Raw genomic sequence first — 229,279 nt, 5'->3', positions numbered from 1 at the left:
CCGCACCTCACGATGCTGGTACGCCGGAACGTCACCGTTGATCCACTCTTCCGCGCGCTCCTGCGCCTGCGCGAACGTCACCATGCCGGACCTCACTCCCCCGAGCCGGCCGAGGACACCGGCACGGCACGCGCGAAACCACCGTCGACCATCAGGTTCGCCACCGTCTCCAACTCCGGCGGGGACCCCGCCAGCCGCGACAGGAACACGTCGAAGTCCTCACCGCACGGCAGCAGCAGACGCTCCACCCGCTCCGCCGGCGGCCACCCCGGATCCACGTCACGCGCGTCGTCGTACGCGCAGAACCACACCGAACCCAGCCGGTCCCCCTTGACCTTCACCGCCAGCAGACCGCCCTGCACGAAACCGACGCCCAGATAGTCCTTGGTGAGATGGTCGCGCAGGCACTTGTTCACGTACACGAGGTCGTTCACCGCCGCCTCGTCCCGGACCGTGAAGAACGGCTGGTCCACCAGCAGCCCGAGACCCGCGTCCAGGGCCGTACCCACCGGCGCACAACCCCCCGCCGCCTTCAGGAACGAACGGTACGCACCCGGCAGCCGGTAGCCGAGATCCTCCTCGACCCCCTGCACCTGCGACTCCGACACCGCCACACCCGACTTCGGCAGCCCGAAGTGCGCCGGCCGCGTCTCCTGCAACGGCCGCGTCCCCCGCTTGTCGTGGTCCACCCGCGCCGTCGCCACCCCACCGTGGTGCCGCAGCAACGCCTTCACCTCGACCGGGACCAGCTCCAGCCGCCGCGACCCCGCCACGTGGTGCCACGTCCAGCCGTGCGGAGTCGCCACCACCGGCACCGTGTCCCACAGCTCATGACCGGAAGCCGCCAGCACCGCGTTCGCGGACACGAAGTCCGTCAGCCGCAACTCGTCGACGCCGAAACCCTCCGGCGGATCGGCGATCTCCGCCGCCGCACGCGCGTAGGGCGAGAAGTCGGGGTAACCACGCTCGTCGATCCGTACCCCTCTCGGGTGACGTGCCGCCCGAACCGGATCCGGGAAATGCACGACCTGCCCGGCATAGGCCGCGTTCGGCGGCGCGGCCTGTCCCCCAGCCTGGCGGCTGGCCGGTGCCCCCAGCCCGAGCCGACCTGTCGTCATGACCGTTGCCCCCTGCGGCACTCTGTACGGACCGGCATCACACCCCTGCGGTGCGGCACGGCCCGTATCCGGCTGTCTCTCCCACATCCCGGACGCGTCGACCGCGCCCGTCGCGGTTGCCGACAGCCTATGCGGTACACGAACCCCGGTCACCGGCCCTCCGGTTCCGTGACCAGCCGTCACCCTGCCGTGACAGCCTGCCCGGACCCGGGCGTGTCGCACCGCCCCAGCTACCGCACCCGCCACAGGATTTGGCAGTCTGTGACTTTCGGGGGGATGCCCGGGAGGGGAAGACGATCATGAACACCACACAGACGGGACCACACAACGCCATGTCCGGCGCCACCCACGGCGCCACCAACGGCGACCCCCGCATCGGCTGGAGCAGCAACGAAATACCTCCCGCCCCCACCCTCCAGCACCGCCGCGACGGAATCCTGCCCACCGTCGCCGCGGCCCTCTCCGTCCGCGGCGCCACCCTCACCGGCACCGCCGCGCGCGGTGACCAGCCGCCCCCGCTGCACCCGCTGGTCCAGGAGTTCCTCGACACCCTCCCCAGCGGACAACGCGACCGCTTCACCGGCCGCTGCGCCGAGGCCATCCTCATCTCCCGGCACCTCGGCACCGCCGACAGCGCCCGCAGCAAACGCGCCGCCCGCAAACCCATGACCAACGGCGAAGCCCGCAAATCCCTCAAGCAGGCCAAACTCACCGCCCGCCGCATACGCGAGGACGGCGACCCCCTGCACGGCAGCTTCGCCGCCCCCTGCCGGGCCTGCGCCGCCCTCACCGCCCACTTCGGCGTCCGCGTCGTCGACCCCACCACCGACGACGCCTGACCCACACCCCCACACGCCACAGACCCGCACCCGCACCCGCACGGCAACCAGGACGATCGAAGGGCAGATGCACGCCGACCGCACCACCTCCACACGCTTCTCCGTGCCCGTCGACGCAGCCCTGCGCGCCGCCGGCTGGCAACCCGGACGCTGGGACATAAAACAAGCCGAAGTTTGGGCCGACACCCTGCGCGACCACACCTCACCCGCCGGACACCGGCACGCCGTCTTCCCCGCCGCCGTGGAGGCCTGGGCCGAATTCGGCGGCCTCCACATCAACCCCACCGGCACCGGCCGCCAGATCGCCCCCGCCACCCTCCACCTCGACCCCCTGCACGGCCTCCACCTCGCCCGCACCCTCGGCGACCTCGGCCGCGCCCTCGACACCGAGATCTGCCCCCTCGGCGCCGAGACCGACACCCACTCCCTCCTCGCCATCGACGCCGAAGGCCGCGTCTACACCCTCGACCACACCGGCGACTGGTACGTCGGCCCCGACATCGACCACGCCCTGACCACCCTCATCGCAGGCGTCGAACCCCAACGCCTCACCACCCAGCCCTAGCGGCTCTCCGGCGGTCAGGCCGAGGGAATCACCGCCGACACCCGGAAACCCCCCGCATCCGTCGGCCCCGACACGAACACCCCACCCAGCCCCAGCACCCGCTCCCGCATCCCCACCAGACCGTTCCCACCCGACGGCAGCCCCGCGGCCGCCGCGGACGCCGGCTCCGGCGGCGGCTCGTTCTCCACCTGCATCGCGATCTCCGCCACCCGGTGCGCCAACCGCACATGCGTCTTCGCACCCGCCGCATGCTTGTGCACGTTCGTCAGCGCCTCCTGCACCACCCGGAACGCCGTCTGCTCGACCACCGCCGCATACGACCGCACATCCCCCTCCACCGACAGATCCACCACCATCCCCGCCGCCGCCGACTGCCCCACCAGCACCTCAAGCTCCGACAGCCACGGCCCCTCCTCCTCCGCCGCCACCCGCGAAGCCGCCGCCGCAGCCGCCACCCCCACCGCAGCCAACGGCACCGCAACCGACGCCGCAGCCGTAGCCGTAGCCGCAGCCGCAGCCGTACGCCGCTGAGCCGCCTCCCCCGAACGCAACACCCCCAGCATCTCCCGCAACTCCGTCAACGCCTGACGCCCCATGTCCCCCACCAGCGCCGCGTTCTTCACCGCCTTCTCCGGATCCTTCCGCGCCACCGCCTGCAACGCCGCCGCATGCACCACCATCAACGACACCCGGTGCGCCACCACGTCGTGCATCTCCCGCGCGATCCGCGTCCGCTCCTCACCCCGCGCCCACTCCGCACGCTCTTCCGCCCGCTCCGCCAGCAACTGAAGCTCCCGCTCCAGACTGTCCGCCCGCTCCCGCAGACTCTCCATCAACCGCCGCCGCGCCCCCACGTACAACCCCCACAGCACCGGCGGAGCCGTCAACCCCAGCGACGTCGCCAGCGACGCGAACGGAACGAACCAGTCCCCCAGCGTCAGATCCCCCCGCGCCATGCTCTGCCGCACCCGCACGAACGTCACGATCAACGTCCCCAGGAACGTCATCCCCGCCAGCGCCACGATGATCCGCCGAGGCAGCTCCGCCGCCGCCAGCGTGTACAGGCCGACGATGCCCATCAGGAAACCCATCTGGGCCGGTGTGATCGCGATCGCGACCAGCACCACCGCGATCGGCCACTTCCGGCGCAGCACCAGCACGGAACCGGCCAGCAAACCGAACACGATCCCCGCCGACACCGGGATCCCCGCGTCCCGCGCGAACGGAATCCCCTCCGCGGCGCACTCCAGCGCCGACACCAGCGCGAGCCCCACATCCAGCACCGCGCTACGCCACCGCACCCACCACCACGGCCCGGTCAAGGCCGTCGCGTGGTCTGCCCCCGTCGTGGTCATGCCTCCAGCCTACGGGCGCGAGGGTGGGCTTTTCCGGTGAGTTTCGTCTACTCGCCTCCACCACACTCCGTAACCGAACAACATCAAAACCCCCTGGAATCCCTCGAACTACTGAACCGCCCATGTTCGACCCCGGAACCGACCATTCCGCCCGGACGGTATGCCCATGGCACATCCACACAGCAAATACCGGGACTTCGAGGGGCTGCGGGAGCAGGCGGTGGCGCTCCGACGAGCCGGACTCAGCCGCCGCCAGATCCGCGACCGTCTCCACGTCGACAACAACGACATCCTCAACCGCCTCCTGGAGGGCGAGCCACCCCCTGACTGGACGAGGCGCCCGAACGCCAAGGACGACCTGCGAGAGAGGGCGAGGGAGCTACGGCTCCAGGGCTGGACGTACGACCAGATCCAGGTGGAGCTGGGGTGCTCGAAGAGTTCGATCTCGCTGTGGGTACGGGATCTGCCGAAACCGGAGCGTCGCGACCCTACGGAACAGGCGAAGCTGGCCGCTCGCAAACGCTGGGAGCATGAGCTCGCGGTGCGGGACGAGGAGCGGCAACGGACAAAGGCGGATGCCGCCGACGAGATCGGCGCGATGACCCCGCGGGAGCTTTTCATGGCAGGAGTGGCCCTGTACTGGGCCGAAGGAGCCAAGGACAAGCCTTACGACCGCCGAGAGAACGTGATCTTCGTCAACAGCGACCCAGGGGTCATCGAACTCTATTTGGCTTGGCTGGACCTGCTCCGGGTAGAGCGTGAACGCCTTCGATTCTGCGTGATGATCCACGAGACGGCGGACGTCACCGGCGCCGAACAGTTCTGGGCCGACCTTGTTGGAGCCGACCGTTCCGCCTTCTACAGGACCACCCTCAAGAAACACAATCCCAAGACAGTGCGCAAGAACGTCGGAGAGAACTACCGCGGCTGCCTGGTGGTCCGCGTATCACAGGGCGCCGAGCTCTACCGCTGCATCGAGGGCTGGTGGAGGGGCATGGTGGATGCAGCCAGCGGGATCACGACACCTCTGCACTCAGGTAAGGTCTGACGCAGCCATCCGCCATGGGGTAACTGGTAGCCCGCGGGCCTTTGAAGCCCTGTAGTGCTGGTTCGAATCCAGCTGGCGGAGCTGCTCGGTTCGGGCCCTGACAGCTCCGTCAGGGCCCGCTCTCATGTCGCCCCTGAAACGCCCCGGTATCCTGCGGATGTCACCCCCGTCCAAGAAGCCGAAGGGCAACCCCGTGAGCGCCATTCGCCCGGCAGCCGTCGTCGTTCTCGCAGCGGGTGAGGGCACCCGTATGAAGTCGGCCACACCCAAGGTCCTGCACGACCTCTGTGGCCGTTCCCTGGTGGGTCATGTGCTCGCCGCGTCCCGTGAGTTGGACCCCGAGCACCTGGTCGTCGTCGTCGGGCACGCGCGTGAGCAGGTCGCCGCGCATCTCGGCGAGGTCGACGCCGGCGTCCGTACCGCCGTGCAGGAGCAGCAGAACGGCACCGGGCACGCCGTGCGGATGGCGTTGGAGGAGCTGGGCGGGCCGGTCGACGGGACCGTGGTCGTGGTGTGCGGGGACACTCCGCTGCTGACCGGGGAGACGCTGAAGCGGCTCGCCGAGGCGCATCACGGTGACGGCAACGCGGTGACGGTGCTGACGGCGGAGGTGCCGGACGCGACCGGTTACGGCCGGATCGTGCGGGACGTGGCCTCGGGGGCCGTGACGGCGATCGTGGAGCACAAGGACGCGTCGGAGGAGCAGCGGGCGATCCGAGAGATCAATTCCGGGGTGTTCGCGTTCGACGGGCAGTTGCTGGCGGACGCGCTGGGGAAGGTGCGGACGGACAACAGTCAGGGCGAGGAGTACCTGACGGACGTGCTGGGGATCCTGCGGGAGGCGGGGTACCGGGTGGGGGCGTCGGTGGCGGGGGACCATCGGGAGATCGCCGGGATCAACAACCGGGTGCAGCTGGCGGAGGCGCGGCGGATCCTGAACGACCGGCTGTTGGAGCGGGCGATGCTGGACGGCGTGACGGTCGTGGATCCGGCGACGACGTGGGTGGATGTGACGGTGACGTTCGCGCAGGATGCGGTGGTGCATCCGGGGACGCAGCTGCTCGGGTCGACCCATGTGGGGGAGGGTGCGGAGGTCGGGCCGAACAGCCGGTTGAAGGACACGCGGGTCGACGCGGGGGCGCGGGTGAGCAACACGGTGTCCGATTCCGCCCATATCGGTGCGGACGCGAGCGTGGGACCGTATGCCTATCTGCGGCCGGGGACCCGGTTGGGGGCGAAGGGCAAGATCGGTACGTACGTGGAGACGAAGAACGCGTCGATCGGGGAGGGGACGAAGGTTCCGCATCTGTCGTACGTGGGGGATGCGACGATCGGCGAGTACTCGAACATCGGTGCGGCGAGTGTGTTCGTGAACTACGACGGCGAGAGCAAGCATCACACCACCGTCGGGTCGCACTGCAAGACGGGTTCGGACAACATGTTTGTGGCGCCTGTCACGGTCGGGGACGGTGCGTACACCGCTGCCGGGTCCGTGATCACGAAGGATGTGCCGCCCGGTTCGCTGGCCGTGGCCCGCGGTCAGCAGCGGAATATCGAGGGTTGGGTGGCCCGGAAGCGTCCGGGGAGTGCGGCGGCGAAAGCCGCCGAGGCGGCTTCTCGGCGGGGCGTGAGCGAGGACTGACCGGAAACAGGTGCGCCGAAGACGTCGTACCGTGATAAGTGCACACCCGCACCTAACCAGCTGTTTCGCCCTTCCGCGCCAGACACTCGGGGCGCTGAAGATCCAGCTGTACGGCTGAGACACCTCTGAGGAGACAGTGCTGTGACCGGGATCAAGACGACCGGCGAGAAGAAGATGATGTTCTTCTCCGGCCGCGCCCACCCCGAGCTTGCCGAGGAGGTCGCCCACCAGCTGGGTATCGGGGTCGTCCCGACGAAGGCCTTCGACTTCGCGAACGGCGAGATCTACGTCCGCTACCAGGAGTCGGCGCGTGGTGCCGACTGTTTCGTGATCCAGAGCCACACGGCTCCGATCAACCAGTGGATCATGGAGCAGTTGATCATGATCGACGCGCTGAAGCGGGCGTCGGCGCGGTCCATCACGGTGATTGTGCCGTTCTACGGTTACGCGCGGCAGGACAAGAAGCACCGGGGTCGTGAACCGATCTCGGCGCGGCTGATCGCGGATCTGATGAAGACGGCGGGTGCGGACCGGATCCTGACGGTGGATCTGCACACGGACCAGATCCAGGGCTTCTTCGACGGTCCGGTGGACCACCTGTTCGCGCTTCCGCTGCTCGCGGACTACGTGGGCTCGAAGGTGGACAAGGACAAGCTGACGATCGTGTCTCCGGACGCGGGTCGGGTGCGGGTGGCGGACCGCTGGTGCGACCGTCTCGGTGCGCCTCTGGCCATCGTGCACAAGCGGCGTGACAAGGACGTGGCGAACCAGGTGACCGTCCACGAGGTCGTGGGTGAGGTCAAGGGCCGGGTGTGTGTCCTGGTCGACGACATGATCGACACGGGTGGCACGATCTGTGCGGCGGCGGACGCGCTGTTCGCGCACGGTGCGGAGGACGTCATTGTGACGGCGACGCACGGTGTGCTGTCGGGTCCGGCGGCGGATCGGCTGAAGAACTCGCGGGTGAGTGAGTTCGTGCTGACGAACACGCTGCCGACGCCGGGTGAGCTGAGCCGGGATCTGGACAAGATCACGGTGCTGTCGATCGCGCCGACGATTGCGAGTGCGGTGCGCGAGGTGTTCGAGGACGGTTCGGTGACGAGCCTGTTCGACGAGCAGTGAGTGGCGAGCAGTGAGCTGTAAAAACGCTTCTGCATGATCGTTTGCGTTCGGCGGACACTGATCGATTTCTCCGTGGCCTCCTTCGCCGAGTAGACTTCCCCAGTTGCTCGGCGAGGGAGGCCACGCCTCCGTTATCGACGCGCTCTTCGTAGCAGGCCGTTCGTGGCCGGGTGACCACGTCCGTTCCTACCTCTACGAGGAGTGATGACCATGTCCGAGGTGAAGATCACCGCCGAGACGCGCACCGAGTTCGGCAAGGGTGCCGCGCGCCGTATCCGTCGTGACAGCAAGGTTCCCGGTGTCCTGTACGGCCACGGTTCGGACCCGCTCCACCTGACCCTGCCGGGCCACGACCTGCTGCTCGCGCTACGTACGCCGAACGTCCTGATCTCCCTGGACATCGACGGCAAGACGAACGAGCTGGCGATCCCGAAGTCGGTGCAGCGCGACCCGATCAAGGGCTTCCTGGAGCACGTCGACCTGCAGCTGGTCAAGCGCGGCGAGAAGGTCACGGTCGAGATCCCGGTGCACACCGAGGGCGAGCTGGCCCCCGGCGGCTACCTGCTGGAGCACGTGCTCAACGCGCTGCCGGTCGAGGCCGAGGCCACGCACATCCCCGAGTCCGTGTCCGTCTCCGTCGAGGGCCTGGAGGCCGGCGCCTCCGTCCTGGCCAAGGACATCACGCTGCCGTCCGGTGTGACGCTGGCCGTCGAGGAGGACGCGGTCGTCCTCCAGGTGCTGTCCGCGCAGGCGGAGGAGGCGCCCGAGGGCGAGGGTGCGGCCGAGGAAGCGGCTGAGGCCTGAGCCGTCGGTTCAGTGCCGTCCGCTGTGTAGGCGCCCGGCACCGGTGAGCCGCGAGCAGTAAGCGGTCGAGCAACGGTCAGCCGCCGTTCCCCCGGGAGCGGCGGCTGGCGCGTATCAAGGAGAGATGGACGTGACCACCCCCGCAGGCGCCCCCTGGCTGATCGTCGGGCTCGGTAATCCCGGGCCGGAGTACGCGATGAACCGGCACAACGTCGGGTTCATGGTCGCGGACCTGCTCGCCGACCGGATCGGTGGGAAGTTCAAGCGGGCCGGGAAGGCTCAGGCGCAGGTCGTGGAGGGGCGGCTCGGGTCGCCGGGGCCGGGCAGCCGGCGGGTGGTGCTGGCCAAGCCGATGTCGTTCATGAATCTCTCCGGTGGCCCGGTGAACGCGCTGCGCGACTTCTACAAGGTGCCGGTGGCCAACATCGTCGCGGTCCATGACGAGCTGGACATCGACTACGGCGTGCTCCGTCTCAAGCTGGGCGGTGGCGACAACGGGCACAACGGGCTGAAGTCGATGACGAAGGCGATGGGCCCGGACTATCACCGGGTGCGGTTCGGGATCGGGCGGCCTCCGGGTCGTATGCAGGTCGCGGACTTCGTGCTGAAGGACTTCTCCTCGGCCGAGCGCAAGGAGCTGGACTACTTCGTGGACCGGGCCGCCGACGCGGTGGAGGCGCTGGTCGCCGAGGGCCTTGAGCGGGCGCAAAGCTCGTACAACTCCTGACTTGTCCCCCGCCCGTCCACCGCTTGTCCCCTGCGGAAGTTGACCGGCCGTGGGGACATGGCCAATGATCCCGGCCATGCCTGCTGCCTCCGCCGCCTCCTCCCGTACGGGCCCGGTCGACGCGTTGCGTGTCCTGTCGATGGGCGCGGTCGCCGTGCTGATCCTGGTCGCCGGGGTGTGGGGGTCGTGGGGCACCGCGCAGGACGTGATGCTGACGAAGGGCAAGGAGCGGGGCACGGTGACGGTGTCGGCGTGCGGTGCCGAGACCTGCACGGGGCCGTTCGCGCCCGCCTCGGCCGGCGCGTCGAAGCGGGCGAGTGTCGTGCTGGACAAGTCGGTCGGGGTGCGCAAGGGGCAGACGTACGACGTGATCGTGAAGCCGGGTACCGGGAATGTGGTCCGGTCGGGGTCGGCCGGTGTGCTGTACGCCTGGGTGCCGCTGGGCGGTGCGTTGCTGCTGGCGTCGGTGGTGGTGGCCGGGGGTCTGCGGCTGCGGCGGGTGGCGTGGGTGCTGGGGGGTTGTGGGTTCGCGCTGCTCACGGCGGCGTTCGCGGCGTTGCAGTGAGCCGTGCGGAGAACGGCCGGTGCCCCCGGGGTGTACGACCCCGGGGGCACCGTCATGCCTGGCCGCCGGTCGTCAGCCGGTGTTGCGCAGGCCCGCTGCCACGCCGTTGACGGTGAGCAGCAGGGCGCGGGCGAGGAGCGGGTCGGCCGGTTCGCCTGCCGCTGCCGCGTCGCGCTGGCGCTTGAGCAGGGTGACCTGGAGGTAGGAGATCGGGTCCAGGTAGGCGTCGCGGATGGTGAAGGTCTGCTTGAGGACCGGGGTGGCGTCGAGGAGTTCGGCCTCGCCGGTGATCTTCAGGACCTCGGCGACGGTCAGGGCGTGCTCTTCGCGGATCATGTCGAAGACGTGCTTGAGCTCGTCGGGGACGAGGGTGTCGACGTAGTGCTGGGCGATCCGCAGGTCGGTCTTGGCGAGGGTCATCTCGACGTTGGAGATGAAGTTGCGGAAGAAGTGCCACTGTTCGTGCATTTCTTCGAGGACGGTGTCCAGGCCGGCCTCACGCAGGGCCTTGAGGCCGGATCCGACGCCGAACCAGCCGGGGACGATCTGCCGGGACTGGGTCCAGCCGAACACCCACGGGATGGCGCGCAGGCCGTCGAGCGAGACGCCGGAGCCGGGGCGGCGGGAGGGCCGGGAGCCGAGGTGCAGGTCGGCGAGCTGGTCCACCGGTGTCGACGCGAGGAAGTACGTCGGCAGGTCGGGGTCCTCCACCAGGCGGCGGTAGGCGGCGTGGGCGGCGTCGGAGACGACGTCCATGGCGGCGTCCCAGCGGGCCAGGGCTTCGACGGACTGGCGGGGGGCGGTGTGCAGGGCGGAGGCCTGGAGGGTGGCCGCGACGGTCAGTTCCAGGTTCTCCCTGGCGAGGGAGGGGATCAGGTACTTGTCGGAGATGACCTCGCCCTGTTCGGTCACCTTGATCTCGCCCTCCAGGGTGCCCCAGGGCTGGGCGAGGATGGCGTCGTGGGAGGGGCCGCCGCCGCGGCCGACGGTGCCGCCGCGGCCGTGGAAGAGGCGCAGCCGGACGCCGTAGCGGTGGGCCACGTCGCGCAGCCGGCGCTGGGCGCGGTGGATCTCCCACTGGCTGGTGGTGATGCCGCCGAACTTGGAGGAGTCGGAGTAGCCGAGCATGACCTCCTGGACGTCTCCGCGCAGTGCCACCAGGCGGCGGTAGGACGGGTCGGAGAGCATGTCCTCCAGGATGGTGTCGGCGGCCTTGAGCTCGTCGGTGGTCTCCAGGAGCGGCACGATGCCGATCTTGGCCCAGCCGGCGTGCAGGTCCATCAGTCCGGCCTCGCGGGCGAGGACGGCGGCGGCGAAGACGTCGTCGGCGCCCTGGCACATGGAGATGATGTAGGACTCGACGACCTCGGGGCCGAAGATCTCCAGGGCCCTCTTCACGGTCTCGAAGACGCCGAGGGTCTTGGCACCGGCCTCGTCGACGGGCGCCGGGGTGGGGGCGAGCGGCCGGCGCGAGCGGAGTTCCTTGGCGAGGAGCCTGGCGCGGTACTCGCGGGGCATGTCGGCGTAGCGCCAGGACTCCTCGCCGAGGCGGTCGAAGAGCTGGCCGAGGGCGTGGTGGTGGGCGTCGGCGTGTTCGCGGACGTCCATGGTGGCGAGCTGGAGGCCGAAGGCGGCGAGGGTGCGGATGGTCCGGGCCAGGCGGCCGTCGGCGAACAGGCCGCCGCGGTGCTCGCGCAGGGAGGTCTGGATGAGGCGCAGGTCGTCGAGGAGCTCGGCGGTGCCGAGGTAGTCGCGGCCGGGCTCGTGCGGGGTGCCGGTGGCCAGGCGCTGCTTGGTGTTGACGAGCTTCTGCCGGATGCAGGTGGCCTTGAGGCGGTAGGGCTCCTCGGCGTTGAGGCGCTTGTAGCGGGGGCTGATCCCGGGGAGCAGCTCCAGGTCGGCCCGGAGGGACTCCAGCAGTTCCTCGGTGGCGCCCGTGTAGCGGATGGAGTTGGAGAGGAAGCCGCGGAGTTCGTCGATCATCTCCAGGGCGTCGTTGATGCCGTGCTCGTGCTGGAGGATGAGGACGTCCCAGGTGACCTGGGGGGTGACGTTGGGGTTGCCGTCGCGGTCACCGCCGATCCAGGTGCCGAAGGTGAGGGGGCGGGTGTCGTCGGGGAGCCTGACGCCGACCCGCTCCAGCTCCGCCGTCAGGTCCTCCAGGACGTCGCCGACCGCGTCGGCGTGCAGTTCGTCCAGGTAGTAGATGGCGTTGCGGGCCTCGTCGGCGGGTTCCGGGCGGACGACGCGCAGCTCGTCGGTCTGCCAGACGAGGTCGATGTTCTCGGCGAGGCGGACGTCGGTGCGGCGGCGGTCGGACTCGATGACCGGGGTGTCCAGGAGCGCGGCGATGCGCCGGAGCTTGTTGAGGACCGAACGGCGGGCGGCCTCGGTGGGGTGGGCCGTGAACACCGGGCGGACGTTGAGGTTCTGCACGGTCTCGCGCAGGTGCTCGGGGTCGGCGTCCTTGAGCCGGTCGGCGGTGCGGGCGAGGAGGCCGCCCTCGGCGGCGCGGCGGGCGCGCAGCTCGCGGCCGCGGTGCACCTGCTCGGTGACGTTGGCGAGGTGGAAGTAGGTGGAGAAGGCGCGTACCAGCTTGGCGGCGGTCTCCAGTTCGATGCCGCGCAGCAGTTCGGCGGCTGCCTCGCCGTCCTCGCGGGTGAGGCGGCGGACCTTCTCGACGAGCTCCAGCAGCTCGGGGCCCTCCTGGCGGACGAGGGTCTCGCCCAGGAGGTCGCCCAGCCGGCGGATGTCGGCGCGCAGCTCACTGCCGGTCGTGGTGGTCTGGTCGTCGGCACTGCTCACAGGTGCGGCTCCTTGCAGTGTTGAAGCTCGTCTGGAGGGAACCCGTCCGTCGGCCGGGCGGCAGGCGGCGCCTGTCCGCATAGCGGCCGGACATCAGGGAAGGAAACAGAGCGGACCGCGCTGTCCGACCGATTCCAAGGATAGGTGTCCATGAGGACGCGCAGGTGCTGGGGCTCTTGCCGTGAGACGCCCCGCTGCCATACTTACGTCGCCGTAGGTTACGGAACCGTAGGGAAGCTGTTTTGCCGTCCCGTTCGGTCGCCGCGGATCGGCGCATCTCTCAACCCTCGACCCCACAGGGGACGCGCATGACCTCGTCAAGTTCCGATGTGATCGAAGACCCCCGGAAGTCGGCCGACACCGCGATCCCGTCCGCCACCCTCGGGGTGAGCGGAAGGGTTCGCTGGAGCAGGTCACTCTGCTCCTGTTCATCGTCGTGCCGTTCCTCGCGCTCCTGGCGGCGGTGCCACTGGCGTGGGGATGGGGGGGCGTGAGCTGGCTCGACCTGGGCCTGATGGTGTTCTTCTACTATCTCGGCTGCCATGGTGTGACCATCGGTTACCACCGTTACTTCACCCATGGTTCCTTCAAGGCGAAACGGCCGCTCAGGATCGCGCTGGCGGTCGCCGGGTCGATGGCGGTGGAGGGTCCGCTGGTGCGCTGGGTGGCCGATCACCGCAAGCACCACAAGTTCTCCGACGCCGAGGGCGACCCGCACTCGCCGTGGCGGTACGGCGAGACCGTGCCGGCGCTGATCAAGGGCCTGTGGTGGGCGCATATCGCCTGGATGTTCGACGAGGAGCGGACTCCGCAGGACAAGTACGCGCCGGATCTGGTCAAGGACCCGGCCATCCGGGCGATCTCCCGGCAGTTCATCTACTGGACCGTGCTCTCCCTGGCGCTGCCGCCGCTGATCGGCGGGCTGGTGACGATGTCCTGGTGGGGCGCGTTCACCGCGTTCTTCTGGGGTTCACTCGTCCGGGTGGCGCTGCTCCACCACGTGACGTGGTCGATCAACTCGATCTGTCACGCGGTGGGCAAGCGGCCGTTCAAGTCGCGGGACCGGTCGGGCAACGTGTGGTGGCTGGCGGTCCTGTCCTGCGGCGAGTCCTGGCACAACCTGCACCACGCCGACCCGACGTCCGCGCGGCACGGGGTGGAGCGCGGGCAGATCGACTCGTCGGCGCGGATCATCCGCTGGTGCGAGCAGCTGGGCTGGGCGTACGACGTGCGCTGGCCGTCACGCTCGCGTATCGATTCGCGCCGTAACACCGGGGAAGGCGGCTCATCGCAGGGGGCTCAGGCCGCGAAGGCGGCATGATTGACGCCGTGGCGACCGACTCCAGCACCCCCAGTACCGACAAGCAGCGGCGGGCGCGTCGTACCCGTATGACCGGGGCGGAGCGCCGCCAGCAGCTGCTGGAGATCGGTCGCACCCTCTTCGCGGCGAGGGGGTTCGAGGGCACGTCGGTGGAGGAGATCGCGGCGAAGGCCGGGGTGTCCAAGCCGGTGGTGTACGAGCACTTCGGCGGCAAGGAGGGCCTGTACGCGGTGGTGGTCGACCGGGAGATGCGGCGCCTGCTGGACATGGTGACCGGCTCGCTCACGGCCGGTCACCCGCGGGAGCTGTGCGAGCAGGCCGCGTTCGCGCTGCTCGACTACATCGAGGAGTACACGGACGGATTCCGGATCCTGGTCCGGGACTCCCCCATCCCGCAGTCGACGGGTTCCTTCGCCTCGCTGATCTCGGACATCGCGACCCAGGTGGAGGACATCCTGGGCCGCGAGTTCAAGAGCCGCGGCTTCGACCCCAAGCTGGCCCCGCTGTACGCGCAGGCGCTGGTGGGGATGGTCGCGCTGACCGGCCAGTGGTGGCTGGACGTGCGCCGCCCCAAGAAGGCGGAGGTCGCCGCCCACCTGGTGAACCTGGCCTGGCACGGCCTGGACGGCCTGGAGCAGAAGCCGCGGCTGATAGGGCACCGCAAGGCCTGAGCCCTGCGGTGCCGCGCGCCGTCGCGTATCAGTGCTTGAAGATGTCCTTCATCTTCTCCTTGGCCTGGCGGGCGTCGCCCTTCGACTGCTCCAGGCGCCCTTCGGCCTCCAGGGGCACGTCACGGGTCGCGCGCCCGCCGACCTCCTTGGCCTTGCCCTTGATCTGTTCCTTCTTGCCCTTGGCCTTCTGGTGTCCTGACACCGTCGATCCCTCCTGAAGCCAGATAGGTACGTGGGGTCATTGCTTCGGGTAACCAGGAGCGGGCCCGGGCAAACGGGGGCTCAGGAAACCGGTTCCAGGAACTCCAGGCGGTTGCCGACGGGGTCCTGCGAGTAGAAGCGACGGTGTCCGGGGAGGTCGTCGTCCCAGGTGACGGGGGCGCCGCCGGCTTCGAGCCGTTCGGCGTACGCCTCGATGTCCGTGACGCGCAGTCCCGGGTGGGCCTGGAGGGCGGGCCGGAAGGCCGCCTCGACGCCCAGGTGCAGGTGGACGGTCCCGGCCCGGAACCAGCAGCCGCCGCGCGCCGCGAGCACGGGCGGCTTGGGGATCTCCGTCATGCCGAGGAGGTCGCGGTAGTAGGCCCGCAGCAGGTCCTCCGAGCCGGGCGGTACGGCGAGCTGGACGTGGTCGAGGGCGGTGAGCATCAGGCGTTCTCCCTGCGGGCGACGGCGAACAGGCGGCGGAAGGGCAGGACGGTGCCGTAGGGGGCGCTCGGGTAGGCCTGCCGCAGCAGGTCGCGGTAGTCGGCGACGAAGGCGTCCCGGGCCTCGGGGTCGTCACCCAGGACGGTGAGGACGGGGCGCAGCCCGGTGCCCTTGACCCAGTCCAGGACGGGGTCCTCGCCGGTCAGGACGTGCAGGTAGGTGGTCTCCCAGACGTCGGTGGCGCAGCCGAGGCGGGCGAGCCGGTCGAGGTAGGCGGCGGGCGGGTGGACGGAGTCCTCGTGGCGCAGCACGTCGGCGAGCCGGGCCTTCCAGCGGGGCGTGGCGGCGAGCTCGCGCATCAGGGCGTGCAGGGGCGCGTCGATGTTGTTCGGCACCTGGAAGGCGAAGGTGCCGCCGGGGGCGAGCGCGCCGAGCCAGTCGGCGAAGCGGTCCAGGTGGCCGGGGACCCACTGGAGCGCCGCGTTGGACACGATCAGGTCGTAGGGCCTGTCGGGCGTCCAAGTGCGCAGGTCGGCGTGGGCGAAGTCGAGGCGGCCGCCGCCGGGGGTGGGGCCCGCGTGGTCGACCTCGGCCTTGTCGAGCATCGGGGCCGAGTTGTCGTAGCCGGTGATGCGCGCGGTGGGCCAGCGGTCGGCGAGGACGGCGGTGACGTTGCCGGGGCCACAGCCGAGGTCGGCGATGGCCGGGGGGTCGCCGGGGAGGGCGGGGACGTGGGCGAGGAGGTCGGCGAAGGCGCGGGCGCGGGGGCCGGAGTGACGGAGGTACTGGGCCGGGTCCCAGGCAGGAGTCGTCATGTCCCTCACCTTCCCCGGGCAAGTATCTCGATGTCAAGAGACTCGACATCAAGAGACTTCACGTCGACACAACCACTACACTGATCGCCATGGAGGACGAGGTCGATCGGCTGGTCGCTGCGTGGCGCCGGGAGCGCCCGGACCTCGACGTGGAACCGCTCGAGGTGCTCAGCCGGGTGAGCCGACTGGCGCGGCACCTGGACCGGGCACGTCGGCTGGCCTTCGCCGAGCACAGCCTGGAGCCCTGGGAGTTCGACGTGCTCACCGCGCTCAGGCGCGCCGGCACGCCGTACCAGCTCTCCCCGGGCCAGCTGCTGACCCAGACCCTGGTCACCTCAGGGACGATGACCAACCGCATCGACCGGCTGGCCAAGAAGGGCCTGGTCGAGCGGCTGCCGGATCCGAGCGACCGGCGAGGTGTGCTGGTCCGGCTGACCACCGAGGGCCAGGACCGCGCGGACCAGGCCCTGGCGGGCCTGCTCGACCAGGAGCGCGCGATCCTCGGCGAGCTCTCCCCCGCGCAGCGGTCGGAACTCGCGGGTCTGCTGCGGCAGTTGACGGCGCCGTTCGACAACATCCCCGGCTAGGCGCTCCACGGGAAGCGCCGCTTCCCGGTGTCTTTCGGCTGCGGCGCCGTCGTGGCTGATCGCGCAGTTCCCCGCGCCCCTGACGGGGCACTGCCGGACCACGGCCGACTGCACCAGGAAGCGCCGCACTTCTTCGGAGCCTCTCGGCTGCAGCGCCGTCGTGGCTGATCGCGCAGTTCCCCGCGCCCCTGACGGGGCACTGCCGGACCGCGGCCGACTGCGCCAGGAAGCGCCGCTTCCCGGTGTCTTTCGGCTGCGGCGCCGTCATGGCTGATCGCCCAGTTCCCCGCGCCCCTGACGGGGCACTGCCGGACCGCGGCCGACTGCACCAGGAAGCGCCGCTTCCCGGTGTCTTTCGGCTGCGGCGCCGTCGTGGGTGGTCGCGCAGTTCCCCGCGCCCCTTACGGGGCGCTGCTCGACGGGCGTTTGTCAGGCGCTGGTGCTCTCCTCCGGGATGATTCGGGCGGTGGGTGCCAGGTCCACCGGTCCCACCCCCGCCCGCCGGGCCAGCGCCACCGCGGCCAGGGTGGAGTGGACGCCCAGTTTGCCGAGGACGTTCTGCATGTGGGTGCGCACGGTGTGCGGGGACAGGAAGAGGCGCTCGGCGACCGCCTTGCGCCCCAGGCCCGCCACCATGCACCGGAGCACTTCCCGCTCCCTCGGCGTGAGGGACTCCACCAGCCGCTCGCTCTCGGTGCGGTGCTTGCGGGCCGCCGTCAACTCCCGCAGGACGCCCGTGAGCAGGGCGGGCGGCAGATGCGTCTCGTCGCGCAGCACGCCCCGGATGACGTTGAGCAGCCGGGAGAGCGAGCAGTCCTTGGCGACCCAGCCGCAGGCGCCGGCCTGCAGGGCGAGGGCCGCGCGCCGCGGGTCGTCCTTCTCGGCGAGGACGACGACCCGGACGGCCGGATGGGCCGAACGGACCCCGGCGACCAGCGATATGCCGTCGACCAGCCCCTCCGCGTTGGCCTCCTGCACCGGCACGGCCGCCCGGCCGCCCGGCAGTTGACCGCCCAGGTCGGCGTCGACGAGAAGCACGTCGTAACGACGGCCCTCGGCGGCCGCGCGCTCCAGGCAGCGCAGCGCTGCCGGACCGCTGCCGGCCGCGGACACGTCGACGTCCGGCTCGGCGGCCAGTGCCGCGGCCAGTGACTCGGCGAAGATGCGGTGGTCGTCGACGACCAGGACTCGGATGCGAACCACGAAACCCCCTTCCCCAGTGCTCTTCACGAGCCGGGGATACCCAAGGTCCGGAGAACGACGAACCGTGCGGACACGACACCCGCGGGAGGGCCACACCGCACGGCCGCCGCCGTGCCTGAACTGCTACCCCCACCACGGGCGTCGTATCCGACTTGTCTCGCCCCCTGATCAGCGCCGGCCCCCACCGGCACTGCTCATCAGAGTACGACCGGGCGCCGTGAGCGGAAGGCAATTTGCAGAACTGCCCGGCCGACGCGTTTATGGTGTGCCGCATGTTTCGTATTGAGGCGGAAGTCGACAAGGAACGGCGCGATCTGCTCCGCGCGCGACTGCTGGCCACCAACACGGCGGCCTCTCCGGTCCTGGCCGCGCTGCGCGGCACCCCCGCCGAACGCGAAGTGCCGCTGCACCTCTGGGCGATGGACGACGGTTCGGGCGGGATGGCCGGCGGCCTGGTCGGCCACAGCTGGGCGTCCTGGCTGCACGTCACCTACCTGTGGGTGGACGCCCGGCACCGCGGCACCGGCCTCGGCGGCAGCCTGCTCGCGGAGGCCGAGCGCATCGCCCGCACCGACCGCGCCTGCACCGCGGCCCGCCTGGAGACCTGGGACTTCCAGGCCCCGGAGTTCTACCAGAAGCAGGGGTACGACGTGGTGTGCGTGATCCCCGACTACCCGCCGGGGATCACGGAGTACACGCTGGTGAAGCGGCTGGGCTGAGCCTCACCCCGCCCGGCGGGCGCCCGCCGACGGCACCGCCTCGAAGACCCGCGGGGCCTTGAGCCCGGCCGCCGCGAAGGCCTCCTCGACCGCCTTCGCGATCGTGTCGACGTCGGCCGTCTCCGCGAGCACGATCGCCGAGCCGCCGAAGCCGCCGCCGGTCATCCGGGCGCCCAGCGCGCCGGCCGCGTTCGCCGCCTCCACGACCAGGTCCAGCTCGGGGCAGGAGACCTGGAAGTCGTCGCGGAGCGAGGCGTGGCCCTCGGTGAGGACCGGGCCGATGGCACGGGTGTCGCCCGCTTCGAGGAGGGCGACGACGCGCTCGACGCGGTGGTCCTCGGTGACGACGTGCCGGACCAGGCGCCGTACCTCCTCCTCGTCGCCGAGGCGGTCGAGCGCGGAGTCCAGCTCGTCGTAGGGGATGTCCCGCAGGGCGTCCACCCCGAGCAGGGCCGCGCCCTTCTCGCAGCCCGCGCGGCGCTTGCCGTACTCGCCGCCGCTGTGGGCGTGCTTGACCTGGGTGTCGACGACGAGCAGGCGCATGCCCTCGGCCGCGAGGTCGAAGGGGATCTGCTTCTGCGACAGGTCGCGGGTGTCCAGGAACAGGGCGTGGCCCTGCTCGCAGCAGGCGGACGCCGTCTGGTCCATGATGCCGGTCGGCGCCCCGACGTAGACGTTCTCCGCGCGCTGGCACAGGCGGGCCAGCTGCCAGCGCTGCAGGCCCAGTGCGAACAGGTCGTCGAGGGCGAGGGCGATCACCACCTCCAGGGCCGCGGAGGAGGACAGGCCCGCACCGGTCGGGACGGTGGAGGCGAGGTGGACGTCGGCGCCGGTGACCGGGTGGCCGGCCTCGCGCAGCGCCCAGACCACGCCCGCCGGGTACGCCGTCCACTCCTGGTCGGTGCCGGGCTCCAGGGCGTCGAGGGAGAACTCGACGACCCCGCCCCCGACGTCCGCGGAGTGCAGCCGCAGCACGCCGTCGGTGCGGCGGGCCACGGCGGCCGTCGCCACGTGCGGCAGTGCGAACGGCATCACGAAGCCGTCGTTGTAGTCGGTGTGCTCGCCGATCAGGTTGACCCGGCCCGGTGCCGCCCAGACGCCGTCGGGAGCCGTGCCGTACAGCTCCTCGAAGGCGTCGGCGACCTGCTGTGCTGCCCCCACTTACCGCTCCCTTGCTGTGCCGATGCGCTGCGCGAACTCCCAGGCGTCCGCGACGATCCCCGCGAGGTCCGCGCGGGTCGGGTTCCAGCCCAGCTTCTCGCGGGCGGTGGCCGCCGAGGCGACCAGGACGGCCGGGTCGCCACCCCGGCGCGGGGCCACGACCTCGGGGATCGGGTGGCCGGTGACCTGGCGGACGGTCTCGATGACCTGGCGGACCGAGAAGCCCTCGCCGTTGCCGAGGTTGCAGATCAGGTGCTCGCCGGGCTTGGCGGCCGTCAGGGCCAGCAGGTGGGCGTCGGCCAGGTCGGCGACGTGGATGTAGTCGCGGACGCAGGTGCCGTCGGGCGTCGGGTAGTCGTCGCCGAAGACGGAGATGGCCTCGCGCCTGCCCTGGGCGACCTGGAGGACCAGCGGGATCAGGTGCGACTCGGGGTCGTGCCGCTCGCCCTGCGCGCCGTACGCGCCGGCCACGTTGAAGTAGCGCAGGGAGACCGCGCCCAGGCCGTGCGCGGCGGCCTCGCCGGTGATCATGTGGTCGACGGCGAGCTTGGTGGCGCCGTACGGGTTGGTCGGCCGCGTGGGGGCGGTCTCGACGATCGGGACCTGCTCCGGCTCGCCGTAGGTGGCCGCCGTGGAGGAGAAGACGAGCTTGCGGACGCCGGCCTCGCGCATCGCGGCGAGCAGCGCCATGGTGCCGCCGACGTTGTTGTCCCAGTACTTCTCCGGCTTCACGACGGACTCGCCGACCTGGGAGAACGCGGCGAAGTGCAGCACCGCGTCGTAGGAGGGGTCCAGCCACTTCGCGGCGTCGCGGATGTCGCCCTCGACGAAGGCGGCGCCCGCCGGGACGCCCTCGCGGAAGCCCGTGGACAGGTTGTCGAGGACGGTGACCTCGTGGCCCGCCTCCAGCAGGTGCTGGGCGACCACGCTGCCGACGTATCCCGCCCCGCCCGTCACCAGGTACTTCATCAACTCGCTACCTCTCGCAGTCGCTCGGCCGCGCGCTCCGGCGGCACGTCGTTGATGAACACACTCATGCCTGATTCGGAACCCGCGAGAAACTTCAGCTTGCCGGACGTTCGGCGGATGGTGAAAAGCTCCAGGTGCAGCGCGAAGTCGTCGCGCGTGACACCGTCGAACTCCTCCAGCGTCCCGAACGGCGCCTGGTGCCAGGCGGCGATGTAGGGCGTGGGGGGCTCACCCTCACCGAAGATACGGTCGAAGCGCCTCAAGAGTTCCAGATAAACCTGGGGGAACTCCGAGCGGGCCGCCTCGTCGAGGCCGAGCAGGTCGGGGACGCGGCGCCGCGGGTACAGGTGGACCTCGTAGGGCCAGTGTGCCGCGTACGGCACGAAGGCGACCCAGTGTTCACCCTCAAGGACGACCCGTTCGTCGGCGAGTTCACGCTCCAGCACGGTGTCGAAGAGGTTCTCCCCGCCGGTGGCCTCCTTGTGCTGCGCGAGAGAACGCAGCATCAGGGCGGTGCGCGGGGTGGTGAAGGGGTAGGCGTAGATCTGGCCGTGCGGGTGACCGAGCGTCACGCCGATCTCCTCGCCGCGGTTCTCGAAGCAGAACACCTGCTCGACGGAGGGGAGATGCGACAGTTCCGAGGTCCGGTCGGTCCACGCGTCGAGGACGAGCCGCGCCTGCTCCTCGGTGAGGGAGGCGAAGGACGCGTCGTGGTCCGAGGTGAAGCAGACCACCTCGCAGCGCCCGGAGTCGCCGGCCAGCGAGGGGAAACGGTTCTCGAAGACCACGACGTCGTACGACGAGTCGGGGATCTCGCTCAGCCGGTCGCCCTGGGTCGGGCACAGCGGGCACTGGTCGGCCGGCGGGTGGTAGGTGCGGCCCTGCCGGTGCGAGGCGATCGCGACCTGGTCGCCGAGCAGCGGGTCCCGGCGGATTTCCGAGGTGGTGTGCGTCCGCTCCAGCGGGCGGCGGTCCACCGCGTCCCGCACCGTGTCGTCGCGCAGGTCGTAGTAGATGAGTTCGCGACCGTCGGCCAGCCGGGTCGAGGTCTTCTTCACTGCGGACTCCCATTGATCGAGCCAGCCAACCATCCAACAGAACCGAACACACCAAAACACAACTCACCACGTGAGTCAACATCGCAATCAATCAAGGTGAGACAACGAAAGTGTTGAATTACTGGGTGCAGAACCCCACAGATGCCCCCGTATCCCCCACATACCTCGCGGCGGGGCTGCGGCTCCCGACCAACGGGCTGGACTACACGATCCTCGCGATCTACTTCGCCGTCGTCCTGGGCATCGGCTTCGCGGCCCGCCGCTCGGTGAGGACCAGCCTCGACTTCTTCCTCTCCGGACGGTCGCTGCCCGCCTGGATCACCGGACTCGCGTTCATCTCGGCCAACCTGGCCGCCACCGAGATCCTCGGCATGGCCGCCAACAGCGCGCAGTACGGCGCGTACACCGTGCACTGGTACTGGATCGGCGCCATCCCGGCCATGGTCTTCCTCGGCCTGGTGATGATGCCCTTCTACTACGGCAGCAAGGTCCGCTCGGTCCCCGAGATGCTGCTGCTCCGCTTCGACAGAGCCGCACACCTGCTCAGTTCGATCCTGTTCGCCTTCGCCGCCATTCTGATCGCCGGTGTGAACCTGTACGCCCTGGCGATCGTCGTGGAGGCACTGCTCGGCTGGCCGCAGTGGGTGGCGATCGTGGTGGCCGGCGCGTTCGTGCTGGCCTACATCACCCTCGGCGGTCTCTCCTCGGCCATCTACAACGAGGTGCTGCAGTTCTTCGTGATCCTGGCGGCCCTGATCCCGCTGTCCGTGCTGGGCCTGAAGAAGGTGGGCGGCTGGGACGGCCTGGTCGACAAGCTCACCGCCACCCACGGCCACAACTTCACGACCGCCTGGGGCGGCACCGGCATCGGCTCCGTCAACCCGCTCGGCGCGAACTGGCTGACCATCGTCCTCGGGCTCGGCTTCGTGCTCTCCTTCGGCTACTGGACGACGAACTTCGCCGAGGTGCAGCGCGCCCTGTCGGCGAAGAACCTGTCCGCCGCCCAGCGCACCCCGCTGATCGCGGCCTACCCGAAGATCTTCATCGTCTTCCTGGTGATGATCCCGGGCCTGGTCGCCGCCGCCCTCGTGCCGGACATCGGCACCTCCGGGTCGGACCTCCAGTACAACGACGCGATCCCCTACCTGATGTCGCAGCTGCTGCCCAACGGCGTGCTCGGCATCGCGGTGACCGGGCTGCTGGCCGCCTTCATGGCCGGTATGGCGGCCAACGTGTCGTCCTTCAACACCGTGTTCACGACGGACATCTGGGCGAAGTACGTGGTGAAGGGCCGGGAGGACGGCTACTACGTGCGCTTCGGACGCCTCATCACGGCGATCGGCGTCTGCGCGTCGATCGGTACCGCGTTCCTCGCGTCCTCCTTCTCGAACATCATGAGCTACCTCCAGACGCTGTTCTCCTTCTTCAACGTGCCGATGTTCGTCGTCTTCATCGTCGGCATGTTCTGGAAGCGGGCCTCGGCGAAGTCCGGCTTCTGGGGGCTGCTCGCGGGCACCGTGACCGCGATGGTCAACTACTTCGTCCTCTACAAGAAGGGCGTCATCCACATCCCCACCGACCAGGGCGCCAACTTCGTCTCCGCGATCGCCGGATTCGTGGCCGGCGCGGTGGTGATGGTGATCGTGTCCCTGTTCACCGCGCCCAAGCCGGAGGCCGAACTCGCGGGCCTCGTCTACGGCACACGCTCTCCCGGCATGGCGGAGGCGCCCGCACCCGGCGACGAGGCCTGGTACCGGCGGCCGGCGCTGCTGGGCTGGGGCGCGGTGATCCTGGCCGCCGCCTGCTACATCCCGTTCTCGTTCTAGTCCCGGTAGCGGGAGGATGGAGAGACCATGACCGACGACTCCGGGCACTCCGGGTTCCACTACTCCGAGCAGGACGTCCAGCGCGAGGTCTCCGAGCTGCAGGGCCGGTCCGCGACCGCCGCGCGGATCTTCGATCTGCGGCGGATCATCGGCGGGCTGTTCGTGCTGTACGGGATCATCGTCACGATCACCGGCATCACGGACTCGCAGGCCGAGATCGACAAGGCACAGGGAATCAACATCAACCTGTGGACCGGGATCGGGATGCTGTTGCTGGGGGTGTTCTTCCTGGTGTGGCTCTGGCTCAGGCCCACCCCGCCGGCGCCTCCGGCAAAAGACGCCGATGACTGATCCGGTCTAGAAGTCCGGCCTTGCCGAACTGTCGAGCGGGCCTGCCCTGTCCAGCAGGCCCGTTCGTGCCGCCAGAGCCGCCGCCTCCAGGCGCGACCCCACCCCCAGCTTCATCAGCACCCGCTGTACGTGGGTGCGGGCCGTGCTCGGGGCGATGCCCATGCCGGCGGCGATGAGGCGGGTGTCCTCGCCGTCGGCGACGCGGACCAGGACCTCGACCTCCCTCGGGGTGAGCATCTGCAGGAGTCGCTGGCCCTCGTCGTCGGGCTGGGCGGCCGGGTTGAGGAGTTCGCCGAAGGCACCCTGCAACAGGGCGGGGGCCACGGCGGCCTCCCCGGCCCGCGCCTTCATGATGGCCCGCTCGACACCCTCTATCCGCTCGTCGTGCCGTACGTACCCGGAGGCGCCCGCGGCGAAGGCCGCCGCGATGCCCCGCGGGGACGGCACCGGGCCCAGGACCAGGACGGCGACCTGCGGCCGTTCCCGCTTGATCCTCACCACCGGGTCGAAGATCCCCGGCTCGGCCGGTGTCGCCGTCCCGAGCAGGCACACCTCGGGTGCCCGTGTGATCACCAGTTCGGCCGCGCCCGCCGCCGGTGCCGCCGCCGCGAGCACCCGGTGGCCGCGCAGTTTCAGCGCCGAGGCCAGCGCCTCCGCGAGCAACCGGTGGTCGTCGACCACCATGAGCCGCACTCCCATAGAGCAACCCCCCAGTCCCCCCAATGGATGCCCCACTATGGATGCCCACTGGTCCGCATGGACAGAGGGCCCCCCGGCACCCCGTCCTTCATGCCCCCGGAAGCTACACGCTTGTTCGACGTTGCGCTGCCCCTACTGATGAGAAGTGCCCCGGATCGGAGGAATCTCTGGGTTTTCTCGTATTCGAGGGTGAAGAGCGCGTATCAGCCACCCGCGCCGAAAGCCGTGACCAGGTACTCCTTCGCCGACGACGAGGACGTCGGGGCGTGGGCGTACCCGGCGGACAGGTAGAGGTGCCCCTGGGAGTAGCGGACTTCGGCGTAGTCGGGCGACATGGTGGTCTCCACGGTCTTGACCGCCGTGGTCACCGGGTTCTCCAGCAGCTTGGTCTCCTTGAACGAGCCGCCGTCGATGCTGACGACCTGAGCGCCCTTGTCGTACGGGGCGTTCTTGTACGCGATCACGTCGGGGCCGTCCATGCGCAGGGGCGTGATGGTGTAGTTGTCCCCGGCGTCGGCACGCTGGCCGGTCTGCTTGCCGGTGCCCAGGTCGAAGGCGACGATCTCGTTGGTCTTGGTGTAGTCCCCGTCGCCGTCGTGCCGCTCGGTCGCCAGGTAGAGCCGGTCGTTGCCCACCACCACTCCCGTGCACTTCTCCAGTTCGTAGATCCCGTCGCAGCGGGCCGCGTAGGAACTGCCCGGCGTGGAGATGCGGGTGCGCAGGGCGCCGGTCCTGTTGTCGATGGAGAAGACGTCCGAGAAGCCGCTGCCGTCGCCGGCGCTGTTGTTGACGTCGGCGGCCACCACCAGCGGGTCGGTCGACACGACGCTGGCGTAGTCGATGCCCGAGGCCATCCGGTACTCGGAGAGCACCTTGCCGGAGACCGGGTCGAGGGTCTGGATGCGCAACTGGCCGGCGTCGCCGCTGCCGCACCTGCGGACCGCGACCAGCTTGGCGCCGCCACCGTAGCCGGCGTCGTCGCAGCTGTCGGCCGCCTTCGGCTGCCAGCGGACCTTGCCGGAGGCGAGGTCGAAGGCGGCGCCGCCGCTGGAGCCGCCGACCGCGACCGTCTGCTGAGCGACCGTCACGTTGTCGAAGTTGACCGGTACGTCACCGGACTTGACCGTCTGGGTCCAGAGCTTCCTGCCGGTGTTCAGGTCGATCGCGGCCACCTGGGTGCAGCCGGCCGTGGAGCCCTTCGCGGGCATCTTCGGCTGGAAGACGACCGCGGTCCGGCCGTCGGCGCTGACGTGCCCGGTGGCGCGGCAGACCGGGCCGGACAGCGGGATCGTCCACAGCTTGGCGCCCGTATCGGGGTCGTAGCCGGTGATCCGGGCGATGCCGGTCTTCGCGTACACCTTGCCGGTGAGCCAGGAACCGGCCGTGACGGTGGTGTCCCGCGCCGTGGGCAGCGGGACCTGGAAGAGGACCTTGGAGGTGGGGTCCGCGGGCACCTTCTCGGTCCCCCTGCCGGTCTCCCCGCCGTCCGCGCCCTGGCCGCCGGTGCCGCCGGTGGAGTTCGCCGTGTCGTCCTTCTTGCGGTGGCCGCCGGAGGACTTGGCGTACCAGATGCCGCCGCCGACGATCAGCGCGATGGCGACGACCGCGGCGACGACGATGAACAGCGCGGCGTTGTTGCGGCGGGGGCCGCCCGGCGGGGCGGGCCGGCCGGGTTGGCCGCCCGGGTAGCCGTAGCCGGGCTGGGGCGGCTGCTGCGGGTAGCCGTAACCGGGCTGCTGGGCGTACGGGTTCGGGGCCGGGGGCTGGTTCGGGTAGCCGTAGCCGGGCTGCTGGGGCGGCGGCTGGTTCGGGTAGCCGTAACCGGGCTGCTGGGTGTACGGGTTCGGGGGCTGGTTGGGCGGGGGCGGGGGCGGCTGGGTCATGGCGGGAGTACCTCGGGAGACGGCGCGTGAGACGGCTGGGGACGGCGTGGCTTGCGGGACGGCGCGGGGACGGGCTCCGTTCAGTTGCCGAAGGCCATCATCAGCTTCTCCTTCGCGTCGTCGCTGCCGGTCAGCCGTGTGGAGGAGAGGTAGAAGCGGCCGCCGGCCCAGTCGACCGCTCCGTCGTAGAAGCCGCCCTCGATGTCGGCTGTGTGCCGCGGGTTCTGCAGCAGCCTGGCCGTCCGGTGGCTCGCGCCGGTGGTCGGGATCGACACGACCTGGCCGCCCGCGTCGTACGACGGCCGTACGTAGGCGACGAGTCTGCCGCCCTCGACCTTGACCGGGTACATCGACTCGTCCGTCGGCGACTTCACCCGCCACTTCGCCGTGCCGTCGGTCAGGCTGATCGCGACGATCTCGTTGGCGCTGCCGCTCACGTCGGTCGGCAGGTAGAGGGTGTTCGCGTCGACGGCCACGCCCTGGCAGCCCTGCAGGTCGCGGGCCAGGAGCGCCCAGCCGCACTCGGGCGCGAACTTCTCGTCGACCTTGACCTCGGAACGGAACGCGCCCTTGCCGTCCAGGACCGAGATGTTCCAGGCCTTCTTCTCCTCGTTGGTCATGTAGACCACGAGCGGGTCGACGGAGTAGGTGCGCTCGACCTGCCAGCCCTTCTTGACCGGCTGGGTCCATTCGACCTTGCCGGTGGCCGGGTCGAGCTGCGAGATCTCGTCGTGCTCGGCGCCGGCGCCGGCGGCGCAGGACGCCACCTGGACCAGCCGGTCCGGGCCGCCCGCGAACCCCGTCGGGAAGCAGGACGCGCCGTACTCCTTCTTGTCGTACAGCTTGTGTCCGCCGGCGAGGTCGTACGCCGTGCCGGACTGGGAACGGCCCACCATCAGCGTCTTTCCGCTGATCGTCAGCTCGATGCTGAGCGCGCTGTCGAACAGTCCGCCGTCGGCGACGGTCGCGGTCCAGCCCTTCCGGCCCGTGTCGAGGTCGATCTCCTGCAGCTGGTTGCACTTGGCGCGGTCGCTGGTGCCGTTCATGTAGGCCACGACGACCTTGTCGTCCGCGGACTTCTGCGAGGTGACCGCGCAGATCTTCTGCGGGAAGGTGATCGGGGCCCAGGCCGGGTCGCCGTTGCCGACCTTGTAGGCGAAGACCTGCTTGTACGCCGCCTTCACCGCCGTCTTCGCGGTGATCCACATGCCGGGTGCGTCGGCGCCGGAGGCCGGCGCGTCGGGTGCCGACTTGTACCAGAGCACCTTGGCCTCGCCCGACCTGCGGCCCGCGTTGAGGTTCTCCGGGTCCGCGCGGCCGTCGCCGCTGCCGTCACCGGGGTCGGCCGGGGTGCCGGCGGACGCGGGGTCGTCGGACTGCCGGGCGACCGGCTTCCCGCCGCCGTCCCCGCCGCTGGTCACGGCGTACACCGTGCCGCCGACGACCAGCAGTCCGGCCACCGCCGCCGCGACGATCAGCGCGGGCTTCCCCTTGAACGGCCCGCGGCCGCCTCCGCCGCCGGGCGGCGGGGGCATCCCCGGTCCGCCGGGGTACTGCGGCTGCTGCTGGGGATAGCCGTACCCGGGCTGCGGCCCGTACGGGCCCGGTGTGCCGTAGGGGCCGGCCGGCTGGGCATAGGTGCCGGGGGCGGGCTGCTGAGGGTAGCCGTACCCCGGCTGGGGCTGGTGGGGCGGCTGGGGAGGGAGCGGGGGCATGCCCTGAGGCGCGCCGAAACCGCCCTGGGCGGGCGGCTGTTGGGGAGGGCCGAAGCCGCCGCCCGGTGGCGGCGGGTCCTGTGGCGCTCCGAAAGCGCCCTGCGGCGGCTGGCCGGGCGGCTGTGACATCAGCGTTCTTCCCCCTCGTTCACTGATTTCGAGCCACTGCCCGAGGCCGGTGACGGACCCGCGGTCGCGCTCAGGCAGTTCTCAGACTGACCTTTGTACCACCCGGCACCGACAGCCCACGGGCCCGCATCTGCCGCTGTTCCCAAGGGAGAACCGGCCCGTGATGGCGCCGTTACGCGCCTTCACGCCCCCTTCACCGTCCCGGCGCAAGGGGGTTGCGCGGGGAGGGGAAGAGGGCTCATTCACGCCGGTGGGTACGCCTGTTACGCGTCCTCCGCCAACTCCAGCCAGCGCATCTCCAGTTCCTCGCGCTCTCCGGCCAGGTCGCGCAACTGGGCGTCGAGTTCGGCGACCTTCGCGAAGTCCGTCGCGTTCGCGGCGATCTGGTCGTGCAGCTTGGTCTCCCTCTCGGAGACGCGGTCCAACTGCCGTTCGATCTTCTGGAGTTCCTTCTTGGCCACCCGCTGGTCGGCGGCGCTCCGCTCGGTCGAGGCGGGCTTGGCGGCGGCGGCAGCGGCGCCGGCGGTGGCGGCGACCGTCTCCTCCATGCGCTGCCTGCGCTCCAGGTACTCGTCGATGCCCCGCGGCAGCATCCGCAGCGCGGCGTCGCCGAGGAGGGCGAAGACGCGGTCGGTGGTCCGCTCGACGAAGAACCGGTCGTGGGAGATCACGATCATCGAGCCGGGCCAGCCGTCGAGGACGTCCTCCAGCTGGGTGAGGGTCTCGATGTCCAGGTCGTTGGTGGGCTCGTCGAGGAAGAGGACGTTCGGCTCGTCCATGAGCAGGCGCAGCAGCTGGAGCCTGCGGCGCTCACCGCCGGACAGGTCGCCGACCGGCGTCCACTGCTTCTCCTTGCTGAAGCCGAACGTCTCGCACAGCTGCCCGGCGGTCATCTCACGCCCCTTGCCGAGGTCGACGCGCTCGCGCACCTGCTGGACCGCCTCCAGGACCCGCGTGTTCGGGTTCAGTTCGGCGACCTCCTGGGAGAGGTAGGCCAGCTTCACGGTCTTGCCGACGGCGATCCGGCCGCCCGCCGGCTGCGTCTCGCCCTCCGTCCGGGCGGCCTCGGCCATGGCGCGCAGCAGCGAGGTCTTGCCGGCGCCGTTGACGCCGACCAGGCCGATGCGGTCGCCGGGGCCGAGCTGCCAGGTGACGTGCTTGAGCAGCACCTTGGGACCGGCCTGGACGGTCACGTCCTCCAGGTCGAACACCGTCTTGCCGAGCCGGGAGGAGGCGAACTTCATCAGCTCGGAGGTGTCCCGCGGCGGCGGCACGTCGGCGATCAGCTCGTTGGCGGCCTCGACCCGGAAACGAGGCTTGGAGGTCCGGGCGGGGGCTCCCCGGCGCAGCCACGCCAGCTCCTTGCGGACGAGGTTCTGCCGCTTGGTCTCCTCGGTGGCCGCGATCCGCTCGCGCTCCGCACGGGCGAAGACGTAGTCCGAGTAGCCGCCCTCGTACTCGTAGACGTCGCCGCGCTGCACGTCCCACATGCGGGTGCAGACCTGGTCGAGGAACCAGCGGTCGTGGGTGACGCAGACCAGCGCCGAGCGGCGCGTGCTCAGGTGCCGGGCGAGCCAGGCGATGCCCTCGACGTCGAGATGGTTCGTCGGCTCGTCGAGCACGAGGAGGTCCTGCTCCTCGATGAGCAGCTTGGCGAGCGCGATACGCCGCCGCTCACCGCCGGACAGCGGCCCGATGACGGTGTCCAGGCCCTTGGGGAAGCCCGGCAGGTCGAGCCCGCCGAAGAGACCGGTCAGGACGTCCCGGACCTTGGCGTTGCCTGCCCACTCGTGGTCGGCCATGTCGCCGATGACCTCGTGCCGGACGGTCGCGGCCGGGTCCAGGGAGTCGTGCTGGGTGAGGACGCCGAGCCGCAGCCCGCCGGAGTGCGTGACCCGGCCGGTGTCGGCCTCCTCCAGCTTGGCGAGCATCCGGATCAGGGTGGTCTTGCCGTCGCCGTTGCGGCCCACCACGCCGATGCGGTCCCCCTCCGACACGCCGAGCGAGACGCCGTCCAGCAGGGCACGGGTGCCGTAGACCTTGCTGACGTTCTCGACATTGACCAGGTTGACGGCCATTTCACTCCTGCGCACGGGGGATGGATCGCCCATCCAGGGTAGTCGGAGGTCAGCCGTGATCCTTCGGCCGCTGTGGGAGCGGCCGAGGCAGCGGAGCCTGCGCGCGCCGCGGGAAGTGCCGCCACACGCCGGCCGCCGGCTGCTGCGCCGTCGTGGCTGGTCGCGCAGTTCGTCCCCAGCCTTCGGCCGGGGGGGACCCCCAGTGACCCTTCGGGGCGCTTGCTTACACCCCAGGGATCACCGTGGCGCCCGGTGCGGGGGCCGTCGCCGTGCGGACCGTGTGGCAGGTGCCGGAGGTGCGCAGGGCGTCGGCGATCTTGGTGGCCGACTCCGGGTGGCGGGCGAGGAAGGCCGTCGTGGGCCCGGAGCCCGAGACGAGGGCGGCGAGCGCTCCGGCCCCGCGCCCCGCGTCGAGGGTGTCCGCGAGCTCCGGGAAGAGGGAGAGCGCGGCGGGCTGGAGGTCGTTGGAGACGGCGGCGGCCAGCGCGTCCGCGTCCCCCTTCGCCAGCGCCTGGAGCAGGTCCGGCGAGGCCACCGGCTCCGGGATGTCCCGCCCCTGCGCCAGGCGGTCGAACTCGCGGAAGACGGCCGGCGTCGACAGGCCCCGCTCCGCCATCGCGAACACCCAGTGGAAGGTGCCGCCGGTCTCCAGCACGGTCAGCCGCTCGCCCCGTCCGATACCGAGGGCGGCGCCGCCGACCAGGCTGAACGGCACGTCGCTGCCGAGTTCGGCGCAGATGGCGAGGAGTTCGGTACGGGAGGCGCCCGCCTGCCAGAGCTCGTCGCACGCGAGCAGCGCGCCCGCCCCGTCCGCGCTCCCCCCGGCCATGCCGCCGGCGACCGGGATGTCCTTGGCGATGTGGATGTGCACGGCGGGTTCGATGCCCCGGCGCTCGGCGAGTGCGAGCGCCGCGCGCGCCGCGAGGTTCGTGCGGTCGAGGGGGACCTCGGCGGCGTCCGGGCCCTCGCAGGTGACGGTCAGCTCGTCGGCGGGCGTGACCGTGACCTCGTCGTAGAGGCCGACGGCGAGGAAGACGTTGGCCAGGTCGTGGAAGCCGTCGGGGCGCGCGGCGCCCACCGCGAGCTGGACGTTGACCTTGGCGGGGACGCGTACCGTGACGCTCACTGGCTGGACTCCTTGTGCTCTGCGATCCGCACGAACTCCTCGACCGTCAGCGCCTCGCCGCGGGCCTGCGGCGAGACCCCGGCCGCGACCAGTGCCGCCTCGGCGGCCGCCGGGGACCCGGCCCAGCCGGCGAGCGCCGCCCGCAGGGTCTTGCGGCGCTGCGCGAACGCCGCGTCGACGACCGCGAAGACCTCCCGCTTCGAGGCCGTCGTCTTCAGCGGCTCCGCGCGCCGGACGAGCGAGACGAGCCCGCTGTCGACGTTGGGCGCGGGCCAGAAGACGTTGCGCCCGATGGCGCCGGCGCGCTTGACCTCGGCGTACCAGTTGGCCTTGACGGACGGCACGCCGTACACCTTGTTGCCGGGTCCGGCGGCGAGCCGGTCGGCGACCTCGGACTGCACCATGACCAGCGTCCGCTCGATGCTCGGGAACGTGTCGAGCACGTGGAGCAGGACGGGGACGGCGACGTTGTAGGGGAGGTTCGCGACGAGGGCGGTCGGCGGCGGTCCCGGCAGCTCGGTGACGTGCATCGCGTCGGAGTGGACCAGCGCGAACCGGTCCGCCCGCGCCGGCATGCGCGCCGCGACCGTCGCGGGCAGGGCGCCGGCCAGCACGTCGTCGATCTCGACGGCGGTGACCCGGTCGGCGACCTCCAGGAGCGCGAGCGTGAGGGACCCGAGCCCCGGGCCGACCTCCACGACGACGTCGTCCGGGCGGACCCCGGCGGTGCGGACGATACGGCGGACCGTGTTGGCGTCGATCACGAAGTTCTGGCCGCGCTGCTTGGTGGGGCGGACACCGAGCGCTGCCGCCAGCTCACGGATGTCGGCGGGGCCGAGGAGGGCGTCGGGGGTGGGGCTGCTCACGGGACAAGGGTACGGGCCGCCGCGATCGCCTCCGGCCGGTCGCCCGTGCGGCGGCTTCCGGCGGTCACTTGTGCAGCCGCGCCCCGCAGTGCGGCCAGGGCGTGGAGCCGCGGCTCACGTAGAGCTTCTTCGCGCGGAACGTCTGTTCCTCCGCCGAGGCGTCCTGCGGGCGGCCGTTGCCGCCGAGGCTGTGCCAGGTGTGGGTGTCGAACTGGTACAGACCGCCGTACGTCCCGGACGGGTCCACGGCGTGCGCGCGGCCGCCGGACTCGCAGACGGCGAGACCGTGCCAGTTCAGGCCGTCGGCGCCGGCCACGGAGTCGGGGTGCGGCTTGGTCCCCACCTTGACCAGCTGGGTGCGCGCCTCCCGGACCACCTCGGACGTCTCGCGGTGCGGCTTCTGCCGGACACCGTTGACGGAGCGCAGGTAATAGGTCACACGGCGCAGCCCCGGCCGCCCGGCCCGCTCCACCACCTCGGTGCCCTTGAACAGCGTCGGGTCCGCCGTCCGCCGCACCTGGAACGGGATGGTCTCCTCGCGGACCTCCTTGCTGCCGGTGACGCGCAGCACGGTCACGGTCTGCCCGTCGCGCGGGAAGCCGGCCTGGGAGACGGAGGTGGTGTCCTGGCCATGCAGGGTGATCCCGGCCTCCTCGACGGCCTCGCCGACGGTCGCGGCGTTGGTGCGGATGGTCCGGGTCCGGCCGTCCGCCAGGATCGTGACCGTGCGTTCGGTGCGGACGTCGAGCGCGAGCCCGGCGCGGCCGATGTTCTGGGAGCGCGAGGCGGACAGGTACGCGCCCTCGGCCCGCACCCCGAGCTGCCTGAGCGCCCCGTCCACCGTGCGCGCCGTCGTCCACACCTCGCGCCGCTCGCCGTCCAGCGTGAGCCGTACTGGGCGGCCGTAGCGCACCGCGACCTCGTCGCCGCTGGCCAGGGCGGTACCGGGGGCGGGGGCGACCACGTCGTGCGCGCCGACCGGTACGCCCTCCTCGGCCAGCAGCCCGGTCACGTCGTCGGCGAACGTGTGCAGGGTGCGCGGCTTGCCGTCCACGGTCAGCTCGATCGCCTTGTCCTTGGCGAGGAACGCGGTGGTGCCGCCCGCGAGGAACGCGACGACGAGCGCCTGCGGCAGCAGCCGGCGCACGGCGGACTCGGGGCGCCTGGAGTAGCGCGCCTTGCGCCGGCGTGCGGCGCGTCGCCCCGCGCCGACGCGCTCACCCGCCTCCCGCGCCTCACCCGCCGCCTGCGCCTCCGCCACCGCCCCGCGCTCGTCCTGCCGCGGCAGCATCTGTTCCCCGGCGTACGCCTGCGCGGCCTGCGCGGCCTGCGCGGCCTGCGCGGCCTGTGCGGCCTGTGCGGCCTGTACAGCTTGTGCGGCTTGCGCGGCGGCCTCGTACGCCGGCTGGTACGTGTCGCCGCCGTACGCCGTGCCGTACGCCGGCGCCCCGCCGTCGTGCACGCCGTGCATCTCGCGCGTCTCGTGCATCTCCTGCGCGCCGTGCGCTCCGGGCGCGCCGTAGGGGTCGTACGCCCCAGACGTCTCGTATTGCGATGTGCTCACGCCGACACGCTCCAGAGGGCCAGAGGGGTCCGGATCGGGCCCCCAGAACCTAGCGGAGCGTCCGTCACTCTCCAAAGCGGCACGACTACTCACGGTCGCGTGCGAACCACAGGTGCGCCCCGGCGAACGTTATACGGCAGTTACGATCTATATACGCTCAGTAGTCGAAAGCGCGGGCCGTGTTCGCGCACAGGGCCGTCGCCAGCGCGTCCTCGTCGATGCCGCGGACGGCGGCCATCGCGCGCACCGTGACCGGAATGAGATACGGGGCGTTGGGCCGTCCGCGGTACGGGGCGGGGGTCAGGAAGGGCGCGTCGGTCTCCACCAGGAGCAGTTCCAGGGGGGCCACCGCCACCGCGTCCCGCAGGTTCTGGGCGTTCTTGAAGGTGACGTTGCCGGCGAAGGACATGAAGTAGCCCTCGCGGGCGCACTCCTCGGCCATCACGGCGTCCCCGGAGTAGCAGTGGAACACGGTCCGCTCGGGGGCGCCCTCCTCCTTGAGGACGCGCAGGACGTCGGCGTGGGCGTCGCGGTCGTGGATGACGAGGGCCTTGCCGTGCCGCTTGGCGATCTCGATGTGGGCGCGGAAGGAGCGCTCCTGGGCGGCCTTGCCCTCGGGCCCGGTCCTGAAGTAGTCGAGGCCGGTCTCGCCGACGCCCTTCACCTGGGGCAGCCCGGCCAGCCGGTCGATCTCGGCGAGCGCCTCGTCCAGCGCCGCGTCCCCGCCCCCGGCGCGCGCCCCCTGCCGGGACCAGCCGTCGGGATCCCCGTGCACGATGCGCGGGGCCTCGTTGGGGTGCAGGGCGACGGTCGCGTGGACATTCGCGTGCGCGGCGGCGGTGTCGGCCGCCCACCGGGAGCCCTTGATGTCGCAGCCGACCTGGACGACGGTCGTGACGCCCACCGACGCGGCCTTCGCGAGGCCCTCCTCGACCGTGCCGGACTGCATGTCGAGGTGCGTGTGGGAGTCGGCGACGGGCACCCGGAGAGGTTCCGGGAGCGGCGGCGCCGCGTTCTTGTCGGCCGTACGGGAGGCCGTACCGGAGGCGTTCGAAGGCATGCCCCGATCCTACGAAAGGGGCATGCCCGCCGGTCCCGCGCCCGGGTCAGCTCGCCTTGCGCTGGAAGGGATGCAGGAGATCCGACAGGTGCCAGTGGTGCGGCTGCCCGACCTCCGCGGAGGTCTCCGCCGCCTCGGCCGGCCCGCTCTCCGCACCGGTCTGCCCCGCGGGACGGACCTGCCCCGTCGGCTGGTGCGAGCGCTGCGCGGCGTTCCGCACCGACGAGACCTGCCCCGCGCGCATGATCCGCAGGACCTGGCCGTCGCAGTTCTGGCACGAGGGCCTGCTCAGCGGCGACGGGACGACCCGGCCGTCGGCCACGTACCTGACGAACTCGTGGTTGTCGGCGTCGGTGTGGTGCTGTATCTCGTACGACTGCTCCCAGCCGTGCCCGCATCGCATGCAGGCGAAGGAATACGACTCGTGGACGACGGCTGTGGCCGCACCGTGGAGGCCGGTCTGCCCTGCGATCTCACTCATGCCAGCTCCTCTTGTCCGCTTGGACAAGCACGCACCCCCACCACGGGGATTCCCCCCGGAATCCCCTGGGGGTGAGGGACGGGTGCGTCCCTCACGACCAGTGGACGCCTTCACCTCCGCGAATGCGACAGGCCTGCCGAGTGTTGGAGGCGATTTGGCGCCGGCTTGCCAAACGGGCCTCACCGCGGAGGGCTGGGCTTTGCGTTTCCCGCCTCCGCTTTACCGTCCCGTGGGGCGCGCGCTCAGAGGAGAAGCACCCCGCTCAGAGGACACATCACCGCAGGTCAGGGGCGCACGCTCAGCAGAGAAGCGACCCGCTCGGAGACCACGGCGCGCCCCCTTCGAAACCCCGGCCCGAGCTGCCCCGAAGGGGCGTGGGGAACTGCGCGACCAGCCGTCCACGACCCGCGGACCGCTGCGCGGGAGCAACCAGGACGGCGCTCCCGGAAAACCCCGGCTCTCACTCGGCGGAGCGCTTCGCCGCCACCACGGCGTCGAACACCACCCGCTTGGGAACCCCCGCCGCCACCGCCACCGCCGCGATCGCCTCCTTGCGCCGCTCCCCGGCCTCCTCCCGCACCCGCACCCGGCGCACCAGCTCCTCCGCGTCGAGTTCCTCCGGCCCCCGCTCGGGCGCGCCCTCGACGACGACGGTGATCTCGCCGCGCACCCCCTCGGCGGCCCACACCGCCAACTCGGCCAGCGGCCCGCGCCGCACCTCCTCGTACGTCTTGGTCAGCTCGCGGCAGACGGCGGCCCGCCGCTCGGCGCCGAAGACCTCGGCCATGGCGGCGAGGGTGTCGTCGAGGCGGTGCGGGGCCTCGAAGTAGACGAGGGTGCGGCGCTCCTCGGCGACCTCCTGGAGCCGCGAGCGGCGCTCGCCCGCCTTGCGCGGCAGGAACCCCTCGAAGCAGAACCGGTCGACGGGCAGTCCGGACAGCGCGAGCGCGGTGAGCACGGCGGACGGCCCCGGTACGGCCGTGACCCGGATCTCCTTCTCCACGGCGGCCGCGACCAGCCGGTAGCCGGGGTCCGAGACGGACGGCATCCCCGCGTCGGTCACGAGCAGCACGCGCGCGCCGCCGACGAGTTCCTCGACCAGCTCCGGTGTGCGGGCGGCCTCGTTGCCCTCGAAGTACGACACCACGCGCCCCTTGGGCGTCACCCCCAGCGCCTGGGTGAGCCACCGCAGCCGCCGCGTGTCCTCGGCCGCGATCACGTCGGCGCCGGTCAGCTCCGCGGCGAGCCGGGGCGGGGCGTCCGCGACGTCGCCGATGGGGGTGCCTGCGAGGACAAGGGTTCCAGTCACACCTCCATCCTCGCAGCCGCCACCGACAGCGCCGTCCCCGGCGGGCCCCGGCGGCCGTGAACGCAAAGGAACCCACCGCGAAGCCCCATTGCACGGGACTCACACAGAACGGTTCCCTACGATGGCGCGGTGACCAGTACCGCGTCCTCCTCGGACACCCGGCAGGGCCAGGCAGTGCTCGACGAGCGGCCGACGTGGCAGCAGCGGCTGCACCGGTTCGGCTACCCGGCGCACACGGCGCGCACCCCCGGTGACAGAGGCGCCACCGGCTCCGGCGCGCACGCCGGTGTCGTCGACCGCCTGGTGCCGCCGTACGCGGAGCCCAACCCCCGGCTGTGGCTCGCCCTGGGAGTGCCCCCGGTGCTCGCCAAGCGGATCACCCGCTGGTCGGGCTGGGTCGGTCCGCTGCTGGTGACGCTGATGGCGGGCCTGCTGCGGTTCTGGAACCTGGGCAGCCCGAAGGCGGTGATATTCGACGAGACGTACTACGCCAAGGACGCGTGGGCGCTCGTCCACCGCGGTTTCGAGGTCAACTGGGACAAGAACGCCAACGACCTGATCCTGCAGAAGGCCGGTCACGTCGGCATCCCGGTGGACGCGGCCTACGTCGTGCACCCGCCGGTCGGCAAGTACGTCATCGGGCTCGGGGAGCTGGTCTTCGGCTTCAACCCGTTCGGCTGGCGGTTCATGACGGCGCTGCTCGGCACGCTGAGCGTGCTGCTGCTGTGCCGGATCGGGCGCCGGATGTTCCGGTCCACCTTCCTGGGCTGCCTGGCGGGCGCGCTGATGGCGGTGGACGGTCTGCACTTCGTGATGAGCCGCACCTCGCTGCTCGACGGGGTGCTGATGTTCTTCGTGCTGGCCGCGTTCGGCTGCCTGCTCATCGACCGGGACAGGGCGCGGGCGAAGCTCGCGGCCGCGCTGCCGGTGGACGCGGACGGGCGGGTCCGGCCGAACGCGTACGTCGCGAACACCACCTGGCTGGGGTGGCGCCCCTGGCGCTGGGCGGCGGCCCTGCTGATGGGGTTGGCCATCGGCACCAAGTGGAACGGGCTGTACTTCCTGGTGGCGTTCATCGTGCTGACCGCCCTGTGGGACCGCGGCGCCCGCAAGGTGGCAGGTGCCAAGGGGTGGAACGCCCCGTTGCTGGTCGAGTCGGTCGTCTCCTGGGTGATGATGGGCACGGTCGCCGTGGCCGTCTACCTGACCTCCTGGATCGGCTGGATCCTCTCCCCCACCGACGGCAGCGGCGGCTACTTCCGCAACTGGGCGGCCACCGCGGGCAAGGGCGGGAACTGGACGTTCCTGCCGGACTGGCTGCGCAGTCTGTGGCACTACGAGCACGAGGTCTACCTCTTCCACATCGGCCTGTCCTCGCCGCACACGTACATGTCGAACCCGTGGTCCTGGCTGGTGCTGGGCCGCCCGGTGTCGTACTACTACGAGTCGCCGTCCCCCGGGGTGGACGGCTGCCCGTCGGACGCCGGCCAGAAGTGCGCCCGCGAGGTGCTCGCGATCGGCACGCCGCTGCTGTGGTGGGCGGCCTGCTTCGCGATCGTCTACGTCCTGTGGCGGTGGGCGTTCCGCCGCGACTGGCGGGCCGGCGCCATCGCGTGCGGCATCGCGGCCGGTTACCTGCCCTGGTTCATGTACCAGGAACGCACGATCTTCCTCTTCTACGCCGTCGTCTTCGTGCCGTTCCTGTGTCTCGCGGTGGCGATGATGATCGGCGCGATCATCGGTCCGCCGGGCTCCAGTGACACCCGCCGGCTGGTCGGCGCGTCGAGTGCGGGCGTCCTGGTGCTGCTGATCGTCTGGAACTTCATCTACTTCTGGCCCCTGTACACGGGCACGGCGATCCCGATCGACTCCTGGCGTTCACGTATGTGGCTCGATACCTGGGTGTGAGCCACATCCCTGATCTCCGTTCGGCCAACAGTTCGGCCAACAATCGGTCAACGTCTGTCACACCGGCCCCACAACGACCTACAGTGCGGGTCACAACCAGCTTTTGAACGCGTTCACAAAACGCGCAAAAGCTCACGGGGAGGGACTTTCGCATCATGCGCAAGGGGGTCAAGGGCGCCCTGATCGGCGGCGTCTGCGCAGCCGTGCTGGGCGGGGGCGGGTACGGCGCCTACAACGTTCTGTCGACGTTGCGCGGTGACAGCACGCCGACCGTGCGGACGGGGCCGCCGACCAAGGACGAGATCAAGGACGCCACGCAGAAGTTCTTCGCGGCCTGGGAGAAGGGCCAGGCGGCGACCGCCGCGTCGCTCACGAACGACGCCGCCGACGCCGAACCCGTGCTCACCTCCTTCAGCGACGTGGCGCACATCAAGGACGTGCACATCACGCCCGGCAAGGCGACCGGCGCCACCGTGCCGTACAGCGTGAAGGCGACCGTGTCCTACGGCGGGCAGTCCAAGCCGCTCGCCTACAGAAGCCGTCTGACCGTCGTGCGCGGCGAGACCACGCACCGCGCGCTGGTCGACTGGGCCCCGTCGGTGGTCCACCCGGAGCTGAAGCGCGGCGACACCCTGTCCACCGGCGAGGCGGCCAGCCCGCCCATCGAGGCCGTGGACCGCAACGGCGTGGTCCTCACGAAGGACAAGTACCCGTCCCTGGGTCCGATCCTGGACGAGCTGCGCAGCCGCTACGGCGACAAGGCCGGCGGCACCCCGGGCGTGGAGCTGGTCATCCAGCACGCGTCGCAGGAGTCCGCCGACACCACCCTGCTGACCCTCGAGGAGGGCAGGGCGGGCAAGCTGCGCACGACGCTCGACGCGCGCGTGCAGGCCGCCGCCGAGACCGCGGTGACGAAGTACGCCGAGTCGTCGGTGGTGGCCGTCAAGCCCAGCACCGGCGAGGTGCTGGCGGTCGCCAACCACCGCGAGGACGGCTTCAACGCGGCCTTCCTCGGGGAGCTGGCGCCCGGCTCCACCATGAAGATCATCAGCGCGGCCACCCTCATCGACACGGGGCTGACGACGGCGAGCGGCCCGGCGCCCTGCCCGCCGACCGCGACCTGGCAGAGCCAGACCTTCAGCAACCTCAAGGGACTCCAGCCGGACGAGAAGGCCACCCTCTCGGACAGCTTCGCGCGCTCCTGCAACACGGCGTTCGTGAAGTACGCGGACTCGGTCCAGGTCGACTCGCTCACCAAGGAGGCCGAGGACCGGTTCGGGCTCGGCAAGAACAACTGGAAGGTGGGCATCCCGAGCTTCGACGGCCGGGTCCCCGCCTCCGGCGGCCCGGACACCGCGGCCAACCTGATCGGCCAGGGCCAGGTGCAGATGTCACCGCTGAACATGGCGTCGGTCGCGGCGACCGCGATGACGGGAACCTTCCGGCAGCCGGTGCTCGTCTCGCGGAAGCTGGACGGCCGTGAACTGGCCACCGCGAAGGGCCTCTCCCCCGCCACGGTCGGTCAGCTGCGCGCCATGATGAACCGCACCGCGACCAGCGGCACCGCGGCCGGGGTGATGCGCGGGCTGAGCGGCAGCATCGGCGCCAAGACGGGTTCGGCGGAGGTCGACGGCCAGTCCAAGTCGAACAGCTGGTTCGCCGGCTACCGCGACGACGTCGCGGCCGCGGCCATGACCCAGGACGGCGGCCACGGCATAGACGCTGCCGGTCCTATTGTCGCAAGCGTGCTACGGATCGGTGGCTGACGTCACTCCCACAGGCCGGGACTCTAGGCTGGTGCCGTCGTTGGGGAGCGTGAGGGCTACGGGGCGGCGGGGACCCTGGGGAATGCGCGGAGGAACTGACCAGTGGGCAAGAGAAGGCGCGTCGCCGAGCGACGGAAGCACAGACCCGCCGTCATCGGCGGGGTGATCGCCGTCGTCGTCGGCGGCGTGGGCTTCGGCCTCTACGCGCTCTACGACGGCGGGTCCGCCGACGCGTCGACGGCGAGGACGGCCGACCACAAGGCCGTCAAGACCGGCCCGCTCTCGGCCACCGAGGTGCAGACGACGGCGCGCACCTTCCTGTCGTCCTGGCAGCAGGGCAAGGTCACGCAGGCCGCCGCCGTCACCGACGACAGCAAGGCGTGCGTCAAACTCCTCACCGGCTACGCCAAGGACGCCCACGTCACGGGCGTCACCCTCACCGAGGGCACCCGTACCGGCGCCAAGGTCCCGTTCTCCGTGAAGGCGACGGTGTCGTACAAGGGCGTCAGCAAGCCGCTGTCGTACGACTCCGCGTTCACCGTGATCCGGCGGACCAGTGACGGCAAACCGGTGGTGAACTGGCACGCCGCGGTCGTCCACCCGGACCTCGCGGACGGCGACACCCTGGTCACCGGCGAGTCCGGCACCCCGCCGATCAAGGCGCTGGACCGGGACGGCGGGGAGATCACCACCGCCAAGTACCCGTCACTGGGCTCGGTGCTCGACGGGCTGCGGGAGAAGTTCGGCAAGAAGGCCGGCGGCAAGGCGGGCGTCGAACTGCGCGTGGTGCGCGGCGCGGCGTCCGAGAAGGCGAAGCTGTCCGACAAGACGCTCCTGGAGTTCAGCAAGGGCACACCGGGCACCGTGAGGACCACGCTCAGCCCGACCCTCCAGGCGGCCGCCGAGAGGCAGGTCACCACGCAGAAGAACGCCTCGGTCGTGATGATGCGCCCGTCGACCGGCGAGGTCCTGGCCGTCGCCAACTCCAGCCACGGATTCGACGTCGCCTTGCAGGGCTCCCTGGCGCCCGGCTCCACGATGAAGATCGTCACGTCGACCATGCTGTTCGAGAAGGGGCTGATCACCCCCGACGCCTCGCACCCCTGCCCGAAGACGTACAAGCTCGCCGGGTGGACGTTCCACAACGACGACGACTCCGAGATCAAGCAGGGCACGTTCAAGCTGAGCTTCGGCGCCTCCTGCAACAACGCCTTCATCGATTTCGCGCCCAAGCTCTCCAACGGCGACCTGACGACGGAGGCGCAGCAGGTCTACGGCCTCGGCATGAACAACTGGGCGATCGGCGTCCCGACCTTCGACGGCTCCGTGCCGGTGCAGAGCGGCGCGCAGATGGGCGCCTCGCTGATCGGGCAGGGCGGGGTGCGCATGAACCCGCTGAACATGGCTTCGGTCTCGGCCACGGTGGACACCGGCTCCTTCCACCAGCCGTACCTGGTCGACCCGAGCGTCGACCAACGGACGCTCGCCAAGGCCTCGCGCACCATGTCCTCGAAGACGCAGGCGCAGCTGAAGGAGGTCATGCAGTACACGGCGGGCTACGGCACGGCGGCCAAGGCGATGTCGGGCCTGAGTTCGAGCTGCGGCGCCAAGACGGGCTCGGCGGAGGTGGACGGCCAGAAGAAGCCGAACGGCTGGTTCACCGCCTACTGCGGCGACTTCGCCGCCGCGGGCGTGGTCCAGGCGGGCGGCCACGGCGGCGACACGGCGGGGCCGATCGTCGCGGCACTGCTGAAGCTGGGCGCGTCCCTCTGAGCGCCCCGACGGCACCGGCTGATCGCCCCGACGGCATCGGTCAGCCGGCCACCGGGGTCGCCATGTAGGTGCGCCTGAGGAAGCGCAGCAGCGCCTTCGACTCGAACTGCACCACCGACGTGCCGTGGTCGGAGTGGAACTCCACCACGGCCTGGACCCGCCCCAGCGGCCAGACCCGTACGTCGCCGCTCTCCGCCGGGGCCCTGAGGCCCTGTTCCAGCAGCGAGCGCGAGAACGTCCACTCGTCCGTGCCGGGCAGACCGATGTGTACCGTCCTCGGATCGGCGTCGGGGTCGTAGCGCAGGACGACGGGCACCGCGCCCGGATCGTCTCGCGCGTCTTCGTCCGTGACGATGTGGGCTCGCGCATACTGTTCGACTACAGACATCGGACTGCCCTTTACGCTCCGTGACCTGTGCGAAAGCTGTGCATCCGCTTCGTTATCCAATGTCGCACATTTTCCGTGATGCGCTTGCGGAGGTCGCCGCCCGCCGCCGTCGACTCCGCATGTGACGACCTTCTCTCTCTTGCAAAAGCTTCGCAATAGGACCCTAAAATCGGACCGTGCACGTACCTGACGGATTCATCGACGCCCCCACCTCCGCGGCCACCGCCGTGACCGCGGCCGGCGCCCTGGCGGTCAGCCTGCGCGGGGCCCGCCGTGAACTCGACGAGCGCACCGCGCCGCTGGCCGGCCTGGTGGCGGCGTTCATCTTCGCCGTACAGATGCTCAACTTCCCCGTGGCGGCCGGAACGAGCGGCCATCTGCTGGGCGGGGCGCTCGCCGCGATACTCGTCGGCCCATGCACGGGTGTCCTGTGCGTGTCCGTGGTCCTCCTCATGCAGGGCATCCTGTTCGCGGACGGCGGGCTGACCGCGCTCGGCGTCAACATCACCGACATGGCGGTCGTGACCACCGTGGTCGCGTACGCCGTCTTCCGCGGCCTGGTGAAGGCCCTCCCCCGCGGCCGGCGCTCGGTGACCGGCGCCGCCTTCGTCGCCGCCCTGCTCTCCGTACCCGCCGCGGCCGGCGCCTTCACCCTGCTCTACGCGGTCGGCGGCACCACCGACGTCGCCATCGGCAAGGTGGCCGGCGCGATGATCGGCGTGCACGTCCTCATCGGCGTCGGCGAGGCCGCGATCACCGCACTCACGGTGGGCGCGGTGATCGCCGTACGTCCCGACCTGGTGTACGGAGCGCGCGGCCTGCGGCAGGGGCTGAAGTTGCGCGTGCACGGCGAGCTGGTGGACGCGCCGGAGCCGACCGCGCCCGCGGCGGCGCGCACCTCCCGCCGCGGGCTGTGGATCAGCGGCCTGGCGGCCTCCCTGGTGCTCGGCGGGTTCGTCAGCTACTACGCCTCCGCCAGCCCCGACGGCCTGGAGAAGGTCGCCCACGACCACGGCATCGACTCCAAGACCAGGGAGCACGCCTCGGCCGGCTCCCCGCTCGCCGACTACGGCGTCGAGGACGTCTCCGACGCCCGGCTCTCCGGCGGCCTCGCGGGCGTGATCGGGGTCGGTACGACCGTGGTCGCGGGCAGCGCGGTGTTCTGGGCGGTGCGCAGGCGCCGTACCGGCACGCCTTCGGAGGTGCGCTGAGGTGGGTGCAGGGCACGCGCACCGGCTCTACCGGCACGCGCACTCACGCGTGCACGTGCTGCCGCCGCACACCAAGCTCGCCGCCGCCGTCGCCTTCGTGGTCGTCGTGGTCTCGACCCCGCGCACGGCGATGTGGGCGTTCGCGCTGTACGCCGTGCTGCTCGCGGTCGTCGCGCGGCACGCGCGCGTGCCCGCCGGTTTCCTGCTGAGGCGGCTGCTGATCGAGGTGCCGTTCGTGGCCTTCGCGGTGCTGATGCCGTTCGTCGCGGAGGGCGGACGGACCGACGTGCTGGGCCTCTCGCTCAGCGTGAACGGCCTCTGGGGCGCCTGGAACGTTCTGGTCAAAGGCACGCTGGGCGTCGCGGCCTCCGTCCTCCTCGCGGCCACCACGGAGCTGCGCGATCTGCTCCTCGGCCTGGAGCGGCTGAAGCTGCCGCCCCTGCTGGTCCAGATCGCCTCCTTCATGATCCGCTACGGCGACGTCATCACCGACGAGATGCGCCGGATGCGGATCGCCCGCCGCTCGCGCGGCTTCGAGGCGCGGGGCGTGCGCCACTGGGGCGTGCTCGCGAAGTCCGCGGGCGCGCTGTTCATCCGCTCCTACGAACGCGGGGAACGCGTCCACCTCGCCATGGTGAGCCGGGGGTACGCCGGTTCGATGCCGGTCGTCGACGAGGTGACCGCCTCCCGGGCCGAGTGGTCGTACGCCCTCGCGCTGCCGCTGTCCGCTCTCGTCGTCTGCCTGTTGGGATGGGCCCTGTGACCCCTGCTCCGGCTTCCCTGGAGGTCTCCGGCCTCGCCTACGCCTACCCCGACGGGCACCAGGCCCTGTTCGGCGTGGACTTCTCGATCGCGCGCGGTGAACGGGTCGCGCTGCTCGGACCGAACGGCGCCGGGAAGACCACCCTGGTGCTGCACCTCAACGGCATCCTGGACGGCGGCGCCGGCACGGTGACGGTGGCCGGACTGCCCGTCGGCAAGCGGCACATGGCGGAGATCAGACGGCGGGTCGGCATCGTCTTCCAGGACCCGGACGACCAGCTGTTCATGCCGACGGTCCGCGAGGACGTGGCGTTCGGACCGGCGGCGGCCGGACTGAAGGGCGCGGCGCTGGAGGCACGCGTGCGTGCCGCCCTGGAACAGGTCGGCATGGCCGGCTTCGCCGAACGCCCGCCGCACCACCTGTCCTTCGGGCAGCGCCGCCGGGTGGCGGTGGCGACCGTCCTCGCCATGGAGCCGGAGATCCTCGTCCTGGACGAGCCCTCCTCCAACCTCGACCCGGCCTCCCGGCGCGAACTCGCCGACGTCCTGCGCGCCCTGGACGTGACGGTCCTGATGGTCACCCACGACCTGCCGTACGCCCTGGAGCTGTGCCCGCGCTCCCTGGTGCTCAGCAACGGCACGATCGCCGCCGACGGGCCCACCGCCGACCTCCTCGCCGACGAGGCCCTGATGCGCGCCCACCGTCTCGAACTTCCCTTCGGGTTCGTCCCGCGTCCGTGACAATGGGCGCGTGACGCATCAAGAGGACGCCGGGACCCCCGCGGGGCCGCCGCGGCTGGACGACCAGCTGTGCTTCGCGCTGTACGCGGCACAGCGCGCCGTGACCGCCGCCTACCGGCCGCTCCTCGACGAACTCGGGCTCACCTACCCGCAGTACCTCGTGCTGCTCGTCCTGTGGGAGCGGGGCGAGACCACGGTGAAGGAGCTGGCGGAGGCGCTCCGGCTCGACTACGGCACGGTGTCGCCGCTGCTGAAGCGGCTGGAGGGGGCGGGCCTGGTACGCAGGGAGCGCTCGGAGCAGGACGAGCGCTCGGTGCTCGTCGGATGCACCGGGCGCGCGGAGGAACTGCGGGAGCGCGCGGCGCGCATCCCGGGCGCCCTGCTCACGACGACGGGGCTCGACGGGTCCGACGTGGCCCGGCTGCGCGAGGAGCTGCGGGACCTGGCGGAACGGGCGGGCCGGGCGGCCTCGCGGCCGTCGTAGCCGGGTGCCTTTCGGCCGTCGTGACCCGATGGCCGTGCGGCCGCGACAGCCGAGAGCCGTTACCCACGGTTTTCACCCCCTGGTGGCCACAGGGGTTCCTACCGGTCGGTACCTTGTGCACGATGTGCTTGCACACTCCTGTGTTGCCCACCACTGTTTCCGCCCTGGGGGAGGTCCCGCCGTGATCGAAGGCGCCACCGTCGACTCTCGTCCGACGAAGATCATGTATGTCGCAGAGGCCACCGCGCACGGCGGCCGGAACGGGTATGTCAGCAGCCAGGACGGTCAGATCGACCTCAAGGTCGCAATGCCGCCGGAGCTGGGCGGGGACGGCAACGGCACCAACCCGGAGCAGCTGTTCGCGGCGGGCTACAGCGCCTGCTTCCACAACGCGCTGATCCTCGTCGGCAACCGCGCGGGCTACGACCTGACCGGCTCCACGGTCGCCGCGAAGGTCGGCATCGGCCCCAACAAGCTGCGCGGCTACGGCCTCGCCGTCGCCCTCAGCGTCTCGCTCCCGGTGCTGGACGCGGACATCGCGGCGAAGCTGGTGGACGCCGCCCACGAGGTGTGCCCGTACTCGAACGCCACGCGCGGGAACATCGAGGTGACCATCGTGCTCGGCTGACCCCGGGCACGTGCCGCACACCACGTTCGTACCGAGGAATCCGGGGCCGCACGGCCCTGTTTCCCTCACTGTCACCGGCAAGAGGGCAGGCGGAGGGATCCGGACGTGGACGTGCACGGCACTGTGGCGGAGGGCTTCGAGCCGGTCAGGGACGCGTTCGCGGCCAATTTCGAGCAGCTCGGGGACCGGGGCGCCGCGGTCGCCGTGTACCGGGACGGGCGCCGCGTCGTCGACCTGTGGGGCGGCAGCAGGGATGTCGACGGTGACACCCCGTGGGAGCACGGCACGGCCCAGATCGTGCGCTCGGCGACCAAGGGCGTCGCCGCCGCCGTCCTGCTGCTCCTGCACCAGCGCGGCGAACTGGACCTGGACGCGCCGGTGGGCGACCACTGGCCGGAGTACAAGGCGGCCGGCAAGGAGCGGACGCTGGTGCGGCAGCTGCTCGCGCACTCCGCGGGCGTACCGGTGCTGGACCGGCCGCTCACGCCCGCGGAGGCCGCCGACCCCGACCTCGGCGCGGCCGCCGTGGCGGCGCAGGCGCCGGTGTGGGAGCCGGGCACCGACCACGGCTACCACGCGCAGACGTACAGCTGGCTGACCGGCGAACTGGTGCGGCGGGTGACCGGGCGGACCGTCGGCGAGTGGATCGCGGACGAGATCGCCGGACCGCTCGGCGCCGGGCTGTGGCTCGGGCTGCCGGAGGCGGAGCAGGCGCGCGTGGGGCGCGTCGGGCCGGTGCCGGCACCCGAGAGCGCGGGCGCGCTGCGGACCCGGCCCAAGCGGGCCGTCTCCGAGGCGTACGCCGACCCCGGCTCGCTGACCCGCCGGGCGTTCGGCGCGATCGACCCGCTCCCGGACGAGAACGACCCCGCGTACCGCGCGGCCGCCCTGCCCGCCTCCAACGGCATCGCCACCGCCGACGGCCTGGCCCGCTTCTACGCCTCCCTGATCGGCGACGTCGACGGCGGCCGACGGCTGTTCACGCCGGAGACCGTGGAGCTGGCCCGCGGCGAGCAGTCGGCCGGCCCCGACCGGGTGCTGGTCGTCGCCACCCGCTTCGGGCTCGGCTACATGCTGCACGGCAGCGCGTCCCCGCTGCTCTCCCCCGGCTCCTTCGGCCACCCGGGCCGCGGTGGCGCGCTCGCCTTCGCGGACCCCGGGTCGGGTATCGCCTTCGGCTACGTCACCAACGGCTTCCGCAAGAGCGTGACGGCGGACCCGCGGGCGCAGGCGCTGGTACGCGCGGTGCGCACGGCGCTGTCGTAACCACCGCGCGCACCGCGTGCCCGCGCGCACCACTCACACGTTGATCGGGTGCGAATGCCGCCCCGACAGGGCGTCGATCTCGCCGTGCGCCTTGGACAACAGCTGCATGGCGAGTTCGTTCAGGGCGCGGGCGCCCGCGATCTCCTCGCCGACTCTCGGCTGGTTGTTGTCGGACTCGTGCCGGCTCGCGTGGCCGTGCGCCCGTACCTCGGTGCCGTCGGGCAGGCGTACCAGGGCCACCGCGCGTGTGTGCGTGTCGTCCTCCAGGAACTCCATCTCGACATGCCATCCCACAGCGGTTTTCATCATGTTCATCACGGGACCACCTCCGGAATCGCTGCTTCCAGGGTGCTCCTCAGGGACCGGGTCCGTCACGTCGGCCCGGCCCCCGGTGCCCGCGCCCGTCGCGGGCGCCCGCCCCGCTACTTGTCCTCGAAGCTGGCGAAGTACGCGGCCGCCATGTCCTCGTCGGCGTGCCCCTGGGCGGCGGCGCGGGCGAAGCGTTCGGCGGTCGCCTGGGCGACGTCCAGGCGCACGCCGTGGCTCGCGCCGGCGGCCACGATCAGCCGGGCGTCCTTCCCGGCGGTGGCCACCGCGAACGACGGCGGGGTGAGCTGGCCGTCGAGGATCAGGTTGGCCTTGGCCCGCAGGTAGCCCATGTCGAGAGGGCCGCCCGCGATCAGGCCGAAGAAGCTCTGCGGGTCCACACCGAGCGCCTGGGCCAGCGCGACCACCTCGCCGGTGGCCGCCGTGGCCGCGAGGACCCAGCTGTTGGCGACCAGCTTGAGCCGGGTCGCGGCGGCCGTGGACCCGTCGTCGCCGGTCCACACCGTGCGGGCGCCGATCGCGTCGAAGACGGGCGTGACGGTCGGCCGGCCCTGCTGCGGCCCGGCGGCCAGGACGGTGAGCTGTCCGGCCTCGGCGGGCTGGCGGGTGCCGAGGACCGGGGCGTCGTAGAAGACCAGGCCGTGCTCGGCGGCGAACGCGGCCAGGGCGGGGATCTGGTCGAGGCCCGCGGTGGTCGACTGCGCCCAGACGGCCCCGGGGTGCAGCGATCCGGCGGCCTCGCGCAGGGTCTCCAGGGCGGTCGCGCCGTCGTACAGCATGGTCAGGACGACGTCGGCGCCGTCGACGGCCTCGGCCGGTGTGTCCGTGACCTGGGCGCCGTCGGCGGCGAGCGGTTCGGCCTTGGCGCGGGTGCGGTTCCACGCGCGGACGGTGTGTCCGGCCTTCAGGAGGTTGCGGGCCATCGCGGCGCCCATGATGCCGGTGCCCAGCACGCCCACGGTCAGCTTGTCGGTCATGACGTCTCCCTGTCCTCGTACGTTCCGCAGCCAGCTTGACGTACCGGGGGCCGCCCGGCGCGCGGCGCCCGGGTATCCCGGCGGCGCGCCGCAGAACGCACGGGGACCCCGGCCGCGAGGGCCGGGGTCCCCGTGCGCGGGCGGTCTTGGCTCAGCCGTCGTTCTCCGCGGACGGGAGGTAGGCACCGGGCACGTCGTTCGGCGCGTAGATCTTCTTGTCGCCGGGGTAGGGCTTGGTCCAGTTGTGGGTCTGGTACCAGGTGTAACGGTTCATCTGGGTGGGGTTGGCGTAGTCCGGCACCGCGTTCTTGCCGGTCAGCCGCTGGTGCGAGGCCCATGTCTGCCACTGTGCCGCGACCGTCTTCTCGGCCGCCGGGACGGAGACCGACGTCGGCGCGGCCGCCGCCTGGGGGTTCTGGGCCGCCGGGGTGTCCGAGCCGCAGGCCGGCTGCGGGTTCACGCCGAGGGTCAGCGAGGTTCGGTTCGGGACCGCCGTGAAGGGCGTGTCGTCCGGCTTGCCGGTGAACGCCCCGTACATCGGGGTGGCCGCGCTGTCGAGCTGGTTCATCGGGTGCACCCCGAGGATCTGCTCGACGGTGCGGACCATGGTGATCTGCGAGTAGTAGTGGTCGTCGACCTTGCCGTGCTGGGCGTAGGGGCTGATGACCTGGACCGGGGCGCGGTGGCCGTCGACGTGGTCGAGGCCGGCCTGGGAGTCGTCCTCGACGACGAAGATCGCCGAGTCCTTCCAGTACTTGCTGTGGGTGATCTCGTCGACCATGCGGCCGACCGCGAGGTCGTTGTCGGCGACCTCGGCGGCGGCGTTCGCGGGGCCGCCGGTGTGGTCGTCGGAGAACCAGAACATGTTCAGGTTCGCCGGGCCGTTCTTCTCGAAGTCCTGCTTCCAGATCTGCTCTTTGTAGATGTCCGGGACGTCGAGGTCGAACAGCGGGAAGCCCTGCACGGACACGTCGTTGAGCGAGGGGATCGCCGAGCCCGTCTTGATCGGGTAGGCGGTCTGGGCCCCGGTCGCGGCCATGTTCTTGCTGTCGCAGTACAGGTTCTGCCAGGTCGCCCCGGCCGGCTTGCTCTCGTACGACTGGAACTCGCCGAAGTCCTTCACGGACTTCCCGGCCGCCTGCGCTCCGGTCCAGATGAACCCGGTCTTCTGGTGGCCGAGGACGTCGTCCTCGGTGTCGTAGCTGCGGGTGTACTCGCCGGCCGACGACTCGGTGTACTCCGGGTTGTCGGACTGCATCAGCCAGTTGTGGCCCTCGGCGGAGTTGGTGCCGATGTCGTAGAAGTTGTCGTACAGGCCGAACTGCTGGGCCAGCGCGTGCTGGTTCGGCGTGACGTTCTCGCCGAACTGCGTGAGCGCGGGGTTTCCGTTGCCCTGCGGCAGGTCACCGAGGACCTGGTCGTAGGTGCGGTTCTCCTTGACGAGCAGGAAGACGTGCTTGATCGTCGACGGGTCGCCGATCCGCTTCGGGACCGGGACGGCCTTCTTGTGGCTGTTGGCCTTGGCGGTCTTGACCGAGTTGGACGTCCAGCCGTTCTGCTTGAACACCTTGTTCGTCTCGGACCTGACGACCTGGTCGCTCGGCATCGTGAACTGGGTGAGGCTCGACGTGGTGTCGTGCGTGCTGTGGCCGGCGGCGTCGGGGCGCAGCGCGTCGACGCCGCGGGTGTTGGCGACGACGATCTTCTTGCCGAGGGCGGTGATCCCCGACGGGAAGTAGTCGGTGGGGAGCAGGCCGACGTAGCGGGCCGGCTGCTGTGCGGAGGTGTAGCGGTAGACGGCGACGGCGTTGGCACGGCCGAGCGTCACCAGGAGGCGGCCGTCGTCGGTGAGGGTGACCGCGTTCGGCTCGTAGCCGACGGACGCCTCGGGCCACGGCTGGGTGGAGATCGTCTGGACGACCTTGTCCTTGCTGCTGTCGATGACCGAGACGCTGTTGTCGGCGGTGTTGGTGACGAACACCGCGCCCTTGCTCGCGTACACGGCGGTCGGGTGCAGGCCGACGTCGACGGTGGAGACGGCGGCGGACGGGTCCGCGGTGTCGATGACGCTGACCGTGCCGGTGGTGCTGGCGCCGGTCTTCGGGTTCGCCACGACACTGGTGCCGTACGAGTTGATGGTGGTGTCGCCGGCCTTGGCCGGGCGCCCGCCCTCGTTGCTGACGTAGAGCTTGCCGCCGACGAGCGCGAGGCCGCGCGGGGCGTTGCCGACCGCCCAGGTCTGCTTGATCGTGCCGGTCGCCGCGTCTATGGCGACCACCTTGTTCTGTCCGTTGACCGCGGAGTACACGGTGGAGCCGTCGGCGGAGAACACGGCCGCGCCCACCAGCGCCTGCTTGGAGCCGTCGGCCGCGATGGTGACGGCCGTCGGGTTGGCGAGGGTGCCGTCGGCGTCGACGGTGAACTTGGTGTAGCCGTTCGCCTGCCCCAGCCACAGCTGCTTGCCGTCGGGCGAGTAGGTCGGCCCTTCCTGGCCGACCGCGCCGCTGCTGATGCGCAGGTTGTCGGCCGCGTTGGTGCCGATCTTCTGCGTGACCTGACCCGTCGCCAGGTCCACGACGACCAGGGAGGCGTCGCCGTCCGCGATCGAGGCGGCGAGGTGGCTGCCGTCCGGGCTGACGACCGACGACATGATCTTGCCGTCGTTGATGACACTGCGGGTGCCGTAGGGGTTGATGTACTGGTCGGCGGAGACGACCTGGCCGTTGGCGGTGGTCTGGCCGACCTGCTGGGTGCCGAACTGGTAGGTCGAGGCGACCGCGGTGCCCGTGACGCCGAGGGCGACGGCGATGCCCGCCGTCACCAGCAGGGTGTGGCGGCCGACGTGTCTGCCGAAGAGGTGGATCTGCTTCTTCTCGTTGATCCGGCGCTGGCGGGTTACCTGCACGGAACTGTTTCCCTTCAGTGGGTGTCGAGCAGGTCGACGTTGCCGTCGAACTGCCACAGCGGATTCGGGGCGTCGCCGGTCGAGGTCCTTACGAGGAAGTAGCCGTTGACTTCCTTGGGACCGTCGCCGTCGGCCACGAACCGCCCGTCAGAGGTGATGTCGAGCTGGTAGACCGCCGTCCCCGTGACCGCGGTGACGCCGGGGAGGTGCCAGCTGACGACGCAACGCCAGTCGTTGCCCGCGCCCTCCTGGGCGGACCGGCCGTCGCTCTTGGTGCATGCCGCCGTGGCCTTCAGCTGGGCCTCCGTGACGGCGGGCCGGTGCAGTTGCTCTGTCTGCAGCCGGTAGAGGTGGCCGAAGACCGTGGCGAGGGACTTCTGCACCTTGTCCTGCCGGATCCCGGAGCCCGTCGACGGGGTGGCCACGGCGAGCGCGCCGACGGTGACGGCGGTCAGCGCGGCCAGCGGCAGCACGCCGAGGGTGAACGCGCGGCGCCCTGAGCCGTCGTAGGCCGGGGTGGTGAAGTCCCGCCGGACGAACAGCACATACGCGAGGACCGTCGCGAGCACCGCCCACGCCAGGCTCACCGCGACGGCGATGAGCAGCGGGGCGAGCTGCCCGGGGCTGGTGAACAGGCCGTTCCAGGAGGTGAAGGCGTAGCCGGGGAGGGCGAGGCGCACCGCGACGGGCAGCGGCAGCATCTGGGCGACGGACATCGCGAGCGCGACGACCGGCGGCAGCAGCAGCCCCATCGGGGAGCGGCCGAGGGCGACGGAGCCGAGCAGTCCGATCGCGGCGAGGGAGAGGGCCGGGGCGAGGGCCGCGAGCCAGGCGAGCAGGACCCGTCCGGCCGCGTCGGCGGGCGACAGGAGGTGGCCGTCGAGGCCGACCAGCGGCTGGTCGCCGACCGACGCCAGGCCGCCGAGCGTGCTGGAGACGGCCAGTCCGGCCACCAGCAGCAGGATGAGGGTGAGGCCGGCCAGCGACTTCGCGACGAAGATCCGCGCGGGTGAACGGACCGCCACCAGCAGGTGCCGCCAGGTGCCGAGGCGGTCCTCGGCGGCGAACACGTCACCGGCGACCAGCGACGTCAGCAGCGGGAGTGCCCAGGTGCCGGCGAAACCGAGCATCACCAGCGGCCCGGCCCACCCGGTGGCGTGCATCCAGCGCCCGAAGAGCGTGTCGGCGGGCAGCGTGCTCTGCCGTCCGACCCCCGCGACGAACAACCCCGGCGCGATCCAGCAGGCGAGCACCAGCAGCCGGATCCGCCACTGCGAGACCAGCTTCACCAGTTCGAAGCGGTAGCCGCGGGAGACCGGGACGCGACGGGTGACCGGAGCGGGTCCGGTGACGGGAGCGTTCTCCGTAACGGTCATCGGCCGGTCTCCTGGTGTTCGGTGAGGGCGAGGAACGCGGCTTCCAGGGGGGAGACGACGGGGGCGAGTTCGCGCACGGCGACACCCGACCGCACGACCTCCGTGACGAGTTCGTCGAGGGCGGGCACCAGGGCGCGTACGACCAGCACGTCGGGGTCGCTGCGCAGGCCGAGGCCGGTGTCGTCGACGATCCGGATGCCGGGCGCGTCCGCGGCGAGCCGGCGCGCGGCCTCGGCGTCGGAGGTGCGCAGCCGGTAGTCGAGTTCACGGTTCTCGGCGGCGAGCTTGGTCAGCGGGCCGGAGAAGACGACGCGGCCGGTGGCGAGGATGGTGACCTCGGAACACAGCGCCTCCAGGTCGTCCATCCGGTGGCTGGAGAGCACCACGGCGGTGCCGTCGGCGGCGAGCCGGGTGAGGACGCGGTGCACGTGCCTCTTGCCGGCCGGGTCGAGGCCGTTGGAGGGCTCGTCGAGGACGAGCAGCCGGGGCCGGGTGAGCAGGGCGGCGGCGAGCCCGAGCCGCTGGCGCATGCCGAGGGAGAAGCCGCGGGTCCTGTCGTCGGCGACGTCGGTGAGCCCGACCTCGGCGAGCACGTCGTCGATCCCGGCCGGCCGCGCGTCCTGGCCGCGGAGTCCGGCCAGCGCGGTGAGGTTCTGCCGGGCGGTGAGCGAGGGGTAGAGACCGGGCGCGTCCACGAAGCCGGCGACGCCGTCGGGAGCGGCGAGCGCCCGCTCGACGGCCGTGCCCAGGATCTCCAGCCGGCCGCCGTCGGCCACGGCCAGCCCCAGCAGCAGGCCGAGCAGCGTCGTCTTGCCGGCGCCGTTCGGCCCGACCAGGCCGTGGATCTGACCTTGCGTCACGTCGAGGTCCACGGCGTCCAGCGCGACGACGTCACCGAAGCGCCTGGTGATCCCGCGGGCCCGGACCGCGTGCGGTGTGTCCATGAGTCCCGTGCGTCCCTTCTTCCGCAATCCGCCAGGGACTTTATGGAGAACACACAGCCCGGGCACGGGTGGTCGGTTGAACGTTCGAGGAACGGTTCGTCAAGGCAACGGCAAGTCCTGTGCGCGGACCGGCCGTCCGGGCCCCGGCGCCGCAACGCCTCCGCGCCACAAGGGCGATCGGGCCGGGCGCCGTCGAACGTGGCCTAACCTGCGGGCAGGGCCCGCAACGGCCGCGCGCAGCCACGCCGACACCGAGGAAGAACCCGTGAAGAGAGCCGTCCCGAACCGCGCCCCGGTCCTGTACGCGATATCCGCGACGTGTGCCGCCATAGGCGTCCTGCTCTGGGTGCGCGGCCGGACCGACCCGCCGCCCATGAGGTACGCGGACTACCTGGAGGCCGACTCCTTCACCCCGTCGGTCTGGCGGGTGTGGTCACCGGCGATGCCCCAGGAACGCCTCGGCTGGTACCTCGTCGCGGCCGGGCTGGTGCTGGCCGTGGCGACACGCTTGCTGTCCGGCCGCCGGGACTGATCGGACCGCGGTGACCGCCGGGGTCACGCGGTGGGCTCGCGTACGTCCACGACGGTGGCGCCGGCGTGCTTCACCAGGGCGGCGGGGGCGATGGGGAAGACGGCGTGGGGGTTGCCTGCCGCGGCCCACACCACGTCGTGGTGGAGCAGCGCCCGGTCGGCGAGCACGCGTGTGCGGGTCCGGTGGCCGAAGGGCGGTACGCCGCCGATGGCGTACCCGGTCGTCTCCCGTACGACGTCCGCCTTGGCCCGGGTCACCCGCGCGGCGCCGAGTTCCTTGCGGACCAGTTCCACGTCGACGCGGGAGGCGCCGTCCATCAGCACCAGCACCGGCACCCCGTCGGCCGCGAAGATCAGCGACTTGCAGATCTCGCTCAGCTCGCAGCCGACCGCGGCGGCGGCCTCGGCCGCGGTGCGGGTCGCGTCCGGGAACCGCCGGACCCGCGAGGTCAGTTCCCCGAGGCCCAGTTCGGCCAGCGCGGCGGCGAAACGAGGATGGGCACCGGAGTCCTGGGCATCGGCGTCAGTGGCGGCTGTCGTCGTCATGGGGGCACGCTAACGGGGCGGGGGAAGGTGCGGCGAGTGGTTAAGCGCGGGGTGCACGAGGAAGCCGGTGAGGGCGCCCCGTCCCCACGGACCCTCACCGGCGGTCTGTCACGAGCCGTACGTCAGACGCGTACGAGCTCCCGGTCCTCGTCCTCCTTGCCGGTCGCGGCGGCCTCGCCGGACAGGGCACGCAGGCCCTCGCCCTCGACGTCGACGTTGGGCAGCGCCCGGTCCAGCCACTTCGGCAGCCACCAGGCGCGCTTGCCGAGCAGGGCGAGGACGGCCGGGACGATCGCCATGCGGACGACGAACGCGTCGAAGAAGACCGCGATGGCGAGGCCGAAGCCGATCATCTTGATCATGGACTCGCTGGAGGTGATGAAGCCGCTGAAGACGGAGATCATGATGATCGCCGCGGCGGCCACGACCCGCGCGCTGTGCCGGAACCCGTTCACCACGGCCTGGCCGGGCGTCTCGCCGTGGACGTACGCCTCCCGCATCCGGGTCACGAGGAACACCTCGTAGTCCATGGCGAGGCCGAAGACCACGCCCACCATGAAGATCGGCATCATCGACATGATCGGGCCGGTCTGCTCGACGCCGAGCAGGCCGCCGAGCCAGCCCCACTGGAAGACCGCGACGACGGCGCCGAGCGCGGCGAGCACGCTGAGCAGGAAGCCGAGGGCCGCCTTCAGCGGGACCAGGATGGAGCGGAAGACCGCGATCAGGAGGAGGAAGGCGAGGCCGACCACCAGCGCCAGGTACGGGACCAGGGCGTCGTTGAGCTTCTGCGAGAAGTCGATGTTCATCGCGGTGGTGCCGGTGACCAGGACCCGCGCGCCGGTGTCGGCCTTGACGTCGGCACCCTGGTCGCGGATGGCGTGCACCAGGTCCTCGGTCTGCACCGAGGACGGCTTGGAGTCCGGGATCACCGTGATCGTCGCGGTGTCGCCGGCCGGGTTGAACGCCGCCGGGGTCACCGTCACGACGTCCTTGAGGCCCTTGATGTCGGCGGCCACCTTGGTGGCCGCCTTCTTGGGGGCGTCACTGCCCCTGGCGTCGACCACGATCATCAGGGGCCCGTTGAAGCCGGGGCCGAAGCCCTCCGACAGCAGGTCGTAGGCCCGGCGCTGGGTCGTGGACGTGGGCTGCGAGCCGTCGTCGGGCAGGCCCAGTTCGAGCTGGGTGGCCGGGAGGGCGATCGCGCCGAGGCCGGCCACGCCGAGGAGCAGCACGGCCGCCGGGCGGCGGACCACGAAGCTCGCCCAGCGGGCGCCCAGGCCGGGCTTGTCCTTCGGGGTGGCATGGGCGTGCGTCCGGCGCTTCTCGCCCGTGGCCCTGACCTTCCGGCCGGCGTAGCCGAGCATCGCCGGGATCATGGTGAGTGCGATGAGGACGGCGACCACGACCGTGCCCGCCGCCGCGAGGCCCATCTTCGTCAGCATCGGCACGCCGACGACCGAGAGACCCGCGAGCGCGATCACGACCGTGAGGCCCGCGAAGACCACCGCCGAGCCCGCCGTGCCGGCCGCGCGGCCGACCGCCTCCTCGCGGTCGCGGCCCTCGGCCAGCTCGCCGCGGTAGCGGGAGACGATGAACAGCGCGTAGTCGATGCCGACCGCGAGACCGATCATCATCGCCAGGGTGGACGTGGTGTCACCGAGGTCGAGTGTCTTGGCGAGGGCGGTGATGGTGGAGACGCCGATGCCCACGCCGATGATCGCCGTCAGCAGCGGCAGTCCGGCCGCGACCAGGGAGCCCAGGGTGATGACGAGGACGACGGCGGCGATGGCGAGACCGATGACCTCACCGGCGCCGCCCGCGTCGGCCCCGGACTGGAGCGCGTCACCGCCGACCTCGACGGTCAGCCCGGCCTTCTCGGCGTGGTGGCCGGCCGCCTCCAGCGCGTCGCGGGAGGAGTCCTTGAGCTCCGTGCCGGAGACGTCGTAGCGCACCGAGGCGTAGGCGACCGTGCCGTCCTTGCTGACGGCGTGCTGCTTGTAGGGGTCGGTGACGGAGGTGACCTCGGAGCCGGCGGCCAGTTCCTTCTCGGTCTTCCTGACGGTCGCCTTGTTGAGCTGGTCCGTCATCTTCTCGCCGGCCGGTGCCTTGAAGACGACGCGCGCGGTGGCGCCGTCGGAGCTGGAGCCGGGGAAGCGCTGGTCCAGCAGGTCGAAGGCCTTCTGGGCCTCGGTGCCGGGGATCGAGAAGGAGCTGGAGCCGGCCGCGGGGGCGGAGGCGGCGGCGACGCCGGCGAGGATCAGCAGCGCCACCCATATGAGGGCGACATAGTGCCGTCGCCGAAAGGCGAACCGGCCGAGCTTGTAGAGGAACGTGGCCACGGGGGCGTACTCCCGGTCAGGTCGTGGGGTTTTCAGGGCAGGGGTGATCAACCCGGTGGGTGGCAGGGGTGATCGGCCCGACGACGTGAGCGGAGACGTCAGGTGGGCTGGCTGCGGGGATGGGTCAGCAGGTGGGTGCGCCGAGGGCGGGCAGCACCACGGCGTCGATGTACGAGAGCAGGAAGGTCTGGGTGGGCGGCTGCTCGTCGATCAGCGAGCGGGCGGCGAATCCGCCGATCATCATGTGCATCACGAACTCGATCGCCGGGTTGTCCGCACGGATCTCGCCCCGGTCGATCGCCCGCTGCAGCACGGTCCGGAAACCGGCCATCTCGGGCTCGATCAGGTGCTCCTTGAACGCCCGCAGGAGATCCGGGTTGCCGTGGATCGCCATGGCGAGGCCCCGCATCAGCGCGGAGCTCTGCTCCATCTCGCAGTCGTCCGAGCGCAGCGTCATGGCGTGCAGGTCGCCGCGGAGCGAGCCGGTGTCGGTCTCGTCGAGCGCGGCACCCGGCTTCTGGTACCGGACCGCCTTGGCCACCAGTTCGGCCTTCCCGCCCCACTGGCGGTAGAGGGTGGCCTTGCTGGACTTGGTGCGGGTGGCGACGGCGTCCATGGTGAGGGCGTCGTAGCCGACCTCGCGGAGCAGGTCGAGCACGGCCTCGTACAGCTCGGCCTCGCGCTCGGGCGTGATGCGACTGCGACGCGCCGTTGCGACCTCAGTCATGCCACTCACCCTTCGTTGCTCCTCTGTCGCCTTGGTGCCTACACCACGAACATACCCTGCGATCTACAGAAACGAAACCGTTTCGTACGTGTGCTGTCTCACGCGGACGGGAAATCCGGGAGCTGCCACGAGTTGCTGGCCCTCCGCCCCCGGAAAAGCATGGGAAGGTGAGCTATCTGCGCATGCCGCATCTCAGTGGTGACCTGCTGTGCTTCGTGGCCGAGGACGACCTCTGGCTGACCTCGCTCGACGCCCCGGGCCGCGCGTGGCGGCTCACCGTCGACCGCACCAAGACCGGCCATCCGCGCTTCTCCCCCGATGGCCGCCGGATCGCGTACACGAGCTGGCGGAGCCTGGTGCCCGAGATCCATCTGGTCGACGTCGGCGGCGGCCCCGGCCGGCAGCTGACGTACTGGGGCAGCGCCGACACCCGGGTGTGCGGCTGGACGCCGGAGGGGGACATCCTGGCGGTCGCCTCGCACGGCCAGCCCTTCTCCTACTTCACCTGGGCCTACAAGGTCTCCCCCGACGGCGACCCGGGCCGCAAACTGCCCTGGGGGCCGGTCGCCGACATCCAGGTCACCGACATCGCCGGCGACCGAAGGACGCTGCTGCTCACCGGCACCCCGCCGCACGAGCCGGCCGCCTGGAAGCGCTACCGGGGCGGCGCCATGGGCCGGCTGTGGCTGCACGGGCAGCGGCTGCTCGAGGGCATCGGCGGCCACCTGGACTCCCCGATGTTCGTCGGCGGCCGGATCGCCTTCCTCTCCGACCACGAGGGCGTCGGCAACCTCTACTCCTGCGCCTACGACGGCTCCGACCTGCGCCGGCACACCGACCACGACGCCTTCTACGCCCGGCACGCCGCCAGCGACGGCACCAGGGTCGTGTACCAGTGCGCGGGCGACCTCTGGCTCGTCGACGACCTCGGCCCGGACGCCGCACCGCGCCGCCTCGACGTCCGCCTCTCCGGGGCCCGGGCCGGGCGCCGCCCGTACCAGGTGCCGGCCGCCCAGCACGTCGACGGCGTCTCCGTCGACGAGACCGGACGGGCCAGCGCCGTCGTGGTACGCGGCAGCCTGTACTGGCTCACCCACCGCGACGGACCGGCCCGCACCATCGCCGACACCCCGGGGGTTCGGGTGCGGCTCCCCGAGATGCTCGGCTCGACCGGGCAGATCGCCTACGTCACCGACGCCGGCGGCGAGGACGCCGTCGAGATCGCCCAGCTGCCCCGGGCGACCGGCGCCCGCCCATCGCGCCGCCTTGCCTGCGGAAAGCTGGGCCGGGTGCTCGAACTGGTCTCGGACCCCCTCGGCGAACGGCTGGCGGTGGCGGCACACGACGGCCGGCTGCTGCTCATCGACGCGACCGAGGAGGTGGGTGACGTCGCCGAAGCCGACGGAGCCGACGCCGTCGACGGTGTTGAGAGCATTGACGGAGGTGACGGTGATGACGGCATTGACGCTTCCGGTCCCGTCGACATCGACCCTGTCGACGGTGCGGACTCCGACGACGTGGTCACCGAGCTGATCCAGTCGATCAACGGGCCGGTCCGTGATCTGGCCTTCTCACCGGACGGGTCATGGCTGACCTGGTCGCATCCGGGTATCGGCCGTTCGCTGCGGCAGATCAAGATGGCCCGCATCAGCGACCGGCTCGTCATCGACGTCACCAACGGCCGCTTCGAGGACGAGAACCCGGTCTTCACCCGTGACGGCCGCTACCTCGCGTTCCTGTCCTGGCGCGGCTTCGACCCGGTGTACGACGTGCACACCGGCGACCTGTCGTTCCCGCTCGGCTGCCGCCCCTACCTGGTCCCGCTCTCCTCGGCGACCCCCTCCCCGTTCGCGCTCAACCCGGACGGGCGGCCGGCCGCCGGCGGCCTGGACCCCGTCGAGGACGAGGGCCCCGGCGAGGGCGGCGCGGTGACGGTCGAGGTGGAGGGGCTGGAGAGCCGGGTGACCCCGTTCCCGGTCACCGCCTCCAAGTACTCGGCGCTGTACCCGGTCGCGGGCGGCGGCCTGGTCTGGCTGCGCTGGCCGATCTCGGGCGCGCTGGGCGAGACCTTCGTCAACCCGGCCGACACCAGCGGGCGGCCGACCCTGGAGTACTTCAACATCACCAAGGCGAAGAAGTCCGAACTCGTGGACCACCTCGACTGGTTCACGGTCAGCGGCGACGGCAGCCGGCTGGTCGTGGTCGACGAGGGCGAGCTGCGGGCCGTGCCGTCGACCGAGTCCGGCGACGGCGACACGACCGTCTGGATCGACCTGCGCCGCATCCTGCACGAGGTCGACCCGCCCGCCGAGTGGCGCCAGTCGTACGCCGAGGCCGGCCGCCTCATCCGGGACTACTTCTGGGACCCCGGGATGTGCGGCATCGACTGGGACGGCGTGCTCGACCAGTACCGGCCCCTGGTCGAACGGGTCGCGTCCCCCGACGACTTCGCCGACCTCCTCCGCGAGGTCCTCGGCGAGCTGGGCACCTCGCACGCCTATGTCACCCCGGCCCGCCGCAACGAGGGCCCGCCGCACTACCAGCGCTTCCAGGGCCTGCTCGGCGCCAACCTCGTACGCCGGGACGGCGGCTGGACGGTCAAGCGGATCCTGCCCGGAGACTCCTCCGACTCCAAGGCGCGCTCCCCGCTCGCCGGCACCGGCATCCGGGAGGGCGCGGTCCTCACCCACATCGACGGCAGACCGGTGGACCCGGTGGCCGGACCGTTCCCGCTGCTCGCGGGGGCGGGGGCCACGACGGTGGAGCTGACGTTCGCCCCGGGCGAGGGCGAGTCGGGGCCGTCGCGCCGGGTCGCCGTCATCCCGTTGATCGACGAACGGCCGCTGCGCTACCAGGACTGGGTGGCCAAACGCCGTGAGGTGGTACGGGAGATGAGCGGCGGCAAGTGCGGCTACCTGCACATCCCGGACATGGGCGGCTCGGGCTGGGCCCAGTTCAACCGCGACCTGCGGATGGAGGTCTCCCGGCCGGCGCTCATCGTCGACGTGCGCGGCAACGCGGGCGGCCACATCAGCGAACTCGTCGTGGATCAGCTCACCCGGACCATCCTCGGCTGGGACCTGACGAGGAACGCCCAGCCGGTGTCGTACGCCTCCAACGCCCCGCGCGGTCCGATCGTCGCGCTGGCCGACGAGGCCACCTCCTCCGACGGCGACATGATCACGGCGGCGATCAAGCTGCTGAAGCTCGGCCCGGTCGTCGGCCAGCGCACCTGGGGCGGAGTCGTCGGCATGACCGGCCGCCACCGCCTGGGCGACGGCACGGTGATCACGGTGCCGATGAACGCGGCCTGGTTCGAGGACTACGGCTGGTCCGTCGAGAACCACGGCGTCGCCCCCGACCTGGAGGTCCTGCGCACCCCGATGGACTGGGCGGAGGGCCGCCACGTCGAGATGGACGACGCGATCCAACTGGCCCTGGACCTCCTCACCGACCACCCGGCAGCGGTCCCACCCGACTACAGCGACGTCCCCGACCGCTCCCGTCCCAAGCTTCCGCCACGGTCTTCCTGAGACTCTTCTCGGGACGCCGGACAGCGTTTCCGCCGAAGGGGCGCGGGGAACTGCGCGACAAGCCCCCACCGCCCCGCACCCGTCCCCCGCACCGCCACCGCCCCGCACGCGTCCCCCGAACCACCACCGCCCCGGACAAAGCGCAGGGCGCCCTCCGCGAAGAAGGGCGCCCCACGCCTGTCGGCCGAGCCAAGCGCTACGACTAGGCGTCGTAGTCCTGGTCGAACCGGTCCTGCATCTCCTGCTCGGTGTCGTCCATGTGCTGACGACCGCGCTCAGTCATCTGCCGGCCGCGCTCCTGCGCCTGCTGGCCGCGCTGCTGAGTGTGCTGGGCGGCCTGCTGGCCACGCTGCTGCGTCTGCTGGCCAGACTGGGGGGCCTGCTGGCCACGCTGCGGGGCCTGCTGCCGGCCTTCCTGCATCTTCTGCTTGGTCTGTCCCTGCATCTTGCCGGCCTTGTCCTTCATACCCATGTGGGTTCACTCCCGTGGAGGGTGAGGGGATCGGCCCTCAGTCGGTCTCGAGTGGGGCCTCGACCAGATTCACACGGGCCGACTACGCGCGCATTTCGATCAGTTACGGTGCGTAGCGCGCGCGTCCTCGTCGGCCGCCCCACCTGCACCGACGAGCCCCGTACGCATGCCCTGCAGCCGGGGCGCGAACCGCTTCATCTCGCGTTGCCCGACCGTGCCGATCAGCGCCGGCAGGTACCCGCGCACGCCCTGCATGCCCCGCAGCCACCACTGCCCGTACACGTGCGCCGAGCGCCGCTCGATGCCCGCCACGATCCGGTCCACGGCCGGGCCCAGCGGGTACGTCTTGTTCGCCGGCCACGGCAGCCGCTGCCGCAACTCCCGCATCACCTCGTCCTGGTCGGCGCCGCGCACCATGTCGGTGTCCGTCCAGGACAGGTACCCGACCCCGACCCGCACGCCCTGGTGGCCGACCTCGGCACGCAGGCTGTGCGCGTACGCCTCCACGCCCGCCTTGGACGCGCAGTACGCCGTCATCATCGGCGCCGGCGTGATCGCGGCCAGCGACGCGATCTGCAGCAGATAGCCGCGGCTCTCGGTGAGCACCGGCAGGAACGCGCGCGCCGTCACCGCCGAGCCGATCAGGTTGACCTCGATCACCCGCCGCCAGGCCACCGGGTCGGAGTCGGCGAACGGACCGCCGTTCGCCACCCCGGCGTTGGCCACCACGATGTCGACCTTCCCGAACCGCTCCTTGACCTCCCGCGCGACCCGGCTCATCGCCTCGTGGTCGGTGACGTCGGCGTACCAGTACGCGCTGTCGCCGTGCAGCCGGCCGGAGACCTCCTTGAGGGCCTCCTCCTCCAGCCCGACCAGCGCGACACTCGCCCCGCGCGCGGAGAGCTTGCGGGCGAGCAACTCCCCGACCCCGCGCGCCGCTCCGGTGACGACGGCGACCTGTCCTTCGAGACCGACCCTGCTCATGAGCTCTCCTTGATCCGCTCGGGCCCGTCGGCGCCGGCTTCCTCAGGGGCGCCGGTCACGTACGCGGTGACCAGTTCCCGGATCTTTCCGTTGACCAGCTCCGGTGCCTCGACCGGCGTCATGTGGCCCACGCCCGGCAGTTCGGTGAGACCGAGCGGGTGCGGCAGCGCGGCGATCAGCGCGCGGGCGTGCACCGGGGGCGTGAGCCGGTCGGCCGTGCCGGTGACGACCGCGGTGGGCGCCGTCAACTCCCGTACGCCGTGGTCGAGGTCGAGCCGCGCGAGGACGTGCGCCCACGCGTGGCGCACGGCGCGCGGGCAGGCGTGCACGATCCGCGCGCACGCCTCGACCATGTGCGGGGCGGAATCCGGGCCCATGGTCGCGTACTTGAGGATGCGCAGCGCCAGGGGCGTGACGGGTCCCAGCGGGGCCCGCGAGGCCAGGACATGCGCCGTCAGCCAGGTGCGCGGGCCGCCGGCCCGCAACGGCAGGACGAGCGCCTCCGCGACCAGCCGCGAACTGCCGGTGCTGCACAGCAGGACGGCGGCGGCGTGCTCGCGGAAGCGGGGGCGCGCGGCGGCCGCCATGACGGTCATGCCGCCCATGGAGTGGCCGACGATCACGGCACGCTCCTCGCGGGCGAGGGTCCCCGCGAGCACCGCTTCGAGGTCGTCCGCCAGCGCCTGGGTGGTGCACGCGGGGCTCGCGGGACTGCGTCCGTGCCCTCGCTGGTCGTACGCGATCACCCGGTGGTCGACGGCCAGTTCCCGGATCTGCGCCGCCCAGAAGGCGGTCGAGCAGGTCCAGCCGTGGGCGAGGACGACGGGGGGCGCGTCCTCGGGGCCGTGCACCTCGACGTGCAGGCGAGCGCCGTCGGCGGAGACGACGGTGAGTTCGCCGGCGGGGGCGGGCGGCGCGTACGGCCCGGAGGTCACGTGGGTGAGCCGGCTCATGCGCCCACCTCCGCGCCGGCCATGTCGCTGCCGCCGGCGCTGCCGCCCGGCAGGGGCGCGCGGATCACGTCGTACTCCGCGAGGTCCACCCGCTGGGTCGCGCGCCGGAACTCCGTGGTCGTACCGGGCCAGATGGTGGTGTTGCGGCCGCTCGCGTCGAGGTACCAGCTGGTGCAGCCGCCGGTGTTCCATACGGTCCGCTTCATGCGCTCCTGCACCGTGTGGTTCCAGGCGGCCACGGCGGCGGGGCGCGCGTCCAGGGCGGCCCGTCCGCCGAGGACGCGGAGCTGGCGCAGGTAGTCGGCCATGTAGTTCAGCTGGGACTCGATCATGAGGATCATGGAGGAGTTCCCGAGGCCGGTGTTGGGCCCGATGATCGTCATCCAGTTGGGGAAGCCGGCGGCCGAGGCACCGCGCAGCGCCTCCATGCCGCCCTTCCAGGTCTCCGCGAGGGTCCGTCCGTCGGCGCCGACGACCCGCTCGGCGATGGGCATGTCGGTGACGTGGAAGCCGGTACCGAAGATGATCGCGTCGACCTCGGCGGAGGTGCCGTCGGCGGCGACGACCTTCGACCCGCGCACCTCGCTGAGCCCGCTCGCCACCACGTCCACGTTCGGCTGCGCCAGCGCCGGATAGTAGGTGCTGGAGAGCAGGATCCGCTTGCAGCCGATGCGGTAGTCGGGGGTGAGCTTGGCGCGCAGCGCCGGGTCCTTGATCGCGCGGGCCATGTTGCGCTTGGCGAGGCTCTCCACCAGCCCGAGTTCGTCGGGGTGCTTGGTGAACGCCTGGACCTGGAGTTCCCGGATGCCCCACAGGAGGCCGCGCCGGGCCCGGGTGGTGAAGGGCAGCGCGCGGTGCAGCCGGCGCTCGGCGGCGCTTATGGCACGGTCGGCGCGGGGCATCACCCACGGCGGGGTGCGCTGGAAGAGAGTGAGCCGGTCGACCTCGGGCTGGACGGCGGGCACGATCTGGATCGCGGAGGCGCCGGTGCCGACCATGGCGACCCGCTTGCCGCGCAGGTCGTAGTCGTGGTCCCAGCGGGCCGAGTGGAAGACCTTGCCGGGGAACGAGTCCAGGCCCGGGATCGCGGGGATCTTCGGGTCGGACAGCGGCCCGGTGGCGGAGACGACCACGTCGGCGGAGAAGGTGCCGGCGGCGGTCTCGATGTCCCAGCGCAGCGCCTCCGCGTCCCAGGTCATCCGCTTGACCTCGGCGTCGAAGCGGAGGTGGGGCCGGAGCCCGAACACGTCCGTGACGTGCTCCAGGTAGGCGCGGATGTGCTCCTGCCCGGAGAAGGTGCGCGGCCAGTCGGGGTTGGGTGCGAAGGAGAAGGAGTACAGGTGGGAGGGCACGTCGCAGGCGCACCCCGGATAGCTGTTGTCCCGCCAGGTACCGCCGACGCTGCCGGCCCGTTCCAGGACGACGAAGTCGGTGATCCCCTCCCTGCGCAACCGCACGGCCGCGCCCAGCCCGCCGAAGCCGGACCCGATCACCGCCACCCGTACATGCTCGTGCTGGGCCATCCCGGAGCCTCCACACCTCGCCTGTGATTACGCCAGTGAACACTGGCACGGTTGGACTGTAGAACAGCTCCGTACCGATGGGTAGGCCCCGGACGGACGAAAGTTACCGGCGGTACAACATAGGCTGCGCACGTGACGGACGACGGCGGACGAACGACCTCCACGGCCTCCGCCCCGGGCGGCGGGCGCGAGTACCGCATGGAGGAACTGGCCACCCTGGCCGGCATCACCGTGCGCACCCTGCGCTTCTACCGCGAGCGCAAGCTGATCCGGCCACCCCGCCGCGAGGGCCGCATCGCCTGGTACGACGACCACCACCTGGCCCGGCTGCGCACGATCTCGGCGCTCCTGGAACGCGGGCACACCCTGAACGGCATCGCGGAGCTCGCCGAAGCCCTCGACCAGGGCCGCAACGTCGCCGACCTGGTCGGCGTCGACACCCCCACCGAGGAGGAGCCGGTCCGCCTCACCCCCGAGGAACTCGCCGCCCGCTTCGAGGGCGAGGTCACCCCGGAGAACCTCGCCGCCGCCATGGACCTCGGCTACCTCGGCACCGACGGCGACGACATCGTCCACATCAGCCGCCGCCTGCTGGACGCCTCCGAGGCCCTGGTCCGCGAGGGTTTCCCGCTCGCCGAGGTCCTGGCCGCCGGCCGCAGCGTCCGCGAACACGCCGACGCCCTCGCCGAACTCTTCGCCGACCTCGTCCTGCGCCACGGCCCCGAGGAGGACATGGAACGCCTGCGCCCCCTGGCCCGCAGCGTGGTGGAGGCAGAGGTGTCCCTGGCCCTGGACCGCAGGCTCCGCAAGCGGGCCTGAAGGCTGCCCTCGGTCGTCCCTAGTCCCACCAGAACGACCAGGAAGCCCGTCCCACGAGGTCCGCCGCGTACTCGGGGAACGGCGTGGGCGGGTCGTCGACGATGTTGTCCGCGGTCGACAGCACGTGCTCCAGAGCAAGCAGGTTCGCGTGCTCCGTCTCGACGGGAGGTCTCGCGACCGAGACGTTCAGCTCGCTGCCGAACACCGCCACGGCCTCGGCACCGAAGCGGTCCTCCCAGCTGCGCAGGAGTGCGCAGAGCAGGGGCAGCGGCGCCTCCGCGGACCAGCCGGTCACCGCCAGGGCGTCGCTGCCGCGACGGGCGGGAACGAGGACGAGGCGGCAGTCGCGCAGCCCGTAGGGGGCCGTCTCCACGAGCTCGGACACCAGGCCCGACGCGGCCTCCTCGGGGGTCGGCCAGGCGGACGTGACCGGCATGTGCGGTGCCAGGCCCGGCCAGTGCGCGAAGGGCGGTCCGGGGTCGTGCGGCCACGGCTCGATCCCTTCCTCTTCCTCCTCCGGTACCGGGGCCGGCGTGGGGTTCGTCCAGAACGGCAGCCTCTTGCGTCGGTACTCGGCGAAGTCCGCGGCCAGCACCTCGTCGAGGCGGACGGCGTCGACCTCTTCCGGGCCGAGCGGCTTCCCCATCTCGTCGAGCCGGCACAGGAGCGGAGACAGGCCGTGTTCCCTCCGCCCGTCCAGCAGGCGGGGCCACAGGTGTCGGACGTCGCCCGGAAAGCCGTCGGAGACCCACACCGACGTGGGGCCGAGGGACACGAACCGGCCGGGAGGCAGACCGTCGGGCAGCGCGAATGTCATGGCCGCACCGTAGAGCGCGGCACTGACAACACGGCCTGCCGCGCCCGGGCCGAGCCGCCGCCGGTCCGCGTCACATCTCGAAGGTCACCGTGACCGGAGCGTGATCCGACCACCGCTCCTCATGGGCGGCCGCGCGCTCCACGACCGCCTTCACGGCGCGGGCGGCCAGCCCCGGGGTCGCCACGGCGAGATCGATGCGCCATCCCGAATCGTTGTCGAAGGCCCGCCCCCGGTACGACCACCAGGTGTACGGCCCCTCGACGTCCGGGTGCAGGGCGCGTACCACGTCGACGTATCCGCCGTCGGCCGGATCGAGGACCTTGCCGAGCCAGTCCCGTTCCTCCGGGAGGAAGCCGGCGTTCTTGGTGTTGCCGCGCCAGTTCTTCAGATCGGCCTGCCGGTGGGCGATGTTCCAGTCGCCGCAGACGACGACCTCGCGGCCGTCGGCGGCGGCCCGCTCGCGCAGATCCTTCAGATGGGCCAGGAACTCGCCCATGAACCGGTACTTCTCGTCCTGCCGCTCGGTGCCGACCTCGCCGGAGGGGAGATAGAGGGAGGCGACGGTGACGCCGGGCAGGTCGGCCTCGACGTAGCGCCCGCTCGCGTCGAACTCGTCCGAGCCGAAGCCGACGCGCACCCGGTCCGGCTCACGCCGGGTGTAGAGGGACACACCCGCGCGCCCCTTCGCGGCCGCGGGGGCGTGCAGCACGTGCCAGCCGCCGGGCGCGCGCACCTCCTCCGGGAGCTGCTGCGGCTCGGCGCGCACCTCCTGGAGGCAGAGCACGTCCGCGGAGGTCTCCGCGAGCCACTCCACGAACCCCTTCTTCGCGGCGGCCCGCAGCCCGTTCACATTCACCGAGGTCACAGTCAGCACCAGGGCACGATACCGGCACACTGGACGGAGTCCCGCTGTCCACCGCGTTCACCGCCTGCACGAATATACGATGCCTGACATGAATATACGTCCGGTCGCCTTCGACCACCCCGACGCCGTCAAGCTGAACGACGAGGTCCAGGCCGAGTACCAGCTGCGCTACGGCGACGGCGGCGACGCCACCGTCCTCGACACGGCCGACTTCGCACCGCCGAACGGCATCTACCTGATCGCCTACGACGAGTCCGACCGCCCGGTGGCCACCGGCGGCTGGCGCAGCCAGGACGCGAACGGCGAGGGCAACCTGGACGGCGACGCCGAGCTCAAGCGCATGTTCGTCATCGAGTCGATGCGCGGCCGCGGCCTCGCCCGCCGCATGCTCACCGCCCTGGAGGCCGACGCCCGCGCGGCAGGCCGCCTCCGCATGGTCCTGGAGACCGGCACCAAGCAGCCGGAGGCCATCGCCCTGTACACCTCCAGCGGCTACGAACCGTGCGTCAAGTTCGGCTACTACCGCCACCACGACGCCAGCCGGTGCTTCGCGAAGGCCCTGCAGCCGGATCCGCCGGCCGGCCGGTAGGACACGTCCCGCACGCAACGGCTCAAGAGCTCCGGTGACCCACCTTGTTGGCGATGCGCCAGGTGCGGCCATACGCGCCACGGTGGTGCACCGTGAGGTCCGCGACAAGCGCAGATCTCGCAGTGCACCGCTGCGGAGGTCGCATATCGCCGGGAGAACGGGCGCCATGGACCAGGCGGGGTGGCGGACCGTCGTGACCGCGTGCCGGCTCGGGTCACCGTCTGCGGCGGCCGCGCTCCCTCACACGCAGTCCGCCGTCTCCCGGGCAGATCCCCACGCGATACGGAAGCTGGGCAGTCGCCTTGAGAAGGACGAGGACCGAACGACGAAGACCCCGCACGATCTTCACGATCGTGCGGGGTCTCACCGTGCAGTGGACCTGAGGGGATTTGAACCCCTGGCCCCCTCGATGCGAACGAGGTGCGCTACCGGACTGCGCCACAGGCCCTTGCAACGAGTGAAACTCTAGCACCCCCGTCGGGGTGCTTGGAAATCCGTTCCCTGACTGGTCAGGCGCGGGGTGCCGAGGCGCCCCGCGCCCTCGCCGTCAGGTCATTCGTTGGCCGCGCGGGGGCGGTCGCCGTCGTCGTACTGGTCGAAGAGGGGCGTGCGGCCGCGCTCGCGCGCCCGGCGGGCGGAGGCGGCGCGGCGGGCGTCGGTCCGGCCGTCGGCCGGTGCCGTGCTGTCGTCGTCGGCGGACTCCGCCTCCTCCGCCTCGGGCGCCGCCGGCCTGGTCTCCTGCTCCGGCGCGACGGTGCTGGAGCGCGCCGAGCTCCACGCGTCCGGCGCCCCCAGGTCCACGTCGGAGGTGGCGCGCGGCGCGACCGGTGCGGTCACGTAGGTCGGCAGGGGCACCGGCACCGGCTCCCAGCTGTCGCCGCGCCCGGGCCGCCGCTGCCGCTCGCGCTGCTGGTCGACCCACTCGGCGTGGTCGGTCTGCTCGACGAGGGCGCGCCGGTCGGCGGCGAGCGCGGACAGGCCGGGGTCGGTCCCGGTCGCTGGTCCCTCCTCCGGTTCGTCCGCGCCGACGCCGGCCGGGTCGAGGGGCGCACGCCGGCGCGGCTGGCGCTCCCGCAACCGCTGTGCGGCGGCCTCGGCCTGACGCCGGTCCATCTGATAGGCGAAGCGTCGGCGCTCCTGCGTCCGCAGATAGGCGATGTAGGCGCTGAGCATGACGGCGGGCACGCCCGGCGCCCACAGGAACGCCAGTCCGCCGACGGCGGCGACGATCGCGCCCAGCGTGAAGGCGACGAAGAGCATGACGGTGGTGCGCCGACGGCGGGCGAGCGCCTTCGAGCGCCGGGCGCGTTCCGCGGCCGCCTGTGCGGAGGGCGCGCGCCGGGGGGTCGGGATCTGCTTGCGGGCGGGCACGGAGCCCGACTTGGGCACAGGCGTGGGGGCGGATGCCGGGGCCGGTACGGATGCGGTGGCCGCCCGGCGGGGGGGCGCGGACGTGGCCGCCGGCGTGACCGTCCGGTCGCGCGCCGGTTCCTGGCGTCCGGGCGCCTCCGGCCCCCTCTCGGGCTGGACGTCCGCCCGGACCTGACGGCGGGTCGGAGGCAGGGCGAAGGACCGGACGTCCACCGAGTCGGTGGCGGCGTCCGGTTCGCCGGCGTCCTGCTCCCCCTCCGAGGCGGAGCGCGCCCGCAGGTCCCTGGCGTACCGACGCTCCATCCCCGCCCGTCCGGACAGCAGCCGGATGGCGGTGCTGAAGCGTTCCGTCGGACGGGCCTCGTTCAGCTCGTCCTGCCTACGGAGCCACATCGGCACCAAGTAGGCGGCCCAGGCCCCGACAATGACTGCGTAGATGAGGCCGCTGCTGCTCACGCCTCACACGGTAGAGGGGTTTGCGTGGGGCCATCTGCCAATTGCGCCGGTGTGTCGCACGATCCGGCTGATATTTCGAGCTTTTTTTGTGACCGATGCGATCAGTAGGCCGTCGCAGCCGCGAATTCAACGCCCCGAGACGGTCAAGAACCGATCAATTTCGAACACCCATTCAATTTGTTCGGCTAGCCGGGATTCCCTGGAGTGTTCTGCGGATTGCGGGGCATGTGCGGAGAGGGGCCCGTGCCCGTCGGGCCCGGTGCCTTTGCGGACGCGCCCTGGGAGCGTGCCCGCTGCCAGCGGCCGAGCAACCCCTCGGGCACCTCTTCCGCGGTGAGGGCGAAGACGAGATGGTCGCGCCAGGCGCCGTCGATGTGGAGATAACGCGGCCGCAGCCCCTCCTCACGGAATCCGAGTTTCTCCACGACCCGGCGGCTGGGCCGGTTCTCGGGGCGAATGCAGACCTCGATCCGGTGCAGGCCAACGGTCCGGAAACAGTGGTCCACCACGAGCGCGACGGCGGTCGGCATCACCCCGCGGCCGGCCACCGACTGGTCCACCCAGTAGCCGACATGTCCCGAGCACATCGATCCCCAGGTGATCCCGGCGACGGTCAACTGCCCGACCAGGCGCCCCTGGTACTCGATGACGAACGGCAGCATGCGGCCGGCGTTCGCCTCGGACCGCAGGTGCCGGACCATCTGCCGGTAGGTCGGCCGGTGCGCGATCGGCCCGCTCGGCGTGGGCGGCGGGATGGTGGCCTCCCAGGGACGCAGCCAGTCCCGGTTGCGCCGGTTGACCTCGCGCCAGGCCCGCTGGTCACGCACCCTTATGGGCCGGAGGACGACGTCGCCGTCCGCCAGCACGACGGGCCAGGACAGGCTGTTCAGCTCGCACCCCCGCTGCTCGGCCCGGGGTGGTCGCCGCCGCGGATCTGGTCGACGGCATGCGCCAGCAGCGGTTCCAGGACGGCGAGGCCGTCCCGCACCCCGCCGGTGGACCCCGGAAGGTTGACGATCAGTGTCCGGCCCGCCACCCCGGCCAGGCCCCGGGAGAGCGCGGCGGTGGGCACCTTCTCCCGTCCGAACGCCCGGACGGCCTCGGAGATGCCCGGCACCTCGTAGTCGAGCACCGCGCGGGTCGCCTCCGGCGTGCGGTCGGTGGGCGAGATCCCGGTGCCGCCGGTGGTGACGACGACGTCGTACCCCGCCTCGACACCCGCGCGCAGCGCCGCCGCCACGGGGTCCCCGTCGGGCACGACCCGCGGCCCGTCCACTCTGAACCCGAGGCCCGCCAGGCCCGCCGCGACCAGCGGTCCGCCCCGGTCCTCGTAGACACCGGCGGCGGCGCGGTTGGAGGCGGTCACGACCAGCGCGCGATACGGCGCGCGCGGCGCACCGTCGGCGGACGGCCCGGCGTTCACGCCCGGCTCCAGTCGCCCGACTTCCCGCCTGTCTTCTCCTCCACGCGTACGTCCGTGATGACCGCTCCCTTGTCGACCGCCTTGACCATGTCGATCACCGTGAGCGCCGCGACGGAGACCGCCGTGAGCGCCTCCATCTCGACACCCGTGCGGTCCGTCGTCCGCACCGTGGCCAGGATCTCCACCGCGTCGTCCGCGACCGCCAGATCCAGTTTCACACCGGAGAGGGCCAAGGGGTGGCACAGCGGGATCAGGTCCGGGGTGCGCTTGGCCCCCATGATCCCGGCGATGCGCGCGGTGGCGAGGGCGTCGCCCTTCGGAACGCCCTCTCCGCGCAGCAACTCGACCACGCGGGGCGAGACGAGGACCCGTCCGCTGGCGCGGGCGGTGCGTGCGGTCACGTCCTTGCCGGACACGTCGACCATGCGGGCGGCGCCCGCGTCGTCGAGGTGCGTCAGTCGGTCTGGCGCGGAGGGTCCGGGGGTGTCCCCCCGGAAGGGCTCAGTCATGCTGTGTGGCGCTCCCGGTCCTGGCCCGTCGCGGTGCGGCGCTCGGGTCTGCTGTGCGCGACACGGTACCGCCAAGACGGCGCGCACCAGCGGGCAGGACCGCCCGGGGGACGGCTGCGGGTACCCGGGTCAGCCGAGCAGGACGACCTCGACGTCGGTGCCGGGCTCGACGGACTCCGCGTCCTCGGGTACGACGATCAGCGCGTCGGCGTGGGCCAGGGCCGCGACCAGGTGCGAGCCGGCGCCGCCCACGACGGTCACCTCGCCGTCGGCGTACGCGCCGCGCAGGAACTGCCTGCGTCCCTTGGGCGAGCTGAGCGCCTTGCCGGACCTGAGGGTCGCCGTGGTGCGCGGCCGGTGGACGTCGCCGAGGCCCATCAGGGTGCGGATGGCGGGGCGCACGAACAGCTCGAAGGAGACGTACGACGACACGGGGTTGCCCGGCAGCGCCAGCAGGGGCGTGTGGTCGGGGCCGATGGTGCCGAAGCCCTGGGGCTTGCCGGGCTGCATGGCGAGCTTGCGGAAGTCGATGCCGCTGCCCGGCTCGTCCTCGTCGCCGACGTGCGCCAGGGCCTCCTTGACGACGTCGTACGCGCCCACGCTGACCCCGCCGGTGGTGACCATCAGGTCGGCACGGACGAGCTGGTCCTCGATGGTGGCGCGCAGGGTCTCGGCGTCGTCGACGACGGCGCCCACCCGGTAGGCGATGGCACCCGCGTCCCGGGCGGCGGCGGTGAGGGCGAAGCTGTTGGAGTCGTAGATCTGGCCGCTGCCGAGCGCCTCGTCGGGCTGGACGAGTTCGCTGCCGGTGGACACGACGACCACGCGCGGGCGCGGGCGCACGCGTGCCGTGCCGCGGCCGATCGCGGCGAGCAGCGCGATCTGCGGCGGACCGAGGACGGTGCCGGCCGCCAGGGCGAGGTCGCCGGCCTTCACGTCGCTGCCCCGCGCGCGTACGTGCGCGCGTGCCTCGGCCGGCCGGTGCACGCGCACGTGCCCCTCGGCGCCCTCGGGCGCGAGGCTGCGCGCCCGCATCCCGGCGACCGGTCCCTCACCGAGTCCGCCGTCGGTCCACTCGACGGGGACGACGGCCTCGGCGCCGGGCGGCAGCGGGGCGCCGGTCATGATGCGGACCGCCTGCCCGGGGCCCACCGGGGTCAGCTCGGCCGCGCCCGCCGCGACGTCCCCGACGATCTCCAGGACGGCCGGGAACTCCTCGCTCGCGCCCGCCACGTCCGCGACCCGCACCGCGTACCCGTCCATGGAGCTGTTGTCGAACGGCGGCAGCGAGAGCGGCACCGTGACGTCGTCGACCAGGACGCAGCCCTGGGCGTCGAGGAGTTGCAGCTCGATGGGTTCCAGCGGGTGGATGGCGGTGAGGATGTCCTCCAGGTGCTCGTCCACCGACCACAGGCGGTCCGGGCCGGCGGGGCGGGTCGCGGTGCTGGTCAACTCTGCTGCATCTCCTCGGCTACGTAACTGCGAAGCCAGGTCCGGAAGTCCGGGCCCAGGTCTTCACGTTCGCACGCGAGCCGGACAATGGCACGCAGATAGTCGCCGCGATCGCCGGTGTCATACCGGCGGCCCTTGAAGACGACGCCGTGCACGGGGCCGCCGACCTTCTCGTCCTGGGCGAGCTGCTGGAGGGCGTCGGTGAGCTGGATCTCGTTGCCGCGGCCCGGCTCGGTGCGCCGCAGTATGTCGAAGACGTGCGGGTCGAGGACGTAGCGGCCGATCACGGCGTAGCTGGACGGGGCGTCCGCCGCGTCCGGCTTCTCGACCAGCCCTGTCACCTTCACGACGTCGCTGTCGGCGGTGGCCTCCACGGCCGCGGAGCCGTAGAGGTGGATCTGCTCCGGGTCGACCTCCATGAGCGCGATCACACTGCCGCCGTGCTGCTCCTGGACCTCGATCATGCGCTGGAGCAGGGGGTCGCGGGGGTCGATCAGGTCGTCGCCGAGCAGGACGGCGAAGGGCTCGTGGCCCACGTGCGGGGCGGCGCAGAGCACGGCGTGGCCGAGGCCCCTGGGGTCGCCCTGGCGGACGTAGTGCATGGTGGCCAGGTCGCTGGACTCCTGCACCTTGGCGAGCCGGCCGGCGTCGCCCTTCTTCTGGAGCGCCGATTCCAGCTCGTAGTTGCGGTCGAAGTGGTCTTCCAGGGGACGCTTGTTGCGTCCGGTGATCATGAGGACGTCGTCGAGCCCCGCCGACACGGCCTCCTCGACCACGTACTGGATCGCGGGCTTGTCGACGACCGGCAGCATCTCCTTGGGAGTGGCCTTGGTGGCCGGCAGGAACCGGGTGCCGAGGCCCGCCGCGGGAATGACAGCCTTGGTGATCCTGGGGTGCGACTGAGTCATGTCCGCAACCTTATCCGGTGCCTTTGTGGAGAATCTGAGGCTCCGGGTATTTGGCACTCATATGAGCGGATTGAAGAAGGGTGCGGGAACGACCTGTGGAGCACGGTGGGCCTGGGCCCGAGAGTGACAAGCGAATGTTGCGCCGGGAATTCCTCGGAGTGAGGAACAGATTGACGGCGGATGTCGTCAGGGAGGCGGCCGCCGCGCTGGCCGGGCACGCGCTGGAACTGCCCGAGTTGGCGCGTGCGCGCACGGTGGCGGCATACGTCTCGGTCGGGAACGAGCCCGGCACGGTCACGCTGCTGGACGCGCTGGTCACGCGGGGGGTGCGCGTGCTGCTCCCCGCGCTGCTGCCGGACCACGACCTGGACTGGGGCGCGTACGCCGGGGAGGGCTCCCTCGCCCGCGTCCAACACGACGGGAAGATGGCTCTGTTCGAGCCCGCCGGTGAACGCCTCGGGCCGGACGCCGTGCTCGGCGCGGACGCCGTGCTGCTGCCGGGGCTCGCGGTGGACGCGCGCGGGATGCGCCTGGGGCGCGGCGGAGGGTCGTACGACCGCGTGCTGGCGCGTCTGGAGCGGGCGGGCGCGCGCCCGGCACTCGTCGTGCTGCTGTACGACACGGAGGTCGTCGGGCGGGTGCCCGCCGAGGCGCACGACCTGCCGGTGCAGGCGGTGGTGACGCCGTCGGGGGTGCGCCGGTTCGCGGGCCCCTGAACCGCTCTGCCGCCTCGCGCACGAAGCCGCTCTGCCGCCTCGCGCACGAAGCCGCTCTGCCGCCTCGCGCACGAAGCCGCTCTGCCGCCTCGCGCCGAAGCCGCTCTCACGCGGAACGGCCCGCCACGCGTGCGTGGCGGGCCGCTTCGGCGGCGGTGGCCCTCGGGCTCAGGGCTTGAGGACGAGGGTGTCGCTGGTGCTCTTGTCGACCGCCTGGTCCGAGAACGACCAGGAGAGCAGTTCGCCGTCGGCCCAGGTGCCGGTCTGGTCGGTGTAGTGGGCGCTGAAGGCGTGCCCCGAGGCTCCGGTGAGGTTGATCCACTTGGATTTGTCGAAGTCGTCGAGGTTGACGACCATCCGCATGGAGGGGACCCACACGACGCCGTAGCCGCCGGCGGCGTTCCAGCCGGTCGCGTCCACCGTGGCCTCGCCGCCGCTGAGCTTCCAGGGGCCGCGGTTGAGGATGTACTGGACTATGGCCGGACCGTCGGTGCCCAGGGTCTGGTTCTTCAGGAACAGGCGGTGCAGCCGACCCCAGCTCCAGGTGTCGATGTCCTTGCCGAGCTTGGCGGTCAGCTCCCAGCGGGCGTCGATCATGGCGCGCCTGAAGAGCTCGTCCATGTTGTCGGCCTTGGGTCGGTCACCCGCGCCGGCCGGCGTCTTCCACCAGTCGCTGTCCGGCTTGTTCATGAGGTTGCGGACCACCTCGAACCAGCGGTCGCCGCCGTCCGGCTGGGCCTGGTCGGCGTCGCGCTCGCCGCACTCGCGCACCTTGGTGTCGTCGTCCACCGGACCGGTGCTGTCGATCTTGTCGACCCACAGGCACTGACCCTTGACCCGCAGCTCCTTGGGCAGCTTGTTGCCGAAGGCGAGCTTGAGGATGTTGCGCCAGACCGAGTTGAAGTAGGCCGCGGCCGCCGAGTCGGCGTCCTGGGTGTAGTCCCAGCCCTCCAGGAGCTTCTGCGCCTCCCGGACGTCCTTGTCGTCGAGGTTGATCTTCAGCAGCTTGGGCACCAGCAGCTTGGCGATCTCGCTGCTGTTGTCCGTCTGCATCTGGCGCATGTCGTCGGTGGAGATCTTGCCGCCGTCCTTGATCTTCGACTCGATCAGGTCGGTGATGCGCTGGCTGCGGGTGCCGTAGCCCCAGTCCGTGGTGAGCGTGTAGGGGTACTTGTCCTTGTCGATCACGGCCTGGTTGGCGGTGACGATGTAGCCGCGCTTCGGGTTGTACTCGTAGGGCAGCTCGTCCTGCCTGATGAAGCCGGTCCACTTGTACTTGGAGTCCCAGCCAGGCGCCGGGATGGAGCCGTCGTCCGCCGACGAGCGCGTGGGAATCCTGCCGGGCAGCGTGTAGCCGATGTTGTTCTTGGTGTCGGCGTAGATCAAGTTCTGCGAGGGCACGTCGAACTGGGCGGCCGCGTCCCGGAAGGAGGTCCAGTCGGACGCCTTGTCGAGGGCGAAGACGGCGTCCATGGTGGTGCCCGGGTCCAGGGCGGTCCACCTCAGGGCGATGCCGTAGCCGTCGCCGCGGTCGGGTGCGGCGGTGTCGACGCTCGCCTTCTTGCCGACCTGGACGAGTTCGTCGTCGCGGTCGGACAGCAGCGGCATGCCGTCGGCGGTCTGGCGTACGACGATCTGCTTGGACGCGCCGCCGGCGACCTTGATGGTCTCCGTGCGAGTGGTGAAGGGCTTGGTCTTGTCGTCGTACAGGTAGCCGTCGCCGGAGAGCTTCTCCAGGTACAGGTCGGTGACGTCGACCCCGGAGTTGGTCATGCCCCAGGCGATGTCCGCGTTGTGGCCGATGATCACGCCGGGCATGCCCGCGAAGGTGTAGCCGGTGACGTCGTACTGGCACTTGCTGGAGACCGAGGTGCAGTGCAGGCCCATCTGGTACCAGACAGACGGAAGCGACGCAGAAAGGTGCGGGTCGTTGGCGAGCAGCGGCTTCCCGGTGATGGTGTACTGGCCTCGGACGACCCAGGAATTGGAGCCGATGCCCTGGCCGTTCACGCCGACGGCCGTGGGGACGTCGTCCAGGACGTTGTAGAGGCTCTCCAGTTGGCTCGTGAGGGCCGAACCGGTGGACGAGGAGGTCGTGGTACCGCTGGTGCCCGTCGAGGTCCCGGAGCCGCTCGTGGAGTCGCTCTGCTCGAACGTCTGGGTGACCTTGTCGTACTGGCCCTCCTGGACGATCGGCTGGTTGCGGCTGTACGGGTAGTCCGGGTAGAGGTCCCTGATCTGCTGCGGGCCGAGGCGGCTGGTCATCAGGGCGCGGTCGATCTCGTCGTCCATGTTGCCGCGCAGGTCCCAGGCCATCGCCTTCAGCCAGGAGACCGAGTCGACGGGGGTCCACTGCTCGGGCTTGTAGTCGTTGACGAAGCCGAGGGCCGCGTACTCCAGGGAGATGTCCTTGCCGTCCTTGCCCCGGAGGTAGGCGTTGACCCCCTTGGAGTAGGCCTGGAGGTACTTCTTCGTGGAGGCCGACAGCTTGGTGTCGTACTCCTCCTTCGCGACCCGGTCCCAGCCCATGGTGCGCAGGAACTCGTCGTTCTTCACCTGGCTCTTGCCGAACATCTCCGACAGGCGCCCGGAGGTCATGTGGCGGCGCACGTCCATCTCGTAGAACCGGTCCTGCGCCTGGACGTAGCCCTGCGCCATGAACAGGTCCTCGTCGGTCGAGGCGTAGATCTGCGGGATGCCGTAGCCGTCCCGCTTCACGGTCACGGGCCCGGAGAGGCCTTGGAGGGTGGTCGAACCCTTGGTCTGCGGGAAGGACGCGCGAACCGTGCTGACCGACCAGTACGCCCCGTAGAAAACGCCCCCGACGACGGCGAGGACGAGCACCAGCACGATCAGTCGGGCTCTGCGCCCCTTCTTCCTGCCGGACTTGCCAGGCTTGTCACCCGTTGTGGCGGTGGTGTTGGGGGGCATCGCTGTCCTTGCTGTCCTAACGCGAGCGGCAGGCGGTCCTGGAGTGCTGGAGCAACCATAGGCGCAGGGCCCTACGCCACTTGACCCGGAGTAGGGAACCGGCGGGCACGGGCGTTCGATCTTGCCAAGGGAAGCGTCAAGAAAGCGTCAAGAGTTAGGTAAGGTAACGAAGTACTTGGGTGCGGAGTGCCGCACTCTCGGTCCTGTGTACGTGCGCTTCCGCGTCGCCCGCGTGTGAGCCAAGGAAGGGAACCGCCGCTGACTGTCCACCACCTCAACCAGCTTCTGCTCGTCTGCTCCCTGGTCCTGCTCGTCGCCGTCGCGGCCGTCCGGATCTCCTCGCGCAGCGGGCTCCCCAGCCTGCTCGTGTACCTGGGGATCGGCGTCCTCATGGGCCAGGACGGCATCGGGAACATCCACTTCAGCAATGCCGAGCTGACCCAGGTCATCGGGTACGCGGCCCTGGTCGTGATCCTGGCCGAGGGCGGTCTCGGCACGAAGTGGAAGGAGGTCGAACCCGTCCTGGCGTCGGCCTCCGTGCTGGCCCTCGTCGGGGTCGGCGTGAGCGTCGGCGTCACCGCGGCGGGCGCGCACTACCTGGTGGGACTGGAGTGGCGGCAGGCGCTCATCATCGGGGCGGTGGTGTCCTCGACGGACGCGGCGGCGGTGTTCTCGGTGCTCCGGCGCATTCCGCTGCCCGCGCGCGTGACGGGCACCCTGGAGGCGGAGTCCGGCTTCAACGACGCCCCGGTGGTCATCCTGGTCGTCGCCTTCTCCACCGCGGGACCGGTCGAGCACTGGTACGTGCTGCTGGGCGAGATAGCCATGGAACTGGCCATCGGCGCGGCCCTGGGCCTCGCGGCCGGCTGGCTCGGCGCCTGGGGGCTGAGGCACGTCGCGCTGCCCGCCTCCGGCCTCTACCCGATCGCCGTGATGGCCATCGCGGTCACGGCCTATGCCGCCGGCGCGCTGGCGCACGGCAGCGGCTTCCTCGCGGTCTACCTGGCCTCCATGGTGCTCGGCAACGCCAAGTTGCCGCACTGGCCGGCCACCCGCGGTTTCGCCGAGGGACTCGGCTGGATCGCCCAGATCGGCATGTTCGTGCTGCTCGGCCTGCTGGTCACCCCGCACGAGCTCGGCGACGACTTCCTGCCCGCGCTGATCATCGGACTGGTGCTCACCATGGTGGCGCGGCCACTGAGCGTGGTCGTCAGTCTCGCGCCCTTCCGGGTGCCCTGGGGGGAACAGACCCTCATGTCCTGGGCCGGGCTGCGCGGCGCCGTGCCCATCATCCTGGCGACGATCCCCATGGTGAACGGCGTCGACACCAGTCACCGGATCTTCAACATCGTCTTCGTGCTGGTCGTCGTCTACACGCTCGTCCAGGGGCCGACCCTGCCCTGGCTGGCCCGCAAGCTGCGGCTCGGCGGGGACCCCGAGGCCGCCGACCTCGGCATCGAGTCCGCGCCCCTGGAGCGGCTGCGCGGGCATCTGCTGTCCGTGTCGATCCCGGAGGGCTCCCGGATGCACGGCGTGGAGATCAACGAGCTGCGGCTGCCCGCCGGGGCCGCCGTCACCCTGGTCGTCCGTGACGGAAAATCGTTTGTTCCGCTGCCCGCGACGGTGCTGCTGGGCGGGGACGAACTCCTCGTGGTCGCCACCGACCCGGTGCGGGACGCCGCGGAACGGCGGCTGCGGGCGGTCGGCCACGGGGGCAAGCTGGCGGGCTGGCTGGGCACGAACGGGGCGGCGGACGTGCGTTAAGGGCATGTTTCGGGTACTTCACACCTCGGGTAATCCCAGGTGAATGGGGGTCACGGTGCTCATTTTCACAGGTGTGCCGCGCCCTTCCCCCTGTACGATGAAAGCACCCTGATCGAACCAACTCTGCCTGACGCAGAGCTGGCGCGACCGTATGGCGGCCGGAACGCTCTTCGCAGTGGATGCCGGTATCTACCGCAGTTCCGCGCAAGAGGACAGCTCTCGGCGCCGCCCCCTTAACCGGAGGGGCCGCGCTACCAGGCGGCAGAAAGGCACGGGCCGTGGCATCCACGGTCACCACCGAGCCGTCGGAGAACCCGGCGGCGCCGTCCCGCCCGGGATACGGACAGCTGCTGCGCACCCGCGGCGCCTGGACGTTCCTGCTCCCCGGTTTCGCGGCGCGCCAGCCGTTCGCGATGCTCACCATCTCCATCGTGCTGCTCGTGCAGCACACCACCGGCTCGTACGGAGCCGCGGGCGCCGCCGCGGCCGTCACCGGCGTCTCCATGGCGCTGTTCGCGCCCTACAGCGGCCGCCTGGCCGACCGCTACGGGCAGCGCGCGGTACTCGTCCCCGGCGTCCTCGCGCACACGCTGTCGGGCCTCGCCCTGACCGCGCTCGCGCTGGCGCACGCGCCCCTGTGGGCACTGTTCGCGGCGGCCGTGCCGACCGGCGCCTCGGTGCCGCAGATCGGCCCCATGGTGCGCGCCCGCTGGGGCGCCAGGCTCCAGGACTCCCCCCTGATGTCCACCGCGGCCGCCTTCGAGTCCGTCACCGACGAGCTCACCTTCGTCTTCGGCCCGCTGCTCGCCACCGCCCTGTGCACCACCGTGGCCCCGGCCGCCGGCCTGGTCACGGAGGCCGCGCTCACCCTGGCCGGCGGTCTGCTGTTCGCCGCCCGCAAGAGCACCCAGCCCCAGGTGACCGGTGGCGGCCACGCGCGCGTGCGGCACGCCTCGGCGCTGCGCGTCCCGGGCGTGCGGGTGCTGGTCGTCGCCTTCCTGGGCATCGGCTCCGTCTTCGGCGGCATGCAGGTCTCCCTCGCCGCGTTCACCGAGTCGATCGGCGAACCCGGCCTGAACGGCGTCCTGTACGGCACCTTCGCCGCGGGGAACATGCTCTCCGGCATCGTCTGCGGCGCACTCGCCTGGAAGGCCGCCCCGCACCGGCGTCTGGTCGTCGGCTACACGGCGCTCGCGCTGACCGCGTCGGCGCTGTGGACGTCCCACTCGGTGCTCGTCCTGGCCGGTCTCGGCCTGCTCGTCGGCATGTGCATCGCGCCCGCCCTGATCACCGGCTACACGCTGGTCGAGGGCCTGGTCCCGGCCGGCGCCCGCACGGAGGCGTTCACCTGGCTGACCGGCGCGGTGGCGCTCGGCCAGGCGGCCGCGGTCACGGTCGCGGGACAACTGGAGGACCGCCTGTGGGGCGGCGCCGGGTTCCTGGTGCCGATGGCGGGCACCCTGCTCGCCCTGGCGACCCTCCTGGCGCTGCGTTCGCGGCTCGTCACCCAGCCGCGGAACCGTACCGTCGCACGTGGCGTCGGTCACCGCGTACCGCTGACGGTGGACTGATCCCCGGGAATGCGTCAGTATGGATCGTCGTTAGCACTCACTGAGTGAGAGTGCCAGGAGGAAGACAGTGCCGACCTACCAGTACCAGTGCACCGAGTGCGGCGAGGGCCTCGAGGCGGTGCAGAAGTTCACCGATGACGCCCTGACCGAGTGCCCCAACTGCGGTGGCCGCCTGAAGAAGGTGTTCTCCGCCGTCGGCATTGTCTTCAAGGGCTCGGGCTTCTACCGCAACGACAGCCGCGGCTCCTCGTCGAGCAGCAGCCCCGCGTCGAAGTCGTCCGGCTCCGCGTCCTCGGGCACGTCGTCCGAGTCGAAGTCGTCGGACTCGAAGGCTTCCGACTCGAAGTCCTCGACGTCGGCGTCCTCGTCCGGCTCGGCCAGCAGCTCCGCCGCCTGAGACCTCAGCCCTCCGGACCCCGCCGTCGAGCGACAGCGGGGTCCGAGGCGTTCCCGGACCCAGGCCTCTGCCCGCCGGGGCGGCCGGTGAGGGCGGGCGGCTAGTGTGCTGCGCATGGTGAACGCAGAGATCGGTGTAATCGGCGGTTCCGGCTTCTACTCGTTCCTCGACGACGTGACCGAGATCCAGGTCGACACGCCCTACGGGCCGCCCAGCGACTCCCTCTTCCTCGGCGAGATCGCCGGCCGCCGGGTCGCCTTCCTGCCCCGCCACGGGCGCGGCCACCATCTGCCGCCGCACCGCATCAACTACCGGGCCAACCTCTGGGCGCTGCGCTCCGTCGGCGTGCGCCAGGTGCTCGGCCCGTGCGCGGTGGGCGGTCTGCGCCCGGAGTACGGCCCGGGGACACTGCTCGTGCCCGACCAACTGGTGGACCGCACGAAAGTCCGGGCCCAGTCGTACTTCGACGGACTTCCGCTGCCCGACGGCGCCGTGCCGAACGTGGTGCACGTCTCGCTGGCCGACCCCTACTGCCCCACCGGCCGGGCGGCGGCCCTGAAGGCGGCGCGCGGCCGGGACTGGGAGCCGGTGGACGGGGGCACGCTGGTGGTGGTCGAGGGGCCGCGCTTCTCGACCCGCGCCGAGTCGCTCTGGCACCAGGCGCAGGGCTGGTCCGTGGTGGGCATGACCGGTCATCCCGAGGCGGCGCTCGCCCGTGAACTGGAGCTCTGCTACACGTCGTTGACGCTGGTCACGGACCTGGACGCGGGCGCCGAGACCGGTGAGGGCGTCTCGCACGACGAGGTGCTGCGGGTGTTCGCGGCCAACGTGGACCGGCTGCGGGGCGTGCTGTTCGACGCGGTGGCGGCCCTGCCGGAGAACACGGCACGGGACTGCCTGTGCACGAACGCACTCGGCGGCATGGACCCGGGGTTCGAGCTGCCGTAACGCAGGGACGGTCCGTGCGAGGCGGACGTCGGCGGACACGGGCGGAGGCCGACGGACACAGGCGGGCGCCGACGGACACAGGCGGAGGCCGACGGACACAGGCGGGCGCCGACGGACACAGGCGGGCGCCGACGGACACAGGCGGAGGCCGACGGACACAGGCGGGCGCCGACGGACACGGGCGGGCGCCGACGGACACGGGCGGAGGCCGACGGACACAGGCGACGGATAGGGGCGGAGGCCGGCGGACAGGGGCGGGCACCGACGGATAGGGGCGGAACTCCTCGTTCGGGTGGCCGAGTTGTCCACAACCGGCCGGTGGTCCACCGGCTCCGGCGGGTTTCGGCGCGAGGCCGCATCGTGGTTCCGCAAGCCGGTTTCTCGTCGCAGGTGGTGATCCTCGTGTCCGTTCCCCCGTCCCTGTCCCCCGCCTTCCCCCCTCCCCTTCGCGTCCCGCGCCCGCTGGGCACGGACGCCCCCGCCACCTGCGAGGTCCCGCACTTCGAACCGGTGCGGGTGCGCGGCGGGCGGTTCCTGCTGGGCCGGCTGCTGCGCCACCGCGGCCGGGCCCTAGCGGCCGGGCTCGCGGTCACGGCGGCGGCCCTCGTCGCGGCCGGCCCGCGCACCGCTCTCGGCCCCCTGCGGGCCGAGCCGTCCCGTGGCCACCCGGTCGTCACCCCGCCCACCCCGCCGGTACGACGGCACGCCCCGCCCGTGGACATGGTGACGGCACCGGTGCGGATCGCCGACGCGGCCACCGTCCGGCTGCTGCGCCCCGGCGACCGGGTGGACGTCATCGCCGCCGGGGATCCCGCGGCCGGTGGCGCGGCCCGGGTGATCGCGCGCGGGGTGCGCGTGACGAGACTGCCGGAGCCGGTCGACGCGGCCGCGGAGAGCGGGGCACTGGTCGTGCTCGCGGTCCCGCGGGCCAGTGCGGCCCAACTGGTCGGCGCGAGCGCCACGGCACGGCTGGCGGTGACCCTGTGTTGAACAGCCTGGGGCGATTTCCGGGACACTCTGTGCCAAGTCGCTCGTTCGAGCTGCGGGATTGGGCCCAATGGCCGCACGGTGCCGTAGGTTGCGGAGCGCTTTGTTCCACAGCCTGTGCATGTGAGGAGAGTCCCCGAAGTGAGCACGAAGAGGGAACCGAGTGTCTGGCAGGGCTTCAAGGCCTTCCTGATGCGCGGGAACGTCGTCGATCTGGCAGTAGCGGTGGTCATCGGCGCCGCCTTCACGAACATCGTCAACTCGGTGGTGAAGGGGATCATCAACCCGCTGGTCGGCGCGATCGGCACGAAGAACCTCGACAGCTACAGCTCGTGTCTGAAGGACCCGTGCAAGCTGAACGCGGACGGCACGGTGAAGAGCGGCATTCCGATCATGTGGGGCGAGGTCCTGGGCGCCACGCTCTCCTTCGTGATCACCGCGGCGGTCGTGTACTTCCTGATGGTCCTGCCGATGGCGAAGTACCTGTCCCGGATAGAGGCCCGCCGCAGGGCGCGGGAGGGCACGCACGAGGTGGTCGAGGTGACCGAGCTGGAGGTGCTGAAGGAGATCCGCGACGCCCTGGTCGCGCAGCGCGGAAACGGTCACAGCCAGCGATAGCGGCGCTGCCGCGGACGCTGTGAGCGGTCGGGCGGAGGGCTCAGAGGTGGTGGGGCGGCTTCTCGTCGAGGAAGCGCCTGAGGTCGGCCGCGGAGTCGCCCTCCGGGCGGTCGCCCCAGCCGCGGTCGGTGTCGTCCGAGGACTGGCGGTCCAGCGGGTCGTCGAAGATCAGGGTGGTGTGCGGGTCGCGGGGCGCGGGCTCGGGGGCGGTGGTCATGTCCCAAGACTACGGCGCGCCCGGCCCGGGCCCGCCCGGCCCGCCCGGCCCGCCCGGCCCGCCCGGCCCGCCCGGCCCGCCTGGGCCGCCTGGGCCGCCGGTTGGCCCCGGCGGCGGCCCTGCCGCCCGCCGGGTCGGGCGCCCGCCTGCGGCCCGGTTCGCGAGCCGGCTCCCTTTTCTGCTGTGCTGGACGCATGACGTCGAGTTCTCCCCCGGCCTCCGCCGCACAGCACGTACCCCAGCCCCAGCGGCCACTGCGCAGGCTGACCGCGCGTGGGCGCGAGGAGTCGCACCGGGTCTCCTCGCCACTCGAGCTCTTCTTCGACCTGTGCTTCGTGGTGGCCATCGCGCAGGCGGGCGCGGGACTGGTGCACGCGGTCGCCACGGGCCACGCGGGCGAGGGCGTCCTGAACTACGCGATGGTGTTCTTCGCCATCTGGTGGGCCTGGATGAACTTCACCTGGTTCGCTTCGGCGTACGACAACGACGACGCCCTCTACCGGGTCGTCACCCTGGTCCAGATCGCGGGCGTGCTGGTGCTGGCGGCCGGTGTCTCGCGGGCCTTCGCGGAGCACGACTTCGCACTGGTCCTGATCGGTTACGTGATCATGCGGCTGGCGCTGGCCTCGCAGTGGCTGCGAGCCGCACGGGAGGCCCAGGGAGCGGAGCGGACCATGGCGCTCCGGTACGCGGGCGGGGTGCTGCTGTGCCAGGTCGGCTGGGTCGCTCTCGTGGTGCTGCCGGCGCACGCGCGCCCGTGGGTGTTCCTGGTGATGGGGATCGCCGAGCTGTGCGTGCCCTTGTACGCCGAGAAGAGTCACAGCACCTCCTGGCACCCGCACCACATCGCCGAGCGGTTCGGGCTGTTCACGATCATCGTGCTCGGCGAGACGATCGCGGCGGCGACGGTCGCCGTGAAGTCGGCGGTGAGCGAGCACGACGCGCTGACCGCGCTGCTGCCGATCGCGGCGGGCGGTCTGCTGATCGTCTTCTCGGCGTGGTGGATCTACTTCGTGGTTCCCATCCACGGCCACCTCCGGTCCAACCGCGAGTCCTTCCTGTGGGGTTACGGCCACTACCTGATCTTCGCGTCGGCCGCCTCGATCGGCGCGGGCATCGAGGTGGCCGTCGAGGAAGCGGTCGGCAAGGCGCACCTCTCGACGACGGCCGCGTCGGCGGCGGTGACCGTGCCGACGGCGCTGTACCTGCTGACCGTGTGGGCGCTGCACTCGCGGTACTTCAAGGTGGGGCTCACCCAGCAGCTGGTGCTGCCGGTGACGGCGCTGCTGGTGGTGTGCTGCACGTTCCTCGGCGACTGGGCGGTGCCGGTGGCCGGCGTCGTGTCGGCGCTCGCGGTGGCGACCGGGACGATGCTGACGGCGCGCACGGCCGGCCGCGAGCGCCCGGAGCGGGCACCCGCGGCAGCCTCCTGACCGGACCGGACCGGACCGGACGCACCGCGCCGGGCTGGGCTGGGCTGGGCTGGGCTGGGCTGGGCTGGGCCAGACTGGCCGCCATGACAGTTGACGCATTGACGGACGTGGCCGGGCTGCGGGTGGGGCACGCCACCCGCACCGGCGCGGGCTGGCTCACCGGTACCACGGTCGTCCTCGCCCCCGAGGGCGGCGCGGTGGCCGCCGTGGACGTGCGGGGCGGCGGCCCGGGCACCAAGGAGACGGACGCGCTCGACCCGCGCAACCTGGTGCAGCGGGTGGAGGCGGTCGTGCTCACGGGCGGCAGCGCCTACGGGCTCGACGCGGCGTCCGGGGTGATGGCCTGGCTGGAGGAGCGGGGGCGCGGGGTGCGGGTGGGGCCGGATCCGGCGCATGTCGTGCCCGTGGTGCCCGCGGCCTGCGTCTTCGATCTGGGGCGGGGCGGGGACTTCCGGGCCCGGCCGGACGCGGCGACGGGGCGTGCGGCGGTGGAGGCGGCCGCGGCGACCGAGCCGGGCGCCCCGGTGCCCCAGGGGTGCGTGGGCGCCGGTACGGGCGCCGTGGCCGGGGCGGTGAAGGGCGGGGTGGGCAGCGCGAGCACCGTCCTGGGCTCCGGGATCACGGTGGCGGCGCTGGTGGTGGCCAACGCGGCAGGCGCCGTACTGGATCCGGAAACCGGGGTGCTGTACGGGGAGTTGCTTCAGGGGCGCGTGGCGTATCCCGAGGAACGGGTGCACGAGGCCGCGCGCCGGCGGCTCGCCGACGCCGCCGCCCGGAACGGGCTGCCGCCGCTCAACACGACGCTGGCGGTGGTCGCGACCGATGCCGAGCTGTCCAAGGCGCAGGCGCAGAAGCTGGCCGGGACGGCGCACGACGGGATCGCGCGCGCCGTGCGGCCGGTGCACCTGCTGCACGACGGGGACACGGTGTTCGCGCTGGCGACGGGCGCGCGACCGCTCGACGCCGACGCGGGCCCGCTCGCGCTCAACGAGCTCCTCGCGGCCGGTGCGGACCTGGTGAGCCGCGCGATCGTGAAGGCCGTACGGGCCGCCGGGCCGGTCGACGGGCCGGGCGGGGCGTGGCCGTCCTACAGCGAGTTGTACGGGGAGCCGTAGGGGGAGCCGCGAGGGGAGCCGTAGGGGGTGCGGGGCCCGGAACCTCGCGGGCAGCTGTCGATTGTCCTGGTTCTGTCACGTGATGGCGTTCGCGGGCGCCGGAGGGAACCCCTAGGGGGGCCTTCGGCCTCTTTCTCCACGCACTGGAGCGGATCACGCACATCACAAGAACTCACACGAACCTGGAGCAGCCCGTGACAACGCCGGACATCGCAGCGCGGCGCGCACTGGGGGCCTGTGCCGCCCTGTTGGTCGGCGCCCTCACCCTCACCGCCTGCGGCGGCAACGCCAACGCCGACGCCAAGACCGACGGCGCCAAGGGCGGACAGGACACCGCCGCGAAGACCTCGGCCGCGAAGATCGTGATCTCGGCCAAGGACGGTTCGACCGGCGCGTCCATCAACACGACCGGCGTGCAGGTCAGCGACGGGAAGCTGACCGACGTCAGGATGAAGGTGGCGGGGTCGGGGCAGGCCGTGGACGGCACCCTCTCCGCGGACGGCGGCAGCTGGAAGCCGAAGGAACAGCTGGAGCGCGGCACGAAGTACGAGATATCGGCGACCGCCAAGGACTCCAAGGGGCTCACGGCGGCGGCCAACTCCATCTTCACCACGGTCAACTCGGCGAACAGCTACATCGGCACGTACACGCCGGACGACGGGACGACGGTCGGCGTGGGGATGCCGGTGTCGTTCACCTTCGACAAGGTCATCACCGACAAGAAGGCCGTGCAGTCGCACATCACGGTGACGTCCAGCAGCGGCCAGCAGGTGGTGGGGCACTGGTTCGGGGCGCAGCGCCTGGACTTTCGGCCGCAGGACTACTGGAAGGCCGGTTCCGAGGTCACGATGAAGATCGACCTGGACGGCGTCGAGGGCGCGAACGGCGTCTACGGGGTGCAGAAGAAGACGGTGTCGTTCACCGTCGGCCGTTCTCAGGTCTCCACGGTGGACGCGAACACGCAGACCATGACGGTGCTGCGGGACGGCAAGCTCCTCAGGTCGGTGCCGGTGTCCACGGGCAGCCCCGAGCACACGACGTACAACGGGCAGATGGTGATCTCCGAGAAGTTCACCCAGACCCGGATGAACAGCCAGACGGTCGGCCTGGGCGGGGAGTACGACATCCCGGACGTGCCGCACGCGATGCGGCTGACGACGTCGGGGACGTTCATCCACGGCAACTACTGGTACAGCAAGAGCAACCCGCCGTTCGGGCACGAGGGCACCAGCCACGGCTGCGTGGGCATGGCGGACGTCCAGGGCGCACAGGGCGACACGACGGCCAAGTGGTTCTACGACAACTCGCTGATCGGGGACGTCGTGATCGTGAAGAACTCCCCCGACAAGACCGTGCAGCCGGACAACGGGCTCAACGGGTGGAACCTGTCGTGGAGCGAGTGGACCGCGGGAAGTGCCGTCTGACCGGCACCTTTTGACTGATCGTCGGGCCGCGCGGGAACTTTTCGCGCGGCCCGCGTGTTTTCCCGGCGTACGTTTTCTCGGTTCCCGGACATGATGTCCGACCGAGGGGCTACGGTATGCACCCACAAGGTGACATGCAGCAACGCCGGGAGAAACCTTGAGCGTTCCGTACGAGACGGCAGCGTACGAACCAGCCGAGTCGCCCGAGTCTCCGGAGGAGCACCTCGCGCGGCTCCTCGGCCGTGCCCTGAACTCCTTCGAACTGCCGGACGAGGCCATCAGGCCGCTGGACTGCGCGCTGGCCCAGGACAGTTCGCTGCACTCCGCGCACCACAGCGCGGGGCTGCACCGGGAGACGTACCGGCACACCTGGCTGCTGGCCGACGGCTCCGCGGTCACGCTGTGGGAGCTGGTGCACAACACGGTGCCGGGCAGTGACCCGCAGCACGAGGTGTACGTCGACGAGGAGGAGCTGCGGGCCGCGACGGCCCGGCTGCCGCTGCCGCCGGACGCCCCGGACTTCGAGCTGCCGGTGCTGGTGACGCTGGCGCCGGTCCCGGCGCCGAGGCACGTGTACGCGCCGGACGACTCGGCGGACCACGCGCGCCGGCTGCTGCGCCGCGCGGAGAACCCCGACCGGCCGGACGGGGAGACGGCGCAGGCGCTGTCGACGGCGTTCGCGCACCAGATCACCCAGGCGTTCGGACGGCCGGGGCGGGCGGGCCGGCAGGGTCTGGCCTTCTCGCTCTACGAGCACGCGTTCCTGCTGCGGGACGGCCGGGAGCTGTCGCTTTGGGAGGTCGAGCACACGGCGACGCCGGACGGCCGGCACATGTGCGAGGTGTACCCGTCGGAGGTCGCGGCGAGGGACGCGATGGAGCGACGGGCGGCGCGGCAGAGGTAGCCCGCTCTCCCGTGCCGGGAGGCTCAGCGGCCGCTCAGGCGTCGCACCAGGCCCGCGAAGGCGTCCTGCTCCGCGGGGGTCAGTTCGACGGCTTCGCGGGGCGGGGCGGGCTCGGACGGCTGCGGGAAGGCGGGCAGGGCGCGGGCGGCGTGCCAGGCGAGGGCCTCGCGGCGGTTGCGGCGCAACAGGCGCGTCACGACGGCCGCCCAGGCGACGGTCGCCAGGGTGAGCGCGGCCATGCCGATCAGCTGGAGGGACGATACGTGCGCGGGCATACGCCCCAGTACACACCACGGTCCGGGACTTTGGTCCCGGACCGTGACGTATCTCGCAGGTGCCGTGAACAACTCACAGCGAATCAAAGGGACAAGACGGCGGGACGGTGCGGGGATCAGGCCGCGACCGGCTGCCGGTCCTCCTTCGCGGCGGCGGCCGTCCCGGCGGCACCCGCCATGGCCTGCCGGGCCGGCTTGCGCAGGCCCTTCAGGAGGACGACGAGGGCCGTGGTGACGCAGACACCGGCGGCGATGGCGACCAGGTAGAGGAACGGGTTGCCGATCAGCGGGACCACGAAGATGCCGCCGTGCGGGGCGCGCAGGGTGGCGCCGAAGACCATCGACAGGGCGCCGGTGATGGCGCCGCCCACCATCGAGGACGGGATGACGCGCAGCGGGTCGGCGGCCGCGAACGGGATCGCGCCCTCCGAGATGAAGGAGGCGCCCAGTACCCAGGCGGCCTTGCCGTTCTCGCGCTCGGTCTCGGTGAAGAGCTTGCCGCGCACGGTCGTGGCCAGGGCCATCGCGAGCGGCGGGACCATGCCGGCCGCCATGACCGCGGCCATGATCTTCATCGCGGAGTCACTGGGGTTGGAGACCGCGATACCGGCGGTGGCGAAGGTGTACGCGACCTTGTTGACCGGGCCGCCGAGGTCGAAGCACATCATCAGGCCGAGCAGGGCGCCGAGCAGGACGGCGTTGGAGCCGGAGAGGCCGTTCAGCCAGTCGGTCATGCCCTTCTGGGCGGAGGCGATGGGCTTGCCGACCACGACGAACATCAGGAACCCGACGATCGCCGTGGAGATCAGCGGGATCACCACCACCGGCATGATGCCGCGCAGCACCTTCGGGATGTCGATCTTCTGGATCGCCATCACCACGCCGCCGGCCAGCAGACCGGCGACCAGGCCGCCGAGGAAGCCGGCGTTGATCGTGGAGGCGATCATGCCTCCCACGAAACCGGGGACCAGGCCCGGGCGGTCGGCCATGCCGTAGGCGATGTAGCCCGCGAGGACCGGCACCAGGAAGCCGAAGGCGACGGCGCCGATCTGGAACATCAGGGCGGCCCAGCTGTCGGTCTGCGTCCACACGAAGTGGTTGAGCACCGACGGCGCGGACTTGATCTCGTAGCCGCCGATCGCGAAGCCGAGGGCGATCAGCAGACCGCCGGCCGCGACGAACGGCACCATGTAGCTCACGCCGGACATCAGCCACTTGCGCAGCTTGGTGCCGTAGCCCTCGCCGGCCTCGCCCGCGCGTTCCACCGGGGTGGCCGGTGCGGAGCCGGAGGTCACCTCGCCGCGGGCCGCCTTGGCGCGGACCTCGCCGATCAGCTCGGCGGGTCGGTTGATGCCCGCCTTCACGCCGACGTCGACGGTGGGCTTGCCGGCGAAGCGGTCCTTGTCGCGGACCGGCACGTCGTGGGCGAAGATCACGCCGTCCGCCGCCGCGACGACCTCGGGGTCGAGCCGGGTGAAGCCGGCCGAGCCCTGCGTCTCGACGACGAGTTCGACGCCCGCCTCGCGGCCCGCGTTCTCCAGGGACTCGGCCGCCATGTAGGTGTGGGCGATGCCGGTGGGGCAGGAGGTGACCGCGACGATGCGGAACGGGCGCTCGGCCTCCGGGCCGGCGTCCTCGGTGGCCGCTGCGGTGCCGGCGGAGGCCGCCGCCGGCGCCGCAGCGGTGTTCTGGGAGGCGCTCGCGGCGGTTGCCGTCCCGGCGGCCGGCGCGGGCGTCTCGTCGCCGCGGATCAGGGCCGCCGCCGTCCCGGCGTCGTCCGCCGACCGCAGGGCGTCCGTGAACTCGCTGTTCATCAGCTGGCGGGCCAGCGCGGAGAGGATCGTGAGGTGGGCGTCGTCGGCGCCGGCGGGGGCCGCGATCAGGAAGATCAGGTCGGCCGGGCCGTCGGGGGCGCCGAAGTCGATGCCGGCGGCGCTGCGCCCGAAGGCGAGCGTCGGCTCGGTGACGTGGGCGCTGCGGCAGTGCGGGATGCCGATGCCGCCGTCGAGACCGGTCGGCATCTGGGCCTCGCGGGCGGCCACGTCGGCGAGGAAGCCCTCCAGGTCGGTCACCCGGCCCAGGGCCACCATGCGCTCGGCGAGGGCGCGCGCCGCCGCTTCCTTCGTGTCGGCGGACAGGTCGAGATCGACCAGGTCCGCGGTGATCATGTCGCTCATCGCGGGCTCCTATGCACGCGTATCGCCCGGAGTGTGGGGTGGGCGGGGGTGGGGACGGGGATGCCGTGGGGGGCGAGGTGGGAGGCGGGGCCGGGGAAGCCCCGCCTCCCGGGCACGGCGGGGCGGCTCAGGATGCCCCGCCGGCCCGTCGGCGCGGCGAGTAACGAGACGCCCTGCCGCTCCTGGGCCGGTGGTCGGCGGGCGGCGCTGGGGAGGAGCGCGGCCGCGCGGGTCGTCGTGTCCACGGTCGGGACGTTCATGACACCGGCTCCGTCAGTTCGCGGTCGACGGGGACGCGGTCGGTGAGGGTCACCGCCGTGGGGTCCAGGTCGGCCGGGGTGGGCATCACGCTGCCGGGCAGCTGGACGGCGGCGGCGCCGTGCGCGACGGCGGAGGCGAGCGCCTTCGGGCCGCTGCCGCCGGCGATGAGGAAACCGGCGAGGGAGGAGTCGCCGGCGCCGACGTTGCTGCGGACGGTGTCCACGCGGGCGCTCGCGAACCAGGCGCCCTCGTCCTCGACGAGCAGCTGGCCGTCGGCGCCCAGGCTGGCGAGGACGGCGCGGGCACCCATGCCGCGCAGCTCCTCGGCCGCCTTCAGCGCGTCGCCCACCGTGGCCAGGGGGCGCCCGACGGCCTCCGCGAGCTCCTCGGCGTTCGGCTTCACCACGTCGGGCCGCGCGCGCAGCGCTTCGAGCAGCGCGCGCCCCGAGGTGTCCAGCGCGATGCGTGCGCCCCCGGCGTGTGCCCGGGCGACGACGTCGGCGTACCAGGAGGGCGCGAGGCCGCGCGGCAGGCTGCCGCAGCAGGCGATCCAGTCGGCGTCGCGGGACTGCTCGCGCACGGTCTCCAGGAGCAGTTCCTGTTCCTGGGCGGTGAGTTCCGGACCCGGCGCGTTGATCTTGGTGAGCACCCCGTCGGACTCGGCGAGGGCGATATTAGAGCGGGTGGCCCCGGCGACCGGGACCGGCGCGACCTCGATGCCCTGGGCGTCGAGCAGGTCGGCGACGAGCGCGCCCGGCGCACCGCCCAGCGGCAGGACGGCGACCGTGCGGCGGCCGGCGGCGGCGACCGCACGCGAGACGTTGACGCCCTTCCCGCCCGGGTCCATGCGCTCGCCGGAGGCGCGGATGACCTCGCCGCGCTCCAGGGCGGGAACCTCGTAGGTCCGGTCGAGGGAGGGGTTGGGGGTGACGGTGAGGATCATGCCGGTGCCGATCGTGGTGCTCGTGGTGCTCATGCTCGTACTACTTCCGTGCCGCCGCGCTCGATGGCGGCGGCGTCCTCGGGGCTCAGCGCGCTGTCGGTGATCAGCAGGTCCACATCGCCCATGTCGCCGAAGCGGGCGAAGTGCTCCTGACCGTGCTTGGCGGAGTCGGCGAGCAGGACCACCCGGCGGGCCGCGGCGACGGCCGCCCGCTTGACCGCGGCCTCGGCGAGGTCGGGGGTGGTCAGGCCCTGGTCGGCGGAGAAGCCGTTGGCGGCGACGAAGAGGACGTCGGCCCGGATCTCGCCGTACGCGCGCAGCGCCCAGGCGTCCACGGCGGCGCGCGTACGGTGCCGTACGCGCCCCCCGACGAGGTGGAGCTGGATGCCCGGGTGGTCGGCGAGGCGGGCCGCGATCGGGAGGCTGTGGGTGACGACGGTGAGGGACGCCTCCAGCGGGATGGCCGCGGCCAGCCGGGCGACCGTGGAACCGGCGTCGAGGATCAGGGTGCCCTCGGTCGGCAGTTCGGAGAGGGCGGCCTTGGCGATGCGGTCCTTCTCGTCGGCCGAGGTGGACTCGCGTTCGGCGAGGTCCGGCTCGAAGTCGAGCCGCCCGGCCGGGATGGCGCCGCCGTGCACCCGGCGGACGAGGCCGGCCCGGTCGAGAGCCTTCAGGTCGCGGCGGATCGTCTCCTGCGTGACCTGGAACTCCTCGGCGAGCGACACGACGTCCACCCGGCCGCCGTCACGGGCGAGCCGGAGGATCTCCTGCTGCCGCTCCGGTGCGTACATGCCCTGCGCCTCCACTCAAACATACGTCCGGTCATGCCCGACCGCGTCCGACTCATGCCCGAACTTGTGGTTTCGCAGGGAGGCTACGCCGCGGTTTCCGGAAAGTAAACAGGTTCGGACCACAAACGGACACGATCGGGCTTTTGGCCTGCTCGGGGCGGCTCGCAGGCGCCCGTGCGATCCGTGGGTCCATGCGTCCGCCGCGGAAGGGCCGAGTTCGTGCCGCAGGAGGCGACTAGGCCAGTTCCTGTCCTACTGATACGGCATCCTCGTCCGCATGACGACGGACACCCCGGCCCGCCTGCTCCAGCTCCTGTCTCTTCTCCAGACGCCCCGCGAATGGCCCGGCGGTGAGCTCGCCGAGCGGCTCGGGGTCTCGCGGCGTACCGTGCGGCGCGACATCGACCGGCTGCGGGAACTCGGATATCCCGTGGAGGCCAGCAAGGGGGCGGACGGCGGGTACCGGCTGGTCGCCGGGAAGGCGATGCCGCCGCTGCTGCTCGACGACGAGGAGACCGTCGCCATCGCGGTCGGGCTGCGGGCCGGGGCGGGGCATGCCGTGGCGGGGGTGGACGAGGCGTCGGTGCGGGCGCTGGCGAAGCTGGAGCAGGTGCTGCCGGCCCGGCTGCGGCACCGGGTGACCACGCTCCAGGCCGCGACCACGCCGCTGACCAGCGGGGACGGGGCGAGTATCGCGCCCGAGACGCTGACCGTGATGGCGTCGGCGGTCGCGGGGCGGGAGCGGTTGCGGTTCGCCTACCGGGCGGCGGACGGGAGCGGGACGCGGCGCCAGGCGGAGCCGTACCGGCTGGTGTCGACGGGGCGGCGCTGGTACCTCGTGGCGTACGACCTCGACCGCGGCGACTGGCGGACCTTCCGGGTCGACCGGGTGAGCGAGCCGTTCGCCACCGGCGCGCGGTTCGCTCCGCGGGAGATGCCGACGGGGAGTGCGGCGGAATTCCTGCGGCGGTCCATCCAGCGGCGGCAGGAGACGTACGGGTTCGCCGTCGCGTTCGCCGGGTCGGTGGCGGAGGTGGGGTCGCGGCTGCCGGGGTGGCTGGGGACACCGGTGGAGGAGGAAGGGGGCGGGGGCTGGTGTGTGGTGCGGGGGGACACCGGGGATCCCGTGGAGTGGCTGGCGGTGCGGCTGGCGATGGTGGGCTGCGAGTTCGTGGTCCGGGAGCCTGCCGAACTGGTGGCCTGCGTCGCGGAGTTGGGGGGCCGGTTGAGTCGGGCGGCCGGGGGCGCGTGAGGAGGTGCGGGTGAGGGCCGGGGCGGAGTGACCGCCCACGGCTGCGCCGCGCGGCCGCGGCCGGATCGGGGGCCGGGGCGGCGCGACTGCCCGCGCTGTGTCTTTCAGGGGCGCGGGGAACTGCGCGATCAGCTCCAGCGCGGCCGCGGTCGAGTCGCCACCGCTACGCGGCCAACCCCTCCCACGCGAACCCCCGCAGCGCCGCCAGGTTCTCCAGGGCCAGGGCTGCCGGTCCCTCCGGCCCCGTGGGGGCGGCCGTGCCCGCGGCCCAGGATTCGACGGCCACCCTGACCGCCGCACCGGCCACCGCCGCGGCGAAGCGGAGGCGGGCGGGCGGGGCGGCGGCCTCGCCGGAGGCGCCCGTGCGCTCCGCGAGGATCGATGTCAGGAGCTGGTCGCAGGACTGGCACACGTCGGCCCACACCTTGCGAAGGGCCGGGCTCGCGTCGGCCAGGTGGATCAGGGTGCGGACCCATTCCCAGGAGGCCGCGGAGACCCCGGCGCCGGGGGTCAGGGTGTGCCGGACGGCGTGTTCGAGGGCCTCGGGGACGGAGAGGGAGGCGGGGGCCGACCGTACCGCCTCCGCCCAGCGGCGGGCGCCCGCCGCGTAGAGCGGGGCGACCGACTCCTCTTTCGTGGCGAAGTAGCGGTAGAACGTGCGGGGCGCGATGCCGGCGGCCTGTGCGATGTCCTCCGCGCGCGTGGCCCGCAGGCCCCGCCGTACGAAGAGGCCCGCCGCCGCCCGGGCGATCTCCATGCGGGTCTCCGCCTTGCGCCGTTCCGTGAGGGAGAGGTGGGCGGGGTCCTGCATGGGGGTGCTGCCGGTGGTGCTGGGGGTGCTCACCTCGGCAGGCTATGCCTCTGTGGCAGAATCTGCCATCCGGTGGTTCACCCCGTGGTTCAGGTACGGGGTGAGCCACCGTTTCAGCATGCCCGGCGGCGTGGGGGCCGGGCAGACGCGGCCCGCCGCACGCTGCGCGCAGAGGTGGAGCCGGGCTCCGGCACCCGGGGGGGATGGGCGCCGGAGCCCGGCTCTGGGAAGGTCCCGGCGCCGGGGGGATGGTGCGTCGGGACGTGGCTTGTGGGAGGGCGGGCGGGCGTCAGGGGGTCGTGGCCCGTGGGAGGCTGCCGCCCCGTCAGGACCCGTCGGCCCCGCGGGAGGTGGTCCGCCCTGGCCCCGACTCCTCGGCCCTGGATGGTTGTTCCCTACACGCGGAGCCGTGAAGCGGCGGTACCGCGCCATGTTTGCGCCGTCTTTCGCCACCCCGCGCACGCACCCGGCGTGAGCGGGGTGTCGCGCGCACCGGTCACGCGAGCCCCGCTCGTGGTGAACCGCCGACCCGGACGGCTCCTTTACGCCGCCGGCTCGAACCCGGTGGAGCGGGCCAGCTTCTTCAGCTCGAGCAGCGCGTGCTTCTCGATCTGGCGGATGCGCTCACGGGTCAGGCCGTGCTCCTTGCCGACCTCGGTCAGCGTGCGCTCGCGGCCGTCCTCGATGCCGTACCGCATCTTGATGATCGAGGCCGTGCGCTGGTCCAGGCGGCCGATCAGGTCGTCCAGTTCCTCGCTGCGCAGGAGGGTCAGGACGGACTGCTCGGGGCTGACCGCCGACGTGTCCTCCAGGAGGTCGCCGAACTGGGTCTCGCCCGCGTCGTCCACCGCCATGTTCAGCGACACCGGGTCACGGGCCCAGTCGAGGACGTCGATGACGCGCTCCGGGGTGGAGCCGAGCTCGGTGGCGATCTCGGCGGGCTCCGGGTCGCGGCCGTGCTCCCGGTTGAACTCGCGCTGGACGCGGCGGATCCGGCCGAGCTCCTCCACCAGGTGGACGGGGAGCCGGATGGTCCGGGACTGGTCGGCGATGGAGCGGGTGATCGCCTGGCGGATCCACCAGGTGGCGTACGTCGAGAACTTGAAGCCCTTGCGGTAGTCGAACTTCTCGACCGCGCGCACCAGCCCCGCGTTGCCCTCCTGGATCAGGTCGAGCAGGGGCAGGCCGCTGCGCGGGTAGCGCCGGGCGACGGCCACGACCAGGCGGAGGTTGGAGCGGATGAAGACGTCCTTCGCCCGCTCGCCGGCGGCGACGAGCGCCTCCAGTTCCTCGCGGGTGGCGTCGGACGCGGACTCCTCCTCGCCGTCGAGGACCTGCTGCGCGAACACACCCGCCTCAATGGTCTGGGACAGCTCGACTTCCTTGGCGGCGTCGAGGAGCGGTGTGCGCGCGATCTCGTCGAGGTACATGCCGACCAGATCGCGGTCGGCGATCTCGCCGCCATGGCCGCGAACGCCATGGGCGCGAACACTGCTTGCCGAGTCGGCCGTCTCGCCGGAGGCGGACTGACGACGGGCGACGGCACGGGTTGCCATGCGTGCTCCCTTGCGATGGTGGGCGGGCGGGGTGGTCCTGTCGGTCCTTCTCGGTCCTTCAGCGAATGCCCGGTGCTCGGACTGCAGCTCCCCGGAACTCCACTTCTGGAACTCCTCGGACTGTCGTCGAGTGCCCGGCATCTGAGGGAAACAACGACTGGAATCCGGACAGAATTCCCAGGGCGCCCCCCGAATTTTCTGATCATGCAGTACCCTGTGCGGCCACGTGAGGAGGCGCGGTGTCGTCGGAACGTACAGAGGTGCAGGTCAGACCAGGAGCCGAGGGGGACCTCGTAGCCCTCACGGAGATCTACAATCACTACGTTCGTGAGACGTCCATCACATTCGACACGGTGGCCTTCACGCCGGAAGAGCGTCGTCCGTGGCTGCTCTCCCACCCGGAAGACGGCCCGTACCGCCTGATGGTTGCCACGTCGGCGGACTCACAGGAGATTCTCGGGTACGCCACGTCCAGCCCCTACCGAGCGAAACCGGCCTACGCGACGTCCGTGGAGACCACCGTGTACGTCGCCCCGGACGGCGGCCGGCGTGGCATCGGCACGCTGCTCTACACGGCCCTCTTCGAGGCCCTCGCGGGCGAGGACCTGCACCGCGCCTACGCGGGCATCGCGCAGCCGAACGAGGCGTCCACCCGGCTGCACGAGCGCTTCGGCTTCCGGCACGTCGGCACGTACCGCGAGGTGGGCCGCAAGTTCGGCCGCTACTGGGACGTGGCCTGGTACGAGCGCCCGCTGTAGCCGTCCCGCCGGCCCCAGGGGCGCCTTCCCGTCATCCGAACTGCACGGACCGCTTCGCCATTCCCATCCAGAACCCGTCGATCACCGACTTCTGCGCGTCCAGCTCGCCGCCCGCCTCCGCCGCGCCCATGGTGACGAAGAGCGGGGCGAAGTGCTCGGTGCGCGGGTGGGCGTAGCGGCCCGCCGGGGCCTTGTCGAGGAAGTCGAGCAGGGCGTCCCAGTCGCGGTTCTCCAGGGCCCGGTGCCCCCAGTCGTCAAAGTCGGAGGACCAGGTCGGCACGCCGCTGCCGAGGTGACGCAGGGCGGCCAGGTTGTGGGTGAAGAAGCCGGAGCCGACGATCAGCACGCCCTCGTCGCGCAGCGGGGCGAGCCGGCGGCCGATCTCCATCAGGCGGACCGGGTCGAGGGTGGGCATGGAGATCTGCAGGACCGGGATGTCCGCGGCCGGGAACATCTCCACCAGGGGCACGTAGGCACCGTGGTCGAGACCGCGGTCCGGGATGTCCTGGACGGGGGTACCGGGGGCGCGCAGCAGCTTGCGCACGGACTCGGCCAGTTCGGGGGCGCCGGGGGCCGCGTACCGCACCTGGTAGTAGTGCTCCGGGAAGCCCCAGAAGTCGTAGACGAGTGGGACGGTCCGCACGGCACCGAGGGCGAGGGGGGCCTCCTCCCAGTGGGCGGAGACCATCAGGATCGCCTTGGGGCGGGGGAGGCCGGCACTCCAGGCGGCGAGCTCGCCGGGCCAGACGGGGTCGTCGGCGAGCGGCGGCGCGCCGTGGCTCAGGTAGAGGGCGGGCATGCGCTCCGGTGCGGCGGCGGCGGACATGGCGGCGGCTCCCTCCGGGTGCCGGGCTGCCTTCCCGGCACCCATCCTTCGACTCTCCGGCTACGAATGTTTTAAATCTCAAGCTTTACGCGCTCACTCTACGCCCCGCTTGTTTAAGTTTCAAGGAGAGGCCTCGTACAGTGGGACGCATGACTACGGCATCCGGATCCGCCACCACGCAGAGCCGCTGGCTCAGCGACCACGAACAGCACGTCTGGCGCTCGTACCTGCACGCCACGACCCTGCTGGAGGACCATCTGGACCGTCAGCTCCAGCGTGACGCGGGGATGCCGCACATCTACTACGGCCTGCTCGTCGCGCTCGCCGAGGCACCCGGAAGCCGGCTGCGGATGACTGAGCTGGCGATGAACGCCAAGATCACCCGGTCCCGGCTCTCGCACGCCGTCGCCCGCCTGGAGAAGAACGGCTGGGTACGGCGGGAGGACTGCCCCTCCGACAAGCGGGGCCAGTTCGCCGTCCTGACCGACGAGGGCACCGAGGTGCTGCGGCGCACCGCGCCGGGCCACGTGGCCGCCGTACGGCAGGCGCTGTTCGAGCGGCTGACGCCGGAACAGCAGCAGGCCCTCGGCGCGATCATGCAGATCGTCGCCGAGGGCCTGCAGCCCGACGAAGCGGGCGCCGACCTGCCCTGGCTCCGCTGAGGAGCTCAGGGACAGGCCCGCGTGCGGGTACCCCTACGGTCCGTCGGTGGGTGACTCAGCGGGTCAGTGGGCGATCACCGGGACCGCCACCTCGTCCTCGGCGCCGTCCCCGGAGGCCACCGGCGTGGCTTCCGGCTTGCCGGCGTTGACGAGGCTGACCACGATCACCGAGGCCAGCACCAGCATGCCGACGGCGACCCAGATCGCGTGGGCGTAGCCGTGCACCGCGCCCTCCATCTGGACCAGCTGCTGCTGGGACTTGGAGGTGGCGGTCACGATGTGGTCCTTGATGTACGACGTCGTCGCGGACGCGGCGATCGTGTTCAGCAGGGCCGTGCCGATGGCGCCGCCGACCTGCTGCGAGGTGTTGACCATCGCGGAGGCGACACCGGCGTCCCGGGGCTCGACGCCCAGCGTGGCCAGGGACATGGCCGGCATGAACGCCGTACCCATGCCGAGACCGAGCAGCACCATCGCGGGCAGGATCGTCGAGGCGTACGACGAGCCGATCTCGATCTGGGTCATGACCAGCATGCCGGCCGCGGCGACCAGGAAGCCGGGGCCCATCAGCGCCCGGGCCGGGACCCGGGTCATCAGACGGGTGCCGATCTGCGTGGAGCCGACCATCATGCCCGCGATCATCGGCAGGAAGGCGAAGCCGGTCTTGATCGGCGAGAAGCCCTTGATGACCTGCAGGTAGTAGGTCAGGAAGAGGAAGGTGCCGAACATCGCGATGATCGCGACACCGAGGGAGAGGTAGATACCGCCGCGGTTGCGGTCGAGGACGACGCGCAGCGGCAGCAGCGGGGCCTTGACCCGCATCTCGGTGACGACGAACGCGATCAGCAGCACCGCGGAGGCGACGAACAGGCCGACGGTGGTGGCGTCGCCCCAGCCGTCGGACTCGGCGCGGGTGAAGCCGTACACCAGCGAGACCAGGCCCAGGGTGGACAGGAGCACGCCGGGGATGTCGAGCGGGTTGCGGTTGCGGCCGCCCTCCGGCTCACGGATGACGAAGTACGCGCCGAGCGCGGCGACCACGGCGAACGGGATGTTGACGAAGAACGTCCAGCGCCAGTCCAGGTACTCGGTGAGCACACCGCCGAGGATGAAGCCGACGGCGCCGCCGCCACCGGCGATCGCACCGTAGATGCCGAACGCCTTGGCGCGCTCCTTGGCGTCCGTGAACATCACGGCGAGCAGGGAGAGCGCGGCCGGGGCGAGCATGGCGCCGAAGACGCCCTGCAGGGCACGGGCGCCGAACATCATCGCGCCGCTGGTCGCGGCGCCGCCGAGCGCGGAGGCGGCGGCGAAGCCGGTCAGGCCTATGACGAAGGCCCGCTTGCGGCCCCACAGGTCGGCGATGCGGCCGCCGAACAGGAGGAGACCGCCGAAGGCGAGGGCGTAGGCCGTGACGACCCACTGCCGGTTGCCGTCGGAGATGCCCAGGTCGGCCTGGGCGGAGGGCAGCGCGATGTTCACGATGGTCGCGTCGAGGACGACCATCAGCTGGGCGAGCGCGATGAAGACGAGCGCTTTCCAGCGGTTGGCATCACCGGACGGTGCCGGTGCGCCGGGAGCCTTTGCGGCTGTTTCAGACATGGGGGTACCCACTTCGTGACTTCATTACTTCGTGACGGAAAGTCGAGGGAAAGGGTGGAACGTCGACGGAAAAAGGGATCGGTGAAGCGCAGACGGTGTGATGGTCGGTGCGGAGCAGGGGCCGCGTGAGGTGAGACCGCTGTCCGGTCGGTAACTGATCGGCCCCCGTGGAACTGTGCTGTCGCTCTCGGTCGTTCAGGCCTGGCGCAGGTCCTCCACGGTCACGGCCGTGCCCGGCAGGGGGGAGCGGGCCGGTGCCCGCAACCCGTCCAGGAACAGCTGCAGATGACGGTGGACGAAGCGGTCGCCGACCAGGCAGTCGGTACCGAACGGGGGCCGGCTGAGCTGAGCCACGGCGATCATCACATCGCCGACTCCCACGTCCGGACGGAGCTGTCCGGCCGCCTTGGCGCGGTCCATGAGCTGCCCGATGAGCTGCTCGCACCGCCGCCGCGCCGCTTCCAGGTCGGGGTGGTTCTTGTCGAAGGTGCTGGAGACCATCGGGCACAGCGCGCTGACCCGCTCGTCGGCGGAGATGTGCACGAAGCGCTCCAGCGCCCCGAAGGCGTCCCCGGTCTCCGCGAGCGCCAGCTCGGCCGCCTCCGACGTCCGGTCCATCACGGAGCAGACGACCTCACGGACGAGCGCGTCGCGGTCGGGGAAGTTGCGGTACACCGTGGCGTTGCCGACGCCGGCCCGGCGGGCGATGTCGTCGAGCGGCACGTCGGGGCCGTACTCGGTGAACATCTCGCGGGCGGCGGTGACGATCCGCTCCCGGTTGCGCAGGGCGTCGGCGCGGGGCCGGGGTGCCTTGCGCACGGCGGGGAGGGCGGTCGCGGTCTGCACGGCGTACTCCTGGTCTGATGACTTCCGCGATCCGGGGAGGCGTTCCCCGTTTCGCGCGGACACAGTTCCAAACGGGGAAACGGTCCCCGGTTATTTCCACACCCTTCCCCCATTTCATGTGACCTGAGTCACACTCTCCCGCTGCGGAGGATCCCACGATCGGCCCCTCCAGCGCGCGCCCGCCGCCCGGCCGACACAGGGTGATCCAGAGGGTGCAGCCGGAGACCGGCGGCTGCCGTGGCGCGAAAGGTCCGTGCATGCAGCCGCAGCCCAGCCGCCGTCGTATACCCGCCCGCCGCCGGATACCCGGGGGCCTCGCAGGCCTCCTGAGTCTCACGGACCTCATGCACCGCCGTACCTCGCCGCGCCGTCGCAGGCCGTCGTCCCGTCGCTCCGCCCCCGCCCGCGGCCGCGGGACCCATCCGGGCCGCCGCATACGCCCCCGCCGTGCGGTCTGCCTCGCCGCCGTGGCCGCGCTGATCCTCGCGGTCGGCACCTCGGCGGGCACCGGGCACCTCATGACGGCCCCCGCCCCGGCCGGCCCCGGCCCGATCGCGCTGGCCCGGAACTCCGTCTACGGCCCCTGCATGATCAGCGGCGGCCACGAGATCCAGATGACCGAGGGCGTCCCCACCCCCGCCGGCTACTCCCGCTCCACCGGCACCGTGCACGCCCTCACCCTGATGGTCGACTTCCCCGACGCGCCCGGCCAGGGCAGCGCGCTCGACCGCTACCACGAGTTCTTCCCGCAGACCCAGGAGTGGTTCCGCACCGCCTCCTACGGCAAGCTCGACTACCGGCCCGCCGCCCCGATCGACCACTGGCTGCGGATGCCGAAGGCGTTCGGCGACTACGGCATAGAGCGCGGCGCGCCCTTCGACCCCGGCTACCGGCAGCTGGTCCAGGACATCGTGGCCGCCGCGGACCCGGACGTGGACTTCCGGTCGTACGACCTCCTGAACGTCCTGGTCACCCCGAACGCCGGCCCGTCGGCCCTGGACACCGTGCTGTCCGTGACGTTCGCCGGCAACGGCGACGCCCCGGTCGCCGACGGCACGCCGGTCGCCAACGCCTCGTTCGTCTACTCCCGCCAGGACGACGGCTCCGGTTCCTACGCCCGCACCGGCTACCGGGTCCTCCCCCACGAGAACGGCCACGTCTTCGGGCTGCCCGACCTCTACACCCAGGAGGGCGGGGGCGCGGTCGGGCACTGGGACATCATGAGCGAGGACTGGGGCTCCGACAACGACCTCCTCGCCTGGCACAAGTGGAAGCTGGGCTGGCTCGACCCCGACCAGGTCAGCTGCTCGGCGGCCCAGGGCGGCACCGAGTACACGCTGACCCCCCTCTCCCGCCCCGGCGGCCGGAAACTGGTCTTCGTCCCCGTCGACGCCCGCACCGGCTACGCCCTGGAGGTGCGCACGAAGGGCGGCAACGACGAGGAGGTCTGCCGCCCCGGTGTCCTCATCTACAAGGTCGACGCGAACGTCGACACGGGCCGCGGACCGATCAAGGTGTACGACGCCCACCGCGACAGCGGCGGCTGCACCCGCAGCCCCAACGTCCAGGCGGAACTCTCCGACGCCCCGTTCGGGCCGGGCGAGAGCTTCAAGGACCCCGCGCACAAGATCGAGGTGCAGGTGACGGGGGTGGACGGGGAGGGCAACTACCAGGTGCGGGTGGAGCGGGGGTAGACCGCCCGGGGTGGGTGGCCGGACCCGGCGCCGGTCGGGTGGGCCACGGTTTACGGTAGGCGTGCGCCGATCGCCGTGCGAAGGGCGCCGATCGCCGTGCGAAGGGCCGAGATCGCGCGAACCGTCGTACCGCAGCCGGAGAGTAGATGACCGTCCCCTTGCCCTCCGTCCCCGAGGCGCACGAGCCGCCTGCCGAGGCGGTGGCGCCGTTGATCCGGGGCGTGGCGGTGCTGGCGGCGCTGACCGAGGCCGGCGGGACGCTGAGCGCGAGCGCGCTGGAACGGCGCACCGGCCTCGCCCGCTCCACGGTGGACCGCATCACCGCGACCCTCGCCCGCATGGGGTACGTCCGCCAGGACGGCCGGGACGCGGTGCTCACCCCCCGCGTGATGGAACTGGGCAACGCCTACCTGGCAGCCCTGCGCCTGCCCGCGCTGCTGGACGGGCACGCCGACGCGGTCGCCGACGAACTCGACGAGTCGGTGTCCCTCGCGGTCCCCGACCGGGACGGCATCCGGTTCATCCACCAGGCGACCCGGCGCCGGGCGATGTCCGTCAGCTTCCGCATCGGCGACCTGCTGCCGGCCGAACGGACCGCCCCCGGGCCGCTGTTCGCGGCCGAGTGGACGGAGCGGGAATGGGCGGCCTGGCGGGCGCGGCGCGCCGCGGACCCGGCGGACGCGGGCTTCCCCGCCGTACCGCCCCGGAACCCGGCCGCCGACGACGACTTCGAGGCGCGGACCGAGGAGGCCCGGCACACCGGCTGGGCCCTGGACGACCAGCTGATCGAACCGGGCCTGGTCGCGGTGTCCGTCCCGGTGCGCGATCCGGGCACGGGACGGGTCGCGTGCGTGGCGAGCGTGGTCAGCCACACCAGCCGCCACACGGCGGCGGACCTGCGCGAGACCCTGCTCCCCCGGCTTCGTACGGCGGTGACGGCGATGGAGGCGGAGCTGCGCGCGGCCGGGGCCCGGCCCGCGGAACCGGGGCCGCCGCCCGCCGGTCTCGCCGTCTGGACCACCGCCTCGAAGCACGAACTCGGCCGCGACTTCGTGGAGTCGCTGGCCCGGGGCCTGACGGTCCTCACCGCGTTCGGCGAGGGCCGTTCGGCGCTGACCCTGACCGACGTGGCGAAGGCGACGGGCCTGGCCCGGGCGACGGCCCGGCGCGCCCTGATCACGTACGAGCACCTGGGCCTGGTGGCCGCGGACGGCCGCGCGTTCGCCCTCACCCCCCGGGTGCTGTCCCTGGGCTACCCCCCGCTGTCCCGCACCACCCTCTCCCGCCTCGCCGCCCCCCGGCTGCGCGCCCTGGCGGACCTGCTCGACGAGCCGACGGCGCTGGCGGTCCCGGTCCCGGGCGACCCCGGCACCGGGCCTGCGGAGATCCAGTACGTCGCGGTGGCGGCCGCGAGCCGGGTCCTGACGGTGGACATCACCGTGGGCACCCGCCTGCCGGCCGGCCGTACCGCGCTCGGCCGGGCCCTGCTGGGCCTCGCCGGGGCGGACGGGTACGCCCTGGCGGACGAGGAGCTGGAGTCGGGCCTGCGGTCGATCGCGGTGCCGGTACGGGACCGGGCGGGCCGCCCGGTCGCCGCCGTGAACGTGGCCACCCACGCGGCCCGCCGCACCCTGGCGGAATGCGTGACCGAGGTGCTGCCCGCCCTGCACGACACCGCGGCCCGGATCCAGGACGACCTCCACATCGCGTCCCGTTTCACACAGGTTCCGCTGTCCTGACCTCGGGGGCAGGGGCCGGTGGGCCGAGGGGCTGACGGGCTGACGGCCTGTGACGGTGCCGGGCGTCCCTCCCGGCACCGTCCGGGACCATGCGCCGTTCAGGCACGGTCCGACCGGGGGACGGGACGGGCGCGGCTCAGGCGACGCCCGCCCGCTCCTTCTCCGGCTGTCCGGCGTTCTGCTCGGGCCCGGACCCGCCCCGGCGTCCGGGCAGCACCGCGAGGACGATCATCGTCCCGGCGGCCATGATGATCCCGCCGATCAGGCTGGTCTGCGCGACGCCATGGGCGAAGGCCTCGTGGACGGCATCGAGCATGGCCTGGGCCTGCCGCGGTCCGCCGGCGGCCGGGTTCTTGGCGACCTGCTCGGCCACCGCGATCCCGCCGCCGACCGAGTCCTTGGCGGTGTCCAGCGCGGCGGCCGGCAGGTGGCCGCCGACCAGGCCGGTCAGCCGGTCGCGGTAGGCGGTGCCGAGCAGCGAGCCGAGGATCGCGATGCCGAGCGAGCCGCCGAGTTCGAGAGCGGTGTCGTTGGCGCCGCCGCCCACTCCCAGCTCCGACTCGGGGAAGGAGCCCATGATGGTGTCGGTCGCCGGGGAGACGCTGAGGCCGATCGCGAATCCGAGCATCATCATCGTCGGCAGGAAGTCGGTGTAGACCGAGCCCTTGTCGGTCCCCGTGAGCAGGAAGACGGCCACCGTGCCGATCGCCATGCCGGCCACTACCATCGGCTTCATGCCCAGCTTCGGCGTCAGCCGCCCGGTGATCGCGGCGCCCGCGAACACGGCCCCGGCCAGCGGCAGCAGCCGTACGCCGGTCTCCAGCGCGCTGTAGCCGAGGACGAACTGCAGGAACTGGGTGGCGTAGTAGATCGCGCCGAAGGTGCCGAAGAAGAAGAACAGCACCGCGAGCATCGACCCGGAGAACGGGCGGTGGGCGAACTTGCGGACGTTCAGCATGGGGTGCGGGTGCCGCAACTCCCAGGCGACGAAGGCGAGCAGGCCGACGCCCGCGACGACGGCCGCGGCGACCGGGCCCCTGCCCCAGCCGAAGTGCGGCCCCTCGATGGTCGCGTAGACCAGACTGCCCACCGACACGATCGACAGGAGCCCGCCGACGTAGTCGATCCGGCCGGCCCCCTCCGCCCTGGACGGCGGCACGAGCGCGAGGGCGCCGAGGACCGCGACGACGGCGATCGGGACGTTGATCAGGAACGTCGCCCCCCAGGCGTGGTCCTCCAGCAGCCACCCGGCGACCAGCGGCCCGACCGCGATGGCCAGCCCCGACGTCGCGGTCCACGCGGTGATCGCCCTGGCCCGCTCACGCCGCGGGAAGATCGCCACGAGCAGCGACAGCGTGGCCGGCATGACGACGGCGGCGCCGACGCCCATGATCGCCCGGGCGGTGATGACCAGGTCGGTGTGGTGGACCTGACTGCCCATGACCGCACCGCCGGCGAAGACCAGCAGGCCGAGGACCAGGGCGCCCCGGCGGCTGTACTTGTCCCCGATCGAGCCGAGCACGAGCATCAGCGCGGCGTAGGGGACGGTGTAACCGTCGATGACCCACTGCAGGTCGCTGCTGCTCAGCCCCAGGTCCGTGGTCATGTCCGGCGCGGCCACGATCAGCGACGTGTTCGCCATCACGACGATCAGCAGGCTCAGGCACAGCACGATCAGGGCCCACCAGCGCCGTGGATACGGCTCGCTCATCTTCTCGACGAGAGTGTTGGCAGGAAACGGCACGGGAGTCTCCCAGGGGACGTGAAGGTACGCGGGCTCACTTAATTGCCCATCGATGTGCACGATAGTTTATTACCCATCCGTGTGCAACTATCGGGTTCCCGCCCTTCCTGCCTCGAGGCACCCGACGTGACCATCCGCACGCACCCCCGAACCCCCGCCGGACGCTCCGCGGAACCCACCACCGGACCCTCCGCGGACCCCTCCGCCGGACCCTCCGCGGAACCCACCACCGGACCCTCCGCGGACCCCTCCGCCGGACCCTCCGCGGACCCCTCCGCCGGACCCTCCGCGGAACCCACCACCGGACCCTCCGCGGACCCGTCCGCCGGACCCTCCGCGGAACCCACCACCGGACCCTCCGCGGACCCGTCCGCCGGACCCTCCGCGGAACCCACCACCGGACCCTCCGCGGACCCGTCCGCCGGACCCTCCGCGGACCCGTCCGCCGGACCCTCCGCCAGATCCACAACCGGATCTGCCACCCGTACGCGCACCCGCGCCCGCATCCTGGAAGCGGCCCGGCGCGAACTCGGCCGCGACCCCGACTGCACGCTCGCCGACATCGCAAAGGCCGCCGGGGTGGCCCGACGGACCGTCTACGTCCACTTCACCGGCCGGCCGGCGCTCGTCGAGGGGCTGGCCGCGGACGCCGCCGAGGCGGTCCGGCTCGCGAGCGAGGCGACCCGCGCCCCGTCCCCCGACGCGGCGACCGCCCTGGCCCGCTTCGTCCTCACGCTGTGGCCGGCGGCCGACCGTTACCGCGTCCTCGTGCACCTGGGCCGCCAGGACCTGGGCGCCCACCGCGTCGACGAGGTCCTGGCCCCGGCCCGCACCGCGGTCGCCGGCATCCTCGCCCGGGGCCAGCGGCAGGGCGCCTTCCACACCACCGTCCCGCCCGGCCCGTTCAGCCGGGCCCTGGAGGCCTACCTGCTGTCCCTCCTGGCGACCGCCGACGCGCACGCCTGGACCGACGACGGCCCCACCGCCACCACCGCCCCCACCGCCGCCACCACTGCCCTGATCGCCGCCGGCGTCGACCCCGACCTGGCCACCACGACGGTCCGCCGCCTGCACACCGCCCACTGAAGGAACCCCGATGCACCAGCCACACCCGCACGAGCCCCACACGACCCATACCGCATTCGAGCCCCACACGACCCACACCGCGTACGAGCCCCACACGACCCACGCCGCGTACGAGGAGCCGCCCGCCACACCCCGCGGGAACCGGCGCCCGGCCGTCATCGCCGTCGCCCTCCTGCTCCTCCTCGTCCTGGTCCCCGTCGCCGTCGACCGCTTTCTGGCCATGCAGGTGGAGTCGCGGGCGGCGAAGGCGTTCCAGCAGGGCATGCACACCCCGCTGCCGCCCGAGGTCCACGTGCACGGCTTCCCGGTTCTGACCCAGATCGCCGCCGACCGCCTGCGGGACGTGGACATCACCGCCCACGACATCCCCGCGGGCGACACGACCAGCCTCCTGCCGGTCAGCGAACTCTCGCTGCACCTGGCGGGATTGACGAAGTCCGACGACAACCGGGAGGCAAGGGCCCGCTCGGCCCAGGCGACCGCCGGCCTCACCTACACGGACATCTCCAACGCCCTCGGCCTGCCGATCTCCCGGGGCAGCCGCCCCGACCGACTCAAGGCGACCGTCGCCCTCCCCCTCGGCAACACCATCACCGCGACGGCCACCGTCTCGGCGGCCCCCGGCAACCGCATCGCCTTCCAGGACTTCCAGGTCACGGCCGGCCCACTGTCTGCAGCCGCGGAAGCCGTCCTCGACAAGGCCTTCGCCCGCCCCCTCCGACTCCAGAACATCCCCGACGGCCTGCACCTGCGCTCGATCACCACCACGGAGACCGGCCTGTCCGCCTACTTCTCGGGCACATCGATCACTTTCCACGCCGCCGACCCCGCGCAGCACACGACACCAGGAAACGCCTCACCCCGCCTCCCCACCTGACCCGAACCCCCCGCCCCGCCCCACCGCCGTTCACTGATCCGCTACGCTGTCAGGGACCGCCTTCGAAGGCGGCCACACCCCGCCTTCGTAGCTCAGGGGATAGAGCACCGCTCTCCTAAAGCGGGTGTCGCAGGTTCGAATCCTGCCGGGGGCACAGCAAAACACCAGGTCAGGAGCCCTTCCGTCCAGCGGACGGGAGGGCTCCTGCGCTTGCAGCACACATATGGCACACATGCGGCTGCGGGCAGAGCGTGGGGAGCTGTGCGAGATGCCCGCAAACGACGAGTTGGCCCGACGCCGGTCCGAGAAGCTGGTCGAGCGGCTTGAGTCGCTGATGCAGAGCGCTCTGAAGCCGGAGTACGAGGGCTATTACGGGCAGCTGATCCTCGGCACAGACGACCTCGCGGCGATGGGCGAGCTCAAGGACGTCCGGCATGCCGCCAGGGAGGCGGGACGGCGTCTCGGCTGGAAGACGACCACGCGCCTCGTCGGTGGAAGGCTCTTCGTCCTCGACGAGCGGGAGGTGCCCGAGGAGATCGAGCAGCTGGCCGGGGATGCGGCCGCTGCTGCGATCGACCGGACCCGGGAGGAAAGCCGCCGACCGCGGCTGACCTGATCCGAAGGAGACACAAGGGGCAGCCCCACCGCCTCGGCGCGGTGGGGCTGCCCCTTCGGTTACGGCTCCCCGGCACGGATCAGGCACACATCACACGGCGTCTTCCTCCAGGGAAGCCACCGCCTCGGCGGCCTCGCGGGCCTTCCGCTCCGCTTTCTCCAGCTTGGCCTTCGCCTTGGCCAGCTGCTTGGCCCGGCGCTTGTGCATCTTCTCCGAGACCTCGTCCAGGCGGTCCGGGAAGAGGTGCCCGTACGTGTCCAGGGTCAGCGTCGCGGACTTGTGGCCCAGCATCGTCTGTACGACGTTGACATCTGCGCCGCTGGCGATGGCGAGCGAGGCCGCCGTATGGCGCAGCTTGTGCGGGGTGACCTTGAGGTGCCCCAGCCCGGCCTTCACGACCGCCGGCGCGAAGAACCGCTGCCGGAAGTTACGCGCTCGCAGGGGGCCACTTTGAGGCGCGGTGAAGAGCAACTCCTCGTCTCCCCGCCCCTGGATGTGGGGCTTCAACTCCGCGGCCAGAAACCGCGGGATCGGTACGGACCGTCGCTCGTGGTTCTTGGGGGTGTCGAGGTAGAGCTTGCCGTTATCCTCAGCGTACGCCTCGACGATGTGGGCCCGGCAGGCGTCCAGGTCGACGCGACCCACCTTCAGCGCGGACGCCTCGCCCCAGCGCAGGCCGGTATAGGCCAGCAGCAAGATGAACACCCGGTAGGCGCCTGACGCGTTGGCCAAGGCGTCGACCTGCATGTCGTCGAGGTACACATGGTCTGCCGGCATCGCCTTCGGCAGGGGCACGCCGACAGCCGGGTTGACCGCCAGACGACGAGCCTTGACCGCATAGCCGAGAACGCGACTGAGAACGACGTACGCCTTGCGGACCGACCGTGGGCTGAGCTTCCTGCCGCCGGTCGCCTCGCCGGACAGCATGTCCGCGAGCCACTCGGCGATGTCCTCGAAGTGGATGCGGTCCAATGGGGTGGTGCCCCACTTGGGGATCACGTGGACGTCGAGAACACCGCGGTAGCGAGCCCTGGTTGAGCGCTTGAGATGAAGCTGCGCCGCCAGCCAGGACTCCGCCACCTCTGCGAACTTCACGCGAGCGGCGGCCGGGTCACGGTAGGAGCCGTCGTTGAGACGGGACTCCATCCTCGTCCGCTCGGCCTCGGCGTCGACCTTGCGGGTGAAGGTCTTCATCTTCGGCTTGCCGTCGGGGTCGTACCAGCGCACACGGTAGCGCCCGGGTGGCGTACGCCCTGCTCGCTTGGCTTCCGCCATGGCTCGTACGTACGCCGCGTGCCCTATGCGGTCCTCAATCCAGACCCTCGCCAACTAGCGCCCCCTCCGGTCATCACTGGACACCGAGGGAAGCGGCAGGAGCAGGGTCGCGGGAGAAACGCCGAGCGCGGTGGCGATGGCGACGAGGTCGTCGATGTCGCAGCGGCGGCGGGCGCGTTCGGTTCGGCTGAGGGCGGTGTTGGCCATCGGGCGGCCCAGTGCGGTACAGCGGGCGGCGAGTTGGTGCTGGGGCAGGCCGCGCACGAGGCGTAGGTGCTCGATGGCGCGGGCGGTGTGAAGGCCAGCGGGGCCTATTTCGACAGGTCGGTTGGGCATGACAGATAGCTGTAACTTGCGTCCGACCGTCATGGCAAGAGTTAGTTCTTAAACTCTCCAAAAGTCGCCCCGGGTCGAAGTGGTGTTCGTCTCGTCGAATTCCGGTACATCACGAGCCGTTTCAGCGGGGAGGCTGTGCTACCTTCCCTTCGCATCAAAATTGTGGGCGATTTGAGCGACTATCGGGTGCGATGTTCGGTGGACTGGTCGCGTCACTCCTGACTGCCGAACGCTACCCCTGAGCTGCTGAGGTGCCGGATTCCGGCACCTCAGTCGGTCGCTTCTCCGTAGAAAATTTCGGCTCCCGCGAGAGCGATTTCGGCAACCGGGGATCCGCCCTTACTGTTTTGGTCTTCCCGGCGCACCGAGAGAAGTAGTCAGGAGGTTCAGAATCCACTCTGGATGCTTCCACGTGTGGTGTGGCTGTGTTGTCCACACCTGCCATCCAAAACCCTGATTCCAATATGGAGACCTCATTGCGGAACCACTCCCCGCGCCTTGCCGGCGCCGAGCGTGACCAGCTCGCCACTCCCGCCGACGTGGCCGCGTACCTCGGGGTACCGGTCAAGACCCTCTACCAGTGGAAGTACCGGGGCATCGGCCCCAGCGTCCACAAGGTCGGCCGTCACCTGCGCTACCGCTGGCGGGAGGTGGACGCGTGGCTGGATGCCCAGACGTCGTACGACCTCACGGCCTGACCCCGCATCTGGCGCGGACAACGAAGCGGCCCCCGGCGCACCAACGCCGAGGGCCGAAGACTTCCCAACTGATCGCCCACACCTGAACGAACGAGCTGGTGAGGGGCGGGACCTTGCCCGTCCTGCCTCTCACCAGAGAGGAACGCCTATGGAGGACTCTACGTCCCCCAGCTCCACGAACACCTCCCCGACCGGCTGGCCCACTCCCGCGGTCCCCGGCGAGGGCGTCCCCTGGCGCCGCAGGGCTCAGGCGGACACACGGTCCCCGGCGTCGGGGACCGTCGAGCACTCGGCGAATGTGGAAGCAGACGGGGACCGTCCCCAGCCGCCTGCTGATGCCGCTGTTGGGGACCGTCCCGGCGACGTCCCCGCTGCTCGGTCCCCGCACGCCCCGGTGCCCGTATCGGCATCCGGCGCAAATCCACAGGTCAGCGACGTCAAAATGGGGACCGGTCCCCAAGAGGCTGCAGTTGCACCAGGGGATCGCTACGGGGACCGTGATCACGGTCCCCGCCAGTCGCTGGGGACTGACAACCCCGTGGCGGGAACCGCCCAGCAGGAGGGGACCGATCCCGTCGACGTACGGGGACCGGATCACGGGACCGGCTCCCGGCCTCCTCGGGGACCGGCAGACCCTGGAGAACGGGGTTCCGATGAGGGTGCGGAACTGCTGGATGAGTTGCGGTCGGCGATCGGCAAGTACGTCGTACTGCCCAGTGACGAGGCGCTGACAGCGGTCACCCTGTGGGTGGCGGCCACGCACATCCAGACCGCGTTGCAGCACGCGCCGCGTCTGGCGGTCGTCGGCCCGACGAAGGGCTGCGGCAAGTCCCGGGTGCTGGACGTGCTCCACGAGACCGTCCACCAGCCGATCATGACGGTGAACATGTCCACGGCGGTGCTCTTCCGCATCATCGGCAAGAACCCGCGCACGATCCTCGTGGACGAGGCCGACACCATCTTCAGCAAGGCCGGAGACAACGAGGAACTGCGCGGCCTGCTGAACGCCGGACACCAGCGCAACCGGCCCGCCTGGCGCATCTCCGGTCCGGAGCACAAGCCGACCCCGTATCCGACCTTCGCCATGGCCGCACTGGCCTCGATCGGCGACCTGCCCGACACGATCACCGACCGAGCAGTCGTGCTCCGCATGCAAAAGCGCAAGCCGGGCGAGAAGGTGACCCCGTTCCGCTCGCGCTACGCCACACCGGAACTGAACGCACTGCGGGACAAGCTGGCCGCCTGGCTGGGCCCGCTGCGCGGCACGGCCGGCCGCATAGCGCCGACCATGCAAGGACCACACCGACCCGCACCTGGTCGCCTCCTGGGACGGCTTCGCCCCCGACCCCGGTCGCACCAACGACTTCGACGCCACCAGGAGGCTCCTCGTCGCCGACCTCGACCTGCACGTCAAACAGGCCCGGAGGCTCGGCCGCGCCCCCGAGAAGTACGTGTGGCACTGCTCCATCCGCGCCGCCCCCGAAGACCGCATCCTCAGCGACGAGGAGTGGGCCGATATCGCCCGCCGCGTCGTCGCCGCCACCGGCATCGCGCCCGACGACGACCCGGACGGCTGCCGCTGGGTCGCAGTCCGCCACGCACCGGACCACATCCACATCGCCGCCACCAAGGTCCGGGCGGATCTGCGCACCGCGCGGCACTGGAATGACTACCTCACCGCCGACCGTGAACTCGCCGCCATCGAGAAGGAATACGGCCTGCACGAGGTCGTACGCGGGGACCGCACCGCCGCCAAGCGACCCACCCGTGCCGAGCAGGAGAAGGCCCTCCGCGCCGGCCAGGAGAAGCCCGCCCGCGAACGGCTGCGCGCCACCGTGCGCACCGCCGTGGCCGCCGCCTCCAGCATGGAGGAGTTCGTTCACCTGCTCAGCCACCTCAACGGCGTGCTCGTGGAAGTCGTGTATTTCCCCTCCGGCGACGTCCGCGGCTACAAGGTCGCGGCCGAAGACACCACCACTGCTGGCAAGGAACCCGTCTGGTTCTCCGGGTCCGAACTCGCCCCGGACCTGTCCTTCCCCAAGATCCGACAGCGCCTGGAGGCCATCGACCGGCAGCCCGCCGACCAGCCGGGCTGGCGCAGGCCCAACCCCTGGCACCAGGCCACCGCCGCCACCGAACGCATCCCCCACCGCCTCGACCAGGACGACGATCAAGCCTCCCAGGCCCACCTCGCCGCCTTCGGCGAAGCCCTCGACGCCCTCCCCCTCCTCACGCCCCAACCCATGAGAACCGAACTACGGGAAGCAGCAACGGCGTTCGAGCGCGCCACGCGCTCCCGCATCGGGGCTGAACACCACCACACTCGCGCTCTGCGCGGCGCCGTGCGGGCGATGGTCCGCGAGCCCGCCCCCAAGGACGGCGCCATCCTGGCGATGTTCCTGGACGCCGCGATCCTCGTCGTGATCGCCGCCGCCCGTTGGCACGAGCTGCGCCACCACGACCAGCAATTCGCCGCCGCCCAAGAAACCCTGCACCACCTCCAGGCCGCCTACGACCAAGCCTCGGCCGAGCCCCTGGCCGCCCTCGCAAGTCGTCGGCCGCCTCGGCAGGTCGTGGATCGGCACATCCGACAACTACGCCAGGTAGTACCCGAGCACGTGGATCAGATCACCGCAGACCCCGCCTTCGACGCCCTCACCACCGCCCTCGCCGAGGCGGAGGCCGCTGGCCACAACGCGTCCACCGTCCTCACCAAGGCGCTCACCCAGCGCACCCTGGACGACGCCCACAGCCCCGCACGAGCACTGACCTGGCGCATCCACCGTCTCGCCGACAGACACGTACCAGGCCCACGCACGCAGGCAGTAACCCGTGCGCATCACATCGCAGTGCCTTCCACGGCTCCGCGACCGGAGCAGTCTCGGGCTCGGCGGCGCTGATCACCTCTGTGCTGGGCCCCCACCGTCCGAAGTGGGTGACTGGGGTTTGCGGTGCTTGCCGGTGCCGGAGCCGAGCGGCTTCGGCACCGGCCCGGTCAGCGTCGGCTCATTGACCTCGGGATGCAGGAGGGCCTTGGCCTCCGCCAGGTTGGCGACGAAGCCGTACGGCTCCCACGTGTGCCCGTTCCAGCGCTCGATGGCTCGGGGTGCATCCGGGTTCAGATGGGATGCCTTGGGGCCATCGCCGGAGACGACAGGTACGGCGCGGAGTCGGCCGATCTTCGAGTCACGGCGTTCCGCCCAGTCCTTCAGCGGCTCGTCGTCCATCCTGCGTTCCTCGCGTCGGCGGTGGTGGCTGTGTCAGGAGGGTAGCCGCCACTGCGGACCGCTCGGGTTTCCGAGCCAGACGACCTGTCCGTCGCGGGAGACGGTCACTCCGAACGCGGCGGTGCTCGGCGCGCCGTGCTCCTCCCAGGTGGCGATGGCCGACTCGATCACGTCCCAGAGACGTCGGGGGCCGCCCTGCCGGACCTCCCAGCCGCTGTCTGCAGCGGTGAGTACGGCGAAGGAATCGGTGACGCTGTCCAGTACGAACGTGCTGAGCGGGCTGCCGTCGACCGCCATGGAGAAGAATCGGGCGTCCGGTGCGGCGAGTTGTGCCATGAACGCCGGTCCGGAGTCGGTAAATGTCTCCGGTCCGTACGCGGCCTTCCGCTTCGTTCCGTCGGCGGGTCCCGGGACCATGCCGAGGCTCTCCGGCGCATCCTGCTGGCGGGCGATCATGAAGCTCGGGTCGTCCTCGCTGAACCAGCCGCTCGCGCTGTCGCCGGCGGCGATGAGTTTGACCAGGCCGAGGGAGCGCATCCAGCCTCGCAGGGTGGTGAGGATGACGCCGCCTGGCCGTACCTGTTCCAGCCAGGAGGGTGGGATGTTGCGGAAGCCGCAGGTGGCGATCAGCCGGTCGTAAGGCGCTCCGTCCGGGTGGCCGACGCGGCCGTCCCCCACCAGCAGGTAAGGGCTGTAGCCGGCAGCGGCGAGAGCCTCACGGGCGCGTCGGGCCACGCCCTCGTCCGTCTCGATCGAGGTCACTCTGCCGCTGTCGAGCCGGTGGCACAGCAGGGCCGTCGAGTAACCAGTCCCCGTGCCGATCTCCAGCACGTTCATGCCGTCGTGCACGTCCAGGTCTTCGAGCATCCGGACGACGAGGCTGGGCAGGGTCGATGACGAGGTCGGGGCCGCGTTGCTGATCGGCTTCGGGTCGGTCCAGTCGATGTCGTGGCGGTCGAACTGGGTCATCCATGTCTCGTCGGTGTAGACGAGCCGGAGCCACTCGTCCTGGTCGACAGTCTCCGGCGTCACGGGTTCCCAAGTGGTGACGCCAGGCGCATCGCTCTGCCGGTAGAAGCGCGGGACGAACACGTGGCGAGGCACCGCTTCAACGGCGGCTCGCCACTGTGGCGACCGCAGCCGGCCGTCCTCCTCCAGCTGGCGGGCGAGCCGAAGCCGTAGATCGGCAGCGGCCGTCTCGATATCGGGCTCACTGGCCATGGACACCTCCTTCCAGGAGGTCGGCGAGTGCGGCGGTCATTGGCAGACCGGTGGGCGGCTCCATCCATGCCCACTGCCCGGAAGGATTGCACTCGATGAAGATCCATTCACCCGAGTCGGTCAGGGCGAAGTCGAACGCCCCGAAGACGAGCCCGAAGTGCTTCAGGTAGGCGTGCATCGACTGCTCCACCGCGGGCGGGGCCGCAAGCGGCGTGTACGTGTGAGTGCTGTAGTCAGTCCGCCAGTCGAGGAGACCGGAGTCGATCTGCACGGCGAAGATCTGCTCGCCGATCACCGTGACCCGGATGTCGGCGACCTTGTCCACGCGCTTCTGGAAGAGGTGCATGGTGCCAGTCACGGAGTTATCGATCTCGTCGGCACTCACTTCGGTCACCGGGACTGTCTGGGCCTGGCCGTCGACCAGGTAGAGCGGCACCGAGATCGGCTTGAAGATGGCCGGGCCGTACTCCTTGATGAAAGCCCGTACGTCGTCCGGGACGTTGGTGATGACCGTGGGCGGCACCTTGAAGCCTGCCGCCGCTGCTGCCGCGAGGCCGGCGGGCTTGTACTCGGCGTCGCCGATGCGGTTGGGGTGGTTGACGTAGAGGCAGCCGGGCAGGGAGGTCAGGATGCCGCCGAGCCCGTAGCGAGCTTGGGCCACGGCAAACCGCGCATCCTGCTGGTCGAGGTGAGGGAAGGCGAATCCGGAGGGGCGCCGGTAGTACATGGAGCGCACGGCGCCCAATTCGGCATGTCGGCTCGGGGTCTGCACGCTTCCTCGCCAGCCGTCAGTGTCGCCGCCGATGGCGGCCGAGCACGACAGGGTGGCTGGGAAGTCACCGGAGTCGAACCGCACGACCGGGACACCCCGGTCGTGCAGCTCGGCAATCACGAAGTCCGCGGTCGGGTCGTCAAGGTTGGTGACGACCAGGACCGGACGCTCGTCGTTCGTCACCACAGTCACTGGTCGGTGTCGTTGCCCGTGTCGCTGTCCGGGGAGTCGCTGTTGCGGTCCCCCTGGCCGGTGGTGCCGGTCTTGGGGTTCGTACCGGAAGATGTGCCGTGGCCGGGGGACATGGTGGGCGCCCCGGAGGCGTCGAAGTACCGGGCGGTCTGCGTCGCCGGGTCCAACTTCACCGTCGCGTAACCGGAGTCCTCGACGGGCGGGTACGGGGCGATCCGGCGCAGGCCCCATGGGACGGCGGTCAGGTGTCCCTGCGGCAGCGGGCTGCCCGTGGGAAAGCGATCCATGTGGTTGAACACAATCTTCCTTTCGGTGGTGGAAGTAGCTGTGTGATGACTGTCTTGCTTGCCCGCTGGCCACCTGCGGCTTTCATGTGCCCAGCGGGAGCGGTGAGTGCCGGTCGGCGTCATACGGGATCAGGCGCGAGAACTTGCCGTCGAAGGCCCTCAAGCACACGCGTGAGCAGGGCTACTTCCGGCTCCCTGGCCTCGACGGCGGCTCGGCCCTCGGCGTACCAGCGGCCGAGATGCCGCTGCCATGCGTTGTCCGCTTGAACGACCTCGGCGCGTCTCTCCGAGCGCCAGGTCAGACTCCATATGCAGCTGGAGGAGATCGGCCGGTGTGATGCGCAGCGGCTCGGCGAACATCGACGAATCGCCATCGTCTGCCAGCTGGAGGGGCCCGAGTGTGACTTCCACGCAGGCGTCCGGGGCCGGATCGTCCACCAGCTCGTCTGCCCGCATCAGCCGTAACGAAATGCGGGGCCTCAACATGCGACCGGTGCTTCCGTGCCCGGCACTTCCAGCTCGGCCCACACGACCTTGCCCCAGCGCTTACGGTCGTAACCCCATCTCCAGCTGAGGGCTTCGACCAGGAGCAGGCCGCGCCCTCCCTCCGAGTTGTCATCGAGGTAGCCCGGCTCGGGAGTGTCCCGGCAGCTGTCGGCGACACCGATGCGCACCACGCGCTCGGCCGGCCGCGTGACCCGGACCCGGACGACACGGCACCGCGTATGACGGACCACGTTGTTGACCAGCTCGGCGACGACCTGGGCACCGTCCCCAGCCAACTCACCTATGCCCCAGGTATTCAGAGCAGCGGAGACGAGCAGACGGGCCCGGCGAGCGGATTTCGGCTCACACGGCATCGTCTCGGTGTACCCGGGCGCGCCGGTCGCAGTAGGTCGAGCTGCGGTCATGGTCACGAGAACATCCCTCCGAGGGTGGGACGCCCGCCCCGACGACGGGGTGACGACGGAACGGGCTCTTCTCCATGCCGCCGAGAGGAAGGGGGAATCGGAACCTCCCGACGGGCGATGACCAGTCAACGACCCGGAAGGGGACGGGAACAGGAAAGGTCGCTCCCTCGCCGGTCGCCTCGAACCGGAAGACTTTACGGTCCCGTGACCTGAGGGCTGGTTCACTCGATGCCACGGGTCTACCGTCGGTCACATGGCAGCGAACGCCATCCTCAAGAGCCGGATGGACGAACTCGGTCTCACGCAGGAGGAATTAGCAGGCCGGATGAACACCGCACTCGCGGACATCACCGGCCGACCCGGCGACGTCTCCGCCCGAACGGTACGCAACCTGCTGAACGGAACCTCGCGCCGGCCCATCGGACGCACATGCGCCGCTCTGGAGCGGGTGTTCGGCTGTCCGGTCGAGGACTTAGGGTTCAGCGCACCACGCACTATGCACCACCCGCAGGAGGAGGATCCCGTGCGGCGTCGCACCTTCATCGCCTCGGCCACCGGGACCGCAGCCGCAGCCGTCCCCTTGGTGGCCCAACGCCGCGCCGTCGGCATGTCGGACGTGGCACGCGCCGCCGCCGGAATGAACGCACTCGTCGAAGCCGACGACCGCCAAGGCGGTCATTCCGAACTGGAAAGGGCAGCCGCCGCGGGCCGCGACGGCGTCCTGGAGCTGCAACAGCGCAACGCCAGTGAACGTGTCCGCCGCGCCCTGTATGCACTGGCTGCCGAGTACACCACCATCGCGGCCTGGTCCTGCATCGACGCCCGCAACCTCGACCAGGCCCAGAATTACCTGAACGAATCCGCGACCTACGCTGGCCTCTCCCAAGACGGCCCCACCGAGATGCGGGTATGGGTCAACCTCTCCATGCTCGCCTATCAGCGGCACAACTGGCCCGAAGCACTCGCGGCTGCACAAGCGGCCCAAGCCTCCTACGCTGCTCGCCGGGACCCCTTCTTCGACTCACTGGGACGGGTCCGCGCCGCCCTCGCCTACGCGGCCCTCGGGGACGGACGGGCCGGCCTGCGGTCCCTGGGATCTGCCCAGGACACCTACGCCAAGACGGCGGAGCGCGAACGCCCGCGCTGGACGGCCTTTTACGGCCAGGCCGAACTCGACCACCTCGCCGCCATCGTGCAATTCAACAGCGGACGCCCCGCCCACGCCGAGGCCATGGCCTACCGCGCCCTGGCCAGGATCCCGGCAGCTTTCCGGCGCAACAAGGCCCTCGCCACCGCGCAGCTCGCCCTCGCTCAGCTCCACCAAGGCGACGCCGAGCAGGCCACGGTCACCGCCTCCGACGTCTTCACGATCATGGACGGCGATCCCCTGCCGGGCCGCATGCGCACGCTCATCGGCGACTTCCACCGGGGACTGTTCGTCCGGGCTCCCTCCACCGCCTACGCACGAGACTGGGCAGACCGCATGCGCACCGAATGGAGTCGAGCGTGACCGACCTGCGTCACTTCCAGCACGGAAACATCCCCGAGGGCTTCCGTCAGATGCTCATCGACGTACACGCCGACGCCTACGCCGACCAGATGGACGACCCCTTCCACCAGCGCTTCGCCTGGTTCGCCGACCATTGGTCCGGCATGGACGGCTTCTCCTGTGTCGTCGCCTACGACGGAGAAGAACCGACCGGCTTCGCCTACGGCGCTCCGCTCGCGCCCGGCCGCGAATGGTGGCGCTCCACCGGATACCGGCCGAACAACGGCTACTCCTCCACATACGCCGTGTCTGAGGTCATGGTGCGCCCCCACTGGCGCAAGCAGGGAATCTCTGAACGACTCCACGAAGCGCTCCTGAAGGAGCGAACGGAGGACCTCGCTGTACTCCTGGTCGACGTGACCCACCCCAAGGTGCAGGCGCTCTACGAGTCATGGGGGTACGCCAAGGCCGGCGAGCAGCAACCGTTCGCAGACTCACCGGTGTACGCCGTCATGGTCAAGCAGCTCCGAGCTTGACGCAGAAACTCGGGGAGACGCGTTGGGTGGCCCCAACTATTGGCGGAAGCCCAAGCACACCGCCGCCTGGAGGATGGCCGCATGACCACGGCGCCCGCCATCGAACTCCGCACCTTCACCACCCTCGGCACCGTCCGCGGCGACCTCCTCGACGTGTACGCCGACGTACGCGCCCCGCTCCTCCACCTGCCGAACTACGCCGTCACCGCGTTCGGCGAACGCCTGGACCGCCACGGCAGCGAGCCAGGGTTCACGGCGGTCCTCGCGTACGCGGACGGACATCCGGTCGGCTACGCCTACGGCAACACCATCGAGCACGGCGACCGCTACTGGCAGCGCACCAGCCCGATGCCGGCGGACAAGTACACCGAGCATCCGGCCGTGGCCTTGAAGGAGATCGGGGTCCGGCCGACCTGGCGGAAGACGGGTACGGCCCGCCGCATCCACGACGCCCTCCTCGCTACGCGCAACGAGCCGTACGTGACGCTCATGGTCAACTCGGCCGCCGGGGACGGAAAGGTCCACGCGCTCTACAGGTCGTGGGGATACGAGGACATCGGCCAGAGCCAGCCATCACCGGCCTCGCCGGTCCTCGCCGTGATGATCCGCGCAAGCCGCTGACCGGCACCCGGAACCGCCGCCCCTCTTCTAACAGCTGAGCGTGTAGCTCCCCGCTCGGACCGTCGAGCAGGGTCGTAGTTCGTAGGCACCGAGCTCCGGTGCCCCCGTGACGGGTGAGCCACCACGCTCGAAATCGCCCACAGACCCATCGCTGATGCTGGTTGGGCCGGGGCACTGGGCGCCTTAGGATCCGAGGACATCGGTACGGATCTACGGGGGTAAGCGTGGAACCCACAGCCATCGGCACCCGACTCGCCTCGGCCGCTATTGGGCCTCTCGTCAAGAAGCTCTTCGTCACCGAAGGTCCGGGGGCTGGCCTTGTTGACAAGCCGATCCGCATCTCCAGCTACGTATCCTTCAAGGGCGAGAAGCATGCCCTTACCAAATCCGACCTCCGCGATCTCGCCGACAAGCTAGTGAAACAAGCCCTGCGCTCCGGCGAACGTCCCGTCCCTAGTGACGAACAGCAGGCCGTCATCGATGCCCTGGCCACCACCCTCCACGCCCTCGGCGACCTGACCCTCACCGACCTCGAAGCCGTACGCCTTGGCCACTCAGCATTGGCCCGTGAACTGCGTCGCGCGAGCGACAGTCCCGAGCGTCATCTCACGGCCGACGCCACACACTTCTACGAGAACCTGCTTGAAACCGCATGCCTCCACATCCTTCACTTCTTCACGCAGCGCTCCACCTTCATCGCCCGCACCCTGGTCGAGCAGTCCCACGCTGTCAACGAACTTATCGCCAAAGTAGACGAGTTGATCCGCCGCAACCCCCGGCCCGGTGGCGAGGACGCCGCATTCGAGCAGGCGTATCTGACCTATGTGTCCAAGAAGCACGGCAGGCTCACGATCTACGGGATTGACCTCAACAATTCCCCGAGACGATGGCCGTTGAACGTGGCGTATCTGAGTCTGGAGGCGTCACCGATGTCGGGGCTCTGGCGGAGGGCAACGGCATGGGCCCGCGCCAGCGTTCGGGGCCACGATCCTGCGACCCTCGCTCTGCCCCACAGTCGCACCTTCATCGCCTCATTACTGACGCAGTCCGCAACAGACGATCTCTCTATGTCTGTCGCCGAAGAGTCTCAAGGAGACCTGGACAGCCTCCTGGCGATCATCGAACGGACCAGGCCCAGCCAGGACCACACGACGCATGCCGACAGGCTGTGGCTTACCTACAGCTCCATCCGCGACCCGTTCGCTACCCAGCCCGCGGACCAAGCCCTGGCAGCCAACCACCGCGTCCTCCTCCGCGGCGAAGCCGGCTCAGGCAAGACGACACTCGTTCAGTGGCTGGCTGTTGCGACTGCTGGCCAGGACCTCCCCGATCGCATGGATTACCTCTACGACCGCATCCCTTTCGTACTACCGCTCCGCGCGCTCACCCGCCACGGCGAGCGCCTCCCAGCACCCAAGGACTTTCTCTCTGCCACCGGCTGCCCGCTTGCCGGCACTCAGCCCGACGGCTGGGAGAACCGGGTCCTCGTCGCTGGGCGCGGCCTAATCCTCATCGACGGCATCGACGAAATCCCCGATCGAGAACGCGAGCGGACCCGGAGATGGCTGCTGGAACTGATCGAAACGTACGACGGGGACAACCGGTGGCTGATTACCTCCCGCCCATCGGCCGTAGGCCAGGACTGGCTCGCCGACGACGGTTTCATCGAGCTGTCGCTGTCTCCCATGGGCCCCAAAGCCGTCGCCACTTTCATCACCCAGTGGCACGATGCCGCACGGACCGATGCCGACGACGCTGCCGACCTCGATAGGTATGAGGGGCAGCTCCTCGATGCCGTCAGAACCGAGCCCGCCCTCGGCCGCCTGGCCACGAATCCTCTGATGTGTGGGCTCATCTGCGCCCTCCATCGCGACCGCCGAGGCTATCTCCCCCACGGCCGCAAGGACCTCTACGAAGCCGCGTTGTCCATGCTGCTCAGTCGACGCGACCGGGAACGGGACATGGCGGGCCCCGAACTTCGCGAGGAGCCGCAGCTTGATCTCCTCCAGCGACTCGCCTACTGGCTGATCAAGAATGGCCGTACCGAGATGGACCGTTCCCACGCAGAGGCCATCATCAATCGGGCTCTGCCCTCAGTCCCCGAAGTAGCTGCCCTGGGCAATGCGCCGACCGTCTTCGAACACTTCCTCCAGCGGAGCGGTCTCCTTCGCGAACCTGCTCCCGACACGGTGGACTTCATCCACCGCACGTTCCAGGATTTCCTCGGTGCTCGGGCAGCCGTTGAGGAGGCCGACTTCGGACTCCTCGTCGAGCACGCGTCGGACGATCAGTGGGAGGATGTCATCCGCATGGCGGTTGCTCTCGCGCGTCCCCGGGAACGCGTCACGATCTTCCGGGAACTCGTAGACTTGGGCGACCGTACATCCGACAAACGCGTCCAGGCCCGCATCTATCTGATCGCTACGGCTTGTCTGGAATATGCGACGTCCCTCGAACCTTCCGTACGCGAGGAAGTCGAACAGCGTACCCTCACCCTGATTCCCCCGGGTAACGAGGAAGAGGCTCACGCGTTGGCGGAAGTCGGGCCCTTGATCCTCCGCCTCCTACCTAGCCCCGAGGAACTCGATGACGGGGTGACTGCCTATCACGTGGCCATCGCAGCTTCCAATGTAAAGTCCGATGCTGCCATCACGTTTCTGTCCCAGTTCGTCGATCATCCCTTTCTCCCAGTCCGTGCCCAACTTCTTTGGGCCTGGCCTCGCTTCGACAGCGCCCGATACGCGGAGGAGATTATCGCCCGCCTAGATTCGAGCGCCCTCACGTACACCATCCAGCTCGACGACCAACTGCATCAGCTAAGGCGTCTAGGGCTGGAGCCGGAAATTCTGGATATCAGAAATGGCGTGTCCCTGGGGGCGCTGACCTCGTACGCCTCTCACCACGCGTTCACGCAACTCACGCTATCGAACACTGAGACACCCAATTTGGAATTCTTGGCTCAGCAATTGACACTGACGTCGCTCATCATCAATGATTGCCCGAACCTGGAGGATATTTCCGCAATCAGCGAACTTCCCATTCAGCACCTGGACATCACCGCCGTCGGTTCGGGCATCGACCTGCGACCGGTTTCACAGTTGCAGGACCTGGGATCGCTGGTGATCAGCGGCCCGCCCAGCCTGGGCTGGTCCACGGAATATCTACCGACCCACGCTCCGCTGCGCAGCCTGCGCGTGTCGGACGGCGCAAGGCCACTGCGAGGACTCCAAGGACTCAGTAGTCTTTCCCAACTCGTGGAACTCGGACTCAACCATGCATCCAGCCCGGCCTCAGCCGATGACTGGCGAGAGATTTGCGGCCTAATATCGCTAACCGATCTCATCGCATGTGCCGCATCATTCGAAACCCTTCCCCCAAACACAGTTCTGGCGAATGTAACCAGCCTGTCTCTCAGTGGCGGCGATGGGGAACGAGTCATCCAAGCGGCCGTCCATCGACTGGCCGAAGCCTTTCCTCGGCTAATCTCATGCGAGTTCACGGGAGACATGACGGCAGAAGGCGATATCGACATTACACCGTTGGCTCAACTGCCCGACCTACGAGATCTCCACATCGCAACGGAAATCAATCGAATTCGGGGTGCTGACGCATTGCCCTCATGCTTGAACCTCCACTTTCTGTAAACCCCGCACGCGAACGCTAAGCAGGAGGCCGAGGAGCCTCAGCCCGACCGCGCCAGCCGTCTTTGGTCGGCACGGCCTGCCTGCACCGGCCTGTACCAGAGCTGTGGATCACCCGTGCAGCGCTGGGAGAAGGGGGCACTGCCACAGGCCGGTGGGTGTACGCAGCCTTGAGACCCTCTCGACGGTCAGTGATATTGCACTTACCGTGTGTTGAGTTGGATACCGGGAGTGTGCTGACCTCTGGGGGCGGGATGCAGCGCAGGGACGGGTTTCGGCGGATCATCAGCGAGTTCGGTGCAGCGTGCAAGCAGGCATTGCTGCACGGGCAGAAGGAAGCCGCGATCCGTCGCGCCGTGGAGACGCTTCTCGTTGACGCGGCGAACGTGTTAGGGCTACAGGCCGTCCTGCATGCCGAGGTAGCGATCGCCGCGCACCGAATCCGCCCCGACCTGGCTGTGCGGATCGGGAAGTTATCTCGCAACATCGTCGGCTACGTCGAGCTGAAGAGCCCGGACAAAAGCGTGATCCATCCTGGCGGGCTGAACCAACGTGATCGACGGCAGTGGGAGGGCATGGCGAAGCTCCCCAACTTGATCTATACCAACGGCCAGACCTGGATCATGTATCGCTCAGGGCGGCAAAACGGCGACACCATCCATCTCGAAGGCGATCTGCGTACTGCCGGCGCCCGCCTGCGGCTGCCGATAGCCAGCGAAGCCGCCTTCGAATCAATGCTGACAGCGTTCTTCAGTTGGCAGCCGCATCCACTGACATCGATGCGGGAAGTTGTCGCTCAAGTAGCCCCGCTGTGCACACTCCTGCGCGATGCTGTCCACGACCGGCTCGACGCCGAGGCCAGGCTCCCGCACCACCGGCGTCCCTTCACTGACCTGGCCTCCACTCTCGAAGTCGATCTCTTTCCCACCACTGATGACCGGGACAAACGCGCGGCCTTCGCCGACCGCTATGCCCAATCCGTCACCTTCGCGCTCCTACTCGCCAGCTCGGATGCCGCCGATGGCCGTGACAGCTCACTGGCCAAGATGAGCCTGCATGAGGTCGGCCGCCGGCTGGGAGCGGAGCATTCCGTCATGGGGCGCGCTCTGCAGATCCTCACCGACCAGGTCGAGGGAGAATTTCGCGACAGCCTCGACATGCTGGTTCGCGTCATCGACGCCATCGACTGGCGGAGCGCCCTGGCCAGCGAACCCGGCTTCCACATCCACCTTTACGAACACTTCCTGCAGGAGTACGACCCCGACCTCCGCAAGGACTCCGGCACCTACTACACCCCAGCGCCGCTGATGGAGGAGATGATCCGCCTTGTCGACGAAGTGCTGATCACCACGCTGGGTTGCCCAGGCGGTTTCGCCGATCCTGGCGTGTCCATCATCGACCCGGCCATGGGCACCGGCACCTTCCTCACCGGCATCATCGACCTCGTCGCCCGCAAGCAGTCCGAGGGCGGCAATGATGGCTTCCGCGCCGAATCCGTCCAAGAACTCGCAGGCCGACTGATCGGCTTCGAAAAGCAGATGGGCGCTTTCGCCGTTGCACAGATGCGCGTCGGGCAGATGCTGCGTTCTCTCAACGCCCGGGTTCGGCTGCGCGACATGCGCCTACATCTAGCCGACACCCTTGCCGACCCCTGGCGGCCGAGTGAACTCTTCACCCGCTACGGCGCCCTGTGGGGCCCCTTGCGCGACGACGCTGAAGCCGCAAGCTTCATCCAGCGCGAAAGCCGCATCACTGTCGTCATCGGCAATCCTCCCCATCGCGAACAGGCGGAAGGCCAGGGTGGATGGATCGAGAATGGCTCACCAGACCGAGGCGCCCCACCGCTGGACGCCTTCCGGCTACACGGTGCGGCAGGGGTGTACGAGAACAAACTGAAAAGCCTCTGCACCTACTTCTGGCGCTGGGCCACGCACAAGGTGTTCGACCAGTACGACGACCACCGTCACGGCGTTGTCTGCTTCGTTAGTACCGGCGGGTTCATCCGCAGCGCCGGCTTTCAGGGCATGCGCTCGTACCTGCGCCGCACTTGCACCGAGGGCTGGATCATCGACCTCACTCCTGAAACGAAGAGACCGCCGCTCAACAGCCGTTTCTTCCCGGGCGTCCAGCAGGAATTAGCCATCGCCATTTTTGTCCGCAAGCAAGGCGAGCGGCGAGACCAACTGGCCCCCGTCCACTACACGGCCGTCCACGGCACTCGCCGGGACAAAGAAGAGCAACTACACGACCTGCACATCAACGGCCCCGGCTGGCGCACTTCCCGGCCTGCCAAGCACGCCCCCTTCACACCCGCCTCCCAGAGCGGCTGGGACACCTTCCCCGCTCTCACCGACCTCATGCCCTGGCGTAAACCAGGCATAAAACCCAACCGGAACTGGGTCTTCAGTCCATCCAAAACCACCTTGCGCCGACGATGGGACCGCCTCGTCCAGGAACGTGACCTCTCAACGCAAAAGGCACTGTTCAAAGAGACCCGCGACCGCACCTTGGACAAGGAAGCCGTCCAGATACCCGGTCATCCCCACCCGCCGACGCTTCTCCGCGACGAGCACAGCCCCTGTCCTGTTCCGATACGCGTCGCCCGCAGAGCCTGGGACCGCCAATGGCTCATACCCGACGGGCGCGTCATCGACTTTTCCCGCCCGGAGCTGTGGCAAGCCGCCATAGACGGCCAGGTCTTCATCGTGGAACAGCACTCACAACGCCTGCAGACCGGCCCAGCCCTGCTCTTTACCGCGCTCATCCCGGACATGCACTACTTCAACGGCAACGGTGGTCGCGTGTTGCCGTTCCTGCATGCTGACCGCTCCCCCAACATCGCCCCCGGGCTGTTACATCACCTCGCCAACTCCTACGGTCTCCAAGAGGTCATCCCGGAAGACCTGCTGGCCTACGTCGGCGCCGTCACGGCCCATCCCACCTTCACCGAGCGCTATGCAGACGACCTCAACTCACTCGGCGTACGCATCCCCTTGACCGCCGCTAGTGACCTCTGGCATGAGGCCGTCAGCCTGGGACACCACATTCTGTGGGCGTCCACCTTCGGCACACGAAGCATCAGTCCAGGTGATGGACGCCCTGCAGGCACATCGAACTGGTGGAGAGAGCTGCATCCCGAGATCACATACGCCCGACAAGTCGCGCCTGACGGACTCCCCTCCACGATCACTTACGACTCCGAAAACGAGCACCTGATCATCGAGGGGGGCGTCTTCACTGGCGTCACGCCGCGCATGCGCAACTACACCACCGGCGGGCGTAACGTACTCGACAGCTGGCTCGCATACCGCAGCACCCGCAGTGCCGGCAAGGTGACCAGCGAACTCGACCGCGAGCGCCCAGAGCACTGGGAGCACGAGTGGAGTCGGGAACTCGTGGAGATCCTCGCCGTCCTCAGTCACCTGACTGGCCTGGAGCCGCGGCAGGCAGAGTTACTCGACCGCGTAGTGACCGCCCCTCTGATCGATGTGGCTGAACTGAATCGGCGCCGCATCCTCCCAGTACCCGAGCGCGCCAAGAGCGCTCGCACCGATCCGGACCACGCGTTTCTGCCCGGCCTGGAAACAGTCGATGGTCAACCTCCTGGACCTGTCGAGCCTCTAACGCCCCCGAACGACTCCCCGGGTGACGCGGCACCCGGCCGGCACTCACCTGTGCGACCCGGCCCTCATGCCCGACGGCACCGTGGTCGGGCATGATCTGCGCGGAGAGCAACTGCTTCGTGGCTCGCGATACCCCCTCCTTCATTCTCTTGCCAACGACCTCCCTGGTCGCTGACCGCCCGAAGGAGCAAGGGGCAAGCCAGAACGGATTCAGCACACATGAGGCCGGGAAACCCCGCGAACACGTGAGAACTACGGAGGGGAGTTTTCCCAGGCCAGACGCACCACAGTCAACGTTTCCGCAGGCCACAGCCCCGCCCAGGGAAAACTCCTAAAGCGGGTGTCGCAGGTTCGAATCCTGCCGGGGGCACCAGGCAAAAGGCCCCGGACCGATCATGGTCCGGGGCCTTTGACATCTGCTTTTGACATCAACGAGCACGGTCACTGACGACGGGGGCGCTTCCTGAGCAGCCGGTCCGTGTGACTCATGGCCTCGCGCTGGGTGTCCTGCACCTCGTGCGTGAACACGTCCATGGTGATGCTGATCTGCGAGTGCCCGAGGATCTCCATCACCACGCGGGGCGCGACTCCGGCCGCTGTGAGCAGGTTCGCCATGCTGTGCCGAGCGTCGTGCAGCCGGATCACGCGAAGGCCGGCGGAGATGGCACAGCTGCCTGGCGCTGTTGACCGGCAAGAAGAAGCCGAGCTGAAGGCTCGACGGCGGGCACATCTACCCGCAGACTCATCACGGCGGCTGACCTGCGCTGGGAAGATACTCCGAAAGCCACAGAGAACCCCAACCGAACGCCCTGGTAGAACGGAGTCCGTGCCAATGCACAACAAGGTCCGCCATGTTCGCCAAACGGGCGGCCAGGTTGCAGACTCCGGCAACAGAGTCCCCCTGGCACTCTTCGCGCTCTCATCCCCATGCAGCGCCTGCCACGAGTTCCTCTTTCGACTCCAAAGATCCGGCGGCCTCGTGTGCGAGCGGTGCCGAAGGTTCGAGCAACTCCACACCGCAACAGCTCGACTTGAACGGAAGATCGACGAGGCATCCGGCCGCCGACCCGCTCTCGCCCTGGTTGATGCCCCGCTCGCAGATGCCGAACGCAAGGTCAAGCACATCAAGGCACGCAACCTCCCCGCGACTGCAACCCGGGAACGGATCTTGGCGGGGCGCTTGGATAGAGAACTCGCCGATGAAGCACTGCGACGCTATACAGCGCTGCATGAACGGGCGAGGCTGAAGGCGCCCTGACCCACAACATTTTTGTGGAGCCCTCTCTGAGGCACCAACACGAGGGCCCCAGACCAGTCATGGCCCGGGGCCTTTGCGTATCTCGTTCTGCCATCAACGCAAGCGGTCAGCGGCCACCAGGCCGCCGTTTCCTGAGCAGTCGGTCCGTGTGGCTCATGGCCTCACGCTGTGTGTCCTGCACGACGTGTGTGTACACGTCCATCGTGATGCTGATCTGCGAGTGCCCCAGGATCTCCATCTCGACGCGGGGCGCGACCCCGGCCGCCGTGAGAAGCGTGGCTGTCCCGTGCCGGGCGTCGTGCAGCCGGATCACACGGAGGCCGGGCCGGCCTGAGAACCACTACTTTTCCATGGTCAACACATCCTGTCGCCAGGTAGCCTGCCGGTTCATCTGCCTGAACAGGAAGCGCACTGGTGGGAACCGTGAACGTCCGTCTTCTGATACACCTTTTGGTCTCGATCGCTATCGCCCTCGGCCTGCTTTTCACCGGCCAGGCGTTGGGCGGGATCCCACTCGGTCTGCTGGGCTTGGTGGTCTTCTTCTTTGTTCTTGATCCGTTGATCCGGTCGCTGCTTCCGGCTTCCTTCTTCCCGGCTCCGCGGGGGGCGCAGGCGACCTCTGCCCTGTACCGCGGCTGGGCCGCAAAGCTGACCGCACGCCTTGGGCGGGGAGCCTCCCGCACTGTCGAGGCCGACGCCGCGAGGTTTCGGCGAGGAGTGCGTCTCAGCATGCTCTCGTACGGCCTGCGCGACGGCAGTCAGACCCCAGGCCACCTGCTTCTTCATCAGTCCTCGAACGGCGAGGTCCAGCTGGCCTGGCGCAACCGCGGAAAGGGCGCTACTGACCAGCCGATCAGCCTTCAGGGCCCGGTGGTCGCACGCCAGGAGCGCCCGCAGCAGAATGCCGCCCAGGCCCGAATGGGGTACACCGCAGCTGTGGATCTCGGCACCGACTCCTACTGGCTGCGCCCCCACGACGCTGCCCTGCTCCAGTTCCTCCTCGGGAACGGCGCGTCAGTTACCGCCGACGGACCAGCGTCCCGACCTGCAAAGTCCCGGCATCTCTAGATCCCTGACAAGACCCAGGGCAAGAAGAAGTAGGCCTGCACGATCCGCCCCCCCTACCTGCGGGTTCGTCGCTGGTAGGGGGCTTTTCGGTGGGCGTGGGCCGTGTCTTGGGGCGTGCATGCCGTTCTCACGGGACTTGGCGTACGACTCGACCGGCTTCCTCTCTGGGATCACCCCAGCCTTGGCGAGTGCCCGCTTCCATATCTCACGTCGAGGAGGTACGCGATACGTGGCCGCCGCGTGCCACGGACCGGAGCCGGTCACCAAACATCACCGCACCGCCCGACCTCATGAGGGGCGGCCGGGGCGGACGGTGAGGTAGGTCCACTGGCTCCACGCGCTGCCGGTCTGTGCGCCCTTGGCCGGCGGCGTGTAGTGGCCGCGGATGCGGTAGTGGTCGTTGCTCGCGAAGAGCTTCAGAGCCCGGCTGTAGCCGTACCAGCCGTCGGAGTACAAGCCGATGCAACTCTGCGAGGTGGCCTGGTGCCACGCCCCCGAGTAGTAGTGCTCGACGTACACCGACATACAGCCGCCGGACTGATGGGGAGTGACCTGCAGGTTGAAGCCCAGGTTGACTTCGGACTTGTAGAAGACCTGGTAGGTGGTGGATCCGATGCGAGTGGTCGAGAGCGGCCACTGCATCTCCGTCCGGACCGTCGGCGTGAGTGTGGCACTGGTGGTCACCGTGCGCGGCGCGTAGCGGTAGTCCCCCGCGAAGGCCGCGCTGAAGACGGTGTTTCGGGTGATCTTGTAGTACGCGACGAGATTCCCCTGAGCGTCGACCTTGCCACTCTTGAGCTGTGTCCGCGACGTGCCCGCGGGCTGGTCGTACAGCGTCACGGAGCGGGAGTTGTACGTGGTCCCCAGATGCGCGGTGACCTTGACGGTCGCGCCAGAGTGGTACGACTTCGCGTCAGTGGTCACACTCAGGGTCGGAGTGGCTCGGGACACCTGCACCTTCGCCGACGCCGTGACCGGGAGGTAGGAGGTCCCACCGTCGTAGGTGAAGGCGTACGTGATCGCGCCGCCGACCTGCGGGGTGTCATGGAAGGCGAAGCTGCCGTCGGCGGCGACAGGCACGGTGCCCACCGAGTAGCCGGAGGGGTGCGCCAGGTCGGTCTTGACGACGTGGACCGCGCCGGTCGTCACATGCCCATGCGGCCAGGTGAGGTGACCGGTGACGGTCAGCGGTGCGGCACGATCGGCGGAGGAGGGAGCGGACAGCGTCATGGTGGGCGCGTACTTGGCGACCGGGATGTCGAAGGTCCGGCCGGCTGGGGCGTAGTGGCCGCTTCCGGAGTAGTCGACGCGGAAGCTCAGTTGACCGGTGAGGGGTGCCGTGCCGTCGACGCGGTAGGAGCCGAAGAAGCTGACCGGGATCCTTGCCGGGGTGGCTGTCGGGTCCGGGACGAGCACGCCGTCCGGATCGGCGTCGTCGTAGCGCGTGATGCGTACGGTGCCGGGAATTATGGATTCTCCGGCGCCGAGGCTGAGGGTCGAATCGGGCGCCACCACGAACGAGTAGGCCTCGCCGGGGGCGAGCGGAGTGGTCCAGCTTCCGTAGAGCGTGACCGGCGCGATTTCCGGGTTACGAGAGATGTGGAGCGTCGGTGTTCCCCCGGAGGCGTCTACGGCCACGCCGTAGACCCGGCTCTCGTCCGGTGCCCAGGCGAGGTCGTGTGCGGCAGAGTTCATCCCCCAGGCGAGGTCGTGCTCGGTGTAGTCGCCGTCCCCGGTTTCCGGAAACGTCTCGAAATCGCGATAGCCACTGGCCATGGTCCCGTCTGGGGCTACAGCGACAGCCTTGCCGTACAGCGGCATGGCGAACCGCCCGTCAACCGCCAGATCCGAGGTGCGGTACCGATTGACGGTCGGGTCCTGAACTGACGGGACCGCCAGATGCAGCCCGTCAGCCGTGACCGCGAAGTCGCTCAGGTCGGGGACGGGCAGCGCCTTCGCGGCCTGCCGGGTCAGCGCACTGCCCTCCGCCCGGTACGTGACGAAGGCGGAGGTGTCGCCCGTCTGCGCGGCGGCCACGAGTACGCCGGAGGGGGTCGGGGTCGTCGCCAGCAGGGGCGCTGCTGCCCAATTGCCCGAATCCTGCCGCACAGTGACCGTACCGGCTCCGTCGACGGACCCGATGCCGCCGGCGCCTGCCGTGCCGTAGCCGAACCAGAGGGTGCCCCCGGCGACGGCCAGCGAGTCCGGATGGGTGCCCGCGCCCGTGCCGTAACGAGCCGACTCGGTCAGCTTCTCCGTGCTGATCGCCGCGATCGCGTCCTGGTCCGGGAGAGCCGCGTACAGTGCGGATCCGTCGTCGGAGAGGGCGAGACCGGTGGCACCCGGCTCACCGCTGATCATCGTCGGGTTCCCGCCGTCGAGGTCGGTGACCAGAATGCCGTCGGTGCCGGCGCCGCCGCTGATGAACAGGTGTCCGTGCGGCCCGTCCACGACCATGTGCGAGAAGTGCGCGATCGGCAGCGGTACGTCCGACGCCGCGTACGAGTCGACCGCGCCGGGACCGATGACAGTCGTCAGTCCCACGAGCAGCGCCGCGGCGGTTGGCGGCGAGAATCGCGCCAGCTTCATGAAAAGCCCCCCACATGACTTTCACGATCAGGGCGCGCAACCTAGCACGGGGAAGGCCGGGCCCCGACAGCGGGTGGGGTGGAGGTCAGGAGCCGGTTCGCGGCACAAGTGCCGTCGCCTCCCAAGCTGATGGTGCCCTCGGCTGAGAGACCGTCCACTGTGCCTACCTCGCGTGCTCTACCAGCAATGCCGGCCTGTCAGTGCGGTGTGAGAGCGTCCGGGCATGAGCTACGACTTGGCTGTGTGGGAGGGCGCGCGCCCGGCGAACGACAGGGCGGCCGGGCGAACTTTCACGGCCCTCTATGACCGCTACGTCGACACGGAGGATGAACATCCCCCGACCGACCGCATTGCGGCTTACGTCGCCGCGCTCCTGGAGCGGTGGTGCGATTTGACGGAGGACGTCGAGGACACCTCCCCCTGGTCGACGGGGCCGCTGATCGGAGAGGCAAGCGGCCCGTCATCCGCTCGCTAACCCCCATCGCGGCACCTGGGTTCAGTGTCCGAGATGCCGCGTCAGGAGATCGGCGAAGCCCGGCAGGCCGGCCTTCGCGAGTCGGGCAATGGCATCGGCAGTCGTGACAGGCGGGTTGTGCTTCTCAGCGGCAAGCCTGACCACCGTGCGCCACCTCATCCGGCAGATCGCCATACAGCCCGCACAAGTACGAATCCGGGTCGATCACTCGTACTCCGCGCTCAGCCAAGTCACCCGCAGGGAAGTCGGCAAGATTCCAGGTGGCCAGCGCGGAGGCGCCGGAAGCTACCGCTGCCGCCGCATGGTGCCGGCCGTCGGGGTCATCGCCCGGCATCTCCTCCACGAGATGCTCGTAGGAGGCCGCCGTGATCTCACAGTCGGCGAAGAAACCTCGAACCGCACGGCCGACCGCGGCAGCCGACTCCGCTGAACGCCTGCCCTCCCGAACGATGACCCGCTCCCATTCCGCGAGGAGTCGCTCGGACCACACGATCTCGTGGACGGAGTCCTCCGTGAGGGCCGGCATCACGTCCATCACCGAGAACGGAAACAAGACGTTGGTGTCCACGAAGACCCGCGGTGCCACGCTCCCCCCTCTGCTTCGCCGCAGGCCGTGAGACCAGAATCAACCCGCCGATTCGGTGTCGTCCAACACGTCGGCGATCTGCCGCCGCCCCTCCCTGCGGCGCTCACGCCGCTGCTGAAACGCCAGCACATCGGCAAGACGCACCACACGGTGACTGCTTCCGGGCAGGTTCGTTGACGAAATGTCGCCCGCGTCAAGCAAGCGGGTGACAAACGGTCGGGACAGGCCCAGAAGTTCAGCGGTCTCAGCAGGCGACAGCTGAACCTCGGAGGCCAGTACCGTGACCGCATGCCCGCGGGACAGCTCGTCGGCGGAGGCGAGGAGAATACGGACCAGTTCCCGCGGCAGCGCCAGCTCACTGCCATCAGAGGCGCGTACCAAAACCTGAACCTGCTCCGGCATCATTCGGGCAGCCGCGGCGAGCGCGCGCTGATGCGAGGGATCCGGTTCGACCCTCTCGGCACGGCCAAGAACGCTCGTACGAGCCATAGCCACCCTCCAATCGCCAACCCCGGACAGAAGCCCATCTGCAATAACTGTAACCGAGGGCGCTTGCGCGGACACCACAAGGACCCCGGCTCAGAGCGCACCCCCTTCGCACTTCAGGAAGCGGGCTTCATGCGTGCGCGATGCATGAGCGGACTGTCCGGCACGAGGTGTCATGAGTGGGACCGCAGGTCAGGCATAGTGCCCCGGCAGGATTCGAACCTCCGACACCCGCTTCAGGAGTGGGATCGAATCCTTGCCGGGGAGCGCTCGGCGGTGCTGAGAGGTGCTATTTCGCCTGGTCAGTGCCCATGTACCGATGCACCAAGAAGGCCCCTCGGAAGTGATCTCCGAGGGGCCTTCTGGCCTTGCATGGGAACGAATGGGAACGCGCCGTCGGCCGGATTCCTGTGTGGGGACCCTGGGCAAACTCCCCCGGTTCGGAGCCTCCTCGCGCACGGCCGCCGCTGGACACCCTCGTCCATATCCGCGCCCTCGAGCCCGACTAGGACCCCGAGATCGTCCTTTGCGACGTCCTCTCCCATGCGGACCTGGCGGTCCTGGACTTCGTCAACGACGTAGGGGACAACTTCCGCCCGTATTTCGAGGAGGTGCCCCCCTCTCCCCAACGCCCCCAAGCCATCGCCAGACCCATTGGCAAGAGGGCCCGCCCTGCCGCGCCCACGCCGCCCGGTGCCGCGCCGAACTCGGCCAGGTCACCGACACGCTCGCCGCGCTCCAGGAATTGTCCAGGACCGGGCCGTCGAAGCCCGGCAGGTCCTCGAACCGCTCCACCAGGGCATGTGCATGGCATATGGCCTCGACGAGATAACCATCGAGATCGCCAAGGCACTCGCAGTGATCCGCCACAGCCTCGACGGATCGACGTCCTGACCTCGAGATCGACCTCAGCCATATGCGGGTGGAGAAGACCGGAGAGTACGACGTCTCGCTCACCTCCGAGGGGCCGACGACGATGCCGGGCTTCGGCGATGGCTCGGGCGGCGCCAAGGGAGCAGAGAAGTCGCTGTTCTCGCAGCTGATCGACAAGTTCAACAAACGCTTCACCGAGTTCAACGAGCAGGACGTCATCCGACCCTTCGAGGAGGCAAAGGCCGACCCGAAGGTGCGGGCGGCGGCCGTCGTCAACGACGAGGACAACTTCGACCTCGTCTTCGACAACGTCTTCGCGGACAAGATGGCCGACCGCATCGGCACCATCGCGGGCATGGGTCGCCAGTACTTCGGCCCCGACAAGGGCTTCAAGTCCAGCCTGGACCGCCGTGCCCGCAAGGCCGCCTGGCGGATGACCCGCCGCGGGGAGGGCCTAGACGCAATGCCGTTGCGTTAGCTCGTGGGCGTACGCTGTTGTGCAGTGTTCCCGGGGGTGGTTCGGGTGTCTGCGGATGTCGGCGAGTTATCAGGCTTGGGTTTGCTGACCTGGGTGTACCCGTCCGGTCTGGTGGATCGTGCAGTGGCCGCGTGCGGTCGTGCGGAACAGCGCAGGCGCCTGCTGCCGGCCCGGCTGATGGTGTATTTCGTGCTCGGGCTGGCCCTGTTCTCGCCGGCGCCGTATCTGGACGTGATGAGGCATCTGGTCGAGGGCCTGCGTGGCCAGGGCCTGCTGGGTGACTGGCGCATTCCGGCGAAATCGTCACTGTTCCGGGCCCGTCAGCGGCTGGGTCCCGAGCCGCTGCGGGTCCTGTTCACCACGACCGCGAAACCGATGGGCACCGAGGGAACTCCGGGGGCGTTCTGGCGGGGGCTGCGGCTACTGGCAGTGGACGGGACCTGCTGGGACGTTGCCGACAGCGCGGCCAACGAGGCTGCCTTCGGCCGCCCCGGAAACAGCCGCGGCCACGACAAGAGTTCCTTTCCCCAAGTACGGATGGCCTGCTTGATCGAGGTGGGCACGCACCTCGTGCTGGACGCCGAGCTGGCCGGCTGCCGCACTGGGGAAGTCACCCTCGTAAGCCGCCTGCCCCGCTCCTGCGGGCCGGGACAACTCGTGCTGGCCGACAGGGAGTTCCTCGGTGTGCCGTTGTGGCGGGCCTTCACCGCTACCGGCGCCGACCTGTTATGGAGGGTGCCGGCCAACCGGGTCCTGCCCGTTGACCGGATCCTGCGGGACGGATCCTGGCTCTCCCGCATCCACGCTCACACCGATCCCGCGCACACCGACCCGGTCACGGTGCGGGTGCTGGCCTACCAGCTGAACGGCACCGGCCACGCGGGCGAGGACTACCGGCTGGTGACCAGCCTGCTCGATGCCCGCCGCCATCCCGCCCGCCAGCTGGCCGCGCTGTATCAGGAGCGCTGGGAGGCGGAAGCCGTTTTCGCCGAGCTCAAGACGCATCAACGCGGAGCCCGCGTGGTGATCAGCAGCAAAACACCAGAAGGTGTCCTGCAGCAGATCTGGGCACATCTGCTGGTCCACCACGCGCTACGCGAGCTGATGGTGAGAACCGCCGCCACCCGGAGTCTGGATCCCGACCAGGTCTCCTTCACTGAGACCTTGCGCTCTGCCCGGCGCAGCGTGACCGTCACGCCGGGCAGTTTTTCCCCCTGACCTGCTGGTGAGAGCGCTCGTCCTGCTCCAGCATGACCTGCTGGAACGACTCCTGCCGCACAGACGCCTGCGCAGCCAGCCTCGCGTCGTCAAACGCAAGATGTCCAACTACCGCCTCAAACGGGCCGAACACCACACCTGGCCCCAGCCCACCCGCACCGGAACCCGAGCAGTGCGCATCAAACGACCCAAACCCGCCGACCCATAAAGCAACGGCATTGGGCCTAGACGACGTCGCGTACGCCCCGGCTCGACGTGCCCGCCGGGGCGCCCTTCGGCCTCGACTCGTCTTCGGCCTGACGGCGGTGGATGATCTGGTGGGTTGCCCTGGTGATCGTCGGTTCACCGGCGGGCAGCGTCGGTAGCCCGATGCTCGAGGCTCATAGCGTTCTTGTCTGATGTACGCCATAGGTAGTTGTGGAAAAAGGGGGAGACGATGGCTGAAGCCCGCAAGGCACTCGTTCCGGTGTGGACGCTGGCGACCGGCGACGTCCGGGTGCCTGCATTGGCCGGGGACGGGTCGATGACGGCCGAGCGCCTGGCAGAACTCCGCGGCGTGCTGGCCGCCCTGGCCGACGCGCCGATCGCCACGCTGGAGGTGCATCCGCTGCCGGACAAGCTCGACCGCAGCCGAGGTATCCCGCTCGATGCCGCGAGTCCGTTGGCGCAGCACCTGTCGCAGTTCATCACGCGATCGACGCGCAGTTCCCTTACAGCGGCCAGGGCGACCGCCACCGGCGAAAACCTGTACCGCATGGTGGTTCCGGCGAAGGTCGCCGCTCAGTTCGGTCAGGGCGTGGTTCGTTCGATGCCATCGAAGGTGGCGGCCGGTAGCATCCACAGCGCGCTCATGAACTCGACGGGCATCGCCGCCAATGCGACGTTCGTGCCGGTCGGCAAAGTAGCCGCAGCAGGCGCGGTCGGAGGAGCCGGTGCGACAGCCGGCGCCGCGGCCGCCGGTACCGCGGCACTCACCGTGGCCGCGCCGCTCGTGCTCATGGCCGTGGCGGTGGGGGTGAGCGCGCATGCCGACCGTAAGCGCCAGCAGGCCATCGAACACATCACGGAACTGCTGGAGCAACTGCACGAACAGAAACTCGAAGAGGAGCACAGCGAACTCGACGGCTGCCGGGATGCCATCGACAAGGCCACGGCCATTCTGCTCGACCAGGGCAAGCTCGGTGTCTCGCTGGGACTGGACTCGGCAGTGCACGCCATCAATACGGCCCTGGGCCGTGCCGACCGCCGCCTCGCTCAGTGGCAGAGCGCACTCGACAAGCTGCCCGACGGCAAGCCCGTCGAGGTCGGCAAGCTGACCAAGTCGTTTCCCGGCGTCGACAATCAAGGCGGCACCTTCCGCACCCACCTCGAACTCGCCGCCTTGGCCGTTGCGCTGAAGCGACGGGTCGTCGTGCTGCAGGCCGTCGAGCATGCGCAGGACAACCCTGACAACATGTTCGAGAACTTCACCCGCGAGCTCAAACGTGACCAGCAGCGCCTCGACGAACTGGAGTCGGGCATCGCCGGTGTCCTGGTGCGTCTTTCGGCGTTGGAGCTGGCAGGCCCGCAAGGTTGGATGCCCGTCTTCACGACTGATGAAGTCAATCGTCTGATGCGCGCGGCACACCGGATTCGCACGCTGGGCGACGGCATCGTGGTCAACAGCCGTACGGCAGACGTGGCCATCGAGATCGCCCGCGACAAGGACGGCTCGGTGGTCGTGTTCCCCGCACTGCCCATGTAGGCGCGGGCGTGCTCGCACTCACGTGGTGAGTGATGTGCGCTCGCCCGACACTCTCAAGACTCTCGATACCACCAGGACCAGCCCGGCGGTGGCACGATCGACGAGGACCAAGTCATCGGCCGGGCTTTCGTCGTCGCATGGCTGGTCAACCGCTGGGCCCCGCTGCCGGTGTCGCGGTAAGTCCCGGACGGCATCGACCGCATTCGGGCAGGGGAGCGCGAACAGATCAAGCCCCGCGATCGTAAGTCGGCGGCGGAGCCGAAGCCCACTCCGCCGCCGCTGCCGGACACCAGGAACTTCCGGCCGGGTGAGCACTCGGCGGAAGAGGTCGCCGCATTCGCGGCAGAGCTGTTGGAGGCCGGATTCTCCCTGTCGGTAAGGGCGAAGCGGTGGCGGAGTCGGCGGCTCGGCGGGCGGCGCCGCCCTGAGCCGGGTCCAACCCCGCCGAACGCACTACGCCGTGGCGCGTGCCTCGCGCCAGCGGGCGGCGTTCACCTTGTCGAGACGGTAGAACGCCTCAGCCGGGTAGGTGGAGTGGGGATCGGTAGCCCACTCGAACTTCATCGGCCAGTTACCCCGCCCATAGTGCGCGTGCAGGTGCCGGGTGAAGGCAGCCAGGGCGCCCTTGATTTGACCGCGGTCGAGGTTGATGCGCTCGACGAGGGCGGTGGTGCTGTACGCACGCTCCGGCTCGGCGGCGAGGAGGTCCAGCATGGCAGCGACGCGCTGGATCGACGGTAGATCCGTGGCAATGAGCGACCTGAAGTTATCAACGGTCCACTCCTCCACCGGCCAGTTTTCGTCGGGCTCGGCACCCTGGGTCCCACCGGGCAGCGGACTGCTCATCTCCTCCTCCCTCAGGTCCAGTTCGGCAAGCAACGCATAGACGCGAGTTACGTACTGAGCAGGGACCGGTACGGAGATGAACTGCTGGTCACGAGACATGAATCCCCCAAGTGCGGTCAATGAAAGACCCTTTGACGTCTACCAGACTGACAGACAGGCAAGTGGACTGTCTACTTTCAGAGAAGAGCGAGCAGACAGCGAAGACGATCGCCCGCAAGAACACGGTCCACCCCGCGAAATCGACCAGTACCTAACCGACGCCAACCTGGCCCTCGCCCAGAGCAACGTCGAACTCGCAGACGTCATCAAGGTCCTCGCCGCGGCAGCCGGAGAAACAGCGGCACCATCAAGGACGCCGTAGTCAACCTGTCCGCCAAGCTCGCCGACCTCACCAAACGCTGAGCAGCCAGCGCGCCCACGCCAACTCGCACAGCGTGGGGGCGCAACCCGGCGCCCGAGCGTGAACGAGGACCGAGCCCGCTCCACGGTCGACGTCGAACCTCGGTGGACAATCAACCGAGACTCAGGCTCGATTGGTCGACGTCGACGGTCTCCCGTGATCGCGGACCCGGTCTACGGCGTCAGCACCGGCTTCGGTGCTCTCGCGACCCGGCACATCAGCCCGGAGCTGCGGGCCCAGCTGCAGCGCAACATCGTCCGTTCGCACGCGGCCGGGATGGGGCCGCGGGTGGAGCGCGAGGTCACGCGGTGGTCGCCCCCGTTCCCAGCCGAGCCTGTCCCGGTAGAACGCAGGGAAGGTTGAGCAGTCTCATCAAAGATTGACCGGTTCACGCCTCGGTCGACGTCACGGCCCATGCGTCGATCTCGACGCGGAAGGCGGGATGGACCAGTCCGACCACCTGTACCAGCGAGCAGGCAGGGGGACGCGCCGGATCCTGGTGCTCGTCCCGTACTCGACGGAAGGCCGCCAGATCCTCGAGATCGGTCAGGTAGACGGTCAGCTTGACTACATGCTCAAGGTCGGAACCGGCCGACTGCAGGGCGATGGCCAGGTTCGCGTACACCTGGCGCACCTGCGCCTCGGCGTCCCCCTCACCCACCAACTGGCCTTCGCTGTCAACCGGGACCTGGCCAGACACCGCGACGACTCTTCCGGCACACGACACCGCGTGGCTGTAGCCGTTCGCCGGTGGGCTTCCCTCAGGCCGCACAAAGTGCTGCATCACAACTCCACTTCGCTGCGCAAAGACCTTCACGATCAAGGATTGCTCCGCTGCGGTCAACCTTCGATGAGGTCGCTCAGCCTTCGGCAAGACAGGGCACAGAGCCCGCAGCAAGATCGCGAAACAGGACTGGAGCCTTAAAGCGGTCGTCCACTGTGAAGTTGGGCATCAACGATCCGCCGCACATCGGAGAACCGCTTGTCCTGCCGAGTCCCGCCTGCCAGACCACTCAGGGCGTACGCCGAGTACGTGAACCCGTCCGTCGTGTGGAACCGCGCACCCCAGTTGCCGAGGCTCACCGCGCTGACACGCGACCACGGCAGACGTTGAGTGCCCCAGGGATTCACCGTGACGATCGCGTCCGTCGTGAGTTCCAGGCGTACGCGCAGCAGCCCCCACCAGGCGAAGAGGCCGAACCCCAGGGCGACGGCAGTGGCGATCCCCGCGGAGCCCACGGACTGTGTGCCCGGGTGGGAGAGCACGCCCAGCCAGGCGGACAGCGCCCCGCACGCTGGGCCGAAAGCCAGCAGGTAGCCCATGAGTCGGCCGCACCAGCCGACCCGCCACACACCGATGACACCGTCTCGCACATCGTCCACGGTTCGGATGATCCTCGCCCGCACCACACAACGGAACCGTGCGAGCCGCGACGTCGAAACCCCGAACGACCGGGGGTACTTCGGGACGGGGTGCTCGTGCCGGAGGCGTGCCAAGTTGCGGGAGGAACCACGGGGAACACCGGGGAACCAGTCGACCGCCCACCAGGCTCCGACGGCTCCGACGCTGCTCGGCCGCAGGCCGGCCCCGGAGCAAGCCCTGAATGCCCTAGCTTCCCAAGCTGAGAGTCCGGCCACGCGCGCGACCGCCGAACGTAGTGGGAGCGCGTCCAACGCGCTCTTCCCTCACGAGAGCCCGGCAAGGTCTCAGGACCCAGCCCGAGTTAGGCTCACGGCCCTGGCATGGATCTGCCATCCACCTTGGGGGGGTCGTAGGAGTGTTCGTCCTTGGTTCCGTACCACGCAGAGTGACGAGCGTGGTGTTCATGGCCGTACTGCTCGCAGGGGGATCAGTTGCCTGCGGAGGGGGCGTCAAGAGCGAGTCAGCGGTTGCAGGCCACCCCCGAGTGACTCCTGCGGCGGCCGTGGCGAGGGCGGAGAAGAACGCCAAGGACATCACGTCGCTCCGCTATCGGATCAGCGGGACCGTGCCGGGGAAAGGGCGTCTGGAGGCCGAGGCCTCCATGAACACGCAACCGCCGGCCATGAGTATGAAGATGACCGCTGCGGCCGCCCAGGGCGGGAACGGCCAGGGTAGGCGCGGCCAGTTGGACATCCGGTTCGTCGGCAAGGTGATGTACGTCGGCGGGAGTGCGGTGCGGCCCGAGACGCTGCACGGAAAGAGCTGGCTCAGCGCGGCGCCGGCCATATGGGGGCGCGGCGGAGCGGACAACCAGTCCTACGGCGTACTGCCCAGTCAGTTGCAGGCAAACCCGACTGAGCAGTCCACGCTTCTGACCGGGTCCAAGGACCTGCGTCTGATCGGGACCGAGACGGTCGACGGCGCCACGACCACGCACTACAGGGGGACGGTCAACAGCAAGGGCCTCATCGGAGGGCGCCTCGATCAGTTCATGCAGTTGGAAGTCTCCGACCCGCTCACCATGGACCTGTGGACAGACGGCAGCGGCCGCACCAAACAGTTCCGGATGCGGGCCGAGCACAACGACATGCCTGCCGGCACCGGAGACGGGCGGCTCGACCTGACCATCACCTTCCTCGACATAAATAGGCCCATGGTCATCAAAGCCCCACCGACCAAGGACACGGTTGCGTCTCTGGAAGTGGTGTACCGGTTCCCACCTGATCCGGGTGTTTGTCCCGGCGTCGGAGTGAGGGTCCGGATATGAGAACGGCCACCGGCTGATCTTCGAGATGTCTAGGCTCGAAGGAGATCAGCACGATGACCGCACCAGACAGTCTGCCCCTGCACGCTCTCGCCGAGGACAACCTCGCCGCGGCGAGTCCCGATCTGCTGCGCGCGATGGTCAAGACGTTCGCCGACGCGCTCATGTCCGCGGAGGCCGATGCCCTCTGCAATGCCGAATACGGGCAGGTCAGCGAGGAACGCGTCAATCACCGCAACGGTTATCGCCCGCGCGAGTGGGACACCCGCGCAGGGACCGTCGAACTCGCCGTCCCCAAGCTGCGGCAGGGCAGTTACTTCCCGCACTGGCTCCTGGAACGCCGCCGGCGGGCCGAGCAGGCCCTCGTCTCGGTGGTCGCCACCGCCTACCTGCTCGGTGTGTCCACCCGCCGCGTCGAGAAGCTCGCCGAGTCCCTCGGCGTCACCCAGCTGTCGAAGTCCCAGGTCAGCGCGATGGCCAAGCATCTGGACGATCAGGTCACCGCGTTCCGCAACCGGCCGCTCGATGCCGGGCCCTACACGTTCGTCTGGGTGGACGCGCTGACCCAGAAGGTCCGCGAGGGCGGCCGCATCATCAACGTCCACGCTCTGATCGCAGTCGGCGTCAACGCCGACGGACACCGCGAGATCCTCGGCATCGACGTCGCCACGGCCGAGGACGGTGCGGGCTGGCTCGCCTTCCTGCGCTCCCTGACCGCCCGCGGCCTGTCCGGTGTCCAGCTGGTCGTCTCCGACGCGCACACCGGCCTGGTGAACGCGATCGGCGCGGTCCTGCCCGGCGCATCCTGGCAGCGGTGCCGCACGCATTACGCCCGAAATTTGCTGAGCCAGGTCCCGAAGTCCGCTCAGCCGTGGGTGGCCACCCTGCTGCGGACCGTCTTCGAACAACCCGACACCGACGCTGTCCAGGCCCAGATGCGGCACGTTCTGGATGCCCTGGAAGCCAAGTTCCCCAAGGCAGCAGCCCACTTGGACGCCGCTCAGCACGACCTGCTGGCCTTCACCGCCTTCCCACGCGAGATCTGGCGGCAGATCTGGTCGAACAACCCACAGGAACGGCTGAACAAGGAGATCCGACGTCGCACCGACGTCGTCGGCATCTTCCCCGACCGCACCGCGCTGATCCGCCTGGTCGGCGCCGTGCTGGCCGAGCAGAACGACGAATGGACCGAGGCCCGCCGCTACATGGGACTCGACCTGCTGGCCAAGGCCCGGCTCCACCCGATCGAGTCAGAAACCGACGAGACCGTCCTCCCGACCGAACTCACCGCATAGCCTCAAAACGAGATCACCGAGTGGCCGGCGATACACCACTCCAGCGGACGTGACCAAGGACACCACCCCGCTCGCGGACAGCGCCCAGGAAAGATGAGCGACACCTGGGCAGAGGAGAATGTCTGAGACGGCGGCCCCGTCTCACTTTTCCGTCTCATTCAGCAGCGCAGCGTTCACGACCGTTCCGGCGAGACCCACAACCCTCCTTGCGCCGGTGACCGATCGGCGGAGTGGGCGCCTCCATTCCCGACTGCGAGAACGTAGTGGCGCGTGTTGTGGCTGAGGGTGGATGGTTCGTAACGCCTCGCTTCTGAAGCCATTGCAGATCTCGCCAAAAGCATCAGGTCCGGGCTGCCGGCTCGGTTTTCTCAAGGCCAACAACACGCGGACCTGCCCTGATGGAGATGACGTGCTTGGCCGGGAGCGTCGCACGCAGCGTTGGTGCGGTGGCATGCGGGCGTGGGGAGTCCGCTCCCGGGGTGCAGTCGTTGGGTGACGGTCCTACGTTGGGTAGGCCGAGGTCGCAAAGCCACCGAATTGATCACCGGCATTTCCACGGCCTAGTCGCCTGGATCAGCAGAGGAGATCGTCATGGCAAGCAGCAACCGCGCCGTCGTCTTCCATAACCCGAAAGACATGCGCGTCGAAGCTCTCGACTTTCCGAAGCTTCAGATGCCGAACGGGAAAAGCGCCCCGCATGGCACCATTCTCCGAATCGTCGCCACCAACATCTGCGGTAGCGACCTGCACATCTACCGCGGATCCTTCCCGGTGCCCGAGGGCATGGTGATGGGACACGAGATGACCGGGGAGGTCATCGAGGTCGGCCCCGACGTCGAGTTCCTCCGTGAGGGCGACCTTGTCTCCGTCCCGTTCAACGTCGCCTGCGGCCGATGCCGCAACTGCAGGGCGCGCCGGACCGACGTCTGCGAGACAACGAACCCCAAGGTGTCCTGCGGAGCCTACGGCTTCAACCTGGGCGACTGGGTCGGCGGCCAGGCCGAGTATCTGTTCGTCCCGTACGCCGACTTCCAGCTCCTGCGCTTCCCGGACAAGGACCAGGCCATGGCGAAGATCCGTGACCTGGCGCTGCTCTCGGACATCCTGCCCACCGCGTTCCACGGACTCATGGAGGCCGGTGCCAAGCCGGGCTCGACCGTGTACATCGCCGGCGCCGGCCCGGTCGGCCGCTGCGGCGCGGCAGCGGCGCGCCTCCTCGGGGCATCCTGCATCATCGTCGGCGACCACAGCACGGACCGTCTGGAGCTGGTGAAGAAGAACGGCTGCGAGACGATCGACCTGAGGCAGGACGCGGCGCTCACCGACCAGATCGAGGCCATCCTGGGCGAACCCAGGGTCGACTGCGCGGTCGACTACGTCGGCACCGAGGCACACGGCGTCGGCCGCGAGGGCGGGGACATGGACCCGGCCTACGCCATCAATCAGGTGGTCGACGCCACCCGGGCGGGCGGAGCAACCGGAGTCATCGGCGTCTACGGCCCCGACCCGCTCGCGAAGTCGAAGGCCGAGCAAGAGGGAACGTACCCGATCGACTTCGGCAAGGCATGGATCAAGTCGCCGCGGATCTCCGCCGGGCAGGCACCGATCATGCACTATAACCGCGAGCTGATGATGGCGATCCTGTGGGACCGCATGCCCTACTTGAGCTCCATGCTCAACACGAAGGTGATCAGCCTCGACGAGGCCCCCGAGGCCTACGCGACCTTCGACACGGGAGTGCCCGAGAAGTTCATCATCAACCCCCACGGCCTCATTCCTGCCTGAGGGCCTCCCTCGCCGGCCCGCAGTCCCCGTTCGCGGAGGCTGCGGGCCGCGCGTGGCTGCTCAGCGACAACCAACGCCGAGGCATGCCACACACGTGCCAGGTCGAGCGGGGCACGAGGGGGATGGCGGTGCCTCGCAACCGAACCAAACGAGATCGGCCCCCGACCAAACGTGCTGGTCGGGGAACGATTCCCACGAGCGTGGCGGCGCCAGAAGGAACCTCCGGCCGGTGTGTTCACCGAGCCTGGAGATCACGGGCTGGGACGTCTGGCCATAAGACCGTGACGATCCGGACGGGCGAGACGGCGCTCCGCGAGAAGGAGTCCTTCGGCGACGACTATGCGCTGGAGACGCTCGGACTTCTCGGTATGCGGCTGCTCCATGACCATGACCAGGTGCGGTTCTGCACCGAGGCCGTGGGGTCAGAGGACGCCCACTGATTCTCGAAGCCACGGTTCCGCTGATGCCCCCAGCGGCCTACCGCTGAGGGCGTCAGCGTGCCGTAACCCGAGACGGGCGCGGAAGCCGCGAAGTCGTGCCCCGTACACACGACTTCGGAGGGACCGCATCGCTCGTGGACGTGCACGACGTGGGTGAGGGGTCGGGGAGTGCGAGCATCGGGGGTGGAGGCGGCCTCGCCGGGTCGACCAGCCGCGCCCGGTCTTCAGGGAAGTTTGTGGGCGAGAACGTCGAGTCGCTCGATGGAAGGCGGCTGGGAGAACAGATCGCCGGCTCGTTCCATCAGGGCCTTGCCGAGCCGGCCGTTGAGGTGGGTCTGACGTGCGGAGTCGGTGGGGAAGGCGTCGAAGATCGCGAAGCCGGTCTCGCTCAGGCGCACGGCGAACCAGGCGACGGTGTCGGGCTCCTCCTGCACGAGGTCGAGACCCTTGCGGAGAAAGCCGGCGACCTCTTCCTCCTTGCCGGGCTTGGCCTCGACGTACACGTACAGCCCGACCTTGACGTCTGCCATGAGGGGATTCCTTTCGATGCCCGGCCGCCCGTGAGCGCCCGGGCACTGCCGTGACCGGTTGGCACAGAACGGGCCAATTATGGATGGATCACTGTGCTTTTGCGTACATTCGCCTCGCGCTGGCAGGTCGCATCAGCTCGGCATCGCAGGGCCCCGCACACACACCGTCACCGGAACTTCCCGGCTGCCCGACTGCTCGGCTGCCCGCGGTGCGTCACCGGTGCAGGGACTCGGCGACGGCCGGGTCCTCGAGCACGGTGACGCACCAGGCGAAGTGCTCGTCACCGCCGCCCGGCGCGAAGGCGTCGCTCGTGGCCATCGCATAGGCGGCCTGGTACAGCAGGAGGTCGTCGACCGCGTAGCCGAACTCGTCGGCGAACCGCGTGGTGAGCTGCCGGGTGATCTCCAGGGCGCGCTCGGCGCCCGCCGGGAAGATGGCCGCGGCCACGGCGGCGTCGAAGCGGGGGTCCCCGGCCGTGGACAGGAAGCCGTAGTCCACGAGGGCGAGCGGCCGCAGGTCGTCGTCCACCAGCACGGTCTCCGGGAAGACGTCACCGTGGACGACCGCCTCGTCGGTACGGGGCAGCGAGCGCAGCTTCCGAAGCAGCCGGGCGCGCGTGTCGTCGAAGTCGCGGACGTGCGTGGAGAGCCGGTCCGCGCACCGGCCGACCCGCCGGTCCACCAGGTCCGCCAGGGCGGACCCGAAAGTGGTGTGGCCTTCCCACAGCGGGCGCTCCTCGTCCAGCACAGGGAGGTGCTTGACCTCGTCGACGTCATGGGCGTCCGCGAGGGCGCGCAGCACACCGACCAGGCAGTCGACCGCTTCGGGCAGCACCTCGTCCGGGTCGTCGGTGCGGATCCTGCCCGCCAGGGGCTCGCCGGTCAGCTCCCGCTCCACGGTCATCGGGACACCGTCGATGTCCTCGACGGCGAGGATCTCCGGGGAGCCGAGCGGCAGGTGCGCCGCGGCGTCGGCGTAGAAACGCTGCATCCGGCGCAGTTCGGATCCCCGTCGGCGCTCCCACACCTTGGCCACCGTTCCGTCCCCGAGTCGGTAGACGGTTCCCTCCACCGCTGCCTCGACGGGCCCGGCGTCGGGATATCCGGCGTCGACGAAATGTCGTACGCGCCGGGCCGTGGTGTCCCGTATCGCATCGGACATCTCGTGCCTCCTTACGCCCCCCGGCGTGAACGACCGGCCGGTCGGCGGGGCCGACGCCGGGTCCATCTCCCACGGTAGGCCCCTCGCCCGCGCGACACCCGGTGACGGAGCGCTGCCGGGCGCCGTGCGGTCCGCCAGGCGTACACGGCGGAACTGTGCCGGCAGATCCTGCGCATCCGGAGCCGACAGTGGCTGTTCCTTCGTACGCCGACGGCCGCGTCCGGCCACTGGGCGGGGACCCGCCGACGGGCACCACGCACTGCGGCGTCCGTCGGCCGCAGCCCCCTACCGCGCAACCGATCCGCCCCGCCCATCGGCCGACCGACGGCTCACGGTTTTCGTGACGCACCAAACCGTTGGGCACGCACCGCCGGGCGATCAGGACGGCCCGCCGGCGGACTGCCCGGACAGCGACGTTCGGGTTGACCGCACCGAGTTCGCCCTTGAGATCACGGTCGTCGGCGACGGCGGCGCGTGGTGCACCCACTCACCGCCCGCGCGTCGGAGCCGGCCGGTGCAGCTGCCCGTGGCCCGGAGGCCGGGGCTGCCGGTGCGGCGCTGTGCGCCGGGGGGATCGCTCCGGACTCCGTGATGCGTCTGCGGCTGCGCCGTGCAGGTGCGGGGAAGCGACGGCGCGGACAGGCAGCGGGGTCCGGGGGTCCGGCCGCGTGCGGGCCGGGGCGGTGCGTCAGGTCACGACGAGCCGGTCCACCAGCAGTTCCACCCTCCGCTCGGCGTCCCCGCGGGGCAGCCGGCCGGCCCGGGTCAGGGTGGCCAGCCCGTGCAGGGCCGCCCAGAACACCTCGGTGAACAGCCCCGGGTGAACGCCGTCCCCGGCGACCTCGCCCAAGCTCTCCATCAGTGCGGCGAAGGCGTCCTTCAGCGGTTCGGGGGTGTCCTCCTGCGCGTACGGGAGGCCGCCGTCGAGCTGGAACAGGGCGTCGTAGACCGCCGGATTGCGCTCGGCGAAGTCGAGGTAGGCGCGAGCGAGGGCGGCGACCCGCTCGCGCGGGCTGTTCGCGGCGGACGCCGCGGCGCGCACCGCCGCGGCCATCTCGGCGGCACCCTCCAGGGCGACGGCACCGATGATCTCGCGCTTGCCGCGGAAGTGGCTGTAGAGGACGGGCTGGCTGTATTCGATGCGCTCGGCGAGCCGGCGTGTGGTGACCGCATCCCAGCCCTGCTGCTCCGCGAGTTCGCGGGCCGTGGCCACGATGAGGCGCTCGCGCACCGCCCGCTCGCGCTGCTTGCGTTCCTGGACCGACATGACTCGGATCCTAGCACCGCTAGACAACCAAGCAGCAGCAGTACTAGCGTTGCCTCATCAGCTAGCAGCGCTAGATTCTGGAAGGGGCAACATGCTCGGCACGCTCGAAGTGGTCACCACTGTGGCCGTCGGACTGATGGTGGGGGTGGAGTTCTCCGTCGCCTTCGTCATGAACCCGATCTTCAACGCCCTTCCGGAGGACAGTCACCAGCTGGCCCGCTCCCACGGGGGCCGGATGCTCGGCACCGTGATGCCGTTCTGGTACATCGGCTCGCTCGTCCTTGTCGGCATCTGGGCCGTCGCCGGATGGCGCCACCACGGCACCGGCCTTGTCGTCACCGCCGCCGCCCTGCTGATCGCCAGCGTGATCATGTCGATCCTGCTGCTCGTCCCGATCAACAACCGGGGCAAGACATGGACCCCCGAGAACCGGCCCGCCGACTGGAAGCAGCAGATGAAGCGCTGGGACCGCTTTCACTACGTCCGCGTCGCCGTCATCATCGCCGCCTTCGCCCTGCTGGTCGCCGCCCTCACCTGAGCCCGCACCGCGGCGGCAGCGCGCTGGGGGGGCGACGGCGCCCGGGCCTGTGTGTCCTGCGTCGCAGCGGCGCAACGCCTCCCGATGGCCAAGGCGCGTGTGGAGTACGGACGGTGTGCTTCACCGGTCCGCGGTTTGGACTGTGTCTCGGATGGTGCGTGTGAACGCCCCGACATGACGCGGGTGACGTTCATGGACGCGAGCGGCCCGAGCAAGGGGCTGCGTTTGCGTCAGCGAGTCGTCACGGGCGACGGCGATCTGGAGCTGTGTGGTGCGCGGCCGGCAGCCGCAGGTACGGCGCGTACGGGAACTGGCCGGAACCGACGCGCAGTTCCGGGTGACGGTGCTCCACGCCCCGCCGGGGACGTGATCTGCTGCGAACCAGCGGACCGGCAGCTCAGTGGGGTCGCGGAACTTCGTGCTCGGCCGACGCGGCCTCGTACCGCCGCTTCGAGATGCGGGTTACGGCTGCCGCTGGCTACGCTCGCTGAAGGCCTCTGCAGTGTTCACGCCTCCACAGGAGGAGGGTTGCGATGAGGTTCACCCGCATGCACATGCGTACGCGCACCGCAAACGCAGCAGCGGCGGCCCTGGTCGCCGTTCCGCTGGCGCTGGTGGGCGCGGTGTCGCAGGGTCACGCGCAGGACGCGTCGCCCAGTCCGACGGGCACATTCGGTTCCGGCTGTGCGGCGCTCGCCCAGAAGGTCGGCACGGCCAAGGACAAGGTCGTGGAGGCCGCGGCCGCGTATCCGCAACTCAGCCATCTGGTCTCCGCCGCGGTCAGGGCGCATCTGAACGGCACCCTCGACGGGAAGCCCGGCATCACCGTCTTCGCCCCCGACGACGAGGCCTTCCAGGCGGCGACCGTGGCGCAGTTCGCCTCGCTCCTCGCCGACCAGGGGCAGTTGAAGAAGCTGCTGACCTACCACGTCGTGGACCGGCAGATCACCCCGGACGAACTCTCGCACGGCTCCTTCAAGACCGTGGAGGGCAGCAAGCTGACCACGTCGGGCTCCGGCACCGACTTCAAGGTCAACGGCGTGGCGAACATCGTCTGCGGCAACATCAAGGCCGCGAACGCCACCATCTACGTCATCGACGAAGTACTCCAGCCGCCGTCCTGAGGCGGTTTCAACTGTGCTCCCGCAGAACGCGGTTCAGCGGCGCGGCCGGTCGAGGCGGAACGGGGTCAGGGCCTCGGGACGGCGGCCGGTGCGGACGTAGCGGATGAGGGCGTGGCCGGCGACCGGGCCCAGGGCGCCGCCGGGCATGCCGTGGCCGGTGACGACGTAGGCCTTGTCGTGGCCCGGGACGCGGTCGATGACGGGGAGCCCGTCGGGGAGGAAGGGCCGTCCTCCGACGCAGGGTCACGGATCCGGCCGACCGGGTCGTCCGGGTCGTCGCACCAGCGGCCCCGGTAGTGCCGGCCGGCGAGGGCGACGGCGACGACACGGCGCCTGTCGAGGCGGGTGTCGTCGCCGCCGAGTTCCATCGACGCCGCCGATGCGTGTGGGGTGCCGACCGGTGAGGCGACGGCCCGGTGTTCGCCGGAGTGGAGCGGGTGCGGGGGGTGTCGGGTCCAGGTCGACCGAAGAGCTGTTGCCCTTGCCCGCCCGGAGGGGCGGCGGAGGGCCGAGGAGCGGGTGCCGGCCGCGACGGCGACGGCCGCGCAGGGGACGTCGCCCCGGGTGGGTGGTGCGCGGGGCCGTGACCCGGCCCCCGGCGGTGCGGAAGCCGGTGGCCTGCGCGTTCTCGTGGATCTTCACCCCCGTCGCGGTGAGCCTCTCGCCGAGCGCGCGGACGCACGCCTGATCACCGGCCGCCCGCTGCGCGCCCACCGGACCACCCTGGCGCTCCACCTCGCCTGTCCGACGGACCAGTTGGGCGAGGGCGCCGCAGAGGGCGTTGAGCGAGACCGGGAGGCCGGCGGCACCGGCCGGGACATCACGCCTCTCCCGAGTAGCAAAGGGAGAGCAAAGCCCTAGCAAAGGGGCGCCTCGGCGCGTCTGCCGTGCTGATCAGCATCGAATGTGACGTCGGCCAAATGCTTTGCATTTCGCTCGCGGAATGCCTAGCCTCCAAGTGTACGAAACGGTTTCGATCAGTTAGTGGGCCGACGGCCCCGAGTCCCAGGAGCGAGGTGTCGTCGGATGGGGGCTCCACAGGCAGTCGGGGAAACCAGGGCGACGCCCCGGGGCCCGCAGAGACGTCGACCTCGCCCGGATCGTCTCCCCCGCGCTGCGCAGCAACCCCGCCCTGGCCGAGGCGATGCACGACGCGAGGCCGACGCCGACTGCCTCACCCACTTCCTGGACACCGTGATTCTTCCGGTGCTCACCAGTACCTGATCCACTCGCATCCGGAGAGCCCCCTCATGTCATCCACTTCCGTCGACTCCGTCGACGCGCACGCCGGCGTCGCGCCGGCCCCGTCCTCGTCGGCCCGCGGCGCCAGACACCAGGCACCGCACCGGTGGATGGTGCTGGCCGTGATCGGCCTCGCCCAGCTGATGGTGGTGCTCGACTCGACGATCGTGAACATCGCCCTGCCGTCCGCCCAGCGCGACCTGGGCTTCTCCAACGACGGCCGGCAGTGGGTGGTCACCGCCTACTCGCTGGCGTTCGGTTCGCTGCTGCTGCTCGGCGGCCGGCTCGCGGACTTCTTCGGCCGCAAGACCACCCTGCTGATCGGCCTGATCGGGTTCGCCGGTGCCTCCGCGATGGCCGGCGCCTCGCAGAACCTGACGATGCTGATCGTCGGCCGGGCGGTCCAGGGCGTGTTCGGCGCGCTGCTCGCGCCCGCCGCGCTGTCCCTGCTGACCACGACCTTCACCGACGCCAAGGAGCGTGCCAAGGCCTTCGGTGTCTACGGTGCGATCGCCGGCAGCGGCGGTGCCATCGGCCTGCTGCTGGGCGGCCTGCTGACCGAGCACCTGAACTGGCGGTACACCCTCTACGTCAACCTGCCGATCGCGGTCGTCGCGGTGATCGGCACGATGGTGTTCGTCCGCAGGCCCGCGAAGGCCGCGCGTCCCCGGCTGGACACGCTGGGCACGGTCCTCGCCGCGGGCGGCGTGTTCTCGCTGGTGTACGGCTTCGCCAACGCCGAGACCCACCCGTGGAGCAACTGGATGGTCTGGGCCTTCCTGGCCGCCGGTGGCGTACTGCTCGCGCTCTTCACGTTCTGGGAGACCCGGGCCGGCCATCCGCTGCTGCCGCTGCGGGTGCTGGCCGACCGCAACCGCGCGGCCGCCTACCTCTCGGTGTTCGTCACCGGCGCCGGCATGTTCGGGGTCTTCCTGTTCCTGACCTACTACCTGCAGGAGACGCTGCACTACTCGCCGGTCAAGACCGGTCTGGCCTTCCTCCCGATGATCGGGGCGCTGATGGTGTTCGCGCAGCTGGCCACCATCGTCGTGGTGCCCCGGGTGGGCGCCAAGCCGATCGTCCCGGTCGGCGCGCTGCTCGCGGCCGCCGGCATGGTCTGGCTCACCAGGCTCGACCTGCACTCGGCCTACACCTCGGACGTGCTGGCGCCGCTGCTGATCATGGGTGCCGGTATCGGCATGGTGATGCCGCCGGCGATGAGCCTGGCCACCCTCGGGGTCGCGCCGCAGGACCAGGGCGTCGCCTCGGCGACCACCAACACCATGCAGCAGGTCGGCGGCTCCATCGGCACCGCGCTGTTCTCCACCCTGGCGGCGACCTCGGCCACCGACTACGTCAAGGACCACCACCCGGTGACCCCGCTGGTGAAGGCCAACGCCGCGCTGCACAGCTACGCCACCGCCTACTGGTGGGCGGCCGGGTTCTTCGTCGTGGCGGCCGTCCTCGCGGCGGTGCTCTACCGCAAGGGCAGCCCGACGGCCCAGGCCCGGTCCGTGGACACCGCCCCCCGCGCCGCCTTCGAGGAGACCGGCCCGGCCGAGGCCGTGCCCCTGGTCCAGCCCCGGACCGAGACCACCGCGGTGCTCCCGGATCCGGCCGGCCTGACGGTCAGCGGCCGGGTCCTGGCCGCCGGCGACGGTGTGCCGGCACCGGGCGCCGTGGTCACGCTGATCGACCCGACGGGGCGGCAGCTCGGCCACGCCGTCGCCGACCCCGCGGGCCGCTACGCGGTGGCCGTCCCGGCCGCGGGCTCGTACGTCCTGGTCGGCTCGGCCGCCGGACGCCAGCCGCAGGTGGCCACGCTCACGGTGGGGGGCTCACCGGTCGAGTACAACCTGGTGCTGGCCGGCACCACCGGTCTGACCGGCAGCGTCCGCTCGGACGGCCTCCCGGTGAGCGGAGCCCTGGTGGTCGCGACCGACCTGTTCGGCGAGGTGGCGGACTCCACGGTCACCGGCGCCGACGGCGGCTACCGTCTCGGCCGGCTGGTCGCCGGGGAGTACGTCCTGACCGTGAGCGCCGAGGGCCACCGGCCCACCGCCGTCGCGGTGACCGTCGGGGACGCCGGGGCCGCCCAGGACATCCTGCTCGCTCCGGCCGCCGCGGTCCGCGGCATCGTCCGGGGCAGGAACGGCTCGCCCCTGACCGACGCCCGGGTGGCTCTGCTGGACTCCGCCGGCAACGTGGTCGCCTCCCGCACCACCGGCGAGGACGGCGAGTACGCCTTCGCGGACCTGCCCGGCACCGAGTACACGGTGGTCGCCTCCGGCTACCCGCCGGTGGCCGCCCCGGTCCGGCTGAACGGAACCGGGCAGGACGGCTTCGACCTCTACCTCGCCCACGAGGAGACCGGGCAGCAGAGCACCCCGCTATCCGGACCGCTGGGCTGACCCCCACCGGCGGAACCACCCCGGCGGAGCCGGGCGGCACGGGTACGGCACCCGCGGCGCCCGGCTCTTCCGCGTTGCCGGGTGGTGCCGCACGTAGGCCGGTGGCCGGATCCCGCGCCTGCCGCGCGGCGGGCGGGGAACGGGGGTGTCACCGGGGTGGCGGGGGTGGCCCGAAGGGGTCGGGAGCGGGCCGGAAGCGGATCGGAAGCAGCTCGGTTCTGGCCACGGAAGCGGCGGCGCTGGTCACCTCGTAGGTGTCAACCGCCTTGTCGCGCCCCGCTGCTCACCGCCCGCCCGGGGCGGCGGCCGGGGCGGGGCGCGGTGCACTGCCGTCACCGCTGGAGATCCCCATGACCGATGCAGAGCCGACGCCGCCCGCCGGGCGTCCCGACCCGCTGTCCGCCCATCGCGCGCCGCCCTCCTACCAGGCCCCGGGGCTGATACCGCCCGGCGGCCCCGCCCGCACCTGGGGGCTCGCGGTCATCGCCACGCCCCTGCTGCTCGCCCTGCTCCTGGCCCTGATCGGCGGCCTGGCCGGGGGGTCGTCCGGGTCCTCGTCCGGAACGTCCGGCACCGGCTACGACTCCGGCCTCTTCGGCTCGGGCACCTCGGGCTCGGACACGTCAGGCTCGGACGGCGGTGGTACGGCGGGGACGGACGACCAGCCGGCCTACACCGACCCGGCGACGGCGTCCGCATGGCCGTACGGCGACACCGCCACCCCCGGGACGAACACGACCGACGGCTACTACGGCGACCCGACGGACACCGCCACCGCCACCCCGGGCGCGAGCCCGACCGCGCCCGGCGACGTCGTCACCGCCTACTTCGCGGCGATCAGCTCCCACGACTACGAAACCGCCTGGGCCCTCGGCGGCAAGAACCTCGACTCGAGCTACGACAGCTTCGTCTCGGGCTACTCCACCACCGAGCAGGACACCGTCACCGTCGAGTCCGTGGCGGGCGACCAGGTGCAGGTGACCATCGAGGCGCTGCAGACGGACGGCACGACGAAGTCGTACGACGCCACCTACACCGTCCAGGACGGCGCGATCACCAGCGGCACGGCCACCCAGACCGGCTGACACCCACCGGGGCGTGCCCGCAGCGGTGCGCCCGCACGAGCGGAGCGCTGAACCACCATGGCCACACAGATACTCGACCCCCGTCCGCCCGGCCCGGCACCACAGGAGCCGCCGCGGCACCGCGCCTACGCGCGCACCAGGGCCACCCGGCTGCTGTCCGCGGGTACCTACCTCGATCCCGGCTACCGGCGCGCCGTCATCCGGGAACTGCTCCACAGGCGTTTCCGGGTCGTCGCGCCCTCCTACGGCTACGACGCCGTCTCGGTCCTCGCCCACGCCCTGGCCGCGCGCCGGCTGCGCCGCATCCAGTGGGCGATCGCGGCCGGCGTGGACTTCGCGGTGTTCCTGCTGCTCGCCAACGGGGTGCTCAACGCGTTCCTCGGCGTGGTCCTGCTGTGCTGGGTGCCGTGGGCGGCGGCCTACCTGCGCCGGATCGTCACCCTGCACGTCCTGATGACCCGGCTGCGGGAGAACGGCCCGGACGGCGGCTTCGACGGTGCCGCCCCGGTGCACGCCAGGCTGACCGACGCCCTCGCCCGCAAGATCGACCACGAGCAGGCCGGCCGCAGCGGACTGGTCTTCTACGGCGGCTACCGGCCCTTCGTCGGCGCGGGTCTGCCGCTGCGCGACTGGTCCAACGCGCAGTTGCTGCTCGGGGCGCCGAAGACCCGGATCATGGCGCGCAAGACCGCGGACGGTGCACCGCCCGACCTCGACACCGTCGAACGCAGGCAGGTCGTGCCGTTCGACGTGCACGAGATCACCAGCCAGGTCGCCGCCCGGCTCGCCGCCGACCTGCGCGACGAGACCCGCCCCGAGGAGCGGATCGACGGACTGACCGTCGAACAGCGCCGCTTCACCACCGCGATCCGCACCAACGACCGCTCCAAGGGCGCCGGCTGGTCCAAGCTGCCCAGCGGGGTGGAGGACCTGCCCGACATCCACTGGCGGGAGGACTACGACGCGGCCCGCGAGTACCTGTGCGTGCGCGTCGGATCCTGGAACGAGGAGCTGGTGACCTCGGTCTTCGTCGGGTTCGACCTCAAGGGCAACACGCTGCACACCGAGTTCTACACCTACGTCCTCGGGCCGCTCGTGGAGGACTTCCACCTGGTGGACCAGCTGCCCGCCGCCGTCGACGGGCGGCTTGCGGTGCGGGTCGCGTGGGACATGTTCACGGCCCTGATGCGCTGGTGGGTGACGCTGTGGATGTGGCCGCTGCTGCTGGTCCCGGAGCGGTTCCTGCCGGCGTGGCTGGCCCACTGGACCCGGCCCTGGCGGGTCAGGAGGGCCAGGCGGGCCACGGCCGCGCTGCTGCTGTCGGACCGGGTGGAGGACAGCAGCGAGTTCCGGCTGGGCCGGTACGTCAACCGCTGGCTCAACTGCGGTGCCCTGGCGAGCGTCCGGGAGCTGGCCACCAGCGACTCGTACCACCACTTCTTCCAGCAGTCCGACGCGGTGAAGTACATGCAGATCGTCGAGCGCCGGCTGCTGGAGAACATCCGCGCCTTCCTCGACGAGCACGACGTGGACCTCGCCGAGCACGACCGGGCGCAGACCAACATCCTGCTGGGCGACAACAGCCAGAACTTCTTCGGCGGGCAGCAGAGCAACTTCGGCTACAACTACCAGCCGCCGAGCGGCGGTTCGTCAGGAAAAGCGGGGTCATGACCATGAGCCAGGGAAACACCGGCGGCGACAACAGCCAGAACTTCTTCGGCGGCCGGCAGAGCGGCTTCGGGTACAACGTGTACAACACCCCGCAGGAGGAGGGGCCGTCGGCCGAGCAGGAGGCGGCGCGCGCGGCGCAGGCCCGCGCCGACCACGGCCGCAGCCGCAGCGTCTTCGTCGTGCACGGCCGCGACGAGGAGGTGCGTACGGCCATGTTCGGGCTGCTGCGCCGGCTGGACCTGCGCCCGCTGGAGTGGGAGCGGCTGGTGCGGAGCACCGGGGGCACCGCACCGTTCCTGGGCGAGGTCATCGAGAAGGCGCTGTCGCAGGCGCAGGCGGCGCTCGTGCTGCTCACCCCGGACGACGTCGCCAAGCTCCACCCGCACCTGCTGGGCGACAACGAGCCGTCCTACGAGACCCAGTTGACCGGCCAGCCCCGCCAGAACGTGCTGATCGAGCTCGGCATGGCGCTGATGGCCTACCCGGAGCGGACGATCATCGTGGAGGTCGGCCAGGTCCGGCCCGCCGCGGATCTCGGGGGCCGCAACGTGATCCGCTTCGACGGCTCCGAGACCGCCGTCTCGAAGATCGTCGAACGGCTCAAGGGCGCCGAGTGCGACCTCGACGACACCCGGCCGGACTGGCGTGACACCTCGTACTTCGAGAACCTGGCGGCCTATCGCCGGCTGGCCTGACGGGCGCGTGGCGGGGGCGGGGGGCCGTGGGCCTTCCCGCCCCATTTCCCGTGCGCTACCGCTCCGGACCCGACGCCAGGGCGGCCAGGAACGCGGCCAGCTCGCGCATGTCGATGCCCTCCAGCTCCTCGGGCCGTACGACGACGCGCAGTTCGCGGCAGATCGGGGCCTCCCGGGAGCGGGCCACGAAGGACATCAGGATCAGCCGGAGCAGGCTGTCCCGGTCGAGGTGGCCGAGACGGGCCAGCCCGGATCCGGTCAACGGCATCGCCACCCGCTCCAGTTGGGCGTGCGCGCGCAGCGCGTCCCACAGCCCGGCCAGGCCCCGCCACAGGTCCTCGACGCCGGAGGCGGCCACGTAGTCGTTGCCGATCCGGCTGTAGGCCACGCCGAACACCAGCCGCGGCCGGGCGCCCAGCACCGCCACCGTGCCGACCGGGTAGCGGTCGAGCTTGCCGAGCGGCTTGTCCGCCCGCTCCTCCCGCGCCACGGGCCGGGCGGAGGCGAGCGCCCCGCTCAGCTCCGCGTCCAGGCGCTCCTCGTCGCCGCCGTAACGGCGGTCGAGCAACTGGGCCTGCACACTGTCGCCGTTGATGACGCGGCCGCCGGCCGACAGGGTGTCGAAGGTGTCGCAGAAGCCGACCACCAGGTGGGCCGGCTGGTCGAACAGGTCGCCCGCCTCGACGACGACCGTCATGTCGGGCCGCCGGAACACCTGCCGTACCCGGACCGCGGGACGGGACCTCAGCAGCCCCCAGCCCAGGCAGGCCCCCACCGACAGCCCGACGACCGCGCCGGACGCGCCGTGCGGCACGAAGGGGCCGACGACCTGGGACACGGCGGACAGCCCGCCGAACGCCACCATCGTGTCGCGGAGGAACACCTGCCGGGCGCGCCTTGTACCACGCCGGAAGGGGTTCCTGGCCTGTATCGGGTGCATCGGGGCCAGTCCGGCGGAATCACCCGAACTCACGGAATCCCCAAGGCATCATGATAACCTTTCAGTCACTATGGCTGACGCAGAGTGACGCTGAACCGCCGGGGGGCGACGCGGATGGCCGGTGCGAGAGCACGTATCCGGGTGAAGGTACTGGGCCCGGTCCAGCTTGAGGTCGACGGGGTTCCGGTACGGCTGACACCGTTGACCGTACGGCTGCTGGTCCGCCTGGTGGCGGCCGGCGGCGAGGCGGTGCCGGTACGGCAACTGCGGCGCGACGTGTGGGGACTCGCGGACGAGCCGCGCCACCTGGACCAGCGCAACCGCAACGAGGTGCAGAAACGGGTCCTGGAGCTGCGGCGGGCGCTGGCCCCCGGCGCCCTGGGCCAGGACAGCGCGGGCACGGCGGTCCTGCGCACTGAGCAACAGGTCACCGTGCAGGGCCCGGAGACCGCCTACCGCCTGGTGCTGCGGCCCGAGGAACTGGACAGCGCGCGGTTCACCGCGATCGTGAACGACGCCCTGCTCGCGCCCCCCGCCACCGCCGCGCACCGGCTGTCCGAGGCACTGTCCCTGGTGCGCGGCCGGCCGCTGGCCGAGGTGAACGGCGAGGGGTTCGCGGTGCCCTTCGTCCGCCGCCTGACCGCCCTCCTGGACGCGGGCCGCCGGGAACTGGTCCGTGTGCAGACCGACCTGGGCCGGCCCGAACTCGCCCTGCCGGTGGCCGAGCTGATCACCCACGAGCACCCCGACGACGTCGAGGCCGCGCGCACCCTGGAGGCCCTGCGCGCGGAGCTGCGCGCCCGGCACGGGGCCGAACTGCTGCGGCACCGGGTGCCGTTGGAGGGCCAGCGCGCCGACGTGGTGCTGGTGCGCGGCGACCTGTTCGACCAGACGGACTGCAACCTGGTGATCGGGTTCTCCGACACCTTCGACACGGAGACCGCCGAGGACCTCGTGATCAGCCGGGAGAGCCTGCAGAGCCAGCTCGTCGACCGGCTGTTCGCCGGGAAGCGGCGCCTGCTGGACGACCGGCTGCGGGCGGGGCTGCGCTCGGTGAAGTCGGTGGGCACCGAGACCGTACGGGCCAAGCCGCTGGGCCGCCGGGTCCGTTATCCGGTGGGCACGACCGTGGTGGTACCGGTCGAGGGCCGCCGGGTGTTCGCCACCGCCTACTCGCGGCTCGGCAACGACCTGGTGGCCAGGTCCAACCACGCCGACCTGCGGCTGAGCCTGGAGAACCTGTGGGCATCGGTCGCGGTCAACGGCCTGTTCAAGCCGGTCGCCGTCCCGCTGATCGGCTCCGGCCTGGCCCGGGTCACGGACCTGGACCGGGGCCAGCTGGCCGCCCTGATCGTGGACTCGTTCATCGAGGCCTGCCGCCGCCACCCGGCTCTCACCCCCGAACTCCGGATCGTCATCCTGCCCCAGGAGCTGGCCCGCACCGATCTGGCCCCGGTGGAGCGGCGCTTCGAGGATCTGGTGCTCGGCCTGCGCGCGGCCGACTGACGCCGAAGGTGAGACCGGGCGCCGGCCCGGACGTGTCCCCCGGGCCGGCGGGCTGCTCCGCATCTGTCTGTTCCCCCTTCGCGGCGCCGTCCGCCGTCCGCGCCTCGCACCGGTGCGCCCGGCCTCACCGCCGTCCACGACACCACCGCGGCCGCTTCCGCCGGCACCCTCCAACCGCTTCCGATCCGGTTCCGGGCAGGAGGGTCCCCTCCGACCGTTGGGTCCCGCACCGATCGGGTCTATCGTCGGAATCATGGGGCCAGGAGGAGGAGGACGGCCGGTGATGCCGCAGGACGAGGCCGTGATCGGCTGCACGGGGAAGGTGCTCATCGGCACGCGCGGTGCCACCGGTCCGGGTGAGGTCCTGGTACGGGTGAGGGGTGGCTCGGAGACCTTCCTCGCCTGGTCCGAGGAGCCCCTGCCGGCCGGTGCGACGGTGCTCGTGATCGAATCACGGGGATGCCGCGAGGTCGGTGTCATCGAGTGGGTGGATCCATTGGACGCGCTCGGCGACAGCGCCGAGGCCGGCTGAGAAGAGACAGGAATGTTCGGATACCGCGTACCCGCTCCCGACGAGGCGATGTTGATCTCGGGGGGCAGGCGGGGACTGGGGGGCGCGCCGTTCCGAGTGGTGACGGGGCACGGCAAGTTCGTGCTGCCCGTCCTACGGAAGGTCCGTTTCCTCACCCTGTCCATGTGCGAGTCCGAGGTCACCGAGACCTGTGTGACCAGACAGGGCATCGCGTTGCACGTCCGCGCGGTCATCGCCTTCAAGGTCGGCAACGACCACGAGAGCATCATCAACGCGGGCCAGCGGTTCCTCTCCGACCAGGAGCAGATGTCGGTGCTGACCGGCCGGATCTTCGCCGGTCACCTGCGGGCCATCATCGGCTCGATGACGGTCGAGGAGATCGTCACCGAGCGGCAGAAGCTCGCCGCGGAGGTGCTGGACACCTCGAAGACGGAGATGGCGAAGATCGGCCTGATCGTCGACTCGCTGCAGATCCAGTCCATCGACGACGGCGACACCGGGTACATCGACGCGATGTCCGCGCCGCACAAGGCCGCCATCCAGCGGCAGGCGCAGATCGCGCAGGCGCAGGCCACCCAGGCCTCGGTCGAGGCGGAGCAGGCGGCGGCCCGTAACCAGGCCGAGTACGCCCGGCAGACCGCCATCGTCAAGGCCGAGTACTCCGCCGAGGTGGACCGGGCCCAGGCGCAGGCCGCGCAGGCCGGTCCGCTGGCGCAGGCGCACGCCCAGCAGGAGGTGCTCGCCGCCCAGACGGAGCTGGCCCTGCGCCAGGCCAAGCTGCGCCAGGAGCAGCTGGTGGCCGAGGTCGTGAAGCCCGCCGAGGCGGAGGCGGAGCGGGTCAGGATCCTGGCGGCCGCCGAGGCGCAGCGGATGAGGATCCAGGCGGAGGCGGCCGCGTCGTACGACCGCGTCGCCCTGGACCGGATGCTGATCGACCAGCTCCCGCAGATCGTCAAGGAGGCCGCGGGCGGCCTCGCCGGTGCCAACGTCAACGTCCTCAACGGCGCGGACGGCCTCGGCGAGATCGCGGCCGGCCTGGTGTCCCAGGGCCTGACCATCCTCGACTCGGTCCGGCAGAACCTGGGCGGCCAGAACTCCGACGGCCAGCACCCCGCAGGGCAGCGCTCCGGAGAGGACGGGGGCGGCAGCAGCCTGCTCCAGCTGCCCACCGGGAAGGGGCGCAAGTCGGACGACGGTCCGGTGGACGTCGACTGACCGCTCCGCGGGAAGCGCCGACATCTGGAAGCGCCGCGGCGGGCCGTAGGCCGGCTGCGGCGCCGCCGTGGCCGGCCGCGCGGTTCCTCGCGCCCCTTACGGGGCACCGCCGTGGGCGGGATCGACGCCGGTCAGGTCGCGGCTGGTGTCCCACAGCCGCGCCGCGACGGAGGCTTCGGTGAGGCGGGGCCACACCCGTTCGTCTCGCGGGCGGCCCCGCAGGCCGGGGACCCGGGGGCCCCACAACTGCCCGCCGCGCACGGCGCGGTCGAGCACAGCCCGGACCGCGGGCCAGGCACCGGCGTCCTCGCCCTGGACGAGGAGCGCGGCCGGGTGCGCCGCGGAGACGCGCACCGGCGGTCCGCACCTGGACCGGCGGTCGAGGAGCGCGGCCGGTGCGCCACGGGGACGCGCACCGGCGGTCGAGGAGCGCGGCCGGTGCGCCGCGGAGACGCGCACCGGCGGTCCGCACCTGGACCGGCGGTCGTGCCGGGGTCGCCGGTGACCAGGAAGACGCTGCCGTCGGCACGCGGGAGCCGTCGGACGTCCCAGGGCGGGGCGGAGGAGGTGGACGACATGGCGGCGGGGCTGCCTTGCTGTCGCAGGCGGCCGCGGCCGCCCGGCAGGACGGCTCGCCAGCCACGGTTCCAGCGGCCCCCGACGCATCGCCTACGGATCACCGACAGCACCACCGACCGCCCGACGGCCCACCGACACCCACGACGGCTACCCGAACGGCCGGTCGGTGGCCGCCGCCGAGATCAGCGCTGGCTGACGGGCTTGCTCGGAAGGTCGGTGCGCCTGCCCCGGCAGGAGTAGACGATCTCCACCGAACCACCGGGGAGGACGCGCTCGCGCTGGAAGGTCAGCCCGGTGTCGGGCCCGAGCATGGGTGTCAGGTGCGTCCCACCGCCGAACAGCATCGGCAGTACGACCAGTTCGAGGGTGTCGAGTGCGCCCAGGGCATGGAACGCCCCGATCGTCCGCGGGCCCCCGATGAGGTGGACATCGCCGCCCCGGTTGGCCGAGCGGAGCTTCTCCAGCAGCCGCACCGGGTCACTGTCGGTGGTGACGTGGTCGGGGGTACCGGCCGGGCGGTGTGAGCCGAGTACGAACACGTCGAGGTTCGGCCACGGCCAGCGGTCGTTGGTCAGCGCGGGTTCGAAGGTGGTGCGGCCCATCAGCGCCGCCTCGCAGTCCGCGAGGAACTCCCGGATACCGTGGCTTTCGCCGGAGACGAACGCGGGGTCGGCGGTCAGGGCGGGCCACCCGTTGGGTGTGGTCACGTAGCCATCGGCGCTCATGCTCATACGGGCGCGAATCTGCATGGTTGCTCCTCGGGGCGGCCGGCTTCGTGGCCGGCGACCCGAACCGTGGGTCGACGAATGGACAGCGCTTGTTGATCGCGGAGCCGCGGCCTGCCCGGCTTCTGCTTCGCGGGCCGCGCCTCTGCTCAAGCGTCGAACGGGAGGCCCGCCGATCGACATGCCGCCGAACCCGCACGGCACAGTCTTTGGCGTGGAGCCGCCGCGGGCCGGAGTGGCCGGCTGAGGCACTCAAGGGCGGACTGAGGCGTTCGGCCGGACCTTCCGGGCGACGCCGAGGCCCGATGGACTCGAAAATCGAACACGTGCTTGAATTCGGCCATGCGATCGTTTCCCGTGGACCTGGCCCGGGCGCAGCAGGAATGGAGCGCCACCTACCGGCAGCTCGCCGCGCGGCCCGGGCGTACCGAGTTGCGGCGGCGGCTGTACCGGCTGTCGGCGGAGGTGTACTTCCATCCCTACTGGCGGCAGCGGCGGCCGAGCCCCGCCGCGTGGCGGGAGCTTCGGGACCTGGGGAACTGAGGGGGCTCGGATGGCGTGCTGGAGTGCGGGACCGTACATCCCGGATGATCCTGAAGACATGTCCGGGCCGCTACGGGTGATCGTGCATCCGCCGTCACCGACGGGTGGCCGGCGCGTGCGCGTGGACGGCGAGATCCTCGGGCTGGCGCACAACCTGACCGACGTCGCCGAGTTCCTGCGCCGGGCCGGGCTGGAGGTGGATTCGTCGGATGTGGCGCGCGCGCCGTGGATCGACTGGCGGGGCGGCGGGCCGGAGTGGTGGGGGCCGGAGACGTGACGGTCCCGGGCAACGCACAAGGCCCGTCCGGTGTGGACGGGCCTCGGGGACGGAGCGCCGGGCAGGCCTTGCACCTGCATTTCCCCGCAGGAAGCGGGGCGTCTTTCCTTGGACCACCAACGCAGTACCGGACGGACCGCACCGGGCCGACCAGCTCTGGAATGATCATAGCCCATGCGGGTGAGGGCGGGCGCCGAAGCGGTCCAGGCAGCAGGCGCGGCCTCGGGGTGTCGGGGCCGGAGATCGCGACGTTCCCGGTGAGCCCGAGCGCGCGCTCTCGCCCCCCTTGGCGAGCCGGTTTTCTTTACGCACTCCTAACGCCGGCACCCGCATCCCGGCAGGGCCCGGACGTGTCCTCTTCCTTGTCCGGATCACGTCGAGAATGGAGTGTGCCCATGGACGGCGCCGTTGTAGGGGTCGTACTGGTGGTCGTGGCCGCCCTGCTCGTGCTGCGCAGCGGGATGCGGGTGGTCAACCAGGTCGAGCGTGGGGTCGTGTTCCGCCTGGGCAAGGCGCAGCCGGAATTCCGCCGCCCCGGGATCACCTTCCTCGTCCCCTTCGTCGACCGGATGCGCAAGGTGAACGTGCAGGTGGTCACCATGCCGGTGCCCACGCAGGAGGGCATCACCAAGGACAACGTCTCGGTGAAGGTCGACGCCGTCGTCTACTTCCGGGTCACCGATCCGGTCCGCGCGGCCATCGAGGTGCAGGACTACGTGTTCGCCGTCGGCCAGGTCGCCCAGTCCTCGCTCCGCTCCATCATCGGCAAGAGCGACCTGGACGACCTGCTGACCGACCGGGAGCGGCTGCACGAGGGGCTCGCCCTGATGATCGACAGCCCGGCCGCCGAGTGGGGCATCCACATCGACCGCGTCGAGATCAAGGACGTACAGCTCCCGGAGTCGCTGAAGCGGTCCATGTCCCGGCAGGCCGAGGCGGAGCGGGAGCGGCGGGCCCGGGTCATCACGGCCGACGGCGAGTTCCAGGCCGCGCAGCAGCTCGCCAACGCCTCCCGGATCATGTCGGAGACCCCGGAGGCGATGCAGCTGCGCCTCCTGCAGACCGTCGTCGAGGTCGCCGCCGAGAAGAACTCCACGCTCGTGATGCCCTTCCCGGTCGAGCTGCTGCGCTACTTCGAGCGGGCGACCAAGCGGCTCGACCAGGAGGTCGAGAAGAACGAGCGCGAACTGGACGGGCCGGACGGGTCGGCCGCGCTCAAGTCCGGGATCGAGCAGATCGCAGCCGTGGCCGACAAGTTCGGGCCGGCCGGAGAGCTCACGGCGCCGAGGGAACCGGCAGCGGAGCCGTCCGCTCCCGTCGAGCGGCCGTAGCGGCGCCGGCGTCACCGCGAGGGACGCCGCCGCGAGGAGTGTCGTCGCGCGGGCGGGCGAGGTGAGCCGAAACACCGACCCCGCCGGCGTGCCGGCCGAGTGCGGTCCGCCACGCGGGTGGTCCGGGCGGCTGGGCCTGGGGACTCTACGGGCGGACGGCGGACGGGGACGTGCCGGCCGAGGCCGGAACCCGGACGGCCGCCCGGCGGAGTTAGCATCCGCGTATGACGACTTCTGAGAACAACGAGTCCGTGCTCGACGTGGAGATCGGTGCGCTGCAGGGCGGCTCGGCCGGTCTGCCGGACTACGGCGGCAAGGCCGTGCTCATTGTCAACGTGGCCTCCAAGTGCGGCCTGACCCCGCAGTACAACGGTCTGGAGAAGCTCCAGGAGCGGTACGCGGACCAGGGCTTCACCGTGCTCGGGGTGCCCTGCAACCAGTTCATGGGCCAGGAGCCCGGCAGCGCCGAGGAGATCGCCGAGTTCTGCTCGGCCACGTACGGCGTGACCTTCCCGATGACCGAGAAGGTCGAGGTGAACGGCGCGGGCCGGCACCCGCTCTACGAGCGTCTGGTCGGGTTCGCCGACGGCGAGGGGCACACCGGGGACATCCGCTGGAACTTCGAGAAGTTCCTGGTCGGCCGGGACGGACAGGTCGTCGCCCGGTTCGCGCCGCAGACCGAGCCGGAGTCGGCGGAGGTCGTGGCGGCGGTGGAGGCGGCCCTCGCCTGACAGCGGGTCCGGCCGCGGCTTGACCTTGCCCCTGGGGCAGGGACGAGCCTCCTGATCGCCGGGCGGAACGGATCCGCCCGGTGACGGAGGATGCGGCCGTGGAGGACAGGGTGGACGTCGTGGACGAGGAGCTGCTCACGATCGGCGCGTTCGCCGCGCGCTCCCGGCTCTCGGCGAAGGCCCTGCGGCTTTACGACCGGCTCGGGCTGCTGGCCCCGGCGCACGTCGACGAGGCGACCGGCTACCGGTACTACCGCGCCGGCCAGGTGGAGCGCGCCCGGCTGGTGGCGCTGCTGCGCCAGCTGGACATGCCGCTGGCGCGGATCGCCGACGTCGTCGCGGCCGCGGAGACGGCGGACGGTGACACCGCCGCCGGGCTGCTGACCGGCTACTGGGCGGACGTCGAGGCGCGGGTCGCCGGACAGCGGACGCTCGCCGCATACCTCCGTGGACGGCTGTCCGGAGGGAGTACGGAGATGTACGGGACGTTCACGGTGGAGACGGTCGAGGTGCCGGCCCAGGTGGTGATCACCGAGACGCGGCACACGCTGGCGGACGAGCTGCCCGCCTGGATCGGCGCCTCGCTGGGCCGGCTGGAGGCGGCGGCCCGGGAGTGCGGGGGTGTGACCGGGGCGCCGTTCGTCGTCTACCACGCCGAGGTGTCCGTGGAGAGCGACGGGCCCGCCGAGGCCTGTGTCCCGGTGGCGGACGAGGCGGCGGCCCGGGCCTGGGCCGAGCGGCACGGGCGGGCCTGGGAGACGGCGGTGCGGGTCGAGCCGGCGCGCACGCTGGCGTACACGCGGATCAGCAAGGCGCAGGTGGCGCATCCGCAGATCCTGGCGGCCTTCGAGGCGGTGGAGCGGTGGATCGCCGGGCGGGAGGGTCTGGCGTACGACGGCCCGTGCCGGGAGGTCTACTTCGCGGACTGGGACGCGGCCGGACCGCAGGACCCGGTGTGCGACGTCGCGTTCCCCGTGCGGTGAGAGCCGGCCGGCGGGGGCGGGCACAAGCCGAGCCCCCTCGGCAAGGACGGCGGGCTGGTCGAGAGGGCTCCGGGTGACGCTTGTGCAGTTGTGGCTGTGCAGTTGTGTTTGTCGGGAACGTGAAGCGGTGGGTCAGCGAATGCCCCCTACGCCTTGACCGAGGTCACGAAGGCGTTCCACGCACCGGCCGGGAACGCGAGGACCGGGCCCTCCTCGACCTTGGAGTCGCGTACGGCGAGTCCCGTGGTCGTCGGCGACTTGACCTCGACGCACGCCCCGTTCCCTGCGGAATAGGAGGACTTCGTCCACGTCTCCGTGGCGCCCTGAAGCAGTGCCATGTCCACTCCTGTTGCGAGTTGCTGTGGTGCTTGCTGTAGTGCGATTCACGCCAACCTTTCCGACTGGCTGGCGTGATCGACGCTACTAGCCAACTTCCTCGCCTGGAGTACCCGTTCACTCGACCGGGTGGCATATTCCGTTGGAGACTTCCGCTGGACCGTGGCACCGGTGTACAGTCCGCCACTTCCTCAGCGGGCGTACTCCTTGGCCGCGTCGGCGATGAACTGCCGGGACTGCTCGACGTTCAGCGACTGGGCGCGCAGGTGCTCGTACATCACGGCGTACTTCTGCACGTCGTGGGCCTTCTCCAGGTAGAGGTCGCTGGTCACGCCCTCCAGGTAGACGACGCTGGAGTCGGCCGCGTCGGCGAACTCCAGGATCGCGTACTGGCCGTTGAGGCCGGGGTGGGCGCCGCACTCGAAGGGCAGCACCTGGACGGTGATGTGCGGCTGCTGGGACATCTCGATCAGGTACTCCAGCTGCTCGCGCATCACCAGCCTGCTGCCGACCAGCCGGCGCAGCGCGGCCTCGTCGAGCACCACCCACAGACGCAGGGGGTTGTGCTCGGCGGTGATACGTTCCTGTCGCCGCATCCGGACCTGGACCCGCTTCTCGATGTCGGCGGCGGAGGTCTCCGGCAACGCGCCCTGTACCAGGGCCTCGGCGTACGCCCGGGTCTGCAACAGACCGGTGACCAGCTGGGGTTCGTACACCCGCAGCGACTCGGCGTCGGTCTCCAGACCGATGTAGACGCTGTACGGGATGTCCCCGAACGCGTGCCACCAGCCTTGCTGCCGCGAATCCCGGGCCATCTCCATCAGGGACTCGACGACCCGCTGGTCCTCGACCTCGTACACCCCGCACAGGTCGCGGACGTCGCGCTGGCTGATGCTCCGGCGCCCGTTCTCCAGGCGGCTGATCTTCGACTGCGAAACGAGCAACCGCTCCGCAACTTCCTCCGCCGTCATGCCCTTGAGCTCGCGGAGCCTGCGCAGCTCCTGGCCCAGCCGGCGTCGCCTGACGGTGGGATTGACATTGGACGCCACGGGACGTGCACCTCCGGCTGCCTGCCTGTAACTACCACTTTGCGTATCTGCTGCTGAGCAGACTGCCACCATGGTGCTTCCTACCGCTGGGAAACGGCGGATATGCGGCGCGTACGCGTCAGTTCGGGCACGTTCCGGATTCTCCGGGCCTGCGCACGGAAATGCCGAGCGGGGCGGTGGAGGCACGTACTGCGTACGCCTCCGCCGCCCCGCTCGGACCAGCGGCTCCCGAACCGGGTCTCAGGGGTGCTGTGTCGCCGGCTGTTGCTGCCGTGGAACTGCGGCTCAGTGCACCACGGCGCGCGCCATCGCGCCCGCACCTCGGCGCGGTTGCATCGGAACACCGCGTGCGGGTTCCGGTGCGGCGGACCTGACGCCCGGTCCGGCCTGGGCCGGGGCGCGGCGTGGCTGGGCGGCCGCGCCGTTCTGCACGTCCATGACGGCGTGGGCCACGAGCCCGCCCATCGGGTCGTGCCGGATCAGGTCACGCAACCGGGAACGCGAGGAGCGGCCCTCGTTCCCCGGGTACAGGTGCTTGCCGAGACCGACCGCGTGGGCCAGCGCGGCGAGCGCCGCGGTCCGCGGGTCCGGCGGAACGCCGGTGCGGATCGCCGAATCCAGCCGGCCACGGATCTCCCGGGTGACGGCGTTGTCCGTCGCCTGGTAGCGAGTGGTCGGCAGCACCCCGCACATCTGACCCGCCACGGCGGCGACCATGCCGCACCGTTCCAGATGCGCGAGATAGACCTGGCGAAGGCCGAGACGTGGCCCGCCGATCCAGTGAACAGCCCGTACGGGAGCGCCACGCCTTCGCAGCAACTCCAACGCACAGTCCAAAGTCGGATCTCCAGTCGGCCGTGGCTGCACCACGGCGATACGATCCCCGTCTGGGGCTATCCGTCCGGCCAGCGCCAGCTCTACTAGCTGTGCTCCGGCCAGACCGAGGTCGAGCGACTGCGGCTGTGCAGTGGTACCCGTGGCCGGGTCCAGTGCCAGCAGCAGAAGCTCCTCCGGAAGTGTTCTGCGGCTCCTGCCCATCCATGCCTCCCCGCGTGGATGAATGACAGGGTGACCCCTCTCACATTGGTCTGTCGAGGGTGCGTGACCGGTTCGTAAGGGAACCGGCAGGTATGTCGTTCTCGTCTACCGCAGGGGCTAAGCCCGCACACAGGACACTGGTACATGGTTCGGACAGCGCACGGCAGCGTGCGGAGCGTGGAGGAGGCATCGGTGGCGGGCGAGTCCCCCGACAGGTCGAAGCAGCGCGAGTCGTCGGCGGAACCGACGCCGGGGAGCGCGGAGTCGGTTCCCGAAGCACGCGACCCACGACTGGCGGTGGCCGCCGGAAAGGAGACCGCCGGCGGCGTGGACACCGCCACCCGGGTCTTCTCGGTACGGGACCTGAAGACGGCCGAGGAGAACGGCGAGACCGGCGAGACCGGCGAACCGGGCGAGACCGACAAGGACGACGCGAAGCTCCGCGACGCGGTGGCGGCATGGGTCCGCACGGGCGAGCCGGCGGAGGACGCGACGGCCCCTGAGGCGGCCACGGAGGCCGGAGACGGCCCTGAGGCCGCCGCGGGCACCGAGCGGGCGCGGAGGGCCCAGGAGCCCCCGGAGAACGCCGCCAGGACCACTACGGCGCCCGAGGCGACGGCCGAGGACACTCCGGCCGCCCCGGAGCCCACCACCGAACCCCAAGACACCACGCCCCAGCACGAGTCGACGCCCGAGGACACCAAGCCCGAGGGCGAGTCGGCGACGGCCGAGGCCCCGGAGCCCGCCACCGAGCCCGAGGACACCAAGGCCGCCGACAAGCCGGAGGGGGCCGCCGAGCCCAAGGACGCCGCCCCCCGGGACGAGCCGGCAACCTCCGATGAGCCCCAAGGCCCCAAGCCCGAGGGCAAGTCGACGACCCCCGCGGACCCCGAGGACGCCAAGCCCCAAGGCAAGTCGGCGGCTGCCGGCGACCCCGAGGACGCCAAGCCGGCGACCACCGCGGACCCCGCACCGGACGCCAAGCCCCAGGGCAAGTCGGCGGCTGCCGGCGACCCCGAGGACACCACCCCCGAGGACAAGCCCAAGGCAACCGCCGAACCCGAGGACGCCAAGCCGGCGACCGCCGCGGGCTCCGAGGACACCGCACCGGAGGACAAGCCGAAGGCGGCGGACGAGCCCGAGGACGCCAAGCCCGCGACCGCCGCGGACCCCGAGGACACCGCACCGGAGGACAAGCCGAAGGCGGCGGACGAGCCCGAGGACGCCGCGCCCGCCGGCAATTCGGAGGGGGCCGCGGAGCCCGAGGACGCCGCGCCCGCCGATGGGTCCGGGGCGAGTGCCGAACTCGCGGACGCCGACGGCGAGGACGGACCGCAGGGGCCACCCGCACCCGGCGACGATGGCCGCACGGGTGGTGCGGGTGGGAAAGCCGACGGCGGCGACGGCGAAGCCGAGCCCGCCGTCGACCAGCCCACCACCACGCTCAAGGCCCCCCGCCCCCCGCAGGTCGACCAGCCCACCACCACCCTCAAGCTGGGCGGCGGCACGAAGCCCAAGCCCAAGTCCCCCGAGGCCGAGGCCGAGCGCACCAGCAAGTTCGTCGCCCTCAAGTCGGACATCAAGCGGGGCCCGAAGCCGGAGGGCAAACCGGAGGCCAAGCCCGAGCCGGCCTCGACCACCCGCACCACCGTCCTCCCCCAGGTCGGCCCCGAGCGCACCACCCAGCAGCCGCTTCCCCCGAAGCCCCCGCTGGACCTGCTCGCCGAGCTCACCAACACCCCGCCGCCGCCGGAGACCCCGGTCCGCACGCTCTTCCGCCGGGTCAAGATCTGGACGCCGCTCGTCATCGTCCTGCTGATCGTCTTTGCGGTCGTACAGACTCTGCGCCCGCTGCCGCAGCCCACCCTCGACCTCACCGCGAAGGACACGTACACCTTCGACGGCAGCAAGGCGGACATCCCCTGGCCGGCCGACGGGCAGGGCGCCCTCGACGTCCAGGGCATCGGCACGTTCGGCTCCTCCGGCGACCAGAAGCCGGTGCCGATCGCGAGCGTCGCCAAGGTGATGACCGCGTACATCGTGCTGCGCGACCACCCCCTCAAGAGCGGTGCCGCGGGCCCCAAGATAAAGATCGACCAGGCGGCCCAGGACCAGGCGAACGCCGGGCAGGAGTCGACCGTCGACGTGACGGCCGGCGACTCGATCACCCAGCGCGAGGCCCTGGAGTCCATCCTGATCGCCTCGGCGAACAACGTGGCCCGCCTGCTGGCCCGCTGGGACGCCGGCTCCGAGAAGTCGTTCGTGGCGAAGATGAACGCCACCGCGAAGCAGCTCGGGATGACCAACACGACGTACACGGACCCGTCGGGCCTCACGAACTCCACGGTCTCCACGGCCGTGGACCAGGTGAAGCTGGCGAAGGCCGCGATGGCGAGCGAGCCGTCCTTCCGCGAGGTCGCCGCGATGATGTCGTACGACGACTACAAGGGCGTCAACCACGGCAACTGGAACCAGCTGGTCGGCCGGAACAACGTCGTCGGCATCAAGACCGGCACCACCACCTCCGCCCTCGGCAACCTGGTCTTCGCCGCGAAGAAGGACGTGAACGGCGAGACCCGCACCATCATCGGCGCGGTGCTCCGGCAGCCGGCCAGCGCGGCCCCGGACAACAGCATCCTGACCGCCGCCCTCAACGCCGGCGACAAGCTGATCCGGGCGGCCCAGGGCGCGCTGAGGTCGGCGACGATCTACAAGAAGGGCGACGTCGTCGGCTCCGTGGACGACGGCCTGGGCGGCCGTACCCCGGTCGTGGCGACGCAGGACGTCACCGCCGTCGGCTGGTCGGGGCTGCGGGTGAAGCTGTCGTTCGCCGCCGACGAGGTGCCGCACACCGCGAAGGCCGGCACCAAGGTCGGCACCCTCACCGTGGGTGACGGCTCGGGCTCCGCCGTCCAGGTGCCGGTCGCCCTGGCGAAGGACCTGGCCGAGCCCGGGTTCACGAGCAGGCTGACCCACCTCGGCTGACCCATAACCGGCATTCCGTCACCGCACCCCGCTGATGGCGGCCCACCCCAGGGCCCCGCGGCGGGGTGCGTGCTAGCGTCACGAATCGGGGCAGGTCGCCGGTCGCCGGGACACGGCCGCGAACTGGACGGAAAGCGGCCGCCAACACCGTGGAACACGGCCGGGAAGAGAAGACGGGACACGGGGAGTGCCTTCAGGTGGCCACAGCGGAGCCGACACGTGCCGACGATGCCGATCCGGGCCCGGTAGCCGGCCCGCGAATAGCCGTGCCGTCGGCAGCCGCGGACGACACGGAGCGTAAGCCCGCCCGTCGGCTGCTGCGGGCCGCCGAGCCGCTGCGCAGACGGCTGCTGAGCCACCCGGTGCTGTCGGTCACCGCCCTCGCCGGCGTCCTGCACGTCATCTGGCTCTTCACGTTCGCGAACAGCGGCGGGGACCTCGCGGCCCAGGACGCCTGGGCCGAGTTCGTCGGCCGCCACCCCGACTCGGCGTACAACCTCGCCTGGTACGGCGGTATGCACCCGGTGTCGTACAGCGTGGTCTCGCCGTACCTGATGTCGCTGATCGGCGTCCGCACGACGATGATGCTCGCCGGCACGGTCTCGGCCGGGCTGCTGACCCTGCTGCTTATCCGCAGCCGCGCGGTGAAGAACCCCCTGTGGGCCGCGCTCGCCGGGGTGTCCGCGCTGATCTGCAACGCGCTCTCCGGGCGGGTCACCTTCGGGCTCGGCACGATGTTCGCGCTGGCCTCGGTCGGGGCGGTGTTCTGCTGGCCGTACCGCTGGCGGTACAAACGGTGGGCGAAGGCGCTCGTCGCCGCGCCGCTCGCCGCGCTCGCCACCATGGCCTCGCCCGTGGCCGGGCTCTTCGTCGGTCTGGTCGCGGTCGCGCTGTTCCTGCAGAAGCGGCGGCCCGGCGCCTGGGCGCTGGGCCTGGCGCCCGCGGCCGTGGTGGCGGTCTCCGCCTGGCTGTTCCCGTTCTCGGGCACGCAGCCGATGGGCTTCGGCTCGGTGATCATGCCGCTGGCGTACGGCCTGCTCTGCCTCTTCCTGGTGCCGAAGGAGTGGAGGACGGTCCGGCTGACGGCGGCCGTGTACAGCCTCGGCGTGGTGCTGGTGTGGCTGGTCAGCTCGCAGATCGGCTCCAACATCTCGCGGCTGCCGATGCTGTTCGCGGGCGCGACGCTGATCGCGGCCCTGCCGTACACGGTCCCGCGCTCGCGCAAGTACTACACGGTCGTCCTCGCCTTCCTCGGCTTCTGCGGCTGGGTCGGGTTCAAGTCGGTCGACGACATCCTCCACACGACCCCGGCGGCGTCCTGGGCCCGCGAGCTCGCCCCGCTCGTCCACCAGCTCCAGCAGGTCGGCGCCGAGAAGGGCCGCGTCGAGGTGATCCCGGCCCGCTCGCACCGCGAGGCCTCGGCGCTCGCGCCGTACGTCAACCTGGCCCGCGGCTGGAACCGCCAGGCCGACATGGAGCGCAACCCGCTCTTCTACGACGACACCCTCAACTCCGCGAACTACCACGAGTGGCTGCAGCGCTGGGCCGTGCACTTCGTCGTGGTGCCGAAGGACGAGCCGGACGGCGACGGCGGCGAGCGGGAGCTGGCGCTGGTGCGGCGCGGGATGCCGTACCTGAAGCAGGTCTGGGGCGATGCCAACTGGCAGCTGTTCCGGGTGACCGACCCGGTGCCGCTGGCCGAGCCGAACGCGGCGGTGGACAGCGCGGAGCAGGGCGAGCTGACCATCGAGGTGCGCAAGGCCGGGCGGATCCTGATCCGGATCCCCTACTCGCCGTGGCTGAGCATCGTCGACGCGGACGGCAAGAGCCTCAAGGCGCCGCAGGAGACCGAGGCCTCCAAGCACCGGGCCGACGGCGAGCCGAAGACGTACACCAACGTCAACGGCTGCCTGATGGAGACGCCCGAGGACGCCAAGGGGGACAAGTGGACGATGCTGCTGGCCCCGCGGGCCGGGACGTACCGGCTGGCGTCGCCGTACCAGCTGCCACGGGGCACGCCCTGCCCCGACGAGCTGAAGTGACCGGTCCGCGCATCTGACGGGCCGGCCTGATCGGCGGACGAAGTACTCCGGGCGGAGTTGGGCGGGCAGCCCCCTTCCGTATCTGACACATCGTCAGCTAAACCGGACCCATGGCAGACGACGCGACGCACACAGACGAGACCCGCAGTCACCTGTACGCCGAACTGGCCGCCGTCGGCCCCTACGGAGCCGACCTCGGGCACGCGCTCATCACCATGGTCGAGCCGCACCCCGGCCGGGAGCGCGCGTACAACCGCTGGTACGAGGACGACCACTTCATCGCCGGCGCGATGGCCATGCCGTGGATGTACGCGGGGCGCCGCTGGGTCGCCACGCGTGACCTGCAACTGCTGCGCTACCCCGAGAAGTCCGCCGTGGCGCAGCCGGTGACGGCCGGCTGCTACATATCCGTCTACTGGATGACCGCCGGTCGCTACGCCGACCACATGCGATGGACCGTCGGCATCAACAAACGCCTCAACCGCGACCACCGCGTCTTCCAGGACCGTACGCATGTCTTCACGGCCTTCCAGGACCACGCGGCGACGGTCTACCGCGACGGCGACCAGGGCCCTCGCGACATCCACGCCCTCGACCACCCCTACGCCGGTCTCGTCGTCCAGGTCGTCGACGCCGACTCCCCCGACAGGCGCGCGGCGCTGCTCGCCTGGCTGCGCGACGACCACCTCCCGAGACGGCTGGCGGGCTCCCCGGCGGCCATGGTGACCCTCTTCACGCCGACGCCCCTGCCCCTGGACCGCATGACCTACGTCAAGCAGGTCGAGGGGGTCGGAACCCGGCTGACCCTGCTGTGGTTCCTCGACGGCGACCCCCGGGACGGCTGGCGCGAGCACTTCGCGCACCTGGACACGGCGGTGACGGCGTCGGGGCTGGGCGAAGTGCAGTTCGTCGCACCGTTCGTCCCCACGGTGCCCGGGACGGACCGCTACGTGGACGAGTTGCGATGACCTCTCGGGGCCGGACCGGTCGACGTCGCGAGGATTTTGTTCAACTGGCAAAGAATTGAGGCCCCAGTTCTCGACGCCCCTGATCGCCGGCGGCGCCGCCCTGGTGATCGCGCTCGGCGGCGGCACGCTCTTCGCCACCCGCCGGGCCCGCAAGTCCTGATCCTCTCCCGAGGCCACCCCAACATCCGACGGCTCCGCCCCCAGGGCGGAGCCGTCGCCCGTTACGGCCCCGCCGCCCCGGCCCTTCCGCCCTCCCGCCCCCACCCTTACTCTGACGGTCCGTCAGACACAGGTGCGTGAACGGGAGGTCATCGATGTCGCTGCTCACGGGCAAGACCGTCGTCGTCTCGGGAGTCGGCGCCGGGCTCGGACACCAGATCGCCGCGGCCGTCGTACGGGACGGCGGGAACGCGGTGCTGGGTGCGCGGACCGAGGCGAACCTCGCGAAGAGCGCGGCCGGGATCGATCCGGAGGGCACCCGGACCGCGTACCTGCCCACCGACATCACCGACGAGGGCCGGTGCGAGGCGCTGGCCGCGCTGGCCGGGGAGCGGTTCGGCGGGATCGACGCGGTGGTCCATGTCGCCGCCTGGGACTCCTACTTCGGCGGGGTCGAGGACGCCGACTTCGCGACCTGGGCCTCGGTGATCGACGTGAACCTGCTCGGGACGCTGCGGATGACCCGGGCCTGCCTGCCGGCGCTGAAGGCCGCGGGGGGCGGCTCGGTGGTCTTCATCGGCACCCAGTCCGCCGTCGCCGCGCCCTCGCAGGTGAGGCAGGCCGCGTACGCCGCCTCCAAAGGCGCCCTGACCAGCGCGATGTACTCGCTGGCCCGGGAGCTGGGGCCGCACCGGATCCGGGTCAACACCGTGCTGCCGGGCTGGATGTGGGGGCCGCCGGTGCAGGCGTACGTCCAGTTCACCGCGCACACGGAGGGGGTGCCGGAGGACGAGGTGCTGGGCCGGCTGACCGGGCGGATGGCGCTGCCGGAGCTGGCGACGGACGGGGACGTGGCGGACGCGGCGGTGTTCCTGGCGTCGGACCGGGCGCGGGCCATCACCGGCCAGTCGCTGCTGGTCAACGCGGGGGAGCTGATGCACTGAGGGGTCTTTCACGCACCATCGGAGCATTCATACTCGTGAACCAAGGTCAAGAAGGCGAACGATTTTACTGTCCCTTGACCTTACGCCCGCTTGTCGTGCCCGCGTAACGGAACCCACGATGAGCGGGCACTTCGCGGCCTTCCCCGTCCCCACTCCGCTTATGCGAAGTGCCAGCCAGCTGAGCGGAGTTCAGTAGGCGGACCCTGGAAGGGGGGCGCATGAACGGGCTCGACTGGGCTGTGCTCATCGGCTACTTCGGTGTGATGGTCGCGATCGGCGTCTGGTCGCACAAACGCGTGGACAACGTCAGCGACTTCTTCACCGCGGGCGGCAAGATGCCCTGGTGGCTGTCCGGCATCTCGCACCACATGTCGGGCTACAGCGCGGTGATGTTCACCGGGTACGCCGGCATCGCCTACACCTACGGCGTGACGTCGTTCGTCACCTGGTCCTTCCCGATCGCGCTCGGCATCGCGATCGGCTCGAAACTCTTCGCCCCGCGCATCAACCGCCTGCGCTCCCGCCTGCACGTGGCATCCCCCCTCGAATACCTGAAGAACCGGTACAACCTCTCCACCCAGCAGGCGCTGGCCTGGTCCGGCATGCTGCTGAAGATCGTGGACGTGGCGGCGAAGTGGGCGGCGATCGCGACCCTGCTGTCCGTGTTCACCGGGGTGACCCTGAACCAGGGCATCCTGATCACCGGCGCGATCACCGCCGTCTACTGCACGATCGGCGGCCTGTGGGCGGACGCGCTCACCGAGCTGGGCCAGTTCGTCATCCAGCTCCTGGCCGGCGTCTCGATGTTCGTCGCCGTCGTCCTGAAGCTGAACGACAAGGGCATCGGCTTCTTCGACGCCTGGAACGAGCCGGCCCTGCACGGCCACGGCAAGCCGCTGGTCGGCCCCTACGGCACGGTCTTCCTGCTCGCCTTCCTCTTCATCAAGCTCTTCGAGTACAACGGCGGCATGCTCAACCAGGCCCAGCGCTACATGGCGACGGCCGGCCCGAAGGAGGCCGAGCGCGGCGCCCGCCTGTCCGCCGCCCTCTGGCTGGTCTGGCCGGTGGTCCTGTTCTTCCCCATGTGGATGTCGCCGCTCCTGGTGCACGCCCAGAAGCCGGACGGCTCCGACTCCTACGGCCTGATGACCGAACAGCTCCTCCCGCACGGCCTGCTGGGCCTGGTCATCGTCGGCTTCTTCTCCCACACGATGGCGATGTGCTCCTCCGACGCCAACGCGATCGCGGCCGTCTTCACCCGTGACGTGGCCCCGGTCGTCTCGGAGCGGGCGCGGGCGTGGAACGAGCGCTCGGGCCTGATCGCGGCCCGCGTCACCACGGTCGTCTTCCTCGGCCTGTCCATGACGGTGGCCACCCAGATCAACTCCCCCACCTTCAAGGACATCATCACCGTCGTCATCAAGTGGGTGGCCGGCCTGATGGGCCCGATCGCCATCCCGATGATGCTGGGTCTGCTCCGCCCCTTCCGCCGCTCCGGCCCGACGGCCGCGCTCACCAGCTGGGCGGCGGGCCTGTTCGCCTTCTGGCTGGTCAACTACCCGATCAACTGGAACGTCGACGGCGGCGTCCCGCTCCAGTACCAGGTCTCGGTCCCGCTGGCCGTCTCCCTGGTCCTCTACGTCCTCATCGGCTACCTCAAGCCGGAGGACACCCCGGAACGCCTGGCGATCATCGAGAGCGTGAACACGGACGGGGACGGCGCGGCCGCCGCCGTGGTGCCCGCCGGGGCCGGAGCGGGAGCGGGGGAAGGCGTACCGGCACCGTAGCGGTACCGGCCGACGGCTCAGCCACCCCTCGGGTACCGCGCGAGCCACCCAGGAGCGGCACCCGCCGGGTTGTGCAGAGCCGGCCCCTGGGTCATCTCCATCGCGAAGTCGTCGGCGAGTTCGAGGATGGTCTGGCGGCCCTCCAGTTCGGCCACCCAGGCCGGCGGGAGGGCCGTCTCGCCGTGCAGGGCGCCGAGCAGGCCGCCGGTGAGGGCACCGGCCACGGCGGAGGGCCCGGCCTGGTTGACGGCGAGGCTCAGTCCGTGCCGTACGTCCTCCCCCACGAGCGCGCAGTACACGGCCGCGGCGAGCATCCCGTCGGCCGCCCCGTCCCCGGTCAGCTCCTCGACCCGGCCCGGGGAGGGCATCCCCTGCCGTACGGCACCGAGTGCGTGCTGCAACGCGTCGGAGACGGGCTGGTGCCCCGGCCGGGCGGCGAGCAGGGCGAGGGCCTGCTGGACCGAGCCGTCGAGGGACTGGCCGCGCGCCAGTCCGTGCACGATCACCGCGTACGCGCCGGCCGACAGGCAGGCGGTCGGATGCCCGTGCGTCTGCGCCGAGCACTCCACGGCCAGCTGTACGACGAGCTGCGGTTCCCACCCGACCAGCAGCCCGAACGGCGCCGACCGCGCGACGGCCTCCGGCCCCAGGTCATCGGGGTTCTTCGGCGACTCCAGCGTCCCCATCCGCTCGTCGCCGAGCCCGAGCAGCAAGGCCCGGGTCGGCTCCCTGCGCGCGTACAGCCACTCCTCTCTGGCGAGCCACCCGTCCTCCTTCCGCCGCTCGTCCGGCCCCCAGTCCCGCTGGGTGGCCGCCCACCGCAGGTAGGCCCGGTGCAGGTCGGTGGGCGGATGCCAGGCCCCGGTGTCCCTCCTCACCTGTGCTCTTATCAACCCGTCCACGGTGAAGAGGGTCAGCTGCGTGTGATGGGTGACGGTCCCGCGCCGCCCGTACCCGAACCCGAGATCGACCAGCCCCTCGGGCCCGTAGGCCGCCCGTATCTCCTCCAGCGTCAGCCCGTCCACCGGGCCGCCGAGCGCGTCCCCCACGGCCGTACCGATGAGCGTCCCGCGCACCCTGCTCCGGAAGTCCTGCTGCTCGACCCGGCCCCAGACGGCACCCAGCGTCGCACTCACCACCATGACCTCCCCACGGGCACCGTCCGTACATACGAGCGCACAGCACTGTAATCGACCGGGAACGGTCCGTTCAGGGGGCAGTTAGGTATGCGAAGTGTGGGTTGTGTGGTCCCGACTGGTCGCCTTTCGGCCAGGTCGCACAGGGAGAAAGAGGTCAGCCGTACCAGGTGACATTGCAGACGTAGACGCACTCGTGGCGGGGCACCGGCAGGAAACTGATGAAACCCCGCCCACCCAGGATGTCGAATTCACGCAGCCCTCCCTCTCGGTCGAGAGGCCTGCCGACCTTCACGGAGTCCTGTCCCAGCGCAGCCAGCTCGGCTGCGAGGCGCTCCACCTCAGCCAGCACTCCGGGTGGCAGGCCATCCATGACGTACTCGGCACTCGGGTTGTAGTCCCAGGCCCAGTCCGTCACAGCCCGGCCTCCGCCTCAGCCGTCTCCCGGATGGCCTGGATCTCCCTGATGGCGGCCGCCGGGTCCTGCTCGCCCGCGTCCACGATCCGCTCCAGCTCACGCAGGCGGGCGGCACGTTCCGGATGGCGTTGGATCGCCACGAACACCGCCCACGAGTGCACGAAGGCCCGCAGCGGCGCAAGGCTCTGGGTCTGCTGCGCGTTCGTCGTGGCCTCGAAGAGGTGCTGGGTGAGGGCCGGGATCCGGCTCGGGGCGATCCGCGCGACGGCGGCCCGCAGAGCATCCGGGGTGGGCTCGGGCATGGGGATCAGCGGTTCGATCGGGCCGTCGGTCTGGGCACTCACGGTGGCCTCCGGTGCGGGTGGCGCGGTCCTCGTACGGTACCCGGACACCCGACGGGGTGACGCCTTGGCGGCGCCCGTCATCGAGCTCACGGCTCGCGCCTCGTCCTTTCTAGGCGACCGCGCCGACCGCGCGGCAGTCGCGGCACGGCCCCGGCTCCGGTGCGCGGAACGCGCGCTCGCAGCCGTCGCAGGTCTGGAGGGGATCCGGGCGGGACGGTCGGGACGGCGCAGACGCGTCTCTCGGGGCCTGAGCCGGCAGCGGCGGCGGCATCCGACTGGCGAGGCGATGCGCCAGGAAGGCCGCCGGGTGCTTGATCGGGTCCTGCGGCAGGTCGGCCGTGAGTGCGCGTACGACCGCGGTGGGCGGCACGCCCCGCTCCAGCCACACGGACACGGCCGGTGTCAGCCGGTGTACGTCCCGCTCGCTGAGGAGCAGGCGGGAGTCGTACGTGCGGAGCCCGGCAAGCAGGTCAGGGACCTTGCGCGGGGCTCCCTGCGCCTGCGTCGGGACGGGAGTCCTCGGCCGGGCGGCAACGGGCTCCGGGGCCCGCGCCGCCTCGACGACCACCGTGTGCCGCGGCCTGTTGTACGCGACCGTCCGGGTCACGACCTGCCCCGACGGGAGCCGTTCCTTGGTGCGGAGATGGAACCCGTACTTCTCCAGCTCGCGCAGCGCCGCGGCGATCCTGATCTCGCCCTCCGGCAATTGATCGGCCAGCGCCTTGATGCTGACCGGAGCGCCCTCGGGCAGCGACTGGATGTAGCCCCCGATGCCCCTCGCGGTGGAGGACAGCTTCGGGTGCTGGAGCAACTCATTGCTGATCACGGTGAAGTTGCCGTCGAGGCGTTCCTTCACATGGGTGACACCGGAGTGGGAATGCCGGGTCTTCGCGGGCGCGGGCGCGCTAGGCTGCGGGGCAGTCATGGGGGAAGGTTCTCTCTTCCTTGATGATCAGGCCCTCGCAGTGGGATGGCAGTCCCGGCGAGGGCCGAAGTATGTCTGGACTTGTCGCCGCAGACGCTGCCGTACAACTGACCCTCCACGCCAGCCGAGTTCGGCATATTCACTCCGGCGGGTGATCGCCGGGGACGGTAGGGGCGGGTTGGGTTCTTTCCCCGGTTCTTTGGTCTTTGGCGTCGGGAACGACCGGGTCACGGGCCCCCGCGACCCGGTGCCCCCAGCTCCGCCCACACGGTCTTGCAGCCCGCCTGCGCCTCGTCCACGCCCCACCGGTCGGCATATGCCCCGACGATCAGCAGGCCTCGCCCCGATTCCCCGTCGGCGCCGGCCGGATCGTGGAGGCGCGGGACGCGGTCGCCCCGGGCATCGGTCACCTCGATACGGAGCGTGCGGTCGGCGTACAGCCGTAGCCCCAGCCGGAAGTCCCGCCCCGCCACACGCCCGTGCAGCACCGCGTTCGACGCCAGCTCGGCGACGACCTGCGTCGCCGCCTCCGCGAACGGTGACCTCCAGTCGTCGAGTTGGCGTTCGGTGAGCAGCCGCGCCAGTCGGGCACCTCTTCGAGTGGCGGACAGCTGAACCGTGAAGTGGTGTGTCGGGGCGATGACTTGCGGGAGGGATTTCTGGTTCATGTCACCCAGCGTGGTCGCCCGTTCCTACCCTGAACAGCAACGACCCCGGCACAGAGCGTGACTGTATGGATGCCGGTCAGGGTCGTACGGGTCGTACGCCGGAAGGGGCGGGTGTGCAGGACGAGGAGGCCGAGGCCGTACTCAGGGCGGTCGGGCGGCAGATCAAGGTGTGGCGGGAGGCCGCCGGGCTCCGGCAGGGCGAACTCGGCGCCGCCATCGGCTACAGCGAGGAGATGGTGTCGGCCGTGGAGCGTGGCCGGCGCATCCCCAAGCCGGACTTCCTGGAGAAGGCCGACGAGGTGCTGGAGGCGGGCGGGAAGCTCGCGTTCATGAAGGAGGACGTGGAGCGGGCTCGGTATCCGAAGAAGGTTCGGGATCTGGCGAAGTTGGAGGACGAGGCGGTCGAGCTCGGCGCCTACGCCAGCCACAACATGCACGGCCTCCTGCAGACGCAGGAGTACGCGAGAGCGCTGTTCGCCATGCGCCGTCCCGCTTACCCGGAGGATGAGCTCGAACGTCAGGTCGCCGCTCGCATGGCACGCCGCCGCGTCTTCGAGCGGGTTCCACCTCCGCTGCTCACCTTTGTCCAGGAAGAGGTGACACTGCGACGACCGCTCGGAGGCAGAATGGTGCTGCGCCGACAACTCGAACGCCTGCTGGAGCTAGGCAGGTTGAGGAATGTGGAGATCCAGGTGATGCCCACAGACCGCGAGGACCACGCCGGCATGGGCGGACCGATCCGGCTGCTCAAGCTCCAGGACGGCAAGACCGTCGGGCACTCGGAGGCCCAGCTGCACAGTCGTGTGATCAGTGATCCTCGGGAGGTCCAGATCATGGATATGCGCTATGGAATGATCCGGGCGCAGGCTCTCCCGCCACGGGAGTCACTGGCCTTCATCGAGAAAGTGCTGGGAGAAGAAGCATGACCCCCATCGCGCTGGACTGGTTCAAGAGCAGCTACAGCAGCAACGACGGCCCCGACTGCGTCGAGGTCGCCATATCCCCCGCAACCGTCGCCACCGTCCACGTCCGCGATTCCAAGGACAGGGACGGCGCACGGCTCACCTTCACCGACGGCTCGTGGGTCGACTTCCTGGCGTTCGCCCGGCGTTGAGCGCCGTCCGCGGAGCGGCTGGTATGACTGGTGCATGCAGGAAGAGACCGCACAGTCCGCGATCGACACGTTCATCTCCGCCTTCAACGCCTCGGACGACAGTTATGTGACCGCCCTGCTCTCCCAGGCCCTGACCTCGGACGTGGTCTTCTGGGGGCCGCTCGGCCGCAGTGAGGGGATCGAGGCGGTCGAGCGGTTCGTGCTGGACATCCGGCGCCATCCGGCGGGGACCGGGACGATGGTGCGCTGCTCGGCGGTGGACATGCCCGACGAGTGGGCCCGGTACCGGTGGGTCTTCACCACCCCGGACGGCGGCCCCCACCTGGCCGGAACGGACGTCGTGCACCTGCGCCGGAGCCTCATCGACCAGGTCATCGTCTTCGCCGGGGAGATCGGGTCCGCCTCCTGAGCCGTTCAGGGGCGGGTTCGCCGGGCAGGCGGTGTTCACCTGCCGGTGCAGCCACGAGCCCGCGGTGCGGGAGCGGCATGATCGCATCGCCGCGGCCCGAGCCGGGGGCGACACCGTGACCGCTGCCTGTCGCGACCTCTCGCGGCTCACGGACCGGCCGTGGTGAGCCGGCCCTCCCTCAGCGCAGTCGGCGTACGCGCAGCACCAGGTCGTCGGTGTGGTGGGCGCCGGCGCCGCCGTCGGGTGCCGTGCGGGGGCGCTGTTCGTGCACCTCTGCCGCCCAGTCGTCGTCGAGCAGGTCGACGACCGTCGAGGGCCACACATAGTCAGCCGGGTCGAAGTCGCCGTCGTGGGCCTGCCGGGTCTCCATCCCCGCGTGGTGCACGACCAGCAGGATGCCGCCGGGCGCGACGGCGGCGAGCAGCGCTCGCTCCGCCGCGGCGTCGGGGGTGCGCAGCAGGGCCGGGTACTGCGCTGACACCAGATCGAAGGAGGCCGGCGGGAGCATCGCGTCGGTCAGCGCGGCGTGCACCCAGTCAATGGCGAGGCCGGCGTCCCGCGCATGGCCTGCCGCCCGCTCCAGGGCCACGCCGGAGACCTCGAGCGCGGTCACGTCCCAGCCGTGCCGCGCGAGCCAGATGGCATCCGCGCCCTCGCCGCAGCCCACGTCGAGCACCCGGCCGGGGGTGAGCCCGGCGACCTCGGTCACGAGCGCACCGTTGGGGCGGCCGCTCCACAACTGCTGTCGTTCGGAGTACCGGTTGTCCCATTCCGCCCGCACCGCGGGGTCCCCGAGGTATCCGTCAGGCCCGGGGATGCCGGACGCGGGTGATTCTTCTGCGATGTCGTTGTCGGCCACGGCCCCACCGTCGCCCGGCCGGGTCCCGGTCCGCCACTCCTGTTGCCGGTCCGGCAAACCGGCGCTCTGTCGCACCGCGTCAGCGCGCTCACGTGTCTACCGGTGCGTGCTCAGGCCGTCGAGGATGAGCCCGAGCATGCGGGGGGCCCGGTCCTCAGGGGTGGACGCGGCGCGCCAGAGCGCTCCGGTGAGCTGGAGGAAATCGGCGGGGTCGGCGTCCTGGCGGATGGTGCCGTCCTTCTTGCCGGCGTCCAGGAGCTGGGTGAGGGCGGCGATGACGGGGCCGTAGCTCTCCTCGGCGATCGCCTGGTGCGCTCCGGCGCTGAGGGCGTCGCCCAGGCCGTGCTTCTTGCGCATGGCCTCGACCAGGTCGGTCGTCCAGTGGCGCAGCGCTTCCAGAGGCGGCATCTCGGCCAGCAGGTCCGGCGCGGTGCCGGTGATGCGTGCCACCTCGTCCTGGTAGACGGCCAGCACCAGGGCCTCGCGGGTGGGGAAGTTGCGGTACAGCGTGCCCGCCCCGACTCCGGCGCGCTGGGCCACCTGGTTCATCGAGGCGTTGCCGTCCTCGCCGAACGCCTCGCGGGCGGCCGCGAGGATGCGTGCCCGGTTCTCGCGAGCGTCTGAACGGACCACGGGACCTCACCTTGCTAAGTGGAGAACTCTCCACTACGTTATTCGGAGAGCTCTCCACTTACTTTAGAGGGGCGTCATGCACTACATCAAGCTCGGCACCACAGGCCTGGACGTGTCACCGATCGCGATCGGCGCGATGACCTACGGCGAGCCCGACCGCGGACACCCCGTCTGGTCGAAGGGCGAGCAGGAGGCCCGGCCGCTCATCCGGCACGCGGTGGAGGCGGGGATCAACTTCTTCGACACCGCGAACATGTACTCCAACGGTTCCAGCGAGGAGATCCTCGGCCGCGCGCTGAAGGACTACGCCGACCGCGACGCCGTGGTCATCGCCACGAAGCTGCGCCACCCGATGCGCCTCGGGCCGAACGGGCGGGGACTGTCCCGCAAGGCGATCATGACCGAGGTCGACCACTCCCTGCGCCGCCTGGGAACCGACTACATCGACCTCTACCAGATCCACCGCAACGACCGCTCCACCCCCTGGGAGGAGACGCTCGACGCGCTCAACGACCTGGTGAAGGCCGGCAAGGTCCGCTACCTCGGCGCCTCGTCCATGCACGCGTGGGAGTTCGCGAAGGCCCTGCACCTGCAGAAGCAGAACGGCTGGGCGCGCTTCGTGTCGATGCAGAACCACTACAACCTCCTCGCCCGCGAGGAGGAGCGCGAAATGATCCCGCTGTGCCTGGACGAGGGCGTCGGCACGGTCATCTGGTCGCCCCTGGCGCGCGGACGCCTGGCCCGCGCGTGGGACGACGCCCGCGCCACGGCTCGCGCCGAGACGGACGGAGCGTACGCGGACCTGCTCTACTCGCCCGAGCAGGAGGCATCCAACAAGGCGATCGCCGACGCGGTCGGGCAGGTGGCGGACGCGCGCGGCGTCACCCGTGCACAGGTCGCGCTCGCCTGGCTGCGACGTCAGCCGGTCGTCACCGCACCGCTGGTCGGCGCCGGCTCGATCCGGCAGATCGACGAGGCGGTGGCCTCCCTGGACGTCGGGCTCACCGACGACGAGGTGCGCGCCCTGGAGGCCCCGTACACGCCGCGCCACGACTGGCAGGGCGTCTCGGACGAAGCCGAGATGGAGGCCATCCGCCGACGCGTCCCAGGAATGGCCCTGTCATGAAGCCCGCGAAGCCCATCGTCCGCTCCGGCGCCGCCGCCCACGCCGGAGCCCTCCTCATCCTCCTCGGCCCGCTCGTGTCCTGGCTCGCCGAGTTCGTCACCGCCGCCGCCTGGCAGGACCCGCCGTACTCACCCCTCTACAACTGGGTCAGCCACCTCGGCCTGACCGGTCCGGCCCAGACCGCGTTCGGGCAGGTCGCGAACTCCCCCCTCGGAGCCGTCATGGACACCGGCTGGGTCCTCTACGGCGTCCTCCTGATCGTCGGCTCGTTCCTCGTGTTCGACCCGCGCGGGGGCACCCGCCCGGTCATCGTCCTGGCCCTCGCCGTCCTCGCCGGCGTCGGAGTCGCACTCGTCGGCACCGTCCAGGGCTCCGACGCCAACGTCCACAACGGCCTCATCGCGTTCCACACCCTCGGCGCGCAGACCGTCATGCTCGCCGGCAACACCATGGCGATCGTCGTCGGAGCCAACGGAACCCGCACGGGTCTCGGCAGGGGCCGGTCGGTCGCGAGCGTCGCACTCGGCGCCTTCGGACTGATCGCGTTCCCGCTCTTCATGGCCGACGTCCTCACCGGCTGGATGTGGAACGTCGGCATGTTCGAGCGTGCCGTGATCTACCCGATCATGGTCGGCCACGCCCTCCTCGGAAGCGGCCTGGCCGCTTCCGCCCCGCGTCGTCACGCGACGCGCCCGCTGCCCCCTTTCGATGCGCACGTCGCGCGCTGAGGAGACACAGATGACACAGGTACTGGTCACCGGAGGAACAGGATTCATCGGCAGCTGGTGCGTGCTGACCCTGCTCGAAGCCGGGCACACCGTGCGCACCACGGTCCGCGACCCGCGGCGTGAGCCGGCACTGCGCTCCTGGCTGCATGCGGCCGGTTCGTTCGACGACGACCGCCTCACGGTCGTACGCGCCGACCTCGAACACCCCGAGGACTGGGACGACGCCGTCGCCGGCTGCGACTACGTCCTGCACGTCGCCTCCCCGACACTGCGTCACACCCCGGCGAACGACGACGACCTGGTCGTCCCGGCACGGGAGGGCGTCGTACGAGTGCTGCGGGCCGCCCGTGACGCCAAAGTCCGCCGGGTCGTCCTCACCAGTGCCTTCGGCGCCATCGGGATCGGGCATCCCCCGCGCTCGACCCCGTTCACCGAGGAGGACTGGACCGACGTCGACAGCGACATCCCGCCCTACCAGCGCTCCAAGACGCTGGCCGAGCGCGCCGCCTGGCGGTTCGTCGAAGAGGAAGGTGACGGTCTGGAGCTGACAGCGGTGCATCCCGTGGGCGTCTTCGGCCCCCTGCTCGGCCCGGACGACCCGCCGTCCCTGCGTCTGGTGCGCAGAATGCTCGAGGGACGGGTTCCGGCGTGCCCGCCCTTCGCCATGGGCTACGTGGATGTGCGCGACGTCGCCGACCTGCACGTGCGCGCGATGACCGATCCGGCGGCCGCCGGCGAGCGCTTCCTCGCCGTCGCCGGCCACAGTCTGCGCGTCGTCGAGATAGCCCGCATACTGCGTGAGCGCCTGGGTGAGCGCGCCGCGAAGGCCCCGACCCGCGAACTGCCCGTCTGGCTCACCCGCGCGCTGGGTGTCGTGAACCCGGAACTGCGACTGCTCAGGCACCAGCTGGGCCGCGATCTCGACGCCACGAGCGCCAAGGCCGAGCGGCTCCTGGGGTGGCGGGCCCGGCCGATCGAGGACACCATCGCCGAGACCGCCGAGAGTCTCCTCGCACACGGCATCGGCCGATGACCGGGACGGCAGCGCGCTCCCACGGATGCGCAGCGCCCGGGCAGAACAGGGATGCCCACAAAGGCCGTTGATGCGACCTCCAAGAGCCGGCCGGCGTTCACAGGGTGCTGCGCCGCCGGATCGCGGCCCGGTGTTCCAGGGCCCAGGGGTAGTCCGGTTGCAGGGCGATGGCCCGGTCCAGGTCGGCGAGGCCCGCTTCGTGGCGGCCCAGGTTGGACAGGGAGACGCCTCGGCTCGCGTAGGCGTACGCGTACTCGGGGTCGAGTTCGAGGGCGCGGTCGTAGTCGGCCAGGGCCTCCTCGTCGCGGCCGGCGACGCGCAGCGCGTCGCCACGTTCGCAGCGGCCCCAGGCCCAGTCGGGTTGCAGCGCCAGGGCGCGGTCGAGGTCGGCGAGGCGACGGGCCTGGTCGTCGAGACCACGCCAGACGCGGGAGCGGCGGGCCAGCGCCCAGGCGTAGTCCGGCTTGAGGGCCAGCGCGCGGTCGAAGTCGGCGAGGGCCGCGTCGAGGTCGCCTTGGCGTTCGTGGGCGGCGGCGCGGGAGGCCCAGGCGAACTCGCTGGTGGGGTTGCGTCTGATCCCTTCGCTGAGGTCGGCCACCGCTTCGTCGTGGTGGCGGGCCAGCCGGTGGTGCTCGCCGCGCAGGATGACGTTCCACGGGTTGTCCGGCTCCAGTTCCAGCACCCGGTCGAGGTCGGCGAGCGCGCCCTCGTAGTCGCCCGTCCCGCCCCGGGTGACGGCCCGGCCGCGGTGGGCCCGCACCAGGGCCGGGTCCAGGGCGAGGGCGCGGCCGTAGTCCTCCAGGGCCTGCTCGTGCGCGCCGTCCCGGGCGAGCGCGTCGGCGCGCAGCGCCCAGGCCGTCGCCCGCCACGGCTCGTCGCCCCGGGCGCGGCCGAGCAGCAGCCGGAGCAGTCCGGCGAGCCCGCCCCCGGCGAGCGCCTCGGAGAGGTCGGCGCCCCAGGTCCGTACGGCCTCGGCGTCCGCGTCCTCGCCCGCCTCGGTCAGGAGCCGCACCCACGGCCGTACCGCGTCGTCGCCGTAGGCACAGGCGGTGACGAGGTCGGCGAGGACGGCCGGCAGCGCGGCGCGGGGCCGTGCGCACAGCAGGTGGTACGACTCGCCGAGCCGCAGTTCCCGCCATTCCTCGTCCGCCCACGGCTCCTCGGGCCGCAGGTCGGCCTCGGCGTCCGCGCGCCGTCTGCTGTAGGCCTCGGCGAGCCGGGTGTGCCGTTCTGCCCAGCCCCGGGGCGAGCGCAACCGCTGCAGCCGGAGCATCGGCGCCCGGACGACGCCGTGGTAGCGCATCCGGCCCCCGCGCTCGTCGACGAACGGCATGCCCCTCAGCCAGGTGAAGAGTGCGTCGGTCTGGTCGTCGGGGCCTTCCACGGCGGAGCGGAACACGTCCTGGTCGAGCTGCCGGGGCAGCGCGCCGGCCAGCGCGGCGGCTCTGCGTACGGGGTCCCGCTCCCACTTCAGGAAGCGGTCGACCGCCGTGGCGCTGGGATCGCCGACCTCCGCGGGGCCGACAGGCCCGGACTCGGCCAGCGTGGAGACGAGCACCGGCAGCCCGCCCGTCAGCCGCAGCACCTCCGCGACCACCGGCTCGTCCCGCACCCCCTTGTCGGCGAGCAGTCCCCGGGCCTCCGCCTCCGTGAACGGACGGAGCGGCAGGTCCGTCCTGAAGTCCGCGAAGCTGCCCCAGCGGGCCGTGTCGAAGGGGCGCTGGCCGGAGGTGACCACGACGACGTTGGCGGGCAGGGCGCCGTACCGGTCGGTGGTCATCACGTCGTGCAGCCACGGGTCCAGGAAGGGGCCGGTGCGCTCGTAGGTGTCGAGGAGGAGGACGAGCCAGGGGGCGGTGTCGGCGACACCCGACAGTTCCGTCAGCAGCACTGGGGTCAGCACCCGCTCGGGGGACAGCACCAGCTGGACGTCCTCCTGGCTGCGGAAGCGGGCCCGGAGCCGGTCGGCACCCTGGGCGAGCCGGTCGGCGTCCAGGGCGACGGCGAACGCGCCCGCCACCGGGACCATCCCCAGCCCCACCTGCGCCGCCCGCGCCACCGCCAGACTCCCCGCCGACGGTCCCTCCCGCTCCTCAGCGCCGCCCAGCACCAGAGCTGACTCCGCCTCGTGCCGCCGCTCCCTGTAGACGGCCAGCAACCGCTCCAGCTCCTTGAACCGCCGTCCCTGGGCCGCGAACTGACGGGCCACGGCCGCCATCGCCTCGGGCACCCCGGCCACGCCCTCGTCGAGGTACGCGGTCAGCGCTCCGGCCTCCCGGGCGATCTGCTCCAACTCCCTGACCAGACGGGTCTTCCCGACGCCCGCCGCACCGTGCACATGGAACAGGAACCGGTGCCGCTCGTCCTCCGGCGCCAGCTGGAGGTTCCGCCGGAACGCGGCCCGCTCCTCGACCCGCCCGACGAACCCGGCCCTCCGGCGCCGCCCGATCAGCTCCTGCATCGACGGCCGTGTCGACCCCATCCGCGCCTCCCCCGCAGTCGGCCCACAGAGAGTCTGGCAGAGACCACCCGTCCGGACGGAGCCACCGCCGCGGCCGACCCGACGAAGTGTGGATCACCGGCCGGTTCTGGCCCCTTGCCAAGAGCTTCCGCCGGCTTCTACTTTTTGAGCGACTGCTCAAACGAAAGAAGACACGGCATGACCGGCAACAGACGTGCCTGGCTGCTCTTCACCGGATGGCTTCTGACCGGAGCCTGCTACCTGCTCGCCCTCATCACCGTGCTGTCGATCGGGATCTTCATCCTGCCGATCCCCGTCGCCGGCACCGTCGTGCTGGCCACGCGTCGGGACACCCGTCTGGGCCTGCCCGGCCTGCTGTCGGGGGCGAGCCTGCCGCTGTTCCTGCTCGCCTACCTCAACCGGCACGGACCCGGCACCTACTGCACCACCTCGCCCGGCGGCAGCAGTTGCACCGAGGGCCTGCTCAACCCATGGCTCCTGCTGGCCGCCGGCCTGCTCGCCCTCGGCGCCGGACCTGGACTGCTCCTCAAGATCCGGCGACGGCCGGTGAACAGCTCGGCACCGAGCCCCTCCCGGTAGTCCGCACGCCCGGTCCGCCGACGTCGCTCGCCGCGCTCGCCCGCGCCCTGCGCCTCAGCCACGACGAACGCGACCACCTGTACCGGCTGGCGAACCGCCCGATCCCGCACCAGGGCGGGACGGCGTCACACGTCCACCCCGCCATGCTCGACCTGCTGACCCGCATCGACGGGACCCCGGCGATGGTGAGCACCGACCTGCACACCGTTCTGGCGCAGAACCCGCTCGCCGTCGCGATGCTCGGCGACCTGTCCGCGCACCACGGCCACGCGGCGAGCTTCATCCACCGATGGTTCACCGACCCGGCCTCGCGGGGGATCTACCCGCACGAGGACCTCGCCCCGCAGTCCCGCTCGTTCGTCGCCGACCTGCGCGCGGCAGTCGGGCGACGCAGTCCGGGCGACGCCGAGGCGACCGGGCTGGTGGACGAGCTGCTGCAGCAGTCGCCGGAGTTCCGGGCGCTCTGGGCCGACCAGGACGTGGAGGTACGCAGAGACGAGCGCAAGCGGATCGTCCACCCCGGCGTCGGCCTGCTCGACCTCGACTGCCTCAGCCTCTTCAGCGAGGACCACCGCCAGCGGTTGCTCTGGTTCACCCCGCGCGCCGGAACCGGCACCGCCGAGAAGCTCGCTCTGCTGACCGTCGTGGGCACACAGGCGATGCAAACCGAACCGGTCCGATGAACCGCCTCTGATCTTCTCGGCCTTGCGGACGCGGTGGTGCCCGGTGTTCCGTGGGGCCGGGCCTCACGCCCCCACGTCGCAGCGGGCGCCGAGGAGCCGGGGCCCGTGTCCGCGGGCCCACCTGGCATGCTGCCCCCATGTCGACACCGACCCCGCACGCGTCCGTCGAGGCCCCCGGCCCCTCCGTCAACGGCCTGCGCCTGCGGGCGCGTCGGGTGAGCCGGGAGGTCCGTGGGGGCGGGCGGATACTGAACGGCATATCCGTCGAGGTCGCTCCGGGGCAGCTCACGGTGATCGCCGGGAGCAGCGGTGCGGGCAAGACCGTGCTGTTGCAGACGCTGGCCGGGCTGAGCGCGCCGAGCGACGGCGACGTGCTGCACGACGGGGCACGCCCCGGGCCGCCCGGGCCGGACTTCGGCTTCGTCCCGCAGGACGACATCATCCACCGCGAACTCCCGCTGCGCCGCACGCTGGTGTACGCGGCGGGCCTGCGGATGGCTCCGGGGACGCCGGCCGGGACCGTACGGGAGACCGTCGACCGGGTGCTGGTCACGCTCGGTCTGGCGGAGCGGGCGGAGACCCCCGTGCGCGCGCTGAGCGGCGGCGAACGCAAACGGGCCAGTATCGCGGTCGAGTTGCTCACCCGTCCCCGGGTGCTCTTCCTCGACGAGCCGACGTCCGGGCTCGACCCGGTCACCGGCGCGGCCCTGCTGCGCACCCTGCGGGCGCTCGCCGAGGACGGCACCACCGTCGTGCTGACCACGCATGTCCTCGCCGATCTGCTCCGCGCCGACCAGGTCGTGTTCCTCTCCGCCGGCGGCGAGGTCGCGTACGCGGGCGCGCCGGACGCCCTGTTCGACGCCTTCGGGGTGGGCACCGTGGAGGAGGTGTACGAGGCGGTGGCGGGCGGCGCCCGCGCCGAACGGGCCGAAGCCGAGGAGGACGACGCACCTGCTGACGCCACGTCACCGTCCGTACGGGCGGGGCGGGTCGGCGTCCTGCGTCAGTGGGCGCTGCTGACCCGGCGGGGTACCGCGCTGATGCTGCACAACCGGCTCTCGGTCGCCGTGCTCGCGGGCTCGCCGGTGATGATCGTGGCGATGTTCGCGGTGCTGTTCCGGGCCGGCGCGTTCGATCCGGCGGCACCGGATCCGGGCTCCTCGGCGATGATCATGTTCTGGATCGCGTTCGGCGCGTTCTTCTTCGGGCTGACGTACGGCCTGCTCCAGATCTGCACCGAGCTGCCGGTGCTGCGCCGGGAATGGCTCGCGGGGCTGCGGCTCGGCCCCTACGTCGCCTCGAAGCTGACGACTACGCTGCCGGTGCTGGCGGTCGCGGACGCGCTGCTGCTGGCGGTGCTGCGCGCCCTCGACCGGCTGCCCGCGGCGGGCTGGGACACGTACGGATCGCTGTTCGCGTCGAGTGTGCTGGCCTCGGCCGCCGCCCTCGCGCTGGGGCTGCTGGCGTCGGCGGCGGTGTCGGAGCCGGGGCAGGCGACGCTGATGCTGCCGTTGCTCTGCTTCCCGCAGGTGCTGTTCTCGGGCGCCTTCGTGCCGGTGCCCCGGATGACGGTGGCCGGGAAGGCGATCAGCTGGGCGATGACCAACCGGTGGGCGTTCGAGGCGCTGGGCAGCGGGGTGGGTCTCGAGTCGCTGTGGCGGGCGGGCGGCTCGCCGCTCGGTCCCCCGCTGCTGACGTCGTACGGGGACTCGTTCGGGCACCCGGCGAGCCGCGGGTGGGTGATCCTGGCGGGGTTCGCGCTGGTGTTCCTGGCCTGGACGTGGGTGATCCTGGTGCGCAAGTGCCGGGACGGCGCGGCGCGGAGCCGGGCGGGCCGCTGATCACGGCCGCGGCCCGTGGCGCGGTGGCCGTGGTGCGGTGCCCGTGGCGCGGTGCCCGTGGCGCGGTGCCCGTGGTGCGGTGCCCGTGGTGCGGTGGCCATGGTGCGGCGTTCCCGGGGGGGCGGGCTCAGCAGCTCTCCCGTGCGGCCAGCCCGGCCGTCGTCGGTACCCGGTCCCGGTAGGTGTCGGTCACGAACGCCAGGAACGTCTCGATGTCCCCGGGCTGGGACGAGATGCCCAGGGAGACCCGGACGGCGCCCGCCGACGGCAGCTCCAGGAGCTCCAGGTACTCGTCCAGTGACCCCACCTGCGTGTCGGCCGCCGAGCGCAGCCGGGTCAGGGGCAGGCCGAACGCCTCCTCTCCGGCACCCGGATTGCAGAAGCAGCCCGTGCGCAGGGATATGCCGTGGGCGGCGCTGTCACGCGTGACGACGCGTTCGTCGACGACCCGGCCGTCCGCGCCGAGCACGTTCAGCGCGACGGTGCCGCCACGCGCCCCGTCGGCGCGGTCGGGGCCGTACACCCGCACCAGCGGTGAGCCGTCGCTGTGCCGCAACGCCGCGAGGCCGCCGAGGAGCCGGCCGGTGAGGGCGGTGACGTGGGCGTGTACGCGGTCCATGCCGATGCCGTCGATCCAGGCGAGTCCTGCGGTCACGTCCGGCAGGGAAAGGAAGTTGACCGTGCCGTCCTCGAAGGCGGCCTCGTCGGCGGCGAGGACGTGCCACTGGGCCTGCGCGCTGACGGCGTAGATGGTGCCGCCCGAGAACCAGGGGCGGCGCAGCCTGGCGAGGGCCGCGCGGCGGGCGATCAGGCTGCCGACGCCGGTGGGGTGCCCGAAGACCTTGTACCAGCTGACGGCGGTGAAGTCCGGGTGGTGGCGGCTCAGGTCCAGGACGTTGGTCGGGGCGAAGGCCGCCGCGTCGAGCAGCACGTCGTAACCGTGTGCCTGGGCGGCGGCGATCCAGTCCAGTGAGTGCTGGACGCCGGTGAAGTTGCTCTGCGCCGGATAGGCGAGCAGGCCACCGGCGCCTTTGCCCGGGCCGGGCGGGGCCAGGGCGGCGAGCAGCCGCCGCTCGTCGATGTGCAGGCCCGGTACGTACACGGTCGCGGCACCCCGCGCCCGTGCGTACTCCCGGAGGCCGTTGACCGAGTTGTGGTTGTCGAGCGACATCACGAGCCTGCCGGCGCGGGTGAAGGGGTACGCCTCACCGACCAGCCGCAGCGCGCCGGTCGCGTTCGGGGTGAAGATCACGGCGTATTCGTCGGGGTCGGCGTTGAAATGGCGGAGCACCGCCCGCCGGGCCTCGGCCAGCAGGAGCCCGGAGGCGCGGGAGGCCGGGCTCTCGGAGTGCGGGTTGCCGAACAGTCCGCCGGTGATCCGCCGGGCGCTGCCCGTGACGAGGGACCGCGGGGGGAGTCCCGCGCCGGTGTGGTCGAGATAGGTGTGTCCGCCTTCGTCGAGGTAACCGAACTCGCGCGTCCGCAACTCCGCGAAGTCGTCCGCGTCCACGAGGCCCCCTTCACGCTTCGCACAGAACTTCGACCAAGGTACCCGCGTGCCAGAGGTTCACCGCCGCGGCACGACGTGGGGCCGCCCGATCGCTGCTGAACAGTGGGTGTAAACAGCGGAGTTGGGGAAGGACGGTGACATGTCCACCTCCCACGCGCCTCGTGCGCTCTCACTCGCCGCTGCCGTTCTCACCGGCACGGTCGCTCTCTACATCGCCCTCGTCGCCTTCGGGAACATCACCGACTTCGGCACCAACCAGGCCTTCGTCCAGCATGTGCTGGCCATGGACACCACGTTCAAGGACGACGACCTGATGTGGCGGGCCGTCACGGACAAGGGACTCGAGAACACCGCCTACGTCCTCATCATCGTGTGGGAGACGCTGGCCGCGCTCGTGCTGATCGCCGGTACCTGGCTCTGGGCACGCCGCGACGACGTCCGAGCGCGGCGCGTCTCCACCTACGGTCTGCTGATGCTCGTCCTGCTCTTCGGCGCCGGGTTCATCGGGATCGGCGGCGAGTGGTTCTCCATGTGGCAGTCCAAGACCTGGAACGGCCTGGACGCCGCGACCCGGGTCCTGGTGCTCACCGGACTCGCGCTCGTAGTCGTCCAGTTGAGCCCCTCGGATCAGGAGGGATAGGGAGCGGCCTCGCGGCCGGCGCGGAGGGTGGCCGCCCACCAGGACAACTGGTCCAGGAGGGTCCTGGCGCAGCCGGGGGCCCCGGGATCGAGGGGGCGGCCGTCCTGCCACCAACCGGCTCGGCGACATCCTCGCCCGCACCGGCGCGTACGAGGCGGTACTGGGCGGGACCGGGCTCCTGGACGCCGAGGCGCCCAACCTCACCCGGTACGTCTTCACCGACCCCCGCGCGCGGGAGCTCTTCGCCGACTGGGACGCCGTCGCCGACGAGCAGGCCTTCGACCTGTGGCTCGGCCCCTCGGTGGAGAACAGCGAGTGGTTCACGGCGGAGCCGGCGTGCAGCCACGGGTCCAGGAAGGGGCCGGTGCGCACGCGGTCAGCGCTCCGGCCTCCTGGGCGATCTGCTCCAACTCCCTGACCAGACGGGTCTTCCCGACGCCCGCCGCACCGTGCACACGCCCGTCGCCGGAGCCGACTTCACCCGGCGGGTGAACCGGCACCTGGTGCCCGCCCGCGGGGTGCTGCGGCTGCGGCATCCTTCGGGAGACGAGCTGCCGCTTCGGCACGAGACGCTCGACATCACCGAGGACGCCCAGCAGCTGGTCGTCCTGCTGCCGGCCGACGAGGACACGGCCGACGCCGTCGAGCGGCTCCGGCGGCCCCAGCGGCTCCGGCGGCCCCAGCGGCTCCGGCGGCCCCGCGGACTGCGCGCCATCTCCTGACGGCTGCCCGGCCACCGCCGCCCCGGCGGCTACTTGACGACCGTCACCTTGGTGTTCGGTTCCGTACCGAAGGTCCACAGGGCCGCACCGTCCGCCTTGGGCATCCGGATGCCGCTGGTCTGCTTGCCGGCGGCGGGCGGCGGCGAGGAGCCGTCGACCGCGTTGGAGAAGGCGACCGACAGTCCCGACTTGGACGCGAAGTACAGGATGTGCTCGATCTGGACGCCGTCCGAGCCGGTCGTGGCCGCCAGGGTCCTGGTGATCGCGTAGGTGCCGGGGTCGGGGGAGACCGTCCCCGGCCACACCGTGAAGGTCCGGGTCGCCTTGTCGCTAGCGTCGACCGTCCACACCCGCTTGGCGCCGAGCGAGTAGACGATACGGCGCCCGGTGCCGGAGGCCGCCGGGACGTCGGGGGCCTTCGCCGGCTTCGGTGACGCGGAGGGGTGGGCGCCCGCCGACGCGCTCGCCGACGGGCGGACCGCGGCGGCCGTGGGGTGCGGCCCCTTGTCGGCCTGTACGGCGAGGAGGACGACGGCCACCGTCGCCCCCGCCGTCAGACCGGTGACCCACACCCAGGAGGGCAGCAGTCGGGCAGCCACGGGTACGCATCTCCTCCGTTATGAGGCCCCCTGCCTGTTCGCACAGGGGTCGGATCATCGTACTGTGCGCCGCCCGCCCGCCCGACGGCTCAGTCCAGCACCGGCAGCAGCTCCGGCAGGTGCCCGTCGGAGGCCTCGGCCGCCCGCTGCCGCTCCTCGGAGACCGGCCCGTACAGCGTCGTACGGGGCTTCGCCGGGCGCCCGGCGGCATCGGCCACGGCGACGAGGTCGCGGACCGACTTGTAGGAGCCGTACGACGACCCCGCCATCCGCGAGATCGTCTCCTCCATCAACGTGCCGCCGAGGTCGTTGGCGCCCGAGCGGAGCATCTCCGCCGCACCCTCCGTGCCCAGTTTCACCCAGCTTGTCTGGATGTTCGGGATGTAGGGGTGCAGGAGGAGCCGGGCCATCGCCGTCACCGCCCGGTTGTCGCGCATCGTCGGGCCCGGCCGGGAGATGCCGGCCAGGTAGACGGGCGCGTTGGTGTGGATGAAGGGCAGCGTCACGAACTCCGTGAAGCCGCCGGTGCGCTGCTGGATGCCGGCCAGGGTGCGCAGGTGGCCCAGCCAGTGGCGGGGCTGGTCGACGTGGCCGTACATCATGGTGGAGGAGGACCGGATACCCAGCTCGTGGGCGGTGCTGATCACCTCGATCCAGGTGGCGGCGGGCAGCTTGCCCTTGGTGAGGACCCAGCGGACCTCGTCGTCGAGGATCTCCGCGGCCGTCCCGGGGACGGTGTCGAGACCCGCCTCCTTCGCCGCGGTCAGCCACTCCCGGATCGACATGCCGGTGCGCGTCGCGCCGTTCACGACCTCCATCGGCGAGAAGGCGTGCACGTGCATGCCGGGGACGCGTTCCTTGACCGCCTTCGCGATGTCGAAGTACGCCGTGCCGGGCAGGTCGGGGTGAATGCCGCCCTGCATGCAGACCTCGACCGCGCCGACGTCCCAGGCCTGCTGGGCGCGGTCGGCGACCTGGTCAAGGGAGAGGGTGTAGGCGTCGGCGTCGGTGCGGCGCTGCGCGAAGGCGCAGAAGCGGCAGCCGGTGTAGCAGACGTTGGTGAAGTTGATGTTGCGGGTGACGATGTAGGTGACGTCGTCGCCGACGGCCGACCTCCGCACGTCGTCGGCGATCCCCGTCAGCGCGTCGAGGGCCGCTCCGTCGGCGTGGAACAGGGCGAGGGCCTCGGCGTCGGTGAGCTTCGTGGGGTCGCCGGCCGCCGTCCTGAGCGCCCCGCGCACGTCCGTGTCGATGCGCTCCGGCGCCATCCCGGGGGCGGCCGCCTCCCGCAGCGCGCCCCAGTCGCCGTACACCTCGTCGAAGTCGTCGCGCCGGTCGGCCGTACGGCCCTCGGAGTCGATGGCGGTGTGCAGATCGGTACGGCCGGAGGCGACGAAGACCTCCTCCGGCTCCTGCCAGGGGTGCCCCACGACGGCCGCGTCCGGCACCGCGAGGCCCGTCTCCGGGTCGGCCAGCGCGGCCACGTGCGGGCGCAGCCGCGGGTCCAGCCAGGGCTCGCCGCGGCGGACGAACTCCGGGTACACGCACAGGCGTTCCCGCAGCTCGAAGCCGGCGGCGGCCGACTTCTCGGCCAGCTCCTCGATCTGCGGCCAGGGCCGCTCGGGGTTGACGTGGTCGATGGTGAGCGGCGACACGCCGCCCCAGTCGTCGATACCGGCCGCGATCAGCCGTTCGTACTCGCTGTCGACGAGGTTCGGCGGCGCCTGGATGTTGCCGGCCGGTCCCATCACCAGCCGCGCCACCGCCACCGCGGCCACCAGCTCGTCCAGCTCGGCGTCCGGCATGCCGCGCATCGCCGTGTCCGGCTTGGCGCGGAAGTTCTGGATGATCAGTTCCTGCACGCCGTGGTACGACCGCGCCACGCGCCGGAGCGCGAAGAGGGACTCGGCCCGCTCCTCGTACGTCTCGCCGATGCCGATCAGGATCCCCGAGGTGAACGGCACGGAGGAGCGGCCGGCGTCCTCAAGGACCCGCAGGCGCACGGCGGGTTCCTTGTCCGGGGAGCCGTGGTGCGGGCCGCCGGGCTCGGACCACAGGCGGGTCGCGGTCGTCTCCAGCATCATGCCCATCGACGGCGCGACCGGCTTGAGCCGCTGGAAGTCGGTCCAGGACATCACGCCCGGGTTGAGGTGCGGCAGCAGGCCGGTCTCCTCCAGGATGCGGACGGAGATGGCGCGGACGTAGGCGATCGTGTCGTCGTACCCGTGCGCGTCGAGCCACTCGCGCGCCTCGGGCCAGCGGTCCTCGGGCTTGTCGCCGAGGGTGATCAGGGCTTCCTTGCAGCCGAGGGCCGCGCCCTTGCGGGCGACGTCGAGGACCTCGTCCGGGGACATGAACATCCCGTGCCCGGCCCGGCGGAGCTTGCCGGGGACGGTGACGAACGTGCAGTAGTGGCACTTGTCGCGGCACAGGCGGGTGAGGGGGATGAAGACGCTCTTCGAGTACGTGATGACACCGGGCCGGCCGGCCTCGGCAAGCCCGGCGTCCCGGACCCGGGCGGCGGACGCGGCGAGGTCGTCCAGGGCGGCACCGCGCGCCTGGAGCAGGACGGCGGCCTCGGAGACGTCGAGGGCGACGCCGTCCCGGGCGCGTTTGAGGGCGCGACGCATGGAGTTCTCGGTGGGGCCGGTTCCGGGTGTCGCGGAAGTCGTCATTCTTCGAGCATACGAAGAGGCTCCGCCTGTTCAGCCGGGGCGGGGGTGGACTTGGGGGTTGCCGGTGAGTTGCCGGGTGCGGGTGGGCCGGAGTCGTTCGCGCAGTTCCCCGCGCCCCTGAAGGGGCGCACTGCGGTGCCCTTCAGGGGCGCTGGGGGTCCCCCGGCCGAAGGCTGGGGGAGGAACCGCGCCACCAGCCACGACGCTCCGGCGGCCGCCCACCTCCCCGGCCCCGCGGACGAATCGACGCGCCCCTCACAGGTACGCGGCGTACGCGTCCAGCACCCCCAGCACTTCGGCCTCCCCCGCCGGAGGCAACTGCGCCACGACCTCCTCGATGCCCAGCTCGGCATAGTGCGCCAGCTTCCCGGGGCTCGGGAAGACGGCGTACGGCACCACCTGGAGCGCCGCCGGGTCGCGCCCGGCGTCCGCCCACACCGAGCGGAGCACCGGCAGCGACTCGGTGAGGCCGCGTCCCCCGATCGGCATCCACCCGTCGGCGTACTCGGCGATGTGCGCGAACAGCTTCGGCCCCGCCGCCCCGCCGACCAGCGTGCGCGGCCCGGCCACCGGCCCGCGCGGCTTCTGGACGGGCTTGGGGTGGGCGGACGACGCCCGTACGCTGCCGAACTCCCCCTCGTAGGCCGTCGGTTCGTCCGCCCACAGCGCCCGCATCAGCGCCATCCGGTCCCGGGTCAGCTCCCGCCGCGAACGCCAGGCCACGCCGTGATCCGCGGCCTCCTCCACGTTCCAGCCGAAGCCGACGCCGAGCGTGAAGCGGCCGCCGGACAGGTGGTCGAGAGTGGCGATCTGCTTGGCGAGGTCGATCGGGTCGTGCTGGGCGACCAGGGTGATGCCGGTGCCGAGGCCGAGGCCCTCCGTGACGGCGGCGGCCTGGCCGAGGGCGACGAAGGGGTCCAGGGTGCGGCCGTACTCGCGGGGCAGGTCGCCGCCCGCCGGGTACGGGGTGGTCCGCTCGACCGGGATGTGCGTGTGCTCCGGCAGGTACAGCCCGGCGAACCCGCGCGTCTCCAGCTCACGGGCGAGCCGGACGGGGGCGATGGTCTCGTCGGTGAGGAAGATCGTGACGGCTATGCGCATGCCCCATCTGTACCGGGGGTGGCTCGATATGTCCATACCGACTGGTCGGCATCACACGCCCCACCTTTCACAGGGCTATGCACATGACAGACGGACGTCTGTGGATTCCCTCGACTTCCGTGGGAGTTCACGTCCACAGGGGAGAGTGAGCGGCATGTGTGAGGACACGCACGGCATCGGCAGACGCGCGCTGATCGTGACGGGCGCGGCCACAGCCCTTACGTTGGGAAGCGTGAGCTTCGCGGCGGCGGACGGCCAGGACCGGGGAACCCAGAAGACGGCGACCGTGCGCGGCACCCTGCCGCCCGGTTGCCCGGACTTCGTGTACGTACCGGTCGAAGTACCCACCGGCGTACGGGAGATCAGGGTCTCCTACACCTACGACAGACCGAGCGTCCCGGCCGGCACCACCGGCAACGCGCTCGACATCGGCCTCTTCGACCAGCACGGCACCGAGCTGGGCGGCAAGGGCTTCCGGGGCTGGTCGGGCGGCGCCCGCACGGAGTTCTTCGTCCGCGCCGACGACGCGACCCCCGGCTACCTCCCGGGCCCGGTCCACGCGGGCACCTGGTACGTCGCCCTCGGCCCGTACACGGTGGCCCCGCAGGGCCTGTCGTACGAGCTGACCATCACCCTGACGTACGGCGAACCCGGCACGCCGGTCCGCCCGGTCTACCCGCCCGCCCGGGCCAAGGGCCGCGGCCGCGACTGGTACCGCGGCGACTGCCACCTGCACTCCTGGTACTCCGACGGCCGCCGCACCCCGGCCGAGATCGCGGCCCTCGCCCGCGCCGCCGGACTCGACTTCATCAACTCCTCGGACCACAACACGCACGCCTCGCACCCGCACTGGGCGGACCAGGCCGGCGACGACCTGCTGATCATGCTCGGCGAGGAGGTCACCACGAGGAACGGTCACGTCGTCGCCCTCGGCACCGACCCCGGAACCTTCGTCGACTGGCGCTACCGGGCCCGCGACAACCGGTTCGGCCACTTCGCCCACCAGATCCGCAAGGCCGGCGGCCTCGTCGTACCCGCGCACCCGCACGCCACGTGCGTGGGCTGCGCCTGGAAGTTCGGCTTCGGGGACGCGGACGCCGTCGAGGTGTGGAACGGCCCCTACACCCCCGACGACGAGGTGGCCCTCAACTCCTGGGACGCCACCCTGGTCGCCTCGGTGCGCGGCAACCGGGAGTGGCTGCCGGCGATGGGCAACAGCGACGCGCACCGCGACCCGGACGCGGTGGGCCTGCCCCAGACCGTCGTCCTCGCCGACGACCTGTCCCGCGCGGCGATCCAGGAGGGGCTGCGCGCGGGCCGCTCGTACATCGCCGAGTCGAAGAACGTGACGCTGAGCTTCACGGCGACGGGCGGCCGCGGCGAGCGGGCGGGCATCGGTGAACGCCTGGCCGTCGCCCCCGACACCCCGGTGACCGTCCGCCTGGAGGCCTCCGGCGTGCCGCGCTGCACGGTCCGCCTCATCACCGACGAGGGCGTCCTCCTCACCAGCGACCCGCTGCCGGTGACCGGGTCGGGGGTGGTGGAGTGGCGGACGACGCCGTCGTACGCGGCGTACGTCCGCGCGGAGATCCGCCACGAGACGGCGGCGGGCCCGGTCCCCGGCGCCCTGGCGGCACTGACCAACCCGATCTTCCTGGGGCGGTGAGCCACGCCCCCGAGGGGCGCGAGGAACCGCGCGACCAGCCACGGCGGCGCCGCGGCCGGAACACGGCGCCGCCGGCGGAGCGACTAGCGGCGGCCGTCCCGTCGGCGCTCGCCGCGCCGCAGCGCGCGCCGCTGCTTCCCCGGCAGGGTGGCGGCCAGTTCGCCGACCGCGGCGACGTCGTGACCGCCGCCCTCCCGGCCGCCCCGGCACCACCACACCGGTGGGCCGGAAGCGCCCGTCGCGCCCGGGTACCTGTCGTCGGCGGTTCCCGCGGGACGGACGTGCATCCCGGTCTTGTGTTCCCAGCAGACCGGCCAGACCTGCCAGAGCAGCTCCATGACGGTCTCCTGCGCGGCGTCCGCGACCGCGGTGAGGACCGTGTCCGCGTCGTCCGGCTCCAGCGGGTCGCCCTCCTCGGGGTCGTGCGCGTTCACCTGGTTGCCCTGCCAACGGCCGTCGGGCATCGCCACGTAGATGCGCCCCCGGTCGACCGCGCCCGGGGGCGGGGACTCCTGCGGCGGCTCGGCCATCAGGATCAGTGCGTCCTGCTCCGGCAGGGTCGCCGCCAGGTCACGGTTGACCACCGCGAGCGCGGCCTCCAGCTTGGGCCACCGCCCGGGCTCGGCCGGCCGGGGCTCCGGGAGCCGTGGCCGGGGCCGGCCAGGATCTATGGGCTCGTACGAGAAGTGGCTCACCGGGGCATCGTCCCATCCGCGCGGCCCCGCACCGGGCCGCGGGTACGCGGTGGACCACCGTCGGATCGCGGGCTGTCAGCTCGCCGAAAGCCTGCCTGTCGGGCTCGGGCTCTTCAGCGGGGTGACCCGTCCGCCAGGTCCGCCACGACCGCCGCGTGGTCCGAAGGCCACACCCCGTCGACCGGACCGTCCCCGGCCCGCCGTACGGCCAGCACCGTACCGATGCCGCCGGGGCCGGACGGGGCGCCGACGTGGATGTAGTCGACGCGGACACTGGGGCCGAGACCCGGCGCGACGTACGGGTTGGCGTTGTCCCAGGTGGCGGAGGGGGCGGCCGGATCGGCGTACTCCCAGGCGTCGAAGAAGACCTGGCCGGGTACCACCGGCGCGGTGCGAACCCCGCCGAACCGGCGGACCTCGTCGGAGTCCGGCCAGGCGTTGAAGTCCCCGGTGACGACGGGCGGGAAGCCGGTGCCGGCGCGGTGGGCGGCGACGAACCCGGCCAACGCGGTGACCTGTTCGCCGCGTACGGCCGACAGGTGCAGCTGCGAGGTGAGGTGGACGGTGAAGAAGGGGACGGGGTGGGCGGGGGCGGCGAGGCGGGCGTAGAGAGCGAGGCGTCCGTCGTCGAGGTCCGGCGGTGCCGGGAGGCGCAGCGCCTCGCTCTCCAGCACCGGCCAGCGGCTCAGCACCGCGTTGCCGATCTCGACGCCGGGCTCCCCGATCCGCCGCTGCCAGCGCTCGGAGGCCGGGGAGGCGGCCCAGGCCCAGTGCAGGCCGAGTTCGCCGGCCAGCCATTCGGCGAGGTTCTCGCCGCCCGCCGCCCACACCTCCTGCAGGCCGACCACGTCCGGCCGCAGTTCACGCAGCACGGCGAGGATCGCCTTCTGCCGTTCGGCCCAGGGTCCGAACCGCCACCACAGGTTCCAGGTCATGATCCGCACGGGGCCCACCGTCTCTCGTCGGGTACGCGTGAGAGACATTGAAGAAGACACCGGCGCCGCATGACGGCGAAAGAGAGAGCCGAGGAATCATGTCCGACCGCAGATTCCGTGCCACCACCGCGTTCCAGCGGTACGTCGCCAACCCGCTGACCCGCCTGATGCCCTTCCAGACCCTGCTGGAGACCACCGGCCGGGTCTCCGGCCGGCCGCGCCGGACGCCGCTGGGCGGGCGCCGGGTCGGGGAGAGCTTCTGGCTGGTGTCGGAGTTCGGGACGAAGTCCCAGTACGTGCGCAACATCCAGGCCGACCCGCGGGTCCGCGTCCGGATCGGCGGGCGGTGGCACTCCGGCACCGCCCACCTCCTCCCCGACGACGACCCGATCGCCCGGCTGCGCACCCTCCCCAGGGGAAACAGCGCGGCGGTCAAGGCACTGGGCACGCAACTCCTGACCATCAGGGTCGACCTGACCAACTGAACAACAGCACCCCCAAAGCGGCACGAGAAACCGCGCGACCAGCCACAACACCACCGCAGCCATCCCACGACAGACCCCGGCACCCCCACCGAACCGCACCGCTCACCGAGCAGGAGCGCCCCCCGAAGGGGCGCGGGGAACTGCGCGACCAGCCACAACACCGCCGCAGCCAACCCACGACAGACCCCCGCACCCCCACCGAACCGCACCGCACCGCTCAGCGAACAACAGCGCCCCCGAAGGGGCGCGGGGAACTGCGCGACCAGCCACGACGACGCCGCGGCCGACCGACGGCCTGCCGCGGCGCATCCAGCGAACCGAGCCGCTCACCGAGCAGCAAAGCCCCCCGAAGGGGCGCGGGAAACTGCGCGACCAGCCACAACACCGCCGCAGCCAACCCACGACAGACCCCCGCACCCCCACCGAACCGCACCGCTCAGCGAACAACAGCGCCCCCGAAGGGGCGCGGGGAACTGCGCGACCAGCCACGACGGCGCCGCGGCCGACCGATGACCTGTCGCGGCGCATCCAGCGGAGCGGCGGTGCTCAGCTCGCCTTGTAGAACGCGTACGTGGCCGAGTACGGCACCGAGATCTGGTCCGTGCCGGTGCACGCCGCCGCCGGCGCCACGCCGCCCTCGGTGTCCAGGCGCTGCACGTAGGTGACGCCCTCGAACGTCCCGGCGCCGCGGGTGGCCGTGGCCTTCAGGAGCAGCTCGGGGACGGCGCCGTCCTTCGCCGAGGTGGCGACTGCGGCGGCGTTGACGGCGCTGCCGTCGACCGTGGAGACCCAGACCGGGCCACGGGAGTGCAGGGCGACCGGACGGTGGGCGCGGTCCCGCTTGTCGGACAGGGTGGCGGCGGGCTCCAGAAGCTTCCAGGCGCCGTCGGTGCAGGTGTAGGTCTGCACGCCGTGCGCGGAGTAGACGCCGGTCAGCTTGTTGCCGTCGGGCACGGCGAGCGCGGCGGGCGCGTGCACGGCCGGGAGGTGGGCGGGCCGTGCGGAGTAGGCCTGGACGGCGGTCGTGCCCAGCAGGCTCGCGGCGGCCGCGGCGACGACGGCCGTGGTGGTCAGGGCGATTCTCTTGACGTGCTTCATGAGGGGGGCTCCGAACGGGATCCGTGCGTGCTCAGGGAAGGGAGCGGACCGCGTCGAACCGGAAACGGGCCGTCCCCCTTGTCCCCCGGACGTTACGGACGCGCGGCCCCGACGCGAAGCGGGTTGCCCGTTCTTTGTCCCCCCGTAAGGTTTCTCCGCCCCAAAGGGCAAGAGAACAGCCCGAGTTGACGCCTCACCCCGGCCAGACGACCGCCTGCACCTCGCTGTAGGCGTGCAGGGCGTAGGAGCCCACGTCCCGGCCCACCCCGCTCTTCTTGAACCCCCCGAACGGCGCCTCCATGTTCCGCCCGACGGTGTTGATCCCGACCCCGCCCGCCCGCAGCCGCCGCGCCACCCGGAAGGCACGGGCCACGTCCCCGGACCAGACGTAGTCGATGAGGCCGTAGTCGGAGTCGTTGGCGAGGGCGATGCCCTCCTCCTCGTCGTCGAAGGGGACGACGGAGACGACCGGGCCGAAGATCTCCTCGCGGGCCACCCGCATGTCGTTCGTGCAGTCGGCGAGGAGGGTGGGGGACACGAAGAAACCCCGCTCCAGCGGCGGGCGTTCACCGCCGGTCACCACCACCGCGCCCTCCTTCCTGCCGAGTTCGACGTACGACTCGACGCGCGCCCGGTGCTCGGCGGTGATCAGCGGCCCGACCACCGTGTCCGGCGCGGCCGGATCGCCCACCTTCAACCGTCCGGCACAGGCACCCAGTTGGTCCACCAGCCGCTCGTACAGCCCGCGCTGCACCAGCACCCGGGTGGGCGCCGTACAGATCTGCCCGCTGTAGAAGGAGAAGGTGGTGCCGATCCCGGCCACCGCCGAGGCGACGTCCGCGTCGTCGAAGACGACCGCCGCGCCCTTGCCGCCCAGCTCCATCAACTGGCGTTTCATGTCCCGCCCGCACACCTCGGCGATGCGCTGTCCGACGGCGGTGGAGCCGGTGAAGCTCACCATGTCGACGTCGGGGGAGGCCACGGCGGCCTCGCCGACACCGGTGGACCGGCCGGAGACGACGTTCACCACGCCCGGCGGTGCGCCCGCCGCAGCCAGCGCCTCCGCCATCCGGTAGACAGAGAGCGGATCCTGGGGGGCCGGTTTCACCACCACCGTGTTGCCCATCGCGAGCGCCGGCGCGATCTTGCCCGCCGGGTTGGCCCACGGGTTGTTGTACGAGGTGATGCAGCTGACCACCCCGACCGGCTGACGCACGGCGAGCGCGCCCATCACGCCCGCCTTCCCCATCGGCCCGGCCTCGTTGATCTGCGGCGGGATCGCCCACTCGGCCGGTTCGACGGTCGCGTACCGGCGGAACCGGGCCACCGCCACCCCCACCTGCATCGCGCGGGCGGTGCCGGTGGTCGCGCCCGTCTCGGCGCGGGCGAGGTCCGCGTACGGGCCCAGCCGCCCGCGGATGAAGTCGGCGGCCCGGCCCAGCACCGCCGCCCGCTCCCCCGCCGGCGTCCGCGACCAGCCGTCGAACGCCTCCCGGGCGGCCGCACAGGCCGCCAGCACCTGCTCCCGCGAGGCCTCCGGCGCCCAGCCCACGGTCTCCTCGGTCGCCGGGTCGACGACCTCGTAGTACCCGTCGTCGGGATCCACCCACCGCCCCCCGACGAACAGCCGCTGCCCGTCCGCCGCCTCGGCCGCCCCGCCCGCCTCGCTCACCGGGTGCTCACCGTCCTGGTGTCCCGCCCGGACCGCAGCACCTTCCCCGGTACGGAGCCGCTCACCACGTCGTCCCGGATGGCCTCGACGCCGTTGACCCAGACGGCACGCACGCCGATCGCCTTCGAGTCCAGGCGTGGGCTGTCTCCCGGCAGGTCGTGCACCAGGGTGGCCTGGCCGGCGGCGATCCGCTCCGGGTCGAAGAGCACGAGGTCCGCATGCCAGCCCTCCGCGATCCGCCCGCGCTCCCGCAGCCCGAAGAGCCGGGCGGGATCGTCGGTCAGCATCTTCACGGCCTGCTCCAGGCCGAGCAGCTTGCGTCCGCGCAGGCAGTCGCCGATGAAGCGGGTGGTGTACGGGGCTCCGCACATGCGGTCCAGATGCGCCCCGGCGTCCGACCCGCCGAGCATGACGTCCTCGTGCTGCCAGGTCTCGGCGCGCAGCGCCCAGGAGGCCGGGTCGTTGTCGGTGGGCATGGGCCACAGGACGGTACGGAGGCCGTCGGCGGCGCAGATCTCGACCAGGGTGTGGAAGGGGTCCTGGCCGCGCTCCTGTGCTATGTCACGTACCACCCGCCCCGTCAGTCCGGCGTTCGCCTCGCTGTACGTGTCCCCGATGACGTACCGCCCGAAGTTCGCCAACCGCCGGAAGACCCCGGCCTCCTTGCTGTTCGCGCGCGCCAGCATCTGGGCCCGTACGTCCGCATCGCGCAGCTTCTCGATCCGCTCCGGAACCGGCAGCCCGAGGATCGGCCCCCATCCGGGGATGAGGTTCAGGGCGCAGAAGGTGCCGAGCGACATGTTCATGGGCGTGAGGATCGGCATGGTCAGCGCCACGACCCTGCCGCCGGCCTTCCGGGCCCGTTCACTGGCCTGGAGCTGCCGCGGCACCCGCTCCGGCACGGCGGCGTCCACGGTCAGCACGTTCCAGTTCAGGGGCCGCCCGGCCACCGCGCTCATCTCGGCGAAGAGCTCGATCTCGGCGTCGCTGAACTGGTCGAGGCAGCCGGCGACGATCGCCTCGATCTGGGTCCCCTCGTGCTCCCCGACGGCCTTGGACAGGGCCAGCAGTTCGGCGGGGAGCGCGTGCCGCGAGGCGACCGGCTGCCCGTCCCCGTCGGAGTGGGTGCTGGACTGGGTGGTGGAGAACCCCCACGCCCCGGCGTCCATCGCCTCGTGCAACAGCCTGACGATCTCGGCAAGTTGCTCCTCACTGGGCTGCCCGCCCACCGCGTCCGGCCCCATCACGTACCGGCGCAGCGCACAGTGCCCCACCATGAAACCGGCGTTGACGGCGATCCGCCCTTCGAGGGCGTCCAGGTACTCCCCGAAGGAGTTCCAGCTCCAGGGCGCCCCCTCCTCCAGGGCGACCAGCGACATGCCCTCGACCTTGGACATCATGCGGCGGGTGTAGTCGGCGTCGGCGGGGCGTCCCGGATTCAGGGGCGCGAGCGTGAACCCGCAGTTCCCGGCGGCGACCGTGGTCACCCCGTGGTTCAGCGAGGGCGTCGCGTACGGGTCCCAGAAGAGCTGGGCGTCGTAGTGGGTGTGCGGATCGACGAAGCCGGGGGCGAGGACCAGCCCGGCGGCGTCCTCGCTGGTACGGGATCCCTCGGTGACGGCCCCGATGACGGCGATCCGGCCGTCACGGATACCGACGTCGGCGACGAACGCGGGCGCACCGGTCCCGTCGACAACCGTCGCCCCTTTGATGACGTGATCGAGCACGAACCCTGCCTCCTCGAACTCCGGCTCAGTGGAGAAACCCAGGGGCGCGGGGAACTGCGCGACCAGCCACAACACACCCGCACCCGCACCCGCACCCGCACCCGCACCCGCCGACGAACCCTCAAGCCCCCTGACGGAACCGCGTCGTCCGGTGCACCGGATCCGTGTCGATCTTCGGAATCACGTGCTCCCCGATCAACCGGATCGTCTGCAGCGTCTCCTCCTTCGGCACCCCCACCGGCAGCCCGAAGCTCAGCTGGTCAGCCCCGGCCTGCTCCCACCGCTTGCACTGCCGCAGCACCTCGTCGGGGTCACCGCAGATCAGCAGCTCCTCCTCGACGAGCAGCTCCACGAACTCCGGCGTGTACTCCGGCAGCGTCTCCGGCCACACCGGGAAGCCCTCGGGCCGCGGGAAGGTGTCGTGGTACCGGAACACCAGGGACGGCAGGTAGTGCAGCCCGCCGGACGCCGCGATGCGGATCGCCTCGTCGTGTGTGGGCGCACAGATCGCCGTCGTCGTCACCATCACGTTGTCGTTGACGAAGTCCCCGACCGGCTCGGCGTTCACGATCGCCGTCTTGTACTGCTCCAGCACCCACTCCATGTCGGAGACCTTCTGGATGCTGAACCCGAGCACCCCGAGCCCCTTCTTCGCGGCCATGGCGTACGACGGCGGCGACCCGGCGGCGTACCACATCGCGGGGTGCGACTTGCCGTACGGCTTCGGCACCACCTTGCGCGGCGGCAGCTGCCAGTGCTTGCCCTGGAAGCCGACGTACTCGTCCTGGAGCCACATCTTGGGGAACTCGGCGATGGTCTCCTCCCAGATCTCCTTGGTGTAGTTCATGTCGGTCACACCGGGGATGAACCCGAGGATCTCGTGGGAGCCGGCGCCGCGCCCGCTGCCGAACTCGAAGCGGTTGCCGCTGAGATGGTCGAGCATGGCAACCTTCTCGGCCACCTTGACGGGGTGGTTGACCTGGGCCAGCGGGTTGAAGATGCCCGAGCCCAGATGAATCCGTTCCGTCGCGTGCGCCAGGTAGCCCAGGTACACGTCGTTGGCGGACAGGTGCGAGTACTCGTCGAGGAAGTGGTGCTCGGACGCCCAGGCGTACTTGAAGCCGGACTGGTCCGCCTGGATGACGTACTCGGTCTCCTCCATCAGTGCCTTGTGCTCGGCCAGCGGGTCGGTCTCGGCCCGCTTGCCCACGTATCCCTGTACAAAGAGCCCGAATTCCAAGGCGGTTCACCGTCCCATATTTTCTGACGCTCTGTCAGATCCTGTCGTTGGCCGACTGTCGCACCGGCCGTCGCCATCGTCAATAGCTGACGATCCGTCAGATGACACTGACCCCGGCCAGCCATCCGCCGTCGATCACGAACGGCTGGCCGGTGATGTACGACGAGTCGTCCGAGGTCAGGAAGAGCGCCAGCCTGGCCACCTCGTCCGCCCGCCCGATCCGCCCCAGCGGCACGAGCTTGCGGTACAGCTCGTCCAGCGCGCGGCTCATCTCCGCCGGGTCGGCGGTGGGGTCGAGCCGCGCCGGGTTGGACATCGCGGTGTCGATGGCGCCGGGGCAGATCGCGTTGACGCGGATGCGCCGGCCGGCGAGTTCCAGCGCGGCGACCCGGGTGAGGCCGAGCACGGCGTGCTTGGTGGCCGCGTAGGTGCCGACCGCCGCCATCCCCGTCAGCGCCGTGTAGGAGGCCGTGTTGACGATGGTCCCGCCGTCGTCCAGTTCGGGCGCGACCGTCTTCATGCCCAGGAAGCAGCCGACCTGGTTGACCTGCACGACCTGCATGAACTCGTCGAGGGGCGTGTCCACGAGCGCGTTGAAGCGCAGGATGCCGGCGTTGTTCACCAGCCCGTCGAGGCGGCCGTACGTCCGCTTGGCGGCGGCGACGGCGGCCTGCCACTCCTCCTCCACCCCCACGTCCAGGTGGACGTAGGCCGCCCCGATCTCCTTGGCGAGGGCCTCGCCCAGGTCGTCCAGCACATCCGCCACGACCACGCTCGCGCCCTCCGCGACGAAGAGCCGCGCCTCCTGCTCGCCCTGCCCGCGCGCCGCCCCGGTGACGATGACGACCCGCCCGTCCAGCTTGCCCATGCCACTCCCTCAGGTCAGAAGGGGCGCGACGTCCGCCCCGAACGCCTCTATCTGGTCGATGAGTTCGGCCCGGCTCCGGCTGCGGAACCGCACCTGGATCTGGTGCACGCCCAGCGCGCCGTACGCCCGCAGCGACTCGGCGAGGGCCTCGGGGGCACCACTGAGCGTGCGGCGGCCCACCGCCCAGTCCGGTGTGCCGACGTACAGCGGTTCGGTGATCGCGCCGACGGTGATCGGCTCCTCGATGCCGGCCTCGTCGCGCAGCCGCCGCAGCCGGGCGATCTGCGCCGGGAGCCGGTCCCGCGGGTCGCCCTGCGGCAGCCAGCCGTCGCCCTTGAGCGCGGCCCGCCGCACGGCGGCCGGCGACGACCCGCCGACCCAGACCGGCACCCGCTCCTGGGCGGGCCTGGGCCGCTGCCCGAGCCCCTCGAAGTCGTAGAACTTGCCGTGGTGGGAGGGGAACTCGTCCGGCCCGAGCGCGGCGCGCAGCGCGTCGACCGCCTCGTCCAGCACCGCCCCGCGCTGCCCGAAGTCCACCCCCAGCACCTCGAACTCCTCCCGCACGTGCCCGGCGCCGACGCCGAGGATCAGGCGGCCGCCGGAGAGGTGGTCGAGGGTCGCGTACTGCTTGGCGGACAGGAGCGGGTGCCGCAGCCCGACGACGGCGACATGGCTGAGCAGCCGTACCCGTTCGGTCACGGCGGCCAGGTGGGCGAGGGTGGCCACCGGGTCGTACCAGACCGTGCTCATGGCCCCGGCCAGCCGGTGCGGGATCGCCACGTGGTCGCAGACGGCGAGGTAGGCGAAGCCGGCCCGGTCGACGGCCCGCGCGATCTCGACCAGGTCGGCGGCGCCCGCCCCGGCCTCCCAGGGCTCCGCGTAGATGGTCGACTGGGACTGGACCGGCAGCTGGATGCCGTGGTCGAAGCTCACCGCGGACCGCCCCACAGTCCGTCCGCCGTCAGCCCCAGCAGTTCGATCGCGTTCCCGCGGACGATCCGCTCCACCACGTCCGGGGCCAGGTGCCCCATCTGGGCCTCGCCGACCTCCCTCGACTTCGGCCAGGTGGAGTCGGAGTGGGGGTAGTCGGTCTCGTAGAGGACGTTGCCGACGCCGATCGCGTCCAGGTTCTTCAGCCCGAAGGCGTCGTCGAAGAAGCAGCCGTAGACGTGCCCGGCGAAGAGCTCGGAGGGCGGGCGGGTGACCTTGTCGGCGACGCCGCCCCAGGCGCGGTTCTCCTCCCAGACGACGTCGGCGCGCTCCAGGATGTAGGGGATCCAGCCGATCTGGCCCTCCGCGTACATCACCTTCAGGTTCGGGAAGCGCTCGAACTTGCCGCTCATCAGCCAGTCGACCATCGAGAAGCAGCAGTTGGCGAAGGTGATGGTGGAGCCGACGGCGGGCGGCGCGTCGGCCGAGGTGGAGGGCATCCTGCTGCTGGAGCCGATGTGCATGGCGACGACCGTGCCGGTCTCGTCGCAGGCGGCGAGGAAGGGGTCCCAGTCGTCGGTGTGGACGGAGGGCAGCCCGAGGTGCGGGGGTATCTCGGAGAAGGCGACGGCGCGGACTCCGCGGGCCGCGTTGCGGCGGACCTCGGCGGCGGCCAGCCCGGCGTCCCACAGCGGGATCAGGGCGAGGGGTATCTGGCGGCCCCGGGCCAGCGGGCCGCACCACTCCTCCACCATCCAGTCGTTGTAGGCCTGGACGCAGAGCAGGGCCAGCTCCCGGTCCTTGGCCTCGGTGAAGGTCTGCCCGCAGAAACGGGGGAAGGTCGGGAAGCAGAGCGCGGACTGGACGTGGTTGACGTCCATGTCGGCGAGCCGCTGCGGCACGTCGTACGACCCGGCCCGCATCTGCTCGTACGTGATCACTTCGAGCTTGATCTCGTCACGGGAGTAGCCGACGGCGGTGTCGAGGCGGGTGAGGGGACGGTGCAGGTCCTCGTAGATCCACCAGTCGCCGACGGGGCCGTCCTCACCCGGCTTGCCCATGACGGGCTTGAACCGGCCGCCGAGGAAGGTCATTTCCTTCAGCGGGGCCCGGACGATGCGCGGCCCGGTGTCCAGGTACTTCTTCGGGAGGCGGGACTGCCAGACGTCCGGCGGCTCCACGGTGTGGTCGTCGACGGAGATGATCAGCGGGAAGGTGCCGTCCTGGGTGTCCATGGGGCTCACGGTAGCGTCGATCTGACGAACCGTCAGCTAGTGGGATGACGGTTCGTCAGGCGACTCCGGGGCACCCCGTGTACGCGTTCGCCGAACCCGGCGCGGAAGACACCGGTCGCCCGCTGAATCGTTCCGTCAGGAGTCGGGCCTGCTGACGGCGGCCGTCTCCGTGTGAAGACTGTGTGGACCACCGCGCGCCGCCCTGTGATCGGCGTCTCCCCCGGCTGACGCGACCCGCCCGGACAAGGCAGACTGACGGGGTGAAGCGGGATGTCTAGGGGGACGGGCATGGACGGTGGACCGCGGGTGCCGGAGCAGCGGCGCGCCTCCTCCTCGGCGGAGGCTGCGGCGTTGCGCTTCAGCGTGCTCGGTCCGGTGCGCGCCTGGCGTGCCGGGGAGCCGCTCAGCACCGGCTCCCCGCAGCAGCGCGCCCTGCTCGCCGCCCTGTTGCTGCGCGAGGGCCGGACGGCTACCGCGGCGGAGCTGATCGACGCGCTGTGGGGCCCCGAGCCGCCGTCGCAGGCGCTGGCGGCGGTGCGCACTTACGCCTCCCGGCTGCGCAAGATCCTGGACCCCGGGGTCCTGGTCAGCGAGTCCGGCGGCTACGCGGTGCGCGGGCTGGGCGAGGGCGCCCTGGACGTGGCGACGGCGCAGGACCTGGCGGCGGCTGCCGAGAAGGCGCGCGGCGCCGGGGACCTGGGGCAGGCCCGGGAGACACTGAACCGGGCGCTCGCCCTGTGGGACGGCGAACCGCTGGCCGGGGTGCCGGGCCCGTACGCCGACGCCCAGCGCACCCGGCTGGAGGAGTGGCAGCTCCAACTGCTGGAATCCCGCCTGGACATGGACCTGGAACAGGGCTGCCACGCGGAGGCGGTCTCGGAGCTGACCGCCCTCACCGCGGCCCACCCCCTGCGCGAGCGCCTGCGCGAACTCCTCATGCTCGCCCTGTACCGCAGCGGCCGTCAGGCGGAGGCCCTCGCGGTGTACGCCGACACCCGCAGGCTGCTCGCCGAGGAACTCGGCGTCGACCCGCGTTCCGGCCTGCGCGACCTGCAACAGCGCATCCTCCAGGCCGACCCGGCCCTGGCCGAGCCCTCCTCCCCCGCGCCGAAAACCCCGTCCGCCCTCGTCCGGCCCGCCCAACTCCCCGCGACCGTGCCAGACTTCACCGGGAGGTCCGCCTTCGTCACCGAGCTGAGCGAGGTGCTGGCGTCGGCGGACGGCCGGGTGATGGCCGTATCGGCGCTGGCGGGCATCGGAGGCGTCGGCAAGACGACTCTCGCCGTCCATGTGGCCCACCGGGCCCGGTCCGCCTTCCCCGACGGGCAGCTGTACGTCGATCTGCAGGGCGCGGGCACCCGGGCCGCGGAACCGGAGACGGTGCTCGGCGCCTTCCTGCGCGCCCTGGGCACGGCCGACTCCGCGATCCCGGACTCGCTGGAGGAGCGGGCGGCGCTGTACCGGTCCGTGCTGGACGGGCGCCGGGTGCTGGTCCTGCTGGACAACGCACGGGACGCGGCGCAGGTACGGCCACTGCTGCCGGGCACGGAGGGCTGCGCGGCGCTGGTGACGTCCAGGGTCCGGATGGTCGACCTGGCGGGCGCCCACCTGGTGGACCTGGACGTGATGTCCCCGGACGAGGCGTTGCAGCTGTTCACGAAGATCGTCGGCGCGGAGCGGGTGGCCGCCGAGCGCGAGGCCGCCCTGGACGTGGTCGCGGCCTGCGGCTTCCTCCCGCTGGCGATCCGCATCGCGGCCTCCCGGCTGGCCGGCCGCCGCACCTGGACGGTCTCCGTGCTCGCGGCCAAGCTCGCCGACGAACGCCGCCGCCTGGACGAGCTCCAGGCCGGCGACCTGGCGGTGAAGGCGACCTTCGAACTGGGCTACGGCGCCTTGGACCCGGCCCAGGCGCGGGCCTTCCGCCTCCTCGGCCTGGCCGACGGCCCCGACATCTCGCTGGCCGCGGCCGCCGCGATGCTGGACCTCTCCCAGGAGGACACCGAGGACCTCCTGGAGGCCCTCGTCGACACCTCGCTCCTGGAGTCCGCGGCTCCCGGCCGCTACCGCTACCACGACCTCGTCCGCCTCTACGCGCGTGCGTGCGCGGAACGGGACGAGCAGCCGCCCAGCGAACGGGCCGCGGCGCTCTCCCGGCTGCTGGACTTCTACCTGGCGACGGCCGCCGGTGTCTACGCCCTGGAGCGGCCCGGCGACCGGCTGGTGGACCACCTGGCCACCCCCGAGCGCCCCGGTCTGGTCTTCGCGGACCGTCACCGCGCGCAGGACTGGCTGTACGCGGAGGCGGTGTCCCTGCTGGCGTGCGTACGGCAGTCGGCGGGATCCGGGCTCCTCGCGCGCGCCGTCGACGCGCTGTGGGCCGCGGTGGACCTGGCCGAGTCCGGCGCCAACTCCAAGGAGTACGCCGGTGTCGCGGCCACCCTGTGCGCGGCGGCACGCGGGGTCGAGGACCCGCGGGCCGAGGCCCGGGCCCTGATCACCCTCGCCTACGGGCACAGCGTCACCGGCCGGTTCGACCTGGCCGACGAGGAGGCCGGCCGGGCCCGCGAGCTGACCACCACGTCCGTCGACCCGCTGGCGAGCTGCTGGTCGTCCAACATCCTCGGCGTGATCGCCGTCTACCAGAGCCGCAACGACGACGGCGAAGTCCACCTCAACCAGGCGATCGAGAGCTTCCGCGCGTGCGACGACCGCCCCGGCGAGGCGAGTGCCCTGTGCAATCTGTCCCGTATCCACCTGGCCACCGGGCGGACCGAGAGCGCGGTGACGCTGGCCCGGCAGGGGACGGAGATGTACGACGCCATGGGGCACGCCCTCAAGGGCGCCAACGGCCGCTACGCCCTCGGCCTCGCCCTGACCAAGCACGGTGCGCTCACCGAGGCGACCGCCCGGCTGCAGGAGGCCCTGGAGGTGTTCCGGGACAGCCGCCAGCGCCTGTGGGAGGGCATGTCGCTGTTCCGGCTCGCCGAGGTCGATCTGGCCGCCGGGCACCCGGGACAGGCCGCATCCAACGCCGAGGCCGCGCTGACCGTGCTGCGCGGCATCGGCGGTGACTGGCGGCGGGCCAACGTGCTGGTGGTCCTCGGGCAGGCGCTGAACGGCATCGCGCAGCCCGGCCGGGCCCAGGTCTGCTGGCGCGAGGCGCTCGACCTGTTCGAGGCGCTCGGCGCCCCGGAGGCGGACCAGGTCCGTGCCCTCCTCCAGCCGCTCGCGATGGCGTAGCCCGGACCGGCACCGCCGTCCGGGCCCCGGCGGCGGGACGGGCTGACGGGCTGACACTGCCGCGCGGACGTTCATCGTTCGTTTATCGCCGTCCGTCACTCTCGTGGTGTCGTTCCGCCGCGTCGGGGGGCAGACGGACGACCCGGACCGTTGCACTACGGTGAGCGGTCACGACGCCTGTCCGGCGGGTCTCCGGGGGAACCGCCGGACGGGCGCTCTATTTCAGGGCACCGAACTGTCAGGGGAGGCAGTGAACATGAGCGACGACAACAGCACCGACAACATCCACGCGACGGGCACCGAGGACGGGACGACCGTCACCACGGACAACATCCACGCGACGAGCGAGCCGCTCGCGGCGGGGAACCCGTTCAAGGCGGACGAGGAGGCGGCGGCGGAGGCGGCCGGCACGGGCACCGTCCACACGGACAACATCCACGCCACGGGCGAGACCGCCTGACAGGACCACACCGGGACGGGGATCGGCCGCGGCGGCGCGGAGGGGGAGCCGTCGCGGCCGGGGTGTGTCCGGGTCGGCTCCCCGCACACGACCGCGAGACCGGGACTGGCGCGAGGCGCTGACCGAGACGTTCCGCGTGCCTCACGCCTTTGCGCAACCCAGGGCCGCTCCCGGCGGTCCGAGTGGGCATGAAGAGAGCGTGTGGCATGGGTGCCGTCCTGCTTCTGCTGCTGTCGGCCTGTGGTTCGGGCGCGTCGGAGGAGAGCCCGGCACGTCATCCGGGGGTTCGGTCCGACTTCGACGGGGACGGGTACGGCGATCTCGTGGTCGGTGACACGACCGCGACCGTGAACGGGAAGTACGCGGCCGGGTTCGCGGCCGTCCTGCGAGGGTCCGCGCGGGGACCGCGGCTCGAGGGACCGCGGGTCGTCACCCAGAACGATCTGGGATTGGGCAAGGCGGGCGAGGGCGGCGCCTTCGGCAGCCCGGACACGAGCGTGACCGCCGACCTCGACGGTGACGGACGGGCCGACTTCGTCACCCAGGCGGGCCGGAAGACGGTCTTCGTCGTCTGGGGGAGCGACCAGGGGCTGACCGGTACCGCGGCCCGGCTGACGGGTTCGGCACCCCTCACGGGCGATGTCGACGGCGACGGACACACCGATCTCGTCGTCGGTACGGGTGAGGACAACGCCGTACGGATCCTCCTGGGTCCCTTCAGCCGCCAGGGCACACCGCGCCGTAGCGTCTCTCTCGACCTGACGCCGAGCGACCCGGAGTATCCCGTCGCGGTTCCCGCCGCACTGGGCGACGTCACGGGGGACGGCAAGGACGATCTCCTGGTCAGCTGGTCCATCCTGGCGGACTACGCGCCCGTCGCCCGCGCCACCGTCGTGTACCGGGGTGCCGCCGACGGGAAGCTGGTCGAGGGGCCGCGGCTGGAGGACGGCTTCTACGGTTCGACGCTCACGACGGCGGACGTGAACCACGACGGTTACGCCGACGTCGTGGCGGGGTTGCCCTGCGAGATGCTCGGCGATTCGATGGTCCCCGTGGGCGGCAGCCGGCTGATGATTCTCTACGGCGGGACGCTGAAGACGTCACGCGTCACCGGGGACACCACGGGCCTGCCGGTGAAGGGACCCTTCATGCCCTGCACGTTCGGCGGCGCGCCGGCGGCCGGGGACGTGGACGGCGACGGATACCCCGATGTGGCGTTCTCGGTCGTGCCCAGGACGGGGCCGGAGGAGGTCATCCTGCTGAGAGGGAGTGCCGGGGGGCTGACCACCGAGGGGGCGCGGGCCGTGCCCGGCGGCTCGGCGGTACTGCTCGACAGCTACGGCAGCCGGGCGGCCGAGCTGGTGGTCAGGGGCCGGGAGGGGATCCAGGTGTGGCGCGGCGGATCCCGGCTGCTCTCGTTCAAGGAGACCGACCTCGACCTCGGACCGGAGATAGCGCGCGGAGGGCACGGCCTCTCGCCGGTCCGATGACCTGCGGATGACGACAGGGCTCCTGGATCGTGAGGGTCTGCGGCCGACTGCCGCCCCGTCCGCACCGGAGGTCCGCCCGGCTTGATGCCCTGCGGCAAACGGCCCCAGCCGGGCCCCCTGACGCACCTAGGTGTACTCGGCCAAGAGGTTGGTAACTCGCGTCGGTAATTGATCAAGAGAAGACCTCCGGGCGTAGTGGAGATGCCTGTCTTCACCACAACCGGAGGTCTTGGTGGCCCACGCTAATGCCCGGCTGACCTTTCACGGCAGATGTCTGCTGGTGCGCCGTGTCGTGTACGACCTGCGTCCGGTGGCGCACGTGGCCAAGGAACTGGGAGTGTCGCGCCAGTGTGCGCACCGGTGGGTAGCCCGTTTCCGGGCCGAGGGCCTGTCTGACCATTCCCGCCTGACCTCGCGACGCCGTGCGTGCACTCTCGCCGCGCCGGGCCCTGACCCAAGTACGTCCAGTCCGTGGATCAGGGCCCGGCACTCCCCCAGCCTTCGGCCGGGGCCCCCAGAGCACGCACCTGATGCCGCGAGGCCGCCCTCCGGGCGACGACGGGAATGGTCAGACAGGCCCTAGAACTAGCCCCACCCCCGCAACTCCCCCTTCACCACCTTCCCGCTCGCGTTCCGCGGGAGTTCCGCCACGAACTCCACCGTGCGCGGCACCTTGTAGTTCGCCATCTCGCGGCGGGCCCAGGCGATCAGGTCGTCGGCCGTCAGTACGGCCCCCGCCCGCCGCACCACGAACGCCTTGCCGACCTCGCCGAGCCGCCCGTCCGGTACGCCGATCACCGCGACGTCGGCCACCTCCGGGTGCAGGCCCAGCAGTTGCTCTATCTCCGCCGGGTAGGCGTTGAAGCCGCCGACGATGAACATGTCCTTGAGGCGGTCGGTGATACGGAGGTTCCCGGCCGGGTCCAGGACGCCGACGTCGCCGGTGCGCAGCCAGCCGTCCGCCGTCAGCGTCTGGACGGTCGCGGCCGGGTCCTCGAAGTAGCCGCGCATGACGTTGAAGCCGCGGACCAGCACCTCCCCGGGTTCGCCGGGCGGCGCGTCCACCCGCACCTCGGTGCCGGGGATCGCGCGGCCCGACGTCGACGCGATCACCGTCGGGTCGTCGCCCCTGCGGCACATGGTCACGATCCCGCTCGCCTCGGACAGGCCGTAGGCGGTCAGGACGGTCTCCACGCCGAGTTCGCCGCGCAGCCGCTCGACGAGGAGCAGGGGGACGACGGCCGCGCCCGTCACGACCAGGCGCAGGGCGGAGAGGTCGTGGGCGTCGCGGGCCGGGTGGTCCAGGAGGGACTGGTGCAGGGTCGGCGGCCCGGGGAGGACCGACACCCGTTCCGCCGCGATGTTCGCCAGGACCGTCGCGACGTCGAACACCGGCTGCGGGATCATCGTCGCCCCGCGCATCAGGCACGCGATCACGCCGGCCTTGTAGCCGAAGGTGTGGAAGAAGGGGTTGACGATCAGGTAGCGGTCACCGGTGCGCAGGCCCGCGAGTTCGGCCCAGATCTCGTACGCCCGCAGGGTCTGCGCGTGGGTGATCATCGCGCCCTTGGGGCGGCCCGTCGTGCCCGAGGTGAAGATGATGTCGGAGAGGCAGGTTCCGTCCACCTCTGCCGAGCGGGCCGTCACGTCGCCTGTGCCGACGCCCTCCCCGGCGGCCAGGAAGTCCTTCCAGGTGCGGAAGGCGACGGGCGCGTCCTCCGACAGCACCACCACGTCCCGCAGGGACGGCAGTCCCGGCAGCGGACCGCGCCCGTCCCCCTCCCCCGCCGCCCTCCGCAGCGACGCCACGTACGAGGTCCCGAGGAAGGTCCCGGTCACGAACAGCAGCCGGGCACCGCTCCTGCGCAGCACGTCCGCCGCCTCCGTGCCCTTGAAGCGGGTGTTCAGCGGGACCAGCACCCCGCCGGCCGACACCGCGCCCAGCGCCGCGACGATCCAGTCCAGGGAGTTCGGGGCCCAGATGCCGACCCGGTCGCCCGTCCCCACGCCGGAGGCGATGCACGCGGCCGCCGCCCGTTCCACCCGGGCGCCCAGGTCGGCGTACGTGATCCGGGTACGGCCCTCCACCACCGCCTCGACGTCCGCGTACCGCTCCGCCGCCGACCGCACCAGTCCCGGAACGGTCCCCCACTCCATGTCACCGCGCACAACCGGCCTCCCCTGACGCATAGCTGACTGACCGTCAGATTAGCTGTAGCCTGACGGACTGTCAGCAAACCGCGAACGCCGTGGAGGTGCGGGCACCATGACCGAGCGCAAAGGTCTCCATGGCGTCAAGGACGCCACCGCCATCGTCGGGATCGGGCAGACACGCTTCGCCAAACGGCTCGACGAGGACGAGAAGACCCTCGCCTGCCGGGCCGTCGTCGCCGCCCTCGACGACGCCGGCATCGCGCCCGGCGAGGTCGACGCGCTCGCCTCCTTCACCATGGAGGAGACCGACGAGGTGGAGCTGGCCAAGGCGGTCGGGTTCGGGGATCTGACCTTCTTCAGCAAGGCGGGGTACGGGGGCGGGGGCTCCTGTGCCACGGTCGCGCACCTCGCCGCCGCGATAGCCAGTGGGCAGGCGAGCGTGGGCGTGGCCTGGCGGTCCCGGAAGCGCGGCTCCGGCCCCCGCCCCTGGACCAACACCACCGTCCAGCTCCCGACCCCCGCCCAGTGGACCCGCCCCTTCGGCCTGCTCCGGCCCGCCGACGAGATAGCCATGCTCACCCGCCGCTACATGCACGAGTACGGCGCGACCCGCGACCACCTCTTCAACGTCGCCCTCGCCTGCCGCAACCGGGCCAACCAGAACCCGGCCGCCGTCATGTACGACCGCCCCCTCACCCGCGAGATGTACATGACCTCCCGGTGGATCAGCGAGCCGCTCTGCCTCTTCGACAACTGCCTGGAGACGGACGGCGCGCTGGCCTGTGTGGTCGTGAGCAGGGAGCGGGCCCGGGACTGCCGACGGACCCCCGTCTACGTCCACGCGGCCGCCCAGGGGCTGCCCGCCCAGCACCACGGCATGGTCAACTACTGGAACGACGACCCCCTCACCGGCCCCGCCTGGACCGCCGCCCGCCACCTGTGGAAGCACGCCGACCTCACCCCCGAGGACGTCGACGTGGCCCAGATCTACGACGCGTTCACCGCCCTCGTCCCGCTCTCCCTGGAGGGGTACGGCTTCTGCGGCCGCGGGGAGGGCGGGGCCTTCACCGAGCAGGGCGCCCTGGAGATCGGCGGACGGCTGCCGGTCAACACCGGCGGCGGGGGCCTCAGCGAGGCCTACGTGCACGGGTTCAACCTCATCACCGAGGGCGTCAAACAGCTGCGCGGCACCAGCACCGCCCAGGTGCCGGGCGCCGCCACCTGCCTGGTCACCGCCGGCGAGGGCGTCCCGACCTCGGCCCTCCTCCTCACCAACCGGAGCTGACATGCTGCGACCGGTCACCGACACCGACGGCACCCCCTTCTGGGAGTACGCGGCCCGTGGCGAACTCCGCGTCCAGGCCTGCGCCGACTGCGGCGAACCCCGCTTCCCGCCCCGCCCCTGCTGCCCGCACTGCCAGTCCTTCGCGAGCCAGTGGCGGCCGACGAGCGGGCGGGGCCGGATCTGGTCGTACGTCGTCCCGCACCCGCCGCTGCTGCCCGAGTACGCGGCGCAGGCGCCGTACAACGTGGTCGTCGTGGAACTCGACGACGCGCCCCGGGTACGGCTGGTGGGCAACGTGGTGACCGAGGCCGGGGCGCCGCTCGGCTCCCTGCCCCCGGACCGGATCCGGATCGGCGCCCGGGTGCAGGCGGTCTTCGCCGACGGTCTGCCGCAGTGGGTCCTGGAGCGGCCGTGAGCCTGCGGCTGGACACGGACGAGAGGAGCGGCGTCGCCGTCGTCACCCTGGACCGGCCCTCGCGCCTCAACGCCATCGACCTCACGACGGCCGCCGAACTCGCCTCCGTCTGGCGGGCGTTGCGCTTCGACGACGCGGTACGGGCCGTCGTGCTCACCGGGGCCGGCGGGCGCGCCTTCAGCACCGGGCTCGACCGGGACGCGGTCGTGCCGCAGCCGGCCTCGCCCTACAGCCAGGACGACCCGCTGATCGCCGTCGGGCCGAAGGCGAACGACCTGTGGAAGCCGGTGGTCGCCGCGGTGGCCGGGATGGCCTGCGGGGGCGCCTTCTACCTCCTCGGCGAGTGCGACTTCGTCGTCGCCGACGAGACCGCGGCCTTCTTCGACCCGCACACCTCCTACGGCATGGTCAGCGCCTACGAGTCGGTGCTGATGGCGCAGCGGATGCCGTACGGGGAGGTGGCCCGGATGGTGCTGATGGGCAACGCCGAGCGGGTGGGGGCGCGCAGGGCGTACGAGGTGGGGCTGGTGTCCGAGGTGACGCCCGCCGGGCAGGCGTTGGCGGCGGCCGTGCGGTGCGCGACCGTCATCGCCGGGTACCCGACGGAGGGCGTGCAGGGCAGCGTGCGGGCGCTGTGGGCGGCGAGGGGGGCGGACCGGGAGCGGGGGTGGGCCCAGGCGCCGCACCTGATCACGCTGGGCAACCTGCCCGGCGAACGGCAGGCGGAACTCTTCGCCGACCGCACCCGCACGACCCCGCGCACCCGCTGAGCCGCCGACCGCCCCAGAGCGTGCCAGTGGCTGCCGCCGGGCGACCGCGGCTGCGTACTGGCTGATCGCGCAGTTCCCCGCGCCCCTAAAGGGGCGCTGGTGAAGCACCCCCATCTTTCAAGCGCGGGGCACTGCTGCAGCACCCCCGTCCTTTCAGGGGCGCGGGGAACTGCGCGACAAACCCCCACAGCCCCGCACCGGCCCCACAACCCGCACCCCCACGACGCCCCCCGACCGGGCACGAAAGCAGCACCCCGTCCTTTCAGGGGCGCGGGGAACTGCGCGACAAACCCCCACAGCCCCGCACCGGCCCCACAACCCGCACCCCCACGACGCCCCCCGACCGGGCACGAAAGCAGCACCCCGTCCTTTCAGGGGCGCGGGGAACTGCGCGACAAATCCCCACGGCGTCGCAGTGGCCCCACAACCCGCACCCCCACGACGCCCCCCGACCGGGCACGAAAGCAGCACCCCGTCCTTTCAGGGGCGCGGGGAACTGCGCGACAAACCCCCACAGCCCCGCACCGGCCCCACAACCCGCACCCCCACGACGCCCCCCGACCGGGCACGAAAGCAGCACCCCGTCCTTTCAGGGGCGCGGGGAACTGCGCGACAAATCCCCACGGCGTCGCAGTGGTCCTGGGACCCGCGCCCCCGTGGCGCTCAGGCGGTCCGGGCCGTGCCGGTGCCCTTCTCGGCGTCCAGGGCGTAGACGCACCGGTCCTTGCTGCACGCGTACACCACCCCGTCCCGCACCACGGGCGACCCGGTGATCTCCCCGCCGGTGGCCAGCTTCCACCGCAGCCGGCCGTCGTCGGCCTTCAGCGTGTACAGCAGGTGGTCCGTGGACCCGAAGTGGATACGGCCCTCGGCCACCGCGGGGGCGCCCACCACGTCGCCGCCCGCCTGGAAGCGCCACTTGGGGGTGCCGGTGACCGCGTCGAGCGTGTACAGGCCCTTGCCGCTGCCGACGTGGACGTGGCCCGCGGCCACGAGCACCGGCTCGATCGAGGCACGGGCCTCCGTCGCGATGCGCCAGCGGTCGCGGCCGTCGGTGGCGTCGAGGGCGTAGACGGTGCCGAGATAGTCGGCCAGGTAGACGCCGCCGCCCGTGACCGCGGGCCCCGGCACGAACGCCGGCGGGGAGAGGAAGACGGCCGGCGCCTCGAAGTGCCAGCGGACCCGGCCGCTCGTGGTGTCGAGGGCGACGACGCGGGTGCCCGCGGAGGCGTAGACGAAGCCGTCGTCGGCGTGGGTGAGGCGGACCGGGACGCCCCCGCAGGAGGCGGCGTCGCCGATCGGGTAGGACCAGCGCTCGTCGCCGGTACGCGCGTCCAGCGCCCGCAGGCGCGCGTCCTGCCAGACGTAGACCGTGCCGTCGTGGAGGGACGGCCCGGACTCGGGGGCCTCGAAGTCGGTCTGGGCACCTGCCAGCTCCCAGAGCTTCTGCCCGCTGGAGGCCTCCCAGGCCTGGACGCCGCCGCCCCGGGTGCCGGTGACGAGGGTGCCGCGGTCGGCCTTGAGGGAGTACACCCAGGCGTCGGTGGACAGCCGCCACAGGTCGCCGCCCTCACGGGCCTCCAGGGCGAACAGGGTGGGGCCGTCGGAGGCGTGGATACGGCCGTCGGCGACCGCCATGGACCAGGCGACGTCGCGGGTCTTGAAGCGGCGGCGGCCGGTGGCCACGTCGAGGGCGTGCACCTCGAAGGAGGTGACGTAGACGAGGTCGCCGTCGACGGACGGGGTGCCCCAGACATCGTTGGACATCCGGAACCGCCAGGGCCGCCAGCCGGAGGCCGTCTCCGGGGGCGGGGCGGGGACCGCCGGCAGGCCGGGGTCGGCGCCGTTGACGCCGGGGTGCGGGCGGGACCAGCTGGCCACCAGGCCGGCCTCGGGCGGAGGTGCCTTCACGGCGGCGGCGCGGGCGTCGGCGACGCGCGGTCCCGGGCCGATCGGCACCGGGGCGCCGGCGAGGCGGACCGGTCCGGTGTCGGGGGCGCCCACCGGGACGGGGGCGGGGACCACGGGGTCGTAGGACGGCGGCGGGGGGACCGCGAGGCGGCCCGCGCTGCGGCCGCCGGAGGGGCCGGCGGCGGGTTTGACGGCGGGGCGGCCGCCGCGGCGGGACTCGATCAGCCCGACCGCCTTCTCGGGCAGCCAGGCGGACGCCGTACCGCTGTCGTCGGAGCCGGAGCCGAACAGGTGGGGGGCGAGCTGGGCCTGGAGGTCGGCCGGGTTGGGGCGGGCGGTGGCCTCCATCTGCATGCAGGACTCGATGAGCGGACGGAGTTCGTCCGGGAGGCCTTCGAGGTCCGGGCCCTCGCGGAGCAGCATGAAGACGGTCTCGACCGGGTTGGCGCCGTGGAAGGGCGGGTGGCCGGTGGCGGCGAAGACGAGCATGGAGCCGAGGGAGAAGACGTCGCTCGCGCCGGTGACGCTGCGGGAGTCCTTGGCCTGCTCCGGGGACATGTAGGCGGGGGTGCCGACCGCGACGTTCGTCATGGTCAGCCGGGTGTTGGAGACGCCGGAGGCGATGCCGAAGTCGATGACCCGGGGGCCGTCCTCGACGACGAGGACGTTGGACGGCTTGAGGTCGCGGTGGACAAGGCCGGCGCCGTGGATCGACTGGAGTGCCTCGGCGACACCCGCGGCGAGCCAGCGGACCGCCTGGGCCGGGAGCGGCCCGCAGTCGTTCACTATCTCTTCGAGGGAGGGCGCCGGCACGTACGCGGTCGCCAGCCACGGCACCGCGGCGCGCGGGTCGGCGTCGACGACGGCGGCCGTGTAGAAGCCGGAGACCGCGCGGGCCGCCTCCACCTCGCGGGTGAAGCGGACCCGGAACAGCTGGTCCTCGGCGAGCTCGGTCCGTACCGTCTTGATCGCCACGCGTCGCCCGGACGCCGAGCGCGCCAGATAGACCAGCCCCATGCCGCCGGCCCCCAGCCGTCCCAGCACCTCGAACGGCCCGATCCGCCGCGGATCGTGCTGCGTCAGCTGATCCACCACTTGCCTGCCACCTCCCCGTACGGGCCCCGTCCACCCACATATGTACGCGACCCCGTGCAGCGTCTCACCACCGCACCGCCGTGGCGGCACGCACCCCGATTCTTCCTGGCCCGGGCACAGGTTGCGAACCCGGCGACGAATCGGGGTGTCTCATGACAAAGTGAGACATTTATCCGCCGAGACCCGGCTGTTTCCGGCCTCAGCGTTCCAGCAGCGCGAAGAACGCCCCTTGATTGTCGGTCACGACGGCCACTTTTCCGTACGACGTCTCGAAGGGCGGCGTCCGGACCCGGCCGCCCAGCTGCTGCACGGCCCGGGCCGCGGCCGCCACGTCCCCGGTGCGGAAGTGGACGAGGAACTGGGACGGCATCCCGGCCGCGAACACCTCGGTCACCGGGGCGCGGCCGAAGTCCGGCCTCGCGTCGGCGCCGAAGAGGGCGGCGGTGAAGAGCCGGCCGTAGAAGACATTGGCCGCTTCGAGGTCGCTGGTGTAGAGCTGCGCCCAGGCGAAGCTGCCGGGGGCGTGCCGGACGCCGAAACCGGGGTGGCCCGCGGCCTGCCAGAGGCCGAAGACGGCGCCCGTGGGGTCGGCGGCGAGGGCGGCGGTGCCGAGGTCGCGGACGGGGACGGGGTCGTTGACGATCTGCCCGCCGGCGGCGACGACACGGCGGGCGAGGTCCCGGATGTCCGGGGCCGCGAAGTACACCGTCCAGACGGTGGGCATCCGGCCGTCCCGCTTCCGGGCCAGCCGGGCGACGGCCGCGCCGTCCAGGCGGGCCCACACGGCCCCCGGTCCCGCGTCCTCGAAGGTCCACCCGAAGAGCGCGCCGTAGAACCGCTTGCCCGCCTCGACGTCGGGAAGCTGCACGTCCACCCAGCAGGGGACGCCCTCCGCGTATCCCGCCGCGTTTCCGGATGCCCAGTTTTCGGCCATGTCGTCAAAGTAACCGCCCGGCCCGCACCGCGCAGACCAGCCGCACCGGCCCCTATACACCCGCGCACCCCATTTGCAGTCGGCCGAATCGCGCTCCGATCGCCCCTCGGTAAGCTGACGGCATGACAGGACAAGTGCGTACCGTCGACGGCCGCGTGGCCGGCCGGCGTGGGCAGGCGACCCGGCAGAAGCTGCTCGACTGCCTCAGCGAGATGCTCAGCTCCTCCCCTTACCGGGACGTCAAGGTCATCGATGTCGCCCGGAAAGCGGGCACTTCGCCCGCGACCTTCTACCAGTACTTCCCGGACGTCGAAGGCGCCGTCCTGGAGATCGCCGAGCAAATGGCCACCGAGGGCGGCCAGTTGACCGAGCTGCTGGCCGGACGCTCCTGGGTCGGCAAGGCCGGCTGGGTGACCGCGCAGGAACTCGTGGACGGTTTCCTGGAGTTCTGGCGCAAGAACGACGCGATTTTGCGCGTGGTCGACCTCGGGGCGGCCGAGGGGGACAAACGGTTCTACAAGATCCGTATGAAGATCCTGAACTCGGTGAACAACTCCCTGACCGACTCCATCACGGAGTTGCAGTCCAAGGGCAGGGTCGACAAGGACGTGAACCCGGCCGCGGTGGCCGGTTCGCTGGTCGCCATGCTCGCGG

The 229,279-nt window shown here is 71.1% G+C and carries 197 protein-coding genes, 3 tRNA genes and 12 pseudogenes (2 of these 212 cut by a window edge); 108 read left to right on the top strand and 104 right to left on the bottom strand.

Annotated elements, in window-relative coordinates:
* A pseudogene (locus tag BLW82_RS25150) lies at positions 1-84 on the bottom strand (SUKH-4 family immunity protein); it reaches 2,447 nt to the left of the window's first position.
* Between the two features lie 8 nt (positions 85-92).
* Positions 93-1,118 carry an SMI1/KNR4 family protein gene (locus BLW82_RS25145; RefSeq protein WP_093501969.1) on the bottom strand — a complete coding sequence of 342 codons (1,026 nt, stop codon included), beginning with the start codon at positions 1,116-1,118 and terminating at the stop codon, positions 93-95.
* A 299-nt stretch (positions 1,119-1,417) separates the two neighbouring features.
* Here BLW82_RS25145 and BLW82_RS25140 point away from each other — a divergent pair, with 299 nt between their 5' ends.
* A complete protein-coding gene (locus tag BLW82_RS25140) occupies positions 1,418-1,957 on the top strand; it encodes a YwqJ-related putative deaminase (RefSeq protein ID WP_177233060.1) in 540 nt (179 codons plus the stop codon).
* Between the two features lie 67 nt (positions 1,958-2,024).
* The gene (locus BLW82_RS25135; RefSeq protein ID WP_093501965.1) at positions 2,025-2,522 is read left to right on the top strand and encodes an SUKH-3 domain-containing protein; all 498 of its coding nucleotides are present in this window, start codon (positions 2,025-2,027) and stop codon (positions 2,520-2,522) included.
* A gap of 14 nt (positions 2,523-2,536) precedes the next feature.
* Here the strand turns inward: BLW82_RS25135 and BLW82_RS25130 are convergent, their stop codons facing one another.
* Positions 2,537-3,877: a sensor histidine kinase gene (locus tag BLW82_RS25130; RefSeq protein ID WP_093501963.1), complete on the bottom strand. Its 1,341-nt coding sequence runs from the start codon at positions 3,875-3,877 to the stop codon at positions 2,537-2,539.
* 166 nt (positions 3,878-4,043) lie between these two features.
* Here BLW82_RS25130 and BLW82_RS25125 point away from each other — a divergent pair, with 166 nt between their 5' ends.
* From BLW82_RS25125 to BLW82_RS25095, 7 genes are all read left to right on the top strand, one after another.
* Positions 4,044-4,925 (top strand): hypothetical protein, encoded by an 882-nt coding sequence (locus BLW82_RS25125; protein WP_093508251.1) that lies wholly within the window; start codon positions 4,044-4,046, stop codon positions 4,923-4,925.
* 8 nt (positions 4,926-4,933) lie between these two features.
* A tRNA-Gln gene (locus BLW82_RS25120) sits at positions 4,934-5,006 on the top strand.
* Positions 5,007-5,118: 112 nt separating this feature from the next.
* Complete coding sequence (gene glmU, locus BLW82_RS25115) at positions 5,119-6,567, top strand: bifunctional UDP-N-acetylglucosamine diphosphorylase/glucosamine-1-phosphate N-acetyltransferase GlmU (RefSeq protein ID WP_093508250.1); 1,449 nt, start codon at positions 5,119-5,121, stop codon at positions 6,565-6,567.
* Between the two features lie 141 nt (positions 6,568-6,708).
* Positions 6,709-7,689, top strand: a complete 981-nt coding sequence (locus BLW82_RS25110) for a ribose-phosphate diphosphokinase (protein WP_093501961.1) — start codon at positions 6,709-6,711, stop codon at positions 7,687-7,689.
* Positions 7,690-7,899: 210 nt separating this feature from the next.
* On the top strand, positions 7,900-8,493 hold the full coding sequence (locus tag BLW82_RS25105) for a 50S ribosomal protein L25/general stress protein Ctc (protein WP_093508249.1): 594 nt from the start codon (positions 7,900-7,902) through the stop codon (positions 8,491-8,493).
* A gap of 124 nt (positions 8,494-8,617) precedes the next feature.
* Positions 8,618-9,220, top strand: a complete 603-nt coding sequence (gene pth, locus BLW82_RS25100; protein WP_093501959.1) for an aminoacyl-tRNA hydrolase — start codon at positions 8,618-8,620, stop codon at positions 9,218-9,220.
* Positions 9,221-9,284: 64 nt separating this feature from the next.
* Positions 9,285-9,785, top strand: a complete 501-nt coding sequence (locus BLW82_RS25095; protein ID WP_093501957.1) for a hypothetical protein — start codon at positions 9,285-9,287, stop codon at positions 9,783-9,785.
* Positions 9,786-9,857: 72 nt separating this feature from the next.
* On the opposite strand, the gene ppc is transcribed toward BLW82_RS25095, so the two are convergent.
* Positions 9,858-12,590 (bottom strand): phosphoenolpyruvate carboxylase, encoded by a 2,733-nt coding sequence (ppc, locus tag BLW82_RS25090; RefSeq protein ID WP_093501955.1) that lies wholly within the window; start codon positions 12,588-12,590, stop codon positions 9,858-9,860.
* Between the two features lie 308 nt (positions 12,591-12,898).
* Between ppc and BLW82_RS25085 the strand changes: the two are divergent.
* Together BLW82_RS25085 and BLW82_RS25080 are read left to right on the top strand one after the other, a co-directional pair.
* Positions 12,899-13,911, top strand: a pseudogene (locus BLW82_RS25085) (acyl-CoA desaturase).
* A complete protein-coding gene (locus BLW82_RS25080) occupies positions 13,908-14,582 on the top strand; it encodes a TetR/AcrR family transcriptional regulator (RefSeq protein WP_093501953.1) in 675 nt (224 codons plus the stop codon). Before BLW82_RS25085 ends, BLW82_RS25080 begins: the two are co-directional and overlap by 4 nt.
* 28 nt (positions 14,583-14,610) lie before the next feature.
* Here BLW82_RS25080 and BLW82_RS25075 read toward each other — a convergent pair whose 3' ends face one another.
* From BLW82_RS25075 to BLW82_RS25065, 3 genes are all read right to left on the bottom strand, one after another.
* Positions 14,611-14,784: a CsbD family protein gene (locus BLW82_RS25075; protein ID WP_093501951.1), complete on the bottom strand. Its 174-nt coding sequence runs from the start codon at positions 14,782-14,784 to the stop codon at positions 14,611-14,613.
* Between the two features lie 80 nt (positions 14,785-14,864).
* The gene (locus BLW82_RS25070; RefSeq protein ID WP_093501949.1) at positions 14,865-15,227 is read right to left on the bottom strand and encodes a VOC family protein; all 363 of its coding nucleotides are present in this window, start codon (positions 15,225-15,227) and stop codon (positions 14,865-14,867) included.
* The gene (locus BLW82_RS25065) at positions 15,227-16,042 is read right to left on the bottom strand and encodes a trans-aconitate 2-methyltransferase (RefSeq protein ID WP_093501947.1); all 816 of its coding nucleotides are present in this window, start codon (positions 16,040-16,042) and stop codon (positions 15,227-15,229) included. The genes BLW82_RS25070 and BLW82_RS25065 overlap by 1 nt, the downstream gene beginning before the upstream one ends.
* Before the next feature lie 89 nt (positions 16,043-16,131).
* On the opposite strand from BLW82_RS25065, the gene tamR reads away from it, so the two are divergent.
* Entirely contained in the window at positions 16,132-16,629 is a 498-nt protein-coding gene (tamR, locus tag BLW82_RS25060) for a MarR family transcriptional regulator TamR (protein ID WP_093501945.1), read from the top strand.
* Positions 16,630-17,058: 429 nt separating this feature from the next.
* Here tamR and BLW82_RS25055 read toward each other — a convergent pair whose 3' ends face one another.
* Positions 17,059-17,832, bottom strand: coding sequence for a LuxR C-terminal-related transcriptional regulator (locus BLW82_RS25055; RefSeq protein WP_093501943.1), 774 nt, complete (start codon positions 17,830-17,832; stop codon positions 17,059-17,061).
* A 260-nt stretch (positions 17,833-18,092) separates the two neighbouring features.
* Here BLW82_RS25055 and BLW82_RS25050 point away from each other — a divergent pair, with 260 nt between their 5' ends.
* Positions 18,093-18,551, top strand: coding sequence for a GNAT family N-acetyltransferase (locus tag BLW82_RS25050; protein WP_177233316.1), 459 nt, complete (start codon positions 18,093-18,095; stop codon positions 18,549-18,551).
* A gap of 3 nt (positions 18,552-18,554) precedes the next feature.
* Here BLW82_RS25050 and galK read toward each other — a convergent pair whose 3' ends face one another.
* Genes galK through galT form a run of 3 tightly spaced genes read right to left on the bottom strand, consistent with a single transcriptional unit; the run spans position 18,555 to position 21,739 of the window.
* On the bottom strand, positions 18,555-19,712 hold the full coding sequence (galK, locus tag BLW82_RS25045; RefSeq protein ID WP_093501942.1) for a galactokinase: 1,158 nt from the start codon (positions 19,710-19,712) through the stop codon (positions 18,555-18,557).
* Complete coding sequence (galE, locus tag BLW82_RS25040) at positions 19,713-20,681, bottom strand: UDP-glucose 4-epimerase GalE (RefSeq protein ID WP_093501940.1); 969 nt, start codon at positions 20,679-20,681, stop codon at positions 19,713-19,715.
* Entirely contained in the window at positions 20,681-21,739 is a 1,059-nt protein-coding gene (galT, locus tag BLW82_RS25035; RefSeq protein ID WP_093501938.1) for a galactose-1-phosphate uridylyltransferase, read from the bottom strand. Before galT ends, galE begins: the two co-directional genes overlap by 1 nt.
* Before the next feature lie 125 nt (positions 21,740-21,864).
* Here galT and BLW82_RS25030 point away from each other — a divergent pair, with 125 nt between their 5' ends.
* Together BLW82_RS25030 and BLW82_RS25025 are read left to right on the top strand one after the other, a co-directional pair.
* On the top strand, positions 21,865-23,565 hold the full coding sequence (locus BLW82_RS25030; protein ID WP_093501936.1) for a sodium:solute symporter family protein: 1,701 nt from the start codon (positions 21,865-21,867) through the stop codon (positions 23,563-23,565).
* A gap of 27 nt (positions 23,566-23,592) precedes the next feature.
* Complete coding sequence (locus BLW82_RS25025; RefSeq protein WP_093501934.1) at positions 23,593-23,916, top strand: hypothetical protein; 324 nt, start codon at positions 23,593-23,595, stop codon at positions 23,914-23,916.
* A 6-nt stretch (positions 23,917-23,922) separates the two neighbouring features.
* On the opposite strand, the gene BLW82_RS25020 is transcribed toward BLW82_RS25025, so the two are convergent.
* The 10 genes from BLW82_RS25020 to rsmI form a co-directional block, all read right to left on the bottom strand.
* On the bottom strand, positions 23,923-24,615 hold the full coding sequence (locus tag BLW82_RS25020; protein ID WP_093501932.1) for a helix-turn-helix transcriptional regulator: 693 nt from the start codon (positions 24,613-24,615) through the stop codon (positions 23,923-23,925).
* A 203-nt stretch (positions 24,616-24,818) separates the two neighbouring features.
* The gene (locus BLW82_RS25015) at positions 24,819-26,498 is read right to left on the bottom strand and encodes an outer membrane protein assembly factor BamB family protein (RefSeq protein ID WP_093501930.1); all 1,680 of its coding nucleotides are present in this window, start codon (positions 26,496-26,498) and stop codon (positions 24,819-24,821) included.
* Positions 26,499-26,578: 80 nt separating this feature from the next.
* On the bottom strand, positions 26,579-28,342 hold the full coding sequence (locus tag BLW82_RS25010; RefSeq protein ID WP_093501928.1) for an outer membrane protein assembly factor BamB family protein: 1,764 nt from the start codon (positions 28,340-28,342) through the stop codon (positions 26,579-26,581).
* Positions 28,343-28,605: 263 nt separating this feature from the next.
* Entirely contained in the window at positions 28,606-30,420 is a 1,815-nt protein-coding gene (locus tag BLW82_RS25005) for an ABC-F family ATP-binding cassette domain-containing protein (RefSeq protein WP_093501926.1), read from the bottom strand.
* 223 nt (positions 30,421-30,643) lie between these two features.
* Complete coding sequence (locus tag BLW82_RS25000) at positions 30,644-31,546, bottom strand: 4-(cytidine 5'-diphospho)-2-C-methyl-D-erythritol kinase (RefSeq protein WP_093501924.1); 903 nt, start codon at positions 31,544-31,546, stop codon at positions 30,644-30,646.
* Positions 31,543-32,412, bottom strand: a complete 870-nt coding sequence (gene rsmA / locus BLW82_RS24995) for a 16S rRNA (adenine(1518)-N(6)/adenine(1519)-N(6))-dimethyltransferase RsmA (RefSeq protein WP_093501922.1) — start codon at positions 32,410-32,412, stop codon at positions 31,543-31,545. The genes BLW82_RS25000 and rsmA overlap by 4 nt, the downstream gene beginning before the upstream one ends.
* Positions 32,413-32,476: 64 nt before the next feature.
* Positions 32,477-33,976: a resuscitation-promoting factor gene (locus tag BLW82_RS24990; protein ID WP_256215950.1), complete on the bottom strand. Its 1,500-nt coding sequence runs from the start codon at positions 33,974-33,976 to the stop codon at positions 32,477-32,479.
* A gap of 157 nt (positions 33,977-34,133) precedes the next feature.
* The gene (locus BLW82_RS24985) at positions 34,134-35,036 is read right to left on the bottom strand and encodes a TatD family hydrolase (protein ID WP_093501919.1); all 903 of its coding nucleotides are present in this window, start codon (positions 35,034-35,036) and stop codon (positions 34,134-34,136) included.
* 46 nt (positions 35,037-35,082) lie between these two features.
* Positions 35,083-35,517, bottom strand: coding sequence for a hypothetical protein (locus BLW82_RS24980; RefSeq protein WP_093501917.1), 435 nt, complete (start codon positions 35,515-35,517; stop codon positions 35,083-35,085).
* Between the two features lie 460 nt (positions 35,518-35,977).
* Positions 35,978-36,826, bottom strand: a complete 849-nt coding sequence (gene rsmI, locus BLW82_RS24975) for a 16S rRNA (cytidine(1402)-2'-O)-methyltransferase (protein ID WP_093501915.1) — start codon at positions 36,824-36,826, stop codon at positions 35,978-35,980.
* 129 nt (positions 36,827-36,955) lie between these two features.
* Here rsmI and BLW82_RS24970 point away from each other — a divergent pair, with 129 nt between their 5' ends.
* The 3 genes from BLW82_RS24970 to BLW82_RS24960 all read left to right on the top strand — a co-directional run bounded on the left by BLW82_RS24970 (position 36,956) and on the right by BLW82_RS24960 (position 42,273).
* Positions 36,956-38,734, top strand: a complete 1,779-nt coding sequence (locus BLW82_RS24970; protein WP_093501913.1) for a dolichyl-phosphate-mannose--protein mannosyltransferase — start codon at positions 36,956-36,958, stop codon at positions 38,732-38,734.
* 155 nt (positions 38,735-38,889) lie between these two features.
* Positions 38,890-40,500: a penicillin-binding transpeptidase domain-containing protein gene (locus BLW82_RS24965; protein ID WP_093501911.1), complete on the top strand. Its 1,611-nt coding sequence runs from the start codon at positions 38,890-38,892 to the stop codon at positions 40,498-40,500.
* Between the two features lie 102 nt (positions 40,501-40,602).
* Complete coding sequence (locus tag BLW82_RS24960; RefSeq protein ID WP_093501909.1) at positions 40,603-42,273, top strand: penicillin-binding transpeptidase domain-containing protein; 1,671 nt, start codon at positions 40,603-40,605, stop codon at positions 42,271-42,273.
* 40 nt (positions 42,274-42,313) lie between these two features.
* Here BLW82_RS24960 and BLW82_RS24955 read toward each other — a convergent pair whose 3' ends face one another.
* The gene (locus tag BLW82_RS24955; protein ID WP_093501907.1) at positions 42,314-42,661 is read right to left on the bottom strand and encodes an SsgA family sporulation/cell division regulator; all 348 of its coding nucleotides are present in this window, start codon (positions 42,659-42,661) and stop codon (positions 42,314-42,316) included.
* A 176-nt stretch (positions 42,662-42,837) separates the two neighbouring features.
* On the opposite strand from BLW82_RS24955, the gene BLW82_RS24950 reads away from it, so the two are divergent.
* The 6 genes from BLW82_RS24950 (at position 42,838) to BLW82_RS24925 (ending at position 47,753) form a co-directional block, all read left to right on the top strand.
* Complete coding sequence (locus BLW82_RS24950) at positions 42,838-43,872, top strand: energy-coupling factor ABC transporter permease (RefSeq protein ID WP_093501905.1); 1,035 nt, start codon at positions 42,838-42,840, stop codon at positions 43,870-43,872.
* A 1-nt stretch (position 43,873) separates the two neighbouring features.
* Positions 43,874-44,635 (top strand): cobalt ECF transporter T component CbiQ, encoded by a 762-nt coding sequence (cbiQ, locus tag BLW82_RS24945; RefSeq protein ID WP_093501903.1) that lies wholly within the window; start codon positions 43,874-43,876, stop codon positions 44,633-44,635.
* Positions 44,623-45,375 (top strand): energy-coupling factor ABC transporter ATP-binding protein, encoded by a 753-nt coding sequence (locus tag BLW82_RS24940; protein WP_107408572.1) that lies wholly within the window; start codon positions 44,623-44,625, stop codon positions 45,373-45,375. Before cbiQ ends, BLW82_RS24940 begins: the two co-directional genes overlap by 13 nt.
* A 10-nt stretch (positions 45,376-45,385) precedes the next feature.
* Positions 45,386-45,859 carry a MarR family winged helix-turn-helix transcriptional regulator gene (locus BLW82_RS24935; RefSeq protein ID WP_093501901.1) on the top strand — a complete coding sequence of 158 codons (474 nt, stop codon included), beginning with the start codon at positions 45,386-45,388 and terminating at the stop codon, positions 45,857-45,859.
* A gap of 223 nt (positions 45,860-46,082) precedes the next feature.
* Positions 46,083-46,487: an organic hydroperoxide resistance protein gene (locus BLW82_RS24930; RefSeq protein ID WP_218162417.1), complete on the top strand. Its 405-nt coding sequence runs from the start codon at positions 46,083-46,085 to the stop codon at positions 46,485-46,487.
* 105 nt (positions 46,488-46,592) lie between these two features.
* The gene (locus tag BLW82_RS24925; protein ID WP_093501897.1) at positions 46,593-47,753 is read left to right on the top strand and encodes a serine hydrolase domain-containing protein; all 1,161 of its coding nucleotides are present in this window, start codon (positions 46,593-46,595) and stop codon (positions 47,751-47,753) included.
* Positions 47,754-47,786: 33 nt separating this feature from the next.
* Here BLW82_RS24925 and BLW82_RS24920 read toward each other — a convergent pair whose 3' ends face one another.
* The 5 genes from BLW82_RS24920 to BLW82_RS24900 all read right to left on the bottom strand — a co-directional run bounded on the left by BLW82_RS24920 (position 47,787) and on the right by BLW82_RS24900 (position 54,282).
* Positions 47,787-48,062 (bottom strand): DUF1876 domain-containing protein, encoded by a 276-nt coding sequence (locus tag BLW82_RS24920; RefSeq protein WP_093508247.1) that lies wholly within the window; start codon positions 48,060-48,062, stop codon positions 47,787-47,789.
* 113 nt (positions 48,063-48,175) lie between these two features.
* Positions 48,176-49,057 (bottom strand): NAD(P)-dependent oxidoreductase, encoded by an 882-nt coding sequence (locus BLW82_RS24915; RefSeq protein WP_093501895.1) that lies wholly within the window; start codon positions 49,055-49,057, stop codon positions 48,176-48,178.
* Positions 49,058-49,208: 151 nt separating this feature from the next.
* The gene (locus BLW82_RS24910; protein WP_093501893.1) at positions 49,209-51,962 is read right to left on the bottom strand and encodes a bifunctional YncE/alkaline phosphatase family protein; all 2,754 of its coding nucleotides are present in this window, start codon (positions 51,960-51,962) and stop codon (positions 49,209-49,211) included.
* A gap of 14 nt (positions 51,963-51,976) precedes the next feature.
* Complete coding sequence (locus BLW82_RS24905) at positions 51,977-53,338, bottom strand: ABC transporter permease (protein WP_093501891.1); 1,362 nt, start codon at positions 53,336-53,338, stop codon at positions 51,977-51,979.
* On the bottom strand, positions 53,335-54,282 hold the full coding sequence (locus BLW82_RS24900; protein ID WP_093501889.1) for an ABC transporter ATP-binding protein: 948 nt from the start codon (positions 54,280-54,282) through the stop codon (positions 53,335-53,337). Before BLW82_RS24900 ends, BLW82_RS24905 begins: the two co-directional genes overlap by 4 nt.
* 265 nt (positions 54,283-54,547) lie before the next feature.
* Here BLW82_RS24900 and BLW82_RS24895 point away from each other — a divergent pair, with 265 nt between their 5' ends.
* Complete coding sequence (locus BLW82_RS24895) at positions 54,548-54,814, top strand: hypothetical protein (RefSeq protein ID WP_093501887.1); 267 nt, start codon at positions 54,548-54,550, stop codon at positions 54,812-54,814.
* Positions 54,815-54,837: 23 nt separating this feature from the next.
* Here BLW82_RS24895 and BLW82_RS24890 read toward each other — a convergent pair whose 3' ends face one another.
* The 3 genes from BLW82_RS24890 to BLW82_RS24880 all read right to left on the bottom strand — a co-directional run bounded on the left by BLW82_RS24890 (position 54,838) and on the right by BLW82_RS24880 (position 58,428).
* Positions 54,838-55,359, bottom strand: a complete 522-nt coding sequence (locus tag BLW82_RS24890; protein ID WP_093501885.1) for a YbaK/EbsC family protein — start codon at positions 55,357-55,359, stop codon at positions 54,838-54,840.
* 122 nt (positions 55,360-55,481) lie between these two features.
* On the bottom strand, positions 55,482-57,701 hold the full coding sequence (locus BLW82_RS24885) for an MMPL family transporter (RefSeq protein ID WP_093501883.1): 2,220 nt from the start codon (positions 57,699-57,701) through the stop codon (positions 55,482-55,484).
* Positions 57,702-57,825: 124 nt separating this feature from the next.
* Positions 57,826-58,428 (bottom strand): TetR/AcrR family transcriptional regulator, encoded by a 603-nt coding sequence (locus BLW82_RS24880; RefSeq protein WP_093501881.1) that lies wholly within the window; start codon positions 58,426-58,428, stop codon positions 57,826-57,828.
* Positions 58,429-58,595: 167 nt separating this feature from the next.
* On the opposite strand from BLW82_RS24880, the gene BLW82_RS24875 reads away from it, so the two are divergent.
* Positions 58,596-61,961 (top strand): S41 family peptidase, encoded by a 3,366-nt coding sequence (locus BLW82_RS24875; protein WP_093501880.1) that lies wholly within the window; start codon positions 58,596-58,598, stop codon positions 61,959-61,961.
* Between the two features lie 202 nt (positions 61,962-62,163).
* Here the strand turns inward: BLW82_RS24875 and BLW82_RS24870 are convergent, their stop codons facing one another.
* The 4 genes from BLW82_RS24870 to BLW82_RS24855 all read right to left on the bottom strand — a co-directional run bounded on the left by BLW82_RS24870 (position 62,164) and on the right by BLW82_RS24855 (position 65,893).
* Positions 62,164-62,433, bottom strand: coding sequence for a hypothetical protein (locus tag BLW82_RS24870; protein ID WP_093501877.1), 270 nt, complete (start codon positions 62,431-62,433; stop codon positions 62,164-62,166).
* A gap of 99 nt (positions 62,434-62,532) precedes the next feature.
* Positions 62,533-63,417: an SDR family oxidoreductase gene (locus BLW82_RS24865; protein ID WP_093501875.1), complete on the bottom strand. Its 885-nt coding sequence runs from the start codon at positions 63,415-63,417 to the stop codon at positions 62,533-62,535.
* Entirely contained in the window at positions 63,414-64,370 is a 957-nt protein-coding gene (locus BLW82_RS24860) for an alpha/beta fold hydrolase (RefSeq protein WP_093501873.1), read from the bottom strand. The genes BLW82_RS24865 and BLW82_RS24860 overlap by 4 nt, the downstream gene beginning before the upstream one ends.
* Positions 64,367-65,893: a flavin-containing monooxygenase gene (locus tag BLW82_RS24855; RefSeq protein ID WP_093501871.1), complete on the bottom strand. Its 1,527-nt coding sequence runs from the start codon at positions 65,891-65,893 to the stop codon at positions 64,367-64,369. The genes BLW82_RS24860 and BLW82_RS24855 overlap by 4 nt, the downstream gene beginning before the upstream one ends.
* 198 nt (positions 65,894-66,091) lie before the next feature.
* Between BLW82_RS24855 and BLW82_RS24850 the strand changes: the two genes are divergently transcribed.
* A complete protein-coding gene (locus BLW82_RS24850) occupies positions 66,092-66,712 on the top strand; it encodes a MerR family transcriptional regulator (protein WP_093508246.1) in 621 nt (206 codons plus the stop codon).
* A 19-nt stretch (positions 66,713-66,731) separates the two neighbouring features.
* Here BLW82_RS24850 and BLW82_RS24845 read toward each other — a convergent pair whose 3' ends face one another.
* Positions 66,732-67,529 (bottom strand): DUF4253 domain-containing protein, encoded by a 798-nt coding sequence (locus tag BLW82_RS24845; RefSeq protein WP_093501869.1) that lies wholly within the window; start codon positions 67,527-67,529, stop codon positions 66,732-66,734.
* A gap of 70 nt (positions 67,530-67,599) precedes the next feature.
* Complete coding sequence (locus tag BLW82_RS24840) at positions 67,600-68,424, bottom strand: exodeoxyribonuclease III (protein WP_093501867.1); 825 nt, start codon at positions 68,422-68,424, stop codon at positions 67,600-67,602.
* Positions 68,425-68,482: 58 nt separating this feature from the next.
* On the opposite strand from BLW82_RS24840, the gene BLW82_RS24835 reads away from it, so the two are divergent.
* The gene (locus tag BLW82_RS24835; protein WP_093501865.1) at positions 68,483-68,983 is read left to right on the top strand and encodes a GNAT family N-acetyltransferase; all 501 of its coding nucleotides are present in this window, start codon (positions 68,483-68,485) and stop codon (positions 68,981-68,983) included.
* A gap of 374 nt (positions 68,984-69,357) precedes the next feature.
* Here the strand turns inward: BLW82_RS24835 and BLW82_RS24830 are convergent.
* From BLW82_RS24830 to galU, 7 genes are all read right to left on the bottom strand, one after another.
* A tRNA-Ala gene (locus tag BLW82_RS24830) sits at positions 69,358-69,431 on the bottom strand.
* A gap of 104 nt (positions 69,432-69,535) precedes the next feature.
* Positions 69,536-70,810, bottom strand: coding sequence for a divisome protein SepX/GlpR (gene glpR / locus BLW82_RS24825; RefSeq protein WP_093501863.1), 1,275 nt, complete (start codon positions 70,808-70,810; stop codon positions 69,536-69,538).
* Between the two features lie 185 nt (positions 70,811-70,995).
* The gene (locus BLW82_RS24820) at positions 70,996-71,676 is read right to left on the bottom strand and encodes a GNAT family N-acetyltransferase (RefSeq protein ID WP_093501861.1); all 681 of its coding nucleotides are present in this window, start codon (positions 71,674-71,676) and stop codon (positions 70,996-70,998) included.
* 20 nt (positions 71,677-71,696) lie between these two features.
* Positions 71,697-72,233, bottom strand: a complete 537-nt coding sequence (locus tag BLW82_RS24815; RefSeq protein WP_093501859.1) for a MogA/MoaB family molybdenum cofactor biosynthesis protein — start codon at positions 72,231-72,233, stop codon at positions 71,697-71,699.
* Positions 72,230-72,742 carry a cyclic pyranopterin monophosphate synthase MoaC gene (gene moaC, locus BLW82_RS24810; RefSeq protein WP_093501857.1) on the bottom strand — a complete coding sequence of 171 codons (513 nt, stop codon included), beginning with the start codon at positions 72,740-72,742 and terminating at the stop codon, positions 72,230-72,232. Before moaC ends, BLW82_RS24815 begins: the two co-directional genes overlap by 4 nt.
* Before the next feature lie 129 nt (positions 72,743-72,871).
* Entirely contained in the window at positions 72,872-74,194 is a 1,323-nt protein-coding gene (gene glp / locus BLW82_RS24805) for a molybdotransferase-like divisome protein Glp (protein ID WP_093501855.1), read from the bottom strand.
* The gene (gene galU, locus BLW82_RS24800; protein ID WP_093501853.1) at positions 74,191-75,102 is read right to left on the bottom strand and encodes a UTP--glucose-1-phosphate uridylyltransferase GalU; all 912 of its coding nucleotides are present in this window, start codon (positions 75,100-75,102) and stop codon (positions 74,191-74,193) included. The genes glp and galU overlap by 4 nt, the downstream gene beginning before the upstream one ends.
* Positions 75,103-75,236: 134 nt before the next feature.
* Between galU and BLW82_RS24795 the strand changes: the two genes are divergently transcribed.
* Positions 75,237-75,818 (top strand): 5-formyltetrahydrofolate cyclo-ligase, encoded by a 582-nt coding sequence (locus BLW82_RS24795; RefSeq protein ID WP_093501851.1) that lies wholly within the window; start codon positions 75,237-75,239, stop codon positions 75,816-75,818.
* Positions 75,819-75,986: 168 nt separating this feature from the next.
* Here the strand turns inward: BLW82_RS24795 and BLW82_RS24790 are convergent, their stop codons facing one another.
* On the bottom strand, positions 75,987-78,749 hold the full coding sequence (locus BLW82_RS24790) for a penicillin acylase family protein (RefSeq protein WP_093501849.1): 2,763 nt from the start codon (positions 78,747-78,749) through the stop codon (positions 75,987-75,989).
* A 234-nt stretch (positions 78,750-78,983) separates the two neighbouring features.
* Between BLW82_RS24790 and BLW82_RS24785 the strand changes: the two genes are divergently transcribed.
* The 6 genes from BLW82_RS24785 to mscL all read left to right on the top strand — a co-directional run bounded on the left by BLW82_RS24785 (position 78,984) and on the right by mscL (position 85,034).
* Positions 78,984-80,513, top strand: coding sequence for a potassium/proton antiporter (locus tag BLW82_RS24785; protein ID WP_093501847.1), 1,530 nt, complete (start codon positions 78,984-78,986; stop codon positions 80,511-80,513).
* A 278-nt stretch (positions 80,514-80,791) separates the two neighbouring features.
* The gene (locus tag BLW82_RS24780) at positions 80,792-82,084 is read left to right on the top strand and encodes an MFS transporter (RefSeq protein WP_093501845.1); all 1,293 of its coding nucleotides are present in this window, start codon (positions 80,792-80,794) and stop codon (positions 82,082-82,084) included.
* Positions 82,085-82,151: 67 nt separating this feature from the next.
* Positions 82,152-82,481 carry an FmdB family zinc ribbon protein gene (locus tag BLW82_RS24775; RefSeq protein WP_093501843.1) on the top strand — a complete coding sequence of 110 codons (330 nt, stop codon included), beginning with the start codon at positions 82,152-82,154 and terminating at the stop codon, positions 82,479-82,481.
* Positions 82,482-82,595: 114 nt separating this feature from the next.
* A complete protein-coding gene (locus BLW82_RS24770; protein ID WP_093508245.1) occupies positions 82,596-83,429 on the top strand; it encodes an S-methyl-5'-thioadenosine phosphorylase in 834 nt (277 codons plus the stop codon).
* A gap of 402 nt (positions 83,430-83,831) precedes the next feature.
* Positions 83,832-84,419 carry a CpaB family protein gene (locus BLW82_RS24765; RefSeq protein ID WP_256215948.1) on the top strand — a complete coding sequence of 196 codons (588 nt, stop codon included), beginning with the start codon at positions 83,832-83,834 and terminating at the stop codon, positions 84,417-84,419.
* 138 nt (positions 84,420-84,557) lie between these two features.
* Positions 84,558-85,034, top strand: coding sequence for a large conductance mechanosensitive channel protein MscL (gene mscL, locus BLW82_RS24760; RefSeq protein ID WP_093501841.1), 477 nt, complete (start codon positions 84,558-84,560; stop codon positions 85,032-85,034).
* Between the two features lie 40 nt (positions 85,035-85,074).
* On the opposite strand, the gene BLW82_RS24755 is transcribed toward mscL, so the two are convergent.
* A complete protein-coding gene (locus tag BLW82_RS24755; RefSeq protein WP_093501839.1) occupies positions 85,075-85,251 on the bottom strand; it encodes a hypothetical protein in 177 nt (58 codons plus the stop codon).
* A gap of 194 nt (positions 85,252-85,445) precedes the next feature.
* Between BLW82_RS24755 and BLW82_RS24745 the strand changes: the two genes are divergently transcribed.
* The 4 genes from BLW82_RS24745 to BLW82_RS24730 all read left to right on the top strand — a co-directional run bounded on the left by BLW82_RS24745 (position 85,446) and on the right by BLW82_RS24730 (position 90,127).
* A complete protein-coding gene (locus BLW82_RS24745; RefSeq protein WP_093501837.1) occupies positions 85,446-86,684 on the top strand; it encodes a low temperature requirement protein A in 1,239 nt (412 codons plus the stop codon).
* Positions 86,685-86,767: 83 nt separating this feature from the next.
* Positions 86,768-87,799, top strand: coding sequence for a P1 family peptidase (locus tag BLW82_RS24740; RefSeq protein WP_093501835.1), 1,032 nt, complete (start codon positions 86,768-86,770; stop codon positions 87,797-87,799).
* Positions 87,800-87,993: 194 nt separating this feature from the next.
* Positions 87,994-89,223, top strand: a complete 1,230-nt coding sequence (locus BLW82_RS24735) for a L,D-transpeptidase (RefSeq protein ID WP_093501833.1) — start codon at positions 87,994-87,996, stop codon at positions 89,221-89,223.
* Between the two features lie 157 nt (positions 89,224-89,380).
* A complete protein-coding gene (locus BLW82_RS24730; protein WP_093501831.1) occupies positions 89,381-90,127 on the top strand; it encodes a DUF6227 family protein in 747 nt (248 codons plus the stop codon).
* Between the two features lie 23 nt (positions 90,128-90,150).
* Here the strand turns inward: BLW82_RS24730 and BLW82_RS24725 are convergent, their stop codons facing one another.
* From BLW82_RS24725 to BLW82_RS24705, 5 genes are all read right to left on the bottom strand, one after another.
* Complete coding sequence (locus BLW82_RS24725; RefSeq protein WP_093501829.1) at positions 90,151-90,402, bottom strand: hypothetical protein; 252 nt, start codon at positions 90,400-90,402, stop codon at positions 90,151-90,153.
* Positions 90,403-90,518: 116 nt separating this feature from the next.
* Positions 90,519-92,579, bottom strand: coding sequence for a PTS fructose transporter subunit IIABC (locus BLW82_RS24720; protein ID WP_093501827.1), 2,061 nt, complete (start codon positions 92,577-92,579; stop codon positions 90,519-90,521).
* Positions 92,576-92,839, bottom strand: a complete 264-nt coding sequence (locus tag BLW82_RS24715; RefSeq protein ID WP_093501825.1) for a hypothetical protein — start codon at positions 92,837-92,839, stop codon at positions 92,576-92,578. The genes BLW82_RS24720 and BLW82_RS24715 overlap by 4 nt, the downstream gene beginning before the upstream one ends.
* Positions 92,836-93,783: a 1-phosphofructokinase gene (pfkB, locus tag BLW82_RS24710; RefSeq protein ID WP_093508243.1), complete on the bottom strand. Its 948-nt coding sequence runs from the start codon at positions 93,781-93,783 to the stop codon at positions 92,836-92,838. Before pfkB ends, BLW82_RS24715 begins: the two co-directional genes overlap by 4 nt.
* 29 nt (positions 93,784-93,812) lie before the next feature.
* Positions 93,813-94,574: a DeoR/GlpR family DNA-binding transcription regulator gene (locus BLW82_RS24705; RefSeq protein WP_093501823.1), complete on the bottom strand. Its 762-nt coding sequence runs from the start codon at positions 94,572-94,574 to the stop codon at positions 93,813-93,815.
* A gap of 277 nt (positions 94,575-94,851) precedes the next feature.
* On the opposite strand from BLW82_RS24705, the gene BLW82_RS24700 reads away from it, so the two are divergent.
* A complete protein-coding gene (locus BLW82_RS24700; RefSeq protein WP_093501821.1) occupies positions 94,852-95,826 on the top strand; it encodes a helix-turn-helix transcriptional regulator in 975 nt (324 codons plus the stop codon).
* A gap of 163 nt (positions 95,827-95,989) precedes the next feature.
* On the opposite strand, the gene BLW82_RS24695 is transcribed toward BLW82_RS24700, so the two are convergent.
* On the bottom strand, positions 95,990-96,637 hold the full coding sequence (locus BLW82_RS24695; protein ID WP_371131507.1) for a TetR/AcrR family transcriptional regulator: 648 nt from the start codon (positions 96,635-96,637) through the stop codon (positions 95,990-95,992).
* A gap of 542 nt (positions 96,638-97,179) precedes the next feature.
* Complete coding sequence (locus BLW82_RS24690; RefSeq protein WP_093501819.1) at positions 97,180-98,193, bottom strand: sigma-70 family RNA polymerase sigma factor; 1,014 nt, start codon at positions 98,191-98,193, stop codon at positions 97,180-97,182.
* A gap of 239 nt (positions 98,194-98,432) precedes the next feature.
* On the opposite strand from BLW82_RS24690, the gene BLW82_RS24685 reads away from it, so the two are divergent.
* The gene (locus BLW82_RS24685; RefSeq protein ID WP_093501817.1) at positions 98,433-98,951 is read left to right on the top strand and encodes a GNAT family N-acetyltransferase; all 519 of its coding nucleotides are present in this window, start codon (positions 98,433-98,435) and stop codon (positions 98,949-98,951) included.
* 31 nt (positions 98,952-98,982) lie between these two features.
* On the opposite strand, the gene BLW82_RS24680 is transcribed toward BLW82_RS24685, so the two are convergent.
* A complete protein-coding gene (locus BLW82_RS24680; RefSeq protein WP_093508241.1) occupies positions 98,983-99,777 on the bottom strand; it encodes a dioxygenase family protein in 795 nt (264 codons plus the stop codon).
* Between the two features lie 149 nt (positions 99,778-99,926).
* Between BLW82_RS24680 and BLW82_RS24675 the strand changes: the two genes are divergently transcribed.
* On the top strand, positions 99,927-100,439 hold the full coding sequence (locus tag BLW82_RS24675; protein ID WP_093501815.1) for a MarR family winged helix-turn-helix transcriptional regulator: 513 nt from the start codon (positions 99,927-99,929) through the stop codon (positions 100,437-100,439).
* A 63-nt stretch (positions 100,440-100,502) separates the two neighbouring features.
* Here the strand turns inward: BLW82_RS24675 and BLW82_RS24670 are convergent, their stop codons facing one another.
* The gene (locus tag BLW82_RS24670) at positions 100,503-102,041 is read right to left on the bottom strand and encodes an MFS transporter (protein WP_093501813.1); all 1,539 of its coding nucleotides are present in this window, start codon (positions 102,039-102,041) and stop codon (positions 100,503-100,505) included.
* A gap of 195 nt (positions 102,042-102,236) precedes the next feature.
* On the bottom strand, positions 102,237-102,887 hold the full coding sequence (locus BLW82_RS24665; RefSeq protein ID WP_093501811.1) for a TetR/AcrR family transcriptional regulator: 651 nt from the start codon (positions 102,885-102,887) through the stop codon (positions 102,237-102,239).
* A gap of 344 nt (positions 102,888-103,231) precedes the next feature.
* Between BLW82_RS24665 and BLW82_RS24660 the strand changes: the two genes are divergently transcribed.
* A complete protein-coding gene (locus BLW82_RS24660; protein ID WP_093501809.1) occupies positions 103,232-104,581 on the top strand; it encodes a M6 family metalloprotease domain-containing protein in 1,350 nt (449 codons plus the stop codon).
* A gap of 146 nt (positions 104,582-104,727) precedes the next feature.
* Positions 104,728-106,320, top strand: a complete 1,593-nt coding sequence (locus BLW82_RS24655; RefSeq protein ID WP_093501807.1) for an IclR family transcriptional regulator domain-containing protein — start codon at positions 104,728-104,730, stop codon at positions 106,318-106,320.
* A 136-nt stretch (positions 106,321-106,456) separates the two neighbouring features.
* Here the strand turns inward: BLW82_RS24655 and BLW82_RS24650 are convergent, their stop codons facing one another.
* Positions 106,457-108,064 (bottom strand): MFS transporter, encoded by a 1,608-nt coding sequence (locus BLW82_RS24650; protein ID WP_093501805.1) that lies wholly within the window; start codon positions 108,062-108,064, stop codon positions 106,457-106,459.
* A gap of 126 nt (positions 108,065-108,190) precedes the next feature.
* Here BLW82_RS24650 and BLW82_RS45650 point away from each other — a divergent pair, with 126 nt between their 5' ends.
* From BLW82_RS45650 to BLW82_RS24625, 4 genes are all read left to right on the top strand, one after another.
* A complete protein-coding gene (locus BLW82_RS45650; RefSeq protein WP_256215947.1) occupies positions 108,191-109,150 on the top strand; it encodes a TetR/AcrR family transcriptional regulator in 960 nt (319 codons plus the stop codon).
* Positions 109,151-109,160: 10 nt separating this feature from the next.
* Positions 109,161-110,027, top strand: coding sequence for an LmeA family phospholipid-binding protein (locus tag BLW82_RS24635; protein ID WP_093501803.1), 867 nt, complete (start codon positions 109,161-109,163; stop codon positions 110,025-110,027).
* Positions 110,028-110,108: 81 nt separating this feature from the next.
* Positions 110,109-110,181, top strand: a tRNA-Arg gene (locus BLW82_RS24630).
* A 114-nt stretch (positions 110,182-110,295) separates the two neighbouring features.
* Complete coding sequence (locus BLW82_RS24625; RefSeq protein ID WP_093508239.1) at positions 110,296-110,643, top strand: hypothetical protein; 348 nt, start codon at positions 110,296-110,298, stop codon at positions 110,641-110,643.
* A 90-nt stretch (positions 110,644-110,733) separates the two neighbouring features.
* Here the strand turns inward: BLW82_RS24625 and BLW82_RS24620 are convergent, their stop codons facing one another.
* Together BLW82_RS24620 and BLW82_RS24615 are read right to left on the bottom strand one after the other, a co-directional pair.
* A complete protein-coding gene (locus BLW82_RS24620) occupies positions 110,734-111,918 on the bottom strand; it encodes a tyrosine-type recombinase/integrase (RefSeq protein ID WP_256215945.1) in 1,185 nt (394 codons plus the stop codon).
* Between the two features lie 54 nt (positions 111,919-111,972).
* On the bottom strand, positions 111,973-112,254 hold the full coding sequence (locus BLW82_RS24615) for a helix-turn-helix domain-containing protein (protein WP_177233057.1): 282 nt from the start codon (positions 112,252-112,254) through the stop codon (positions 111,973-111,975).
* 464 nt (positions 112,255-112,718) lie between these two features.
* Here BLW82_RS24615 and BLW82_RS24610 point away from each other — a divergent pair, with 464 nt between their 5' ends.
* From BLW82_RS24610 to BLW82_RS24600, 3 genes and pseudogenes are all read left to right on the top strand, one after another.
* Positions 112,719-112,952 (top strand): helix-turn-helix transcriptional regulator, encoded by a 234-nt coding sequence (locus BLW82_RS24610; RefSeq protein WP_177233056.1) that lies wholly within the window; start codon positions 112,719-112,721, stop codon positions 112,950-112,952.
* Between the two features lie 679 nt (positions 112,953-113,631).
* Positions 113,632-114,264, top strand: a pseudogene (locus BLW82_RS24605) (DUF3631 domain-containing protein); the annotation flags it as partial.
* Positions 114,236-115,852 (top strand): annotated as a pseudogene (locus BLW82_RS24600) (relaxase/mobilization nuclease domain-containing protein); the annotation flags it as partial. The pseudogenes BLW82_RS24605 and BLW82_RS24600, both read left to right, overlap by 29 nt.
* Here the strand turns inward: BLW82_RS24600 and BLW82_RS24595 are convergent.
* The 5 genes from BLW82_RS24595 to BLW82_RS24570 all read right to left on the bottom strand — a co-directional run bounded on the left by BLW82_RS24595 (position 115,853) and on the right by BLW82_RS24570 (position 119,562).
* On the bottom strand, positions 115,853-116,179 hold the full coding sequence (locus BLW82_RS24595) for a DUF6087 family protein (RefSeq protein WP_093501797.1): 327 nt from the start codon (positions 116,177-116,179) through the stop codon (positions 115,853-115,855).
* A gap of 33 nt (positions 116,180-116,212) precedes the next feature.
* Positions 116,213-117,400 carry an ATP-grasp peptide maturase system methyltransferase gene (gene tgmC, locus BLW82_RS24590; RefSeq protein WP_093501795.1) on the bottom strand — a complete coding sequence of 396 codons (1,188 nt, stop codon included), beginning with the start codon at positions 117,398-117,400 and terminating at the stop codon, positions 116,213-116,215.
* Positions 117,390-118,355 carry an ATP-grasp ribosomal peptide maturase gene (gene tgmB / locus BLW82_RS24585; protein ID WP_093508238.1) on the bottom strand — a complete coding sequence of 322 codons (966 nt, stop codon included), beginning with the start codon at positions 118,353-118,355 and terminating at the stop codon, positions 117,390-117,392. Before tgmB ends, tgmC begins: the two co-directional genes overlap by 11 nt.
* A gap of 5 nt (positions 118,356-118,360) precedes the next feature.
* Positions 118,361-118,663: a putative ATP-grasp-modified RiPP gene (tgmA, locus tag BLW82_RS24580; RefSeq protein WP_093501793.1), complete on the bottom strand. Its 303-nt coding sequence runs from the start codon at positions 118,661-118,663 to the stop codon at positions 118,361-118,363.
* 467 nt (positions 118,664-119,130) lie between these two features.
* Positions 119,131-119,562 carry an ATP-binding protein gene (locus tag BLW82_RS24570; RefSeq protein ID WP_093508237.1) on the bottom strand — a complete coding sequence of 144 codons (432 nt, stop codon included), beginning with the start codon at positions 119,560-119,562 and terminating at the stop codon, positions 119,131-119,133.
* Between the two features lie 253 nt (positions 119,563-119,815).
* On the opposite strand from BLW82_RS24570, the gene BLW82_RS24565 reads away from it, so the two are divergent.
* From BLW82_RS24565 to BLW82_RS24545, 5 genes are all read left to right on the top strand, one after another.
* Positions 119,816-121,072, top strand: a complete 1,257-nt coding sequence (locus BLW82_RS24565; protein ID WP_093501791.1) for a helix-turn-helix domain-containing protein — start codon at positions 119,816-119,818, stop codon at positions 121,070-121,072.
* Complete coding sequence (locus BLW82_RS24560) at positions 121,057-121,587, top strand: GNAT family N-acetyltransferase (RefSeq protein ID WP_093501789.1); 531 nt, start codon at positions 121,057-121,059, stop codon at positions 121,585-121,587. Before BLW82_RS24565 ends, BLW82_RS24560 begins: the two co-directional genes overlap by 16 nt.
* 81 nt (positions 121,588-121,668) lie before the next feature.
* On the top strand, positions 121,669-122,208 hold the full coding sequence (locus BLW82_RS24555; protein ID WP_177233055.1) for a GNAT family N-acetyltransferase: 540 nt from the start codon (positions 121,669-121,671) through the stop codon (positions 122,206-122,208).
* A gap of 224 nt (positions 122,209-122,432) precedes the next feature.
* Positions 122,433-125,852, top strand: coding sequence for an NACHT domain-containing protein (locus BLW82_RS24550; protein ID WP_093501787.1), 3,420 nt, complete (start codon positions 122,433-122,435; stop codon positions 125,850-125,852).
* 251 nt (positions 125,853-126,103) lie between these two features.
* Positions 126,104-129,568, top strand: a complete 3,465-nt coding sequence (locus BLW82_RS24545; RefSeq protein ID WP_093501785.1) for a type ISP restriction/modification enzyme — start codon at positions 126,104-126,106, stop codon at positions 129,566-129,568.
* 345 nt (positions 129,569-129,913) lie between these two features.
* Here BLW82_RS24545 and BLW82_RS24540 read toward each other — a convergent pair.
* A pseudogene (locus tag BLW82_RS24540) lies at positions 129,914-130,138 on the bottom strand (tyrosine-type recombinase/integrase); the annotation flags it as partial.
* Between the two features lie 698 nt (positions 130,139-130,836).
* A pseudogene (locus tag BLW82_RS24535) lies at positions 130,837-131,052 on the bottom strand (tyrosine-type recombinase/integrase); the annotation flags it as partial.
* 92 nt (positions 131,053-131,144) lie between these two features.
* Between BLW82_RS24535 and BLW82_RS24530 the strand changes: the two are divergent.
* The gene (locus tag BLW82_RS24530; RefSeq protein ID WP_093501783.1) at positions 131,145-131,798 is read left to right on the top strand and encodes a hypothetical protein; all 654 of its coding nucleotides are present in this window, start codon (positions 131,145-131,147) and stop codon (positions 131,796-131,798) included.
* A gap of 288 nt (positions 131,799-132,086) precedes the next feature.
* Here BLW82_RS24530 and BLW82_RS24520 read toward each other — a convergent pair whose 3' ends face one another.
* Entirely contained in the window at positions 132,087-134,387 is a 2,301-nt protein-coding gene (locus BLW82_RS24520) for a hypothetical protein (RefSeq protein ID WP_093501781.1), read from the bottom strand.
* 223 nt (positions 134,388-134,610) lie between these two features.
* On the opposite strand from BLW82_RS24520, the gene BLW82_RS24515 reads away from it, so the two are divergent.
* Positions 134,611-134,862 (top strand): hypothetical protein, encoded by a 252-nt coding sequence (locus BLW82_RS24515; protein ID WP_256215944.1) that lies wholly within the window; start codon positions 134,611-134,613, stop codon positions 134,860-134,862.
* Between the two features lie 124 nt (positions 134,863-134,986).
* Here BLW82_RS24515 and BLW82_RS24510 read toward each other — a convergent pair whose 3' ends face one another.
* Positions 134,987-135,430 carry a PIN domain-containing protein gene (locus BLW82_RS24510; RefSeq protein ID WP_218162379.1) on the bottom strand — a complete coding sequence of 148 codons (444 nt, stop codon included), beginning with the start codon at positions 135,428-135,430 and terminating at the stop codon, positions 134,987-134,989.
* Positions 135,431-135,487: 57 nt separating this feature from the next.
* On the bottom strand, positions 135,488-135,937 hold the full coding sequence (locus BLW82_RS24505) for a helix-turn-helix domain-containing protein (RefSeq protein WP_093501779.1): 450 nt from the start codon (positions 135,935-135,937) through the stop codon (positions 135,488-135,490).
* Positions 135,938-136,803: 866 nt separating this feature from the next.
* On the opposite strand from BLW82_RS24505, the pseudogene BLW82_RS24495 reads away from it, so the two are divergent.
* The 3 genes and pseudogenes from BLW82_RS24495 to BLW82_RS24485 form a co-directional block, all read left to right on the top strand.
* Positions 136,804-137,285, top strand: a pseudogene (locus tag BLW82_RS24495) (type I restriction endonuclease subunit R); the annotation flags it as partial.
* 45 nt (positions 137,286-137,330) lie between these two features.
* Positions 137,331-138,503 (top strand): IS4 family transposase, encoded by a 1,173-nt coding sequence (locus BLW82_RS24490; RefSeq protein WP_256215588.1) that lies wholly within the window; start codon positions 137,331-137,333, stop codon positions 138,501-138,503.
* Between the two features lie 436 nt (positions 138,504-138,939).
* The gene (locus tag BLW82_RS24485; RefSeq protein WP_093501777.1) at positions 138,940-140,247 is read left to right on the top strand and encodes a hypothetical protein; all 1,308 of its coding nucleotides are present in this window, start codon (positions 138,940-138,942) and stop codon (positions 140,245-140,247) included.
* Positions 140,248-140,700: 453 nt separating this feature from the next.
* Here BLW82_RS24485 and BLW82_RS24480 read toward each other — a convergent pair whose 3' ends face one another.
* Complete coding sequence (locus tag BLW82_RS24480; protein ID WP_093501776.1) at positions 140,701-141,192, bottom strand: hypothetical protein; 492 nt, start codon at positions 141,190-141,192, stop codon at positions 140,701-140,703.
* 466 nt (positions 141,193-141,658) lie between these two features.
* Between BLW82_RS24480 and BLW82_RS24475 the strand changes: the two are divergent.
* Positions 141,659-141,802, top strand: a pseudogene (locus BLW82_RS24475) (aromatic amino acid lyase); the annotation flags it as partial.
* A gap of 79 nt (positions 141,803-141,881) precedes the next feature.
* Here BLW82_RS24475 and BLW82_RS24470 read toward each other — a convergent pair.
* Positions 141,882-142,310 (bottom strand): RidA family protein, encoded by a 429-nt coding sequence (locus BLW82_RS24470; protein ID WP_371131506.1) that lies wholly within the window; start codon positions 142,308-142,310, stop codon positions 141,882-141,884.
* Positions 142,311-142,414: 104 nt separating this feature from the next.
* Positions 142,415-142,876, bottom strand: a complete 462-nt coding sequence (locus tag BLW82_RS24465) for a PH domain-containing protein (RefSeq protein ID WP_256215942.1) — start codon at positions 142,874-142,876, stop codon at positions 142,415-142,417.
* Between the two features lie 443 nt (positions 142,877-143,319).
* Between BLW82_RS24465 and BLW82_RS24460 the strand changes: the two genes are divergently transcribed.
* The 4 genes from BLW82_RS24460 to BLW82_RS44575 all read left to right on the top strand — a co-directional run bounded on the left by BLW82_RS24460 (position 143,320) and on the right by BLW82_RS44575 (position 147,700).
* Positions 143,320-144,183, top strand: coding sequence for an SCO4651 family lipoprotein (locus tag BLW82_RS24460; RefSeq protein ID WP_093508234.1), 864 nt, complete (start codon positions 143,320-143,322; stop codon positions 144,181-144,183).
* 53 nt (positions 144,184-144,236) lie between these two features.
* Positions 144,237-145,475 carry an IS256 family transposase gene (locus tag BLW82_RS24455; RefSeq protein ID WP_093496986.1) on the top strand — a complete coding sequence of 413 codons (1,239 nt, stop codon included), beginning with the start codon at positions 144,237-144,239 and terminating at the stop codon, positions 145,473-145,475.
* 591 nt (positions 145,476-146,066) lie between these two features.
* Positions 146,067-147,260 (top strand): alcohol dehydrogenase catalytic domain-containing protein, encoded by a 1,194-nt coding sequence (locus BLW82_RS24450; protein ID WP_093501772.1) that lies wholly within the window; start codon positions 146,067-146,069, stop codon positions 147,258-147,260.
* Positions 147,261-147,541: 281 nt separating this feature from the next.
* Positions 147,542-147,700: a hypothetical protein gene (locus BLW82_RS44575; protein ID WP_177233054.1), complete on the top strand. Its 159-nt coding sequence runs from the start codon at positions 147,542-147,544 to the stop codon at positions 147,698-147,700.
* A gap of 224 nt (positions 147,701-147,924) precedes the next feature.
* Here BLW82_RS44575 and BLW82_RS24445 read toward each other — a convergent pair whose 3' ends face one another.
* The 3 genes from BLW82_RS24445 to BLW82_RS24435 all read right to left on the bottom strand — a co-directional run bounded on the left by BLW82_RS24445 (position 147,925) and on the right by BLW82_RS24435 (position 150,659).
* Complete coding sequence (locus tag BLW82_RS24445; RefSeq protein ID WP_093501770.1) at positions 147,925-148,230, bottom strand: putative quinol monooxygenase; 306 nt, start codon at positions 148,228-148,230, stop codon at positions 147,925-147,927.
* A 214-nt stretch (positions 148,231-148,444) separates the two neighbouring features.
* On the bottom strand, positions 148,445-149,392 hold the full coding sequence (locus BLW82_RS24440; protein WP_093501768.1) for a phosphotransferase family protein: 948 nt from the start codon (positions 149,390-149,392) through the stop codon (positions 148,445-148,447).
* Between the two features lie 688 nt (positions 149,393-150,080).
* Entirely contained in the window at positions 150,081-150,659 is a 579-nt protein-coding gene (locus BLW82_RS24435) for a TetR/AcrR family transcriptional regulator (protein ID WP_093501766.1), read from the bottom strand.
* Positions 150,660-150,750: 91 nt separating this feature from the next.
* Here BLW82_RS24435 and BLW82_RS24430 point away from each other — a divergent pair, with 91 nt between their 5' ends.
* The 6 genes from BLW82_RS24430 to BLW82_RS24400 all read left to right on the top strand — a co-directional run bounded on the left by BLW82_RS24430 (position 150,751) and on the right by BLW82_RS24400 (position 159,425).
* Positions 150,751-151,197, top strand: coding sequence for an anthrone oxygenase family protein (locus BLW82_RS24430; RefSeq protein WP_093501765.1), 447 nt, complete (start codon positions 150,751-150,753; stop codon positions 151,195-151,197).
* Between the two features lie 533 nt (positions 151,198-151,730).
* Entirely contained in the window at positions 151,731-152,321 is a 591-nt protein-coding gene (locus BLW82_RS24425; RefSeq protein WP_093501764.1) for a fasciclin domain-containing protein, read from the top strand.
* 1,250 nt (positions 152,322-153,571) lie between these two features.
* Complete coding sequence (locus BLW82_RS24415) at positions 153,572-155,974, top strand: MFS transporter (RefSeq protein WP_093501761.1); 2,403 nt, start codon at positions 153,572-153,574, stop codon at positions 155,972-155,974.
* A gap of 350 nt (positions 155,975-156,324) precedes the next feature.
* On the top strand, positions 156,325-157,059 hold the full coding sequence (locus tag BLW82_RS24410) for a hypothetical protein (RefSeq protein WP_256215941.1): 735 nt from the start codon (positions 156,325-156,327) through the stop codon (positions 157,057-157,059).
* 57 nt (positions 157,060-157,116) lie between these two features.
* The gene (locus tag BLW82_RS24405) at positions 157,117-158,730 is read left to right on the top strand and encodes a hypothetical protein (RefSeq protein ID WP_093501759.1); all 1,614 of its coding nucleotides are present in this window, start codon (positions 157,117-157,119) and stop codon (positions 158,728-158,730) included.
* Positions 158,727-159,425 (top strand): nucleotide-binding protein, encoded by a 699-nt coding sequence (locus tag BLW82_RS24400; protein WP_256215940.1) that lies wholly within the window; start codon positions 158,727-158,729, stop codon positions 159,423-159,425. The genes BLW82_RS24405 and BLW82_RS24400 overlap by 4 nt, the downstream gene beginning before the upstream one ends.
* A 55-nt stretch (positions 159,426-159,480) precedes the next feature.
* On the opposite strand, the gene BLW82_RS24395 is transcribed toward BLW82_RS24400, so the two are convergent.
* The gene (locus BLW82_RS24395; protein ID WP_256215939.1) at positions 159,481-160,308 is read right to left on the bottom strand and encodes a macro domain-containing protein; all 828 of its coding nucleotides are present in this window, start codon (positions 160,306-160,308) and stop codon (positions 159,481-159,483) included.
* A gap of 198 nt (positions 160,309-160,506) precedes the next feature.
* On the opposite strand from BLW82_RS24395, the gene BLW82_RS24390 reads away from it, so the two are divergent.
* The 3 genes from BLW82_RS24390 (at position 160,507) to BLW82_RS24380 (ending at position 163,618) form a co-directional block, all read left to right on the top strand.
* Positions 160,507-161,871, top strand: a complete 1,365-nt coding sequence (locus tag BLW82_RS24390; RefSeq protein ID WP_093501756.1) for an AfsR/SARP family transcriptional regulator — start codon at positions 160,507-160,509, stop codon at positions 161,869-161,871.
* A gap of 283 nt (positions 161,872-162,154) precedes the next feature.
* Positions 162,155-162,403 (top strand): hypothetical protein, encoded by a 249-nt coding sequence (locus BLW82_RS24385; RefSeq protein ID WP_093501754.1) that lies wholly within the window; start codon positions 162,155-162,157, stop codon positions 162,401-162,403.
* Between the two features lie 12 nt (positions 162,404-162,415).
* Complete coding sequence (locus BLW82_RS24380; protein ID WP_093501752.1) at positions 162,416-163,618, top strand: SPFH domain-containing protein; 1,203 nt, start codon at positions 162,416-162,418, stop codon at positions 163,616-163,618.
* Positions 163,619-163,714: 96 nt separating this feature from the next.
* On the opposite strand, the pseudogene BLW82_RS24375 reads toward BLW82_RS24380, so the two are convergent.
* Positions 163,715-164,000, bottom strand: a pseudogene (locus BLW82_RS24375) (short-chain dehydrogenase); the annotation flags it as partial.
* Positions 164,001-164,379: 379 nt separating this feature from the next.
* A complete protein-coding gene (locus BLW82_RS24370) occupies positions 164,380-164,946 on the bottom strand; it encodes a dihydrofolate reductase family protein (protein WP_093501750.1) in 567 nt (188 codons plus the stop codon).
* A gap of 318 nt (positions 164,947-165,264) precedes the next feature.
* Here BLW82_RS24370 and BLW82_RS24365 point away from each other — a divergent pair, with 318 nt between their 5' ends.
* The 5 genes from BLW82_RS24365 (at position 165,265) to BLW82_RS24345 (ending at position 168,787) form a co-directional block, all read left to right on the top strand.
* Positions 165,265-165,465, top strand: a complete 201-nt coding sequence (locus tag BLW82_RS24365) for a hypothetical protein (RefSeq protein WP_093501748.1) — start codon at positions 165,265-165,267, stop codon at positions 165,463-165,465.
* 58 nt (positions 165,466-165,523) lie between these two features.
* Positions 165,524-165,742, top strand: coding sequence for a hypothetical protein (locus tag BLW82_RS24360; protein WP_093501746.1), 219 nt, complete (start codon positions 165,524-165,526; stop codon positions 165,740-165,742).
* A 395-nt stretch (positions 165,743-166,137) separates the two neighbouring features.
* Complete coding sequence (locus BLW82_RS24355; protein WP_093501744.1) at positions 166,138-167,073, top strand: slipin family protein; 936 nt, start codon at positions 166,138-166,140, stop codon at positions 167,071-167,073.
* 224 nt (positions 167,074-167,297) lie between these two features.
* Positions 167,298-167,804: a glutathione peroxidase gene (locus tag BLW82_RS24350; RefSeq protein ID WP_093501742.1), complete on the top strand. Its 507-nt coding sequence runs from the start codon at positions 167,298-167,300 to the stop codon at positions 167,802-167,804.
* Positions 167,805-167,884: 80 nt separating this feature from the next.
* Positions 167,885-168,787 (top strand): MerR family transcriptional regulator, encoded by a 903-nt coding sequence (locus BLW82_RS24345; protein WP_093501740.1) that lies wholly within the window; start codon positions 167,885-167,887, stop codon positions 168,785-168,787.
* 146 nt (positions 168,788-168,933) lie between these two features.
* Here BLW82_RS24345 and BLW82_RS24340 read toward each other — a convergent pair whose 3' ends face one another.
* The 3 genes from BLW82_RS24340 to BLW82_RS24330 form a co-directional block, all read right to left on the bottom strand.
* Entirely contained in the window at positions 168,934-169,125 is a 192-nt protein-coding gene (locus tag BLW82_RS24340) for a DUF397 domain-containing protein (RefSeq protein WP_093501738.1), read from the bottom strand.
* A 189-nt stretch (positions 169,126-169,314) separates the two neighbouring features.
* Positions 169,315-170,172, bottom strand: coding sequence for a helix-turn-helix domain-containing protein (locus BLW82_RS24335; RefSeq protein ID WP_093501737.1), 858 nt, complete (start codon positions 170,170-170,172; stop codon positions 169,315-169,317).
* Between the two features lie 285 nt (positions 170,173-170,457).
* Positions 170,458-171,210: a GOLPH3/VPS74 family protein gene (locus tag BLW82_RS24330; protein WP_093501735.1), complete on the bottom strand. Its 753-nt coding sequence runs from the start codon at positions 171,208-171,210 to the stop codon at positions 170,458-170,460.
* Positions 171,211-171,354: 144 nt separating this feature from the next.
* Here BLW82_RS24330 and BLW82_RS24325 point away from each other — a divergent pair, with 144 nt between their 5' ends.
* The 6 genes from BLW82_RS24325 to BLW82_RS24305 all read left to right on the top strand — a co-directional run bounded on the left by BLW82_RS24325 (position 171,355) and on the right by BLW82_RS24305 (position 180,095).
* On the top strand, positions 171,355-174,195 hold the full coding sequence (locus BLW82_RS24325; protein ID WP_093501733.1) for a serine hydrolase: 2,841 nt from the start codon (positions 171,355-171,357) through the stop codon (positions 174,193-174,195).
* Positions 174,196-174,392: 197 nt separating this feature from the next.
* A complete protein-coding gene (locus BLW82_RS24320; protein WP_177233052.1) occupies positions 174,393-176,237 on the top strand; it encodes an MFS transporter in 1,845 nt (614 codons plus the stop codon).
* Positions 176,238-176,347: 110 nt separating this feature from the next.
* Positions 176,348-177,205: a hypothetical protein gene (locus BLW82_RS24315; RefSeq protein WP_093501729.1), complete on the top strand. Its 858-nt coding sequence runs from the start codon at positions 176,348-176,350 to the stop codon at positions 177,203-177,205.
* A 55-nt stretch (positions 177,206-177,260) separates the two neighbouring features.
* Positions 177,261-177,365 (top strand): LAETG motif-containing sortase-dependent surface protein, encoded by a 105-nt coding sequence (locus BLW82_RS46075; protein WP_305729053.1) that lies wholly within the window; start codon positions 177,261-177,263, stop codon positions 177,363-177,365.
* A gap of 154 nt (positions 177,366-177,519) precedes the next feature.
* Positions 177,520-178,308 (top strand): SDR family oxidoreductase, encoded by a 789-nt coding sequence (locus tag BLW82_RS24310; protein ID WP_093501727.1) that lies wholly within the window; start codon positions 177,520-177,522, stop codon positions 178,306-178,308.
* Between the two features lie 218 nt (positions 178,309-178,526).
* Complete coding sequence (locus tag BLW82_RS24305) at positions 178,527-180,095, top strand: sodium:solute symporter family protein (protein WP_093501725.1); 1,569 nt, start codon at positions 178,527-178,529, stop codon at positions 180,093-180,095.
* A 17-nt stretch (positions 180,096-180,112) separates the two neighbouring features.
* On the opposite strand, the gene BLW82_RS24300 is transcribed toward BLW82_RS24305, so the two are convergent.
* The 5 genes from BLW82_RS24300 to BLW82_RS24280 form a co-directional block, all read right to left on the bottom strand.
* Positions 180,113-181,231 carry an ADP-ribosylglycohydrolase family protein gene (locus BLW82_RS24300; protein ID WP_093508231.1) on the bottom strand — a complete coding sequence of 373 codons (1,119 nt, stop codon included), beginning with the start codon at positions 181,229-181,231 and terminating at the stop codon, positions 180,113-180,115.
* A 157-nt stretch (positions 181,232-181,388) separates the two neighbouring features.
* Positions 181,389-181,649, bottom strand: a complete 261-nt coding sequence (locus tag BLW82_RS24295; RefSeq protein WP_093501723.1) for a hypothetical protein — start codon at positions 181,647-181,649, stop codon at positions 181,389-181,391.
* Positions 181,646-181,993 carry a DUF6247 family protein gene (locus tag BLW82_RS24290; protein WP_093501721.1) on the bottom strand — a complete coding sequence of 116 codons (348 nt, stop codon included), beginning with the start codon at positions 181,991-181,993 and terminating at the stop codon, positions 181,646-181,648. The genes BLW82_RS24295 and BLW82_RS24290 overlap by 4 nt, the downstream gene beginning before the upstream one ends.
* 109 nt (positions 181,994-182,102) lie before the next feature.
* Positions 182,103-182,918 (bottom strand): helix-turn-helix domain-containing protein, encoded by an 816-nt coding sequence (locus tag BLW82_RS24285; RefSeq protein WP_256215936.1) that lies wholly within the window; start codon positions 182,916-182,918, stop codon positions 182,103-182,105.
* A gap of 227 nt (positions 182,919-183,145) precedes the next feature.
* On the bottom strand, positions 183,146-183,586 hold the full coding sequence (locus BLW82_RS24280) for an ATP-binding protein (RefSeq protein ID WP_093501717.1): 441 nt from the start codon (positions 183,584-183,586) through the stop codon (positions 183,146-183,148).
* 113 nt (positions 183,587-183,699) lie between these two features.
* Between BLW82_RS24280 and BLW82_RS24275 the strand changes: the two genes are divergently transcribed.
* From BLW82_RS24275 to BLW82_RS24265, 3 genes are read left to right on the top strand one after another with little or no spacing between them, the layout of a single operon-like run.
* A complete protein-coding gene (locus BLW82_RS24275) occupies positions 183,700-184,512 on the top strand; it encodes a helix-turn-helix domain-containing protein (RefSeq protein ID WP_093501715.1) in 813 nt (270 codons plus the stop codon).
* On the top strand, positions 184,509-184,700 hold the full coding sequence (locus tag BLW82_RS24270; RefSeq protein WP_093501713.1) for a DUF397 domain-containing protein: 192 nt from the start codon (positions 184,509-184,511) through the stop codon (positions 184,698-184,700). Before BLW82_RS24275 ends, BLW82_RS24270 begins: the two co-directional genes overlap by 4 nt.
* 34 nt (positions 184,701-184,734) lie before the next feature.
* On the top strand, positions 184,735-185,109 hold the full coding sequence (locus BLW82_RS24265) for a nuclear transport factor 2 family protein (protein WP_093501711.1): 375 nt from the start codon (positions 184,735-184,737) through the stop codon (positions 185,107-185,109).
* 178 nt (positions 185,110-185,287) lie between these two features.
* On the opposite strand, the gene BLW82_RS24260 is transcribed toward BLW82_RS24265, so the two are convergent.
* Complete coding sequence (locus tag BLW82_RS24260) at positions 185,288-185,968, bottom strand: class I SAM-dependent methyltransferase (protein WP_093508230.1); 681 nt, start codon at positions 185,966-185,968, stop codon at positions 185,288-185,290.
* A gap of 96 nt (positions 185,969-186,064) precedes the next feature.
* A complete protein-coding gene (locus tag BLW82_RS24255; RefSeq protein ID WP_093501710.1) occupies positions 186,065-186,601 on the bottom strand; it encodes a TetR/AcrR family transcriptional regulator in 537 nt (178 codons plus the stop codon).
* 76 nt (positions 186,602-186,677) lie between these two features.
* Between BLW82_RS24255 and BLW82_RS24250 the strand changes: the two genes are divergently transcribed.
* Genes BLW82_RS24250 through BLW82_RS24240 form a run of 3 tightly spaced genes read left to right on the top strand, consistent with a single transcriptional unit; the run spans position 186,678 to position 189,488 of the window.
* A complete protein-coding gene (locus BLW82_RS24250) occupies positions 186,678-187,727 on the top strand; it encodes an aldo/keto reductase (RefSeq protein ID WP_093501708.1) in 1,050 nt (349 codons plus the stop codon).
* Entirely contained in the window at positions 187,724-188,455 is a 732-nt protein-coding gene (locus BLW82_RS24245) for a DUF998 domain-containing protein (RefSeq protein WP_093501706.1), read from the top strand. Before BLW82_RS24250 ends, BLW82_RS24245 begins: the two co-directional genes overlap by 4 nt.
* Before the next feature lie 10 nt (positions 188,456-188,465).
* Positions 188,466-189,488, top strand: a complete 1,023-nt coding sequence (locus BLW82_RS24240) for an SDR family oxidoreductase (protein ID WP_093501704.1) — start codon at positions 188,466-188,468, stop codon at positions 189,486-189,488.
* A 97-nt stretch (positions 189,489-189,585) separates the two neighbouring features.
* Here BLW82_RS24240 and BLW82_RS24235 read toward each other — a convergent pair whose 3' ends face one another.
* The gene (locus BLW82_RS24235) at positions 189,586-191,970 is read right to left on the bottom strand and encodes an ATP-binding protein (protein ID WP_093501701.1); all 2,385 of its coding nucleotides are present in this window, start codon (positions 191,968-191,970) and stop codon (positions 189,586-189,588) included.
* 177 nt (positions 191,971-192,147) lie between these two features.
* On the opposite strand from BLW82_RS24235, the gene BLW82_RS24230 reads away from it, so the two are divergent.
* From BLW82_RS24230 to BLW82_RS24220, 3 genes are all read left to right on the top strand, one after another.
* Positions 192,148-192,549, top strand: coding sequence for a hypothetical protein (locus tag BLW82_RS24230; RefSeq protein WP_093501700.1), 402 nt, complete (start codon positions 192,148-192,150; stop codon positions 192,547-192,549).
* Positions 192,441-193,232 (top strand): MmyB family transcriptional regulator, encoded by a 792-nt coding sequence (locus BLW82_RS24225; RefSeq protein ID WP_143063713.1) that lies wholly within the window; start codon positions 192,441-192,443, stop codon positions 193,230-193,232. The genes BLW82_RS24230 and BLW82_RS24225 overlap by 109 nt, the downstream gene beginning before the upstream one ends.
* A gap of 137 nt (positions 193,233-193,369) precedes the next feature.
* Positions 193,370-195,073, top strand: a complete 1,704-nt coding sequence (locus BLW82_RS24220) for an ABC transporter ATP-binding protein/permease (RefSeq protein WP_093501696.1) — start codon at positions 193,370-193,372, stop codon at positions 195,071-195,073.
* A gap of 127 nt (positions 195,074-195,200) precedes the next feature.
* Here BLW82_RS24220 and BLW82_RS24215 read toward each other — a convergent pair whose 3' ends face one another.
* Entirely contained in the window at positions 195,201-196,583 is a 1,383-nt protein-coding gene (locus BLW82_RS24215) for an aminotransferase class V-fold PLP-dependent enzyme (protein WP_093501695.1), read from the bottom strand.
* A gap of 139 nt (positions 196,584-196,722) precedes the next feature.
* On the opposite strand from BLW82_RS24215, the gene BLW82_RS24210 reads away from it, so the two are divergent.
* From BLW82_RS24210 to BLW82_RS24195, 3 genes and pseudogenes are all read left to right on the top strand, one after another.
* Positions 196,723-197,223, top strand: a complete 501-nt coding sequence (locus BLW82_RS24210; RefSeq protein ID WP_093501693.1) for a DUF2165 domain-containing protein — start codon at positions 196,723-196,725, stop codon at positions 197,221-197,223.
* A gap of 109 nt (positions 197,224-197,332) precedes the next feature.
* Positions 197,333-197,560 (top strand): annotated as a pseudogene (locus tag BLW82_RS45630) (transcriptional regulator); the annotation flags it as partial.
* A 121-nt stretch (positions 197,561-197,681) separates the two neighbouring features.
* Positions 197,682-197,945 (top strand): annotated as a pseudogene (locus BLW82_RS24195) (hypothetical protein); the annotation flags it as partial.
* A gap of 29 nt (positions 197,946-197,974) precedes the next feature.
* On the opposite strand, the gene BLW82_RS24190 reads toward BLW82_RS24195, so the two are convergent.
* The 3 genes from BLW82_RS24190 to BLW82_RS24180 all read right to left on the bottom strand — a co-directional run bounded on the left by BLW82_RS24190 (position 197,975) and on the right by BLW82_RS24180 (position 202,320).
* Positions 197,975-198,544, bottom strand: a complete 570-nt coding sequence (locus tag BLW82_RS24190) for a hypothetical protein (RefSeq protein ID WP_177233050.1) — start codon at positions 198,542-198,544, stop codon at positions 197,975-197,977.
* 89 nt (positions 198,545-198,633) lie between these two features.
* Complete coding sequence (locus BLW82_RS24185; protein WP_093501691.1) at positions 198,634-201,219, bottom strand: bifunctional FO biosynthesis protein CofGH; 2,586 nt, start codon at positions 201,217-201,219, stop codon at positions 198,634-198,636.
* Between the two features lie 255 nt (positions 201,220-201,474).
* Positions 201,475-202,320 carry an LLM class F420-dependent oxidoreductase gene (locus tag BLW82_RS24180; protein WP_093501689.1) on the bottom strand — a complete coding sequence of 282 codons (846 nt, stop codon included), beginning with the start codon at positions 202,318-202,320 and terminating at the stop codon, positions 201,475-201,477.
* Positions 202,321-202,474: 154 nt separating this feature from the next.
* On the opposite strand from BLW82_RS24180, the gene BLW82_RS24175 reads away from it, so the two are divergent.
* Positions 202,475-203,986 (top strand): CehA/McbA family metallohydrolase, encoded by a 1,512-nt coding sequence (locus BLW82_RS24175; protein ID WP_093501687.1) that lies wholly within the window; start codon positions 202,475-202,477, stop codon positions 203,984-203,986.
* An 83-nt stretch (positions 203,987-204,069) separates the two neighbouring features.
* On the opposite strand, the gene BLW82_RS24170 is transcribed toward BLW82_RS24175, so the two are convergent.
* Both BLW82_RS24170 and BLW82_RS24165 read right to left on the bottom strand, forming a co-directional pair.
* The gene (locus BLW82_RS24170; RefSeq protein WP_177233049.1) at positions 204,070-204,681 is read right to left on the bottom strand and encodes a hypothetical protein; all 612 of its coding nucleotides are present in this window, start codon (positions 204,679-204,681) and stop codon (positions 204,070-204,072) included.
* Between the two features lie 113 nt (positions 204,682-204,794).
* Positions 204,795-205,625: an endonuclease/exonuclease/phosphatase family protein gene (locus BLW82_RS24165; RefSeq protein ID WP_256215935.1), complete on the bottom strand. Its 831-nt coding sequence runs from the start codon at positions 205,623-205,625 to the stop codon at positions 204,795-204,797.
* Between the two features lie 89 nt (positions 205,626-205,714).
* Here BLW82_RS24165 and BLW82_RS24160 point away from each other — a divergent pair, with 89 nt between their 5' ends.
* Complete coding sequence (locus BLW82_RS24160) at positions 205,715-206,101, top strand: nitroreductase/quinone reductase family protein (RefSeq protein WP_093501681.1); 387 nt, start codon at positions 205,715-205,717, stop codon at positions 206,099-206,101.
* A 546-nt stretch (positions 206,102-206,647) separates the two neighbouring features.
* Here BLW82_RS24160 and BLW82_RS24155 read toward each other — a convergent pair.
* The 7 genes from BLW82_RS24155 to BLW82_RS24125 all read right to left on the bottom strand — a co-directional run bounded on the left by BLW82_RS24155 (position 206,648) and on the right by BLW82_RS24125 (position 214,871).
* The gene (locus BLW82_RS24155) at positions 206,648-207,199 is read right to left on the bottom strand and encodes a DUF3455 domain-containing protein (RefSeq protein ID WP_093501679.1); all 552 of its coding nucleotides are present in this window, start codon (positions 207,197-207,199) and stop codon (positions 206,648-206,650) included.
* 193 nt (positions 207,200-207,392) lie between these two features.
* Positions 207,393-208,871, bottom strand: a complete 1,479-nt coding sequence (locus BLW82_RS24150; RefSeq protein ID WP_256215934.1) for an aldehyde dehydrogenase family protein — start codon at positions 208,869-208,871, stop codon at positions 207,393-207,395.
* Positions 208,868-210,598: an N-acyl-D-amino-acid deacylase family protein gene (locus BLW82_RS24145; protein WP_093508227.1), complete on the bottom strand. Its 1,731-nt coding sequence runs from the start codon at positions 210,596-210,598 to the stop codon at positions 208,868-208,870. Before BLW82_RS24145 ends, BLW82_RS24150 begins: the two co-directional genes overlap by 4 nt.
* 121 nt (positions 210,599-210,719) lie before the next feature.
* On the bottom strand, positions 210,720-211,838 hold the full coding sequence (locus BLW82_RS24140; RefSeq protein WP_093501677.1) for an LLM class flavin-dependent oxidoreductase: 1,119 nt from the start codon (positions 211,836-211,838) through the stop codon (positions 210,720-210,722).
* Positions 211,839-211,935: 97 nt separating this feature from the next.
* Positions 211,936-212,706, bottom strand: coding sequence for an SDR family NAD(P)-dependent oxidoreductase (locus BLW82_RS24135; RefSeq protein WP_093501675.1), 771 nt, complete (start codon positions 212,704-212,706; stop codon positions 211,936-211,938).
* A gap of 9 nt (positions 212,707-212,715) precedes the next feature.
* Complete coding sequence (locus BLW82_RS24130; RefSeq protein ID WP_093508226.1) at positions 212,716-213,639, bottom strand: LLM class F420-dependent oxidoreductase; 924 nt, start codon at positions 213,637-213,639, stop codon at positions 212,716-212,718.
* A complete protein-coding gene (locus BLW82_RS24125) occupies positions 213,636-214,871 on the bottom strand; it encodes an amidohydrolase family protein (protein WP_093501673.1) in 1,236 nt (411 codons plus the stop codon). The genes BLW82_RS24130 and BLW82_RS24125 overlap by 4 nt, the downstream gene beginning before the upstream one ends.
* A 288-nt stretch (positions 214,872-215,159) precedes the next feature.
* Here BLW82_RS24125 and BLW82_RS24120 point away from each other — a divergent pair, with 288 nt between their 5' ends.
* From BLW82_RS24120 to BLW82_RS24105, 4 genes and pseudogenes are all read left to right on the top strand, one after another.
* Positions 215,160-218,111, top strand: a complete 2,952-nt coding sequence (locus tag BLW82_RS24120) for an SARP-family global regulator AfsR (protein WP_093501671.1) — start codon at positions 215,160-215,162, stop codon at positions 218,109-218,111.
* A 256-nt stretch (positions 218,112-218,367) separates the two neighbouring features.
* Positions 218,368-218,571, top strand: coding sequence for a hypothetical protein (locus BLW82_RS24115; protein WP_093501669.1), 204 nt, complete (start codon positions 218,368-218,370; stop codon positions 218,569-218,571).
* Between the two features lie 206 nt (positions 218,572-218,777).
* The gene (locus BLW82_RS24110) at positions 218,778-220,061 is read left to right on the top strand and encodes an FG-GAP repeat domain-containing protein (RefSeq protein ID WP_107408569.1); all 1,284 of its coding nucleotides are present in this window, start codon (positions 218,778-218,780) and stop codon (positions 220,059-220,061) included.
* A gap of 232 nt (positions 220,062-220,293) precedes the next feature.
* Positions 220,294-220,449, top strand: a pseudogene (locus tag BLW82_RS24105) (leucine zipper domain-containing protein); the annotation flags it as partial.
* A 197-nt stretch (positions 220,450-220,646) separates the two neighbouring features.
* Here BLW82_RS24105 and BLW82_RS24100 read toward each other — a convergent pair.
* Positions 220,647-222,218, bottom strand: coding sequence for a FadD3 family acyl-CoA ligase (locus BLW82_RS24100; RefSeq protein WP_093508225.1), 1,572 nt, complete (start codon positions 222,216-222,218; stop codon positions 220,647-220,649).
* Positions 222,219-222,327: 109 nt separating this feature from the next.
* On the opposite strand from BLW82_RS24100, the gene BLW82_RS24095 reads away from it, so the two are divergent.
* The 3 genes from BLW82_RS24095 to BLW82_RS24085 are packed head-to-tail and all read left to right on the top strand — an operon-like array spanning position 222,328 to position 224,685.
* Positions 222,328-223,500 (top strand): lipid-transfer protein, encoded by a 1,173-nt coding sequence (locus BLW82_RS24095; RefSeq protein ID WP_093501665.1) that lies wholly within the window; start codon positions 222,328-222,330, stop codon positions 223,498-223,500.
* A 1-nt stretch (position 223,501) separates the two neighbouring features.
* Complete coding sequence (locus BLW82_RS24090) at positions 223,502-223,915, top strand: Zn-ribbon domain-containing OB-fold protein (protein WP_093501663.1); 414 nt, start codon at positions 223,502-223,504, stop codon at positions 223,913-223,915.
* Complete coding sequence (locus BLW82_RS24085) at positions 223,912-224,685, top strand: enoyl-CoA hydratase/isomerase family protein (RefSeq protein WP_093501661.1); 774 nt, start codon at positions 223,912-223,914, stop codon at positions 224,683-224,685. The genes BLW82_RS24090 and BLW82_RS24085 overlap by 4 nt, the downstream gene beginning before the upstream one ends.
* A gap of 663 nt (positions 224,686-225,348) precedes the next feature.
* Here the strand turns inward: BLW82_RS24085 and BLW82_RS24080 are convergent.
* Both BLW82_RS24080 and BLW82_RS24075 read right to left on the bottom strand, forming a co-directional pair.
* Positions 225,349-227,691: an outer membrane protein assembly factor BamB family protein gene (locus tag BLW82_RS24080; protein WP_093501659.1), complete on the bottom strand. Its 2,343-nt coding sequence runs from the start codon at positions 227,689-227,691 to the stop codon at positions 225,349-225,351.
* Between the two features lie 199 nt (positions 227,692-227,890).
* Positions 227,891-228,625: an AfsK-binding protein KbpA gene (locus tag BLW82_RS24075; RefSeq protein WP_093501657.1), complete on the bottom strand. Its 735-nt coding sequence runs from the start codon at positions 228,623-228,625 to the stop codon at positions 227,891-227,893.
* 122 nt (positions 228,626-228,747) lie between these two features.
* Between BLW82_RS24075 and BLW82_RS24070 the strand changes: the two genes are divergently transcribed.
* Positions 228,748-229,279, top strand: partial view of a TetR/AcrR family transcriptional regulator gene (locus tag BLW82_RS24070; RefSeq protein WP_093501656.1) — the 5' portion only. Its footprint extends 116 nt past the window's final position; 532 of the gene's 648 nt are visible here — the first part of the coding sequence; it begins with the start codon at positions 228,748-228,750; its stop codon lies off the right edge, out of view.

The organism is Streptomyces sp. Ag109_O5-10 (assembly GCF_900105755.1).
Classification (GTDB): Bacteria; Actinomycetota; Actinomycetes; order Streptomycetales; family Streptomycetaceae; genus Streptomyces.
Note: the sequence above shows the minus strand (reverse complement) of the source record. Positions and strands in the feature narration are given on the sequence as shown.

What these genes read in the sequence shown, in the direction of transcription:
- BLW82_RS25145 (WP_093501969.1), bottom strand. Translation starts at nt 1,118, where the DNA reads ATGACGACAGGTCGGCTCGGGCTGGGGGCACCGGCCAGCCGCCAGGCT.
- BLW82_RS25140 (WP_177233060.1), top strand. Translation starts at nt 1,418, where the DNA reads ATGAACACCACACAGACGGGACCACACAACGCCATGTCCGGCGCCACC.
- BLW82_RS25135 (WP_093501965.1), top strand. Translation starts at nt 2,025, where the DNA reads ATGCACGCCGACCGCACCACCTCCACACGCTTCTCCGTGCCCGTCGAC.
- BLW82_RS25130 (WP_093501963.1), bottom strand. Translation starts at nt 3,877, where the DNA reads ATGACCACGACGGGGGCAGACCACGCGACGGCCTTGACCGGGCCGTGG.
- BLW82_RS25125 (WP_093508251.1), top strand. Translation starts at nt 4,044, where the DNA reads ATGGCACATCCACACAGCAAATACCGGGACTTCGAGGGGCTGCGGGAG.
- BLW82_RS25105 (WP_093508249.1), top strand. Translation starts at nt 7,900, where the DNA reads ATGTCCGAGGTGAAGATCACCGCCGAGACGCGCACCGAGTTCGGCAAG.
- pth (WP_093501959.1), top strand. Translation starts at nt 8,618, where the DNA reads ATGGACGTGACCACCCCCGCAGGCGCCCCCTGGCTGATCGTCGGGCTC.
- BLW82_RS25095 (WP_093501957.1), top strand. Translation starts at nt 9,285, where the DNA reads ATGATCCCGGCCATGCCTGCTGCCTCCGCCGCCTCCTCCCGTACGGGC.
- BLW82_RS25080 (WP_093501953.1), top strand. Translation starts at nt 13,908, where the DNA reads ATGATTGACGCCGTGGCGACCGACTCCAGCACCCCCAGTACCGACAAG.
- BLW82_RS25070 (WP_093501949.1), bottom strand. Translation starts at nt 15,227, where the DNA reads ATGCTCACCGCCCTCGACCACGTCCAGCTCGCCGTACCGCCCGGCTCG.
- BLW82_RS25065 (WP_093501947.1), bottom strand. Translation starts at nt 16,042, where the DNA reads ATGACGACTCCTGCCTGGGACCCGGCCCAGTACCTCCGTCACTCCGGC.
- tamR (WP_093501945.1), top strand. Translation starts at nt 16,132, where the DNA reads ATGGAGGACGAGGTCGATCGGCTGGTCGCTGCGTGGCGCCGGGAGCGC.
- BLW82_RS25050 (WP_177233316.1), top strand. Translation starts at nt 18,093, where the DNA reads ATGGTGTGCCGCATGTTTCGTATTGAGGCGGAAGTCGACAAGGAACGG.
- galE (WP_093501940.1), bottom strand. Translation starts at nt 20,681, where the DNA reads ATGAAGTACCTGGTGACGGGCGGGGCGGGATACGTCGGCAGCGTGGTC.
- BLW82_RS25025 (WP_093501934.1), top strand. Translation starts at nt 23,593, where the DNA reads ATGACCGACGACTCCGGGCACTCCGGGTTCCACTACTCCGAGCAGGAC.
- BLW82_RS25020 (WP_093501932.1), bottom strand. Translation starts at nt 24,615, where the DNA reads ATGGGAGTGCGGCTCATGGTGGTCGACGACCACCGGTTGCTCGCGGAG.
- BLW82_RS25015 (WP_093501930.1), bottom strand. Translation starts at nt 26,498, where the DNA reads ATGACCCAGCCGCCCCCGCCCCCGCCCAACCAGCCCCCGAACCCGTAC.
- BLW82_RS25010 (WP_093501928.1), bottom strand. Translation starts at nt 28,342, where the DNA reads ATGTCACAGCCGCCCGGCCAGCCGCCGCAGGGCGCTTTCGGAGCGCCA.
- BLW82_RS25005 (WP_093501926.1), bottom strand. Translation starts at nt 30,420, where the DNA reads ATGGCCGTCAACCTGGTCAATGTCGAGAACGTCAGCAAGGTCTACGGC.
- BLW82_RS24985 (WP_093501919.1), bottom strand. Translation starts at nt 35,036, where the DNA reads ATGCCTTCGAACGCCTCCGGTACGGCCTCCCGTACGGCCGACAAGAAC.
- BLW82_RS24980 (WP_093501917.1), bottom strand. Translation starts at nt 35,517, where the DNA reads ATGAGTGAGATCGCAGGGCAGACCGGCCTCCACGGTGCGGCCACAGCC.
- BLW82_RS24965 (WP_093501911.1), top strand. Translation starts at nt 38,890, where the DNA reads ATGCGCAAGGGGGTCAAGGGCGCCCTGATCGGCGGCGTCTGCGCAGCC.
- BLW82_RS24955 (WP_093501907.1), bottom strand. Translation starts at nt 42,661, where the DNA reads ATGTCTGTAGTCGAACAGTATGCGCGAGCCCACATCGTCACGGACGAA.
- BLW82_RS24940 (WP_107408572.1), top strand. Translation starts at nt 44,623, where the DNA reads ATGGGCCCTGTGACCCCTGCTCCGGCTTCCCTGGAGGTCTCCGGCCTC.
- BLW82_RS24930 (WP_218162417.1), top strand. Translation starts at nt 46,083, where the DNA reads ATGTATGTCGCAGAGGCCACCGCGCACGGCGGCCGGAACGGGTATGTC.
- BLW82_RS24920 (WP_093508247.1), bottom strand. Translation starts at nt 48,062, where the DNA reads ATGATGAAAACCGCTGTGGGATGGCATGTCGAGATGGAGTTCCTGGAG.
- BLW82_RS24915 (WP_093501895.1), bottom strand. Translation starts at nt 49,057, where the DNA reads ATGACCGACAAGCTGACCGTGGGCGTGCTGGGCACCGGCATCATGGGC.
- BLW82_RS24905 (WP_093501891.1), bottom strand. Translation starts at nt 53,338, where the DNA reads ATGACCGTTACGGAGAACGCTCCCGTCACCGGACCCGCTCCGGTCACC.
- BLW82_RS24900 (WP_093501889.1), bottom strand. Translation starts at nt 54,282, where the DNA reads ATGGACACACCGCACGCGGTCCGGGCCCGCGGGATCACCAGGCGCTTC.
- BLW82_RS24890 (WP_093501885.1), bottom strand. Translation starts at nt 55,359, where the DNA reads ATGACGACGACAGCCGCCACTGACGCCGATGCCCAGGACTCCGGTGCC.
- BLW82_RS24880 (WP_093501881.1), bottom strand. Translation starts at nt 58,428, where the DNA reads ATGACTGAGGTCGCAACGGCGCGTCGCAGTCGCATCACGCCCGAGCGC.
- BLW82_RS24870 (WP_093501877.1), bottom strand. Translation starts at nt 62,433, where the DNA reads ATGGGTATGAAGGACAAGGCCGGCAAGATGCAGGGACAGACCAAGCAG.
- BLW82_RS24865 (WP_093501875.1), bottom strand. Translation starts at nt 63,417, where the DNA reads ATGAGCAGGGTCGGTCTCGAAGGACAGGTCGCCGTCGTCACCGGAGCG.
- BLW82_RS24860 (WP_093501873.1), bottom strand. Translation starts at nt 64,370, where the DNA reads ATGAGCCGGCTCACCCACGTGACCTCCGGGCCGTACGCGCCGCCCGCC.
- BLW82_RS24855 (WP_093501871.1), bottom strand. Translation starts at nt 65,893, where the DNA reads ATGGCCCAGCACGAGCATGTACGGGTGGCGGTGATCGGGTCCGGCTTC.
- BLW82_RS24850 (WP_093508246.1), top strand. Translation starts at nt 66,092, where the DNA reads ATGGAGGAACTGGCCACCCTGGCCGGCATCACCGTGCGCACCCTGCGC.
- BLW82_RS24845 (WP_093501869.1), bottom strand. Translation starts at nt 67,529, where the DNA reads ATGACATTCGCGCTGCCCGACGGTCTGCCTCCCGGCCGGTTCGTGTCC.
- BLW82_RS24835 (WP_093501865.1), top strand. Translation starts at nt 68,483, where the DNA reads ATGAATATACGTCCGGTCGCCTTCGACCACCCCGACGCCGTCAAGCTG.
- moaC (WP_093501857.1), bottom strand. Translation starts at nt 72,742, where the DNA reads ATGACTGAGCCCTTCCGGGGGGACACCCCCGGACCCTCCGCGCCAGAC.
- galU (WP_093501853.1), bottom strand. Translation starts at nt 75,102, where the DNA reads ATGACTCAGTCGCACCCCAGGATCACCAAGGCTGTCATTCCCGCGGCG.
- BLW82_RS24795 (WP_093501851.1), top strand. Translation starts at nt 75,237, where the DNA reads ATGTTGCGCCGGGAATTCCTCGGAGTGAGGAACAGATTGACGGCGGAT.
- BLW82_RS24790 (WP_093501849.1), bottom strand. Translation starts at nt 78,749, where the DNA reads ATGCCCCCCAACACCACCGCCACAACGGGTGACAAGCCTGGCAAGTCC.
- BLW82_RS24770 (WP_093508245.1), top strand. Translation starts at nt 82,596, where the DNA reads ATGGTGAACGCAGAGATCGGTGTAATCGGCGGTTCCGGCTTCTACTCG.
- BLW82_RS24755 (WP_093501839.1), bottom strand. Translation starts at nt 85,251, where the DNA reads ATGACCACCGCCCCCGAGCCCGCGCCCCGCGACCCGCACACCACCCTG.
- BLW82_RS24745 (WP_093501837.1), top strand. Translation starts at nt 85,446, where the DNA reads ATGACGTCGAGTTCTCCCCCGGCCTCCGCCGCACAGCACGTACCCCAG.
- BLW82_RS24740 (WP_093501835.1), top strand. Translation starts at nt 86,768, where the DNA reads ATGACAGTTGACGCATTGACGGACGTGGCCGGGCTGCGGGTGGGGCAC.
- BLW82_RS24725 (WP_093501829.1), bottom strand. Translation starts at nt 90,402, where the DNA reads ATGCCCGCGCACGTATCGTCCCTCCAGCTGATCGGCATGGCCGCGCTC.
- BLW82_RS24720 (WP_093501827.1), bottom strand. Translation starts at nt 92,579, where the DNA reads ATGAGCGACATGATCACCGCGGACCTGGTCGATCTCGACCTGTCCGCC.
- BLW82_RS24715 (WP_093501825.1), bottom strand. Translation starts at nt 92,839, where the DNA reads ATGAACGTCCCGACCGTGGACACGACGACCCGCGCGGCCGCGCTCCTC.
- pfkB (WP_093508243.1), bottom strand. Translation starts at nt 93,783, where the DNA reads ATGATCCTCACCGTCACCCCCAACCCCTCCCTCGACCGGACCTACGAG.
- BLW82_RS24705 (WP_093501823.1), bottom strand. Translation starts at nt 94,574, where the DNA reads ATGTACGCACCGGAGCGGCAGCAGGAGATCCTCCGGCTCGCCCGTGAC.
- BLW82_RS24700 (WP_093501821.1), top strand. Translation starts at nt 94,852, where the DNA reads ATGACGACGGACACCCCGGCCCGCCTGCTCCAGCTCCTGTCTCTTCTC.
- BLW82_RS24695 (WP_371131507.1), bottom strand. Translation starts at nt 96,637, where the DNA reads ATGCAGGACCCCGCCCACCTCTCCCTCACGGAACGGCGCAAGGCGGAG.
- BLW82_RS24690 (WP_093501819.1), bottom strand. Translation starts at nt 98,193, where the DNA reads ATGGCAACCCGTGCCGTCGCCCGTCGTCAGTCCGCCTCCGGCGAGACG.
- BLW82_RS24680 (WP_093508241.1), bottom strand. Translation starts at nt 99,777, where the DNA reads ATGTCCGCCGCCGCCGCACCGGAGCGCATGCCCGCCCTCTACCTGAGC.
- BLW82_RS24675 (WP_093501815.1), top strand. Translation starts at nt 99,927, where the DNA reads ATGACTACGGCATCCGGATCCGCCACCACGCAGAGCCGCTGGCTCAGC.
- BLW82_RS24670 (WP_093501813.1), bottom strand. Translation starts at nt 102,041, where the DNA reads ATGTCTGAAACAGCCGCAAAGGCTCCCGGCGCACCGGCACCGTCCGGT.
- BLW82_RS24660 (WP_093501809.1), top strand. Translation starts at nt 103,232, where the DNA reads ATGCACCGCCGTACCTCGCCGCGCCGTCGCAGGCCGTCGTCCCGTCGC.
- BLW82_RS24655 (WP_093501807.1), top strand. Translation starts at nt 104,728, where the DNA reads ATGACCGTCCCCTTGCCCTCCGTCCCCGAGGCGCACGAGCCGCCTGCC.
- BLW82_RS24635 (WP_093501803.1), top strand. Translation starts at nt 109,161, where the DNA reads ATGCACCAGCCACACCCGCACGAGCCCCACACGACCCATACCGCATTC.
- BLW82_RS24625 (WP_093508239.1), top strand. Translation starts at nt 110,296, where the DNA reads ATGCCCGCAAACGACGAGTTGGCCCGACGCCGGTCCGAGAAGCTGGTC.
- BLW82_RS24620 (WP_256215945.1), bottom strand. Translation starts at nt 111,918, where the DNA reads ATGGCGGAAGCCAAGCGAGCAGGGCGTACGCCACCCGGGCGCTACCGT.
- BLW82_RS24615 (WP_177233057.1), bottom strand. Translation starts at nt 112,254, where the DNA reads ATGCCCAACCGACCTGTCGAAATAGGCCCCGCTGGCCTTCACACCGCC.
- BLW82_RS24610 (WP_177233056.1), top strand. Translation starts at nt 112,719, where the DNA reads ATGGAGACCTCATTGCGGAACCACTCCCCGCGCCTTGCCGGCGCCGAG.
- BLW82_RS24595 (WP_093501797.1), bottom strand. Translation starts at nt 116,179, where the DNA reads ATGGACGACGAGCCGCTGAAGGACTGGGCGGAACGCCGTGACTCGAAG.
- tgmC (WP_093501795.1), bottom strand. Translation starts at nt 117,400, where the DNA reads ATGGCCAGTGAGCCCGATATCGAGACGGCCGCTGCCGATCTACGGCTT.
- BLW82_RS24570 (WP_093508237.1), bottom strand. Translation starts at nt 119,562, where the DNA reads ATGACCGCAGCTCGACCTACTGCGACCGGCGCGCCCGGGTACACCGAG.
- BLW82_RS24565 (WP_093501791.1), top strand. Translation starts at nt 119,816, where the DNA reads ATGGCAGCGAACGCCATCCTCAAGAGCCGGATGGACGAACTCGGTCTC.
- BLW82_RS24560 (WP_093501789.1), top strand. Translation starts at nt 121,057, where the DNA reads ATGGAGTCGAGCGTGACCGACCTGCGTCACTTCCAGCACGGAAACATC.
- BLW82_RS24555 (WP_177233055.1), top strand. Translation starts at nt 121,669, where the DNA reads ATGACCACGGCGCCCGCCATCGAACTCCGCACCTTCACCACCCTCGGC.
- BLW82_RS24545 (WP_093501785.1), top strand. Translation starts at nt 126,104, where the DNA reads ATGCAGCGCAGGGACGGGTTTCGGCGGATCATCAGCGAGTTCGGTGCA.
- BLW82_RS24520 (WP_093501781.1), bottom strand. Translation starts at nt 134,387, where the DNA reads ATGAAGCTGGCGCGATTCTCGCCGCCAACCGCCGCGGCGCTGCTCGTG.
- BLW82_RS24515 (WP_256215944.1), top strand. Translation starts at nt 134,611, where the DNA reads ATGAGCTACGACTTGGCTGTGTGGGAGGGCGCGCGCCCGGCGAACGAC.
- BLW82_RS24505 (WP_093501779.1), bottom strand. Translation starts at nt 135,937, where the DNA reads ATGGCTCGTACGAGCGTTCTTGGCCGTGCCGAGAGGGTCGAACCGGAT.
- BLW82_RS24485 (WP_093501777.1), top strand. Translation starts at nt 138,940, where the DNA reads ATGGCTGAAGCCCGCAAGGCACTCGTTCCGGTGTGGACGCTGGCGACC.
- BLW82_RS24480 (WP_093501776.1), bottom strand. Translation starts at nt 141,192, where the DNA reads ATGTCTCGTGACCAGCAGTTCATCTCCGTACCGGTCCCTGCTCAGTAC.
- BLW82_RS24460 (WP_093508234.1), top strand. Translation starts at nt 143,320, where the DNA reads ATGGCCGTACTGCTCGCAGGGGGATCAGTTGCCTGCGGAGGGGGCGTC.
- BLW82_RS24455 (WP_093496986.1), top strand. Translation starts at nt 144,237, where the DNA reads ATGACCGCACCAGACAGTCTGCCCCTGCACGCTCTCGCCGAGGACAAC.
- BLW82_RS24450 (WP_093501772.1), top strand. Translation starts at nt 146,067, where the DNA reads ATGGCAAGCAGCAACCGCGCCGTCGTCTTCCATAACCCGAAAGACATG.
- BLW82_RS24445 (WP_093501770.1), bottom strand. Translation starts at nt 148,230, where the DNA reads ATGGCAGACGTCAAGGTCGGGCTGTACGTGTACGTCGAGGCCAAGCCC.
- BLW82_RS24440 (WP_093501768.1), bottom strand. Translation starts at nt 149,392, where the DNA reads ATGTCCGATGCGATACGGGACACCACGGCCCGGCGCGTACGACATTTC.
- BLW82_RS24435 (WP_093501766.1), bottom strand. Translation starts at nt 150,659, where the DNA reads ATGTCGGTCCAGGAACGCAAGCAGCGCGAGCGGGCGGTGCGCGAGCGC.
- BLW82_RS24430 (WP_093501765.1), top strand. Translation starts at nt 150,751, where the DNA reads ATGCTCGGCACGCTCGAAGTGGTCACCACTGTGGCCGTCGGACTGATG.
- BLW82_RS24425 (WP_093501764.1), top strand. Translation starts at nt 151,731, where the DNA reads ATGAGGTTCACCCGCATGCACATGCGTACGCGCACCGCAAACGCAGCA.
- BLW82_RS24415 (WP_093501761.1), top strand. Translation starts at nt 153,572, where the DNA reads ATGTCATCCACTTCCGTCGACTCCGTCGACGCGCACGCCGGCGTCGCG.
- BLW82_RS24410 (WP_256215941.1), top strand. Translation starts at nt 156,325, where the DNA reads ATGACCGATGCAGAGCCGACGCCGCCCGCCGGGCGTCCCGACCCGCTG.
- BLW82_RS24405 (WP_093501759.1), top strand. Translation starts at nt 157,117, where the DNA reads ATGGCCACACAGATACTCGACCCCCGTCCGCCCGGCCCGGCACCACAG.
- BLW82_RS24400 (WP_256215940.1), top strand. Translation starts at nt 158,727, where the DNA reads ATGACCATGAGCCAGGGAAACACCGGCGGCGACAACAGCCAGAACTTC.
- BLW82_RS24385 (WP_093501754.1), top strand. Translation starts at nt 162,155, where the DNA reads ATGCCGCAGGACGAGGCCGTGATCGGCTGCACGGGGAAGGTGCTCATC.
- BLW82_RS24380 (WP_093501752.1), top strand. Translation starts at nt 162,416, where the DNA reads ATGTTCGGATACCGCGTACCCGCTCCCGACGAGGCGATGTTGATCTCG.
- BLW82_RS24370 (WP_093501750.1), bottom strand. Translation starts at nt 164,946, where the DNA reads ATGCAGATTCGCGCCCGTATGAGCATGAGCGCCGATGGCTACGTGACC.
- BLW82_RS24365 (WP_093501748.1), top strand. Translation starts at nt 165,265, where the DNA reads ATGCGATCGTTTCCCGTGGACCTGGCCCGGGCGCAGCAGGAATGGAGC.
- BLW82_RS24360 (WP_093501746.1), top strand. Translation starts at nt 165,524, where the DNA reads ATGTCCGGGCCGCTACGGGTGATCGTGCATCCGCCGTCACCGACGGGT.
- BLW82_RS24355 (WP_093501744.1), top strand. Translation starts at nt 166,138, where the DNA reads ATGGACGGCGCCGTTGTAGGGGTCGTACTGGTGGTCGTGGCCGCCCTG.
- BLW82_RS24350 (WP_093501742.1), top strand. Translation starts at nt 167,298, where the DNA reads ATGACGACTTCTGAGAACAACGAGTCCGTGCTCGACGTGGAGATCGGT.
- BLW82_RS24340 (WP_093501738.1), bottom strand. Translation starts at nt 169,125, where the DNA reads ATGGCACTGCTTCAGGGCGCCACGGAGACGTGGACGAAGTCCTCCTAT.
- BLW82_RS24330 (WP_093501735.1), bottom strand. Translation starts at nt 171,210, where the DNA reads ATGGGCAGGAGCCGCAGAACACTTCCGGAGGAGCTTCTGCTGCTGGCA.
- BLW82_RS24325 (WP_093501733.1), top strand. Translation starts at nt 171,355, where the DNA reads ATGGTTCGGACAGCGCACGGCAGCGTGCGGAGCGTGGAGGAGGCATCG.
- BLW82_RS24315 (WP_093501729.1), top strand. Translation starts at nt 176,348, where the DNA reads ATGGCAGACGACGCGACGCACACAGACGAGACCCGCAGTCACCTGTAC.
- BLW82_RS24310 (WP_093501727.1), top strand. Translation starts at nt 177,520, where the DNA reads ATGTCGCTGCTCACGGGCAAGACCGTCGTCGTCTCGGGAGTCGGCGCC.
- BLW82_RS24305 (WP_093501725.1), top strand. Translation starts at nt 178,527, where the DNA reads ATGAACGGGCTCGACTGGGCTGTGCTCATCGGCTACTTCGGTGTGATG.
- BLW82_RS24285 (WP_256215936.1), bottom strand. Translation starts at nt 182,918, where the DNA reads ATGACTGCCCCGCAGCCTAGCGCGCCCGCGCCCGCGAAGACCCGGCAT.
- BLW82_RS24280 (WP_093501717.1), bottom strand. Translation starts at nt 183,586, where the DNA reads ATGAACCAGAAATCCCTCCCGCAAGTCATCGCCCCGACACACCACTTC.
- BLW82_RS24270 (WP_093501713.1), top strand. Translation starts at nt 184,509, where the DNA reads ATGACCCCCATCGCGCTGGACTGGTTCAAGAGCAGCTACAGCAGCAAC.
- BLW82_RS24265 (WP_093501711.1), top strand. Translation starts at nt 184,735, where the DNA reads ATGCAGGAAGAGACCGCACAGTCCGCGATCGACACGTTCATCTCCGCC.
- BLW82_RS24250 (WP_093501708.1), top strand. Translation starts at nt 186,678, where the DNA reads ATGCACTACATCAAGCTCGGCACCACAGGCCTGGACGTGTCACCGATC.
- BLW82_RS24245 (WP_093501706.1), top strand. Translation starts at nt 187,724, where the DNA reads ATGAAGCCCGCGAAGCCCATCGTCCGCTCCGGCGCCGCCGCCCACGCC.
- BLW82_RS24240 (WP_093501704.1), top strand. Translation starts at nt 188,466, where the DNA reads ATGACACAGGTACTGGTCACCGGAGGAACAGGATTCATCGGCAGCTGG.
- BLW82_RS24235 (WP_093501701.1), bottom strand. Translation starts at nt 191,970, where the DNA reads ATGGGGTCGACACGGCCGTCGATGCAGGAGCTGATCGGGCGGCGCCGG.
- BLW82_RS24230 (WP_093501700.1), top strand. Translation starts at nt 192,148, where the DNA reads ATGACCGGCAACAGACGTGCCTGGCTGCTCTTCACCGGATGGCTTCTG.
- BLW82_RS24225 (WP_143063713.1), top strand. Translation starts at nt 192,441, where the DNA reads ATGGCTCCTGCTGGCCGCCGGCCTGCTCGCCCTCGGCGCCGGACCTGG.
- BLW82_RS24220 (WP_093501696.1), top strand. Translation starts at nt 193,370, where the DNA reads ATGTCGACACCGACCCCGCACGCGTCCGTCGAGGCCCCCGGCCCCTCC.
- BLW82_RS24210 (WP_093501693.1), top strand. Translation starts at nt 196,723, where the DNA reads ATGTCCACCTCCCACGCGCCTCGTGCGCTCTCACTCGCCGCTGCCGTT.
- BLW82_RS24185 (WP_093501691.1), bottom strand. Translation starts at nt 201,219, where the DNA reads ATGACGACTTCCGCGACACCCGGAACCGGCCCCACCGAGAACTCCATG.
- BLW82_RS24180 (WP_093501689.1), bottom strand. Translation starts at nt 202,320, where the DNA reads ATGCGCATAGCCGTCACGATCTTCCTCACCGACGAGACCATCGCCCCC.
- BLW82_RS24175 (WP_093501687.1), top strand. Translation starts at nt 202,475, where the DNA reads ATGTGTGAGGACACGCACGGCATCGGCAGACGCGCGCTGATCGTGACG.
- BLW82_RS24160 (WP_093501681.1), top strand. Translation starts at nt 205,715, where the DNA reads ATGTCCGACCGCAGATTCCGTGCCACCACCGCGTTCCAGCGGTACGTC.
- BLW82_RS24155 (WP_093501679.1), bottom strand. Translation starts at nt 207,199, where the DNA reads ATGAAGCACGTCAAGAGAATCGCCCTGACCACCACGGCCGTCGTCGCC.
- BLW82_RS24135 (WP_093501675.1), bottom strand. Translation starts at nt 212,706, where the DNA reads ATGGGCAAGCTGGACGGGCGGGTCGTCATCGTCACCGGGGCGGCGCGC.
- BLW82_RS24125 (WP_093501673.1), bottom strand. Translation starts at nt 214,871, where the DNA reads ATGGACACCCAGGACGGCACCTTCCCGCTGATCATCTCCGTCGACGAC.
- BLW82_RS24120 (WP_093501671.1), top strand. Translation starts at nt 215,160, where the DNA reads ATGGACGGTGGACCGCGGGTGCCGGAGCAGCGGCGCGCCTCCTCCTCG.
- BLW82_RS24115 (WP_093501669.1), top strand. Translation starts at nt 218,368, where the DNA reads ATGAGCGACGACAACAGCACCGACAACATCCACGCGACGGGCACCGAG.
- BLW82_RS24110 (WP_107408569.1), top strand. Translation starts at nt 218,778, where the DNA reads ATGGGTGCCGTCCTGCTTCTGCTGCTGTCGGCCTGTGGTTCGGGCGCG.
- BLW82_RS24100 (WP_093508225.1), bottom strand. Translation starts at nt 222,218, where the DNA reads ATGGAGTGGGGGACCGTTCCGGGACTGGTGCGGTCGGCGGCGGAGCGG.
- BLW82_RS24095 (WP_093501665.1), top strand. Translation starts at nt 222,328, where the DNA reads ATGACCGAGCGCAAAGGTCTCCATGGCGTCAAGGACGCCACCGCCATC.
- BLW82_RS24090 (WP_093501663.1), top strand. Translation starts at nt 223,502, where the DNA reads ATGCTGCGACCGGTCACCGACACCGACGGCACCCCCTTCTGGGAGTAC.
- BLW82_RS24075 (WP_093501657.1), bottom strand. Translation starts at nt 228,625, where the DNA reads ATGGCCGAAAACTGGGCATCCGGAAACGCGGCGGGATACGCGGAGGGC.